Consider the following 226,585-nt stretch of genomic DNA (forward strand, 5'->3'; position numbering starts at 1 on the left):
CCGATCAAGATCAGCAGGATGCCAATAAACTGCAATAATACCACTTGTTCATGGAGAATCCACATGGCTGCGAGTATAGCAGTCGGAAGTTCCGCTGCTCCCACAATCGTCGAGAGACTCGAATCGAGGTGTGGAGTACCGATCGCGAAAAAGACGACGGGAAAGATACTTCCGAAGATGCCGACGAGTAGTCCAAAGTCAGCCATTTCAACAATCTGAACAGGTTCCTGAATGAAAGAAGGACGAAACGCAATGAGGACTACAAGTAAACCGCCAAGGGTAATCATCATGCTCTTTTGAATCGTGGGCACTTCTTTTGCCACCTTGCCGCTGAAGAAGATAAACAGGGCAAATGTGATGGCTGCAAAGAAACCGAAGAGAATTCCCATCCCATTTTCAGACCATCTGAAACGTTCAGAAGAAATGACCCCTCCTGCAAGCAAGGTTCCCATCCAAAGAAACACAACGGAAAGGAGCTTCTTATTGGAAGGGAATTTTTTTAAATAAATCGATTCAATCAAAACACCGATCCATGTGAATTGGAACAGCATGACAACCGCAATGGAAGCAGGAACCTCATGAAGGCTGAAGCTGAGAAGGATTCCGCCCCCGAAGAGCGAGACCCAATGCGTCTTAGTCATCCTTATTTTTTTAGTAAAAAGAAAGGCCAGGAATAACATAGCCACTCCAAATAAATACTGTATACCCGTTACATCTGACACAGAGTAGCCTTCAGCAAATCCGAGCTTCACGACAGAAGCATGAATCCCATAAGAACTTGCTCCAATTAGCACACAAAGAGATGCGTTTATCGGCTTCATCCCGCTCCCCCCTTTTACTATCTCTTTCGCAAGTATAATCCCGGAATTTTATTTCGGCAATAGAAATATTCGCTTATCGTTAAACAAAAAAAGAACGATTCCTTTAAGCAGAATCGCCCTTCCCATCTTATCGGTTATCAATCTTTTCAGGATACAAATCATGGTTCATCAAGCGGTGGTCTGCCATCGTTTCGTATTTCGTACCTGGCTTTCCGTAGTTACAGTATGGATCAATGCTGATTCCGCCCCGTGGAGTGAACTTCCCCCACACTTCTATATAGCGAGGATCCATTAATTCGATCAGGTCGTTCATGATGATGTTCATGCAGTCTTCGTGGAAATCACCATGATTTCTAAAGCTGAATAGATAGAGCTTGAGTGATTTACTTTCCACCATCATTTCACCTGGTATATAGCTGATATAGATGGTAGCGAAGTCCGGCTGACCTGTTTTCGGGCAGAGACTTGTGAATTCAGGACAGTTGAACTTCACAAAATAGTCCCGATTTGGGTGCTTATTGTCGAACGCTTCCAAAATGTGTGGAGCATACTCGAACAGGTAATTCGTTCCCTGATTTCCTAATAATGATAGATCTGTTAAATCTTCGTCTTTTCTTCCTGACATGTAAAAAATCCTCCCCTTCAGAGTGCCTCGAATGAAGGAGGACATAGCATTAGCCTAAGAATCGGAGTAACAGGCAGTTAAATTGCAAAAATTGTACTATCCTGTTACGCTTAAAGGATAACATGTTTAAGAAAATCTCATGTTAGATTCATAGAACCATAGTTTTTTATAGAGGGTTAATGCTATGAACCTCTCTCAGTTACTTAAGCGACAATTTGTGTTACAGAGGTTATATTAAATAAGAATATAGGGAAAGTCAATCGAATTATAGAATGAAATTTGTAGCAGGAATTTCAATTCTATCTATTGAAAATAGCAATTGGTATTTTTGCTGGGAGTGATCATAAATGAATCAGCTGGTCCAGGCTTTCACCAAGTCTATTCTCGCGGGAGACGTGCATTCATTAATGGAATTACATTCGTCTTCTATTCACTCAAAAATAGATAATTTTACTTTATACGAGAAAATTATTAAACCATCTATGTATAGAATCGGTGATCTTTGGGAGAAAAATCAAATTACCGTTGCAGATGAGCATTTAGCTACTGCAACTCTTAAATATTTACTCGCTACCGTCTTTACCCATCAAGAAGCTTTGGAAAACCATCCTAAAGCTCTTTTATTTTGTATAGAGGGTGAACATCACAGTTTAGGACTTGAGCTTGCGAACGAAGTGTTCAAAGAGAAACAATGGAATACCCGTTACTTGGGAGCAAATGTCCCTGTTAAGGATGCCTTAACATTTATTGAAGCGTGGGAGCCCCATGTCATTGGGATTTCCATCGGCATGACAACGGAACTGACTCGATTGAAAGAGTGTATCGAAGAGATTAGAGAGTATAGTCAGGAGATTGAAATTCTAGTTGGCGGCCGATTGATTTCTAACTACACCCTGGATTTTCTGGAAAAATCACAGGTAGAAAGCTTTAATGACTTGTTAGAGCTCGATGAGTATCTTACGGATATGTCTGAACAGCTTGTTTCCCAAAAAGGCTAGCTCCTTCATCATATTTGCCAAACTTAATAAGGTTCAACTGAATGTTATCCCACATGAACCTCCTCTAATAGTGAGGAACGGGGCAATGACGTCCATTAACCTTTCCCAAGGGAGTGATCATGTGGAAAACCTGCATTTATGCCCGATTCCTTATCTACTATTGGATAGGCAATTTAATTTAATGGATGCTTCTAATTCGGGTTATGACTTTTTAAAGCCCGGAGAAAACTTCATGTCTATAGTAGAAGGCGAAAGCTCGCCAAAGTTCGCACGGATTATTCATAAGAATTCCTCCGGTGAAATGGAAGTGAATCTGAAGAAAAATGATTCATTCGAGCTGTTTGATATATTCTATCAGTTTTCAGATATGCAACAATATTTCCATGTTGCCGTCATTTCTAAAGATTTTCAATACAAGAAAGTGTCGGAACAAATGAATGGCTTATTTGATCTCATGGGTAAGTCCACGTATCCACGAAAAGAACCTAATTTGACAGAAGTACTGGCTAAAGTGTCTTCTCTTTATTTGAAGCTTTCTAATACTTCTGATTGGAATCGACAAGAAATTATGGATAAAATAAAAGAGATAGAAAATCACCTTCAGCATAATGTGAAGTGATAATAAATTTTATAGGAGAAGACAATATGACTTTATTAACGAACATACTTGATTACAACCAGCAGTTTGTACAAGAACACTCGTACGAAGAGTACAGAACAACCAAGTTTCCAGACAAACGATTAGTCATTCTTACTTGTATGGATACCCGTTTAGTAGAGCTTCTGCCTAAATCCATGAACATGAAAAATGGCGACGTAAAAATCGTCAAGAATGCCGGTGCCCTCGTGAGTCACCCATTCGGTAGTATCATGCGCAGCCTGCTCGTTGCGGTGTATGAGCTTCAAGCCGACGAAGTACTCGTAATTGGTCACCACGACTGCGGCATGAGCGCCATCAACAGTCACAAAATCTTGGAAAAAATGAAAGAACGAGGTGTGGCGGAAGAAACACTCGGCACCGTCAACTACTCCGGCATTGACCTCCATGACTGGCTGAAAGGCTTCAGCTCAGTAGAAGAAAGTGTCTCCCATAGCGTAGACATGATCAAAAATCATCCGTTAATGGATAAAAAGATTCCTGTACACGGACTGGTCATCAGCCCTGAAACAGGAAAGCTGGATTTGGTTGTAGAAGGATACTAAAAAAGCCTTGACCAATTCTGTCTACCAGCATAACCTCCCCCTGAAGGTGTTACTCCTTCAGGGGGTTTTTTACGGTACTTTGAGGGACGGACCTCAAAAATCAACAATATTTACTAGCTAATCCCTATCATATCAATGTTTATGAGATTTAACTAGAGGTCCGTCCCTCTAGAGAACCCCTTCAATTCCTTCAGGATCGGCATCTTTTCCATTTCGTCCCCGGTTACGTAGTCCCATTCGATGCCTTGTGGTTTTGGGTATGGAGTGTGGGTTTCTGTGATACCTTCTTCGGTGATGATCCAGTCGACGGCCAGGTCAAAGGAATTTCTTGGGATGTCGTCCACTACAAGCTGCTCACTGTTTATAGTCGTGAGGACAGGCACTGGGTTGTTACCAATTTCACGCAGGATGGCGTATTCACGATCGGCATAGCCTTCTCCTTTTCCAAGTCTTCGTCCATCACGATGAATCGCAACGGAACCGACTACGATTAGGTCAATAGGAGGTATACCTGTGAGAGGTACGACTTTACCATATGTATTCATATGTTTGATGCTGGCTGCCTTTCTCTCTTCTCCCCGGGGCACCCATTCAGGCTTGATCATGACAAATCCGTCCTTTAAGCGCGGTGTTGGAATGAGCAAGGTTTTCCCGTCCTTCAACACATTTGCGCGCAGTGGAAGCTGAGGTGCATCTGGATTTACTTTTATCACATGAGCACCCTTGTAAATATCCATACTCTGAACATAAGAGGCAGCCTTCTCTGCCCCTTTGAAGTTCGGAATCCTGCCTACTAACGGAAATGGAAAACGGCCTAATTTATTCTCCGTCAGCCTATTCCATACCTTATGCCTGATTTCATCTTTTTCATTCATACTTTTTCCTCCCCTTTTTTAAAGAAAACATGGAAACAGGTACTAATTTCCGGAATCTTACGGAAAAATCAACTCAGAATTAAAACCATTCAACATCATTATACATAGTGCTGCTTTTATACTTATCATCTTAATGTCTATTAAACCATTTTAATCTGAGTCGTAAGCCTGCTTGATGTGGGCTGGTTTTTTTATGGGTGTGTGCAGGGAGATGTTGATTTCCATTTTATTAAACCTAAATCCATGATCCCCGGCACCGATGCCTTTGACACGTGACGCTCGTCTGCAATTTCATATATTGATACATAAGAAAAGCATGTCTTCCTTTTCGACTACGGTGGTTGATTTCATCTTTCAGCTTCCTCATGAACATCCGATCACACTGGCAGCTTGGACCGTATCGCTCATAGCAAAGGTCATGGGCCTTGCATGCTGCGTCGACTGAATTGATGGGGGCACCGGGTCCGCTGCATCCTGGTCCGCACCATTTGTATTCCGGGAAAATACACAGATTTGGACCTGTCTTATTTCTTCTCATATCCATCGTCCTTTCTACTCACTCTGCACAATAGTACGTTTTGTTTCTCACATAAAGGGAAATACACTCAATGTAAGCAAAATAAATTACTATACTGTATGTATTTCAATCTGGTTAGGATTGTCCTAATGCCTATCTGACTGGAAAGAAAACAATAGGAGGAATGAATAATGGCAACTTTTCAATTAAAGGATACGGTACCAAACTTCACGCTCCCGGCAGTTTCAGGTGAAACGTTCTCATTTGAGGACCATCAAAAAGAACATCAAAGCTGGCATCTCATCGTTTTCTTCAGGGGCTCATGGTGCCCGGTATGTCAGGAGGAACTTAGAGAGTTACAAGCTAACAAAGAGGATTTTGAAAAACATAATGTTCACATACTTGCGATTTCCACTGATAAATTGGAGGACTTGCAAGAGTTTGCAAACAAAGAGGATATAACTTTCCCTGTTTTAGCAGATGAAAAGTTAGAGGCCATCCAAGCCTATGATGTGTTCTATCACGGTGAAGATGCCCCTTACGAGGATCACGGACAACATGGTGAACCGGCTTACTTCCTCGTGAATGAAAAAGGACAAACCATGTACCAGCAAAGACAAACGAGCCCCTTTGGCCGTCCACATGCGAATGAACTCAGAAAAATCGTGAAGTATATCCAAAAAAACGTTAAATAATATCAGAAGAGGGACGGACCTTGGTGTTACTCACCAAGGTCCGTCCCTCTTACTAATGCAAGCACTAAGCTTTTCTGAGCTTCCACTACTGTATGAGGCTGCTTTTCATGATAGCCGTAAAGTAACAGGACGACGTTGGTGTAGATGGCTTTGAACCGTGCATACTCCAACTCGACTTCCTCAACCTCTCCATATTCTTCAAAAAACAAATTCCGTCCCGCAGGATTGAGATAACTGTACACGAGGTTTAAATCAATGGCACGATGGCCAATATGAACGTCACCCCAATCCAGAACCCCTGATAAAATTCCATTCTCATTCACAACAATATTTTTAAAATGAAGGTCTCCATGAACCAGAGTGGTTTCTGATGGTAATGGCTTTTTTGGTACGTGCTGAAGGTAGTCCTTTAACTTTTCAACCTGGTGAAAAAGATTTAGTTCTTCGATTTCATGAATATTTTTCTCCAAGGTCGGGATTCGTTTTTTTACATCTAAACGATTCAATTCATCATTAGGTACTCCCCGTTTCCCGGCCTCTGAAACATCCCTCAGATGAAGTTTCTTTAGAAACCACGCCATTTTAAGGGCTGACTTCCCTTCTCTAACCACCTCATGTGCCCTGGATGGAATCGTTCCTTCAACAATCCGGTAACCTAGAAAGGGCCATTTGTATTGAGGGGAAGGCTCTCCAAAAAAGGTCGGAACCGGAATTCGGAGTACGAGACTCTTTTCATCGAGCATTGGCAAGAGCTTTCCTTCTGTTTCCAGAAGCTTCACGGCTATATCCCGTCTTGGAAACCGAAAGATCCAATCGTTGTTCACTTTCATAACCGTATTATCGAATCCATAGTCAATAATGTCTAATCTTGATGGATGAAGTTCCGGAAACTGATTTCCGATTAATAATCTAGCCTGGTCAATGGTGACCTCGACCTCCGCATCCCAGCTATTCGCCACATTCACCCCACCTTTCTCAAGTGTTATTCTTTGTAGAACCTAAACTCCATGTGATAAGTTTCAAGTAAACGGAAGCACTTTTCAGCTTAAATTATGAGGAGGAATCATGATGTTACCCGAAAAGCAGCAACAAATTCAATTAGTCGTCCGTCCTGAAGGAATGCCTGTAAAAGAGGATTTCAACTTCAAAGAGATTGAAGTTCCTAAACCATCCAAAGGTCAAGTATTAGTTAAAACTCTTTATCTTTCCGTGGATCCTTATATGCGGGGCAGAATGTCTGATGCCAAGTCGTATGTAGAACCATTCCGATTGAACGAAGCGTTGGCTGGCGGAGCGGTAGGAGAAATCGTCGAGTCAGAATCTGAGCACTTCCAAAAAGGCGATTTCGTTGTAGGAATGCTGCCTTGGCAGGAATATTCACTTGCCAATGAAAAGCAGGTCCGCTCCATCGATCCGAATGTCGCCCCTATTTCTACTCACCTTAGTATATTGGGAATGACTGGATTGACCGCTTATTTCGGACTCCTTGACATCGGTCAGCCGAAAGAAGGCGAAACCGTGGTTGTATCCGGTGCTGCAGGTGCAGTCGGCTCTGTTGTCGGACAAATTGCCAAAATTAAAGGAGCCCGTGTCGTCGGGATTGCAGGTTCGGATGAAAAAGTAAGCTACCTGACAGATACGCTTGGATTCGACAAAGGAATCAACTACAAAACAACGGACAACATCTATGCTGCGTTAAAAGAAGCGTGTCCAAACGGCATCGATGTTTATTTCGAAAACGTTGGTGGAGAAATTGGTGACGCTGCCCTTAGTTTACTAAATAAACATGCACGTGTACCAGTTTGCGGAGCGATTTCTTCTTATAACAAAACAGATCGTGATCTGGGACCACGCGTACAAACCAAGTTGATTAAATCAAGCGCACTTATGAAAGGCTTTGTCGTCAACGACTACAATGACCGCTTCAAAGAAGGAGCAACAGAACTTGGTCAATGGCTTTCCCAAGGAAAACTCCAATACGAAGAAACCATAACAGAAGGCTTAGAAAACGTAACCGACGCCTTCCTCGGACTCTTCCAAGGCAAAAACATCGGCAAACAACTCGTCAAAATCGCAGAACCAGGCAAATAACTCTATGAGGGACGGACCTCCATATTCTCACCTAAATCCTGATAATATCAACGTTCAGGTATGAGTGAGGGAGGTCCGTCCCTCTTCCCTTTGCACATCCCCATGTTTACCCCTCCCCATTGAACGGGAAAAGGAGAAGATATGTTAAGAAACAGTCCTACAAGGAGGAGTAATCGTGAAGAAGTATCAGTTGTATATTAATGGAGAGTTTGTGGCTAGTACGTCGGAGGATACGTTAGACGTGATCAATCCTGCGAATGAGGAGAAGATTTCTTCCATTCAGATGGGAACGGAAGAGGATGTCAATCACGCGATTGATGCTGCTCATTCTGCTTTTCTTTCATGGGAGAAGGTCCCTTCCAAGGAGCGTGCTTCCTATTTATATAAAATTGCCGATAAACTGGAAGAACGGAAAGATCAATTTGTTCAGATGCTGACAGAAGAAAACGGGAAGACATTGGATGCCTCTGAGGGTGAGATCGAATTTGCCATTGAGTATTTCCGATACATGGCGGGTTGGGCGTTAAGATATGAAGGTGAAATCCTTGAAAGTGAGCGCTCGAATGAAAACATTCTTGTTTACAAAAAGCCGATCGGTGTCGTAGCAGGAATCGTCCCCTGGAACTTCCCTATGTTCATCCTCGCCAGAAAAGTTGCCCCAGCCATTGTGTCAGGCTGTACGATCGTGATGAAACCGAGTCAATATACACCAAATACCGCATGTGAGTTCGCTAAGATCATAGACGAGGTCGGGCTGCCAAAAGGAGTCTTTAACCTTGTAACCGGTAAAGGCTCAGATATCGGAAACCCAATGTCCAGTCACCCTAAAGTACGCATGGTGTCCTTGACGGGAAGCTACCCGGCTGGTTCAAAAGTGATGGAAGCAGCATCGAAGTCCATTACAAAAGTAAACCTGGAGCTGGGCGGTAAGGCTCCTGCCATCGTCACCAAGCATGCAAATATTGATCTTGCCGTTGAAAAGATCAAAACATCGAGAATCACCAATTCCGGGCAGGCATGCACAAACGCGGAACGAGTGTATGTCCACGAGGATATCGCAGAAGAATTCATCAGTAAAATGACCGAAGCGATGAAAAACACGACAGTCGGAGATCCGACAAACCGGGATAACGACATCGGACCTCTTGTGAATAAGGACCGCCTTGAAACCGTAACTGAAATGGTCAATAAAGCCGTTAAAAACGGAGCAAAAATCCTTACCGGCGGGAAACCGCTCAATATGGATAAAGGGTTCTACTATCAGCCTACCATTCTCGTAGATGTAAAACAGGATATGGAGATTATCCAGGAAGAGATCTTTGGACCGGTCCTTCCAATTATGACTTACAAGAATTTTGATGAAGTCATCGAGCTTGCCAACGATACCGAATATGGCCTTTCTTCATCGATCTTCAGTGGAAATCTTCATGAGATCATGAAAGCCGCTAATGAACTTCGATACGGCGAAACCTTCGTTAATCGTGAAAATTTCGAAGCCATCAATGGTTTCCACGCTGGCCGCGGTCAATCCGGAATCGGCGGAGCAGATGGAAAACACGGACTTAACGAATACCTGGAGACTCATGTTGTTTATCTTGAGTACGATGAAAACTATAAAGGATAACAACCAAAAGAATAGCCTGCCCGCTTTCATCTTAAAAGCGGGCAGGCTTTATCAATGGAGAGTTTCTCCCAACAAAAAAAGTCCTACTAAACAGTCAGGACTTTTCAAACCAATCACACAATATGATTAGGCTAGGATAAAGAAATTTGCTAAAGCGAGTAATAATAGAATAATAGCAACTCCAGAACTCATCCAAAGAATATCATTAAAATCCATTTTCAAATCGGCTAATTTGTCCTTGTTTAGCAACGAACTTCACTCCCTTGAAGATTTTCAATAAATCCGATGACTTTAAAAATTGAACGGTCTAATTTAGGGTCTGTAGATGTTGAACAATGTGAGCACTCGATTTGGTTGACATTCATCGTTGAACGGAATTCATTCTCACAGTGGGTGCACTCCAGTATATGTAAATCCTTTTTCTTACCTTGACGATCAAATTGAATGCGCTCTCTACCTTGGTTAATATAGCTCACTTTTCTCTCTCCCGTCGTGTGTTATTTAGTACATATTTACCCGATGGAAAGAACATAAAACATGATTTATCTGATTTCTTCAAGAAAATGGGCTTAACAGCACATTGGGGATTTTATAGAAGAGACAACTCAAGCCAAAAAAACAACCAGCTCATGCCGGTTGCTACAATCGTTTCTCCATAAAATACTGACTATGGCCCTTAGGAAAATCTTTAAGGACTCCGAATTCCTTATACCCTAATTTTTGATAAAAATGAGGGGCTTGAAAGCTGAATGTATCTAATATAACGAGATGACATTCTTTCTCCCTGGCATACGCTTCTATCTCGTAAATCAGTTTGGAGCCGAACCCTCCATGCCGGTAGTCATCTGCCACCCACAGAAAATCAACATGTAGATGATGCCAGAACATTTCTCCGACCACTCCGCCAACGATTTTATCCTCATCGTTCCTCATAACAAAACTGATTTGCTCCAGAGGCGTCTTCGTCTCCTCATCTATTTGTGACATATTGTGTTCGATTAACTTCTTACGTATGAAATCACTATCTTCCTGGATCCACTGTTTCACTATGTTCATTGGTGGCCCCTCCCTTCCCTCCTATTTTTTCCTATTATAATCCTTTCGTCAATTCCCTTTTTTCACAAAACAATGTTTAAGAGGGGTCTTTACCGTTTATATGAAAAGTAAGCATTCTATAAGGAGGAGTTCCATGTCTTTCAAAAAAACACTGAGCGTATTGGAAAACTTGCACTTACAAAAACCTGATAAATTATTGACTGTTTATTTGAATACTGACCGCAGCGACCACGATCAGCAGGGCGGTGAATGGAAGATTGCCCTTAAAAACGGGTTCAACCGCCTGGAAGAATACCTTGAAAGTGCTCCCGAGGAAAAAGAAAGGCTTCAATCAATCCGCCCGAAAGTTGAAAACTATGTATATAGTTTAGAACGTGAACTGCCGAGAAGCTTTATCATCTTCGCTTCAGCCGATAGTGGCATTTGGGAGACATTTGAGCTTCAAGTACCGGTTGAAACGAATTTTTATTGGGAGGAGAATCCTCCCCTGGATCAATTGAAATCCTTGCATGAAGAATATCCTTACACGGGATTGGTGCTTCTTCAGCAAAATCAAATCAAAATCCTCACCTCCGCATTTGGAGAGATTCAGTCCAGCGAATTTATGGAATTCGACTTAGAAACAGAGGATTGGCGAAAGCATGAAGGTCCCCACCACTCAGACGTTAGCATGGGAAGCGGCGGCGGAAAGGCCAATCAGCAGGAAGAATTCGAAAATCGCCTCAAAGCGAATCAACAACGCTGGTGGAAAAGTCTGGGCAATATCCTGGACAAAAAAGCCGCTGATGAAGAGTGGGAACGGATCTTACTCGTTGGCGATAAAGAAGAGGCCGCTGTTCTGGAAGACAGCATGAATAAAGAGGTTCATGAAACGATTGGCAAAAACTTGCTGAATGAAAATGAGCATAAAGTAGTGGAGAAGTTACTGGCTTAAAAAGTGCTTTAAAAGACCACTGTCCTTGGGATGAGACGGTGGTCTTTTTTTGGTGGTTATCCTCCATTCTATGTCTATCGCAAAATCCGCACACGACAACGACCAACCATCCCATAACAAAACAATTTCCTCAAAACAAGCACACGCCCCTCACATAGTCATACACTGAAATAAGGAGGTGTGTGTCCGTGCTTTCACGAATTAAATGGTTATCCTTTTCTATCGAATTGTTTTTGGCTGTTCCGATCTTTGGCAATATTGCTGGTGATGCGATTCCTTTTCTCCTGTGTTTAGTGGCTATTTGGCATGCGAGCGTGCTGTATATTTCAAGGTCAGAAGATCAGCCCATCCTTGGAAGTGCACTCGGTATCCTCGCTTCCTTCTTAAACTTTTTCCCGGTCATCCGATTGATTGCCCATGCAATCACTGCAATTGTACTTATTTTTGAAATCCAGAAGGCTCCTGGGATGGAGTGAGTTGCAAAAAACAAAGGATGATTCTCTGCAAAGAGAATCATCCTTTTCAGTTTGACCGTTACATTTTTTTACACGCACTTCTCCAAGGCCTTCTGCATATAACCCCGGGGCGAGCCACTCCCCCTTTTTGATTATGATCACATAATAAAAAACAGCAAAGCCCTCTCCAGACTTTGCTGCTCTCTACAACTCAAATTCCCATTCTTCACTTAATACCAGGTAAAAAAGGAGAAGGGTATCCTCAAGCTCCTCATACGTTTTATCCTGCATCTCTAATCCCAGTTTAGGATAGAGGATAAGGGCAAGCTTTTTGGTTAATTGGTTTCGTTCTGAAAGAGGGAGCTGAACAAATCGGTTGCTGTACGTTTTGACCAGATTCCATTCTTTCGCACCGAGCTGTTTTAGTTTCCGCTCTTCCACTATTAAGTTCTCTTTCCTTAAGCCGCGGCGGCGGATTTCCTTCTCGATTGCCTTTTCTTTTCGTTTTCCTTTGACGCGTCGCTCGTGGACAACAATGGTTCCGGCAACGAGATCCCCCACCCTCTTATGCTTAGAATGCAGGAAGATCATGACCATACCAATGAAATAGGAGACGGGAAGCATGTCGATGATTCTTAATAGATTACGAATGAAGCAGGAAAGGAGAGTGACGCTGTGTCCGTTTTCCTGCATCACCCGGATTCCCAGCAATCGCTTTCCTACCGTCTTTCCACCCCAGAAGTATTCTAAAGCAAAGAAATACCCCCAGTTGAGAAAGAAGATGGCGATGATGGCGATCCCCCATAGTGTCGAGTTGATTTCCAACATACTAAATATGCCATTATTCCCCGACGTCGCAAAAAACAAGAGCACAACGATCAGGACGTTTACGATTCCTAACAGCAGCTGATCAACCATCAGGGCTGCAGCCCGGCTGCCTAATCCTGCAGGTTGGAATTGCAGGGAAACATATTCCGGGGTTTTAATATCGACTTGTTCTTCATGCAATACAATCCCCTCCTAATGGATGAATTTACCTTTAATGGTTTCTATTTTTTTCTAAACTTACTATAATAAGAGATAAGAAATCAAAAGAACAAGTAGGTGTCACAATGAATGTGAAGCAATTTGTCAAACAGCACAGGGACGACTGGAATCAGTTAGAAAATCTCCTCGGAACCCTTCGCAAGAGGAAGAACACAACGGGCCCTGCCATTGATCAATTTAACCATCTCTATCAAAAGGCTGCCCAGAATCTTTCCTACAGCCAGACCTATTTTCCCGGAGAAGATGTAACTGATTATTTGAACGGCCTCGTATCGAAGTCTCACAATCTATTATATAAAGACCAAATCTCGAGTGGAAAACAGATTAGACATTTTTTCTCCACGACATTTATCGGATTACTGATTGAACAGTGGAAGTTCGTTGTCACGGCGATGCTTTTATTTACGATCGGTGCGATCGGTGCCTTTATTTCTGTCGTGAATGATCCTCTTCACCTATATTCCATTTTACCAGTTGAGATGTCTCAAGGGGTGGATCCTTCTAATCTAGGGAAAAGTGACGGACAAGTGGATTCTTCACTTATGTCGGCTGCCATTATGACCAATAACATCAAAGTCGCCTTCCTTGCCTTTGCCGGCGGTGTGACATTTGGCTTGTTGACGGTCTATATGCTTGTGTACAACGGAATCATTGTAGGTGCCCTGGCCGCTGTCTTCTGGCACCAGGGAATGAGCTATGAATTCTGGGCTTACATCGTCCCCCATGGCATGATTGAGCTGACAGCCATATTTATTGCAGGCGGCGCGGGACTCTTGATGGGCTATAAGCTCTTTGTACCTGGACGTTTCACACGAGGCTACCAATTAAAGCAGCAAGCAAAGCGATCCGTCCAGTTGCTCCTAGGGACGGTGCCCTTGTTTGTGATTGCCGGAATCATCGAAGGCTTCATTACGCCTGCTGCCATACCGCTACTCGCAAAATATATGGTTGCCTTCTTAACGGTCATCGGTCTGATTCTCTATATGACGATCGGAAAGCTTCGACTAAACAAAGCGATCCTACAGTAACCCCCGGTTCATCATATCAATATAGTAAGAAACAGCCGTTGCGGCCAGTTTCTCTTCACGGGCCTCCACCATCAGGAGGCCCTCTTTTTCCCACTTGGCTTTCTCCTTTTTCTTCACGAGCATCTGCTTCTGAGCCATACTCTTCATCATCGCCTGCTGAGAATCAACAGGCTCTGTCTTGATCCGGTTGACCAACGTTTCATCTTCTATCCCAATCGTTAAAAAGAGATGCTGCTTCCGGAGACGCTGTAAATAAAACAGGGCGCTGTTTTCATGAAGGAAGGTGTGTACGTCACTGAATAATAAGAGCAGACTCCGCTTTTTCTGAACCGTCTGAACATAGTGGAGGACGGCAGCATAATTGGATTCGGCTGCGTCTACTTCCAAATGATATATACGATGAAGAATCGTTTGCAGATGCGCCATCCCTTTTGCCGGAGGGATATATACCTTGACATCTTTACTGAAAGCAAGGACTGACACGTAGTCCCCATTTTGAAGAGCTGCTGCCGTCACGGTCAGTGCCGCCTCCAGGGATTTCTCCAACCGGTTTCCTTTTTTCAATTCCGCTCCCATCATTCTTCCGCAATCAATGAGAATCGTAATGTACTTACCATGCTCAGGTTCATATTCATTGGTCATCACTTCCCGGAGCTTTGCGGTTTGACGCCAGTTGATCTTTCTTGGATCGTCCCCGAGCACATAATTTCTAATCTTGGAGAATTCTCCAGAACCGCTTTGTTGCTTACGGATTTTTACCCCTTCATACAGTAGAAACTGCTGAGCACTTTCCAATACTTTTTTCGTTTCGGTGAGGTCTGGAATGACTTTCACCCCATCATGGAGCTCCACTGTTTTTTGTTTTTCCCATAAACCGAGGGAACTCCGATAGCGAAGATACAACTTCGTCAGGTTATAGTCTCCCCTTACCGGTGTCACCACATCATAGGTAAGGGTACCTGATGAACCCTGTGCAAGCTTCCCTTCTAAGGGAAAGTATGCTTGAAAGCTTTGCGGGGTACCATCCAGAATCCGAAACTCCATGCCACGGGAAGATCTGTTTATAATTTCCAAATTAACGACATAATCCAGACCCCTTTCCATTTGATCCGGAATATGGCGCTTGACGTCTACTTCCTTTTTGGATGGCGACAGAGTCAGGTCAATGAGACTCACGACGATAAATAAGCCGTTCAATACAAAAATGAGTGTCCATGTCAGTCCAATAAACGTTCCTGCAAGCAGGATGACAGAAAATAGGAGATACGAGATCAACAACTTCGCCGTCGGCAAAATCCCCTTATCTTGGAACAGGAATCGACCCAACAAGTTCTTGGATGACTTGGTCAATGGTCACTCCCTCCAATTCTACGTGAGGAGATAGCTGTATGCGGTGTCTAAGGGCAGGTCTTGCCACGATCTTGATATCATCAGGTGTGACATAGTCACGTCCTGACAGATAGGCCCATGCCCGTCCCGCTTTTCCAATCGAGATCGCCGCCCTTGTACTTGCCCCGAAGCGGATCGATTCCGTTTCACGGGTCTTTCTCACAATCTGCATAATATAATCCAGCACCGCGTCACTAAGTGTGACCTCCCCGATTTCCCTTCTGATGGAAAGGAAGGTTTCCATATCGAGAACCGCCCCCACATTTTCCGCATAATGATTCTCGATCACTTGTTTCAATACGTTTTTCTCTTCTTCAAAGGTTGGAAAATCTATGTCCAGCTTAAACAGGAATCGATCCTGCTGGGCCTCAGGTAGCGGATAGGTACCCTCAAATTCAATCGGATTCTGGGTCGCTACCACGAAAAACACCTCTTCAAGAGGATACGTTGCCCCTTGGATCGTCACTTGCTTTTCCTCCATGGCTTCGAGCAGGGCAGCCTGGGTTTTGGCCGGTGTCCGGTTGATTTCATCAGCTAATAACACATTTGTGAAAATCGGTCCTTTGATCGTTTGGAAACTGCTATCCTTCATATTGTAAATCGTACTACCCGTGATATCACTCGGTAACAAATCCGGTGTGAATTGAATCCGGTTAAAGCTTCCCCCGAGTAACTGGGAAAGAGTCTTGACCATCTGTGTCTTCCCTGTGCCAGGGACTCCCTCTATCAGCACATGCCCCCCTGCCAGAATGGAAGACATCAAGAGTTTAAGATTCGTACTCTGTCCTACAATGCGCTCTTCATATTTCTCCATTAAGGATGTGATTTCTGGTTTCAACGATCCTCCACCTCTTTCCTGAATAGTTCTATTTTTTTCGACCATAGTACGTATTCCTGTTTACTGATGCGTTCTTTCTCTAATACAGCTCCTATCCCCGATAAAAACGCAGCGATTTCTTTCTTAGAAACGGTTGATAATTTCCGTTCTAACGGTTCGTTCAATTCCAACCATTCCTTACTCGTCGGAATTCCCCACCGTTCCTGGAACAGAACTCTGACATACTCGGCTTGAATCACTAAAGATTCTTTGTATTGGCGCCCTTTTAAGTACCAGGCTGAAAGCGCCTTGATTCGTTCATCACTGAATCGGACCGTCTCTTCCCTCGGTATGAGAATACCTCCAAATCGTTTTCCACTCATCCAGAGCCAAAGGACTGTGAGGATCAGCAATTGAAGGATTAAAAGCAACAGCCACTGGGGATAAAGGCTAGTAAGGCTTGCCTCACTCTCTCCCCCGTGAAGGTATTCATCGACGAGAATCGTTTTCCCGTCGGCTCCACCGCTTTCTAATAGAGTGAGAACCAGCGGAAGATGATCACTATCAAGAATATTCCCGTTCATGACCCATCCCGGTGAAGTAGAGACAATCAATTGACCCTTTCCCATAGGAGAGCTGTAGGCAATCGTTCCATCCCGATCATCCAATAGAACGGTATCGCCATCCGACGTTTCTAATCTTGTGTCTGATAATAGATCTGTTTGATATGTATTTCCTTTTCCATCACGGATAAGCGGATCGCCCATCCCTTTCCCTATTAAGACCGTCTTCGTGTCAAACATCCCTTTTGGATTATCCTTTAGAAGAAGAATCGTATTCCCTGCTTTCATGAATTTCTCGTAAGCTTCCATTTCTTCTTGTTCAGGGATTGAAAACGGTTCTATCATAATCAGTAATTGATCAGATTCAGCCGCAGGCAGCCTATCAGGTGAAAAAGACCAGCGTTGTATAGAAACACCTTCGTTTTCCAAATAGGTATAAAGGGCTTTTATTCCAGAAGGAGAGGGAGACTCGGAAACATAGGCTGGATACTCCTTAGGCTTTTCAGGAGAAAGAAATACACCGATGATGATAAATAAGCTTAGAAGTGTGGTGAGCCAGACCCACGCCTTTATATTTGTTTTCAATGCTCTTTCCTACCTCCTTTCTCTTATGAGTAAGGTTGTGAATCCGTTTCATGCTCCAACCAGCTTAGAGCTTCCTGTTTATAGGGAAGATACTCGTCTTCCTCCAATTCCCGCTCACCATAGGCCACCTCATCAAACAGAAGTGCCAGCCTGTAGAATCGCTCTGCCCAGTCTCGGTTCACTTTGCGCAGTTCATCATAGTACTCCCAATTTGTTTTCCAAACCTTTGCTTTGAGATAGTCTCTTTCATGAAAGTATAAAAGGAGGCACAGGAACATATGACGGGTTGCTTTCGAATAATCTTTGAGCCCCTCTTGTTTATAAGCTTCTTCTAAATGTCTATCATAGGACCACTCCATCTCATTCATGGATTGAAGTGGTTTATTCAAACGGAATTTCCGTTTTCGGACTCCGTTTTGAATGGCGAAGAATGCAACAACGAGGAGAATGGCCACTACAATGACAATCAACGTGATAAGGATGCCCGATGCCGCGCCGCCAGTCGGTTCAAGAGAAGGGAACAGTTTTTCCAGCTGTTCTGAAAGCCATTCCTTTGCCTTCCCCCACCATTTGGCAAGCAGTCCCTGAGACTCATCATGATAGGCCTTATATTCCTCCCCATCCAAGATTTCTTCTAATTGATCCCTTCCTCTGTTTTCATTCAACACTTTCTTCACCTAGCTTTCAGATCAAAAGCCCAGAAGCATGAAGCCCCCGTAGCCAGACTGGATACTTCATTCTTTCACAGAAGCATGATTCTATTGAATCGTGTTATAATCATCGATCATTTCATTTAAATCATCTGCGTCATGTCTCGTTTTAAGGTCAAGGAACATAACCCCGAAACCAACGGCAAACAACATCGACGTAAATAAAGACACAACGTTTACAATCATTCCGTACAGGACACTATTCCCTAATACCAATCCAAACGTTAATTCGAAGACTGAGCTTACGATTCCAACGATCAAGCCGAAGACAATGAATAATAAAAGAAGGACCCATCCACGCTTCTTCGTCAGCCTCCAGCTCCTGCCGAGACCAGGTGCGTCATTTTCTATGGCTGCCGCTCCAAAATAGAAGCTCCAACGCGTTAAGAAGTAAGCTACCGCAACCGCGAATGCAAGCACCAGGACAATTCCGGCGACCACAAACCCGACGCCCGGCTCCAGAAGAACAGCACCGAATAATCCGGCAAAACCAAATATGAAAATCGGAACAAATACGATACCGAATATAATTACTCCAAATAAAAGGCTGCTTCCGATAATCGGCCAAAAACGGGAGAATGCCTCCTTGATCACAAGCTTCACCGAAAATTCTTCATTCTTTCTCATATGATTCAGGGCAAATAAAATCGCCGCTTGAGCGATTGGAGCGAGGATTATACTGATAAGTCCAATAAGACCTGTACCAAGCTCCGCTACCAGATTCACTTCCGGACCTTCTTCAGTAAATTCGCCTGAAAAGCTGTTGACAATCCCATCGAACCAGGTTTCCCCTGTGCCAACAGTCCTAAAGAAGCTAACCCCTGCTGCCAGTTCGATGAGTGCCTGCAGTAAATAAACAGGCCCTAACAGAATAAGGAAAATAAGAAAAAAGTCTTTAAAGCGGTTCTTGCTTAATCGAAATGTGTGGTCCAGTATTTCACCGAACCCTTTAGGCTTACTAAATTTTGCGTTCACGTCATATCCCCCTACAGGTTATTTTTCAATATTTGACAATATATCGCTTATTCTACCATTATTCCTCCTTCCGTTGATGAAAGTTTTGTATTTTTTTCACTCTTGTTACCAAAATGCACCAAGCCTTATTAGATGTATATTTCACGCTTGGATTCTCATGCTTGCCATTTTGGGGAAGGAAATCCGCTAGCTTTCTTCTTTCTATACGAAAAAGTGACCCAAAAAGTTTTCTTTTTGGGTCACTTTTTCCTTTTTATTTAGCTAAGTCATGTTTAAAAGCATAAATCACAGCCTGGGTCCGGTCCTGGACTCCGAGCTTAGAGAGGATGTTGCTCACATGGGTTTTCACTGTTTTCAGGGCGATGAATAATTCATCGGCAATTTCCTGGTTCGTTTTCCCTTGTGTCATGAGGAGAAGGATTTCCAGTTCGCGGTTAGTGAGCTCTTCATGGGGATGAGAAACGGTCTTTTGTCTCATGCGTGTCATCATTTTCCCTGTGACTTCCGGTTCGAGAATCGATTGGCCGTTGTACGTCTTACGTACCGCTTCGGCAATTTCACTCGCTTTCGATGTTTTCAGCATATAACTGACCGCGCCGGCTTCCAGGGCCGGGTACACCTTATCATCATCCAGGAAGCTGGTGACGATGATGATCTTTGCATCCGGCCACTCTTGAATGATCTCCTTTGTTGCCTGAATGCCATCCATTTCTTTCATCACAAGATCCATGAGAATAATATCCGGCCTCAGCTCCAGGGCAAGATGGACACCTTCTTTCCCATCCGACGCTTCCCCCACGACATCAATATCCGCCTGAGCAGATAGATAAGAAGAAACCCCTATCCTTACCATTTCATGATCGTCGACAAATACCACTTTAATCATTTTTTTCACCTTCATTCTCCACAACGGGAACCTTCACTTCCAAACGTGTTCCCTTATTTGGTACACTGATGATTTTAAACGTACCGCCGATTTCAATGGCCCGCTCCCTCATATTCTGAAGCCCATAGGAACTTGTGACCTTCGATTCGTTCGCATCAAAGCCCTGACCATCATCCACTACCCGTAAAATAATAATGGATTCTCTTTTTATCAATCGAATATCCAAGGAAGTCGCCTTCGCATGTCGCAGGGTGTTTGACACCGACTCCTGCAGAATTCTGAAGAGATGATCTTCGATTCCTTTATCAAGACTCATGTCTTCTATTTTCCACTCAATATCAAGGGGTACCTTCTGAGCCAATTCGACCAACAGCTCCTTCATTCCTTCTTGAAGATTCTTTCCTTTTAACGCAACGGGGCGAAGATGAAGGAGGAGAGCCCTCATTTCAAGCTGAGACTGATGAATCATCTGCTCCACCATGCCCAGCTGCTTTTCTTCATGAGGCGTTCGACCAGTTGAGGGTGTTTCCGTGATGGCTGACATCAGCATGGATGCTGCAAATAGTTGCTGACTGACCGAGTCATGTAATTCTCTCGCCAAACGGTTCCGCTCCTGGGAAACGATTTCCTGGATTCTCTTTTCCTGCTCCTCTGCCTTTTCATTGGCAAGTTTCTGGGAATATCGCGCTTGATCCGTGAGATGCTTCCCTAACGCATCGACCTTTTTCCAAACCTGCTGCACTTCCGAGGTTGCCGTTTCCGGAAAGTTGATCGTGCGGCCCTGCTCCACATTCATCAGGGCATCTTCAATCTCCCTTAACTGCCGTTTATCCCTCAACCCTGTCCGGATGCCGAACACAATTCCGATAAAAATACTTACAACGAGGATAAAACCTGCTCCCGGTATATCCATAATCTCTACTTCCCATAAGAGGGACCAATCCTCCAAGGGATACAAATAAAAATATGACAGCGATAAAAAGATCACCATCCCAAGGGAAAAAAGAATACCTGCAACAATCTGCTTACTGACTGTGCTCATATTCTCTTCACCTCTAAATCCCCGATCCACATCGAGGTGACAATCTTCACACGCTGGACAGCCGTATCATATCCTGGAGTTTGGTAATAAAGGGACTGATTGATCGCTTTCGGCTCCACTTCTTCAAAAACCTCAATTGAACCGGCAAGTACCGAGTGATGCACACTCACTTCCACATCATACGGAATCAATATTTCAATATTGCCTAATATGTTTCGAATCGAAACGACGGACGTCCCTTTAGGAAGAACCGTATTTCCAATATCAATGACCGAGTCTCCGATCACACCCTGGATGTTGATATCATTCCATTCATATACGTCTTCCGGAGTCCGTTTCGGCCCGAACCATTCGTTTTGAAGAGCGGACTTTTTCATGACGAGCGGTTCTTTGGTTTGGGTGAACGTTTCCTTAATCGTCGGAGTGATGTATTTAGGATGTTTCTTCGAATCAGCAAAACGGACAATGATAAATATAAGAATGGCAAACAATAAAAATTTAAATGCTACGGTATTAAAGATATTGACCGCTAAGCTGATAATCCCAAACCACAACAGAATCTTTCCAAGAGTACTCGGAAGCTTCTTTCTTCCAATATAGATACAGAAGGCCGCAATCGAGAGAAAGACGAGAACCCCCCCGTCATAGAATGATACTTCCAACAGTATTAAAAGGGTTCCTATTAAAATGATCCAGCTGATCCCATCTGAGCGTAAACGATTGAACAAGGGGGCTCCTCCTTTCTGGTTATGTATTTATATCATATTTTCTGATTCTAGATTATAAATCCGAAATCCAAATTATATTTCCTCATTCCGGTTAAAAAATCATTTATCCGGACTATATTTGATGATAAAACGGGGTGAACCCATTTGGGCTCCCCCTTTTTTATCGTTACTATTCGTTTTCTTAGATTAGAATACCATGTTTTACGAAGGAATGGCTTCCGTTTCCTCTTTTTTCACTTCTTTTTCTAATTTAGCGATCTTCGCGTCGATCGTATTTCGATAATAAGAGGAATTCACACCATGCTCTAAATGATCTAAGTAAGTTTCAATTTCATCGAATTTAGAGAACGCCTGGTTGTTATAACCTGAAGACGATTCAAGCACAGAATTCACCTTGTTATGGGCACGGGCGATATTCTCTCTTCCCATCAGCTCCATTCGCTTGATGTACATATCCTTCAGCTTGTGCTTCATTTCTTCATATTTTCTCTCAAGCTCTTCAAGCTCTTTCGTTGCTTTCAACTTTGATTCCTGGATACGGACTGCACGCTCCTCATAGTATTTTTGTTCCTGCAGGGCAAATTCATACAGACCTTCTTCATTTGCCTTCGATGCAACCTCAGCCTGGTATTTTCGTTTGTCGGCTAAAGCAGAAGCCTGCTGATACTCTTTCTGGAATTCTTCTTTTAATAGATATTGTCTTTCAACAAGCTTACTTACTTTTTCTACTTCCTGCTCACACTGTCTTAAATAATGATTCAATACGGCTATTGGATTTTTCTTTTCCTTTTTATCTAATGCTTCGTGCAGGTCGGACATGACTGTATTTTTAATTCGTTGAAATAAGTTTGCCAAGTGTAATCTCTCCTTTAGTTTTTTAATTGTGACCATTCTCTTTCAAAATTAGTGAATGGATCCGATGATTTTTCTTCTATAATGACTTCTTCTTTTTTCCAGTTCTTGTAGATCACATACAGAACGTATAGAGCAACCAATCCGATGATCGCCGGGAAGTTGGATATCGAAGCACTAAATGCAGCAAGACCGATCAGTGCCCATAAAATTTTCTTCATTGTGGAATCTGTTTTCACAAACCCTTTAAAGCTGTAATACATGATCACTAAAGAGATGGCGAGCCCTACAATCGGTCCCAAATTGGCAAGCAGGACAATGGCTGCAATCCCTCCGGCTAAAAGCAATCCGAATTTCTTCATATGTTGTTGCCTCCTTTCTTCTTCATGTCTCTATCCTACCTATTTTCCGGATCTCCCATAACGAGCCAGAGCTTTATTTTCGTATCAGACTTGAGGCTTAGGATAGGTAGGACTTGTCGTTTTATTGATGTTTTGGTGAGGGGCCGCGAAATTTGTCGTTTTTTTGAAGAACAGTCGATATATTGAAAATACGGTTAAAAAAATGAAAGGACGGTTTATCAACCTTTATAAAGGTCGATAAACCTGAATACCAGCCGATAAACCCATAACAATCGTTCCACTCAAAATAAGGTCCGTCCCCCAAATGGGAACGGACCCTACAAGCATTATTCTGTTAACTCAAGAAATTCTTCCACATCCGCAATGCATAGCTTGATACCTTTTTCCCAGAAGGCTTCTTTGGTGATGTCTTCACCGAGGTGCTTCATCGCAAGTTCTTCGACATTCATGACTGCTGTGTCACGCAGTAACGCCATGTATTTATCCTCATAGCTTTCATCTGACTCCAGGGCTTTGGCGTAAATACTCAGCGAGAACAAGTATCCAAAGGTGTACGGGAAGTTATAGAACGGTACTCCTGTAATATAGAAATGAAGCTTCGATGCCCAGAAGCGCGGGTGAACCTCTCCAATGGAGTCAGAGAATGCTTCCTTCTGAGCGTCCACCATCAGTTCGTTGAGTTTATCAGCAGATACAATCCCCTTCTTACGTTCTTCATAGAAACGTGTCTCGAATAAGAAACGGGCATGGATGTTCATGAAGAACGCGACACTCCTCTGCAGTTTATCTTCCACCAGGGCAATCTTATCTGCCTTCGTCTCGGCTTCTTTTACGGCAGCATCGGCGACAATCATTTCGGCAAAAGTGGATGCGGTCTCGGCAACGTTCATGGCGTAGTTACGATTCAATGTGTGCATCGGTTTTAATGCGTAGGAATGAAACGCATGCCCTAACTCGTGTGCAAGGGTGGAGACATTCGACATAGAGCCTGAATACGTCATGAAAATGCGGGATTGATCACTTAACGGGAAGGATGTGCAGAATCCACCGGGACGTTTTCCTGACCGGTCCTCTGCTTCGATCCATTGGTTCTCAAAAGCCTTTTCAGCAAACTGGGCCATCTCTTCACCAAAACGGGAGAACTGCTTCAGAATGAATTTTGCCCCCTCATCATATGACATGGTGCCCGTCGACTCTGCCACGGGTGCGTCCAGATCATACCAATCCAGTCGTCGGTCTTTCCCGATTAGTTTCGCTTTTCTTTCCAGGTATTGAACGAAAGGCTGCTTGTTCTTTGAAATAGCGCCCCACATGGCATCCAGTGTTTCTTGCTTCATACGATTATATTCGAGAGGTTCCTTCATCAATTCGTCCCAGCCACGCTTTTTATAGACATTCAATCGAAAGCCGCCCAGGTGATTAAGTGTCCGTGCAAAGAGTTCTTCATTTTGTTCCCAGGTTTTCTCTAATTTTTCAAAAACCTCTTTACGTGTGCGCTCATCCGGACTTGAAAGGAGATTATTAGCCTGACCGACCGATAGTTTTTTTCCATCGTGCTCAATCTCCATGGCCCCTACAATCGTGTCATACATTTGGCCCCAGCCGTGATAGCCGTCGACAGCTAACGCCTGGATAAGTGACTCCTCTGTACTTGAAAGTTTATCTTTCGCTTTTTGTCTCCACTCGTTCAAGACAAACGTGATCTCACTCAGTTGATCATGCTGAAGCAGCTCATTCCAGATTTCCTCTGTACAATCTGAAAGCTGCTGCTGAAACTTTGTAAAAGTAGAAGAAAAGTCGGCACTTAGGCTCGTCACTTCTCCGCGAAGAGAATCTGCTTTCCTGTCATTCATATTTTGAGCTTCCAGACAGCTTACGAAGGCACCTGCCTGACGCAGATACAACATCACTTCTTTTGCTTCTTCAATAAGCTTCCACACCAGGTCAGCATCACTAGCCGATTGAGGCGGATGGAATGCCAGTGCATTGTCTGCAAAGTCATTTTTCTTTTTTCCTAAAGTATCGAGATGCTTTCTGAATTCCGGTGATTCACTTCCTCCTTGGAAAAAAACATCTAAATCCCAAACATCCGAATATGTATGATTTGTACGGTCCATAATGTCCCCCTAATAAATTTTCTCATTGTCCCTATCTATTTCTAATTCTCGATAAATTCCTTAAATCCTTCCTGATCTTTCACTAATCCTTTATCCCTAACTCTCTACATTTGGTTTTTAATATGACAAGCGTGGAATTGTATATTACACCACTACTACAGGGGGGATAATCAATGAAACTGATCTTGAATATTTTAGCATTCGCTTTAGTCATTGTGATGAATACGCTGGCTGTTACTTTGCCTTTAAATAATCAATCAACGGGGGAAATCAGTGACAGGCTCGATATCATGATTACTCCGGCGGATTATGTCTTTTCCATCTGGAGCCTGATATATCTGCTGCTCGCTATTTGGATCATCCGCCAGTTCCCTAAAGACAGAAGAGATCTTCCCCTTTATAAGGAAACAAGCGGACTATTCATCCTGAGCTGCTTATTGAATTCAGCATGGATATTCGTATGGCACTACAATTACTTTCTCGTTTCGGTATTTATCATGATTGGACTTCTTTTAACTCTAATTGCCCTTTATAGACGGGTGAAGAGTACAGGTCCCTCCCTCCTGGATATAGCCCCTTTTTCGCTATATTTAGGATGGATTTCGGTTGCCACGATTGTGAACATTACGTATTATTTGACGGACATCGGCTGGAACGGATTCGGCATTTCGGAAATGGTGTGGGCTTATCTCGGACTGTTTGTTGTTACGGTACTTGCTTTCTGGTCCCGCATCGGGCAGCATGACATGCTCTATCCGCTTGTGTTTGTTTGGGCATTTGTCGGTATCGGAGTAAAGAACATGACAGAACACTCAACCTATTCCTATACTGCCTACGCACTCGCCATTATCATCCTCATCTTTGACCTGGTCTACAAGCGAACACGACATTCATAATGTACACGAAGGTCCGTCCCTCGGGTATAGGAAGCCTTCCGATGACTTACATTAAGTGATAGGGGGTGTGTTGTATGAACCAGCAGAAGAGAAACGTCACTCGTTCCGGAACGGATATTGATGAGGTTAAACGACTCAATCAGCATTCAGGGCTGACGTATAATCAAGTGAAACAGTTACTGGGGGAACAATATAAGGGAAAGAAGTAAAATTCCGCAAAAAGAAAGCGTCGACTTAGTCGGCGCTTTCTTGATTCGTTTCATTTTGAGCTTTTATGATTTCTTTTTCACGTTGTACCGTAAGTTTCTCCTGAATCTTATTCTTTTCCTTACAGGGCTGAGTGAGACTGACAATCACATCTCCCTGCTCAATCTTAGGTGAAGCACCTTCCGTAAAGAACTCGATTCTGCCTGTAGATTTAAGAGCAAACATCAACAATGTGTTTTCATCCCGCTCCTGCAGATAAGATTCAAAGGTGTACTTTTCAGTAATATTCGTTTTTCTAAATACGTCTCCCCGTTCGACACGTTTGTTCAGCTCTTCCCATGTCACGTGGTTTTGGAAGAGGATCCGTCCGCCAATCGTATGAACCATGTCTTCAAGATCATCGTCCCGCTGGCTTCGCAGGCTCAGTTGGAAGAGGTTATTACGGCCGATCTCAGGAACAAATGTCGTACAGACAAGAGCGTTGTAAGAATCAAGCTCCGTAGCCGCAATCATGTACTCATAAGGCGTCATATCCAGATAGTATTCTGTTTGTTCGGAAAGGATTTCACCACGGTAGAATGGGATCCCTGCTTTTCTGACTGAAAACAATCGCTGCCAGGATGAATCCGAAATTAAAACCGGAATCTTCAGGTCTTGAAGGGTTTTGGCAAATTCAGTACTGAATTTACTTCCTCCCACAATCATAACTCCCGGTCTTTCATCAATGGCAAGGTCCAATTTTTTCGCCAGCCATTTAATGGAGAAGCCATGTGCACATACTGTAGAGAAAACAAGAGCAAAAGTCAGGGACGTCAGTATAGCCGCATCCTCAAAGCCTTTCTCTAATAGTACTGAAGCAAAATAACTAGAGACGGTCAGTGCGACAATTCCCCTTGGGGCAATCCAACCGACAAGCAATTTCTCCTTATTAGTGAGGTCCGTCCCTATTGTAGACAACCAAATCGATAATGGTCGGACGATGAAGAGCATAAGCAGGACGAATGCGACGATGTTCCAGTTAAAGATTCGTAAAAGCGTGTCTACGGTTAAGGATGCCGTCAGCATAACAAAAATGGTAGAAATGAGCAGAACCGAAATGTTTTCTTTAAAGTGACGCATATCATCGATGGATGAGATATGCATGTTTGCAAGGGTCATCCCCATTGCTGTGACGGCTAATAGTCCTGTTTCATGTGTGATCTGATCTGAAACTGTGAAGCAGGCAAGAACCAGTGCAAATACAACAGGTGATTTCAAGAACTCCGGTACATGTCCATTTTCAAAAATGAAACCTGTGAATTTCCCTAGTGCCCATCCAAATACAACGGCAAATAAAGAAGCTGCAAAGAATAGTAATAGGGTTAATCCTGTTACGTCATCGCTTATTAAAAAGTTAATAATTTCAAAAGCAAATACTGCGAGAAGTGCACCGAATGGATCAACCACTATCCCTTCCCATTTCAGGATAGCCGCCGGTCTTGGTTTAAGCTTTGCCTGTCTGAGCAGCGGTAGAATGACGGTTGGACCCGTAACGATAAATAATCCACCTATCACAAAGGAAACAGCCCAGGATAAACCCGCCACATAGTGAGCGCCGAGTGAACCCAAGATCCAAGCGAGTAGAGCTCCAAATGTCACAATTCTAAATAAAGGCTTGCCTAATCCCTTTACCTCTCGAAAATTAAGATTTAAGCTTCCTTCAAAAAGAATGATGGCAACCGCCATTGATATAATGGGTTTGAATACTTCACCAAAATCGTCCTTTGGATTAATGAGACCAAATATAGGTCCTACCAGCAATCCAACAATCGACATGATGACGATGGCAGGAAGCCTGAATCTCCAGGCAATCCATTGGGAAGCGATCCCGAGTACTCCGACTAACATGATGTTGAATAAAATAGAATCGATCATAGCTTTCTCCTTTGAAGGTTATGAAATCAGCCATCATAACAGTAGATAGTATGTACATGTTACCAGAATAAAAGATTTGTCCCTCTTTGTGCAAAACAAAGAGGTTCAAAAGGGCACCTCTGTTTTTTATAGTTTACATTTTAATTGCTGATTTTAACCAGAGAGTCGTTTCCAATTCTCTACATATCGTAAAGTAATGAAGCATGGTAATGAGGACAGCTCCTGCGTTCATGCCAAGAATGACTCCTTCCATTCCAAAACGGGATCCAAGCAAATAGATCAATGTAAAAGAAAATACACTCGACCATACGGTATGAAGGAGAGCATCCTTCACCAATCCCAATCCGATCAAAAAGGCTTGGAGTGGAAACACCAGGAAATGAAAAAGAAAATACGGCCATAGCAGCTTCAAATAATAGGCCGATGCCACAGAATGAAAGAACGTTTCTGTAATATAGTCTCCAAGCAAGTAGTATATGAATACTGCAGGAATACCATATCCTAATGTAATCCACATTACCTGCTTAAGATGGATCAGGATTCCATCAAGGTCCTTTGATGACACTTTTTCCGATACAGTCGGAATTAACACGATTAACATCGAAAAGGCAATAAATGATGGGAAGAATCCGATGGTAAGGGCAATTCCAGCCAGCATCCCGAAATGCTCATTCGCTTCCAGCGCCCCCATACCTGAAAGAACTAAGGCCCATTTGATCAAAAATGGCTGAACCGCATGGGTGAGAGCGTGGAATATCCGCAGCACAGTCGTCGGAATCGATACAGATAATACTGACTTTCTCATTTCAATTGTTGATAATGTAGAATGGCTCTTCTTTCTATTACCCCTAATCTCGAGTACGTAAGCATGAATTAAATAAACAAAGACAACCACTTCACTGGCAATCAGCGTCCCAAGGGCTATGAAGATCGACGCATTGATACCAAAAGATAGAAAATTATAGATCGAAACCAGTAAAAATAGCTGAATTCCTTTACGCAGAAAATTAGCTACTGCAATTTTGCCCATCTGCTGGATTCCCATAAAATAGCCTCTCGTAATCGAAGTAAACGCCACAATGGGAATGACAATCAAAATGAGCCAGCGAATCCCTGGGTGGTATCCTTCAAATAAAGGAGTCCAGGCATATATGAGGACCATGAGAATTAAAAGAATACACGTCGTGATGACCGCAAATCGAAAAGCATAATGAAGCATGCCCCGATGATACTTTTCTTCCCGTTCGGCAAAGAACTTCGAAAGACTGATCGGCAGCTCCATACTTGATAAAATGACAATCAGAAACACAGTCGGCAGAATCGACATATACGAGCCAAGACCAGCCTCTCCAAGCTCTCGAGCCAAAATCATATTGATCACAAACTCCAAACACTCACCTAAAAAAGCCGTCACCACCAGCACCAATGTACCTCTTAAAAACAAACTCATATGTTTTGTACCCTGCCTTTGTTTTAGATGGTCTATTGTATGATGGTTGTCCGGGGAATATGTGAAGTGGTGGCGTGTAGATCATCGGGGTAACATTAAACTTTTGAATCCTACTAAGGAGTACTTACATAAAAATGAGAGGATGGTCACGAGGTTGTTGTGGGACTCTCAGGCAAACTTTCGGCACTTTCGTCGTTTGTTGCGCCAAATTGTGAACATTCTTCAACAAATACCCCTTCCTCTAAATAAAAATCACGAAAAAAGCAGCCCCTCAACAGGACTGCTTTCCTCAACTTACCCTTTTACTGTCTTTCGCTTACGTCCACCGATTTTCCCTTTGATTTTCATCAGGATTTCATACACGATCGGCACAACAACAAGTGTTAATAGTGTAGAACTTGTCAGGCCGCCAATCACAGTTACACCAAGTCCTTTCGAAATCAATCCGCTTCCTTCAAGACCTAATGCCAACGGGAATAGGGCCCCGATTGTCGCAATAGCTGTCATAAGGATCGGGCGAAGTCGGGTGGCACCGGCTTCCAGTAACGCTTCCCTTGTTGATAGACCTTCGTTTTCTTTATGAATCACCCGGTCAATCAGGACGATTGCGTTGGTTACAACGATACCAATCAGCATGAGAGCACCAATCATGGAGGAAATACTGATCGTTTCTCCTGCGATCAAGAGTCCAACCAATGCCCCGATGATCGTAAATGGTAGCGAGAACAGAATGGCAAACGGCGCAAGACCTCCGCCGAACGTGATCACGAGGATCAAGTACACAATGGCAATGGCTGCGAGCATCGCTAATCCTAATTGTGTGAAGGATTCCTGGATGTCTTCTGTTACTCCACCCATGTCTACATTGATACCGGCTGGCAAATCGAGTTCTTCGATTTCTTTTTGAATATCTTGCGAAGCTTTTGATACATCATCCGATTTTAATTCTCCGCTCACTTGAGCAAATACTTTTCCGTCCCTTCTTGAAACAGTATCGGATGTCTTACCTTCTTGAATTTCAACGACGTCTTTAATCGGAACTTCAATGCCCATTGGTGATTGGATTGTTTTATCCGTCAAGTCGTTGATACTTTCGTATTCTTCTTTTTCAACGTCTAGATAGACATTTACCTCTTCTCCATCTTTTTCAATGGTGGTGAGGACCGGACGCTGACGTGTCTGACCAAGTTCCATGGCGATTTGACCGGCTGTCAGGCCAAGCTCACTCAGCTTTTCCTGATCTGCGATGAACGAATACTCATCGTACGATTCAGAGATACTTGATCCCACTTTTTTGAAATCATCTTTATCTTTCATCATAGCCTGAATATCGTTCACAACAGGTTCGATTTCTTTCAGGTTTTCACCGTACACATACACGACAATTTCATTGCTGCCGGCACTAGCGGAGAAGTCTTGTGAAGCCCATTCCCCTTTATCTGTTGTTTCTTGAAGTTTTTTAATGACTTGTTCTTTTTCTTCAGAGAAATTCTCTGTATCGTCGCTATATTGAACATAGAATATTGCATTGTTTGAGCTTCCCGGACTCATTGGGTTCTCTCCTCCAACCGAGTACTGAATCGTTTCAGCCCCTTTACGTCCTTGGAAATACTCTTCTGCATCTTGAGCGATTTGATTTACATCTTCTTCTGTTTGACCGGGCTCTGGTTTATACGTTGCCATGATCATCTTTTCTTCATCTGATGGCAAGAAACTCACACCGATGAGCGGAACCAGGAACAAGCTTCCGACCAGCATCGCGATAGCCAGGAGTGACGTGATGATTTTATGGTTCAGCGTCCAGTTTAATACGCCCTTGTACCAAATCGCTAAACGGCTTTTCTTTTCCACATGCTTCTTCCCGACACCTTTTTTAAACATGGAGTGAGCAAGCATCGGCACAATCGTTACTGCCACTAGAAGTGAAGCCAAAAGGGCAAACACGATCGTTAAGGCGAATGGAAGGAATAGTTCCCCGATCATTCCTTGAACCAATCCTAATGGAAGGAATACAGCGATCGTTACAATCGTGGAAGACGCGATCGGAACGAACATTTCCTTCGTTGCTTCCCGGATCAATTCTTTTCCTTTCAGCATCTCACCTTTAAGGGACATCCGTCGGTAAATGTTCTCTACTACAACGATGGAGTCATCAATGACACGTCCAATCGCTACAGTCATAGCTCCAAGAGTCATAATATTTAACGTGATATCCATCTGTTTTAAAAGTAAAATCGCAATTAACAACGATAATGGAATCGATACGACGGAGATTAGCGTCGATTTAATATCCCGCAAGAATAGCAGGATGATGATGACCGCAAATATGGCACCAAATAATGCTTTGTTCAGCATGGTGCTGACTGATTCCTCAATCGGTTCACCTTGGTCAAAAGTAGAGATGATTTCAACTCCATCCAGCTCTTTTTCAAAAGCTTTCACTTCTTCTTTTACCGCGTTTACAACGTCTACCGTATTGGCATCTGCTGTTTTCACCACTTGAAGTCCGATGGATTCCTTCCCATTAGTTCTTGAAATCGATTCGGCTTTCCCTTTTAGCTCGATATCAGCAATGTCTGATAGTTGTACGGTCGGGATCTTCATCCCGGCAGGCGGAGCTTGAGGAGCTTGCCCCCCAGGCGTTTGCCCTTGTGGAGCTTCCATAGACCCACCAGTTGAAGGTGTCACAGGAATCTTCATCTCTTTCAAATCATCAATCGTTGTAATGTTTCCATCAACCATCACAGATTTCTGACTATCTTTAAACGTGTAAAGTCCTAATGGTGCTGTCACATCAGAACCTTTGATCATATTTTGGACCGTTTCTTCGGTTAAGCCGTATTGAGCAAGCTTTTCTTGATCAAAAACGACTTGTGCTTCTTGAACTTGTTGACCTGAAGCTTGAACAGATGCGACCCCGTCCACCCCTTCAAGTTGTGGTACGATCGTTTCTTCTACAGTCGAAGTTAATTGAGCAAGTGATTGGTCATCATTTGCTACACTGAGTGCGATGATCGGGAAAGCGTTAAAGCTCAGTCTTGATACTTCCGGCTCATTCACCCCTTCTGGAAATGAAAGATCTGAAAGTGCATCCTCAACTTCAGTCTTAGCTTCGTCCATATCTTTCGAGAACTGGTATTCTATCTGAACGGCTGAAGCATTTTGATAAGACGTGGAGCTGACAACATTAACTCCATTTAAATTCTTCAAACGTTTTTCAATTGGTTCTGAAACCTTTTCGGCTACATCTTCAGGGGTAGCTCCCGGATACACCGTCGTAACACTTACAATCGGTGTATTAATGTTTGGTAAGGTTTCGAGTTTCATATTAAATCCTGAATATAAGCCTGCAATAATGACGATGATGGTCATTAACCATACGGCAAACTTATTCTTGAGTACGAAATTAATAATACTATTCACTCTTTATTCGTCCCTTCTCTCTTTTATCTGACCAACTAGTCATAACACAATCTAATATAACTGACCAAGCAGTCATAAGTCAATATACTTATAAAATAAAAGGTTTATTTATTGTGACCAATCGGTCATAATAGAGTCAAGGAGTTTATCAAGGAGAGGAAAGCATGAAGGAAAAAGAGAAATTAATTATTGAAACATCGATTAAGCTGTTTGCCACGAAAGGATTTAACGCCACCTCGGTGCAAGAAATTGTGAACGAGTGTGAGATTTCAAAAGGTGCATTCTATTTATATTTCAAATCAAAAGAAGCCCTTCTGTTAGCTATCATGAAATATTATTTTAAAATGATCACAGCCAAAGTAAATGAAATTGAAAATGAAAATCTGACGCCTTATGAAAAATTCCAAAAGCAATTAGAATGTCAGTTTATTGAAATCTGTAAACATAAAGAGTTTATCATTATGCAGATCAGAGAGAATGCCATGCCGTTTAACGATGAAATCCATGACCTCCTCAGTGAGATGAAAATGGACACGCATCGTTATTATAAAAGAAGATTATATGGGATTTACGGAAAAAAAATCGAGCCCTACTTCTGGGACATCACCATGATGATTCAAGGTTTTTTCCATTCTTATTTAGAATTGGTGATGCTTGATAAGATCGAATTGGATTTTGCCTATTTATCCCGATTCATATTGAAACGTACGGATGATTTAGTGGAAGGTTTACTAAAAAGCGGGGATCAGCCTGTACTTTCCTTTGAGAAATTGGACGACCTGGTGAAGGATTTCACTTCTTCAAACAGAATCAATGAATCCACCCTTGTTCATATGATTGAAGACTCCATAGAAATAGCGGAGGACGAAAACAGCCAAATTTCATTGGAAGTCATCAAAGAAGAAATTCAAAAGGATGATACGCGTATCATCGTCATTAAAGGGATGATGATGAACCTTGAGGAAGACCCAACGCTAAAGCATCTGATGAATGCATTGAGACATTATTATAAAATCTAATGAAAAAGACCCTCACCTGATTATGAGGGTCTTTCTTTTTATTTTATAAAGAAAGTAGCTTTACGCTAAAACATTCTCCCTTAACTTTCCGATCCCTTCCTTACAAACCCCATACTCCAGCCAAGAGCAGCCTTCACATAAATGATCAAGGTCCTCAGGCTTTACCTTTTGTGCCGTTTTACTGATCAATGCTGATTTCATATAGACGTCACCATGTTTCAAGCCTAAATGGTGAAGTACCTTGCTGTCTAACGATAGAACATGGTCATTGGATTCTGCACTTTTTTCACATGCTGATACCCCCTTATGAGGGCAGGCCTGGCAGGCGTCATCGAAGGACTGAACAACCTGGATGGGAAAGTCCAATTCCTCGTTTCGTATCTCTCCCACTATGTCTGCCATCACCTTAACGAATTCAGTACTGTATCCCATGCCTTGAAACCCGTGAGTACAAAGTAGATGATGACCTCTTAGTATCCTCTTCATGGAATCCCCCTTTTTTAAAGCTGTTGAATTTGATCAGATTCATGGATGGTTACTTTTTCACTGCCAGAGCCATTAGCGGCACGGTACATTCCATAAGCCACCTGTCGCCCTGAGATGCTTCTGTATTTTTTCAACTTACCTACCATTACCGGGCGGATGGCTCTGGAGAAGATTTCTCCCGCTTTTTCCCCCAGGCGGAGTTCACCTCTCTCCCCTAAAAGAAGGGATGGCCTGAAAATGTGCAGTGCCGGATAATACAGCGCTATCAAGTCTTCCTCGAGCTCCCCTTTCACCTTACTATAAAAGAACGGTGAACCCGAGCTCGCCCCAATAGCTGATATGACCATATATTGTTTGGCTCCATGGTCTTTACCGAGCCTCCCCAGTTGAATGGGGTACTCATAATCTACCTTTCTAAACGCTTCCTTTGTCTGAGCTTTCTTGATGGTCGTTCCTAGACAACAGAAAACATCATCGATTTCCTCGTGGGGAAGGAGCTTCATCTGATCGAATGGGATGATTCGTTCATCCAACTTTTCGTGCTCCACTCCACTGCTTCTTCTCACGAACGAAATCACTTTTTTATACTCGGGACTCTTGATCAGTATTTCAATCAAATGGGAACCGACTAATCCAGTAGATCCTACTACCAACGCTACTTTCGACATTTTTCATTCCTCTCTTCCAAGTAACTATGTCTTATACCTAGTATAGGGCTTTATTATGTATTTGAACGATTCAACAATCAAAAAAGGTGCCAATCATGTGACTGACACTTTTTTGTATACTGAAACAAAAGATTAAAGTTCTTTATTCTCTTGTCACCTATAACTCTTCATCTTCAAAAAATTGCTGTAATTTCTCATCTTGTTCAGGATCTGCTTTTTCAGACGTATACGGATTATCCTTGACACCTGCTGTATCCATATTGGTTTTGATTGCGAGAAACGGTCCTTTTGGTTCCTCTGCTATAACACGGTCGTTTAACTGTTTGAAATCGGGCATGTCTTTATTTCCTTTATTCACTTTGTCTTCCCTCTTCAATCATTCCACCACCATTCTTATAAGCGATTAGAATAATATCTTCGTTCGTTTGCTGACGAAGTTCACTCTCCATATTCTGCACTTGATTCAACGTACCTTCTGATAGGTTTGCCACCGGAAACTCTTTATTCATCATCTTTCTTCACCTCTTAACTATTTTCGTTTGCTTGTCCGATTTCTTTTTCTGCAATGAACCCGTTCCCTTCCTCAATTGCATGATGTTCCTCTACTGACTCTCCCGGAACATACACTTGACTGGGGTTACGAAGCTGGTTATTCATTGTGAATTCTGGATTTAACGGCGTGTCCATCCGGAACTCTTCAGGTTTCTTATGATCTCTCATCTATTCCACCTCCATTATTTAGTATGGCTACTCATAAAAGAATCATCCAAACTTCATTCAGCTCAAAAAAGCGTTAAGTAACTTAAGCTGCTTAACGCCACCATTCTTCTTCAAACCCACGTATAATCCCTTCCCCAGCTATCCCGGGCAAGATCTTTGATTTCATGGACAATTTCATTTTCCACAGCAAAAGCATCTCCCTGTTCATAAGGATTGTAGTGGAAGGCGTATAGGCGGGAAACAAACTCGTGAAACGGTAGAGAACATTCTCCTTCCAGTTCCCCATTTTCCATGACGGAAGGTTCGATGCCCTGCCCCCAGTTCTGAGAGCCATCGTTATTCGGATTATAGAAATAGATCCGGTATTCGTCCTTAGGATCCTGGGTGATTCTCAAAATCGAAACGGCATGGAATCCAAGAAGCTTTCCATGAACATTTGTGATGAAGATCCCGACCGGATTCGGATAGATCAACCCGTAGTCATCATTGTATTCCGGATGATGAGTGGCATAGAACAAACGAACGAACCCAGGATAGTCTGAAATGAGGCCTGTTAGTGAATCAATGACTGTGCTAAACCCTTTTTGAACCCAATCTCCATAAAATTCCGGATTCACCCAACGGTGTCCATCTTCCCCTCTAAGAGATACACGTCTCATCATCTCACTATAAATACGGTCAAGATGAGGGACGAGGACAAGTGACACAGGGTCAAGCTCTTGATGAAGCTCAGGTGCCAGCCCGCCACTTAATTCTTTCGAATGGACCGGTGTTCCTTCAAACATAATATCGATATCTCCATCCCTTGCCGCCCGTGGAATCAGTTCAAGTAAGTATCCTGGAGCATGCTGTGCCCAAAGGCTGATCCCCCGCGCTGTTTGACAAGTCGGATTTAGGCCTTGTCCAATCCCGATCGGTTGTCCGAGGACATTGATGACACCGGCCAGAAGAACAGAATTTGCTGTTATTCCGTCTCCTGCTTTACACGAATTAAGGAGCGTCTTCCGTACTTCCGGTCGAATATCAAGCTCAATCAGCCTTTTCAATCCCGGTGATACAGGAGATGATGATAATACACCCCGTTCAAGCATAAGAGCGAGTCCGTAAACCGATTGCTTTGTGGCTGGAAAGATTGCCACTTTAATGAGCTGAAAGACGAGTTCCTTATGTTCATCTAAGTTTGCTTTTCCTTTGTCATTTAACTGTAGGGCAGTCGGTACAAGTTCTTGAACCTTTCTGCTTAGGAACCTTAGTAAAATCGCATGCTGAGGAGCAACAAGCCCCGTTTCACGCATGGACCTGGCAAAGGCAACAGCTTCCTTCTCCAGTTCTTCCTTAGACAAGTTCATAAGCTTCTTACGGTATTCACCCGGCTGGGAAATGCTTTTGCTTAAGAGGGACGGACCTTCAATAGCAGACACATACTTTTCTAGAACAAGTCGTTCCGCTACGCTTAATTCTGAATGAAGCATTTTTTTTGCCGTTTCAATCATTGACACGGTCCGTTTCACCATGATCGGGCGCTGCGCAGTCAAACGTTCGATTTCTTTAATCAGTGTAGTTGTAAGTGCTTGATAGGAAAGCTTATCAGATAGAAATCGAAATAACTCCGTTGCTCTTTCACTCTGCTCTCCACCTTCAATCCGTGCTGCTTCTGTTGCTTCAGGGAAAAGTAGGTTCAGATTCAGAACCATTACTTCATTGAGGAAATCCTCTGCCATTTCAGTCGAAACATCAGGATGTTCATATTGACCTTCTGCAATGGATAGCATTCTTAACTCACTAAGAATTTCAATGATCGAAGGAAGCCCCTTCGCTTGAAGCGACCCGGCTACAAGAGGCGGTTGAAGCTTGGACGCCTTTTCCCAGGGACCGTCCTGGAAGACCCCGGCTTTTTCAAAGCGACTTGCACTTCGATATAGAATCTCCAATCCTTCATCCGTATCCAACAATCTTTGAGCTTCCTGATAGACGTCAGTTTGATACATTGATTTTGCAAATGAAGCTGCTCTCTCCAGTTCATTAAGCGCTTGCAGAAATCGATCTTCCAGCTTAGACGTTAATTCAAATGCCATTTCAAAACTCCTTTATCGATCAAAATACCAGTGAATGAGAGAATTAGATATAGAAGTTAAACTGTTCGTATTCCTTTAATAGATCTCTCATGATTTCACTGTCTTCCCCGTAGAAAAAAATCGTTCCGTAATGATTACCGAAGCCGATTCGCTGAGCTACTTTCCCTTGAGCTGGACTGAACATATCATGTTTTTCAAAATAGGCATGGTTCTCCAATTCATCGGGTACCTCCAGCTTCTCCACATAATTAACATGAGGATGGACCATTAAACAACCTGCATGGGCTTTTGCCTTTTCACCTGTAGAAGGGAAAAACTCTCTAAGCTCTTCTTCAGTTGTATTGGGATCACTACAAAGGATTTGGGCTTGATATGCATTAAATCCATAAGCCCGCTCAATCAGATCAAAGATATGCCCACCTGGGACTCTGGCTGCGACTTCACCGAAATGAAGCGTACCATCGGATGTAATGAAATATTCAGGATGAATAACACCGTATTCAATCTCAAACGCATCAATGAGCTGTTGAATCGCCTCACGGATGATCGAACGCTTTTCTTCAAGGGTAGGAGATGCCGGTACGAAATTAGAGTAGCCTAATCGCACATACTCCGTAATATTTAAAAATTGGATCTTTCCATTATGAACAAACGCTTCACACGAGAATTCCTGTCCGTCTAAATGACTTTCCATCAGAAGGGGAAACTCCGACTCAGTGAGAGCATCGATATCTTCCGGATTCTCAATGGCACGGTGTCCTACAGAACCTGCTTTATCAAGAGGTTTTACGTGAATGGGATCGTTCTTATCTCCTTCGACTTTCAGAAGGGCTTCATTCACACGTTTCAAGAACCGTCTTACATCTTCCTTATCCCGTGCTTCTTCAAATACACCTACTTTGATTCCGGCAATTTGCGCTTTACGCTTCATCATCCCTTTATCTCTTAATAGAAGAGAACGATTGAAGACGCGTGGTTCGTTACGGAAACGGGAGTTTAATGCCCCGGACCACTCCACACACTCTTCATACAAAGGAACAGCTACTTCTGCACCCATTGCCTTCAGCTGCTTATAAAGATGATCTGAACCTTCATTCAATCGATCGAAGTCCCAGCCGATAAAGGCAATATCATGTTTTTCTGCATATGCCTCAAAATCAGGCGGGCCAACAACGACAAAAGGCCTATTAAGCTTCGTACACGCTTCGATTGCCGGCAGACTCCAACCGATCAATGCCGTTAGATAGGGTTTGGTTTTTTCCTTTCGATCCACGTTTTGTTCTGCTTGCTGTAATTCAAGTTGATCTAGTCCCATATTTTCCTCTCCCCTTGTCACGTATTTATTCAGATTCCTCTTTAGCATAACAAAGCAGATATGGAGAATGAAGTTTTTTGCTGAATTTTCAATCTATTCGACAAATAAAGTGATAAAGTGACATAATCAGAGGAGAGGTTCTTAGCAACCAACTCTATCATAAAGATCCATTCTTCTTCCCAACAAAAAAAACCCCTAATGCGCCCAGCATCAGAGGTCCTACATTCTATTATTCACCTAAATCAACATTATGATATACCTGCTGAACATCTTCCAAATCTTCAATTGCATCAATCATTTTTTCGAATTGAGCTTGACCGTCTTCTGGAAGTTCGACATCATTCTGCGCAAGCATTGTCAGTTCCGCTACTGTAAACTCGGTGATACCGGCACCTTTAAACGCTTCTTGAACCGCATGGAATTGATCTGGTTCAGCGTAAACGATCACAGATTCATCTTCTTCGATAATATCACGTGCGTCCACATCAGCTTCCATCAGGATCTCCATTACTTCTTCTTCTGATTTCCCTTCAATACCGATTACGGCTGTGGCGTCGAACATGTAGGCAACCGATCCGCTCACACCCATGTTACCGCCGTTTTTACCGAAAGCAGCACGTACTTCTGAAGCTGTACGGTTTACGTTATTCGTCAGGGCATCAACAATGACCATGGAGCCATTTGGTCCGAAGCCTTCATAGCGAAGTTCATCATAGTTTTCTTCTGAACCACCCTTTGCTTTTTCAATGGCACGGTCGACGATATGTTTCGGTACACTGTATGTTTTCGCACGCTCAAGAACAAATTTCAGCGTTTGGTTCAGTTCTGGATCCGGCTCGCCTTGCTTTGCGGCAACATAGATCTCACGACCGAACTTCGCATAAATACGACTAGTATTCGCATCCTTAGACGCTTTCTTTTCTTTAATGTTATTCCATTTACGTCCCATATTGATTCACTCTCTTTCACATTTATCTATAGATACTTTCAATCTTAAAAGGTATTTTCGTTTCTATTATACATGAAAACAACTATTTTTGTTGAAGTGATTCTTCCTACCACTGCCTGAAAAAAAGCTGACTCAGATGAGTCAGCTCCCTTCCTGGTATGCACTTATCGCTTCATATTCTTCTTCCAACAAACGTGGAACGCGAATAAAGATTGGCATGAGTTTCGTATAAGCCTCCGTTGCTTTCGGATCAGGCTGATGGGAATGTACTGAACCGACCATTTCACTCACTTCTTCCAGTGAGTCGATCATCCCGCTGCCATACATTCCAAGTACAACCGCTCCAAGACATGAGCTTTCAAAGCTTTCCGGCACTTCCACTTCCTGATCAAATACATCAGCGAGCATTTGACGCCAAATTTTCGAGCGGGCAAATCCACCCGTTGCCTGGACCCTTTTCGGTGTTCCGATTAATTCTTCCAGTGCCAGAAGAACGCTGTATAAATTCATGACAATTCCTTCTAACACTGCACGGATCATATGCTCCTTTTTGTGATGCATACCGAGTCCAAAGAATGAACCACGTGCTTTTGCGTTCCAAAGAGGGGCCCGCTCCCCGGCCATATATGGATGGAAGAGCAACCCTTCCGAGCCCGGTTCTACTTTAGATGCAATATCCGTAAGAACTTCGTAAGGATCTTTTCCTAACCGGCTCGCCACTTCAACCTCTGCAGAAGCCAGTTCGTCCCGCACCCAACGGAAGATCATGCCACCGTTATTGACAGGGCCGCCAATCACCCAATGATTATCCGTCAAGGCATAACAGAAAATACGTCCTTTCGGATCCGTTACGGGACGGTCCGTTACAGCACGGATCGCACCACTCGTTCCGATCGTAACGGCTACAACACCCGGTTCGATGGCATTGACGCCAAGATTCGATAGGACTCCGTCACTTGCTCCGACGACAAACGGTGTGTCGGCTGATAAGCCCATCATGTCCGTATACTCGGGTTTCAATCCAACTAAGCTCTCTGTCGTTGAGACTGGAATCGAAAGTTGATTTTTTGTAACACCTGCCACCTTCAACGCTTCTTCATCCCAAGCCAGATTTTCCAGGTGAAACATTCCTGTTGCAGAAGCGATTGAGTAATCTACGACATATTTTCCGAAAAAGCGATGGAACACAAATTCTTTAATGGATATGAACTTAGCTGCATTGGAAAACAATTCCGATTCTTCATGTTGCAGCCAGGCAAGCTTTACAAGAGGGGACATCGGGTGTATGGGAGTCCCTGTTCTCCGATAAATCTCTAAACCATTCATTTCTTTTTTTATCTTATCCGCCCATTCGGCACTTCGGTTATCAGCCCAAGTAATGGAAGGAGTCAGTGGCTGGTCATTCTCATCCACCAGGATCAAGCTGTGCATAGCAGAGCTGAACGACACAAACGAGATTTTCTCACTTGTTTTCGAGGTCACTTCCTTTATACAACTGATGACGGCACGGAAGATTTCTTCGGGATCCTGTTCAGCGGTTCCCGGTGCTGGTGTATGTAATGGATATTCGACCCCATGACGATCGATCGCTTCTCCCTTTTCATTAAAAAGTACTGCTTTTGTACTGGTTGTCCCGATATCGACACCAATCATGAATTCTGACATCTTCGTTCCTCCTAAATAATAGAGAAAAGGAAGAAGCAACATGGCTCTTCCCTCTTCCACTATATTCTATCCTATTTTAACCAATGAAAATCCCTATAATGAATACTACGGCAAACCCTACAAATCCGATGAGCGTTTCCATCATCGTCCATGATTTTAACGTATCTTTCACATCTAATCCAAAATAACGGTTCACTAACCAGAATCCGCTATCATTTACATGAGAGAATACGGTTGCTCCTGCAGCGATGGAAATGACCATTAAGCCAAGGACCGGCCCTTCTAAGCCAAGAGTGGAAATTAATGGACTCATTAACCCCGCTGCCGTGACCATGGAGACAGTGGCTGAACCTTGTGCAACCCGTACCACCATTGCGATTAAGAAAGCAAGGGCAATCGGAGGCAAGCTTGAACCTGCCATCATTTCACCAAGTACTTCTCCGACACCTGAGTCGATCAGAACTTGCTTGAACACTCCACCGGCACCTGTAACAAGAATGATGATTCCAGCCGGCTCAAGTGCTTTTGTCGCAATATCCTGAACTTCCTGACGGGAATACCCACGTCTCGTTCCTAATAATGTAAACGTCAATAAAGTCGCAATCGTTAACGCTACGAACGGATGACCAAGGAACGTTAAGATTGAACGAATTGTATTACCTTCATCTAATAGAACACCCGATAGCGTATTCAATAAGATCAACACTAAAGGAATCGAGATAAGTGACGCAATCATTGCAAAGCTCGGAAGCTCTTTATCGTACTCGATCTCTTCCACTTGCATATAATCCGGAACCACAGCATGGATCCGTTTCGAAATGAATTTTGCAAAAAGTGGACCAGCGATGATCATGGATGGAATACCGGCAAGTGTACCGAATAAGATAACCCAGCCAAGGTCAGCACCAATTAAATCAGCTACAGCAATCGGTCCTGGTGTTGGCGGAATGAAGCTGTGTGTTACAGCAAGTCCTGCAAGTAAAGGAATCCCATAGTATAATAGCGACTTTCCAGTTTTCTTTGCCAAACCATATACGATCGGTACAAGAATGATGAATCCGACATCGAAGAATACTGGTATGGCTACTAAGAAACCTGTAATACCTAACGACCACTGGGCTTTATCTTCACCAAATTTATTAATCAGGGTTTGAGCCAAACGTTCCGCTCCCCCTGAAACTTCAAGCATACGACCGAACATTGCACCTAAACCAACAACGACAGCAACAAATCCGAGGGTCCCCCCCATTCCGCTTTGTATCGAAGCTACAACTTCCTGAAGAGGCATCCCTGCGGCGATACCTACAATTAAACTTACTAATAATAGGGCAACGAAAGCATGAAGCTTCGTTTTGATAACTAAAAATAATAGAAGAAAAATTCCGGCTAATGCAACTAAAATAAGCATTTGATCAGACATCTCTATCCCTACCTTTCATTCATGACGACAGCTTGGCTGCCAGATTTTTTTATAACGATTGATCCTGACTACCCGGGAAAGTAAAACGTTTACAATTTCCTCTATGTAACTTCTACTCTCTGACCTTACTTAACAGAAATGGCTTAAAGAAAGTTCATTTCGAAGTTTAAGATAACCAGGAAAATTATTTTCTGTATATCTCTATTATAAAAAATATTTTTCTTTTTGCAACCGTTTACAGAAATTATTTTTATTTTTCTAGTATTCTTGTATAATAAAATTATGAAAACCCTTACAGGAGTGATGTCTATGAGTCAACATCAGCATTGTTTAGCGAGTATACGTTCACACTATCCTCAATTTAGCGTGACCGAGAAAAAAATTGCCGACTATATACTTGAAAATCCAACTGAGATCATCCATTCGACGATTAATGGTTTGGCAGAAGATTTAGGAGTCGCGGATTCCACTGTCTTCCGTTTTTGTAAGCGAATCGGCTTTAAAGGTTATCAAGCGATGAAAATTGCCCTTGCCTCAGAAATCGTGACGGGGCTTAAGGACATACACGAGCGGGTTGATGAAGGGGACTCAACTCAAACCATTGCCACAAAAGTATTCCGATCAAATATCAAAACCATTGAAGACACATTGATGGTAGTCGATGAGAAAAAGTTTACAAAAGCTGTGGAAATAATGACGAATGCCCGATCAATCGAATTTTTCGGCAGTGGCGGATCAGGCGTCATCGCCCTTGACGCCTATCATAAATTCATTCGGACCGGCATACGTGTTCATGCTGCAAGTGACAGCCATATTCAGCTTATGACCGCTTCCCAAATGACGAGTGAAGATTGTGCTGTATTCATTTCCCATTCCGGCTCAACGAAAGATATTCTCCAAGTTCTTGATATTGTCAAAGAAACCGGGGCAAAGACAATCTGCATCACCAATTTTGCAAAATCTCCATTAAGCCAGGGGGTCGATACGTCCCTCTTCACCGTGTCAGAGGAAACCGACTATCGTTCAGAAGCACTATCTTCCCGTATTGCTCAATTAACATTAATTGATGCTCTCTATGTCAATCTGATGATGCAGAGAGAAATGGAAGGTCAGGATGCACTGAGAAAAATGCGCAAAGCCATTTCGGTTAAAAGGCTGTAAAAAGGTCGATCAGTGAAAACTGATCGACCTTTTTACTACCATCATTTACTATTACTCAACCTGACGAAATAAGTATTTATGCCTATTTATCCACGCTCATGAATAGGTATAAAGATTGATTTTCTTGTTTTTTCACACCTTGATTTATTTTAAATTTCAAATAATTCCTTCTATTCCTGCACCAATTGACCCGTATAGGCTTAGCTCCAATCCCATTTTTACCCATCTTGTGATTGACAGCTGAAAATCTTGTCAAATCAAGCTTTTCTACCATTTTTTATCGAAATGAATTTATGCTAAGGTTAATGAGAAATGTTTTTACGTGAGACAAGCATTCATAAAAACATCACAACGAAAGACATTTTCAAAGCCTCTTACACCTCTAAACTTTTTTCGGGTAGCTTTAGATTTTTAATTGGCAGGTAGAACTTTTCTACCTTCTTTTCAGGCTAAAAATGTGTTTAACTTTTCACCGGTGATCAAAATTGTGATTAAGAAATGAATCAACGTTCTCTCGCGTGAACAAATACTGTTCAGGAGATGATCGTTTTATGGAATTACAACAAAATCCTCATTTATTATGGTTTATTGGGATATATGCGGTACTCATGATTGGGATTGGAACGTATATGTCTAAGAAAGTATCCAACAGCAATGATTTTATTCTCGCTGGAAAAAGTCTTGGTCCATTTGTATTAATGGGTACACTGCTTGCAACATGGACTGGAAGCGGAAGTATTTCCGGAGGAGAAACATCTGTAGCATACAGCTTTGGAATTATTCCTTCCTTAATGCTCATGATTCCGACCCTTGTGGGAATCGGTATCCTTTACCTCGTCGCACCTAAAATTCGTGCATTCAGTAAATATACGGTTTCGGCAATCCTGGAAGAAAAATATGGTTCCACTGCACGAAACCTTTCGAGTGTCATTATTATCTTAGCGTATGTAGGAATTGTTTCTTATCAGATGAAAGGTTTCGGTTTTATTCTTAATTTAACAACAGGCATGTCAGTTGGTCTTGGTACGACCATTGGAGCTGCCTTGATTGTTTTTCTAGCGATGATCGGTGGCTTGCGTTCTGTATCTCAAACAGATGCACTAAGTGGTTTTCTCATGGTCGGTGGTTTAATCATTACCGTCCCCACTATTTTCTTCATCGCTGGGGGATGGGATGAAATTGTTAAAAATGTCCCTGCATCCCATATGTCAGCCACGGGCAACTTATCTATCATTCAATTGATCGGTTATTTATTGCCTTCTCTATTTTTGTTACTGGGTGACCAAAACATGTACCAGCGTCTGGCTTCATCTAAAGGAGATTCTTCATCAAGAAAAGGACAGATTGGATGGCTTATAGCCATGATCATCATTTCTCCTGCCATCTCCTTAATCGCCTTTGCATCCCGTTCTCTATTCCCAGATATCGATCCAGGAATGGCGCTAATGGCCACGACGATTGCGATGCCGATTGGAATCGGGGGAATCCTTTTGGCAGCAGCGGCTTCCTTTATCATTACAACAGGAAATTCGTATTTATTGTCTGCTGCAACGAATCTGACATATGATATTTACGGAAAATATATCAATCCAAATGCTTCTGATGATAAACAGTTGAAAATCACCAAGATGTTCATTGTTGTACTTGGTGCTTTAGCATTCATTATCATTAATTACTTCCCAAGTGTACTGGATGTTCAAATGTATGCTTACACTGTTTATGGTGCAGGCATCACTCCGGCCGTTTTAGCCGTATTCTTCTGGAAACGGGTGAATGCTGCCGGAGGCGTTTCTTCCATGATTACAGGGGTAGTTTCCACATTGGTTTGGGAGATCGTCCTTCAGAAACCATTTGATCTAAACAGTGTCGTCATTGCGGTTCCGTTAGCCATTGTTGTGTTGATCGTCGTGACTCTTATGACATCTAACAAGAATGATCCTCAATTACAACAAACTGCATAATGTCATGGTAAAAAGGCCGGATTCAGGTACAGTTATGTACCTTGAATCCGGCCTTTACGTTTAATCGAAATGACTCATCAATGTAGCCTCATACTCACTCAATGCTTCATCCAGCATGCGAAGTCCAGTATCTATTTGCTCCTTTGTCACAGTAAGCGGTGGAATCATCCTGATCACTTCACTATGATTTCCGCATAGATAGAATAATACGCCTTTTTCCAAAGCACGATCCAGAATATCCATTAAGCCTTCCTGATTTGGTTTTCCTGTTTGAGGATGAACGATTTCAATGCCAATCATCAGTCCGACTGATCGAATGCTCCCGATCACGTTATGTTTCTCCTTCAAAAGCTCGAGTTTGGAAACGGCATAAGCCCCCATTGTTTTCGTATTATCGAGAAGATTTTCTTCCTTCATGACTTCTAATGTAGCAAGTCCAACGGAACACGCAATCGGATTTCCACCAAACGTCGTCCCATGGCTCCCAAGTGGCCATTGTTTCATGAGCTTATTCGATGCGACAGTCGCGCTCAGGGGAAGCCCCGAGGCAATCCCTTTTGCAATCGCCATAATATCCGGTGTTACATCAAAGGTTTGAGCTGCAAACCAATTCCCCGTACGTCCAAAACCTGTTTGGACTTCATCGAAAATCAGTAAAATATCGTGACGATCACATATCTCCCTTACTTTTTTGAGCCAAGCTTTCGGAGGAACGATGTACCCACCTTCACCAAGGACAGGTTCTAATATGACACACGCTACCTCTTCAGGAGTGACCTGATGATTAAAGAGAGTTTCGAAATCCTTTTCAAGCTTCTCAACAACATAATGAACGGAATCAAGTCCCTTTGGACACTCTCGTTCATTCGCATATGGAACCTGATAAGTCAGGCCGGATGGCTGCATAAACTTTCGATACTTACTCTTAGAAGTCGTGACACTTAACGCACCAAGTGAACGACCGTGAAAACAGCCGGTGAAGGAAACAACATATGGACGCTTCTTTACATATTTCGCCAGCTTGATTGCACCCTCAATCGCTTCTGTACCACTATTGGCAAAGAAAAAGCTATCTAAGTCTCCTGGAAGAATCTCCGCCAGTTCATCAGCCAATCGAAGGATCGATTCATACATGATGACACCTGATGGACCGTGCATAAGCCCATCTGCTGCATCTTTAATCGCTTGTACAATTTTTGGATGACGATGTCCAACATTCGTTACGGCAATTCCAGAGGTGAAATCAAGATATTTCTTTCCGTCCAACCCGTAGTAATAGCACCCCTCTTCTTTCACTACCGGTAAGTTCGGGTGATCTTTTGCCATACTGGGTGCCAGACGATTAGGCATATTTTGAATAAGCTGTTCAAATGTTTGTTTCATTCTAGTAACCTCCATATATGTGACTGACAAATTTTTGCATAACGCTCTTTTCTCAAGGATTGTTGCTTTTTAACATAAGCTCTGCAAGGCTCTGTCAATTAGCATGTGCTAGATGGTGAGGAGAACGGGTCCGCTTGCAGCTAGCGTTCGGCCGAGCCTACTCAGCTTAGCCGAACGGGGTCTCGACATGCCCAAAATCCACCGGAGTCTGCGCAGTTCCCCTCACCATCTTTAAATAGAATTTTTGTGACAGAGCTTTAAAGATGTGCAAGAAAACAATGTAACTAGAAAAAATAATTCTTCTTTTATAAAAGGGAAATCAATCTCTACTCACCTTGAATAAGGTTGTTTGCTAAAATTCTTGTTATTATTGATTTCTATTAAGGATACATGCTCAGAAAGTTGATTGGAGCGGAAGGATGCTCGACTCCTGCGGGAATAGCTGGACAGGTGAGACCCCACAGGCGAAGCCGAGGAGGCTCACCGCCAGCCCCGCGGAAAGCGAGCATCCTGTAGCGGAAATCAACTATTACTTTCTTCTCTAAAATAACAACAAACTTAACGAAATGAGCCTTACATAAAGAAGAAATGAGCCAATAAAGCGACGATAGGTAAAGTAATAATCGTACGTTGAATAAAGATTATGAATAAATCTAAAAAGCTGATCGGAATCTTGGATTTGATTAATAGAATACCAATCTCAGACATGTAAATTAATTGAGTCAAAGACATGGCGGCAATGACGAATCTTGTTAACTCACTCTCAATTCCGCTCCCTACTACAGCAGGTAAAAACATGTCTGCGAAACCAACGATCATGGCGGGAGCCGCATCTGCCGCCTGTGGAATTTGCAATAGCTCTAATAGTGGAATAATCGGATACGCCAATATGTCAAACACAGGAGTATATTCCGCTACTATTAAAGCAATAGTTCCAAGGGCCATCACCAAAGGAATAAGGCCAAACCAGATATCCAGTACGTTCTGGAATCCTTTTTTCGTTACCTCTCCAACACTTTTCACTTCTGATGCTTTTTCTACCGCTTTTTCAAACCCCCATTGAAAACGGGATACATTTTCAGGAACGGTTTCGGAGATTTGCATGCCAACCGGCTCATAATACGTGTCTTTCTTTCGGGAAAGGGGCGGAATACGCGGGCATATGACCGCAGCTGCTATCCCTGCAATAACCACTGTCGCATACAGTTGAACAAACATTGATTCCAATCCGATGAAGCTGACAATCACTAGACTGAAAGCGATTGAAGCAACTGAAAAGTTTGTGGCAATGACTGCTGCTTCCCGCTTTGTGTAGTAGCCTTCTTCAAATTGTTTTGTTGTAATCAATACGCCGACGGTACCACTCCCCATCCAGGATGCAAGGGCATCGATGGACGATCGTCCCGGCAATTGGAAAAGAGGCTTCATGATTTTCTGCAGCAGGGTACCGAAGAAATCCATCAGTCCAAAATCTAAAAGCAGGGGCATCAATAAGCCTGCAAATAAAAACCAAGTCGTTAAGACAGGAACTAATGAATACAATACGGTTCCTCCCGTAAAGTCAGAAATGATCCACGCGGGACCCATTCCATTTACCGTCATCACCGCAAATATCGAACCCAGGACGCGAATAGCAATCCAAAAGAATCCTACGTCAAATAATCCTTTAAAGAACGAGTGGTTTACAATCCACTGAGGTTTAAACATTTTCGTATAAATAGCCATAAGAGCTGATACACCAAAAACCACTGTCATGAATAATGGCAGTACACCTTCGAGCATCCCTTGAAAATAAGAAGCAAATATTCCGACCCCGATTGTCATGTTCCCATCATATGTAACAGGAACAAGGAACAACAGTACTCCTAACAAGGACGGAATGATAAACTTCATTGCTTCTCTTGACGTTCTGCCTGACCGGGTTTCTAATTGACTAACACTTTGTTTTCCAACTTCCATTGTCAACACCCCTTTAAAATTCATCCATAATCCCTAATCATTCGAGAATCACTTATGCTTCGTATTAATATCCCCTTTCTTCACCTTTCTGTTATTTTCACCTTATTACTTGCAAGTTTCATGCCAATATACTATTTTATTTTGTATTTTTGAAGTTTTCTGACTATTGAAGGTTGACTAATTCCCAAGTTTTGAGCCATTTGAGTAGTAGTCTTATACTTCTCCCTCGCATTCTTTAATACTTGTTCTTCGACCGATTCAAGAATGTCTTTTAATGATTGACCATTGTACTCAAATCCTGAAATATCAGCACTATGCTTTATGTATGGACCAGGCAGGTTTTCCATTTCAATTAATGGCTTGGAAGATGTCACAATCAGCCTTTCAATTATATTCATTAGCTCTCTGACATTCCCTTTCCAATCTTGAATCAACAACTGATGAACAACTCCTTCATCTAGCTCTCTTTGGCGCTGATATTTTTCACAAAAATGATTTACAAAGTAATCGATCATCGTAATAATGTCTGATGTTCTCTCTCTCAATGGAGGAATCGTAATAGGAACCACATTCAAACGGAAGAATAAATCCCTCCTGAATTCTTTCTCCTCTACAGCCGCCTCTAAATCCTTGTTCGTAGCTGCCAGTACCCGGAAGTCAACCTTTCTTTGCTTCGTACCGCCTACGCGATAAAATTGTTTCTCCTGAATGAACTTTAGAATTTTGACCTGGTTTGATAGAGATAGTTCCCCTATTTCATCTAAAAACAGGGTGCCGCCTTCAGCGAGTTCTGCTAAACCTACTTTCCCTTTGCGGTCCGCTCCCGTGAAAGACCCGGGTTCATACCCAAAGAATTCTGCTTCAAATAACGAGTCTGGTATCGCTCCACAATTGACCTCAATGAACGGGCCGCCTTTTCGTTGACTTTTGTTATGTATGAATTTCGCAATATGGGACTTACCGACACCGGATTCCCCCAGCAGGAGGACGTTCACATCGACTTCTGCTACTTGCAGGGCAACCTGTAACACCTTTTTCATCTCATCACTCGAGGCAATGATCCCTTCCGAATAGTAATGACGGCTCCTAAGGATTTCAAGCTCGCTTTTCACCCTCTCCATCTCATCTTCCATTTCCGTTAAATACTTTTTCATATTCAATAATTCCGTTACATCATGGGAATAGCTTACGATTCTCACTAGTTCACCGGTTTCATTGAATACCGGGATCCCTGTAACGAGTAGTTTCTTGCCTTCTTTACTCGTCTGGACCAACGTTATTTTTTTCTTTTCTTTTAGAACGATCGGAGTTAATATTGGAGAAAAAACCCCTTCTTTTTCCAGATCATATACAGATTTCCCTACCATGTCTGCCGAGTTCACGTTGTAAATATCCCCGGTTGCGTCACTCACTTTCAAGATAATCCCATCTGTATTGGTTACTAAAATATCATCTTGCAGCGAATGAAGAATCTCCTCATTTTCATTCCAACTTTTATTCTTTATAGTCACAGACAGCATCCCCTTTGAAAGTCTTGAAATTATTCAATAATGAATAATTATCCTGATAAAATTTATATTAATTCATTTATAACAAAGCTTTTTGACTTTTTATACATTTTTGAATAGATTATTCAATATTAAATACCTTTTACTCTATTAGGTCAAGAAATTATTTTACTATTCGAACCATTTCGATTATCATTTTGGTAAGACTGTTTAAGGTGGGATAGGGATGACAGATGGAGAGAAGTTGACGTTGGAACACGCTAAGGAACTGGACAGGCAGGATTCATTGGCCCATTTCCGGAATGAATTTTACATAAAGAAAAATCACTATTATATGGATGGGAACTCATTAGGCTTATTATCAAAACGGGCAGAGAAGGCGTTACTTACGTCTTTGGAAGATTGGAAGGAACATGGAATCGATGGCTGGATGGATGGGCAGGAGCCATGGTTCTATTATTCTGAAAAGCTTGGAGAAATGACAGCCCCTTTAGTTGGGGCAGAAAAGGAAGAAGTGATTGTGACGGGTTCCATTACGACAAACCTTCATCAGTTACTCGCCACATTCTATCAACCTGATGGAAAACGCACCAAAATCTTAGCAGATGAATTGACTTTCCCTTCGGATATTTACGCTGTTCAAAGTCAGCTGGAGTTAAAAGGTTACACCCCTGATGAACATCTTATTCAGGTAAAAAGCAGAGACGGATACACATTAAGAGAAGAGGACATCATCAGGGATATGACGGATGATATTGCTCTGATTCTATTACCATCCGTTCTCTATCGAAGTGGACAACTCCTGGATATGAAGCGATTGACGAGCGCAGCCCATAAACGTGGCATTGTGATTGGATTCGATTTGGCCCATTCGATTGGAGCTCTTCCCCATCAATTACATGCTGACGGAGTAGACTTTGCTGTGTGGTGTAATTACAAATATTTAAATAGTGGCCCGGGTGGTGTAGGCGGATTATTTGTTCATAACAGGCATAAAGGGAAAAAACCTGGTCTTTCCGGATGGTTCAGCTCCCGTAAGGATAAGCAGTTTGATATGGATCATACGTTGACCCATGCAGATTCTGCAGGTGCCTTCCAAATTGGGACCCCGCATATATTAAGCAGTGCTCCTTTACTTGGCTCGTTGGAGTTATTTGAAGAAGCCGGCATTGAGAATCTGAGAAGAAAGTCCCTTTCGCTTACACGATTTATGATGGATCTATTTCAACAAGAGCTTTCACAGTATGGGTTTACAATCTGTAACCCACTTGAAGATGATCAGAGAGGCGGACACATTAGTTTAAAGCATGAAGAGACGGCAAGAATTTGTAAAGCCTTGAAGGTGAACAATGTCACACCTGACTTCCGTTCACCAAATGTGATTCGACTGGCTCCCGTGGCTCTCTATTCTTCCTATGAAGATGTATGGGAGACCATTCAAATCTTGAAAACCATCATGGACAAGGAAGAATATAAGAAGTTTGAAAATACGCGGAATGTTGTAGCGTAACTTCTTTTAGAAAGGATGAGACCGTTTGAAGATCATTGATATTTCCCGCCCTTTACACAATGATACTCCTGTCTGGCCAGGGGACACTCCCTTTTCTTTCTCATTGAATTGGACGATGGAGGAAACGGGATCCGTGAATGTCGGTCAGCTTACCATGAGTTCTCATACTGGAACACACGTCGATGCTCCCTTCCACTTTGACAAAGCTGGAAAGAGAATATTGGACCTGCCATTAGAGAGGTTTATGGGGCCGGCCATCGTTGTATCGGTGGAGAATGCTGCAGAAATAAGTAGTAAACTAATGGATAAGGTCGACTTTTCAGGAGTTAAGAAGGTGCTTTTCAAGACGAATGCCTGGAAGAATCCCAAGCAGTTTCCTGAACGCATTCCTCCCATTGCGAAAGAGCTCGCACCTTTTTTGAAGGAAAAAGGGATTGATTTGATTGGAGTGGATCTTCCTTCAGTGGATCCATTGGATAGTAAGGAGCTGACTGCTCACCATTCATTACGGCAACATGACATCGGAATATTGGAAGGGATTGTCCTTGACCACGTAGAGCCTGGACGGTATGAATTGGTAGCCCTCCCCCTCCCTCTTAAAGAAGGAGATGGATCTCCCGTCCGAGCCATTTTAATGGATCGAACTTGATAAGATTCCTTTACAGGTTTTCCCTTCATTTTGTATAATATAATAGAAAAGTTCATTGCTTAAATACAGAGTTCTGGCTGCCACCAGAACTCTGACAGTATACATTGCCGTGAGCAATTTATCCTTTAATAAGATAGAAGTAACCTTTCCCTTGCAGTTGTCATAGTGGGTGGGTTACTTCTTTTTTTGTTGCGTGACTGCGATTATTGCTACTGTTAATGTACCAAAGGCAATCATCAGTTGTAGTACGTCTGCCGTTTCGATCATTCCTGCTCATCACCTCCCATCTTAAGGGAGCTGCCTCTTGCCCACCCAGCTATGTACACCGTACACATATTTTAACACAAAAACGAACGTATGTTCTATAATTCTGAGCATATTTAGAAAATAGTTCCTTTTTACTGAATTTGACCCCGTCTATAAATTGTTTTAAATCGCATATATTCACTTCTTCTTTTCATAGACTAACAATATAGATGTTTAAAATGATAAAAAATGGACCATAGCTATGTTAAAAAAAGGAGGCGGTACAATGGGAATTACCATCACTTTGGGTTTAGTCGTGATGCTTGGAATGGTTTTGGGTATTCTTATTTATTTCTTAAGACAAGCTTTGGATTCAAATGATTCGAAAAAGATTGACTCTCATGATCATGATCATTTTTCGCAATGATGATTTGGTCCTTCAATGACCGCTAGCGAAATTTGTCATTTTTTGTAGAACGGTCGATATCTTGAAAATACGGTTGATAAATTGAAAGAACAGTTGATAAATTTTAATAAAGGTTGATATCTTTCTATAAAGGTCGATAAATCCTTATAACGGTTGTATCTTTACGGTCAGCAAAGCAAAAAGCCCGCACGTCCTGTCTTCCAGGACGCCCGGGCTCTTTTTATTCAGTGATTTCCTTTTCGCCAAGCTTCATTGGACTTGAGCAAAGGGGACAAACCTTGGATTCCGTATCTTCATGGGTTTCCGGTCGCTGCCAGGCAATGCACTTGGTATTTGTGCAAACCCAGGCCAAGATCTTACTCACCTTCCCACTCCTCGCCTTTTTATTTGTCTTCGGCTGATCCGTGTGGGGAGTATTCGTAAATAAGTCTGCAATAAAACGGGAGCATTTTCGCTGTTCACCTTGATAATAGGCAGGAGAAGAAATAAACAATTTCTCTTTTGCCCTCGTGATGGCTACATACGCAAGCCGTCTTTCTTCTTCTATTGCACTCAAAGCCTTTTCTTTTTGATTCGGATCTTTGTATACCTTATCTTCAAGCTTATTGGCATTCAGCGCTGAGCTATGAGGAAGGTTTCCTTCAATTGCACCGATCAAAAACACGACGGGGAACTCCAAGCCCTTAGAACGGTGAATCGTCATTAACGATACGCTGTTTGTGTTCTTTTTTTGACTCTGATTTGAATAGATTTCCTCATACTTTGCTTTCATCTCATCAATAAAGGTAATAAAACTCGAAATCGTATCAAAGCGCTTCGCCGATCCTTCAAGTTCGTCCAGCATTTCTTTAATGAGTTCCTTCTGTTCTGTTACCACATGTGATTCCTGGGCATCAATGTATTGATGATAGAACTCTTTCCTGATCCGTTTGATCGCAGCTTCCGGTGACTGGTCTCCGATCGACTTTAGAAATTTCATCCGTTCTTTTATATTCTTTACCTGAAACGGCTTCAATCCTGATAATGTCGTTAAATGGATGAGAGGAAATTTCTTTCTCTCTATACGATCTTCCTCCAGAATGTGAGCCATCCCCCGGTCCCTTCTTATAAATAGAGTCGGCAGCAGGGATTCCATGGCTGAGAAGTTCCTGGGAACAATCGATAACCGCAAGTAATCCACCACCGGTTTCACCGTCCAGTTTTCATAGAAGAGGGAATCCTTTTGATTATAAGGCGTGAAAGGAATCTCCTTTAATAGCAGTTGCTCAAAGACTGCCCGCCCGCTGCTCATGGTGCGGTGAAGAATCGTCATATCCCCATATGTATATCCTTCTCCTATTAACCGATGGATTTCTTCTGTGATCCAGACGGCCTCTTCATCTGCAGTAGCCGGTCTTGAATAAAGAGGCTTTTGTCCTTCCACCTTAGTGGCGATAAGCTCCTTAACACGACGGTGTTCATTCTGTCCTATCACTTTATTGCCCAACCCGATGATATAGGCATCCGATCGGTAGTTCTCTTTCAAAGTTACAACCTTTGCATCCGGGAACTCTTCATCAAAATCCAAAATAAATTCGTTTCTGGCACCATTAAAGGTGTAGATCGTTTGGTCATCATCTCCTACTACGAACAAATTCCGATGAGCCGCAATCAACTTCATAAGCTCATATTGTACGAGATTCGTATCCTGGAATTCATCGACCATCACGTACTGGAAACGGTGCTGAAGAGAGGTCAAAAGGTTAGGATTCGAAAGTAATAATTGATATGCCTCTGTCAATATATCATCGAAATCCATTTTATGATTCAGCCGCTTCCACTCTTCATATTTTAAGAGAATGTCACGCACTTCTTTTTCCGACTTGGATTTCTGTGAAAGATCCCTGATATCTTTTTGATTCAACTTAAAATGAGAGAGTTTTGCGAGGAGCGTCTCTGCATCATAAGGATCATATATCTTCATTTCTCTCTGAATTTGCTTCAAGATAATTTGTTTATAGCGTTCGTTCCCGATCACCTCTTGTGTGTAGTGACGGGATCTAAGTAGATAAAGAAACAGGGCATGAAACGTGCTGGCATGAACCTGTCCTCCAGCTTCCGTCCCCGGCAGACTTGAAATCCTCTGCTTCATTTCTTCCGCCGCTTTCTTTGTAAATGTCACGAGTAAAATATTTCTCGGCTCAATATTTTTCACAGTCATCAAGTAACCTGCCCGGCAAACGAGGACTGTTGTCTTTCCAGTCCCTGCACCAGCCAGGGTTAAGCACGGGCCCATCACATGACGCACGGCCTCTATCTGAGAAGCATTCAAATGAATGCCTGCTTCCTCCATCGTCCGAAAGAAAAAAGCATCCTCTTCATGGGAGGATATCAGCTGTTTCGTCGTGTCTCCCTTATGGAGTGGTGCTACCGGGATTTCCTTCTTTTCCGCTTCATATGGATAAATGGAATAGTTTATTAATACTTTATTCAAAGCTCATTCTCCTAGCTTTTCTTTACGATTCATAACCTTCTCATCATAACAAGAGCCCTTCAAAAATAGCAATGACAATCTCAGGATGATAGGGATAGAATACTGGATATGTCCATACTATTAAACGATTGTTTAATCCCTTGAACCCTAATAGAATAAATGTTTTGAAAGACTAATCAAACGTTTGTTTAAATCAGATATGCTCCCCGGGGATTAACATATTGAAAGAAAAGGTAATAGAACATTAGGTGATAAATGATGAATCTAACCAAATGGGGCTTTACCCGCTTCAACAGTATAAAAGCAGAATTTGACCTTTTCCCCCACTCTCAAGTCAACCTAAGGAAGATCAGAAACTATTACTTCGTAAATAAAGTTCACTGGTCCCACCTTGATCCTGTCGTGGAAACACATCATCTAGAAGAAATGGAACTGCTTGTGAACCGGGAAATGGACTTGGAAAAGTACTATCTTAATAGAAGATTGGAATAACGACAGTTTTTTCTCACAATTCATGAATATATTTTTAATGAGGGAGGAACTACGTGCTGTTCCTCTGTAGAATGCCTGCTTTTAAAGTGACGTTCAATACTTTGTTAAATGATTTTTAGTGTTTGGTCTTTCTACTCCTTATTCTTTTAAGTGACAAATAATGAAGAAGCACAAAGTGGATTGGAGCGGAAGGTGCTCGACTCCTGCGGGAAAAGCGGGAAAGTTGAGACCCCACAGGGCAAAGCCCGAGGAGGCTCAACTCACGCCCCGCGGAAAGCGAGCACCTGCAGCGGAAAGGAACGTTCAAGGTTTTGTTGAATTTACTTTTTAGGACTAATAAAAATGATTTTCAAAAAACAAGAAAGATTGAGATAAAGTAAGATAACCGACTATTTCATCGTTAAAAACAGCCCAGATCCCATTATATTGATTATTCTGAACATTTGCATTAATTTTAGAGTTTGTTAATATATAATTAATAAAAGATTTACAAACACAAACTTTAAAGGAAGGCGTGATTCCAATGAAGTAAGCTAGCAAAGCATGTCAGCATCACATCTCGCTTTTGAGATCGGCCCGTGAAAACTGATTTCAAGATGTGTGGATATGCGGGAATGCGCAATCTTATTTCAGGAGATGATTCCAATGAAGAGTGTAAGCGAAGCATGCTAGCATCATGGTACGCAAGAAGATAGCCCGTGAAAACTATCTTCGTAACATGTGGGTGTGTGGGAAAATCAGCTGCAAGAGAAAATAAACTAAATAATACATGCAATACCATTAATTCAAAAGAATGTTAAGTATGTGTATTAGTAAGAAAGGATAGTAAAGTTAATTGAATAAGGTTTACTTAAGTTAAGGCGCTGTTTATGTGATATAGACATAAGCAGCGTCTTAAATTTTGTTTAAAACTCTTCTTTCAACAGGGAACAAACAGCTGCATCACAAAAGATTCCTTTTTCAAATGCCGCTTTTCTCAATATTCCTTCGAACATAAACCCTGCTTTTTCAAGACATTTCTTTGAAGCCGTGTTCTCCGGATCATAAAAAGCTTCAATTCTATTAAGGGACATTTCTTCAAATCCGTACTGCAGGATCGGTCTTAATACCTCGGACATGACCCCTTGTCTCCAATAGGTTGGATGAACCTCAAATCCCACCTCGGCTTTAAAGTGTTCTTTTTCCCACTGATGAAAACCGCAGCTTCCAATGATTTCGTCTGTTTCTTTTAAAGCAATCCCCCATCTGATCCCTTCATTTTTCTGAAATCTCCCGTTCCATCTGTTGATGATTTCAATGGCTTGTATTTCTTCTTGAAACGAATCTAAATCATAATAACGAGTGACTTCATCTTTTGAAAAATAGTCAAATACTTGGGGAGCATCTTCTTCTTCCATCTTTCTTAAGAGGAATCTTTCTGTTTCAAGCACCGGAAAGGTTCTTGTCAGCATAATCATTCTCCTTTTCTTCTTGTTCTCTTTTATTATTCAACATTGTATTTTTTAATGCCTTCTTGAAAATTGAATTTCTCATAAAATCTTATACTCGTGATCAGAAGCGTTGGTTTGTATTCTTTCCTTATTCTGGTTACAATCGATCTAATAGGCTCTTTTCGCAAAGATTGTTTTTTAACAAAAGTTCTGCTTGGGCTCTGTCAATCAGTATGGACTGGATGGTGAGAGGAACTACTTCGCTTGCAGCTAGCGTTCGGCCGAGCCTCATCAGCTTAGCCGAACGGGGTCTCGGCACGCCCGTACTTCCGCAGGAGTCTACGCAGTTCCCCTCACCATCTTTAAAAGTTTTTTCGTGACAGAGCTATAAGGTCTTAATTACAGCCTACTAAGAAGACAGAACTCTTCAATAGGATATTACTTCTACTCACCTTAAAAGAGGTGGTTTGCTAAGTTATTCTTATGAAAAACATGCTTAGAAAGTTGATTCTCGCTGCAGGATGCTCCTGCGGGAATAGCTGGACAGTACGAAAAGCGCAGGCGGCTTGATCAGCCCCGACAAGCATAAGATAAATGGGCCGGGAAGGTGCTCTTCGCCTTCTTGGACCATTTATCCTATGACCTTGAGGAGCTAGCCGACGGAGCTAGACAGGTGAGACCCCGGAGGCGTGCCGAGGAGGCTCACCGCCAGCCCCGCGGAAAGCGAGCATCCTGTAGCGGAAATCAACTACTACTTTCTTCCTTAAGATAGCAACAAACTTTGCGAAAAGAGCCCTTTAATAAGCTGAAAAGGATTGGAGAAGCGATGTTGGATCATAAAGCTCATAAAATCATTGTAAGTAAAGCTATATTTACCGGAAATGCTTTGTCCCCCTTTGATGGGTTCGTGGCTGTTCGGGATGACAGTATTATTGGAGTTGGTCCCCGCTCAGAGATGGAAAGCTTTACAGGACCGTCGACAGAAACATGGGATGTTGGAAACCGCCTGGTGACGGCAGGATTTCATGACTTTCATCTTCATTTGTTTTTAGGGGCAATGTTCGAGGGGTTCTGTCAGCTGACATTCGGCTATTCAGAAGAAGCTACAGCGAAAATGGTTGCGCAGTTTGCAAAGGAACACCCGAACGATGAATGGGTCCTTGGATTCGGCTGGCATCATGTGCGCTGGCCAGGTCAGGCTATTCCCTCCCGTCACTCTCTGGATCAGTACATTCCCCACCGTCCCGTTGTGCTTCTGAATGAAGAAGCTCATAGTGCTTGGCTGAATACAGCTGCTCTTCAGAAATTAGGAATTCACCGTGATACACCCGAGCCTCCTTTTGGAAAGATTGAAAAAGACGATCATGGGGAGCCGACCGGCTTTTTGTATGAGACGGCTGTTCAGTATGTCATTGAAGCTTTTTCGTTTGATGAAAAAGTGAAAACCAGGCTGATGAACGGGATGTTGGAAAAGACTTCATCCTACGGCATAACCTCTGTTTCTGACATGCTTCCTCTTCCCGGATATACTTTAGGGGATCCAGCTTTTTATAGGACCTTTGAGGAAAAAGGAACACTGACGACGAGAATTCATTTTTTGGATGTTTTGGACGGAAACCTTGAGCGTGGTATTCAATTCCGGGAAAAGTATCAATCCGATAAGCTTCAATTTTCCGGCTTGAAGCAGTTCCTGGATGGTGTCCCCCTCACCTATACCGGCTTTTTACTTCAGCCGTACTATGACCGTCCTTCTGAAGCAGGCGGCACCATCTATGATCCTCTTGTGTACCAAGAATGGATTGATGCTGCTGACCGGGAAGGTTTCAGGATCCGCCTACACGCATGTGGAGACGCAGCGGTCCGGTTGGGCCTGGATTTGTATGAGCAGGCCCGAAGTGTAAATGGCATGCGGGATTCCCGCCATACAATCGAGCATATTGAAGTTTGCGATCCAAGTGACTTCGATCGGTTTGAGGAGTTAGGCGTCATTGCATCCATTCAGCCTGAACACCTGACATCAGGGTCCATGGATACCCATGCCTATTTAGACAGGCTGGGTCCTGGGAGGGCTCGCTTCACCTGGCCAATTGGATCCTTGCAGAATCATAAGGCCAGTATCGCCTTCGGAACGGACTTTCCGATTGTAGACTTGAACCCCATGCTTGGTCTTTACCGGGCGATTACACGTAAACATGAAGACGGCACACCACATGGAGGATGGAACCCTTACGAAAAAATCTCAATGGCACATGCTCTGATGCATTACACGAAATCCCCTGCTTACGGTAACTTTAGAGAACACGACTTAGGAACCATCGAAGTTGGAAAGAAAGCGGATTTAGTCGTCTTAGACCGGAATTTATTTGAAGTAGAATCAGAGGAAATGCTGGAGACTGGTGTTTGGATGACCATCATGGATGGAAATGTCGAGTATGAAAGATAAGGTTAAAATTTGGGATGGGTAGACATCACCAATTCCAGAGCCAAAAAACAGAGGTCCGTCCCTCAAAAACTGGGGACGGACCTCTCACTATTCATCTTATTTTTGTTCTGGTGCTTGTAGTCCCCCGCCTCGAATGGTTTTTTCTTGGAATGGGAGGTTGAGTTCTTTGCTCAGTTTCTCGAGGAAGCTCAGTTCGCGTTTGGATACGAGGCAGATGACGGTCCCTTCCGCTCCCATGCGCCCGGTTCTTCCTGAGCGGTGAATGTATTGTTTCGTATCGCTTGGGAAGTCGTAATGGACAACGTGTGTGACGTCTGTGATATCAAGTCCACGTGCTGCAACGTCTGTTGTCAGAAGCATGGACACTTTCCCTGATCGGAAGCGGTCCAGTGATTGCTTACGCTCCATCTTGTTTGATTCCCCTGCCAATACTTCCAGTTCGACTCCCTTATATTTCAGTTTTTCTTCTATTTCAGAGAGTTTTTCCAGTTGATTGAAAAATACAAGGGCCTTGATTCCTTTGAAGTATGAGATGCTTCTTAGAGCTTCCATTTTATCTCTCAGCTCGCTGTACACATACACATGATCCACTTTCGGGTTATCAAGGTTCGCTTCCATTTTGACGATTTCATGGTTTTGCAATAGTGATTCCGCTACGTTCTCGGTTTCGTCTGATAAAGTGGCCGAGAAGAATAGAACCTGACGCTCTTTTAAAGTAGCTTTAATAATATCCTTTACCTCACGGATGTGTTCTGAAGAAATCATTAAGTCGAACTCATCGACGACGATGGTTTTCACTTCATGCATCTTCAGCTTTTTCATTTTCATCAATTCGATCAAGCGACCTGTTGTTCCCACTACAATATGTGGCTTTTTCTTCAGCTTCTCTACTTGCTTTTTAATGTTTGCTCCTCCAATGAAGGCAGCACTCGTGACGTCGGTTCCCTTCGCCCATTTCTGGATTTCCTGGTGGATTTGCATGACAAGCTCTCTTGATGGAGCAAGTATCACAGCTTGAGCCTGTTTTCTTGATGGATCAATGGCTTGGATGATTGGAAGTAGATACGCCAACGTTTTCCCTGTTCCGGTCGGTGATTCACAAACAACATCTTTCCCTTCCATAATGAGAGGTACCACACGCTCCTGTACAGGAGTTAAAGAAGTGAATCCTGATTCTTCCCAGTTTTTTTGGATTGATGGGGTATTGATAATGGTTGAAATTGAGTTCATGCTATGTGTCCTTTCTTAATCGGCAGAGGCAGCAGGAATCTCTTCGTCCACGATTGGCAAGCTGATTTCCACTGCGGTTCCTTTTTCTTTTTCACTTTGAAAGTGTATATGTCCTTTATGTCGTTCAATGATCTTTTGACAGACGGCCAGTCCCAGACCCGTTCCTTTTTCTTTCGTTGAATAGAATGGTTCTCCAAGATGGCCGATTCTTTCCGGTTCCATGCCTACTCCGTTATCCGCCACTACAACATGGGCATCATCGCCTCGGGTGACCAATGTAATCGAAACATTTCCATCCTTGTTATCAGGTATGGATTCAACTGCATTTTTAATAATGTTAATGAACACCTGTTTGAGTTGATTTCCTTCACCCAATACGTACAGGGGCTTTTCCGCCAGGTTTTTATATTGAATAGATACATTATCTAGATGAGCCTGTGCTTCCATCAGCACCAGTACTTGTTTCAGAATATCATCCAGTTTTTCACGACGCAGATCGAACTCCTGCTGTTTACCCAGTATCAGCATCTCCCCTGAGATCAAGTCAATCCGATCGACTTCAGAGAGCATGATATCCAAATGATCATGGTTGATTCGATTACTGATTTGCATAAGCTGGATGAACCCTTTAAGGGATGTAAGGGGATTGCGGATTTCATGTGCGACAGCCGCAGCCAGTTGGCCAATGACAGAAAGCTTTTCGGATGCTATCACCATTTCTTCATTTTCCCGATGAAGGGTGATATCCCTTGCAATGGCGAATATACCCGTCACTTTTCGATTAACAATAATCGGTACAAGTGAACAACGCAGTATTTTCCGGTTGTTATTGGCTAAATGAATGGTCGTTTCAAAGGTTGACGCCCAGCCTTTGAAGGTTTGGAAGAAGTACTCCGTTACTCTTTTCATCTCGACTTCATCCAAAAATTTACTGAATTTCACTTCTTTCAACTGTTCATGAGTTGATTCCAGTAATCCTTCAGCTTCAGAGTTCACAGATACCACATTGCCATCCAGGCTAAGTTCTAAGACAGCATCCGGATTTTGTTCAAATAGAGAATGATAATGCTGATTTCTGATTTGAAGCTGTTTCTCTTTTTTCTTCAACTTTTCATTTGAGATTATTAATTCATTGGTTCTTCGATACACTAATAAAAAAATGATCATACCTGTTACAAGTGTAAATAACCAGCCTTTATAGCGCTGAAAATAAATATACATGCTGAGTTTTTCATGAGCAATGATCATGGAAAAGTAGTCGGATAATACAATCCACAGGATGCCTAATAGCACATAGGTGACGGAAATTTTCAAGGCAATGTCTTTTGCTTGTTTCATCGTTGAGAGTTCACCTAAATTCAAAATAGTCTTTCTCCTATGGTTTCTCAGTTCTTACCAATTTATCATAAATTCTTTGAAGACTTATTTTCCTTTCAGGAAGAAAGTCGTCAAAGGGTAAATTCCTATGCTTTGTATGATGAGAGAAAGCAGAATGACTCCAAATGTCAATGAATGGAGCAGTTGAGGCCCTTGTCCATCTATACTTAGTAATAAGGCGACAGACATAGTCCCTTTAATACCGGACCAAGTTAATATGAATACTTCCTTCCATCCGTACGTTTTTCTCCAAGTTTTTTTCATTTTGACAACACCAATAATAATAACATAGCGAACCACCAAGGAGAGAATAAATAAGAAGAAGATCCACCCGATTAATGAGAAAGACAAATACTGTGTCGCCTGGATCCCTATTAATAGGAATAAAAAGGTTAGAATGGTCGGTTCCATGACGGTCCAGAAACCATCCAGATCCTTTCTAAAATGATGTTCTTTAATTGTTCTTCCGTATTCATACGAAAGCATGATCCCTGAGAATACAGTAGCCAGTACGCCTGAGACACCAAGCTCTTCCCCTATGTAAAAGGTTCCATAAGCAAGAATGATGCTAAGCATGATCTGGTATCTGGAATCAGTTGTGAAGTAGATGGCTTTACTCGCCAGCCAACCGAGTGACACACCAATTGCGATTCCTCCTAAGGAAACCAATAGAAATTCCAAAAGAAAAGAAGGCACTGAAATGGATTCTTCCCCAAAGTAGACTCCTGCCACAACTGTAAAGAGCACGATGCTTGTGCCATCATTGATCATTGACTCACCTTCTACAACATCTGCTATGTCCTGATGATTGGAAGATTCCTTTAATATAGACACAACAGAAACAGGATCCGTAGGCGTCAGGATCGTTGCGATTAATAGAGCCTCTACATACGAAATGGAAAGCCACGGATGCAAACCGTAATAAAAAAGCAGGCTCATCAAAACGGTCGTAATGATAATCCCCACTGTACTAAGGATAGAAATGATTCCAACATGCTTTTTTAAGGCTTTAGTTGAAAATTGATATGCAGAAATAAATAATAAGGATGGCAGAAACCATTCAAAGATAATATCTTTCGTTAAGTTGACGTCAGAAAAAACAGGTACGAACGACAGCCCTATTCCAAACAGAAGTAAAACTACTGGAACAGGAACATTCTTTTTCTTTTTATCAATGGTAAAAACACTGTAGCCGATTACAAGCAAAAACAGAATTTGGATTGGATTGATGATTCACACCTCCAAAATAGGGTTCATACCTTTTTATTTCACTGAACCCCCTCTCATTAAACGCATCACAACCTTTTTCCTGTTTTTTCAAAATTGCGTTTATTTTTCATGGAAGAGGAAATAAGAGAAGCAATGATAGTGAAGGCAGGTGATGCAACATGTTGGGCACGGAGTATGGTAGCAAAACATTCAGTAAAAGCGGTACGATTACCCTCCCACACAAATGGCGAGAACGGTTTGGACTGGTTCCAGGAAAACTTGCAGAACTCGTCTACCAAAACAACTGTATATATATTAAGCGAGCTGTCAAAGAATCTACTAATAACAAGCGCTACGTCTCAGAAAAAGGAACCGTCCACATCCCAAAAGAACTCCGAGAAGAAATGGGCATGACCCATCAATCATCCTACTACCTGATCGTAAATGAAACAGAAAATTATTTTATGATTTCAAAAGAAAAATAACAATACGAACCAAGCTTTCACCTCCACCAAACAAGGTCCGTCCCTCGCATGTTTCAAAGCGACGAGGGACGGACCTTTGGTTGTTCGATGGTGATGCTGCTTCCTGATGGGGAGATGGATAATTTGCGGACGTTCATGCTTGGGAAGGACTGTTCCAGCTGACGTGAGAGCCATTCACTTGCTTCCCGTTCTACAAAGCAGGCGATCGTCGGCCCGGCACCACTTAAGGCGACACCGAATGCCCCGAAGCGTCCCGCTACCTCTTCTACTGCATCGTAGTGAGGAAGCAGCTTTCTTCGGTGGGGCTGATGATACCTGTCTCGCTTCATCATTTTCCCAACAGTTTCCCAATCTCCTGTTAGAAATGCCGCCACCAGTACGTTTGAAATCGCTCCGGCTTCCACGGATTCTTCAAAGGAAAGACTCTCTGGGAGTACATTTCGGGAATCCGATGTTTTCAGTTCAGCTTTAGGAATCACGCACACCACATCAACGGGAAGATTAGGAACCGATAAAAGACTCACACCCTTATCATGTTGACAGCTGACCACAAACCCGCCATATAGTGATGCTCCCACGTTATCTGGATGACCTTCAAATCGATTTGCAAGTGCCAGTTTCTTTTCCTGTGTCAGATTCAGCTCACACAGGGCATTGGCAAGCTCAATGCCAGCCACAACCGCTGCTGCGCTGGAGCCTAACCCTCTCGTTAACGGAATGTCACTCGACACGTAGAGGTGACAAGGAGACGGCTTCTTACCATAGTCATCTGCCACCTCTTTCACGACCTCTACTATAAAATGTGTCTCATCAGTCGGAAAGACCTCCAGGGCAGAAGAAAGGGGGATCACTTGCCAATCTTCTGCTTCATGTACCTCAACGGTTAAAAATACATTTAACGCCAAGCCCAGAGAATCAAATCCAGCTCCTAAATTGGCTGTGCTTCCAGGGACAATGATTTTCCAGGAGCGGGGGTCACGTCTTTTCATACGCCAATGGTCCCTTTAATATAGTCCTTCACCATTTCACGATCGTTTGGCAATTTCACTGGAGTAACCGGACTGCATTCCATGGCCGTAACCGGATCCTTTAAGCCATTACCTGTCAGCACCGCCACTACTTTTGACCCTTCTTTGATCAACCCTTTATCCAATGATTTCTTTAAGCCTGCAATGGATGCACATGAAGCGGGCTCGGCAAAAATTCCTTCTTTACTTGCAAGCTGCTGATAGGCTTCAAGAATTTCGTCATCGGTTACTTCGTCAATATGTCCGTTTGATTCTTTCAACGCGTCGATTGCTAATGTCCAGCTTGCCGGGTTCCCGATTCGGATCGCAGTGGCAATCGTTTCAGGATGAGGAAACACCCTGTCATGGACCAGAGCTGCTGCTCCCGACGCTTCAAAACCAAACATTCGTGGTAAATTTGAAGCTTTGAACTCATGATATTCTTTGAATCCTTTCCAGTATGCCGAAATATTTCCCGCATTACCGACAGGGATCGCAAGCACATCAGGGGCCTCACCCAACCCTTCGATGACTTCAAAAGCTGCTGTTTTCTGTCCTTCCAAACGATACGGATTCACTGAATTCACAAGAGTGACAGATTCGGTTTTACTCAACTCACGGACGATTTCGAGGGCTTCATCAAAATTCCCTTCGATGGAAATGATTTCGGCACCATACATGACAGCTTGAGCCAATTTCCCTTGAGCAATTTTCCCCTCGGGGATGACCACGATACATTTGATTCCTGCCCTCGCTGCATAGGCTGCTGCTGAAGCAGAGGTATTTCCGGTAGAGGCGCAAATGACCGTCGAACTCCCTGATTCCACTGCTTTGGCAACGGCGAGAACCATTCCGCGATCTTTAAATGAGCCGGTAGGGTTTGCTCCCTCTACCTTTGCATACAACTCGATACCCCATTCACGGGACAGCGTTTTTAATTCAACCAAGGGAGTATTTCCTTCATTTAACGTTAATAGAGGAGTGTCATCATTTAATGGAAGATGCTCCCCGTACTGCTCCAGTAACCCTTTCCATCTCATCCTTTGTCTCCTCCTTCTACACGGTATGAGCTTTCAATCGAATGAACCGCTTCATAATCCTTCAGCTCCATCAAAATGTCTACGTAATGATCAAGAGATGCTTTATGAGTCACAAGGACAATTTCAGCAAACTCTTCACTTTCTAACGGATTCTGCAGAATCTTCTCGAAGCTGACGCCGTGATTCGAGAAGATGGAAGTGAGTTTTGCTAAAACGCCTACTTCATCCTGAACGTGCAGACGCAAGAAATATTTTGAATGAATTTCATTTCGTTCTTTTAACTTTTTAGGGAATTGGGGGTTCACCGCACTCTTACCCGTGACTCCCAATCTCATATTCTTCATTATTCCTACCATATCTGATACGACGGCTGTAGCAGTTGGAAGACTTCCTGCTCCGGGACCGTAAAACATCGTTTCACCAACCGCTTCCCCGTATACGTATACTGCGTTATATTCATCATGAACCGATGCGAGTGGATGCTCATTTTGAAGCAGTGTGGGCTCCACGCTCACTTCAACCTTCTCTCCTTCACGGTGAGCATAACCGATGAGCTTCATTGTATATCCGAATTGATCGGCATATTGGATGTCATCACCCGTCACTTCCGTAATACCTTTCACCTTCACATCGGCTAAATCTACGTTCATGGAAAACCCTAACGTTGAAAGGATCGCCATCTTTCTCGCTGCATCCAAGCCGCCTACATCTGCCGTCGGATCCGCTTCAGCATAACCTAACTCCTGGGCTTCCTTGAGAACATCATCGAAGGTCCGTCCCTCTTTCGTCATCTTTGTCAGTATGAAATTCGTCGTTCCGTTGACGATTCCCATCATTTTCGTGATGCGATCGGAGGCGAGGCCATCTACTAAGCTTCTTAAAATTGGGATTCCCCCTGCAACACTTGCTTCGTAGAATAGGTCACAGCCGTTTTCTGATGCTACCCTTAGTAACTCCGGTCCGTGAAGGGCCATAAGATCCTTGTTTGCCGTTACGACATGCTTCTTCTGGTGCAGAGCATGGAGGAGATGTTCCTTCGTCGCTTCTATGCCTCCCATTACCTCGACCACAATATCAATTTCAGGATCAAACAGGACTTCCTCAGGATTTAAGGTCAGTATGCTGTTTTCCATTTCCAGTCCTCTATCTTTCTCTAAATCCTGAACAAGGGCTTTTTTCACCTTCACAGGGCAGCCGATTTGATGGGATAGTTTATCCTGATGATTCTCTACAATCTTCACCACTCCTGCTCCCACCGTTCCGAGTCCTAAAAGTCCGATTGAAATTGATTCCATAAGCCGAAAACCTCCATTTGTATATTTCTTATGTACATTTGTTCTTCTATAGTGGACATTATAGTAGAAAAAATTACCTATTACAATAGGTAATTACGTATTTTCAGAATGTAAGAGCTTTCAATTCTGATAGATTAATAGCTTGATTTTCTTAAAAATCTTTCTATTTTTACTCTTTTGTGACATGAACAGTGTTTTCGTAGGGAACTTCAGGAAAATTTGTGCTGATTTTGCACACTTTAGAGTACTATCCCTCGGTTGTCGTGCCACTTTTGAGAAAACTTGTGCCACTTTCGGGGGGTGTTGTGCCACTTTCCACCAAACTTGTGCCACTTTCCAACTTTGTTGCTCCAAATTGTGAACAAAATAAAAACACCTATTAATAACAGAGGACCGCTCCTAACTAACACGCAGTTAAGAGCCGTCCTTCTTTTACACAATATGATGCAGCTGTCTAGCCATTTTGGATAGATCGCGGTACACGGGGATCTTGCTTGGATCGGCATTTCCGCCACTGATGACACAGCCGACTTTCTTTCCTTGCACCTTGACCTTTTGGCACATGGCTGCCGCTAAGGATGCTGCTCCCGCTCCTTCAACCAGCGTTTTTTCCCGTTGAAGCATAAACATGATGCTATAGGAGATTTCTTCATCCGTGACCGTGACCATATCGTCTACGTACTCCCGGATGATCGGAAACGTGAGCTCTCCAGGCTTCTTGACGAGAATCCCGTCTGCAATGGTGTGCACATGCTCCAGGGATCCTTTGTTTCTACCTGTAAAAAAGTTATACGTAGCCGGGGCTCCCAGTGCCTGTACGCCGACGATTTGCACTCGGGGGTTAAAGGCTTTTACGGCCAGTGCCATTCCGGCCAACAGACCGCCTCCGCCAACAGGTACCAGGATCATGTCTAAATCACTGAGTTGCTGAAGCATTTCCAGTGCGACTGTCCCTTGCCCAGCCATCACTTTATGATCATCAAATGCATGAACATACGTTGAGCCATTTCTGATTTTCTCTTCAAGTGCTGCCCCGTAGGCTTCCTGATAGGTGTCTCCAGTCAGGACAATTTCAGCTCCGTAATGTTTCGTTGCCGCTATTTTTGTGGAAGGTGTTCGTTTCGGCATGAAGATTTTCGACGGAACTCCGCGCAGGGATGAAGCCAGTGCCACACCTTGGGCATGATTTCCTGCAGATGCGGCAATGATGCCTCTACCTGCTTCTTCTTCAGACAATGACATGATTTTATTCATTGCGCCTCTTACTTTGAAGGAACCTGTTCGTTGCAGGTTCTCCATTTTCAAATAGATCTCTCCACCAGTGAACGTATTCAGCGTCGATGATTGCTTTAACGGTGTTCGATGCACCTGATGACTGATTCTTTCCATTGCCTCTACAACTTCAGTGTTATCCATTAAATTCCCAAGCCACTCACCTCATAATTTTTTTCATATTCTTCAATATCTTTTCCGTAATGCAAAGTTAAATCGATCTCATCCAGCCCTTTCAAAAGCATCGTTTTCCAGTATGGATCAATTTCAAAAGAGACATGAAGGCCTTCCGAGTCGCAAATCGTCTGATGCTCAAGGGACACTTCCATTTTATATAAATCTACATGGCTCTCATTTCTTAAAAGAGCATCCACTGTTTTTTCTTCCAGCTGAATGGGCAGGATCCCATTCTTCAAACAGTTGTTATAAAAAATATCTGCAAAGCTTTTGGCGATGATTACTTTAAACCCATAATCTTGAAGGGCCCACGGAGCGTGCTCCCTCGAAGATCCACACCCAAAGTTCTTTCCACCGAGGAGAACCTCGGCATCTTGATATTGAGGTGTGTCTAATAAGAAATCTTCTCTTAGCGACTTCCCATCGTCTTCAAACCTCCAATGATAAAACAAGTACTGACCAAAGCCTTTTCGCTCAATTCTTTTTAAAAACTGTTTTGGTATGATTTGATCCGTGTCCACATTGTCTCTTCTTAGTGGAAACACTTTTCCTTTAACATGATTGATTGCCACCTTCTCACCTCCTATGAAACCGGCATTTTTTCAAGTTTTCGTACATCTGTCAGTTTTCCGGTCACGGCAGCCGCAGCGGCCATGGATGGGCTGAGAAGATGGGTTCTTGATCCGTTTCCTTGCCGGCCTTCAAAGTTTCTGTTGGAAGTGGATGCACAGCGTTTGCCTGGGGGCACGATATCATCATTCATGGCTAGGCACATGCTGCAACCTGCTTCCCTCCACTGGAATCCTGCTTCTTTAAAAATGGTATCCAAGCCTTGCTCTTCAGCCTCTTTCTTCACTTTAAACGAGCCCGGAACAACCAAAGCGGTTATGCCCTGCTTTACAGTATGACCTTTCACCACCTCAGCAGCTGCCCTCAAGTCACTCAGACGAGAATTCGTACACGAGCCAATAAACACATAATCCACCTCTATGTCCTCAATTCTCATTCCCGCCTCGAGCCCCATATAATGGATCGCCCTCCCAACCCCTTCTCTTTCAGAAGGATCTGCGTACTGTTCCGGATGAGGGACGGACCTTGAAATAGATGCGCCCATCCCTGGATTGGTTCCCCATGTTACATGAGGCTCAATTTCTTCACCTTTCACCTCAATTTTGTGATCATAAGCGGCGTCCTCATCACTCGTCAGCGATCTCCACTCTTCTTTACATTGTTCATATGATTTATGCTTCGGCAGATGCTCCCGACCTTCTAAATATGCGAAGGTCGTCTCGTCGGGACTGATTAATCCCGCTTTGGCTCCTGCTTCAATGCTCATATTACAGACGGTCATTCTTTCTTCCATGGATAAATTGCGGATCACGTCACCGGTGAATTCGATGACATATCCGGTTCCAAATCCTACCCCGTAAGTAGAAATGATGTTTAAGATCACATCTTTCGCTGTGACACCGAATCCCAGCTCTCCCGATACTTCCACTTGAAGGGTTTTCGGCTTCGATTGCCAGAGGGTTTGAGTTGCTAAAACATGCTCCACTTCACTCGTACCGATCCCGAAGGCCAGTGCTCCGAAGGCCCCGTGGGTTGAGGTATGACTATCTCCGCAAACAATGGTTTTCCCTGGCTGCGTCAAGCCGAGCTCAGGACCGATGACGTGGACAATCCCTTGATCAGGGTGGTGAATATCGGCAAGAGTGACACCAAATTCTGAGCAATTTTTCTTTAACGTATCCATTTGCAGTCGTGCGATTTCATCTCTGATGATGTGGCGCTCTCTTGTAGGTACATTGTGATCCATCGTGGCATAGGTTAAATCCGGTCTCCGCACCTTGCGATTCTTTAAGCGCAGCCCTTCAAATGCTTGGGGAGACGTAACTTCATGTACAAGGTGCAAATCAATATACAGTAAATCCGGCTTTCCCTTTTCTCTATGCACGATATGTTTTTCCCATATCTTTTCGACGATATTTTTCCCTGCCATGAACTCCCTCCTGGTTTGGTAAGATTTTTATTCAGTTAAGACTGTATTGGTAAAATTGTTGCTGAATGAGTAGTGGTTGATTTCCACTGATACATTCCAATCAAATCTATCTTATAAATAAGCCGCCAAGATTGAAGACAGCGCATGATCCGCTTCTAAGCGCTCTACAACCAGCTGGCTCATGGCACCGGTCCCAACTACGGTTCCGCGTCCCATGGTCCAAAGGTCTCCTGTACGGTAGCCTGCGTTCAGGACTTCCTGAACGGCCATTTCGATCATTTCAGCCTCTTCTTTTAAGCCGAAGGAATGTCTAAGCATCATGGCAACCGATAGAATCATAGCCAGTGGATTGGCTTTTCCTTTTCCGGCGATATCGGGTGCAGATCCGTGTACAGGTTCGTAAAGCCCGAAGGAGTCTCCTCTTAAACTGGCGGAAGGAAGCATTCCCAGTGAGCCTGTGATCATGGAGGCTTCATCACTCAGGATATCCCCGAACATATTCTCAGTCACCAGCACATCGAATTGCTTCGGCTGATACATCAGCTTCATGGCAGCAACATCAACCAGCATATGTTCCACTTCAACATCCGGGTATTCCTGAGCCACTTCATTCACGACCTCGCGCCACATTCGACTTGTTTCTAAGACATTTGCCTTGTCGACGGACGTTAATTTCTTCTTGCGTTTCTGAGCCAGCTTGAATGCTTTATGAACGATTCGTTCGATTTCACTTTTTTCATATACAAGGGTATCAACTGCAACTTCGTCTCGCTTCCCTTGACGACCGGACGGCTGACCGAAGTACAATCCTCCTGTCAGTTCCCTGACAATCACCAAATCTACTTCCTCTACAATCTCCCGTTTCAGCGGGGATGCACCCAGTAAACTTTCACATGCTTTCACCGGTCTCAGATTCGCGAATAGCCCGAACTCTTTGCGGATCGCCAGGAGACCTTTTTCAGGACGAAGCTCTTTCGGAAGATGCTCCCACTTTGGACCTCCTACAGCTCCTAATAACACGGCGTCACTATCTTTACAAAGCCTGATCGTTTCAGGAGGTAATGGTGTACCGAAGCGATCGACGGCAGACCCGCCGATATGACCTTCCTCGACTTCGAATTCATGACCGAACCAATCACCCACTGCCTTCAGTACTTCTAATGCCCCGTCCATGATCTCTTGACCGATACCGTCTCCTGGTAGTACAGCGATTTTTTTCTTCATTAGAATTACCTCCTGTTTTGGTTAGTTTTATGTGAGAGCCTCGATTTACAAGGCTCTCTGTCTTACAAGCTGGCTTCCACTGCTTCCTTCTCCATGGATTGTGACTTCCGTTGTGCTGATCGATTCACTGCATTAAGGTAAGCCCGAGCTGATGCTTCTAATACATCCTGGGCAGTTCCGCGTCCGCTTGTCTTTTCTCCGTTATATTCGAGTCGGACGTAGACTTCTGCAAGGGCATCCCGGCCCCCACCGACTGAGTTGATCTTGTAATCTAATAATCTAGAAGGACTTGGCAGGATTTTTTCGATCGTATTGTAGATGGCTTCAACACTTCCTGAACCCGTTGAAGCGAGCTGGGTTACACTTCCGTCCTCGAACTTCAATTCGATCGTGGCCGTCGGGATATTGTCCATGCCATATTGAACCTGCATTCTTTCTAATGTAAAGCCGACTCCATCGGCCATTTCCGTTTGCTTATTCGTCAGGATGCTGAAGAGATCTTCATCGACGATTTCCTTCTTCTTATCCGCGAGATCCTTGAATGCATAAAATGCTTCATTAAGCTTCTCGTCTGAAAGTTCAAATCCTAATTCAACCACTTTATTTTTAAAGGCATGACGTCCTGAGTGTTTTCCTAGAACCAGGCGGGTTGCATTCACTCCAATCAGTTCAGGGGTAATGATTTCGTAGGTTGTTTTTTCCTTCAGCATTCCGTCCTGATGAATACCTGATTCATGAGCGAATGCATTATCACCTACAACCGCCTTGTTAGCCGGTACTCTCATCCCCGTCAGTTTACTGACAAGAGAGCTTGTTTTCTTGATTTCATCCAGTTTCAGGCGGGTAGTGGCACCGTAAAAATCTTCCCGGATTCTAAGAGCCACTGCGATCTCTTCCAGAGCTGCATTTCCAGCACGTTCGCCGATCCCATTGATCGTTCCTTCAATTTGATCGGCTCCGTTTTCAATGGCAGCCAGTGAATTGGCTGTCGCCATTCCCAAATCATCATGACAATGAGCCGATAGCTTTACTCCGTCGATATTCGGAACATTTTCTCTTACGTACCGAAACAATTCACCGTATTTATGAGGGGTGATATATCCTACCGTGTCAGGAAGGTTAATGACCGAAGCCCCTGCTGCAATGACTTTCTCCATGATCTTCACCAAGAAATTCAAATCTGTTCGACACGCATCCTCTGCCGACCACTGAACAACCGGGAAAAATTTCTTAGCGTATTGAACGGCCTGAACGGCTGTATCAATAACCTGATCCGGTGACATCTTTAACTTATGGGTCATGTGAATTGGTGAGGTTGCTAGGAACACATGCACTCTTGGTTCCGCCGTACCCTTAAGAGATCCCCAAACCGCATCGATGTCCCGCTGCTGAGCTCGCGCCAGACCTGTTACCGAGCTGTTCTTGACCGTGGAACCGATCCGCTGCACGGCATCGAAGTCTCCTTTTGAAGCTGCAGGAAACCCGGCTTCAATGACGTCCACCCCCAGCCTTTCCAGTTGTCTCGCCACCTCAATCTTTTCAATCGTGTTAAGATTTACTCCTGCTGACTGTTCACCGTCCCGTAGGGTTGTGTCAAAAATCTCAATGGTTCGCACTCGCAACCACTTCCTTTTCTTTAGTAGAAGGTTTCTGAACAAATGGCATCATTTTACGAAGCTCTCTTCCAACGACTTCGATCGGGTGATGACTTTCACGTTGATTGATTGCGTTGAATTCCGGACGGTTCGCCTGGTTTTCCAGGATCCATCCCTTCGCAAATTTTCCTGTTTGGATATCCGTTAATACTTCCTTCATGCGGGCTTTCGTTTCTTCGTTCACCACCCGCGGGCCTGAAACGAAGTCTCCCCATTGAGCCGTGTCTGAGATTGAGAAGCGCATTCCTTCTAATCCTTGCTCATACATCAGGTCAACGATCAGCTTCAATTCATGTAAACACTCGAAATAGGCGACTTCTTTTTGATAACCTGCTTCCACCAGCGTTTCGAATCCTGCTTTTACAAGGGATGTCACCCCTCCACACAGGACTGCCTGTTCACCGAATAGATCGGTTTCCGTTTCCTCCTGGAAGGATGTTTCCAGGATCCCTGCGCGTCCTGCCCCAACACCTTTTGCATACGCAAGGGCAAGTTCTGCGGCATGACCTGAAGCGTCTTGATAAACCCCATAGAGGGCTGGCACTCCGGCACCTTCTTCAAATGTTCTTCTTACCAGGTGTCCCGGTCCTTTAGGAGCTACCAGGAATACATCTACATCTTCCGGTGGAACGACTTGATGGAAATGGATATTAAATCCGTGTGCAAATGCCAGTGCTTTACCTGCGGAAAGGGCCGGCTTGATTTCTGTCTCATACACTTTCGGCTGATGCTCATCCGGCAGGAGAACCATGATGAGGTCCGCCTGTTCACTTGCTTCGCGGACGGAGTAGACATCGAATCCGTCCTTTTCCGCCTGATCCCAGGACTTCCCTTTTCGTAATCCGACTACAACATCAAATCCGCTTTCCTTCAGGTTTTGAGCATGTGCGTGACCCTGTGATCCATAACCGATAACCGCTACCTTTTTCCCTTTTAAAACCTCTTCATTCACATCTCCGTTATAATATACCTTTACCATTTCCCTCATCCTCTCCATTTTTTGAATAATATGTTTTTATGAAGCCTAAATTTTATCGATACAGTTTCTAATTCACGATTGAATATTGTTTTAAATCCGTCACCGATTTACCATTTCCCCTTGCAAATGCCGTGATGCCTGTTCGTGCGATTTCTTTGATTCCGTATGGTCTTAACAGATCGATGATGGCTTCAATTTTGGATGTTTCGCCTGTTACTTGGACGGTTACGCTGTCCCTTGCCACATCAATGATGGCGGCTCTGAAAGGCTCTACGATTCCATTGATTTCAGATCGGGTCTGCCCTGTACTTAACACCTTGATGAGTGCCAGTTCCCTTGCTACTACGCCTTGATCCGTGATGTCGGAGACCTTGAGGACATCAATTTGTTTATGAAGCTGTTTTAAGAGCTGTTCAATTTTGCGATCGTCTTCTACATTGACGACAAACGTCATTCTCGAAATCCCTTCGACTTCTGTGTAGCCTACTGAAATGCTTTCAATGTTGAACTGACGCTTTGTAAACAATCCGGTCACCCGATTCAAGACACCGCTCCGGTTATGAACGAGAGCCGTTACAATCCGTTTCCTCATGGTTTCACTCCTAACATTTCGTGTAATCCCTTCCCTGGAGCTACCATTGGGTAGACATTTTCCTTCGGATTCACCCAGCAATCAATGAGTACCGGTTCATCACTTATTAATGCTTCTTTTAAAACAGAATCCACTTCTTCCTGGGTTTTCACCCGATATCCTTTGATTCCGTATGATTCAGCCAGCTTCACAAAATCAGGCTGGGTGGAGAACACCGATTGGGAGTATCTTTCTTCAAAGAATGTTTCCTGCCACTGTCTCACCATTCCAAGGGTACCGTTATTGAGAAGGACCACTTTCACAGGAAGGTTCAACTCTTTAAGGAGAACAAGTTCTTGGAGAGTCATCTGGAATCCCCCATCTCCTACAAAGGCGACCACTTTACTGTCTGAATTCGCTAACTGAGCTCCGATCGCAGCCGGAAATCCGAATCCCATCGTGCCAAGCCCTCCGGAAGTGACCCAATTATTCGGCTTTTTAAAGGAATAATACTGCGCCGCCCACATTTGATGCTGCCCAACGTCTGTTGTGACAACCGCTTCCCCGTTGGTCATTTCATACACCTGTTCGATGAGGCGTTGAGGTGACAGAACATCGTGGTCCTGGTTATACCAGAAAGGATATTCCCTTTTGTATGACTTGAGATGATGATGCCAGGCATCGAAATCAGGTTTCTCTACCTCATGTCGAAGGATTTTTTCCAGTGCCTGTTTGGCATCGGCTACGATCGGGATCTGCGTTTTGACGTTCTTCCCGATTTCCGCCGGATCGATGTCTATATGGACCACCTTGGCCCGTGGTGCAAAGGTGGCGAGATTCCCTGTCAACCTGTCGTCAAATCGGGCACCGATATTGATGAGCAAGTCACATTCGTGGAGAGCCATATTGCTTGCATAACATCCATGCATCCCTGCCATTCCGAGAAACAACGGGTGATCTGCCGGAAATCCACCTAAACCTAAGAGGGTATGAATCACCGGGATGTCATATTGTTCTGCGAAAATCTTCAGTTCCTCCGTTGCCTTTCCGTGAAGGACTCCTGCCCCGGCCAAGATGACCGGCTGACTGGATACCTTGATGGCTTCCACCAATTTCTTGATTTGAAGTGGATTGGGATAGAAGTTAGGCTGGTACCCCGGTAAGTCCATTTCCGCATCGAGTACCGGATAAGCTTGCTGCAAGGTCAAGTCTTTCGGAATGTCGACAAGTACTGGTCCAGGCCTGCCGGTTGATGCGATATGAAAGGCTTCCTTCACAATCCTCGGTAAGTCTTTAATATCACGCACCTGATAATTATGCTTGGTGATTGGCATCGTAATCCCGACAACGTCCGCTTCCTGAAAAGCATCGGTTCCGATGACCCCGGAAGCCACCTGCCCGGTAAAAATAACTAGAGGCAGTGAGTCCATCATGGCATCGGCAATCCCTGTCACTAAATTCGTTGCTCCCGGTCCTGACGTGGCAATGACCACACCAGGCCTACCTGATACACGGGCATACCCTTCTGCCGCATGGATTGCGCCTTGCTCATGGCGAGCCAGAACGTGCTTGATCGGGGCTTTGTATAGAGCATCGTAAATCGGCAAGACCGCTCCTCCAGGGTACCCAAACAGAATTTCAACCTTTTCCTCCTTCAAAGCTTTCATGAGCATATCAGCACCGTTGACGTTTTCTGTTAGTGTCTGTGAAGCCGGTTCTGCCTCTACCTTCGCTCTCATTGCCTATCTCCTCCTTTTTTTAAAAGCGCAGGCGGCTTGGTCAGGCCCGACAAGCATAAGGCAAGGTCGCTGAAAAGGCGTTCTTTGCCTTTTTGGCGAGATTGACTTATGACCTCGAGCCTTTAGCCGCCAGAGCTAGATAAATTTGAATGCGCAGGCGGTGAACCACCTGAGCTTAATTCATCCACTTTCCCAAACAAAAAAGACCTTTCCACCCACTACGACAGAGTTCATCTTTCGCAGGGGCGAAAAGGTCTTCATCCTTTCCACGGTACCACCCTAATTCAGAGACAACGGATATCATCTCCCTTTGCAGACTGATCGGTTTCACCAGCCTTTGTTTTTGTAACGAGTATCATCTACTCGATCGCTCCTACTTTTAAAGGTTCAGAACGATACTCAGAGGGGATGTCGGTATTGGATGTATTACTGGTTTGCAGCACCACCAGCTCTCTGAAAATACGATTTCCAATCCTTTTACCTCTTCAACGCTTTTCTCTATTCTGTTTTCAAAATTCCACCTGTACTCGCTGATGTGACAAGTTTGGCATATCGTGCTAAATAACCTTTTCTGATCTTTGGAGGTGGCTGTACCCACTCCTTTTGCCTGAACTGAAGTTCTGTTTCTGAAACCATGAGGGAGATCGTTCGATTCGTGAGATCAATGAAGATGGGATCTCCATTTTCGACCACACCGATCGGTCCTCCTTCAGCCGCTTCCGGTGAGACATGACCGATTGAAATGCCCCGGGATGCACCTGAAAATCGACCGTCAGTCATGAGTGCGACTTTCTTTTCAAGGCCCCTTCCTGCAATGGCTGCCGTTGGTGCCAGCATCTCCGGCATTCCCGGACCACCCTTTGGCCCTTCATAACGGATCACTACTACATGCCCTTCTTTCACTTCTCCACTTTCAATGCCGTCAAGTGCGTCGTCCTGAGATTCGTATACAATCGCTTCACCCATGAAGGTTTGAATGGACGGATCAACTGCTCCCACTTTGATGACCCCACCGTTTGGAGCGATATTCCCGAAGAGGACGGATAATCCCCCGACTGGACTGTGGGCGCTTTCCCTGCGACGGATGACATCGTCATTTTGAATATGAGCATCCTTCACATTTTCATATAGTGACTTTCCTGTAATGGTGATGCGATCTTTGTGTACAGCTTCCATTTCACATAGCTCTTTAATGATGGCGCTGACCCCGCCTGCATTGTGAACATCCTGCATGGAGTAATCAGATGCCGGACTGATCTTGGATAAATACGGCACTCGTTCTGCCACTTTATTGATCCGGTTGATGTCGTAATCGATTTCTGCCTCATTGGCAATCGCCAATGTATGGAGGACGGTATTGGTCGATCCCCCCATCGCCATATCTAAGGCGAATGCATCATCGATGGTATCTTCCGTTATGATGTCTCTTGGTTTAATGTCCTTCTTCACCATTTCCACGAGATATTTCGCTGCGTCCTTGATCAATTGATGCCGCTCTTCTGATGTAGCTACAATGGTTCCATTTCCAGGAGGAGCCACCCCAAGCATTTCCATCAGAGAATTCATTGAGTTAGCCGTGAACATCCCCGAGCATGATCCGCATGTCGGACATGCATTGGCTTCAATATCGAGAAGCTGTTCCGCAGTCATCCTTCCTGACTGATGGGCACCGACCCCTTCGAAAACGGATACGAGTGATAAAGGCTTCCCTTCGCTTGAAACCCCCGCTTCCATCGGGCCTCCCGATACAAAGACGGAAGGGACATTCGTCCGGACTGCCGACATGAGCATTCCCGGTGTGATCTTGTCACAGTTCGGAATGTAGAACACTCCGTCGAACCAGTGAGCGTTGATGACGGTTTCTGCTGAGTCGGCAATCAGTTCCCGGCTTGGCAATGAGTACCTCATCCCGATATGTCCCATGGCGATTCCATCATCCACACCGATTGTGTTGAATTCGAATGGAATCCCGCCGGCTTCCCGGATCGCTTCTTTCACCACTTGGGCAAATCCGTTTAAATGCATATGACCGGGAATGATGTCGATGTAAGAATTGCACACCCCGATAAATGGTTTTTCCATGTCTTCGAGCTTGACTCCCGTTGCATATAGTAAACTGCGGTGGGGAGCCCGGTCGATTCCTTTCTTGATCATGTCACTTCGCACGTTATCACCTCCAACTTAGCCAACTTGAGCATTCTGTTTGTAAACTTTTCTTCCATCCTGCGTGACAGTGTTTCTAAACTCCTGCAATAATTGGGTTGTATACCTTCCTGGTTTTCCTTCACCGATTACACGGCCATCAACCTTTACAACGGCAATGACTTCTGCGGCTGTCCCTGTTAAGAACACTTCATCCGCTGTATACACATCATGACGGGTGAAGACTTCTTCCTTCATCTCGAATCCTAATTTACCGGCGATCTCGATGATGGCATTACGTGTGATCCCTTCAAGGGCCCCTACATATCCGGGAGGCGTAAGGATCCTTCCTTTTTTGACAATGAAGATATTGTCTGCGGATCCTTCCGCTACATATCCTTGATCGTTCAACATTAATGCTTCACTTACACCAGCGAGGTTCGCTTCGATTTTAACGAGAATGTTATTTAAGTAGTTTAAGGATTTAACCTTTGGTGAAAGAACATCTGCACGATTTCGGCGGCTGGCCACTGTAACGATATCGATGCCCGTTTCGTATAAGCTTTTAGGGAATAGGGCTAATTGTTCTGCAATGACAATGATTTGTGGCTTCCTACACGTAAATGGATCCAATCCCAGGTTTCCAACACCTCTAGAAATGACCACTCGTATGTAGGCATTCTCGAGTTGATTTTTTTTCAATGTATCAACGATAATGTCACACATCTCTTGTTTCGACACTTCGATATGCAACATGATGGATTTTGCTGAGTCATAAAGGCGATCAACATGCTCTTCCAGACGGAACACGTTTCCATCATACATTCGAATCCCTTCGAACACTCCATCTCCATATAGAAAACCATGGTCGTACACAGATACAACTGCGTCTTCCTTCTTCACGTATTGCCCGTCTAAGTAGATCCATTGTTCGTTCATGTTAATCATTCCTTTCCTGGTTGAAATTTATTTGATTATTCAGAAATTTATTTTTGCAACGAAAGTCCGTTGACTTGGAGCACATTCGAACAGCCTGCTTGATTCGGTATCTCTGCTGTTTTCTGCTGGCTCAGATTTTTTTATTGAGGACAATATTACTCCCGTTTCCCGGTAAGGTCAACAGGCTTTTTATAAATTATTTGACTATTTAGATTAATCTGATTATAAGTAAACGCTTACATCTTTGTCCTTATACAGTTTGTCGGGAGAAAAAAATTTTTAGATTTTTTTATTTAATGGGGTGAATGACGCTTCAGATCCGATGAGAAGCCCTTTTAAAAATTTTTCGACAAAGTCCTATGGGAATGAGGGTTGAGGGGAGTTTAGACCTGTGTGTATCTGACCGTTTTATTCTCACTGTTTATTTATAATTGAGAATTCATTTTTCCGTTAAATAGTAGGATTGAATTTTTATTCATCTGGCAAGACACTCATCAATAAGTAGTGAATTCAACACAAAACCTTTCATACCCATAATCCGCAATGCCTTTCAAACTAGAATTTAATTTCACTTTTTCTACAATGATGAATAACCTTTCGTAAATAAATATATTCTCCCAAAAAGTAGTCGCCACTTTTTTAAACTCTATATAAATAAAAAAGAATCAATCCAAGTAACCAAACGGCCTTTGGATTGATTCTTCCTTTACACCCATGTAAACATATAATTCGGATCTTCGACATCCTTTGCTTTTTTAACGATCTTCAACGGTTTGAAAGTATCGATCATCACCGCGAGCTCCAGTGTTTCTTTTTTCCCGATACTGGCTTCTGTCGTTCCTGGATGAGGACCGTGTGGAATCCCGCTCGGGTGGAGGGTAATCGATCCTTCTTTGATTCCCTTTCTGCTCATGAAGTTTCCTTCCACATAGTACAGCAGCTCATCACTGTTCACGTTGCTGTGATTATAAGGAGCCGGAATCGATTCCGGGTGATAGTCGTATAATCTTGGAACAAATGAGCAGACAACGAAGTTATGCCCTTCAAACGTTTGATGAACAGGAGGCGGCTGATGCACGCGTCCTGTAATCGGCTCAAAATCCTCAATGTTAAAGACCCAAGGATACAAGTAACCATCCCATCCGACTACGTCCAATGGATGGTGATTTAGAACATGGGAATGAAGCGCTCCTCTTGATTTGGTAATCACTTCGAATTCGCCCTCTTCATCCATGGTTGCAAGCTTCTCAGGTCCCCGCAGATCCCGTTCACAAAACGGACTGTGCTCCAGTAACTGTCCGTACTCATTGCGATAACGGCGAGGTGTGGTAATCTGACTGAAGGCCTCGACGATCAGCATCTTCGTCTCTTCTTCAGGAACGACACGGTAGATGGTCCCAATCGGAATCACCACATAATCCCCTTTTCCATAGGTGATCGTTCCGAACATCGTCTCTACCTTTCCTTTACCGAAATGGATATAAAGCATTTCATCCCCGTCACCATTCCGGTAAAAGCTTTTCATCTCTTCTGTGACATAGGCGGTTCCAATCAATAGATCCGAATTACCAAGTAAATACTCACGGCTCTTTAAGGCACAGCCTTTCTTCGCGACTCTGTCTGTAAAGAAATGTCGATGACGAAGAGCACCCTCTTCCTCAAACTCCGGCATATAACTCCCTAAATACTCTGTTTTCGCCACAGCCGTCGGCAAATGATGATGATACAGAATCGACTGTGTTCCCGAGAACCCCTTCGTCCCCATGACCTGCTCTCTATAAAGCGTGCCATCGTCCTTCTTAAACATGGTGTGACGTTTGTGAGGTATTTTCCCCAGTTGACGATAATACATGGTTTTCCTCCTCTCTTCTGCTTACAATTGTATTACGCAGAACCCCTAATCCTGTAATCTCTAATTCCACTACGTCCCCAGGCTTTAACCACGGATGCGTCTCAGCACCCAGCTCTAAAATGCATCCCGTTCCTACAGTTCCGGATCCAATCACCTCGCCGGGATACAGGGTGACATCTTTCGAGGCGCGCTCGATCATGTCTGCAAATGTATAATGAATATCCTGATAATTCCCCTCGGATAAGAGTTTCCCATTCACTTTTGCCGTCATAGGAAGATCAAAACGGTTTCCCTTGCGATAGGTTTCCAGTTCATCCTTCGTCACTAAATAAGGACCGAAAGAAGTCGCAAAATCTTTTCCTTTTGCGGGACCAAGTCCGACTTTCATCTCATGCTTCTGGATGTCTCTTGCACTCCAGTCATTCATGATGAAATAGCCGTAAATATAGTCTTCTGCGTTTTCTTTTGAAATGTTGGTTCCTTCTGTACCGATCACGCAGGCGATTTCCAATTCATAATCGAACCACTCGCATCCAGCAGGTTTCACGATGTGATCGAGAGGTCCTTTTACAGCTAAGTGATTGGTGAAATAAAAGACGGGGATGTCATACCATTCCGGCACCACATCGAGTCCCCTTCGTTTACGGGCCGTTTTCACGTGCTCTTCAAATGCATAGAAATCCCGGATGCTGACTGGCCTTGGAATCGGCGACTTCAAGGTGACATCATCTAATGAATGCACTCCCTTGTCTTTTTCCGAGAAGGTACCGAGCTCCTTCATTCTTTTCATGCCTTCTTCTCCCAGATCGATGATGGATAACATGTCTTTAGGGAGTGAACCGCCACTTACAGCATGGATGTCCACGACAAGTTCATCCTGAACGATCCCCGCCTTTACTTCTCCTTCTTTTAAAAAACTAACCAGCTTCACGTGTCATCACCTTTTTCGAATCAATTCAAATGAATCGGATAATGGTTTGGTGTACATTTGACCGGCAAGTCTTCCCACCGGTTTGAGTTTCTCTGAATCTATTTTTCCATCGTAATAAAGTTCATCATTGATCCTCACACATTCTACCTTCCCGATGACAAGACTCCCTGCCCCAGGATGATCGCCGAAGTGAAGTACTTCATGAAGAACGCATTCCAATTGCACCTTGCTTTCAGATACTCCTGGAGGCTTTACCGTAATGGACTCCTTCTTCGTCAGCCCGACCTGCTCAAATTCATCAACGCCAGGTTCAAATTCAATGGCACAGTTATTCATATCCTCCACAAACTCTTCACTTACGATATTGATGACGAATTCCTTCGTTTTCTCGATATTTCGGAGGGTATCCTTTTTGCTGCCATCCTTCCCTTTTCTCATGGGGGAGAAGCAGACGAGCATAGGCTCTGCAGAAATCGCCGTAAAGAAGCTGTAAGGCGCAAGGTTCGCAATCCCATCTTCATCAAGGGATGATACAAAGGCAATCGGCCTGGGCAAAATCGAGCCGATCATCAGTTTATATGCAGACTGCCACTCAAGCGTCTGGGGTTTGATATCCATTTAGTTACCCCCTTCGTTTTGAAAAATGTCTTCCAGTGCTCCAACAAATCTCTTGTTATCGTCCTGTGTTCCAATCGTGACACGAACCGTGGTCGGATATCCGAGAAGAGTTCCTGAACGGACGACGAGCCCCCTTTTCACAAGTTCATATGAGACCGTGTCACCATTCATTCCCGTGTCCACCATGATAAAGTTCGATTGAGACGGGAAATAGGATATCCCCAGACGATCAAATTCACTTTCCAAATAAAGACGACCCTGCTCGTTCTTATGGGTACACTCCCTAATGAACACTTGATCTTCCAGGGCAATGATCGCTGACTTCTGGGCAACGGTATTCACATTGAAGACATCTTTCACTTTACGGAGCTGTTCTGCAATCTCCTCATTCATGACCCCGAAACCGACTCTTAGTCCTGCCAGGCCATATATTTTCGAAAATGTTCTCAGAACGATCAGGTTTTCGAATGCTGAAAGAAGAGGCAGGGTTTCTAAATAATCATCGGTTGTAACGTATTCCATATAGGCTTCATCCACCACTACCAGGATATGCGAAGGAACTCTCTCGATAAAGTGCAGGAGTTCTTTCTTTCCGACAATGGTTCCTGTTGGGTTATTGGGATTACAGACAAAGATCAGCTTCGTTTTTGGAGTGATGTGGTCATGCATCCCCTGCAAGTCATGGGTACCGTTTACGAGTGGGACAATGACCGGTGTGCCTCCCTCTAGAAATACATTGGTTTGGTACCTGGGAAACGTAACATCGGCCATAATGGCTTGGTCGCCAGCGCTCAAATAGGCCCTCGTCAACAGCCGGATCACTTCATCCGAGCCATTCCCAAATACGATCTGTTCTTTCGGTACCCCTAAAAATGCGGAAACCTTATGACTTAGATCGACGGCAGCTCCGTCCGGATACAAAAACAGGTCGCTCCCATTTTCTTTAAACCACTGCTTCACTTTCGGGGAGCAGCCATATATATTTTCATTTTCTGACAGCTTTCTGATTGAGGAGAGACCATGCTCCTTCTGTAAGTCGCCAAGCGTCTTCCCCAGCACGTATGGAGCGATATGTGTGACCGCTTCTCTTGTCTTGAACTTTAATGTCATACATGAATCCTCGCCTTCCTCATGGATGAAGGGGGTCGACTCACGTGTTAGCTTATCTTCTCGTTCAAATATGGTACCTGCAAACTGTACGATATTATTAGTAGAAGCAGCTAATCTCTTCATGAGTTAACCCCCTGACCGGTCCTTTGACCCCCGTTATATATGCTAATCTCTATCTATTTTTTATTTTATAGGTTTCCTCTGCGTTCTTGCTCGCGCTCGATGGACTCGAATAATGCTTTGAAGTTTCCTTCTCCGAACCCTCTTGCACCCTTACGTTGAATCACTTCAATGAATAGGGTAGGACGATCAACGATTGGCTTTGTGAATATTTGAAGCAGGTAGCCTTCGTCATCACGGTCTACTAGAATATTCAACTCTTTGATCTTGGAGATTTCTTCATCGATTTCCCCTACACGCTCTGAAAGCATGTCGTAATAGGAATCCGGAGTATTTAGGAATTCCACACCATTCTCTTTCAAGATACCTACTGTCTTCACGATATCTTCGGTTAAGATGGCAATATGCTGCACCCCTGGACCACCGTAGAACTCAAGATATTCCTGAATTTGTGATTTGCGTTTCCCTTCAGCAGGCTCATTGATCGGGAATTTAATTCGACCGCCGTTATGCATAACCTTGGACATAAGGGCTGAGTATTCAGTTGTAATGTCTTCATTTGTGAAGTGGCGCATTTCCTTGAAGCCCATCACTTTTTCATAGTACTCTACCCACTCTTCCATGCTCTCCACATTTCCAACTACGTGATCCACAGCGATGATACCGGCATCTCCATGTTTAAGAGCGGAATCATATTTTTCAAAACCTGGCATGAAGATCCCTTTATAATCTTTACGCTCCACAAGGGTATGGATCGTATCCCCGTATGTACCAATGATGGCTTTTTTTAATTTTCCATTATCATCTTCGAGCGTCGAAGGTGGCATGATTTCAATTGCACCGCGGGATACCGCTCCAGTGTAAGCCTTTTCAACATCATCCACCACAAGGGCGATATCTTTAATGCCGTCTCCGTGATGCTTCACGAATTGGGACACTCGGCTTCCTTCGTGCAAGCTTCCCGTTATAACCAATCGGACTTTATTTTGTTGCAGTACATAGGAAACTGTGTCACGATTTCCTGTTTCGAGCCCTGAATAGGCTACGGTCTTAAAACCGAAAGCTGTACAGAAAAAGTGGGCAGCCTGCTTCGCATTACCCGTATAGTACTCTAAAAAATCAACATCTCTTACCGGGAAGACATCTTCTACTTTAACCTGCTTTTTTGCTACATTTTCTTGCATCCTAATCCCTCCATTGAATGTTATTATATTCTGAATATTATATTAAATAGTTTCTTAGAACTTCTCAAGAGCGGCAAGTAAAGCTTAAACGCTTCTCTGTGTAAAAGCGTGTTCCTCACTTTACCTGGCTAGCTCCTCTTTTCGGGGAGGCATGTGCACGGCGTCTCCCTTTAATCCTTCGACTGCTTCAAGTAAACTTTCACTCATACTTGGGTGGTGATAAAGTGGAAAGCGAAAGTCCTCATCTCTCGCTGCCATCTCAAGGCCGAGCACTCCTGATGTGATCAGCTCGGCTGCTCCCATCCCCATCATATGAATACCAAGGATCATATCCGTTTCACTGTCTGACACGACTTTCACGGATCCATCCTTTTCATCCGCCAGCTGAGCGTACCCGTTTCCTCTGACAAAGTTCTCACTCACTGCAACCGAATAACCTGCCTGCCTTGCTTCTTCCTCCGTCATCCCTGCACATGCAATGGGAGGACTCATCTGCACCACCGCCGGCAAAAACTGCAGATCTACTTCCACTGATCTCCCTGCCATTGCCTCGGCCGCCGCCTTCCCCTGTTTGATCGCTTTGACTGCGAGGGACGGACCTTTCGTGACATCGCCGATCGCCCAAATATGCGGAATGGAGGTCCGTCCCTCCCGATCTGTTTGGATATAATCATCCTCGGTTAATTCAACACGGAGACGGTCGAGGCCGAGGTCTGATAGGTTCGGCTTAACTTTTCCACTCATGACAAAGTGAGAGCCTTCGATGGAGACCATTTCACCGTTTGCTTTGTTGAGTCCTACTATAACCTTTTCTTCTGTGTCACTCACAGTTTTTATGGTAGAGCTCTTGATAACATTGATTTTCTGCTTTTTTAACTGCCTGAACAACTCTTTTGAGATTGAAGAGTCAAATAGAAGTTCTTCATTCAAGATTAGAGTGACAAGGCTTCCCAAGGTGGAGAAAACAGACGTGATCTCTAGTGAAATATAATCGGCACCATACACAATCAGTTCTTCAGGGATTTCCTCCAGCTCAAAAATCTGTCTTTCCTTCAGCACACGGTCAGCGTTAAAATCGATTCCATCCGGATAGTGTAAATCTCCACCTGTTGCCACTATCGCATCTTTGAAATTGAATAGGGAAAATTCATGTCCGTTTTCAACCCCAATGCGGGATTCTGATAGAAAGGAAGCCGATCCTCTAACGATCTCAACCTTATTTGCTTTGCACAGTGATTCTACCCCTGATCGGAGCTGGGTGATTTTTTTCTTTTTATAGTGTTGAAGAGAAGAAAGATTCGCTACCACTTCCCCAAACTCCATCCCCATTTCCTTCAGGTGCTTCGTCTTTTTAAATTCCCGGGCAAAATGGGTGAATACCTTCGACGGGATGCAACCTATATTTAAACAGGTCCCGCCTATATCCTCCCGTTCGATCAACGTCACCTGTCTACCGAGGCTCGCGGCTCTGATAGCCGCGTGGTAGCCCCCAGGACCTCCTCCGATGACGACAATGTCTTTATCTTCTGTTATCTCTCCCACTACCATTTATATCAACTCCATTAGCATGGATTGAGGTTCTTCAATCAGATCCCGTAATCGGTTCGTAAATTTCACGGCTGTCCCGCCATCTGCCACTCTATGATCAAAGGACATTGAAACATTCATCATGGAACGGACGACTATTTCATCCTTTTCATTCACCATCGGACGCTTCTTCGTTTTATGGAAGGCGACGAGGGCTACTTCCGGTTCATTAATGATGGGGGTAGCTCCGATCGATCCGTTCAGCGGTCCAACGTTACTGACCGTGAAGGTTCCTCCTTTGATATCCTTCATCGCTAACTTGCCTTCCTGTGCTTTAACCGTCAGTTCCTTCATTTCGCCGTTAATATCCTTCATGCTTTTCCGTTCAACCTCTTTGATGACAGGGACAATCAGTCCTTCGTCTGTATCTACAGCGATTCCAATATTGTGATGGGACTGAAGCTCTACACACTCCTCCTGTTCATTGAGACGGGCATTGAAGATCGGAAACTCTTTTAAACAGACAGAAATGACTTTGATAAAAAAGGCTCCCACAGAAATAGACCCGCCGCTCGCTTTCATAGTATCTTTCCAGGATAGTAGATTCGTAACGTCGATTTCTTCAAAATGGGTACAGTGCGGGATGGTTCTCAGTGACTGTGACATTTTGGAAGCGATCTGTTTCCTCCTGCCACGGAAAGGAATAGTTTTAGCTCCAGGTTCTGCCGGTGCCGCAGGAGTAACAGGTTCAGGTTCTTCCACCTTCACGGGTGCTGATTGACTTCCTCCATTCATATAAAGGAAAATATCTTCATCGTGGATTCTACCACCAGCTCCGGAACCAACCACTTCTTCTATGTTGATACCATTCTCCCTTGCTATTTTCCTCGTATACGGGGATGCGAGGATCCTTCTCTTCTTCAATACATGGGTCGTTTCCGGCACAACTCGCCGGCTCCCTGACTGATTACCTTGTTCTTTTTCCATCAATAAAACCGTGGACCCGACTGGAATCGTCTCCCCTTCACTAACGGTAAACTCCTTGATCACACCTGAAAATGGTGCCGGGATCTCTGCCGTCATTTTATCTGTTTGTACCTCTACCAGTGGTTGATCCGCTCGCACGACATCCCCCACTTTCACAAGAAAGTGATTGATATTGGCTTCGGTCATGCCTTCCCCAATATCATGAAGCTTAACTTCCATGAACTCCCTCCTTGTCTAATAGCGGGCTACCTTTTCCACTGCAGCCAACACACGTTTACTGTCAGGCAAATAGAAATCTTCAAATCCAAAATATGGGACAGGTGTATCGAATCCTGTTACCCTTTCAGTCGGCGCTTTCTGATATAAAAAAGATTTGTCATTGATGATGGCCAGCACGTCATTTCCAACTCCACCAGTGGCATGTGCTTCATGGACAACCACGGTTCTCCCCGTTTTCTGAACTGAGCTTGAAATGAGATCCTTATCCAGGGGATAAAGTGTTCTAAGATCGAGTACCTCACAGGAAATACCTTTATCAGCGGCTTCCTTGGCTGCATCCTCTGCAACCTTCACCATCGCTCCCCATGCAATGATCGTGACATCCTCACCCTCTGTGACCACCTTACCTTTACCGATTTCCACGGTGTACTTCTCTTCAGGAACTTCTTCCCTGGAAGATCGGTAACATCGCATAGGCTCCAGGAATAGAACGGGATCAGGGTCCTCGATGGCTGCAATCAGAAGTCCCTTTGCATCATATGGTGTTGCGGGACAAACAACCTTGATTCCCGGCATATGAGTGAAAAGTGCTTCGGTGCTATCGGAATGAATCTCTGGGGCTCTTACACCAGCCCCATACGGAGCCCTGATGACCAAAGGACAAGTAAAATGCCCAAGGGTACGAGCTCGTATTCTGGATGCATGCGTCATGATCTGCTCGTATGCCGGGTAGATGAATCCTAAAAATTGGACCTCCGCTACCGGACGATATCCGTTCAGCCCCATCCCGATGGCCGCTCCAATAAAGCCGGCTTCACTTAAGGGTGTATCAAGAACCCGGTCTTCACCGAATTCCTGTTGAAGACCGTCCGTCGCCCTGAATACTCCGCCATTCGTTCCGATATCCTCACCCATCAACAGAACATCTTCGCTTTCCTGAAGCATCACTCTCATAGCATCCGTGATGGCTTGAACCATCGTCAGCGTCTTCATTTTCGTTAAGGTGCTCATTCTACTCACCTCTCAATCGCTCAAGGAGCTTTTCTTTTTGTTCCTGGATCGTCCAGGTCGGTGTCGCAAACACATAATCAAAGATTACACTGGGATCAGCTGCCGGATATGCTTCCAGTTCCTCGACAGCGAGGTCTACTTCCTTCGCATATTCCTTTTGAACAGATGTCATCCAGTCTTCGTCAATCCAGCCTCGATGCCTCATGAATTTCGTTAACCGGTCAACGGGGTCATTATCCTTTCGTCGGGACTCACTTTCCTGTTGATCACGATACTTCGTCGGATCATCCGCGGTTGTATGGGCACCGTATCTCCAGGTCACGGACTCGATCAAGGTAGGTCCGTCCCCGTTTCGTGCTCTCTCCAACGCCTTCACCGTTTCAAAGTAAACAGCAAAAATATCATTGCCGTCGATGCGTACGCTTGGAATGTCATAGGCAAGAGCTTTCTGGGCAATGGTCTTTGATTTCATTTGCTTGTGAATGGGAACGGAGATGGCGTAATGATTGTTTTGATTGAAAAAGACGACCGGTGCCTCCCAGACGCTTGCCAAGTTCAATCCTTCATGAAAGTCGCCTTCAGAAGTGGCGCCATCACCAAAATATACAATGGCAGCATTCCCGGTCCCTTTTCTTTTCTCGGCGAAAGCAGCCCCTACCGCATGTGGAAGCTGTGTCGCAATTGGAATTCCAGGAGTGAAAATTTTCTTTCCTTCCGGAGGCACGCATCCTTCATTTCTCCCCTTCCAGAATAGGAGGATATGAAGCAGGGAATGACCAAATGTCATGGTAGCCCCATGATCCCGATAGGACGGGAATAACCAGTCTTTGTCATGGAGGGCAAGTGCGCTCCCCACCTGGGATGCCTCCTGTCCTTCAAATGGTGCATACGTTCCGATTCGCCCCTGTCGTTGGAGGCTCACCGCTTTCTTATCAAATGTACGGATCCTGATTAAATGCCGATAAAATGTACGGGCTAAATCTTCTGAAATGTCCTTTTCACACTCACCTTGGACAAGTTCTCCTTGTTGATCCATGACCTGGACCAATTGAAATTCCTTGATCATTTCGTCACCTCTTCTGGTGCTTTTTTATTGTTCCGGTAAACTCCTGATTTGCTTTTTATGTCCTAACCGACCACTTCGGACGCTTCGCATGGGAGAAGAAGCTGTTCCTTCTTGTGCGGGCGTGGATTCTGTCCTCACAGAACCGGTTGGCTGCTTCGACTGTGGTCATGTGCTGGTTTTCTGATTGCAAATAAATATCCTGAAGGCTGTTATAGATGGCGCTTGTCTTTTGCAGGACACGTTCTTTATTTGGTTCGTATAATTCGTCTGCTACTTGAATCAATCCACCTGCATTGACGATGTAATCAGGTGCGTATAAGATCCCTTTTTCGCGCAGCTTCATTCCATGTGAAAGATCTAATAATTGGTTGTTGGCAGAACCGACGACCGCCTTTACCCTCAGCTGATCTACCGTGTGATCATTAATAATCCCACCGATGGCACAAGGAATGAAGACATCTGCATCAACCGAGTAAATCTCATCTCCGGATACGACTTTAATGGCTGCTCCCATCCTGTTTGCCTTAGCTACTAACTGATCGATGGATTTCTGACTGATATCTGTTACATAGAGGTCTGCTCCCTCTTCCAGTAGACGCTCGGCTACTTTAAAGCCTACTTTTCCTAACCCTTGAATGGCATAGCTTTTTCCATGGAGGTCTTTTGAGCCCCATACGTTTTGGTTGGTTGCCTGTAAGCCGTAGATCACGCCCATGGCAGTCGGGATGGATGAATCTCCACTTCCCCCGTATTCTTCATTGACGCCTACAATGCAATTCGTTTCTTTTAAGGCATGGACAAAGTCATCAGGAGTAGTTCCCATGTCTGTCCCTGTATAGAATCTTCCGTTCAGGGATTCAACAAATTGGCCGAAAGCACGGAACAACTCAGGGTGTTTGTCTTTTTCAGGATCTCCGATAATGACGGCTTTTCCTCCACCGAAGTCCACGTCGGCCGCTGCACATTTGTAGGTCATCCCTTTTGATAAACGTAAAACATCCTCAAGTGCTTCATCTACTGAGGTGTAGGGTCTCATTCGACAGCCGCCAAGTGCAGGTCCAAGAGTGGTATTATGTATGGCGATGATGGCTTTCAGTCCTGTTTCTTCATCATTACAGAATACGACCTGTTCATGATTTTGTATTTTTTCGAACATATCCATTTCTCCGCCCCCTACAAGCTCTCCGTTTGTAACCGCTTCCATTTTTGTGAATACGTTAGACACTAAAGCTTCCTCCTTTTACACTGCTATTGATGAAGTAATCAAAACTTAGTTCTCTTTTATTCTTTCATTAATTTTCTCTTTAAGAAGTACGACTTGTTTGACCTCACCTTTCCCAATGAGTCTGTCATTCTCTTTATCTCTGACAGTCACTTCGGTCACGATGATGTTTCGTTCATATTTAATTACGCTCGCTTTAATTTCAAGAGAGGAACCGTTTTTTGCCGGAGCCATATGCTCGACGTTCACCTTGGCTCCCATTCCCTCTTCATGATCTTCCAAATAGGGTAGAATGATCTTTCTTGATGCCCATTCCATGTGGTAAACCATTGAGACGGTTGAATACACAGGGTGCACCACATCTCCTTCAAACTGGGCATACATGCTGGGGGTTACTTCTGTTCTGACGACGGCCGTATGTCCTTCTCCTAATCCAGACTTCATTGCTTTCCCCCTTTAAACCAACAAATTATATATTTTTATATAACGTTAATTCAACGATATAATAACATTTTGTTTTATAAATAGTCAATAAATTGTTAAAATTTAAAATATTATATTAATATAAGTTATGCAGAGGGACGGACCTATCGGCGCAGCCGAAGGTCCGTCCCTCCCTCAAAAGCGGAGGCGGCTTGGGCAGGCCCGACAAGCATAAGGCGAGACCACCGGAAAGGCGCTCTTTGCCTTTTTGGTGGTCTTGACTTATGACCTCGAGGGACTAGCCGCCGAAGCTAGACGATTTCCTTTTCCAGATAGGCAATCAAAGTATTCTCAAAATAAAAAAGCAACGAAACAGGGTTCGTTGCTTTTTGTAGAAGGTTGTTTATTGTTTTTATTAACTTATGAAAGAAGTGCCCGGTCGCTGGCGAGTTTGCTTCCACGGATTCGCTGAAATTCGTGGAGAAGTCCTTCGACTGTGAGGTGTTTTTTCTCTTCTTCATTAACCTCTAATATAATCTGGCCTTTATCCATCATGATCAATCGGTTGCCAAGGTCCAGCGCCTGCTGCATATTATGGGTGACCATCAACGTGGTAAGATTATACTTTTCTACAATCTCTTTCGTCAAGTTCGTAATCAGATCCGCTCTGGCAGGATCCAATGCTGCCGTATGTTCATCCAGCAATAAGATGGACGGTTCGGTGAATGTGGCCATCAATAAAGAAAGAGCCTGTCTTTCCCCTCCTGATAGTAACCCGACCTTCGCATTCAATCGATTCTCAAGCCCGAGGTGAAGTGTTTCCAGTACTTCCTTAAAAAACACTTTCCGTTTTTTCGTCACACCCATTTTAAAGGTGCGTGTTCGATTTCTGGAATACGCCATGGCCAGGTTCTCTTCGATGGTCATAGTAGGTGCAGTGCCTGCCATGGGGTCCTGGAACACGCGACCGATAAGCTTAGATCTTTTATACTCGGACACCTTAGAAACATCATGATCGTCAATCAGAACATTTCCCACATCAGGCAGGAGTACACCGGAAACGATATTCATCAATGTCGATTTCCCGGCTCCATTGCTTCCGATAACAGTGAAGAAATCCCCAGGTTTTAAAGAGAGCTGAATGTCATCAAGGGCGATTTTTTCATCTGGTGTCCCTTCATTAAATACTTTGTGGATTCTATTTAAGTGTAACACCGCTCTCACCCTTTCCATCTGCGATTGAAGATCTGTCTAATCGTTCTGACATTCGCTGCGCCTTTCGTTTCTTATCCTTGTAACGGTCCATCACTTTAGGCATGACAAGGGCAAGAATCACGATTGTCGCTGTGATAAGCTTCATATCCCCTGTTTCCAGGAAATCGACGCGAAGAGCCATGGATACGACTAATCGATAGATAATCGCCCCACCAATGACTGCGAGCGTCGTACGGGCGATCGTCTTAGTTCCAAACAATGCTTCACCGATGATAACCGAAGCAAGTCCGATGATAATCATCCCGATCCCCATTCCGACATCAGCAAATCTGCTATACTGGGCAATCAGTGCCCCCGACAGTGCTACCATACCATTCGATATTCCAAGACCGAGTATAATCATCAGGTTCGTATTAGCAGAGAAACTGCGGATCATCCGCTGATTATCTCCAGTCGCCCGTAATGCCAACCCGATTTCCGTTTTCAAGAAACCGTCTGTTAAAAACTTGATGACAAGCGTGATGATGATCATAATAAATAAAATGCTCCACGTTCCCGGTACAGGCTCTCCAAGCCCCACTGCCATCCACAATTTATTGAGTGCGGCATCGATCCCGAGGGGCGACCAAAATCCTTCCACCCCTGTAAAAGCAGTATCCTGACTTAGTAATGGTACATTCGACCGCCCCATTATCCGGAGATTGATAGAATACAGGGCAATCATCATGAGAATCCCTGATAATAGGGCATTGATTTTTCCAAACGTGTGAAGTAGTCCGGTTATACATCCTGCAACAAATCCGATGACAATCGCTGTAATGGTTGCGATGACTGGATTTACGCCACTAACAATCATGGTGGCAGCGACAGCGGCTCCCGTAACGAAGCTGCCGTCGACTGTTAAATCAGGAAAATCCAATATCCGAAAGGACAAGTAGACTCCGAGGGCCATAATAGCGTAAATGATTCCAGATTCAAAGGATGCGAATATTGCTGTTGGCACGAATCATCATCCTCTCTTATTTCTCTTCGTAAAACTCTCCTAAATCAGACCACGCATCCTGAACTTCTACACCTTGCTCTTCTGCAGCTTGCTTATTGATCATTAACTTAAAGTTCTTTGGATACTCAACATTGATTTCAGAAGTTTTCTTTTCACCTTTTAAAATTTTTGCAGCCATTAGGCCTGTTTCGTAACCAAGATCTTCATAGCTGAATCCACTAGCTGCTATCGCACCTTTTTTCATTGAATCCAGTTCACCCACAAATAGAGGGATATCTTTATCATTTGCTACACTGATGACAGATTCCAATGCAGATACAACGGTATTATCAGTAGGAATGTAAATGGCATCCACACGACCAACCAGGGATTCTGCCGCTTGTTTTACATCTGCTGACGTAGATACAGAAGCTTCAACTACCTTCGATCCCTTTTCTTCAACAAGCTTCTTCACTTCCTCAGCCTGTACAACGGAGTTTTGTTCACCTGAATTATAGATAACTCCAATATTTTTCGCTTTCATTTCATCCGTAATAAATGAAATCGTTTTAGAAATCGCTTCAGGGTGTGTATCCGTCGTTCCAGTAATATTTTCACCTGGCTCTTCGAAAGATTTCACTAATTCAGCACCAACTGGATCGGTTACTGACGTAAAGACGATTGGAATTTCCTTTGTAGCATTTAATGCGTGCTGAGCACTTGGGGTTGAGTTTGCAAAGATGAGGTCGACACCATCACCAACGAAGTTCTTGGCGATCGTTTGTGAATTTGTAGGATCCCCTTGAGCAATTTGAACATCAAACTTTACATTCTTGCCTTCTTCAAGACCGTTTTCAGCCAAAGCCTTCTTAAAACCTTCAAATGCTGCATCTAAAGAAGGATGTTCCACAATCTGGGTTACCCCGATCACATATTGCTTTTCACCATCTTCTCCACCTGAGCTTGTATCACTACCACAGCCCGCTAAAAACAGCATTCCCATCATCATAGAGATGACAACAAGTAATAAACTCTTCTTCTTCACAGAAATCCCCCTTTTTCTCTTCCTGATATATGATCAGTAGTCTGGTAGACTAGCAAATCCAAGTATGATAAAAATCATCACCAACGTAAATACAACGTTATATTATCACTCCTGTCACAAAATAGTCAATAATATTCCGAAAATTTAAAAATTAATACTAGTATAGACGGTATTGTTGATGATTTCTAGAGGATTTGCGGGAAAATATTTTTGTTATGGGGTTGGTGAACGTGATGAGGAGTACAGATTTTAAAATATTTGATGGATATTGGGACTTGGCGATTGGTGGGGAATGCTGAAACAAATCGTTAAATGGTCTCTTTAATAACGGTTTCTATGAAAATCCAGCTTAATTAATGGTTTCCTACTATAGTATTCCCCTTCGAATCTCTCTTTTTTACTTGTTGTGCCAGAATCTAGTAAACTTGTGCCACTTTTATCTAAACTTGTGCCAAATTGAAAACACCACAGTAAAAAAGACACTTCCCCAATAAAGGAAATGCGCCTTTTCACAACAATCTATTAAGATCCCACACTACTACCTGATAGCTTCCTGAAAATCCCCTGGGCATCGTTCATCATTCTCTCAACCAATTCCTTCACCGTCGGGACATCCGATACTAGACCGGACACCTGGCCACCGTTGATAAATCCTTGATCCAACTTCCCTTCAAGTGCTCCAACACGATGATAATCTTCTGAGGTCATTTGACTGAACTCTTCAAGAGCGACCCCCTCTTGTTCTTTTTGAATCAATTGTGCGGCATAAGCCGTTTTCATAACCCTTCTAACCCTTCCGACAGAACGACCGACGATGACGGTGCTATCATCTTTTGCTTCCACTAGTGTCGTTTTATAGTTTTCATGAAAAGGAGCTTCCTGGGTAGCGATGAATCGTGTACCCATTTGCACACCACTGGCACCAAGGGCAAGCATGGAAGCGAGTCCCCTGCCATCACCGATTCCTCCTGCTGCAACCACTGGAATGCCCACGGTATCGACGAGTTGTGGAATAAGGGCAAGCGTTGTCGTTTCAAGATTGGAGTTGATCCCTGCAGCCTCATATCCTTCTGCCACGATCACATCTGCACCGGCGTCTTCCGCTTTCTTTCCTTGCTTTTTCGAAGCGACGACACAGATCACTTTTACGTTGTGTTCATGAAAATAGGGAATGAGCGGGGCAGGATTTCCTGCTGATAAGGAAACGACCGGTATTCCATGTGTCATCACTAAGCGGATCATCTCTTCCAAGTGAGGAGTGATAGAGATTGGGATGTTTAGAGCGAAAGGCTTACTGGTTCTCTTTTTCGTCTCCACGATGATCTTCTCCACTTCCTCCACGCCCATGGTGCCGACTCCGATTGTACCGAGTGCCCCGGCCTCCGAAATTGCCGCCGTCAAGGAGGCGTTGCTGATGTTCCCCATGCCACCTTGAATGATTGGATATTTTATATGTAATACGTTCGTTATGTTATTCATTATAATCCCCCTTCGTTAAATTAATGTTATACTTTTTGGAATTGTACGACAAGTGCCGAAAAGCATTTCCATCAATTTGAATTTTTTATTGACATTTCATTCCAAAACACATATTCTAAAATTACTACTTTGTAAAACAAGGTAGTTGTGTTTTACATCAGTACCTTGTATTGCAATGTATTAAAAAAGGAGGCACTATATGTCTATCCGCAGTCAGCTATTAAAGGGTATATTAGATGGTTGCGTCCTATCTGTGATTGAAAAAGAGCCGATCTACGGATATGAACTTTCTAAAAAATTGCAGTCTTCCGGTTTACAGGATGTGAGCGAAGGGACCATTTATCCAGTGTTGTTACGACTTCAGAAAAGTAACCTGATCCGTGGGGAAATGCAGCCATCTGATTCCGGACCTAACCGAAAATACTATTATTTAACAGAAGAAGGACATTCAGCACTCTCTGATATATCAAGAGAATGGGAACAAATCGTATCACCCGTCACAGCACTATTAAAAAGGGGGAGCCATGATGATTGAAGCAAAGCAGTTAATTGAATTGAACAATCAAAAACGAACAGGATTGTCGGAAGAGAACGAAAAGTATTATTCGGATTTCCTGATATACATGCGCCTACAACTTTCATTATCGGAACAGCGGACCGAGGAAATATTAATGGAAATCCTGGATCATATTATTGACGGGCAGCGTGAAGGGAAAACAGCCAGAATGATTTTAGGGGATGATCCTAAGGCTTACGCTGATGATATCATCGAACAGCTTCCTAATGAAAAGAAGAGAAGTATCGTGGCATTCGTATCATCTTTAGCCATTAACTTATTGGGGTACTTCATGATAATTCGAGGACTCTTATTATTGATTGGGCCGATGTTTAAAGAAATAAGCAGTGAAGTATATCCAGTCACTTCCGGCATATTGGCACTTATCACCTTCATTTCCAGTTTGATTGGGGTAAAAATCATTTTCTCGATCATTAAACATTCTTTATTTAAGGAGAAACAAACCCCTGTGAAAGATTCCATTAAAGCAGGTACAATGGGTATGGTATCGATGGGCATCATAATTTGCGCTACTTACTTCCTGCCTGACCTTGGTCCATCTTTCCTTTTTCCGTGGTATGCTTCTTTAATTTCCGGGGCATCATTATTTGGTATTTCTTATCTTCTGAAAAAATAGAGGTCCGTCCCTCAAAAAACCACTTGCCAAACCGGCAAGTGGTTTTGATCAGTCTAATAATAATGGGTGCGTCATGACGTTGTAGCTCAGGTCTTTGTTTTTCAGTTCGTTGCCGTCTTCGAATACACTTTCGAAGAATCGAGAGGCTGGTTCTGCAAGTTCTTTGTAGTATTCTCCGAAGAGCGAGGCTGCGTGCGCCCCGAGCCATTTTTTAGGCAGGAGTTCTTCAGGTAGACCAGGATCCACAAAGAGGAATTTACGGTATTCGTGGACGAGCTTCGTTCTTTCCACGAAGCATTCGGCATCGGTCATTTGCCCTTTCCCGATTTTACTCTTATCAATCATGTATTGTTGACTGTAATGGGAAATGAATTCCTGGTACCGATCATTGATCTCATTCAGGTCCCAGCTTTTTTCGATCAACCGTTGATTCTCATGTGGACCTTCGTATTCGGCGATGAAGAAATCGACGTACTCTTTAATATCGTATTTTCCAATCAGGGATTGTACTTGTTTTTCCAGATTGTTAGGAGAGATCCAAGTACTCGTCGAAAGGGTTCCAAAGCCGCTCCAGACCAGTTCTTTCCTCAGTTCGTCCCGGATGCTCCTTATTTCTTCAGGGATCGAGTACATAAGGATTCTCCATTTACCGTCCCATTGTTCAGGCTTCAGCTTGAATATCCTGTTTGCCGCTTCTTCCATTCGGATCACGCCGCGTTCTGTGAGGGAGTAGTAGCTTTTGTTCCCTTGTTTCTCTGCCTGGACCCAACCTTGCTTATTCATTCTTGAAATGGCTGCCCGGACTGCTTGATCGTTGTGACCGAATTCATTCAGAAGACGTATCAAACTGCCGATCCATATCTTATTGCCATAGTGTCGTATGTAATCCCCATATAGTGTAAAGATCATTGATCGTGTATTCATCAGTGCCTCTCCTTTAGATAATATCCCGTTTGTTTATGACGTTTAATTTACGTTTGATTTATATATTATCATAAACTTTCCATGAAAATAAATGAATATTAATGATTTTTAAGTTTGAATGAATTTCAGGCACAAAAAAAATCAGGCTCACTTATAGAGCCTGACCCTCAATGATACACCCTCAACATCTCCAGCATCTTAACAAATTCATATGAATTGATAACCTGTTCCTTCGACCAATTCGTCTCGATCCATGTTACAAGCTCTTCCTGGCTGTTAAACACTTCCCCGCTCGTATCGGCTTTCCTTATTAAATACCTTCCGTTATCCTCATCCGCGACTACGAGACAAGGAATCTCGCTTTCTTTTGTCATGATTTCAAATTCCATCTCACTCACCTCAATTCTATCTTTTCTAAAAAGGGGCGATTCTAATCACAAAAAGAGCCCTGCACATACAGGACTCAAACTATTAAGTTTCAATATTCTCTACTAAAGTCGCAATCCCCTGGCCGACACCAATACACATGGTAGATAAGCCGTACCGTACCTTTCTCTTTTTCATTTCATACAGAAGGGTGGTAAGGATACGTGCTCCACTTGCTCCAAGTGGATGACCGAAGGCGATCGCTCCTCCATTGACATTGACGATTTCTTCATTTAACCCTAGCTCTCGGATGCAGGCAATGGATTGTGCAGCGAATGCTTCATTAAGCTCCACTAAGCCGATTTGGTCAAGGGCAAGGCCCGACCGTTTCAGTACCTTCTGAGTGGCATAGATCGGTCCTAGTCCCATCACAGATGGTTCAAGCCCTGAAGTGGCCGATGTCATGTAGCGGGCCAGCGGAGTAACGCCTAATTCTTCTGCCTTCTCCCTGCTCATTAATAACAGAGCAGATGCACCATCATTGACTCCTGATGCATTCCCTGCCGTCACCGTTCCGCCTTGGAATAACGGCTTAAGCTTCTGCAGTTTGTCACTATTGGTATCGGGTCTTGGGTGTTCATCGAACTGAAACGTTGAAAGGTTACCTTTTCTGTCACGTAACTCGACGGGCACGATTTCCGTTTTAAACCGTTCTTCATCCATGGCACGTTTCGCTTTCATTTGGCTCCAGTAAGCAAAGTGATCTTGTTCTTCCCTCGAAATGCCGAACTGTTTCGCCACGTTTTCCGCAGTTTCCGGCATAGAATCGGTCCCGAATTTTTCTTTCAGACGGGCATTGACGAAGCGCCATCCGATAGTCGTATCGAACATTTCCATATTACCTCTTGGGAAATCCTTTGAAGGCTTTGCCATGACGTAAGGAGCACGGGTCATACTTTCGGTCCCGCCTGCAATGAAAACATCCCCTTCATTAGCCAAAATGGCTCTCGCCGCATAGTTAACAGCGTCCAGTCCAGAACCGCATAAACGGTTGATGGTGGTGGCACCGACATCAACAGGGAGACCTGCCAGAAGTGTCGACATTCGGGCTACGTTCCTGTTGTCCTCGCCGGCACCGTTTGCATTTCCAAGTACCACCTCTTCAATCGTATCCACCGGGACGAGGGGATTACGTTCGACGAGTGCTTTAATAACATGCGCGCCCAAATCATCAGGACGCACCTCTTTTAAAGAGCCTTTGTATTTTCCAATCGGAGTACGGACGGCATCGACAATGACAACCTCTCTCATGACTGGTGCTCCTTTTCCTTTGTTTCCGAGTAATCATAAACACCTTTACCAGTTTTTCGGCCAAGACGTCCTGCCTTCACATATTTCTCTAAAAGAGGGGCCGGGCGATACTTTTCTCCAAGCTTTTCATGAAGGTACTTAAGATTATTCAATCGTGTATCCAGTCCGACTAAATCTCCAAGTTCAAACGGACCCATCGGATAATTTAATCCGAGCTTGATTGCTTTATCGATTTCTTCAGGAGAACCGAGTCCTTCCTGGAGCATGTAAAAGGCTTCATTCCCGACGAGGGCAGAGATTCTGCTTGTGACAAAACCAGGGAACTCATTGATGACCACTGTTTCTTTCCCCATCAGGCGGGCTACTTGCTGGATGACCTCCGTCGTTTCATCACTTGTTTCCAATCCCTTCACGATTTCAACGAGTGGCATTTTATGTACGGGGTTGAAAAAGTGCATGGCAATGACCTTGTCAGGTCGTTTCGTAAATGAGGCAATTTCCGTCGGACTCATGGTGGAAGTATTTGTTGCCAAATAACAATACTCAGGTGCATGCGCGTCCAGCACTTCAAATACGCCACGCTTGATATCTGTCTTTTCCGGAACGGCTTCGATGACCACATCGGCATCCCGTACGGCAAACGAAAGATTCGTTGAATAACTCATAAGCTCTTTCGCTTCTACGTACTGCTGCTGAGTGAGCTTATTCCTTTCTATTCCTTTTTGAAAAATGAGCTGAATCTCATTTTTGGCATGATCCAACTGCTCTTGTTTAATATCAACCAGTGTGGTTCGGAATCCTCCAACTGCACTTACATAGGCAATCCCCCTACCCATTACTCCGGAACCAACTACCACGATATGCTGCGTCATGTTTGCTTTCCCCTTTCTTGCAATAAGGGGTTGACCCGGATAGGACAACCCCCTGCTTGTTAATGTCTTCTTACACACCAAATGGATTTAACGGACGGTTTCCGAAGTAAGAAATGATACTCTTTGTTTCTGTGTAAAGATCGAGCGTTTCAACGCAAAGCTCACGGCCGAATCCGGACTGCTTGTAGCCTCCGAATGGAGTACCCGGGAATGCGGAGAACGGGCAGTTCACCATCACAATTCCGGCTTGGATCGCTTTCGATACTCTTGTCGCACGGCCATGGTTTTGAGTCCATACCGCTGAACCAAGACCATATTCGCTATCGTTGGCCATTTTAATCGCTTCTTTTTCATCTTTGAATTTCATTACCACCACAACGGGTCCGAAGATTTCTTCTTTTACAACCTTCATGTCGTGATTCACATCTGTTATGATGGTTGGCTCATACCAATAGCCTTTTTCGAAGCCTTCAACCTTCGCAGGGCTTCCCCCGACTAAGATCGTTGCCCCTTCTTCTTTGGCTGATTGAACATAACCGTCGATCGTGTCAAGCTGGTCCTGATTAATGATCGCCCCGATATGAGTACCTTTATCGTGAGGGTCGGCCAGTTTCAGCTTCTTCGTCTTCTCAACGAATTTCTCCATGAACTCATCGTATATATCTTCATGTACATACAGTCTGGATCGTGCTTCACAGGACTGGCCTGTATTATAGAAGATTCCGAACAGGGAACCATCCACCGCTGCATCGATATCTGCATCTTCAAATACGATGTTTGGTGACTTCCCACCTAATTCAAGAGTGACTCTCTTTAGGGTTTGAGACGCCTTTTCCATAATATTTTTACCGATAGGAGTGGAACCTGTGAAGGCTACTTTATCAACCTTTTCATGCTCAACTAAGTAATTACCGACAGAAGAACCTGCACCCGGGATGATGTTGACAACCCCTTCAGGCACACCGGCTTCGATACAGATTTCACCCAAGACAATCGCTGTTAATGGTGTAAGAGTCGCTGGTTTCACCACAACCGAGCAGCCTGACGCAATGGCAGGAGCAATTTTCCACGCCGCCATCATCAATGGATAATTCCACGGAATGATTTGAGCACATACACCGACCGGCTCTTTCTCCGCAACATTCATGAATTGCCCTGGTACATTATTCACCGTTCCACGATGGCCCACAATCGCTCCTGCATAGAATTCAAAGTCTTCGATCGCTTGCATCACTTGACCTTGTGCGGCAGATAGTGATTTCCCGCTATCCATGATTTCAAGAGAGACAAGTTCATTAAAACGTGATCTCATAATGCCTGCAATTTTATTGAGCACGCGGGAACGCTTATTGATCGGGAACTTCTTCCACTTACCGTAGTCAAACGCGTTTCTCGCTGCTTCAACCGCTTTTTCAGCATCTTGGGCAGATGCCAGTGAAACGGTGGCAATCGCCTCACCTGTCGCTGGATTGTACGTCGTAAAGGTTTCACCTGAACCGCTTTCCATACGTTTGCCGTTGATCACCAATGAATAATGTTCTCTTTTCATTTCAAGGACTTCAAAGCTTTGCTCTTTTACTGTAGACATAACTCCATCTCCTTTTTGATTGAATTATTTTCCGTGAAAGGCTGGTCTTCTTTTCTCCATAAATGCTGTCACACCTTCGCGGTGATCTTCTGTCTGGCCTGCGATCCGTTGGGCACAGGCTTCTTTTTCTAAGTATTCGTTGAAGGATAGATCCGCACTCACCTTTAATAAACGCTTCATCAAGCCGATTGCTTTCGTTGGCATGACGGCGATTCCTTCGGCAAACGCAGTCGTCTCTTCCTGCCACTCTTCACGTGATATGATTTTCGTGACAAGACCTAGCTTTTCTGCATCGATCGCCTTTATCTTCTCTCCAAACACCGCCAGTTCCAGCGCTTTTGCGTAGCCAACAATCTTTGATAAATAATAAAGATTCCCTGAATCCGGGACTAAACCGACATGTACAAATGCTTGCACAAAGCTTGCTTTCTCAGACACCAGCCTGAAGTCACAGGCAAGGGCCAGACTGAATCCCGCTCCTGCCGCCACTCCATTGACTGCGGCGATCACCGGCTTTTCACACTGCTCGATTTCTTTTACCATCGGTCCGTAGTTATGGCGCAGCACTTCACCGTGATCCATGGATTCATCCACTTCACTTAGATCCTGTCCCGAGCAAAATGCCCTGCCTTCCCCCGTGATGACGATGGCTCTCACTTCTTCATTTCTCGAAGACTCTTTTATAGCCTTTTGGATTTCCAGATTAAGTTGACGGATGAAAGCGTTCAGCTTATCAGGACGATTCAAGGTAATCCAGGCTACGTTATTCTTCACTTCGTACTTAATCGTTTCAAACATGCGGCAGCCTCCTTATTTCCCTTTAAAATTCGGTTTCCGTTTTTCCACAAAAGCCTTCATGCCTTCTTTCTGATCTTCAGAGGCAAAGAGAAGATAGAAGTTCTTCCGCTCATATTGCATCCCTTCATAAATCGAAGAATCAACGGCTTTATGAACAGATTCTTTGATCAATCTCAAGGAAAGCGGCGGCTTTGCAGTTAATTTCTTCGCAAACTTCTCGGTTTCTTCTATTAATAATTCTTTCGCAATCGTTCGGTTGACGACTCCCCATTCAAGAGCTTGCGTGGCTGTAAACATGTCTCCGGACAACAACCATTCCATCGCTCTTGATTTCCCTATTAGCTTGGTGAGCCTTTGGGTTCCACCCGCTCCGGGCATGACACCAAGATTCACTTCAGGAAATCCGAAGCTTGCATCCTCAGAAGCGAATAGAATGTCGCAGCAAAGAGCTAACTCAAACCCGCCGCCTAATGCAAACCCCTGGACCGCTCCGATGATCGGCTTCTTGATCCAGGCAAGGCGGTCCCATTCTGTGAATTGATTCAAGAGTTCTAAATCAATGGCCCCGTCTTCCGCCATTTCATCAATGTCTGCTCCTGCAGCAAAGGCTCTGCCCCTACCTGATAAAACAATTGCTTTCACACTGTCGTTCCGGTCGAATGCCTCGAAAGCATTGACTAACTCCGATACCATAGGACGATTGATGGCGTTCAGAACTTTAGGTCTATTTAATTCAATAAAACCAAGTCCGTCCCTCTCGCTCACTACGATATATTCGTACTCTTTATTCATTCACTTCTTCACCGATCATAAGAGTGACTAACTCTGCGGCAAAGCCCATAAGGTCCTTCCCGGAGGCTTTGCCTTCATCGGATTTCATGGCTGCTTTCATCGCTTCATGATTGTCATAATACATTTCGCACATTAAGTAGTATTTGCCTTCTCCACCCATAGGTGAACCGACGATTCTCGTTACATCCATCTTTTTAAGGCCCGGAATTTTTGCCGTGATCGGAGCGTGGGTATTGAAGTAATGCTCATCAAATTTCTCTTTGTTTTCAGGGTGCTTATACAATGCGATTAGTTTTACCATAGTGGAATCTCTCCTTTGATTTTCAATAGTTTATTTTGGTTCTATTTGTAATAAGACAGTAGTAGTTGATTTCCGCTACAGACGCTCGCTTTCCGCGGGGCGGGCGGTGAGCCTCCTCGGCTTCGCCTGCGGGGTCTCACCTGTCCCGCTATTCCCGCAGGAGTCGCGCGCCTGCAGCGAGAAGCAACTTTCTGATAATTCGGTTTACTTTAACAAAACCCTACAAAACAACAATCTTTTAGAGCTTTTTAATAGATTTAGATAAAGGTGCTATAAGCAAAAACTTACTAAACACTTCACATCATCGTCGATATTGGCTTCATGGCTTCGAACGGGTTGCGGCATTGCTTGCAGTATAGAATGCTTCTGCAGGCGGTTGGACCGAACAGGTTCTCCATTGAAGTATAGGGGGAATCGCAATATGGGCAGTGAATCTCCCAATCTTCTTCCCCGTTGAATTGTTCAGGCGGGGGTGCTATACCGAATTCTTTCAGTCTCTCCCGTCCATTTTTCGTTAACCTGTCTGATGTCCATGGAGGAGAATAAACAAATTGAACCTGTATATATTGAATTCCAAGCTGATCCCGACACGCCTTCTCCACATTCCCTTTAATAATTTCCAATGCCGGGCAGCCTACAAAGGTTGGTAGGAGCTCAATCATCAGAGCACCTTCGTGGTGATGTATGCGATTGACCATTCCAAGATCTACAATGCTGATGGAATCAATTTCAGGATCTTTCACTGTTTGAAGAACTTCTAAAACGGTTGCAGTCATATTCCTTCATCCTTTACCAGCTTGCTGCGGGATTTGTGTTATAGACTTCGCTTAATGTGGAAAGTGCCGTATCCAGTTCAGGAGTGTGTTCACCTAAACGTCCATTCCCCTTTTTCATGCTTACATTCGGAGGAAAGGATAGTTGAGTGGATTGGAAAACCGGTTGAAGGGCAAGCTCCCATCGTTTCGACAAATTCTCTTCTCCTTCGATCAGCGCCATAATTGACATCTCTTTTACCTTTGGCCCAAGGGTGAGTACTCCCTGGAATTCATCCAATACTCGTTCAATCGCCTTATTCATTCGCTCCCTTGCTTCACCGCCGGCATTCATTAATTGAATGAACCAGGTTTTCCAGTGCAGCAGGTGATAATATAATTCTGTGTTGATTTTGATTGCCATTTCGGCAAGTGGTTCATAGGAGGAGTTCTTTAATGAGTCAATTCTTACCTTTTTGGCGACGCTGTAGAAATAATGTCTTACAACAGCAAAGGCCCAGTCGTAGCGGGGTTCTTGTAGATAGTGCCCGGGTCCATTCACTTCTTCCAGTAAGATGGCATTTCTTCGTTCTGATGCCTTCCTTCCATGTGCCAGTTGGTCCTGATCCCCTTCCCCTAACTCTTCAAGGAGCTGATAGAACATTGTGGCATGCCCCATCGTGTCTTGATTAATGGATGAAAACGCCACATCCTCTTCAATATGAGGAGCGAGTCCCAGCCATTCAGAACCACGATACGCAAGGATGAAATCATCGTCGGCCAGTTGATAGAGCAGGCTCAGAAGCGCTTCTTTATAATCTGCGTTCGGGATGTCATTTGGACTATTCACTTTCATTTCTTCTTCACCAACTCTCCCCATGACATGATTTCTTTCTCATCGAGCATTTCCTGTTCGTACTGTCTCCACTTCTTCTTCAGATAACCGTAGCCTTTGGCGTTCCGGTAATCTTTATTATCAAGACGGCCGACACTCTCTCTTTCCTCGGGTGTCATCATCCGGACGTCCGACCGCTTCACAACCCATATATCCGAGACCGGCTCTCTTCTCATGAAATTCTCTTGAGCCATCACCATGGCAAGCTCATGGTTGGGTGCTAACAGACTGAATTGATGCTGCATCTGCGCCCCGTCCGTCCTCTTACTAAACACTTCAAATTCCTGATAAAAGTTCTGCCCCTTGTCAGACATCCTTCTCATTCCTTTCTAGCTTACTTGGTCACTAGGGCTTAATGCTTCGCGAACCCACGCATTATTGTCGTAGGATAATTCTCTTAAACGAAGGCGATCCTTTGATTTTGGACCTTTGTTCCGAATGATTTCCTTGAAGCGGTTCCAGTCGGGCTGCTTATAGATCCATAAGTCCTTTTCTTCATCGAAGTACATCGTCTCATCTGGAAGAGTCAGTCCTAACGACAGCATCCTTGGAACATATTTCGTGAAAAAGTCCTGTCTCAGCTGTTCATTTGTTTTCGTCCGGATGTTGTATTTAATGGTGATGTCCTGTTTAGAGGAACCTGTCGTTTTCGCATCACCCGGTCCAAAGAACATAAGAAGCGATTCCCACCAGCGGTCAACTGCATCCTGAACTAATGCTCTTTGATCGGGAGTTCCTTCTGCCAGAGCCATGATGATGGCTTCACCATGCTGTGCGTGGAACACTTCTTCCGCACAAATTCGTTTAAGCGCCCGGGCATATGGACCGTATGAAGCATGGAGCATATTCGTCTGTGTGATGATCGCTGCCCCGTCCACAAGCCAGCCGATCAATCCAGCGTCTCCCCAGGTAGGTGCTTCCATGTGAAAGACGTTATGAAACTTTAAATCTCCTGAAAACAAATCTTTCATAATGTGCTCACGTGTTTTCCCGTAAGGCTTCATTAAATCTTCCGCTACACGAAGCAAAAGCTGTCCATGGCCCATCTCGTCCTGAACCTTCGCCATGATTCCAAGCTTCCTTCTTAGTGTAGGTGCTTTCGGTACCCACTCTTTCTCGGGAAGCGCCCCCATGATTTCACTGATCCCATGCATGGATATCAGCTTGATCAGTGCATTCCGATACTCATCAGGCATCCAATCATCCGCTTCAATCTTTTCATCATTTTCAATCTTTCTCATAAAATGAGTCATACGCTCTTCTTCCGTCAGATGTTGGTTTGATAATACGTCACTCACTGTAGCTCCTCCTTTATCACACAGTTAATACGCGGGTGCTATATTGTGTGATAACTATTTTTCTCAAAAAAATTTATTGAAACATGGCTTCTCCTCTAAGATCCACAATCCGGATGGCTTTCCCTTCTGAACGGGGGATTTCTTTCGGTTCCCTGATTTTCACATCCATGGAAACATAGCAACGATCTTTCATGAGGCTTTTCACTCTTGCTTCCAATTGATTGAATCCTTCATTCTTTATGTCTTGAGACATTCCTTGGTAGCATTCATCCGTTACCTCAACCTGCAACTCCACCAAATCGAGTGCCCCTTTTTTCTTTAAGTGAACCTGATAATGTGGTGCAAGCTCACTTATCTGAAGCAGGAAGTGTTCCATTTCTGATGGAAACACGTTCACTCCCCTGATGATGAGCATGTCATCCACTCTTCCCTTGACACGTGACATCTTCACCGTCGTTCTTCCACACGAGCATCTCCCGTGCTTAATCGAAGCAATATCACCGGTTCTATAACGGATGATTGGAAAGGCTTCCTTCGTTAAACTTGTAAACACAAGCTCACCGACTTCCCCCTCTGGTAAAGGCTCTAACGTATCAGGGTTAATGACCTCCACTAGGAAATGATCCTCTGCAATATGAAGTCCATCCTGAGCTTCGTGGCATTCCATGGCAACTCCCGGGCCGATGACTTCACTTAAGCCATAAATGTCACACGCTTTAATATCGAGCTTTCTCTCCAACGTTTCTCTCATTGCATTTGACCAGGGCTCGGCCCCGAATATTCCATATCGTAAGGTTAGTGAAGCCGGATCCTTCCCTTGCGCCTCCATTGTTTCTGCTAAATTGAGGACGTAGGATGGCGTGCCGCATATGACCGTCGGCTGGAAGTCTTCCAGCAAGGTTATTTGCCTGGACATGTTTCCGCCTGATACCGGCACCGTGATCATCCCAAGCTTCTCACTTCCATAATGAAGTCCCAAACCTCCTGTAAACAGTCCGTATCCGTATGCATTATGCAGGACGTCCCCCGATTTTCCACCTGACATGGCAATGGCACGGGCCACAATTTCTCCCCACATGTTGATATCGTTCTGGGTATACCCTACAACCGTTGGCTTTCCACTTGTTCCGGAAGATGCATGGACCCTTACCATTTCTTCACGCTTGACAGCGAACAGGCCAAAAGGGTAATGATCGCGTAAATCCCCCTTTTTTGTAAGCGGTAACATTTTGAGGTTTGACAAAGACTTTATATCCTGTGGTTTCAGACCTCTCAGGTCAAATTGTTCACGGTAAAAAGGGACTCGTTCATACACATAAGCAGCAATATGTTGTAATCTCTCTAGTTGAAGGCGTTCCATTTGCGATCGACTGGCAGTTTCAATCTCATGCAATATCAACGTATCGACCTCCTGTCACAATATAAAATATATTTATATAACGTTATTAATTCGTTTATGTAAATATGTGTTATATTCATCTACTCAAAAGATAACGTTTCTGCTGAACATTGTCAATATATTTTCAGAAAATTTCATCAAAGCAAATTCGGGGACGGATAGGAGAGAAGCGAGCTTGTAGTGCCAAATCGTGCACCAACATTTCTTCTTCCTAATACACCAAAGGTTCACCCCAAAAGAAGGACATCCCATACCAATTCGCTTACTTTTTTCAAAATCATCCACAGCAAATTCGAAATGCACGGTGTTATGATCACTATCTTCAATGTAGAAATTCCGACCATTTATCAAGAACTTTGTTTCACTTGAGCCCCGTTCTTCAACCTTCATTCCAATGATATTCGTGTAAAATTTATGAAGTTTCATTTGTATGAGGTACGAAAAACCAACTAATAAAAAGCTTGCTTTGAAATTCAAAGCAAGCTTTTCTTATTATTCAGTAGCCGGTTTAAGCGTTGTCTCCTCTTTGAGCGCTTCTTCCTGCAACTCTTTATCTCGTTTAATTCTTCCATTGCCGACTGATAGGGCTACTCCTACGCCAATAGCGATGAATATTAAACCTGTTAAGAATACAGTTGTGAAGGCATCAGACCATGCTGTTTCAATGGAAGCAATCACGATGCTGCCTACCACTTTCGGAACATCCAGTAAACCTGGTGTTACAAGCAGTCCGAACAGGGCATCTGTTTTCTCACTTAACCCTGCAAGAATCTGACTTGCAGCTGGATTATCCTGCTGTGCCGTCACTTCCTTCATATTCTCTTGAAGTGATTGATTCATAACGGCATTCAATACTGTAATCCCAATCGTTCCACCGATCGAACGGAAGAAGGTGGCCGATGATGTGACAGCCCCCAATCGGGACTTAGGGAATTCATTTTGAACAGCAATCATAAGTGTTGGCATCACCAGACCCATTCCAAATCCCATGACCACCATAAAAAAGTATGCTGTATATTCTTTAGAATCCGGTCCCATCGTACTCATCAAGAAAAAGCCGACTACTGTAGTGAGCATACCTGCCGTAAGAACGGTGCGGTATTTCAGTTTCAGTAATAATCTGCCCCCGATGATGCTTGCCAAAATCATCGCGATCATCATTGGAGTCATGGTAGAACCTGCCTGGGTTGGTGTAACCCCGAGAATCCCCTGCATGAACATCGGTACAAACATAATCGCTCCGAACATTCCTAATCCAAGCAGGAAACCTAACGCATTCGTCGTCGCAAACACTCTATTCTTAAAAAGGCTTAGATCCAGGATCGGTTCTTTTGCTTTGTTTTCGATGAAACCAAACAGAAGCAGTAATACGATGGATCCCCCAAAGATCAGAAAGCTTGTTCCTGACGCCCACTCGAATTTGTCTCCACCGAAATTCAACCCTATCAGTAAAAGCACTAACGCCGGAATCAGGGTAATGATCCCTAAATAATCTATGCTCACCTTATCTGTCGGGCGTCCAACGTTTTCATACTTCAAACCGACGAACAATAGAAGCGCTGATAATAAACCAAATGGGACGTTAATCAAGAAAATCCAGTGCCAGCTGATTGTATCAACGATAAAGCCTCCAATAAATGGACCGATTACGGAGCTTAGTCCGAATAACGCTCCAAACACCCCCTGCCACTTGGCGCGCTGCTCAGCCGTGAAGATATCCCCAATGATCGTTTGGGATAGAGGCATGATCATTCCTCCGCCAATCCCTTGAAGACCGCGATATAACACAAGCTGTTCCATGGAAGTGGCCGTTGCACATAATCCTGATCCAATGATAAAAATGATGACACCGATTAAATACAATAATCTCCTGCCATATAAATCCGATAACTTCCCGACAATCGGAGTAACGGTAGTAGAAGTAATCAGATAAGCCGTGGTCACCCACGCAAAAATGGAAAAACCGTTCAATTCAGCAATGATCGTTGGCATCGCTGTCCCTACTACGGTTTGTTCGAGGGCACTAAAGAACATCCCTATGATTAAGCCGGTCAGAACTAAGCGTTTATTGATCCCTGGTTGTATGGACATAATATGTTTCTCTCCTTATTCTTCTGTTGATTGATTTTCCACGGCTGAAGCGAGCTTTTCATATATCATGACAAGTTGATTGACATCTTTTTCATCAAGAAAAGCCAGATAACGGGAAAAAATTTCTCTTCTTTTGGCTTTCGCCTTCTCAAAAACCTCACGCCCCGCCGCTGTTAGATCCAATTTTACGATGCGTCGGTCCTTTTCATCCCTTTCCCGGGTGACAAAGTCATTTTTGAGTAATCGGTCGATCATGACCGTAATCGCACTGGGCTTTACGTCCAGCCTATCTGCAAGCTCCGTCGATTTTGTACCTTCTGATTCAGATAAGAGATAAAGAATATAAAACTGAGGACCTGTTATATTCATTTCATTTAATGAAGAAGTCAGATCTTGTTGAATATGTCTGTTCGAGATTTGAAATGCATTGAACAATCGATCTATATAAGAATGCTGGATATACTTCGGGTCCATTTTGCTCCTCCACTTCTATTCACACCATTAATATTTAACCTATTTAAATATTAATTAGGTTAGGTAAAAAAGTCAACTTTTTTTTCTCTCCAATATTCGTTCAAAAAAAGTCAGAAAAAATTCATAATAAAAACTTTTATACGTAAATGCTTACATTTAAATTTCCCATTTACATCCTAGTATTCACTCTTTACAATCGGGTTGATTGTTTTTCAACTACTGTTACTGAAAGGAGCTTGCTCCACGATGAAACAAGTTCAATCCCTACTAAACATTACTCTTGGCGCTTTCTTGATTGCATTGATTCAATGAAAACAAAGAAATGGTGATCATAAGCGAACACAGTGAGGAAATTAAGCAATTTATCGTTGGAGACCTTAAAAAAGGGGCCACTCTCCATTCAGCAAAAGGGGCTTTTTCAGATGACCAAAAAGAAGTCATCACAACCATTCTTGGTCGTAAAGAATTCTCGAAATTGAAATCATATATTCAATCGACCGATGATAAAGCATTTATCACCGTACACAGCATGAACGAAATTTGGGGACAGAATTTTAAATCATTTGCTTAAAAGGCTGATCCGGTCAGGTGTCATTTTAAGAATTTTGGGACACCTGATTTTGGATCAGCCTTTTTTTCGTATATGATAGACATTATGAAATAATAGATTGAATGGATGATGAACGTGAAGAAGAGACAAACCGCAGAGTTTAGAGTCTATGGGCAACTGAAGGATGCCTTACTTGCCAGAAAGATCGCTCCGGGAACCCAGCTTGTGGAACAAATCATCTCTCTGAAGATGAATGTAAGCAGAACTCCCATCCGACATGCGTTGAAACGACTGGAAGCCGAAGGACTGGTTCAGATCATTCCGAATCGGGGCGCATTTGTCGTCCATCCCACAAAAGAAGAGATTATATCTTTCTTTGAATTAAGGAAAGAACTAGAATTCCTTACTGTCAAATACGGCCTCCCAAAGGTGAAAAAATCGCATATGTCAAAGCTTTATGCGTTTCTTGAAGATGAGCAGGAAACCTACAAACAAAAGGATCTGTTAAAATACGTCGAGCTCAATAAACAGTTTCATTTATTTCTCGCAGAGGTCAGCGGGAATAAATTCCTGATACGATATATGGATGAAATGCTTACTCAGTCTAACGTCTATCTGTTTTTATTTGATGTGTTTTATCATGTTGAACCAGGTGAGAACGTCCGTTTTCGCGAACATGAAGAAATGGTAAAAGCGATTGAAAACAAAGATCAGCAAACTTTGTTGGAACTGATCGACCTCCATATGAAGCATAGTTTTGATGATTTACAATTGGAGGATAATGGGTATTCCTCTCTTGAAACTGTTTTAGTAGATTAATACGTGCAAAAAGCCGGTTCCCACTTGTCTTTGCGGGGGAATCGGCTTTTACAATTAGAATAATTTCGTTGTCCAGTTTTCACAGTTCCATACTTCTGTCGCTACATCTTGATAGAATTCAGGTTCGTGGCTGATTAGAAGAACGGTGCCTCTGTATTCTTTAAGGGCCCGTTTCAATTCTTCTTTTGCCTCAACGTCCAAGTGGTTGGTAGGTTCGTCGAATACAAGGACGTTCGATTCTTTGTTCATCAATTTACATAGGCGGACCTTCGCTTTTTCTCCACCGCTCAGCACTTCTGCCTTGCTTTCGATATGCTTTGTCGTCAGGCCGCATTTCGCCAGGGCAGCACGCACTTCTGCTTGATTGAAGGATGGGAACTCATTCCACACCTCTTCAATACACGTGTTATTATTTTTTGTCTTGATTTCCTGTTCAAAATAACCGATATGAAGATAGTCTCCCAGCTCCACTGAACCTGAAATGGGTTTGATTTCTCCCAATATACTTCGTAGTAGAGTCGTCTTCCCGATACCGTTTGCTCCAGATAGAGCAATCTTCTGACCACGTTCCATCTTGAGATTGAGTGGTTTGGACAATGGTTCCTCATAACCGATCACAAGATCCTTCGTTTCAAAAATGACCCTGCCTGCGGTTCTTGCCTGTTTGAAATGAAACTCAGGCTTCGGCTTTTCGGCAGCCAGTTCAATCATGTCCATCTTATCCAGCTTCTTCTGACGGGACATCGCCATGTTTCGAGTCGATACTCTCGCTTTGTTACGGGCAACGAAATCCTTCAATTCGGAAATTTCCTGCTGCTGTCTCTTGAAAGCTGACTCAAGTTGCTGCTTTTTCATTTCATGGACGCGTTTGAATTCATGGTAATCTCCCGCATAGCGATTCAGCTCTTGATTTTCCATATGATAAATAAGATTAATGACACTATTTAAGAATGGAATATCATGTGAGATCAGGATAAACGCATTTTCATATTCCTGCAGATAGCGCCTCAACCAATTGATATGCTGTTCATCGAGATAGTTGGTCGGCTCATCGAGTAATAGAATTTCCGGTTTTTCCAGTAATAACTTAGCCAGTAAGACTTTCGTTCTTTGTCCTCCACTTAAATCGTGAACATCCTTATCCAAGCCAATATCATCTAATCCCAGACCTCGTCCAATTTCTTCTACCTTTGCGTCAATAATATAAAAATCATTATTCGTAAGGGCGTCTTGAAGAGTCCCGGTTTCTTCCAGCAATCCTTCCAACTCTTCTGAAGATGCCTCTCCCATTTTTGCAAATAACTCATTCATTTCAGTTTCCATGTCAAACAGGTATTGAAAGGCTGTTTTCAACACATCCCGAATCGTCATTCCCTGCTTCAGCTGCGCATGCTGATCTAAGTAACCGATACGGATCCGCTTCGCCCATTCCACTTTTCCTTCATCGGGCTCAAGCTTTCCTGTAATGATATTCATAAATGTAGATTTTCCTTCTCCATTGGCACCGATCAAGCCGATATGCTCACCCTTTAACAAACGGAAAGAAACGTCATTAAAAATCGCACGGTCTCCGAAACCGTGAGTCAAATTTTGAACTGATAATAAACTCATATTGTAAACACCTTTTCTTTATATACTAAAATTCGCTCCCTTTATTATAAGGGTCATAACGCTTAGAAGATAGAGGGAAATAAGCTGGTGTTTTTTTCTTCCTTTACTCGATGGCACCTGCTACATCATAGTCAGCAGGATCCAGTTCAGTAGGTTCACCGAGTGCAAGCTTCGCAAGCTCAGAACCAAGATATGGGCCGACCGTCAGTCCGGAGGCTCCAAGTCCATTCCCTACCAGCACCCCGGGAAGTCCGGGTATCTCTCCGAACACGGGGAGAAAACCCGGAGTGAATGGGCGAAACCCCACCCTCGTTTCAACCACTGTACTGTCATGGATGCCAGGTGCCACTTCCATTGCTTTGTGAAGGACTTCATGCAAACCACCTGCTGTCACCCGACAGTCGAACCCCATATCATTTTCATGTGTGGCTCCTGCTACGACTCTTCCCTCAGGAAAAGCAAGAAGGTATTGGTCATTCGGCGGCATGACGACAGGCCACTCACTCGTTTCTTCTCCCTTTACCTCTAAATGAAGAATTTGCGCTTTTTGGGAAGATACCATAAAGGTTATTCCCAACGGTTCAAAAAGTTCCTTCGCCCAAACACCTGCCGTGACAATCACTTCATCTGCTTCAAGCTTTTCTTCATCTATTGTGATGCCTGTGATCCTGTTATGTTCTTTCAGAAGATTGGCATCCCCTTGCCGGAATATCGCCCCGTTCTTTTTGGCTCCATTAATAAGTGCCTGTCGCATCGCTCTTCCATCAACTCGTGCAGCCCCACTTACATGAACAGCTTGATATTCCTCGGATAGAAGGGGGAAATGTTGACGTGTTTCCTTAGACGAAAGAATAGTGAGTTCACCGATTTCAGGTGTATCCTCCCGGCGTTTTTCCGCTCTCTCCACCATTTTTCGAAGCTTATTTTCATCGGTATGAAGGCTGATCGCCCCTACACGCTTATACCCTGTTTCTGTTTCCCCGTCTGCTTCCAGCTGTTGAATGATGCCCGGATAATACTTCGCCCCACCTTTGGCAAGTCGATACCACACTTTATTCCGACGTTGTGAAAGCCACGGACAGACAATCCCCGCTGCGGCATCGGTTGCTTGTCCAGGGTCTTGACGGTCAACTATTGTTACGTGCGCTCCGGCCTTAGCAAGATGGTAAGCCGTAGAAGCCCCAAGAATTCCTGCTCCGACAACAATATATGATTTCATTTAAACACCTTTTCATTTCGTTTTTTCTTTATTTTACTTGAGAAGAAAGGGGAACTCAATGGAGATACGGTTTTCAAGGAGTGTGAGCTTGTTTTATCAGGTACAATTTGGCCATTGTACCTGGTAATACTAACATCATGACAACACCAAATACCACCATCAATTCCAGACAATTCTCACTACTTTTTTCGAAATAGATTGACAAGTTGTTTTGATTCATGATAAAAATTGTATAACCTAATATTGAATAAGCTTTGATGGAAACAAGTAGCGAACATTTCCCTGTTAAAGAGAGCCGGTGGTTGGTGTGAACCGGTACAAAGATGATTGGTGAATTTCGATTCCGGAGCTTCTTTTGACGAGATCAAAAGACGGTTAAGGCCGTTATGTGTGAAGAGTGATGAGAAACGTTTCTCATAACTAGGGTGGTACCGCGATATCCAAATCGTCCCTACGATATGTAGGGGCGATTTTTTTATGTTGTTTGGCATCGGCCCCCCACACGTCAATAATAAACAAAAAATAGAAAGGAGAATGAGAATGAGTCAACGCGAACAATGGTCATCAAAGATTGGCTTTATATTAGCGGCAGCAGGGTCTGCGATTGGATTGGGGGCAATTTGGAAATTCCCTTATATCGCTGGTCAAAATGGAGGTGGAGCATTCTTCCTGATCTTCATTCTATTTACTTTATTACTCGGACTTCCATTACTACTGGCTGAATTCTCCATCGGACGGACAGCCGGGAGCAATGCCGTTGATTCGTATCGAAAAATCGCCCCCGGTACGCGCTGGCACTGGGTCGGGATTCTTGGGATGATTACATCCTTTATCTTACTTTCCTTCTATAGCGTGATCGGGGGATGGATTGTTGTTTATTTATTTAAAGCCATTACGGGTCAATTGAATAATCTTTCCTCGGATCAATATGCAGAAGTATTTGGTGCAACGATATCAAATCCTGTAACCAGTGTGTTCGTTCAATTCCTTTTCATCTTGATGACTATCCTTGTGGTTGCTAAAGGGGTTCAAAAAGGTATTGAATTGGCAAGTAAAATCATGATGCCGGCATTATTTATTTTATTCTTTCTTTTGGTCTTTCGAGCAGTAACCCTTGATAATGCCATGGAAGGAATCACATTCCTGTTGCAACCTGATTTTTCAAAGGTGACATCACAAACGATATTAGAAGCGATGGGACAGTCGTTCTTCACGCTAAGTGTGGGTGTATCGGTGATGGTGACATATAGTTCTTACCTGCCGAAAACACAGAGCCTGCCAAGATCAGCAATATCCATTGTAGCTATGAATATCTTCATCGTACTGTTAGCAGGCTTGGCCATTTTCCCGGCAGTCTTTGCCTTTGATTTAGAACCTGGGGCGGGCCCGGTACTACTGTTTAATGTTTTACCAACCGTGTTCAGTCAACTTCCTTTTGGGATGTTCTTCTTTATTGCATTCCTTGTCCTGTTCTTGTTCGCTGCATTAACATCTGCATTCTCCATGCTCGAAATCATTGTTTCGGTCATTTCAAAAGGAGAACCTGAGAATCGCAAGAAATGGTCTTGGATCATCGGGCTTGCCATCTTTGTTTTCGGTATTCCATCGGCATTATCATTTGGGATACTTGGGGATATCACTCTATTCGATAAGACCATTTTCGACTTGGCTGATTTCGCTGTCAGCAATGTGCTGCTTCCGATTGGAGCACTGCTTATTGCATTGTTCGTACCTATGAAAATGAAGAAAACTGCACTTTACGAAGAGTTGAAGCAAGGAAGTGGATTGAAGCGGGGATTATTCGAAACCTGGTTCTTCCTGATCCGATATGTGGCTCCGTTGCTAATCGTTATTGTAATGCTTGATGTATTGGGTCTATTCTAAGAAGATAAAAAAGGGTTGACCTGTCTATAAGGTCGACCCTTTTTTCATTAGACCCCATATCCCATAACAATTCCGCATGCGAGCCGTTTACCTGCATCTCCTGAGGGTTGTGACCTGTAGTCATCCGGGCTTTGGTGGATGATGACCCCTTTGCCTATGACATCTTGCACTTTGAATTTATTCGTAAAAAACGACATTTTAGCGTATCCGTCATTTGAGAATAATACAGGGAAATCACCCGCGTGATTACCATGAGGCTGATTGGTCGGATTCCAATGTCCCCCGGCAGAAGAGAAAGGTTCCTTTGGATCGCCTACTTCACAGACTCCCTTTTCATGTATGTGAAATCCATGAGGACCGATCGGATTTTGATCACCTTTTCCTTCCTTATATGATGGTAAACCTGTTACCTCTGCATATACTTCCACCCCATTTTGCACTTCCCGAAAAAAAACATACCCTTGCAATCCTGGTGCTAATGGACCTCCCTGTATTTGAGCGAAGGCCATGCTTGGAGCGTTTCGATAATACGAATAACCAGGATGGCCATATTGATAATAATTCATCATTGGTTCACCTTCCTTCAAGACATTTTATGTTGAAAGTCTGGGTGACATGATGAAAAAACCAGAACTTCACTTTTTAACCAAACGTTTGTTTAACCTTTGAAAACCTTGTCTACTCAATAGTTCATCCTCTCAGTCAAACGTATGTTTAAATTTCCGCTGACACATTAATCGCTACGTTGGAGGTTCTCACTCATTCTTCCATTGAATACTCCCTTGGAATTTTCAAAAATCCCCTCCCCTATGCTTAAATAGGTGAAAATATGATTGGTTTTATTTCCCTACTACTATTATCACTTTTCATTTTGTCCAAAAAATGTTATATTTTCAGAAACTTCAGAGTTTTTACTACACATTACCATTTTAGGAGGGATTGATATGCAAGTTGAAATTAGGTTAATTCCATATTTCATGGACGAAATGATTGTTGATGCAAATGAAATTCCTAAAGGTGTTGATTTAATCCAAGCTCCTAGTATGTGGAAGAATGGGTACAAAGGAAAAGGAACGACAATCGCTGTCCTGGATACAGGCTGCGATATGAACCATCCTGATCTGGCAGGGAAAGTGAAGGGATTCCGCAATTTCACCGACGATGATAACGGTGCTGAAGATAACGTTACTGATTATAGCGGACACGGCACCCATGTGGCGGGTACTATTGCTGCAAGTGAAAATGGTGATGGGGTTATCGGGGTTGCGCCACTGGCCGATTTATTGGTTATTAAAGTACTGGCAGGCAGCCGCGGGAGTGGAAAATACGATTGGATTGTGAACGGCATTCTGTATGCAATCGAACAAAAGGTGGACATCATCTCCATGTCATTGGGTGGCCCCACTGACCACAAGCCTCTGCATGAAGCGATTCAAAAAGCGGTGGATGCAAATATATCAGTTGTTTGTGCAGCAGGTAACGAAGGTGACTCGAACAGCAGCACCGATGAGTTTTCTTTTCCCGCTTGTTACAATGAAGTGATTTCTGTAGGAGCCATCGACCTTCAAAGAAAATCTTCTTACTTTACGAATTCCAATAATGAAGTTGACTTGGTGGCACCGGGTGAACAAATTTTGTCTACCATTCCTGGTGAAAAATACGCTAAGCTCAGCGGTACCTCCATGTCGGCTCCACACGTGTCCGGAGCATTAGCCCTCATCAAAGAATTTGAGCAAGTATCTTTTGACCGTAGACTTTCAGAAACCGAAGTGTATGCACAACTCATTAAACGCACCGTTCCACTCGGATACCCCAAAACATTGGAAGGAAATGGTCTGTTGTTTATATCAGCCCCTGACCTACTGAGGGAGCACTTGAGAAACCAGCCGCTTGCTCAGATTGGGTGACGGACATTATACTAGTTGATTTTTGGCTCATTTCCGCCTGATTGGAAAAGAACCCCCGGCATATATGCATATATGCCGGGGGTTCTTTTCACATGCGACCTTTCAGCTTTGCTGAAAGGCGAGTGAAACGGACACTTCACTCGAATGAGCCAAAAATCGTGCTCTCTCTTTTCTTATTACTATGCTACTTAAAAAGAACAGCCATCAATGACTGTTCTTTTTTCTACTATTGTAATCTGCTCTCAACTTGCTGACATACTTCATCAGCACTTAGGCCACTTGCTTCAATAACGGATCCTTGAGTAGCTACGTTTTGAATCCCCATTACATTAGAATCCATCCCTGTCACTACGCAGCAGTCACAGCCGTTTGCGTCTGTTTCCTGTTTTAATTCAACGACGTCATGCCCCTTTTCACGTAAGGCTTGCACGACGTTTTGTAAGGATTGTTCAACACCAATTCTCATGCCTTTACACCTCCTGGTTCTACATATAGGTTTTTCTTTCGGTGAAAAAGATATTCGTCATTTATTTTTTATTTACTTGTTTGCCACTTTTTTTCTGACTTTGGCCTTTTGAATTCCCCACCTGAATATCAGATCCGAATTCCACATCATTCTTAGCCTTTTGCTTTGCCAACTGTTCTGATGTTTGGTCCATACTCTTCTTTCCCTGTTTAGACATTCTTATCCCTCCTCTGACTTTTATAGAATTAGAATCCCCATTTCCAGGCAAAATATTTGAAGGGCATTCGATTACTTCCAGAATGTTTATTTTTCACTATGCCGGGTAAATACTCTATATAACAATAAATAAAAGGGTGGTATTCAAATGGATGACGCAAAATTAAAAGAATTAATTGATGGATTAAATGAAGATTTAGCGAATGAATATGCTGCAGTTATACTTTACACAAACTACGCTGCTGTCGTGAGCGGCTTATATCGTCAAATCTTAAAGCCTTTCTTCGAAGATGAAATTCCGGATGAACAGGGTCATGCTCTATACTTAGCCGAAAAAATTAAAACATTGGGCGGAGATCCGACGACCACTCCGGCTGCCGTGAAACAAACAGATAATGTGAAGGAAATGTTAGAGGAAGGCCGTAAAGCTGAAGCTGATACAATTGAACGCTATAAGATACGTAAAGAGCAAGCAGAAGAATTGGGTCTCGTCGAACTTAGCATCAAGCTAGATGACATGATTGCAGATGAAACCCATCACCTAGAAGAATTCGATCGCTTATTAAAGGATCCTTCTTTTAACTAATATACGAAAAAGACCGCTATATCAGCGGTCTTTTTTCATGTGATGATTCGATAATCCTTCCATTCTTCAAGCAGTAATGACTGATATTTCGGTGACAGATAACGATCGTCGATCAGTCTGAGGACTCCCGTATCCTCTTCTGAACGGATGAGTCTCCCCCCGGATTGATATACTTTATTTAATCCCGGGTAGACATAGGCATGGTTGAATCCATTTAACCCCAGTTCATTAAAATAGTCTTTAATGATTTCATGATCCCTGCTTAGCTGAGGCAGCCCTACTCCTACAACAATTACACCCTTTAATCGATCTCCTCTCAGATCGATACCCTCTGAGAAGATGCCTCCCAATACGGCAAATCCAATAACCGGACGGTCTCTGTCGCTTTGGTACTCGTTTAAAAATTTCTCTCTTTCTACTTCTTTCATATTAGGCTCCTGGATGATGAATTCTGCATTCATAGTATCCTGATTCATTTCCTCGAAGGCTTCTTGCATATAGGCGTACGACGAAAAGAAGACCAGATAATTCCCTTTATTCTCATTGAAAGCTTCTGAAATGGAACGTGTAATCGAGGAAAGGGTTCTTTCTCTGTCCTTAAACCGGGTTGAAATCGGATGGATCCCAACCTGCCATTGTTCTTTTTCAAATGGTGAAGGAATCAGAAACCGATAATCCTCTTCACACCCACCTAGTTGCTGAAAATAGTACGAAAAGGGGTGAAGCGTAGCTGAGAAGAATACCTTTGATTGAAACGACCTCGTTATTTGTTTAATTAGCTTTGAAGGATCAATGCAAAATAGTTTCACTTCTACATCTTCAGGCGTTTGATCGATCACAAAGCGATGTTCATCAGAAAAGAGGTTGGAAATCCTGATAAAATTTAATGCACCAAAGTACAATTGAAGAAAATCCTCAGACCATTTGCCTTCCGATTCTCCCAATAATTTTTCTGCTATCTCAACAAAACTTTGCACCTTATCAACTAACTCTGTATCCATCTCATTTCGCACATCGCCTCCTTGTTCTTTTTTCAAACGGAGGAATTGCTTATTAACCCCGACAATGCTTTGCTTCAAGGCCACATATTCTGGATACATTCTTTTGATTTCTAAAAAATCGGATTTCCTCAGGGTGGCTGAATACATTTCCCGACCCCTGCTAACAAGATTATGTGCTTCATCAATGAGTAGAGTCGTCTTTTTCTTCCCTTCATCACTTATTCTTTTTAATGATACTTTTGGGTCGAAAATGTAGTTATAATCACAGATGACACCATCGACTAAGTAGGCGAGGTCGATTGAAAATTCAAACGGGCACACACGGTGCTTCCTGGCGTATGTTTCAATGATCGGACGGGTGATGATGGTTTCGTACGTTAAAATATCAATGAGCGCACCGTTAATTCGATCATAATAGCCATTTGCAAATTCACAATACTCTTTCTGACAAATCGTTTCTTCTTGAAAGCAGATTTTATCTTTCGCCGTAATGGTAATCGCCCTGTGCGACAATCCTTCCCGTTCTAAAAGAAGCAACGCCTCCTCTGCGACAGTACGGGTAGTCGTCTTGGCAGTCACATAAAACCACTTCCCATCCGTCGCTTTGATCATAGGAAATAAGGTTGAAATGGTCTTCCCTGTTCCCGTTGGGGCATTCGCATACAAAGACCTGGATTCGGCGACCGTCTTAAAAACAGCACCAGCAAGCTTTTTCTGCCCTTTTCGATAGGTTGGATAAGGAAATCCAAGGTCTGGGACACTCTTTATTCGGTTTTCCTGATTGGTGAGTAAAAGTGAAGCAAATGGAGTATACGCAACCAGGGTCTTGTCAACGATGTGTTGGAGCTCTTCCATAGTATAAGTACGGGTGAAAGACTTCGTTTTTTCAGATTCTACCTCTATGTAGGTTAGCTGCACGCCAATATCCTTTAGCTGCCTTTCTTTTGCCAATAAGTAAGCGTAGCACTCACCTTGAGCCCAGTGGACACGGGCACCTTCTTCGATCTGAGCTACAGGTCTTGCCGTTGATTTAATTTCTTCTACGATTACTTCCCCATTTTCATAATGGATCCCATCACAGCGGCCTTCCAGTTGATAGACAATATCCTCCACCACTCTTTCTCCTTTTAAAAAGACTTCTTTCTCATCTCCTTCTTTGTATTCTTTCTGTAGTTTTTGATGAAGCCTTGTTCCGATGGTCATGGAAGAACGGGCTTGAAACCTGACATCTATGCTTCCTTCTTTATACACGAACTCCACTAATTCCCTTATTGAAATCTTGACAGTCTTCTTCATGTGACGTCTCACCTCTTTCTTACCCACACAAATTATCATTCTAATTTTTTTCAGTGAACATATATATTAGACAAGCTTTTTCGAACGGAGGATTCGGGGAATGAAGGCAAGATTCATTTTTTACTGTATAGGATTACTCGCATTATCATTAGGCGTTTCACTTATTATTAAAGGTGATTTGGGGGCGGCACCCTGGGATGCACTGGCCGTTGGTGAATCTACTTTGTTCAACCTTTCAATCGGGACATGCATCTTCATCAATGGATGTATTCTCATCTGTATAAACGCTCTGTTATTAAAGGAGGCCATTCAATGGTTAGCCGCCCTCTCCATCTTCGTCATCGGGATGATGGTTGATTATTGGATCACGATCGGCCTTGAAACGCTTGAACCGGCCGGATTTGTTCAACAGTTGTCTCTTGTGCTGACAGGTATATTGCTACTAGGCATCGGAATCTCCATCTACCTTCAAGCCAAGCTTCCTTCCAGTCCGATGGATACATTTATGGTGGCGATTCATAGACGGTTCGGCTTAAATTTACGAAATTCCCGTTTATTGAACGAGGCGATTGCCATTACGTTAGCCATGGTGTTTCATGGAGCGGTCGGCATCGGAACGGTGATTGTCGCCTGTACGCTTGGATTTATTATTCATATCTTCTATCCTATCATGGAACGTATGTACGGGAAATGGAGTTAATTGACTTTTTATATTGTCTTTTTGTCCATAAAAAAACACTTAGTGATTCCTAAGCGTTTTGGTTGTTCATATATGTATTGGGGAGATTGGAATCAAGTTTTGCAACCTTATCACTTTTCAACGGAAGATCGATTGTAACGACTGTTCCTTTATTAACAATGCTTGAATAATGGATATGACCGCCCATGGCTTCGATGATACGCAGGGACACCGAAGTTCCCAATCCAGTACCTTGGACTTTTGTTGTAAAAAACAATGTCCCTATTCGAGCGATTTGGTCTTTGGTCATCCCTTTGCCTGTGTCTTCTACGGTGACGATAGCTTGTGTATGGGTGACTTCTAAATTTACGCTTACGTTTCCTTGAGGCGGCGTCGCTTCAATGGCATTTTTTATAATATTGACAAATGCTTGCTTCAACTTATTTCTGTCTGTCAAAAGAAATCCATCTTCTTTTAGGACCGCTTCAAGGTATACCCCCTCTTTAAGGGCATACGCATTCAAGAGGACCGTGACATCCGAGAGCACCTCTTTCACATTGATTTTCTCTATCTTTTCGAACTCAGGTTTGGCAAAATTCAAATAATCGTTAATGATTTCCTCTGCCCTTCCTAACTCACTCAATACAATTTTCAAATATTCCTCATGTGTCCCTGTTACTTGCTTCTTCATTAATTGAAGGAATCCCTTTACGACGGTTAGAGGATTTCGCACTTCATGAGCAATGGAAGCAGCAAGCTCTCCCAGTGTATTAAGTTTTTCAGATTTAAGGATCTCTTCACGAAGCAATCGCTTTTCAATCATCCACTCATTGAGTTGTGCAGCTACACCGACCCCCAACACCTGGATGCCCCCGAATATAAGGACGTAGATACCCATGTCTTTATTACCCGAAACAGGAACACCCGCAATGAACGCGAATGAAAGAAGAATCCCAAGCATCACGAGTGCTGGCCAAAATCCAAGTAACACAGCAAACGTTACCCGTTTCTTTGGTGGAAATGTCCAGAATCGATTTGAAATCAGGAAAGGAAGTGTACCCGCAAGAAACGCACTTACAAACCCGAAAATGATGGCATCTCCGCCGTTAATGATCCGTGCGGTTAAAATAAATACAAGAACAATGACCCCGGCTTTTCTTCCTCCATATAGCATTGAAAGAACCAATGGAATGTAGCGGAAATCCCAATACAATCCGAAACTTTCATAAGCGAATATTAAACACATAAACGCAGCAATCCCATGTAATACACCGATGAAGACAGGCGATTTCCCGAGCCTATGGTTTTCAAGAAGGGAAGTTTGAATGAGAACAGGAGCCAATATAATCAATACATGTAATAATAATTTCTCGATAATCATCGATTTGTCTCCCATTAAATATAGTCATTACTTTACACATACGACAAAATTCTCGTAATTCCTCTTTCATCTCCCACAAAATCAAGAAAAAAGTAACAGAAAAAGGACGGACCTTGAGCGTTGCTGTCGAAGTCCGTCTCCTAAGTGAAACCTAATTTAGTTTACCTTTGTAGGTGAGATCTTTTGGTTCAAGGTGGTTGTATTGTCCTTGGAGTATGTGTTGAATGTCTTGGATGGTCTGTTGGATTTGCACGGTTTGTCCTTTTGTTTTGGTGAATTCTTCTGCAACGTAGAACGGTTGGCTCAAGTAGGCTTCCAATCGCTCACCTATCTGAAATAGATTGAGATCTGCTTCTGGTATTTTATCTTTACCGATTGTATTCATGAGAACGCGAATTTCTTTGTAGCGTCTTAGCAGCTTCTTCGCTTTCTTATTAATTGTCGTGTGGCTTGAGTCCAGGGCGTCATCTTCAAGTAAAGTCGACGTAGACTGCACTGGGTGGATGGCTGGGTACATCCCCCGGGTAGAGAGATCTATATCGAAGTAACATAAGGTATCAAGTGGACCGAACGGGTCCTCTTCATCCACTGCTTCACCGGTGGGATCAAATAATACAGTAGTGATTTCTGGATAGCTCTCTCCTTCAAATCGTTCCCTCAATTCATATAATTCCCCTGAAACTATATAGGAACGATCAACATATAGGAGAATTCTGTCTTTATCCTCAATTAGGCTGACTTCTGCATAGGCTTCATCAATCGAGTGGCATTTCGCATCAACAAATCCTTCAAGGTCACTCAAACCAGGATAAGTTTTATCCGGCGTCAATAAGATCGATTGATATCCTTTTTCTTTCAGCACTTTCGTCATTTCCGCTAAAACAACAAATTGACCAACCTGTGATCTCGCCACGAACCCATTCGTTCCACCTTGGACAATCGGGGCAAACAAATCGAGAGGCTTGATTCCCGTTTCAATCATAGTTAATTTCCCTCCTTGAATAAGTAATTCATCCAGCGTGCAATTGGCCAAATTCGCTAATGTGACAATCGTTTTCACTTCGGCACGTCCTACAGAAATTTTGCCGGTACATAGATTGGATACCGTTGCAGGTCTTAAGCCTACTGTTTTGGCAGCTGATGTTAGATTGGGTACACGCCGCCGCAGCAATGAAACATTCAACCTTATATTCTCTTTCATGGTAAATATCCCCTCCTTACTTTATAAGGTAATATATTTTACTTCTAAAAGCAACAAGCTTTATCGTTAAAACGTAATTATTTTACCTTTAGAAGTAATTTATAGTCATTTCCCTCTTTCTGTTAGCAATTCCATAAAGATTAAACCCCATAACATAACAAACAAATTACAATTATATTTGTAATATTCATACTATTGACCTATATAAGTATTTGTCAATCTCTGTTAGGCTTAAATTAAGTCAAATGACGAAAGTAGAATTAATATGACAGTAAATGTATTTTTAGATGATTACCGCCACTGTCCTCAAGGATATATTCTCGCGAAAGACATCGATGAATGTATTGACCTGCTTCTGAATTTTTCTATCGCTCATCTTTCATTGGATCATGACTTAGAAAGCAAGACCCGTAATGGATTAATGCTCGTACACTACATGGTAGAAAAGCAGCTATTTGCAGAACGGATCACGATTCATTCCGCCAACTCTGTTGCAGGCAAACAAATGTTCAAGTATTTAAAAGAGGCTCAGAGTGAACACAAGATGCCTAAATCAATCAAGATTATGTTACGACCTTTACCTCTAAGATAAGTTATTATATAAAAAAGAGAACTGTTCCCAGAACAGTTCTTTTTTTGTCCATTCATTTCAATTGGGTTTTTCTTACTTTATAATAAAGGCGACAGCAATTTAAAAAAGAGGGTTATATTATGGAGTTTCTGAAAAAATTTCAATTTGTCGGAGGCAGAATAGCCAAAACCGGTATTGCCGTTTTTTTAACGGCTCTTGTGTGTGAGCTTTTAAATTGGCCAGCGACTTTTGCCGTCATTACAGCCATAGTCACAATCGAGCCCACAGCCGCCAATTCAATCAAGAAAGCATTCATTCGTTTTCCCGCTTCGGCGATAGGAGCACTATTTGCGGTGATCATTGCTTCTACATTCGGGGATCACCCCATTACATATGCGCTGGTCGCACTTCTCACAATCATCACCTGCCACAAGCTCCATTTAGGGGCAGGCATCCTGGTCGCTACATTAACAGGGATTGCCATGATTCCCACCATACACGATCACTATGTAGCTACCTTTTTCATTCGCCTGGGCACGACCACCATCGGACTGATTGTGTCTACATTAGTGAACTTGTGGATCCTTCCACCAAAATACTCGAAAACGATTACGACCAAGATTCATAATCTCTATTTCAAAACGGGCAACTTATTAGAAAAGAGAGGCTCTGAAGTTCTTCAGAACCACTCTCTTCAACGGGATACAAAATTGATTTTCAATGACATTTTAAGAGACATAGAATCGACGGACACCCTTTGCGAATATCAAAAGGAAGAATGGAAGCTTCACCGCTCCAGTCGTGAAGAATTGCGCTATTTCCATTATGAATACAAAAAACTTAACCTTTTAAGGCAGATCCTTTTTCATATTGGGAACTTAATTTACTTACCTGTTCAGTATTCATTCAGTGAAGAAGAGAAAGGTCGTATCTTACATGCGACTCAATCTTTGAAAGGGATCATGCATCATCCATCGTTTCACATAAATGAACAACATTTCACTCTAATGAAAGATTTACTCGAGGAATTCTGGGACGACCATGAAGGACTACATACAAAACCCTTTCAGTCCATGAAGCATCATTTTTCCTGTGAAACGGTCATGCTGTACGAATTACTATCCATTCATGACCTTTTAGAGGAGCTCAGTGAAATACATGTGTTAGAAGCCCAGCATCAAACCGTCTTGGAGAAAACGTTACACCCATAGACACTAATAAAGGTATAGACAGATCGTGTCTATACCTTTACCTTTCTAGTGAAATCTTATTTCAAAGCGTTATTCGCTAACATTGCTATCACCATATCATCCATTGGCGGATTGTGAAGACCGGCCCTGACATCACGATAATAACGCTGCATCGGGTTCGAGCGGAAAAGACTTTTTGCTCCAACAATTCTCATGGCGATGTCCACAATGTGAAAGGCGCTGTTTGTTACAACATGTTTTACAGAAGCAAGCTCTGAAGCCATGTCTTTCCGTTTTTCTGGCTCCTTTACCCACCTATCAGCTACTGAATAGAGAATTTGTCTAGCCTTAAATAGTTCCAATTCTATTTCACCAATTTTCCGTTGAACTTCAGGTGCATCCTTGATCGGGCCCGGCAGACTGTTTGGTGAATAGTCCTTCGCAAATTGGATGGCATAGTTGCGTGCGGCAATCGCAACACCTATATAGCAAGCGGGTATATGCAGGAGCCATGCTTTAGGTAGATCATTCTTCCCTCTTGGATTTACACTATCACGTTCGACCAGGGCAGAAGATGGGAGATGAACATCGGTGAGAACGAGATCATCACTGCCCGTTCCTTTCATGGAAATCGTATCCCACGTTTCTTCAATACTTACTCCTTCCAGCTCATGATTCACCAAGAAGAATCCTTTCTCTTCGGTTTCCCCGATTGTTGCTGATACTAAAGAATAATCCAGAATTCTCGCCATAGAAGTAAAGGATTTCCTGCCGTTTAAATTCCAACCCCCTTCCGTTTTCACTGCTTTGGTTTCAGGAAGTCCTCCACGAGTGGGGCTCCCCGTTGCCGGTTCGGATGCTGCCCGGTTAATGAGAGCGCTGTTTGCTAAAATTTCCTCACAAAGTTCCTTGAACACCCCTTCATCCCACGTCCGGGTTTCCGTCAGTTCCATCAATCCCCCGAGATGCCAGCCAATGGACAAAGCCGTTGCCGCGTCCCCAGTAGCAAGCCTTTCTTGAATCATCACTAGCTCATATAAGCTGATTTCTTCTCCGCCGTACTCTTTAGGAAGAGATAATGTTCCATATCCCTTTTTCTTCAGGTCGTTGAAATTTTCATAAGGAAATTCATCTTCCCTGTCATATGCTTCCCCTCGTTCAGAGAACGCATCAGCCAGTTCACCAGCTAGATCAACCAGCTGTCTTTGGCGGTCATCCTGAACATAAGGTTCATATAAGTCCATTAAAACACCTCCTGATTACCTATCCATTCTTCTATTTATCATAATCAATTTACATGTCTAACTCAAAGATATTGTTTACTAAACTGATCGGAATAAATATTTACTTTTATCCGTATAAATCTATTTTCAATAACCAATCTAAGAGTAAGATATCTCGTCATCCTTTTAGGAGGGAATCACCGTCGTGCATAAAAGAAATAAACTTTACATACTCATTCTGATGCTCATTTCTTGGGTATTCCTCTTACTAGCAGGAAAAGAGAGCTTTAAAAAATATTTACCTGCCTCTATGTTTATGTCATTACTCGTTTATTCAGAAAATGTTTTCGCAGAAAGAGTAAAATGGTGGACCATCACTACCAGGCTTTTCCCAAAATTGAATGGCATTATGCCTTTTGTGATTGGGGTTTTTTTGAGCGGTTCTGTTTGGATCCTCAAATTCACCTATAAAAATTTTTATCTTTATGTATTGGTCAATTTCCTTGTCGATACGTTCTTTACATACCCTTTCTACTCCCTTTTCAAAAAACTCGGTGTGTGGAAGCTAATCCGATTAAAACAGTATCAGCTATCACTCCTGTTTTTTGTTAAATCATTACTTATGTATGCGTTTCAGAAGTATATCGGTGACCGGCTTTATTCGAGGTATTTTGTATGACTCTTTTCTTAAGGTTTGTTGCTTTTTAGATGTGATAGTGTGATAACAGGGACCGTTTCTTTCCGCTCCAGGCACTTGCTTTCCGCGGGGAGGAAGTCAAGTGCCTTCCGCTACAATCCACTCTGTGCTACTACATTCTTACGGCCTAATTTTTCGGAAAGATAAACACAAAAAAACTAATATTATAGTCAAGGTGATTGTGACGGCTCAATTGGATAAAATGTAATTGTAATTTGAATTAGAAACCACAACTCTTCAAGAGCTAATTTTTAAAGTATAAAGCTTCATATAATGGGTGTTCTCTAATTGACCGTTATCCTAAAAGCACTGTTCATCACATTTCCATAAAGATTGGAGGGGGATTGCGAGACTCCTGCGGAAAAACGAGCGAGGCAAGACCTCGGAACGTAGTGAGGAGGCTTGACCGTTCGTCCTCGGAAAGGAAACGAATCCCCCTCCAATCTACCGATATGTTAATTGAACAGGGCGACAGCACTCAATAATAGTGATTAAACAACCATGGTACGAAAAGAGTATTAGAGAAACCGAAAAAACCTGCTGCCCAGATAGGCAACAGGTTTCTTTTATAGATTAAGACGCATTTTCTTTATCTTCTACTTTATACTCTTGCTCCCAAAATTCTGCATTTTTGATGCCGAGCTTTGTAGAGTTAAAGACTGGATCAAGACCTTGCTTCTTCTGCTCTTCATAATCCTTGAGTGCTTTTAAAGCAGGTTTGGCAAGGATAAGTATGGCGATCAAGTTCAGCCACACCATGATTCCTAGTCCGATATCACCCAAAGCCCAAGCTAAAGCGGCTTCTCTCACTGCTCCATAGAATGTGGCACCAAGCAGGACGAACTTTAAGATGGTCATCGCCACTTTTGAATTCTTACCTCTCAATAAGTATGCAACATTCGTTTCGGCCATGTAGTAGTAAGCCATAATAGTTGTAAATGCAAAGAAAAATAAAGCGATCGCGACAAATGATGCTCCGAACCCAGGGATCACTGATTCAATGGCTGCCTGTGTATAACCAGGTCCCGCTTCAATTCCTTCTAAATTGTTCGCAAGCATTGTTCCATCAGGAGCTTCTGTATTGAAGGATCCCGTAAATAAGATCATGAACGCTGTTGCCGAACAAACCAAAAGAGTATCGATGTAAACGGAAAATGCTTGAACCAATCCTTGTTTCGCAGGGTGGGAAACCTCTGCAGCCGCTGCAGCATGTGGTCCTGTACCCTGACCTGCTTCGTTGGAATAAATTCCGCGTTTCACTCCCCAAGATACAGCCATCCCGATGATTCCACCAAATGCTGAATCAAATCCGAATGCACTCTTGAATATAAGAGCAAAAACTGCCGGGATTTCAGTTATATTCATTCCTACAATGATAAGAGATAGAAGAATATAGGCAATCGCCATAAATGGGACTACGTAAGAAGCTACTCCAGCGATACGTTTGACTCCACCAAAAATGATGACCCCAATTAACACCACAAGACCGATTCCCGTTACTGTTGTACTAAGACCAAATGCATTTTCAAGTCCTAATGCAATGGAGTTCGATTGAATTCCAGGCATTAAAATACTCATCGCAAGCAATGTAGCCAGCGAGAAAAGAACGGCATACCATTTCCAACCGATCCCTTTTTCAATATAATAGGCTGGCCCTCCACGGTATTCCCCATCCTGCTTTACTTTGTAAATTTGAGCCAGAGTGGATTCAATGAAGGCACTGCTCGCACCGATGAATGCAATCGTCCACATCCAGAATACGGCTCCCGGACCACCGAAAGCGATAGCCGTTGCAGTACCGGCGATGTTCCCCGTCCCGACACGTCCTGATAACGACAACGCCAAAGCCTGGAATGAAGATACACCTGCTTTGGAGCTATTACCCTTAAACATTTGAACCACCATATCTTTAATCATCCGGACTTGTAAAAACTTCGTTAAAATAGAAAATAGTAAGCCTACACCCAAACAGAAGTAAATCATGACCGGAGACCAAAGTATTCCTACCAATTTGCCAACTAATTCTTCCACGGCATTTCCCCCTTTTCTTCACAAAAAATTATCTAACTATTAAGAATTATATTTTATTTGACACAAATTAGACAATCTTTTTTTATTCCTCTACTTCTTAAAAGGAACAAAAACCCTTATAAGACAGGGCTTCGTACTACAAAAAAAAAATCAGGGCAATCTAAAAAAGAGGTGATATTATGTCGAAAAGAAAACTTCTTGTACCTGAATCCCGGGCTGCGATGGATCAATTGAAAGCAAGAATATCCGGTACACAAGATCCTAAAGAAGCGAAGTATGAGATCGCCAAGGAACAAGGTATTCCTTTACAAAGAGGTTATAATGGAAAATTAACATCTGAGCAAGCTGGAAAAGTTGGCGGAAGAATTGGCGGTAACATGGTGAAGGAGCTTGTGAGAATGGCTCAGGAAAATTTAAACAAAAAATAACTAAAAGAAGGCTGACACTTAAATAAATGCCAGCCTTCTTTAGTTATTTCCCCCGGAGGATTTCTTTCAACTTATCCAGGTCTTTATAGATTTCTTTTTCTAATGAGCGATTGTAGAAAATCGATGCAGGATGAAAGGTCGGAAAAATGGAGTAGCTTTCCTCGCTCATGATCCATTCATTTGAATCGAGATCTTTTAACCGCCTGACTTTAGCGTGAATCAGCCCGCCATGATTTTGTGATATCGTGTACTGATTCCCCAATAGTCTTTGTAATCCGATATTCCCCAAGGTTACAAGCTGTTTTGGCTTAATATGCTGTAGCTCATAATCCAGGATCGGAGCATGTGCCAACTGTTCTTTACGATTCGGTGCCCTGTTATACTTCTTCTCCACGATCTCATTCTCCCCTACTTTCTTAGGGACAATTTTATAAGGTCTGCTTCTGACCGTTGAGGTAAAATAAATGTCTTCCCTTGGAACCTCCAGATACCGAAAGAACTCATCCAGCACTTTTCCTGCCCGACCACTAAACGGCATTCCATTATGAATCTCGGTTTCACCTGGAGCTTCGCCGACAATCATGATCGTCGGCTGCTCCGGGCCGCGTCCGTATACAAACCCCTCACAGGGATAAGGTTTCATCCTTTTCTTACAGATATCGACTAACTCTTCCGGTATCACGCTCATCATCCTTTGTTTCTTTGTTATTTCCGTTATTCCCGGACAGCACTCCAAATACACCTTCCCATGTTTATTTCACCTTAATAAAAGGAATGGTATGGATATAATGAATCTTTAAAGGAGATGGATTGTGTGTCACAAGCTGAACTGAAACATCAAATCTTAAAAGTGCTCGATGAAAGCAAAGTAGGGACACTGGCAACGGTTAAAAATAATAAACCTCATTCCCGTTATATGACGTTTTCACATGATGAGTTGACTCTATATACGCCAACAAACAAGGAAACCCATAAGACAAATGAAATTGAGGACAATCCTAATGTACATATCCTTCTTGGTTACGAAGGAGAGGGATATGGAGATACCTTCGTCGAAATCGAAGGTCGCGCCTCTATTGAAGAGTCCACTCACTATAAGGAAAAACTGTGGAATGACCATATGAAAAGATGGTTTGAAGGTCCGGACGATCCGAATTACATCGTCTTAAAAATTCAACCTGTCAGCATCCGCTTAATGAACGATGATGAGGATTCGCCGCAGTCACTTGAATTATAACCAATAATCCCTTGACACGTTTTAATATTGATGTTATTCTTATTTATTGTAATCTTGTAACATACATTAAAACGATAGAGAAGATAATTCGTAATTCTATTCTGTTTTGATTTAACAACTTATTCACACTGGATCGGCTTCGGAGCCGTTAGGATGTAAGAGAGGTAGGGCTTACGTCGTTTAGGTATATCAAACGACTCAAGGAATTGCCCGCGGCTGTTTATTATCTGCAAACAACGTTCAAGATATAAATATATTACTTGTGATGTTGCAAGTTACAGAGTTGCCTTTATCCGATTAAGGCAGCACCAAAGGGATTGCTAACGGGATGATTAGCTCCTTTATAACATAAAAACACCTCAAAAGTACTGACTTTTGAGGTGTTTTTTATGTTCTGAATGGCGTTCGTATTTCCCTCTGTTTCGCAGTCGATTCCCAATTTTTTTCAAAACTCCTACTTTTATTTTCAAATTTTGCATTTTATTTTCAATTTCACCGATTTTATTTTCAAATCTTAGAATTTATTTTCAAAATCCGATTTCCCGCACAGATTCACTCAACCATCAGCCGCTCTCCCTCAACTGACTATGATACAATCCATGATAGAACCCTTTCTGCTTGAGAAGCTCATCATGAGATCCCCGTTCAATGATCCTTCCTTGATCGAGGACCAGTATTTGATCGGCCTGGCGGATGGTGTTAAGACGGTGGGCCACCACTACACTTGTTCTCCCCTTCATCAATCGTTTGAGGGCTTCCTGAATCTTTAGCTCTGTAATCGTATCGATGCTACTAGTGGCTTCATCAAGAATAAGGATGGACGGATTTGAAAGGATCGCTCTTGCAATGGATAATAATTGTTTCTGTCCCTGGCTGATCCCACTGCCATCATGTCTTAATAAAGTATCGTAACCCTCAGGCATCTTCTCTATGAAGGAATGGGCATTGGCCAATTTCGCCGCATCCCTTACTTCTTCATCGTCCGCATCGAGTCTGCCGTAACGGATATTGTCTGCAATCGTTCCTTGAAACAGGAAGCTATCCTGCAGGACAAATCCCATTTGCTGACGAAGGCTCTTTCGTTTAATGGTTTGTATATTCTGATCGTCAATCTCAATGGTGCCTTCATTCAGTTCATAGAAACGAGACAGCAGATTGGTAATCGTAGTTTTACCTGCTCCTGTCGGTCCGACCAAAGCAACGGTCTCACCCGGTGTAATAGTGAAGGATACATCCTGAAGAGTTTGGTCCCCTTTTTCATAGGAAAAGGATACATGCCGAAACTCCACTTTCCCTTCAACGGAATCGATTTCCACGGCGTCCTGCTCATCCTTCGCTTCTTCCTCTTCATCTAAAATTTGAAAGACACGCTCAGCACCGGCAATGGCTGATAATAACGTGTTGTATTGGTTTGCGAGCTCATTCAACGGACGGGTGAATTGACGGGCATATTCAGCAAAGATAACAATCACTCCAATGGTTATCATACCATTTAATGCGAAGATCCCTCCGACTCCGGCAATGACGGCAAAACTCAAATTGTTCAACACATTCATAAGCTTCGGGATGAACCCGGAATAGGTATCAGCCCAATAAGCAGCCGTTCTCAATCTTTGATTTTTTTCTCCAAAATCCTTTATGGCAACATCCTCACGGGAGAAGGTTTTAATGATGCTATGCCCCGAAATCGTCTCTTCGATATAGCCGTTTAGCTCTCCGATATTTTGTTGATATTGTTTAAACAAACGTCCTGTCCTTTTCGTAATCCACTTCATACCGAGAGCCATCAGAGGTACGATGGTTAATGTGATCAAGGTAAGCAATGGACTGAGCCAGAGCATGATCGTGACGGTCCCTACTAACGTCAGGACACTGGATATGATTTGAATGAACGAGCTATTCAACGTGGCACTTACATTATCAATATCATTTGTCACCCTGCTCATTAACTCCCCATGCTTCCGTTTATCAAAGAAAGGGATTGATAGTTGATGCAATTGATGGAAAAGGTCCTTCCGCAAGCGATAGACTGTATCCTGGGCCACACCGATCATCCAATAATTTTGGAACCACACGGACAGGGAATGGAAGATGTATACGGCTATTAAACCTAAAACAAGCCCAATCAATCCGGAAGTTTCTTTCGTTACAATGTATTCATCAATCGCTTTTCCCACTAGGAAAGGTCCCAGTAAAGCAGCTGCCGAACTGATGAACACCATTAGAATGACGAGATACAGGATCACTTTCATTTCGGAAAGGTAGTTCCAAAGACGACGCAGCGTCCCTCTTGCATCTTTCACTTTATCGCTTTTCCCCAATTTTTTTCGCACATGCCTAGACATGATGTATTTCCTCCTCTCCGAATTGAGATTGAAAAATCCTCTTATAGAGAGAGGAGTCTTCTAATAGGGAGGTATGGGTCCCCTCTCCGATTAACACTCCATCTTCCAAGAGCAGAATCGTATCAGATTCCATGGCCGTACTTATTTTTTGGGTAATGATCATCGTCGTACATTCGTATTGCTTGAGGGCTTGAAGCAGCTTGGATTCTGTTTTCAGATCCAAAGCACTCGTACTATCGTCCAGCAATAGAATCTTTGGTTTTCGAATGAGTGCTCTCGCAATCGACAGACGCTGTTTCTGTCCTCCTGAAAGGTTGACCCCCTTTTGACCGAGTACTGTATCATATCCATGGGATAGATTCAGGATGGTCTCATGGATTTGGGCATCCTTTGCAGCTTGGATCATCTCTTCCCTGGTGGCATCTTCTTTTCCCCAAAGGAGGTTTTCTGATACGGTTCCAGAAAACAATACTGCTTCCTGGGGCACGTACCCAATATTTTTCCTTAGATGATCCAAAGAGATGGAGCGGATGGATTGACCGTCTAGTTCCACAGACCCTTCAGTCGCATCGTATAGTCGTGGAATGAGTTGGAACATGGATGTTTTACCGGATCCGGTTGCTCCCAGGATCGAAACCGTTTCGCAAGCCTCCACTTTAAACGATACGCCTTCCAGCACCTTCCCACGGGTTGAAGGGTATTGAAACGACACATTTCTAAATGTAATCTCTCCATTCACCACTGTGTTTTCCTGTCGTACTTCCTCTCCGTCTTTCAAATCAATCTCGGTTTGCAGAACCTCTTCTACCCTGCCGGCGGAAGCTCTTGCCCTTGAAAAGCTCGTAATGATAAATGAGAAAATTGAAAAAACAGAAGAGATTCTCGTAACATATGTGACGATCGCTACGACTTCTCCTACCTTTGCTCCTCCTGAGGCCACATCTATACTTCCGAACCACAAAACAGATAGGAGGGCCAGATTCATCACGAGCATCAAAAGTGGCATGATGATTTCCATAAAACGAAGAGCCCTCACAGTTCGATCCTTCAAATCTTCATTTGCACCATGAAATCGGCTTTCTTCATACTTGCTTCGTGTAAAAGCTTTAATTAACCTCATCCCGGAGAGGTTTTCCTTCATGACCTCGTTTACTTTGTCGAGTCGGGATTGAACTCTTTCAAAAAGGCTCCATCCCTGCTTCAGGACCCATAACAGGAACATCCATAAAACCGGTATCACGATTAATAATATAAGGGCAAGTCGAACATTGACGATGAGTGCCATGATCGTTGATCCGACAACAAGCAGCGGGGCTCTTAGCATAATGCGTAAACTCATGAAGATCGTATTCTGCAACTGCCTTACGTCATTGGTCATCCTGGTGATCAAGGATGATGTCGGGAGCTTATGAAAGCTTGCAAAGGAAAACGACTGAATCTTTTTATATAAGCTTTCCCGCACATCATAGCCAAAGCCCTGACTCGTATGAGCGGCGAAAAATGAATTCGTCACGCCTGATATAAACGCGAGGAGAGACATCCCTACCATGATGAAGCCCCATTTCATCACCACATCCAAGTCTCCATTCATGATTCCTTCATCAATAATCCGTGCCATAAACAGCGGATTTAATAGTTCAACAGCAAGCTCTACCAGCATTAAACTCCAGGCAACCGCCATGGCAATACGGTAAGGCTTTAAAAAACGTATGACTTTCAAATGAACACCCCTCCGACAAAAAGCTTCCATTATGTATATATGTATCATCATATCGTTTTTTTATGCCGGGTGGTAGTTGGAAGTGTTCATGCAGAAGTTGAAGGTCAATTTGGTAAGTTGTATCGAATATCACCTACTAAAAAAACCACACGATCTAAAAGACCGTATGTTTTTTGCACTTAATGATTGAAAGGAGGTGTATCCGTTCCGCCATTATGAACATAGAAAACCCTTAAGGCAAAGCACCTTAAGGGTTTTCATCATGGGAGATCAATCGCGTTTTCTTTTATAAAATCGTCTAAAGAGTAAGCAGTCACTCTCTTATGTGATACCGTATAAAGCTGATTATCAATATATAGGAGTCTTTGAATCTGATCTTCCCACTGTTCGTAATATTCTTTGCTTTTGTTTTCTTCTTCTGTGAGCTGAGACTTTAAAACGATTCCTTTTTCAGGTGTGATTTCATAAAGGAGGGCACCTTGATAGTCAAAATCCAGTTCATGCCTGCCTTCCTCTTTTTCATGATAAACAGAAATGGGAAAGCCATATAGATTTCTTGAAGGTTCATGAAGCAATGCTTTGTGATCTTCCAACAAATAAGAGTGAGTACCCGCACCCCCTATTATTTCAGTGTCCGTTTCCTTTGGATGCTGAAAGTCTGTAATATCAAATAATGAAACCTTCATTCCCTGTCGAACGATTCTGGGTTCCTCATTGGCTGCTTTGTCATCATCCACCACTTTCGTATCAAACCCAAACCCGATGAGGTGATGCTCGTCTATAGGGTGAAGATAGGTGCTGAAACCTGGAATTTTCAGCTCCCCTAAAACCTTTGGAGCTTTCGGATCTGCCGTATCGATGACAAAAAGGGGATCGACCTGTTTAAAGGTCACCATATATGCCTTATCTCCCATAAACCTGACAGAATAGATTTGTTCTCCCCGGGCTAAATTCGTTACTTCACCAACATTTTTCATGTTTTCATCTAAAATATAGAGAGCATTGGATGAAGGTGAATCACTGTTCCATACCGCTCCTTTTGTCGTTGCAATCCGAAAGTAACCTTTATGTTCATCCATGGAAAATTGATTTAACGCTCTTCCTTCTACGTGCCCTGATGAAGCATATTCAATCTTTCCATCATTTACGGAAAATTTATAAATCTCCGTGTTTGAAGAGGTCGAACTTTTCATAGCATCTTCATTATATTTTTCTACAGCCACATAAAGATTTTTTTTGGACATATACACTTTATCGCCGCTTCCAAGATAGGATTGAACGTTTAGTGAAGCCTTGGGATCATCCATATTCATTGCCGTCAATAAGGTATAATTGGGGGACTGGGACTGTGGAAAATACTTAATATCTTCTATTGGAAGTGGTGTCGTTTCATCACCTGTTAAACTATCTTTCACCCGGGGTCTCAGATCAGGATTCCCCCCCTGTTCAAGCATCCAGTAGTTTGGATACAGATTCGAAATCAAATATACAGTGGAATCAATCTTCCTGGACGTTACATATTGACCTTCAAGCTCAACATGCCTGAGAAGAGATGGTTTTGCTTTGTCCGAGATATCATACAGAAGCGCAACGGACGTCCCGTCTACAGGCATAGTGGAAGCAATTGATTCTTGTTTATCCCCTTGAAAATGTGCAGGCGACCAGCTATTCCCTATGACGAGCAGCTTATCCTTCTGTAAAAATAGATGATGGGGCTGCATATTTTCTTTATAGCTGGTAGAGGATACCACTTTCATTTCTTTCACAGGATTTGCCTTTGTGATCAACAGCCTACGGTCTGTTAATTGGTAAATATAGCTTCCATCAGTCTTCACTATATCCCCTTCGTCAACTCCTTGAACCTGATTATTTGTTTCAGAAAAATTGGATTCCGATTTAGACGACTCTCCAGCTGCACTATCTTCCGATGACTTGGACTCCATATTTCCTTCTCTTCCGAACAGAGAAAACTCTGTATCTTCCTTATTTTTCTTTAAAATTCGTTTAAAATAATTCGTTAGTTCTTCCTTGGATTGAATACTGGGTAGTGTAGAGGTTACAGAAAAGGGTATTTCTGTATCTCCGTCATAAGAAAAACCCCATTTGGTTTTCACTTTCGGAGAGATATGAAGTGTATACTGGTGTGGATTAGAAGGATACCCTTCTGGCGGTGCTTGAATTTGCAGGGTCTTTCGATTTTCATTCAACTTGAAGGAGACATTGATCCTCTCTCCATTGGAGTCTTCTACATAAATGTTCTGAGCCGTCACCGTTTCCTTTTTCAGTGCAGTTGAAAATTGCAGATTCCATGAGTTATTCTCCATCACTAGAAGATCCCCATCCATCTTTCCCTCGGCCTTCACTACAGGTCTTTGACTATACGCAAACGTTCCTAGTGCCACCAACAGCACAATACCAGCAATAATGAACAAATACGATTTCTTACTCATGTATGACCCTCCTCTATTTCTTATTTGTTGATTAGACGTTCTGGAAGGGGAAATGTTACATGGGGTGCGGAGTTTGCAGGGGGATTCATTACGTCCAACTTTGTTTCTATGCTCTGCTGATGCCAATAAAAAAAGACCTCACAGAAGTAAGGTCCGTCCCTCTATCTCATTCGCCTTGCGCTTACGTTCAGGCGTGCGTTTCGGATGACTTGGTTGATGACTTCCGAGAAGATGAGTCCGATGGCGATAGAGCCTGAAATCATGAAGGCTTTTGCTGCCAGATTGATGGCAGCATTGTAATCGTTTTGCACGAAGTTTCTCATGGCGTCGTACGCTAGCCCTCCAGGTACGAGAGGGATAATTCCGGCTACAGAGAAGATGATGACCGGGGTTTTATACATTTTCGCAAATACCTGACTGATCACAGCAACGACAAAGGATGCAAGTAACGTCGCAAGCACCGCATCCGCGTCATTTAAACTCATTCCTATGTAGATGATCCAGCCTAACATTCCAACAATTCCGCATTTGAAAAGGGACTGCTTTGGAGCGTTGAAGATAATCCCGAATGCAGCAGCGGATATGAAGCTGGTCACTAATTGTTCGATGATGAGCATTCCCTTTCACCTCAATCTTTTTTCCTGATACCAATCAAAGTCACCCTACGTCAGAGTGAAAACTACGGCAATACCCGTCCCGATGGCAAACGCCGTTAAAAAGGCCTCTGCTCCCTTCGATAAACCCGACACCAAATGCCCTGCCATCAAATCCCGGACGGCATTTGTGATAAGGAGCCCAGGAACCAGTGGCATCACCGATCCAATAATAATCTTATCCAGTTCCTGTCCGACTCCAAGCTGGACGAATCCATACGACAACATCCCGATAATAAAGGAAGCAAGAAACTCGGCAAAGAATTTGATCGGAACGAGGCGATGAAAATAAATCAGGCTTGTAAATCCGACTCCGCCCGTGATCAGTGCCGGAATGAAGTCCATCCACATTCCCTGGAACATGATGAGAAAGCAGCCACTGGCAATCGAAGCAGCCAATACCTGAATCACAAAGGAGTATGATAGATCTGATTGATCCAGTTTCTCCAGGGCATTGTATGCTTCTTCAAGTGTTAGGTGCCCCTTACTGATTTGCCTTGAAATACTATTCACGAGGGTTACTTTTTCTAGATCAGTCGATCGCTCGTTTATTCGAATCAGCTTCGTTTTCGTTGGTTCAGACGTTTCAATCGAGAAGATGATCCCGGTAGGCGTCACATAACTGTGAGATTCTGAAATCCCATAAGAAGCAGCGATGCGCATCATCGTATCCTCGACGCGATACGTCTCTGCACCACTTTGCAACATGATCTTCCCCGCCAGCAAGCTGACCTCCATAATGTCATATCTTCTTATCATTTTTGCTTCCATACGATCTCTCCACACGTGCTATTTTTTGAATAGGTCTAGTTTATAGGAAAGAAGGGGTGTAAGCAATGAGGAACGGGTTGATTTTACGTAGATTTAATCTGTGTAGAGGGTTTTAGGGGGGGATTTTTGAGCAACTGTCGAATAAGCTCCAGTCTCCGAATCTTTACTGATCATCCTCCTACTCCCTTTTCTCTCTTCCTTTTAAAGAGAATGTACAAAACAGTGACCAGCACAAACCCTGTCAGGACCAGCAGTTGATATTCTTCTACCATCCCGAGAATCACTTCTCTATCACCCTCATAGAACTTGCCTATACTTAAGAATAAAAAGGTAGACGGAGCAATCCCCAGCATAGTAAGGAGAGAATACACTTTCAGATTCATTTTTGCCATGCCAGCCATGAAGGGAATGACGTTTCCTAAATGAAGGGGGCTTGCGATCGCTACGCTCCAGATTCCGTATCGGCTGAACTTTTCCTGCGCTTCTTTCAGCTTCTTCCGTTTTTCAGGGTTGAGCTTTGCCTCAAGCCTCTCACCTAATTTAAAACTGATAAAATAAGGAATATAGCTCCCCGCTGTATAAAGAATGCCTCCTAACAGAGAAATGACTCCTATCTCCATCCACGTTAATTCTAGAATAAATCCCATTGTTACGATAAAAAGAGTGCCCACAAAAGGGAAAGCACTTCCTTCAATAAATAGAGAAAGCAATACACCCCATATCCCCCACTCTGCCGAATAATTTGCCATGATTTCTTCCATCAAGGTCACTCCTATATGAACGAATACCTTAAGTATAAAAAAATCGCCATCATGCAAACAGTAGCCGTAGAAGTAATTGCTTCTAAGACCTGGGGTGTATTTTCTTCATATAAAAAAATACCAGTCTCTTTATAGGAGCGTTTCCGGATGATCTATGATGCCTTCTAACAAATTCTGTTTTTTTATGTTCAAACCTTTTTATGTTTTATAAACGAAAAAGGATTTTAATAGATAAGAAGGTAACTCTTTCAGACTAGATTAAGGTGACTCATTAAGAGGATCGTGAAGTATGATGACAGGCATTGACTTTGGGGTAACCATGAATCCGTAGATTTTTCCATCCTTGTCCTTATATGCTACAGAATAATCTCCAAACTGGGGTGAGAATTCGACGTTCTGGTATTCGAGGTCAAGATCTTTATACTTAAGGCTCACATACAGATTGGTGGCGATTCTTGCGGTCAGGTGTTGCACACTGGAAATCCGGTTGGCTACTATTATGAGGATGATTGCTAAACCAAGTAACATGACTTTCTTTGTTCCAGACAATCTGATCATTCATCAAGCCCCCTTTTATTTCTTCACGACTACTATACTCCTATACTCTCTATTATATACCTATTCACTGAACCATGACAAAAGAGCTACTTTTTTAGCAGCTCTTTTTTATTGCTATTCTATTTCAGGTGAATTGAACTACTGAATAGGCATGAATCCTACGCTCCAGTAGCCATCCTCATCAAGGTCTGGTCGATTTTTTTATTGAATGTAGAAATTTATCATTGAATCTTTCGCTCATCTCTCAGCACCGCCCCTTCAACGGAATGTCCTAATTGTTTTTTTAGAAGCTTGATGGCCCGATGATGCCATCCCCCCTTAACTTTAAATATTAGTTGCTTCACTAACTCCAAAGGTTTCAATTTCCCCAATAAAAAAGGAGCCGTTTCAAAACAGCATATGATTTTAGATTTCTTTTCCTATGAAGGAAATATCAAGTCTTAAACAAACGTTTACCCCTTTCTACCTTGTCAAATCAACAACATTCACTCTTAATCAAACGTTTGTTTAGTTGTCTAACATCTTCACCAGACGAGTCATTTGGCTATGTAATTCGTCAATTGGAACGAACCGGGCCTTCCTGAACATTTCTTTTCCATCTACAAAAACGATGACGACCGGAACAGTGAAGATGGAGAATTCACCAGCTATTTCTGGTATTTCTTCTGCATCCGCATGAACGGACCTCACATCTTGAAACTCTTCCAATACCCCTTTCACTTGTGGCAATAGAGCGTGACAGACAGAGCAATTGGGTCTTGAAATGTATAGTAAACTCAGCTTTTCTGCAGCAAGTGTAGCATTGATGGATTCTAAAGAATGAACCTCTTCCATATCTTGAGATCTCCTTTCTTTGATTTCACATTACTAATAGGTATACCCACATCTCCATAGGTTTACCACTGGGAACCCGCGGGAAAAGATAAACGACAAAACAATTTCAATGATGGAGGAGATTGAAATGAAACCGACTGTGAAGGAATTTTATGACGATAAGGAATTAATTACAGAAGTTGAGAAGCTTTCTTCTCAAGGTGTGGACAAACATACTCTTTATGTATTATCCCATGATGATGACCGGACGGACAGAGTAGCTGATCGCGCTGACGTTAGTGAAATTGGTGTAAAGGAAACAGGCATAGGGACTGCATTAGGGAACATGATTTTGAAAAAAGGTGACGAACTCCGGAACAAGCTGATGGAAGTTGGATTTTCTCACGAAGAAGCGGATCAGTACGAAGAAAAGCTCGATGAAGGAAAGATATTATTGATTGTTAAAAACTGACCTAATAGAAAAATGACTTAGGATGATTCCCAAGAATCATCCTTTTTTGTCTTTAAAAACATATAGCTTCCCGTTTGCCGGCCTTCTAAACTTAGGGCCACTAAAACCTCGTTTAATCAGCTCTTTTCTCATAAACATCATAATCCCGCCATGGCCTACAATGAGAACGTCCTCACCCTCTTGTATGATCGCATCGACAATCCCGTTGATTCTTTTAAGGATCTCCTTCTTACTTTCAGGCTGAGAATGATGATTAAACCACCAGGCTACCCGGATCATAAACAAATGTAAAAACAGTGGAAGCTTTCTTTTGTAACTGAATAAGGGAGATAGTCTGATTTCCCGCAGTTCCTTCAACGATACGATATCCCCGGCATAGACTTTTCGAGCAGTTACTTCTGCCCTGGTTAAGTCACTTGCATAGCACTTCTTCCATTCAATATCATGAAGATCAACCTCATTCTCTTCTACATCAGACTCATCGTACTCTTCTACCCATTTCATTAGCTCTTCGGATGTCACAAATCTATCAGGATATCCTCTTGTTACTCTAAAATGCCTCACTAGACCAATCTTCACACTTTCGCCCCCTTTATACCATTATACAATCTTTAGAAATAAAAAAAGCATGCGCTCTAAGCCGCATGCTTACTTTTATTAACCTAACGATACGTCTAGAATCATCATCACTACAAATCCAAGCATGAGTCCCAGTGTGGCCAAGTCTGTACTTCCAGAGGATTGAGACTCTGGGATCAGCTCTTCTACTACCACGAAAATCATTGCCCCTGCAGCAAAAGCAAGTGCGTAAGGAAGCAATGGCTGTACTAATAGGACAGCAGCTGCACCAATTACGGCAGCAATGGGTTCAACGATGGCTGAAAGCTGACCATAGTTGAAGGATCTCAGACGTGACATCCCTTCTCCGCGCAATGGAATGGACAGGGCTGCACCTTCAGGCATGTTCTGTATGCCAATTCCGATTGCAAGCCCGATTGCCCCTACCAATGTTGCGTCACCAAGTCCCATTGACGCAGCCCCAAAAGCCACACCTATGGCTAAACCTTCAGGGATGTTATGAAGGGTGATCGCAAGAAATAGTAAGGTTGATTTTTTAAATTTAGTAGGAGGTCCCTCGGCTTTTTCCGCTGAGTTCCCGAGATGCAAATGAGGTACAACAAAATCCAATAATCTAATAAAAAGGCCGCCAAGTAAAAAACCAATAGCAGGGGCGAGCCAAGGAATCTGACCATTTTGCTCACTGAACTCTATCGACGGAGCAAGAAGTGACCAAAACGATGCCGCTATCATGACACCAGCGGCAAACCCGAGCATCATATTCAATGTATGTTTTTCAATTTTGGTAAAGAAAAAAACCGCGGCTGCTCCAAGTGCAGTCAGTCCCCAAGTGACCAGACCACCGAATAGCGCCTGCACAGTTGGATTAAATCCACTTAACCAGTCTATAAACATACGAACCACTCTCCTCCGACCAACAATTTTGAATACTACCATCTTGCATCAAGAAAACTTTCTTTGTCAAAGGAAATGTCATACTACCTATTTACCATAGCCCATCATTTTTCTATATATGTCATTCATATCAAATTTGTGTACATCATTTATACTTCCAAACTCCCATACAAGGTATACCCTAAAGCGGAGGCGGCTCTAGCCGCCGGAGCTGGATGAAACCTAAAGTGGAGGCGGCTCGTTCAGCCCCGACAAGCATAAGACAAACATACCATGACAAAAAACGTCCCCGCCTAAAAAAAAGACAGAGACGTACTTCTTATTGATCCCTAATGGCTGTTTTCCATAAGATCAGATTGACGACCAATAATATGACGAGATAGCCAGGGATACCGAACGGAACCTGCAGAGACAGGTAATGCAGACCCAAAAACACACCCACGATAAGATAGAACGGCAGGACCTTCCAGCTGTCGCTTTGCTGGACGCCTTCGAAGCTTTCGGAAAAAGGCAGTGCTCCCCTCATTAAGCTGAGACAGATAACAGTAAATATACAGGCACTAATAAAGACGATGACAATCTCAGGGATCACCCGGTAACCAAATAGAATGATAAAGACAATGCTTATCAAGGCATACAAAGGAAGGAACAGCTTCATAAGGAATGCTTTCAATGTCCCTTTGTAGATCGAAGCCCTGCTAGAAACAGGTGCTACTTTGTAAACCCATGATCCCTTGTATTTCCCTGAATAGCTGAGCATCATCACTACAGTGGGAATGACGATGAAGCTTGAATAGATGGATAGATACATACTTGAAGTCAGTAATTCTACCCTCGATCCTTCCATTAACCCATTGAAGATGAATATAAACGGCATGATAATGGCAAATCCAAGGGCAGGATACACCTTTAACTTAAATTCCCTTTCATTTTTCATCATATAATGGGCCAATCGATAAAACGCCCGTTCTTCGTTCGACTTGGACAATACCTTTATGATACCATCCCCGAATCGGAAATAAGCTTTCTTCTTTTTACCGCCATGTGAAGATAATTTCTGAAGATTCTTCTCAAAGGTCGGCAATGATTTCACGTAAACGATAAGGGCAATGATTGGTAATAGTACCGCGATACATGAAAGAATCAGGTTCATCACCTGGTGGTTACCGTTCAGCATCCATTCAAACGGCGCTGCGAACCAGATGGGAGGCAGAAAGATATTCCACCACTTGGGTGTAAAAGAAATCGTTAAATCGACAAATTCAAAAGACCGTGCCACAATCTGGTATCCCACTGCAAGTCCGATGGATAATCCGATCTGAACATAGTTGATGATGTCTTTCAGCTTTTCCCCATCGAAGTATTGGAGAATGAAATAATAGAGCATGGCCGTAAACACCACAATGAGTATGTTCATCAGAATGATCCCTGAGAGGAATAGTAAAAAGAATGAAAGACCATGATTGATCAACCCTACAACCAAAGGAATCGCTGTCAAAGAACCTGTCAGGAAAAACAGATAAATAAATACGTGAAGCGTTTTAGCCAGGCTGATGGTTTTTCTTTCGACAGGCTTGGTAAAGAGAATCGTATGGTCCCGGATGTCCAGGATGACAACTGAGAAATCCGAAATCATGGAGGTCATCACGATGAAAATGAGCACGGTAAAGGTGATACTCATTTGAAAGATGTATTGATCTCCCATCAGAATGAAGGGAATGACGAATAATCCAAACAAAGCATACACCCAAAGGGATTTAATAAAGCGATTCTCATCCTTCCCCTTCTTCCTTCCCTGCTGCTGAAAGATCGTAGGCACGCGCCTTTGATCCATCGTAAGTTTGACTTGAAGTATTTTTCTCAATAACCGGTAATCGAATCCAAGCCTTGTAAACAACCCTTGAAACCAGTCCAGAAACAGAAGTGTACGAAATTCCTTCATGCTTACATCTCTTGCACAACAGAAACAATTTCCGCTGCCGTTTCCTTATGTTCATTAAATCCGGTTAATTGATTGAAGATTTCCTCAAGGGATCCTTCCATATTCTGATTCTTTAATTCTTCAAAGCTTCCATCTGCCACGATTTGTCCGTTATGCAGAAGAACGATGCGGTTGCTGATTTTTTCCACAACATCCATGATGTGAGAGGAATAGAATATGGTTTTCCCCTGCGCGGCAAGCTGGGCGAGCAGCTCTTTGAAAATCATAACCGAATTGGCATCCAACCCGTTGATGGGCTCATCCAGAAATAATACATCGGGATTATGTAATAAACTCGAGATGATCAGGATTTTCTGCTTCATCCCTTTTGAATAAGACGCGATCCTCGACTCATATACTTCGGAAAGTCCAAACAATCCGATGAGTTTCTCCGCTTTCTTCTTGGCTGTTTCATTTTCCATTCCATATAACTCCCCCATGAAAGTGAGGTATTCTTCTGCTGTCAGGTTATCATAAAGATCCGCCATCTCAGGCACATAGCCGATCCGTTTCTTGTATTCTACGGAACTGGTAGATATATCTTCACCGAATAGCGTCACCTGCCCCGAATATTCTTCTTCAAGGCCAAGGATGATCTTGACGGTCGTACTTTTCCCTGCACCATTCGGACCAATATAACCGATGATCTGTCCTTTATACACATCCAGCTGGACACCCTTTAACACTTCCTTGCTCCCAAATCTCTTCTTCAAATCCTTGATCGACAATATCGGTTCTCGCACTTCCATATGAATCCCCTTTTTTCTTTAGATATGCCTATATGCTAACATAAATTCCATTATATGGTCAGATGATAATGGAATTTACCCGCTTTACCTTCCTATTCTTTGCGCTGCATCCCCTTCCGAAATAATTTTTATTTCCCCACTTCCCAAACTGGTAGAACTTGTTATATACTTTAACTGTATTAAGACACATAGTACACTTTATTCAGTTGGGAGGGTGGATATGTTTGAACTTGATTTAAGAAGTCGAAAGCCCATTTATGAACAATTAGTCGAGAAATTAAAAGAGTTAATCATTAATGAGGTGTTGAAGCCTGACGAACAATTGCCTTCCGTTCGTGCCTTGGCTCAGCAGCTGACCATAAATCCAAACACAATCCAAAAAGCTTATAGGGAACTTGAAACTCAAAGGTTCATTTATTCTGTGAAAGGACGGGGTAGCTTTGTTAATCCATCAAGTCACATTCAAAACGCGGAGAAAATCATGAAAGTAAAAGAAGAGTTGTCTAAACTTTTGTCTGAAGCTCTATATTTAGGGATCACGCCTGAAGATTTAAAGCAGATGATTGCTGACATCGAGGCATCTGTAGGAGGGAATCAATCTGATGATAGAGATTAAAACATTAAGTAAATCCTTTGAAGGTACTAAAATCATTCATGACGTTTCCTTCTCTGTTCAAAAAGGATCAATCTATGGACTGCTCGGATCGAATGGTGCAGGAAAGACGACACTACTCAAATCATTTCTGGAGTTCTGAAGCCCGAAAGCGGTGACATTTATTTAAAAGATCAACCGGTCTATGAAAATGTCCAAACGAAAGAAACCCTGGTATTCATTCCTGATCAACCGTTTTTCTTCGCTCACTATACCTTAAATCAAATGGCAAAATTTTATCAAAGCACCTATAGCCGTTGGGGTGAGCATCAATATAAATCTCTTACCTGCCTATTTGGGATAGATCCTCACAAAAAGCTTCATAAGTTTTCGAAAGGCGTCCAACGTCAAGCAGCTTTCATTCTTGCATTATCCACTCAACCGGAAGTGCTCATTCTGGACGAACCCCTTGACGGATTAGACCCTGTCGTTCGTAAAAAGGTAAAAAGCGTACTGATCACAGAAGTTGCCAACCGGGAGATGACTATACTTATATCCTCTCATAACCTGCGTGAAGTGGAAGATATGTGTGATCATATCGGAATTTTGCATCAAGGGAGATTTTTACTGGAGAAAGAGCTTGATGATTTGAAATCCGGGATTCATAAGGTTCAGTTGGCCTTCAAAGGCGAGACGCCTCAGAATCTCTTTACCGAGCTTGACCTTCTGCACGAAGAGACCAGGGGAAGCGTATCCCTCTGCATCGTAAGGGGTGACGAACAACATGTGAGAAGCATAATCCAGCCTTATCATCCGGTGATTTTTGATATGTTACCGCTGACCCTTGAGGAAATATTTGTTTATGAAATGGAGGACGTCGGATATGCCATCCAAAACATCATGGATCAATAAGGAAGTCATCATTCAAAGCCTTCGGAATGTTGGGTGGATAGGGATCGTTTATTTTATCGGACTTCTCTTTTCTTTGCCGGTTGACATTATCGGTAAATTATCCAACGACAATCAGCCCTATCCAATTGCCATTTACGAGAACCTATTTAAAATGCAATACCCGATCCAAATGGGTTTGATGCTGTTCGTTCCAGTCATCTTATCCCTTTTCCTTTTCCGTTATTTACATGTAAAGCAGGCTGCAGACTTTATGCATAGCCTTCCGCTGACACGAAGCAAATTGTTTTACCATTTTACCGTTACAGGATTTGTCATTCTCATCATACCAATTGTACTGAATACAGCGATTTTACTTTCCCTTTATTCATTAACGGATCTTCATCAATTTATTAGTGTTCAAGACATTTTCATATGGTGCGGCATCACGATCATTATGAACACCCTTCTGTTCACAGCCGCTACCTTTGTGGCCATGATAACGGGACTAACAGCTGTACAAGGAATAATGACTTACATCCTGCTCTTATTACCGGCTGGAATGTTTATGCTCGTATGCTTTAGCTTAAAAAATCTATTATATGGATTTCCAGAGGAGTATTTCTTCAATATCCAAATTGAACAATATTCCCCAGTCATCAAGGCCGTATATCTTGAGAATAAAATCTTTTCCGGATTAGATGTGACATTATTCATAGCTATCACTCTCCTACTCTATGTTTTATCGTATGTATTATATAAAACGAGAAAAGTAGAAGCAGCATCACTTGCCATTGTATTTCCTGTCCTCCGACCCCTGTTCAAATTTGGAGTCGCTTTCTGTTTCATGCTCGTTGGCGGTATGTACTTTAATGGAATCTATCAAGAGTCGGGATGGACCTTATTCGGCTATTTTATAGGTTCATTCATTGGCTATTATCTTGCAGAAATGGTTTTACAAAAACATTGGAGAGTGTTCCGTCATTGGAAGGGCTTTGCCGGGTTTGCCGTGGTCATCTCTCTTATCGGTTTATTCATTCAGTTCGACTTATTCCAATATGAAAAGAAGATTCCTGAATTTGAAGATGTAGAAAAAGTGCATGTAAGCCCAAGCTACTATTCCTTGACAGACAATCCGGAATCACTCATTGATGAACCATTCATAAGCGAAGCTAAAACAATTGAAGCGGTTCTGGACCTTCATGAGGAAATCCTTAACAACCAAGATCAGAATGAATTTCCCCCTGACGGTAGCGAGCAAATCTTTTTCTATTACAAGATGAAAAATGGCAGTAAGCTGGTGAGGAACTACCAAGTGAATATAGACGATTTCAAATCCCAGTATGCTTCACTTTATGAAATGAAAAATTATAAAGAAACGACGGAGCAAATCTTCGCCGTTGATTCAAGCAAGGTAGACAAACTATCTATTTATTCTGATTTGGGGAATAGACAGAGTATAAGTATTGTCGATCCGGTACAAATCAATGAAGCCATCGGGATTTTAACAGAAGAAACCTATAATGATACGTTTGAAGATCGCGACAGAGTGAACCTTTATAACGTTGAATTACTTCTTTCAGAGAATCAGTGGATCCATGTAGGGGTACGTAATAACGATAAGAAATTCGAATCTTGGCTACAGGAGAATGGATACCTTGAAGATATAAGGGTAACTACATCTGACGTTGAGTGGATGTACGTGATCGATCAAGAGCGTTACCGTAACCGTCTGTTCAACGACATGGATCCAGATGCCGCAGCCCTGGAGTTAAAGAAAGAAAGCAAAGGGATCGAAATAACGGATTCCAAACACTTAGAAGCCATCATGGATCAATTAGTATACAACCAGATGACCAATGAATATATGGTGATCATCAAGTATAAAACCCACGGAAATGTCGAAGTGCGAGGATTAAAGGCTGAAGATACACCTTCATTCCTGAAGAGTAAAACGGACAATTGACAATAGAAAGTCGAGGTGAACCACATATGGACATATTACAAATGCAAACATCTCCTCTCACGTTAGAGGAGATGTTTGAACAATTTCATAAACTGATTTACCATATCGCTTATACTATTACACAGGATGCTCATCTATCACAGGATATCGTTCAAGAAACCTTTCTCAAAGCCTACATCAAGATGGATACTTTACTCGATGTGACGAAAACAAAGTCCTGGCTCACTTCTATCGCAAGATGTACAGCAATCGATTTCATCCGAAAAGAATCGAAACGCAATGAAGTCTATTTGGAAGATGAAGAAGAGGTTCAATCAATACAGGATTATAACCCTCTGGAAATGGAAATTGAAGCACGGTTTCTTAAGAGCAGTATTCAGGAAAATATTAAGAGGCTGCCACTGTCTCAGCAGGAAGTCATGTCATTGAAAGTGACACAGGATCTTAGTGATGGGGAGATTGCTTTAAAGCTAAACCTCTCTCCTTCCACCGTCAAAACCCGTTTTCACCGGGCAAGGAAGCAGCTGTATTCGATCGTTTATGCACAGACTGCATAGGAAAAGGAGCCTTGTTTAAGGGCTCCTTTTGTCGTTCTTGTAATCATTTGCGTTTGAAAGAATATGTAACTTACAATGCCTCCATTATAGCACTTTACTTAAAAACGCCTGGGTTCGTTCATGTCTCGGATTACCAAAAAGCTCAGACGGCAGGTTTTCTTCCACGATATACCCTCCGTCCATAAAGATGACACGATCCCCGACTTCTCTTGCGAATCCCATTTCATGGGTTACGACCACCATGGTCATACCTTCCTTCGCCAGTTGTTTCATTACTTCCAGCACCTCTCCTACCATTTCAGGATCAAGGGCTGAAGTAGGCTCGTCGAACAGCATGATTTCAGGCTCCATGGCAAGTGCCCGTGCAATGGCGACCCGCTGTTTCTGCCCTCCTGATAAGGAGTCTGGGTACACATAAGCCTTTTCAGATAGCCCCACCTTTTCAAGTAGTTCCAATGCCTTCTGCTCCGCTTTATTCTTTTGCCACTTCCTTACCTTCATCGGTGAGAGCATAATGTTCTGGATCACCGTCTTATGAGGGAACAGATTAAATTGTTGAAAAACCATTCCCACATCGGTTCGGACCTTATTGATGTCTGTTTGTTTGGCAGTTATATCCCGGTCCTTAATATAGACATGACCATCGGTAATCGATTCTAAAAGGTTCAAACAACGCAGAAACGTTGATTTTCCTGAACCCGATGGCCCTATAACTACAACCACTTCTTGCGGTTCGATATTGACGTTAATATCTTTCAATACTTCTAATTTTCCAAAGGACTTCTTAAGATTCACTGCTTTAATCATTCGGTTGCCATCCTCCGCTCAATATAGTTTAGTAGATACGTAAGAGATAGAGTAAGGATTAAATATATGATAGCGACTGCCAGGTACGGTTCCCATACACGATAATATTGCCCCTGCATGGCCCTGCCCCAGTACATAAGCTCTGGAGCAGCAATGACCGCTGCCAGGGAAGAGTCTTTCAGTAACACGATAAACTCATTTCCAAGTGGTGGAATCATCCGCTTGAATGCTTGAGGGATAATGATATGCCTCATCGCCTGGATATTGGTCATTCCCAAAGATCTGGCCGCTTCCATCTGACCCCGGTCAATGGATTGAATGCCCCCACGGAAGATTTCGGCGATATACGCAGTGGCATTCAACGATAATGCCACTAATGCAGACACTGCCGGATTAATTTCCGACATGATCATTGGCATCACACCAAAGTGAATGAGTAAAATCTGTACGAATAATGGCGTTCCTCTAAAAAAGTTTATGTACCAAATGAAAGGTGTTCGAACTAGAAGGTAAGGGGATATTCTGAATATCCCCATCAGCAGTCCGAAGATTAAGCCTAAAAAGATGGCTCCCACCGATAAACCGATTGTTAATAGTGCTCCCTTTAGAAAAAAAGGTAAGTATTCCCCAATAATGTCCCATCTGAAATCCAGCATATCATAACTCCTTTTGTCTCGGTAACGGCGTTATCCCGCTTGCCTTTTCAATAGTAGTAATTAGGTTCATATAAAAGGGGCAGGTGAAGAAGTAACAATCCTCTTTAAAATCAATAAAGAAAATCATCCCTTTCACTACGCCCCTTGTTCCCTTATTCTGCTTGTTCTAATAAAGCGTCAGTGTTCGGTTCTGTACCAAACCATTCTTTATAAATATCAGCATATGTTCCATTTTCAATCACTTCTTTAACCGCTTTATCAAATTCAGACTTCAACTCACTGTCTTTCGGAAACATTAAGCCATAAAATTCAGATTCGAAGTTTTCCGGATCTTCCACTGTATTGAAATTGTCATCCGGATTGTTTTTCACATATTCATTTACAACCGTATTATCTGTTACAACAGCATCGACTTGACCTTGCTTTAATGCCGTAATGGCTACTACATTGTTTTCGTATTTAGAGATATCAGGGCTGTTCTGCCCAACTATTTTCTCAGCTGCCGCCTGACCTGTCGTTCCATTTTGAACCCCGATCTTCAGGCCTTTCAGGTCCTGGGCACTTTTGATATCCACACCTTCGCCAAACATGATCATGTGAGTGGATTCAAAGTAAGGATTGGAAAAATCAAACGTTTCTTTACGATCATCATTGATGGTGATCCCGGAAATCCCCATATCGACTTCCTTGCCGCCTTGAACTGCTGCAAATAACGGATCCCATCCAATGTTCTTCACTTCGTACTCATAACCGGCTTCTTTCATAACGGCCCCTAAAAAATCAATATCAAATCCGACAATTTCCCCTTTATCCATATATTCAAAAGGAGCAAAGGCTGCATCGGTTCCCACTACAAGCTTTTCTTTTTTATCTCCGCTTGCTTCTTCACTTCCACAGGCAGTCATGATTGCTGCCATTCCAATCATTAATACTAGAAATAATCCTCTTACTTTCTTCTTCATCATTGGCCCCCTAAATTGTTTGTATTTTCTAATAATTATAATTATACATATATTTTACTAGAAAACCAATAAATTTTAGAAGATTACTAGTATTCAGACTAATCCTTATCTACTAGTATGGATTTTTTTGTGTATTTTTTGCATACCAAAAGAAGTATTTAATTTATTTGTTTTTTGTCATTTCAACCTTTAACATTGACAGTCCCTTCTATAGGTTTCAGAATAAGAGTATAAGCCAAGTTTAAAGGGAGAGTTTATGGATACACATTCGTCTGATTTATATGAATACTTAGTTGATCATGCCTTAGATTTCACTGAAGACTGGTTGAAGTTCCAGAATATAAAATCCGGATCTCACTATTCTCCTGATTCTCCGACAGAGGTACACAACAAAATAAAAGAACAAAATTCTAATTATGTGAAGATCATCGCCAAATGTCTGTTACTTTCTCAAGGAGAGTCAAAGGAATTGATATATAACTGGACTTCACAAACAGCTGCAGATCGAAGTAAATCCAATACGACTCTCGATGAGGTTGTTCGTAACTCAAGTGTGTTCAGAAGAGTGTATTGGACGTATGTCGAAAAGTTTGTGGAAGAATCGAACGTAAACATCCAGTTGAAAGAAGTATTTGAGTGGGAACGAAAGATCAATTTCGCATTGGATTATGTGTTAGAAACGTTCACTTCCACGTTCCTGAACATATTAATGAATCGACTCCAAGCACAGTCTAACCTGATTAAGGAATTAAGTACGCCTGTCATTTCTTTAACTTCTGAGGTTGGACTCCTTCCCATCATTGGAGAAATCGATACGACACGTGCCCGTACGATATTAGAAGCAACCCTTCAACAAAGTGCCGATGCACATTTATCCATGTTGATCATCGACTTATCCGGTGTGGTATTGGTTGATACCATGGTCGCTCAGCAAATCTTCCATCTCATCGATGCCTTAAAACTACTTGGAGTAAAGAGTGTCATCACAGGGATTCGTCCGGAAGTAGCCCAGACAGCCATCCATTTAGGATTGGATTTCTCCAATATCCATACTGAAAATTCCCTTGAGCGGATCATCGCTGATGTGATTCAGGAAAATAGCGAATTTTTGCAGGTGTAGGAAGATGGACGCAAAATAAAAAGACTGATTCTCGCGGGGCAACCACCCCTACTCTAGAATCAGTCTTTTTTTATTAAGAATAATGATGAGAAGCTTTATAACTCGCTTTCACCATATATTCATGCTGAAGCAGTTTCACTTCGAATAAAGTGATCGGGTCGAAATATCGCTCCGGATTTGCTTTCATTTTCTTTAGCGTTTCTTTGTCGCTTGCAATATCTGTTACTGTATCTTTAATTGTGACGTCCAATTGTTTAAATGGCTCTGCAAAGAAAGAGTGAACATCCTGTTGCAATGATTTTTCGAACAAATCAAACTGAAGGAAGAATTTACTCACGACAGATGCCGTGATATCCTGATAATCTTCGTTCTCTAAATAGCGCTTGTATTGATTGTAGAGTAACGACTTATTCTGAGGTAATACACCTAACAGCTTCCCGGCACTCTTTAATAGGAACTGAGCCGGATTAAAGCGCAATAGAATATTCTCCTTATCAATCTGGGCTCTCGTGCCCATTCTGCTTACATCCCGGCGCCAGTCGTCCATTACTTGGAAATCACATTGCAATACGACTTTATCCTTACCGAATAACTCGTTGAAGGTTTCACTCATCTCATTTAAATAGTTCTGGCTGTCTTGAAGCTCTTGCTTTGAAAAGCCAAGCCACTCCTCAAGAGATTTGACATAACGGGGCATGAGATCATCTTGGATATACCCTTGAATTCGCGTATTCATCGCTTCATTTAACTCTGTATGGATCTGTTTGAAATCACTTTCTTCACTGATCAGATCAGAACAGCCGCTAAGGATACTAGGAATTTTCTCAGAGATTTCCTTCTTCATCGCTTCTTTCTTTTTATGGAAAGAATCCTTAATGACTGATACCTTATCGCTCTGCATGTCACTCAAGTAGTTTTCAAAGCCGTTCAATCGTGTCAGGATATCTTCATTCTTCTCGATTGTCTCTTTCAATTCATTTTCACGATTCTTACGTTTTAAGTAAAGATCTCTTAATGTTTTTCTGACCAGGTAAAATAATTTGGCTCCACGTTCCGCTTTGAGCACGTTTCCATTCACCAAGTACTGTTTCTTTAGGAAGGACTGAACATCCTGTCGTTGCAGATGAACGGCTTCCAGGGATGAATATGGTAACACCTCTGCTTCCGGGAACCATTCCCGGGCTTTGTTTCGGGCTGATTCAATGATCTCTTCTGTACGGTCGGAATGAGATACTTTGTCCATCTTATTTAATAAGAAATGTACGTTCACAGGTTGTCCGATTTCCGTTAATTTTCTTAAGGTTTGTCTGTCCTCTCCATTAAACGGGGCATCGGCATTCAAGACATACAGTAATCCATCAGCTACAGGATAAAAGGCTGTTAGATCATCCAGATGCCTTTGGCCGTTTTGAACATCAATAATGGCACTTCCATTTTTCTTAAGAAACTCAGACGGGAGCTTATATTCTACGAATGCTTCTCTTTGCATCAGCTCTTCAAAATCAGCGATGCTCTCTACTTTGTGAACTCCATGATCGTGAATTTCCTTCACTTCTACCTGCTGATCATGGTAGCTATAAATGATGGTGGAGTCTTCAGCCTCGCCGACGCTCTCACCTAAAACAGATTGAACGAAGGAAGACTTTCCGCTTGAGCCACTCCCTGCGATTAATAAGTGGTGTTCACTCAAATCCATTAACTGCTCTGCAATCCATTTTGTTTTATAACCTACAGAAGCATCATTTCGTTGTGACCAATCAATAATTTTATTTAAGAACAGTATAATGTCTTCAAAGCGGGCTTGATAGGAGTCTCCTTCCAGCAGAATCATTTCCGCCTCATCCGTCACCATCTGTTCTATGCTGTAAGAAAAGACATCATTCCAGGCTAATACGGCAGCTGCCGGGAAAAGTGGTTGATGATCCCTGCTCACTTTCAGCCAGTTGCTCAGCATGCTTGGCATAAAGCCTTCCAGGTCTTTCACTAAGTAGTTGCCTTCTAGGAACCCTACGTATGCTTCTTGGAATTGGGATAGGATGTCCTCCCATGATTCGTTCGGGAGTATTTCTACATATTCAAAGATTGTATTGACCGTCAGCATCCATTCAATATGGGCGACCGGATTGCTTCTGTAACTTGTCCATAGAGAAGACACGAGGTCCTTAAATTGTTGACGGTCCTTTTCATAAACCGCAATCAATAAATCGTAGAAATAGGTAGGCGCAAAGGATGTTGTGAAACCTTGATCCCCATACTCCCTCAGAATCATGAACCAAGCAGGATCCTGGGTACGGATCGATTCCTGAACCGCGAGTTCCACGGCATTATTCCAGTCCTCTTGTTCTTCATAAAAAGCCCGGGCGAGTTCAGTTACGTTGGGATAATCAGGATCGATCGTCATGGCTTTGTCGATGGTACGATAAGCTGACTGGATCTTATTTCGTTCGGTATAAAGAGAGAATAGCTGCAGGGCTACTTCCAGCGTTAAAATCGTGCTTTCCGTTTGGATAGCTGTATAGACATCCTCCGCTGACGATAACAACCCAAGCTCATAGTAAGAATCTGCGATATTCTTCTTTGCCCAAGGTTCTAATTCGTTCTGGATGCTTTCCCATTTGAAAATAGCCGCTTCATAGTCCTTGCTATGAAAATAGACCTCACCCTGAGCATAGCGAATGAACGTTAAATCATACGGCTCATTTTGCTGCTCTTCTACAAAAGCTTGACCAAGCACTTCAATTGGATGACGGTTCGTGTCATAGTCTACTAAAAAAGTTCCATAGAATGACTTTTCCATTAGTAATTTTTCTTCTGTCATAATGTCCTCCGTTATATGTGGATCCCCCTGTTCAAGGAACCTCACAGACTAGTCTATTTCTATCATTCTAACAGAATTTCGTTGGGATAAAATTTCATTTCCTTTTCAATTTCCGATTGATACTTTCTGCCGTGATTCATAGGAATCACTTCCATTACAGAAGAAAGGACTATCCGTTACTAAAGGCGGCATGTGCCTTTAAAAACAGATAGTCCTTTTTACTTACCACCATTGTTCAGCCATCAAACTAGGCGGATGTCTGGTGAACAAACTTTTTTTGTTTGCGCCCTTCCAGTATCGCTACAACTAAAGCAATGAGCAGGAATAAGCTTGAGATTTGGAATAAAACACCCGTATCAACATATTGTGCAAGCACTCCGAATACTAAGCCGCTTAAGCCGATTCCAAGATCAATGGAAGAGAAAAACATCCCATTGGCTACTCCCCTTCTATTGTCAGGAGTTAATGACAAAGTCCAGGATTGGAGTGTTGGAATAAGAGATCCAAATCCAACTCCAAACAAAATACCTGATACGATGATGAGGATATCAGAATGAGCATAGGATAATACCCACATACCTATAAACGTAACCACGATACAAAAGAGAACAAGACCCTTAGGTCCGCGTTCATCAAACCATTTCCCGGCAATCGGTCTTGATAGGGATGCCATAATCGCATTACATAAATAGAATAAGAAGATATGCTGGATTCCACGTTCTTCTCCAAAGATGACGATAAAGGTAACGATCGACCCATAACCAAAGGTCACCATAATCGTAATAAACGCTGGAAACCAGCTTGATTTTTCAACTAATGAACCCAGATAGGAAAACTTCAAGTCTTCCTTTTTCGTTTCTTTGACGACTTGAGGTGTACGGTAATGAACGATTCCTAACAAGATAACCGCGATAACACCCAGAGCACTGGAAGTAATGATCAGATTTGTGAACGTCGTTACCTGGAATAAATAAATCCCGAGACTCGGAGCTATAATCATTCCAATCGTAATCGACAATCCGTAATACCCCATCCCTTCACCTAAACGTGATTTCGGTACCACATCCACGGCTGCCGTCCCATTTACCGTTGTGGACCAACCCCACGCCAAACCGTGTACAAACCTGAATAAAAGAAAGATGAAGACCACACTGGACAATGGATAAATCACCGTAATCAATAATAACGAGACCCCCCCTATTAGAACGAGAGGTTTCCTATCCCTATACTCCAACATAAACCCAATGAACGGCCTACTTAACACTGCACCTATCGAAAATAATGTTGTCACTAATCCAATTTCCAAACCTGAAGCCCCGATCGACTTTATATAAGGCGGAAGCGTCGGTATCAGCATTTGAAACGACATAAACACAAATAAGTTTCCTACCATCAGCATAATAAAAGACCTCGTCCATAAAGGATCCTTTACCTTATCCATAAGAAAACCTCCTATCTTCATCTATCACTATTCCTCACAATACATTCAGGAGGATAATATTTCGGATTACTAAATAATAGCACATAAAACACAAATGCGATACGATTTACAACCCGTGAAAACATGCTAGTTTTTTACAAATATTGCACAATGAAATTCGAGAAATTTTTATGATTGAATTCAATATCTAGAGGGAAAGTAATACTAACTGTTTTTTTGACTCGCCTTTCTGCGCCCGCTGAAAGGCGAGTGAAACGAACGTTTCACTCGAATGAGCCAAAAAAACAAATACCAAATGACAAGACGGCAAACCATAATTTTTGGTGGAACCATTAAATTCCCAACCTCTTATTGAAAAGACAAAGAATTATACTATAATAACAACATGGCTTAAATTTCTGAATAATCATATTTGTACGTCTACTCATACATAATTATTTTCTATTTTTTATAATCATACAATTACGAATGGGGGTAGTTCTTTGAATTATACGTTACGACCATTGGGCGATCATGCCGTCGTTATACAATTAGGAACCTCAATACAGCAAGAAACACACGAGATAGTTAAAGCCGTCACCACATTCTTCGAAACCCGGACAATCGACTGGCTTGTTGAATTCATCCCGGCTTTTACAACCGTTACACTTTATTACGATCCAATCAGAATCATTGAATCTAACAAGCCTTTTCAAAATACATCACCCTACAAGATTGTCTGTTCAGAAATTGAACAAATGCTTTCCCAACTTACAATCGGAGAACAATCAGATTCCCGAATCGTCGACATTCCCGTCTGCTACGGTGGAGAATTTGGACCAGACATTGAAGAAGTAGCGGACCACAATCACATGTCTACTGAAGAAGTCATCGCGAAACATTCCAATGGTGACTACCTCGTATACATGATTGGATTCGCCCCTGGGTTCCCTTATATCGGAGGCATGTCCCCGGATATTGCGACACCGAGAAGAGAATCACCCCGCCTCAAGATCCCGGCAGGCTCAGTTGGAATTGCTGGGGAACAAACAGGCGTTTACCCAATTGAAACACCTGGAGGGTGGCAGCTGATTGGCCGTACCCCCTTAAAATTATTCAAACCAAATAACGACGACTCACCAAGCTTACTAAAAGCAGGAGATCGAATTCGTTTCACTCCCATTTCATTTGAAGAATATAAAGCATTGGAGGAGGAACAATGATTAATGTAATGAAACCTGGCCTCCTTTCAACGATTCAAGACCTGGGAAGGTATGGCTATCAAAAATATGGTGTCATCGTGAGTGGGAGTATGGATCCTCTCGCTCATAAAATCTCTAACCTGCTGGTAGGGAATGATGAAAACGAGGCAACTCTTGAAATGACACTTATGGGTCCAATGCTCGAGTTCCAGGAAACCACCCTAATTTCGATTTGTGGAGGAGACTTATCTCCAACCATAGACGGGAAGCCGGTTCCTTTAAGAAGATCACTATTGATCAAAGCTGGAAGCGTTCTTAAATTCGGGGCATGCAAGAGCGGCTGCCGCAGTTACCTGGCGATTGCAGGTGGATTTAATGTAGCAACGGTCATGAACAGCAAATCAACTTACGTAAGAGCAGGAATTGGAGGATTGAATGGTCGCTCCATAAAAGAAGGTGACAACCTGAAAGCTGGAACGCTTTCGAAGGAATCTGAAAATATGATTGACTATTTACTCCCCTATTTAGAGGACAATGATTTCACGGAAATTGATTGGTCGATTTCTTCTGAATTTATCTCCGCGTATCACCAGAATAAAACCATTCGAGTTATGACCGGGAACGAGTACGATCTATTTTCAGCAGAAAGCCGGGAGCACTTTTTCAATAAATCCTTTAAAGTGTCTGCTCAATCAGATCGCATGGGCTACCGGCTGGAAGGTCCGTCCCTCCATCTAGAAGTAGAATTTGAGATGATTTCAGAAGCGGTTGCCTTTGGAACGATTCAGGTTCCCTCGAATGGGAACCCTATTATTCTGTTAGCTGATCGGCAAACAACCGGAGGCTATCCTAGAATCGGTCAGATTGCGTCAGTGGATCTTCCTCTGATTGCACAGGCAAAGCCTGGAGAGGAATTGACCTTTACGTTGGTTTCTCATGAAAAAGCCCAGGAACTCTACATAGATCGCGAACGACAATTAAGGCATTTAAAGCAAGGGATCGCCTTGAAATTCAACTAAGTAGCAATTTACATGACAGCAAAAGGAGCGAACTTCTTGAAGAAAAAATCAAATTTCAGTGTATTGTTGGGAGCTGCGTTCTTAATGGCCACATCCGCCATCGGACCAGGCTTCCTGACTCAAACAACCGTATTTACTCAAACCCTGGCGGCAAGCTTTGGTTTCGTCATCCTTGTTTCAATTCTCATTGATATTGGTGCCCAGCTTAATATATGGCGCATCATTGCCATTTCTGAAAAAAGGGCTCAGGATATTGCCAACGATGTCTTGCCAGGTTTAGGCTACTTCCTTGCCATCCTAATAGTGCTGGGCGGATTGGCCTTTAACATTGGAAATATTGCCGGAGCTGGATTAGGTACGAATGTCCTGTTTGGTATTTCGCCTGAAATGGGCGCATTATTCAGTGGAATAGTCGCAGTAGGAATCTTCCTGGTAAAAGAAGCCGGTAGATTAATGGACAAGTTCGCACAGATCCTCGGGTTACTCATGATTATTCTTACAGTGTACGTGATGTTTACAGCAAATCCTCCTGTAGGAGAAGCTGTTACGAAAACATTTGCACCAGACACCATTGATTTTCTAGCCATCATTACGCTCGTAGGCGGAACCGTTGGTGGCTATATCACATTCGCCGGTGGTCACCGGTTATTAGAAGCCGGTATAACAGGGAGACAAGCACTTCCTGAAATTACTAAAAGCTCAGTATCCGCAATCGGTATCGCTTCCATCATGCGTATCTTCCTTTTCCTTGCTGCTTTAGGAATTGTGTCACAAGGTCTTCAATTGGATCCTTCCAACCCACCAGCCTCTGTATTCCAACTGGCTGCCGGTGATATAGGGTACAAGATGTTCGGGATCGTCATGTGGTCCGCTGCTGTTTCATCCGTTGTAGGGGCTGCCTATACATCGGTATCCTTTATTCGAACGTTCAGCCCACTATTAGAGAAATATCATAAGTGGCTAATTGTGGGATTCATTACCGTTTCAACACTAGTATTCGTCATTGTAGGTAAGCCTGTTGCGATTTTAGTCCTCGTTGGTGCACTTAATGGATTGATTTTGCCAATAGCACTAGGAGTTATGCTTATCGCTGCTCATAAAACCAAAATCGTCGGTGATTACAAGCACCCGATTTGGATGACCATTTTCGGTGCGTTGATTGTCATGGCCATGTCTTACATGGGTGTATACTCATTAATCAAAGGCATTCCTCAATTGTTTAGTTAAGTGTAAAAGAAGGGCCTCGATCCGTTTTGAGTCGAGGTCTTTTTGTAACCCTTATTGTGGATACACCACTTAGTCACTCCACATCAATAGAAAACTAAATAAAAAAAGAGACCACTAAAGGCCTCTCTCCTTACATTATTGAATAATATTCTTCACTCGCCCGACTTGTCCATCTTCTAACCGGACTTTAATGCCGTGGGGATGATTCGGTGAATTGGTTAAAATATCTTTTACAATCCCTCGTGTAAGCTTGTTTGTTCTTTGGTCTTTTTTCAAGACGATGTCCACTTCAAGACCCTGCTTGATGTTGGATCGTTGTTGTCCGTTCATTGTATTTCCCCGTTTCATTAGGTGATTTCCGAAAGGCTAGTCTTCATCCTTCACATCGATATCTTCCGGAATCGGTTCACTTAAGTATTCAGCAAGCTGACGCTTCATTTTTTCCATTTGCTCCAGATGCTGATTGAATTGGTCCCGGTATATTAAATATTGATCTCCGTCGTGGACCGCCCGTACTTTATTTTGCTGAATGAGGTTCTTAATATACGATTCCGGCAGAGACAGATATTCGGCTGTTTCTTTAATTGTGAGATACATCGGCTTTCTTCCTCGCTTATTCTATTAACTCAATCTTCGCAACGGCCTCACAGTGCATCGTTTGCGGAAACATATCAACAGGCTGTACCTCTGTTGTCTTATACCCGCCATCCTCTAAAATCCTAAGATCACGGGCAAGTGTCGCAGGATTACAGGATACATAGACCACGCGCTTTGGCTTCATGGCCAGTATGGTATTCAGAAGCGCTTCATCGCAGCCCTTTCGTGGAGGATCCACTACCAGGACGTCGGCTCTGATTCCATCTTTATACCATGTGGGAATGACGACTTCTGCAGGTCCTGCTTGAAATTCTACATTGGTCATGTCATTCAACTCTGCATTCTTCTTCGCATCTTCAATCGCCTGTGGGACGATTTCAACTCCATACACCTTCTTAGCCTTTTGGGCAAGGAATAAGGATATCGTTCCAATCCCGCAATACGCATCAATGACCGTTTCTTCTCCTTGTAAATCGGCATACTCCAAAGCTTTTTCATAAAGCACCTTCGTTTGTTCAGGGTTTACCTGGTAGAAGGATCTTGCCGAGATCGCAAACTTCACGTTCCCGATATAGTCATGAATCACTTCTTCCCCCCACAGAACGCGTGTGGAATCTCCCATGATCACATTTGTTTTTTTAGGATTCACGTTATGAACAATCGATTTTAATCCTTCAATATTATCGACAAGCGCTTCTATGATTGCATTCTTATGAGCAAGCTCCGACGTACGAGTGACCAATACGACCATCACTTCTCCCGTCGTATACGCCGTCCGGGTCATAATATGACGGAGGGTCCCCTTATGATTCTTCTCATCATAGGGACGGACCTCCAGTTTCTCGCATATATCCTTCACATGCTGAATCACTTCATCATTTTTTTCGTACTGAATGATACATTTGTCCATATCGATGATTTCATGGCTTCGTTTTTGATAGAAGCCGGCTACAAAGCGTCCGTTCTTTTCCCCTACAGGTACTTGGGCTTTGTTGCGGTAGCGCCATGGTTCTTCCATTCCCAAAACCGGGTGAACACTTACGTCATGAAGCTTTCCGATGCGCTGCAAACAATCGCGGACATTTTTTTCTTTTGCCTGCAGCTGTCCTTCATAGGTCATGTGCTGAATTTGGCAGCCACCGCATTCTTTGTAGATCGGACATGGAGGATCCTGGCGAAATGGACTTTCTTTGGTTCGCTCTGTCAGTCGACCAAATCCATAGCCTTTCCCCGGTTTTACGACCTTAACTTTCCCTTCCTCACCTGGTAGGGCATTTGGGACGAATAACGGATAACCATCAATCTTCATCACGCCATTCCCATCATGGGTTAAGTCTTCAAATACTGCTTCATCTATATAATCATTTTTTTGAACTGGTGCTTTTTTACTCACGTATATCTTCCTTTACGAATTCCTTTTTAAGACTCTACTGATTGTACCATAAATGGAGGGAGAGAATGAAATGACTGGAGGTCCGTCCCTCTCTATATAAAAGGCTCTTTTCGCAAAGATTGTTGTTTTCTACCATAGAATCTGCCAGGGCTCTATCAACCAGCCTATGCTGGATGGTGAGGGGAACTGCTCCGCTTGCAGCTAGCGTTCGGCCGAGCCTCCTCAGCTTAGCCGGACGGGGTCTCGGCACGCCCGTATTTCCGCAGGAGTCTGCGCAGTTCCCCTCACCATCTTTAACAGAATTTTCTTGACAGAGCTTCAAGGTGCGCAAGAAAACAAAGTAACTAAAAAAATAATTCTTTTTTCTGAAAAGGAAAATCAATCTCTACTTACCTTAAATGAGATTGTTTGCTAAAAATCTTGTTTTAATTGTTTTCCATTAAGGATTCATCCTCAGAAAGTTGATTGGAGCGGAAGGATGCTCGACTCCTGCGGGAATAGCTGGACAGGTGAGACCCCGGAGGCTTAGCCGAGGAGGCTCACCGCCAGCCCCGCGGAAAGCGAGCATCCTGGAGCGGAAATCAACTATTACTTTCTCTTCTACAATAAGCAACAAACTTTACTAAAAGAGCCATATAAAAAAGCATCGCCCCATGTGGCTCGATGCTTTTATCGTTTAGTTTGCCGGCATGTTTTCGCGATCTGCCTTTTGAATGGACTTGATTGCTTCATTGAGGTGAAGCTTGAAGTCTTCACCCTTTTCAACACCGCTCATTTCAAGAGATTCGATGATACATTTGAAATTATCAATGAGATGATCTGATTTCATACCCCTGCTCACTAGCACGCTGTTCAACCAAAGGGCATAATCAGAAAAAACCTTTGAATCCCCGACATCAGATGCCGATTCCAGATAGTTAAAGTGATGTACATTGTCCTTTTGGCATTTTCTCCGTCCGACCTCACCGTACTTTACATCTAATTCGGGGTATCGTTCGTACAATCTATCAACTACTTCATCTATGACACTCTTATACTTAATTTCCATCAGTACGCCACCACCTTAAAGCGATCAATTGATGGAATAATGGATGCGAGATCCTGGTCCGGATATTTCTTCTCCAGTTCGTGAATTCGTTTATAGTCCTCACTTTGCACCCATGTCATGAAGTGTTCCTTCGAATCCCATTCCATATGAACAGTGATTTCTCCCTGCTTTTTCTCATTTTGTAAGAGAAGGAATCGTTGAAACCCTTCCGCCTTGTCGACTATTCCTGAACGGGAATGGTAGATTGAAATCACTTCATCAGCCTTCTCATCAGGAACTACAAATGTTGAATGTACGATATACATTGGATTCACCCTTCCAGTGGCACTATTTGTCCGACATACTTTTAATCCACTGTAACATAGTCAATAAGTGAGAGGGAATACAAAAATTTAACAAACATTCGTTGATTCTTTCCTCTATTGTTCTCTATATCATACTCTCAAGCGATATGAGGGTTAATGTTTATACATTTCCTAGTCAGGTTGTAAAAACTTACCTCGTTTTTAGCGGTGAAGAAAGGGTAAAATGGTATGTGCAACAATTCTAGAAAAAGAAGGTAGATAAAACATGAACCCGGACTTCTTAGTAAACCTTATCCTGGTAGGAAATGTTTTTCTTGGGGTGTTATTTGCTCTCAAGTCAAGAAGATGGTGGCTACCCTACATTTTCATTGCAGTCACATTTTTAACCTTGACCTTTGGATTCGGGATTTCCCTTTTGTTAAATAAAGAATCCATACTAGCTTATCTATTTGTATTTGTGGTCGGACAATTGATATGGGTCTTTGCATTTGTGATCATCGCCCACATTTTGTCATGGATTGTGAGAAAAATTCCATTCCGGCATAAGCAACAGATTGGATGGGGCTTTCTGATTGGTTTCCCATTGTCATTTAGTGTGTTTTTGTTAGTAAATTGAGGATGGCGGTTTTGAGGAATGACGCATAAATGATAGTTTCGACACATACGTTTAAAAAACGACGCTTAAAAAAGCAGATTGGTCCTGTAACAATGTTGTTTCTGCAGATTCATAATACCCATAGGGTATGAAAACTTCGCAAACATATAAAAAAGGAATGCCATTATCCACAAATGGCATTCCTTTTTATCATTCAGCTTTATCTTCCGGGCGAATTTTATCAAGTGGGACAAATACCTGCAAATGGCGGTAAAGGTTTTCAAATTCTGCAGGAAGGACTCCTCCCAGCTCCCCATCTACATTCAGCTGTACCTTTTCTTTTGCTTTGATTTTGATTCGATTGGCCTGTGTGTAAATGACGTTGGGATCATTTACATGCTCACCTCGAACGGCCAATGTCGCAATGCGGATAAACTCGGCCAAATTTGTTTTCTTTAAAATTAAAAGCGAGAATAAGCCATCATTGATTGACGCATCCGGAGCCAGCCTTTCAAATCCTCCAACTGAGTTGGTTAATCCGATCAGGAATAGCATTGCTTCCCCTTCAAACAGCTTTCCATCATACTCGATGGAAACGTCCGTCGGCTTGATGGATGGAAGCATTTCAATTCCTTTTAAATAGTAGGCAAGCTGCCCCATCATCGTCTTTAGCTTGCTTGGCACTTCATAGGTTAATTCGGTTATTCTTCCTCCACCGGCGATGTTAATGAAGTAACGTTCATTCATGCGCCCGATATCGACAGGAATGGATTCACCCTTTGTAATGACATCAATGGCTGATCCAATATCCTTTGGAATGTGAAGAGCCCGTGCGAAGTCATTTGTTGTTCCCATTGGAACGATTCCAAGCTTAGGTCGGTAATCCTGCTCGGCTAATCCGTTGACTACCTCATTTAACGTACCATCTCCACCAGCAGCGACAACGATATCGTATTTACGTTCTACAGCAATCCGTGCCGCTTCTGTGGCATCTCCTTCGCAAATGGTTGCGTGAACGGAGGTTTCATATCCCGCTTGTTCTAATCTGATTAATACTTCTGCAAGGTGCTTTTTGAATAGCTCTCGACCAGAAGTAGGATTATAAATAATTCTTGCTCGTTTCATACCCCATCATCCTAATCTGTATTAATTCCAAAGACTCGTCCTTTTATATTCCATCTTTTAACATCATATACTTATTATTTTTATTCATGCAATTTTTATTCCGCAGGTTATTTATTATAAAGCGTCTACCGGTCAATATCATAACTCTTTTCGCTGGAAAAATCTAATAAAACATAAAAATTGTAAAGCACTCCCCTCCTATTGCTGTTATTAAAAATACATAAATCGGAACTCTCTTTCGTAATCTTTATAGATTACTCATCATGGAGGTGCTCAGATGGAATGGTTGATTCTTTTACATGTGTTGTCTGCCATTATAGGGGTTGGACCTACTTTCTTTGCTCATGTTTTAACCAGGCCAGACAAAACAATTGAACAATTAAAGGTTACGACGGAATTGTATAAGCGATTGGAATACTTCCCTAAAATTGGCGGAAGCATTGCCATGTTGACTGGATTCATCCTTTATTATACAGGGGACTATGGCAGCTTTGGACAGTTGTGGATTCTGGGGTCTGTCCTACTATATATTTTCATTCAAATCATCGTGATAGGCTTCATCACACCTGTCTCTAAAAAAATCCACGAATGGATAGCCTTACCGGAAAATGAACACCTAACAGGGGCACCACCAGAAGAAATCCAGCGTCATCTGGTGACTATCGACCGTTACTTTTATCTAGCATCCTCTTTTGGTGTACTTCTGTTCATTTTTATGATTATGAAGCCATAAATAAAGTATTCCGAATGAATGATTTTCATGTATATACAAAAATACCATCCAGAATATCAACATGATATTCCAGACGGCCTATGGGAACAGCTTGATATTCCTTTGTTGTAAAAACTGGATGGACTCCTGCAGGGATGTCGCATCAAAGTGGTAGACCTCCCCGACGATATCTTTCCACTTATCAAAATCTTTCATTTGATATTCACGGATGTTTCGGTAGGTCATCACTTTCAAGGTCTGATTACGAAGGAAGTAGCATTGATTGCCCTGGAAGCGGACTGCCGTGATTCTTCTCATTGTAATGTTGTCATCGGAATCCAAGTAAGATGCTTCTATATCGGCCTCTAATTCTTCTTCCTCTAACGGGATCCACTCTATGGTTTTTTTTACAAAGGATTTGCCATTTGAACGTCGATCCACTTCAAATTCACGTATGTCTTTCTGGGTAAAAATGATTTCTTCCCCGAAACCGTGAAGAAGATGCTTCTGCCTCGATTCAAGCTCAACTGGCTTCATGATCGGGGATCCATATCCAACATCCACATAGAGCTTACGATTATCAATGGTAATCATTAATCCAAGGTGACCCGGTTGCACTCTGACAAACTGACAATGAAAGCCTAGTTCTTTCAGCAGTCTTCCAAAGTTGATGTTTAATGTAAAACAGGTGCCTCCCCACCCTTTAGAGTGGAGATTATCTGCGAAAGTGTCCACGGAAGGCACAAAGGATTCACCTTGAGAAAAGTAATAGAATTTACTAAAAGTCTCATATGGGATCCTGATCAAGTGCTGCCCGATAAGTCGTTGCAAATAGTTTAATGTAGGCTTCTCTATATCCATATTTAAATAGTTTACATATTTTTTTACTGCTTCCAATCAGATCACTCTTTCTACTTTTTCATCAGGCAGACTGTAAACTGGTGCTGAAGAGTAAACTCATGAAGAGCATCGTAACGCCCGGACAGGAACGTATGTAATGATTGCAGTAATCCCTCTTTCACACTATCTTCAATATGAGTGAGCCAGGATAAAGAGCCTACTCTCTCACACCAGGACTGTAACGTAAAATCGACTGCGTAATAAAACGTGTAAAAATCTTTCAAGTTAAAGTCAGCTTCCTGCCATTCTAACAGCCATTCCACAGGAATTCCATTCAATTGATTCACTGATTCAGCTTTTAATCCAGGTGGGGTGATATCTATATATTCATTTAAAAACGTCATTGTATCCTTTACCACTTCATGATCCGGAATTAAGCTTGAATCACTTACAATGAACGTCCCTTTTTCCTTCAATATCCGCTTCATTTCGCTGATCGCCTTTGGACGGTCGAATAAATGCCAGCTTCTGTGAATCATCGTGATATCATAATACTGATCTGGCAGATTCGTAGCTTCAGCTGTACCTGTAAGATATGGGATGTCCAAGTATTGCTTACTCTCTAATGCCTTGGCAGCTTTCCTAAGCTCAATGGACGGCTCGATCCCGATCACTTCTGCTCCACGCTTGTGCAGCTTTCGTGTCAAAGCACCGGTACCCGAACCAATTTCAGCTACTTTTCTTCCTTCCCACACAATTCCCCTAATCTTTAACGTATCAAAAAATTGATGCGGAATATCATCACAAGACGCAGCATAACGAGAGGTCACATGACCAAAATTATCTTCCATTTACTCTCTTCCCCTATCATAATTGATTTTCCCTCAAATGAGCATTACGATTTCATGTCAACTCCATCACAAAACCCTGCCAACAACACCATACCTACTACATTCTGTAACCTGTGTCAAAACTCCTGCCAGGGACTCCTGTCAGGGACGGACCTCGACTGTTTTTATATCATTATATTAAAAAATCTTCTAAGTAAACTCTTACTTTAAGGAATTATCCTGTTATGCCTGGTTGTAAACCTTGAATTTATATTATATTTCTAACACTTGAGAGGGGAACATGGATAAGAAATAGAGGTCCGTCCCTAACCTAAAAAAACAAACGATCATCAGAAATGACCGTTTGAGGTGTAATGGTGTTTAGTTGTTTGCTCCAGCTGCGATTCGTTTTACGTTTGTTTCAGCGGTTTTTGTCAGGTCTGGAGTAAATCCATTTTTCATTCGTTGATTTTCTTCATTGAAGTAGTCTTGAACTTCTTGATCAAATTCTATTTCGATGAGATCACGAATGTCTGTAATTCTAAGGGCGATCATAATGGAAACAAGATGAGCCACCGTTAAGGATTTCTTCTTGAAATTCACTAGCTCATTGATCGTAGCCACTCTTAGCCCTGTTAAGCGATGGAGATCGCCTTGTGTCAATCCTCGTTCACGCAGGATTTCTCCCAATTTAATGTGAATTTTATGGGGAAATTTATTTAGCGCTTCTATAACAATTGTATTTGTCTTTTGGTGAATCATGATGCTTCAACTCCTCATCCTATACCATATTAACGCGAATTCCGTCATTCGTGAACCGGCAAAAAATCCCATGACGACGGGTACTTTTTACCATTCTATTTTGAGTGAGTATGAAGACATCATGCCTTTTAAATAAAGAAGACTCCAGAAACGAACGGATGTAATATTCGAATCCTTTTTACATCAGCACATTCTGGACAAGACTCGTTTTCAAGCTTTCATACACTTCCTGCCATACTTCTTCATCTTTCGAATATTGAGAAGTTAAGCGTTGAATCATTTCCTTCTGCTTTTCCGGGAAAAGCTCATGATCCTTCGGTGGCAGCTTTGCCCGTTCATCATCCACGATCTTCTTTACCATAGGGGCTCTGGGTCCCCATACCAGCTTTTCATTTCCATCACGATCGATGAAAATGAAAATGGGGATCGCTCTCGAGATGCCATTAGTTAAGTATTGATCCATCAGTTCCAGGTTTTCATCCCGTAAAATCATGCGAACGTCCATATCAGCGGATTTTGCCACTTTTAACAGAATCGGGATATTCAGCATGGCATCTCCACACCAATCTTCCGTGATGGCAATCACCCGTAAGAAGTGTTCTCCGAGTTTATTCAAAACTTCTATGTCTTCTTGTGGAATCGTAAAGTTCTTCCTGATCGCTTCGGTATTTTCTTTATGTACACTCATATATTCCAAGTAATCTTCAGGTGTCATCCCTTTAGTGAACCATTGTTCTAAGTTCATGTTCTTCCTCCTCCAGCCCCACACATACCAGTGAAGCACCAACATCTTTTCTCTTAAATTCTCCTTATAGCATATTCATGTTTCTCGAATTTCACAAGGAAAATATAGTTTTCATTCTATTCAAAATTTCAATTGTACGATTATGCCTGTAGGAATATAATATAAGAAAAGCACCGTAATAGACAGATTTACAGGTTCTTATGAACTCTCTTTCTTATTAACCTTCAATTTAAAAAAAGGAATAGCATACTGCTACTCCCAGACTATTTTTCCAGAGGGGGATGGAATAAGTAAGTATGCGAAGAGAAGTATCTTTCATACATCTTTTCTTGACAGAAAAAAAGCTGACTCAATTGTCAGTTTCATCCTCATATTTTTTGGTTAAAATAGATTGGTATAGGACTACTCTTGAATTGAACCATCTTAAACATCTTGTGATTTTTCTATTATTTTTGCCACTTTATTATAGTAGTAGTTCAGCTCGATTAGGCTATCTGCCTCCTTCAGTCTTTTTAGATAGTGATTTGCTTTTTCATAGTCTTCTGGTGGCAGCTCAACCTTGATTCTTTTTTTCTTCCACTTCGCCAACAGGTTTCACCTCATTATGGTTTGGAGATCCTCCCTTAGAGGTCGGTTCGAGCTGATAATGAGATAGCTCTTGGATATAAGACGCTTTGGTGCTTGCTAAATTTTGTTCGATTTTTCGAGTGATGACGGAACTTCCCCCGATACCTGATAATAAACTAATATAGATGACATACCAGATCGGGACCGTTTCAACAACCGGTAATACTGACAGATACCCTGCTAGAATGCCTATGATAATATCCTTTGTTGAGCCAAAAAGATAGTGCTTCTCACCTTGGTCATCGATAAATTTTCTCGGAAAAGTGAAATGACCATTTTTGAAAACCAGAATATGTCCTAAGCCTCCAATACCACCCATTAACATTGGCAACAAGATCACTTCGAATAAGGACATTCTATCCACCCTCTGGAATCATTTACTATTATTATACATTATTTACAGAAAATTCAGAATAGATAATTGGACGCAATTTTGTCCACTAAAGGAGTGCCAAAATGAGGAAAATTGTGATGAAAGTCTCGTCAGTCGACAAACTTCGATTCCAAAACTATATGATGCAGCTAAAGAGAGCTGAAACAAAAGTCGAAGCGGATACGTATTACCGCTTGGCTAAACAAATACTGGAGAAAGCAAAAAGGAAACAAATGTAATGAGGCTCCCCGACTTATATGGAATTATCATACTCACTCTCCCTACCTTTATTTTTTTCATATATTAGCCTTCTAATAATTAACCCATACTCGGAGACATTAGACTGTATAAAAGTAAAATTGAAGTTTAAGAGGGACGGACCTTGAATTTATTTCAAGGTCCGTCCCTCTCCTCCATAAAAAACACCCCTGGAAACAAGTCGTTTCCAGGGGCTATGATGAACGTTTATTAGCGTTTTTTAATTTCTTGAAGCAGCAGCTTGTTAACAAGCGGCGGGTTGGCCTGCCCTTTTGTTGCTTTCATGATTTGACCAACGAGGAAGCCGATGGCGCGGTCTTTCCCGTTCTTGTAATCTTCGATGGATTGTGGATTGGCATCCAGGGTCTCCGTCACGATCTTGAGTAAGGCACCTTCGTCAGAAATTTGAACAAGACCCTTATCTTTCACGATTTGTTCTGGATTTCCGCCATTTTCCACTAGTTCTTTGAACACTTTCTTCGCAATCTTGGAAGAAATCGTTCCTTTTTCGATTAAATCAATCATGCCTGCCAGTCCTTGAGGAGTCAATTTAACCTCTTCAAGTTCTTTTTGCTGTGCATTTAAGTAAGCTGAAACTTCTCCCATCAGCCAGTTGGACGCTAGTTTCGCATCTGCTCCCGCCTCAACGGTTTCCTGGAAGAAATCAGACATTTCTTTCGTTAATGTCAGAACCATGGCATCGTACGCAGGTAAGCCTAAATCTTCTACATAGCGCTTTTTACGCTCATCCGGAAGCTCAGGAATCTCTGCACGGATGCGGTCCATCCACTCTTGATCGATGTGTAGATTTAATAAATCAGGTTCAGGGAAGTAACGATAATCATCCGAGCCTTCTTTTACACGCATGAGAATCGTTTTACCTGTTGATTCATCGAAACGAAGCGTTTCCTGTTGGATCAATCCTCCTGATAAAAGAACCTTCTCCTGACGGACGATTTCATACTCCAATCCCTTTTTAACAAAGTTAAAAGAGTTGAGGTTTTTAAGCTCAGCTTTTGTTCCGAACTTTTCCTGGCCGATTGGACGTAGGGAAATGTTGGCGTCACAACGAAGCGACCCTTCTTCCATCTTACAATCTGAAACCCCTGTGTATTGAATGATGGATTTCAGTTTCTCAAGATACGCATACGCTTCTTCCGGTGTGCGGATGTCCGGCTCAGATACAATCTCAATAAGAGGAGTACCTTGGCGGTTATAGTCGACAAGGGAATAACCGTCGCCTGAGTGCGTCAGCTTTCCAGCATCTTCTTCCAGGTGAAGGCGAGTGATTCCGATACGTTTCTTCTCACCGTTCACTTCAATTTCGATCCAGCCGTTTTCACCGATCGGCTTGTCAAATTGAGAAATCTGGTACGCTTTTGGGTTATCCGGATAGAAATAGTTTTTACGGTCAAACTTCGTATCCGTTGCGATTTCACAGTTCAATGCAATCGCTGCTTTCATTCCGAACTCAATGGCGCGCTTATTTACCACTGGAAGTACACCAGGATACCCAAGGTCGATTACGTTCGTGTTAGTATTTGGCTCTGCTCCGAAATGGTTCGGTGCCGGAGAGAACATCTTACTGTCCGTTTTTAATTCTACGTGGACTTCTAGTCCGATTACTGGTTCAAAGTTCATTGATTTCACCCCTTACAGTTGTGGTTTTTTTGTATGGAAGTCTGTAGCTTGCTCATACGCATGCGCTACGCGATAAATCGTGCTTTCGTCAAAATGCTTACCGATGATTTGCAATCCAAGTGGCAATCCTGCTGAAGAGAAGCCACAAGGTACAGAGATTCCCGGTACACCTGCAAGGTTTACTGGAATCGTTAAAATATCGTTTGCATACATCGTTAATGGATCATCAATTTTCTCTCCGATTTTGAAAGCTGGAGTTGGCGTTGTCGGTCCAATAATAACATCATACTTCGCAAATACATCTTCAAAGTCTTTCTTGATGAGTGTACGGGCCTGCTGTGCTTTTTTGTAATAAGCATCATAGTATCCAGAACTTAATGCAAACGTACCAAGCATAATACGACGCTTCACTTCGTCCCCAAATCCTTCTGCACGGGTTTTCTTATAAAGATCAAGAAGGTTCTCAGCGTTAGGAGTGCGGTAGCCGTAACGAACACCATCGAAACGTGCAAGGTTGGCAGATGCTTCAGACGATGCTAATAGGTAGTACGTTGAAACACCAAATTTAGAGTGAGGAAGAGATACTTCTTCCCATGTAGCTCCCAAGCCTTCCAACACTTTCAGTGAAGCAAGCACTGCTTGACGGGCTTCCTCACCGACACCTTCACCTAAATATTCTTTTGGCACAGCAATCTTTAAGCCTTTCACATCACCTGTTAGAGCTGCCGCGTAGTTGGGAACCTCAACATTCGCTGAAGTAGAATCATTCGGATCAAGACCGGCGATCGCTTGCAGTAAGTATGCATTATCTTCTACGTTACGAGTGATTGGTCCGATTTGATCCAGTGAAGAAGCGAATGCTACAAGACCGAAACGGGATACACGTCCGTACGTTGGTTTTAAACCGACAGTACCAGTGAATGCAGCTGGCTGGCGAATCGATCCGCCTGTATCTGAACCCAGTGAGAAAGGTACTTCTCCAGCTGCAACGGAGGCTGCTGAACCACCTGAAGATCCACCGGGAACCGTTTCAAGATTCCATGGATTACTCGTTTTCTGGAAACCGGAGTTCTCAGTAGATGAACCCATCGCGAACTCATCCATATTCAGTTTTCCGATCGTAATCGTATCGGCACTATGTAATTTATTGATAACCGTAGCATCATATATCGGATTGAAGTTTTCAAGGATTTTACTGGCACATGTTGTACGAAGTCCTTTTGTTACGATATTATCTTTAATCCCGATCGGCATTCCGAAAAGCAGACCTTTGCTTTCATCCGTTCCAAGCTTTGCATCCATTTCTTTCGCTTTATTGCGGGCATTTTCTTCATCTAATGTTAAAAATGCTTTCACTTTATCTTCAACGGCATCAATACGTTTGTATGATTCGTCTACAAGATCTGTGACAGATACTTCTTTCTTATGTAAAAGCTCATGAAGCTCTGATAATTTATGGTCAAATAATGACATGAGGTCCCCTCCTTAGTCCAAGATCGATGGTACGCGTACTTGTCCATCATGTTTGTCTGGTGCGTTCTTTAATACTTCTTCACGTGGCAGTCCTTCAACAGGCTTATCTTCACGCATAACGTTCTTCATTTCCAACACATGACTCGTCGCTTCCACATTTGAAGTATCCAATTCATTCAGCTGCTCGGCAAACCCGATGATCGCATCTAATTGAGTTGTAAACTTTTTCGCTTCATCCTCTGTGATGGCTAGTCGTGCAAGGTGGGCAACATGCTTTACTTGCTCTTCAGAAATTCTAGTCATCTTCTTCACCTCCGTATATGTTCGAACACTCACAATACTATTGATAATACCAAAATTCGCGTCATTAAAGCAACTATGATAATAGATAACGATTGTTAGGATCATGGCTGATTCTTGTCCATACCTCCATTCATTCTACCACGAATTGGGGATAGTATGTGCCATTTAGTGAGGGACGGACCTTGGGTAGGGGTATGATGTGGTGAAATCATAATTAACGCATTCCATTTGCTTCCTTTCCCCCAATTGATTACCTTAAAAGGAGGACATAAAATGAGAGGATTTTCAAAATGCATCCTATTTTATTAGCCTTTGTCGTTGGAGTTGCTGGCGGCGGGGTATTTACGCTGCTTCACCTCCCTTTGTCCTGGCTGCTCGGTTCTATGACATCAGTCTTCTTCATCAGTAAATGGACGACGCTCGATTTAGCATGGCCCTCTTATTTCAGAGATCTTGGATTAATCATTGTAGGCTATGCCATTGGACAATCCTTTAGTCAGGAAACCATGATTGAGATTGTTACCCAGCTCCCTTCCATGCTGACGATGACGATTGCCATCATTATCTTTAGCATGGCCCTCGCCTATATCACATCAAAAATGACGGGGATCGGTCTTTCCTCAACCATTACAGGAAGTATACCGGGAGGACTTTCGCAGATGGTGGCTCTTGGAGAGGAAATGAAGAATATAGACTTAACGGTTGTGACAGTCCTGCAGGTGATCCGTTTATTATCGGTCATCTTTGTTGTACCGTTTCTGGTGTTCAGCCCCCTTTTAAAAGGCGGTGGTGGAACGAGTCCCGGGAATGCTTTACCACCCTTCGAAGTACCCTCATTCCAGTGGGCCTTCATTCTATTCTTCATCATTGCCATTCTATCAGGGATTGTGGCTAAAAGAATCCATTTACCCACCCCTGCGATGCTAGGACCGATATTAGCCATTGGTGGCTTCATGGTGTCTGGGTTTTCTGTACCCCAAATGCCCGATCCGTTAATTATTCTGGCTCAATTATCCCTGGGAATCTACTTTAGTTTCATGATGAATTTCTCTTCATCTAAAGAGTTGTCCAAGTTCATCCTTTGGTCTTTATTTACTTCTTTCTGCCTGCTATTATGTTGCGCGTGCCTTAGCTTTGTATTAAGTCGCTGGCATGACATTACATTTCTTACTGCCTTTATTAGCCTGGCTCCCGGGGGAATGGCAGAAATGGCCTTAGTAGGTCAAGCCGTCAACGCTGATCTTTCCATCATTACCGGATATCACTTATTTCGGATATTGTTTATTCTGTTTATCATCCCAGCGATTTTGAAAGGGTTGTTTAAACTCTCCTTTTTCAAAAAAGGCACACAGTTTTAAAAAAGCTTGTTTTTAATCGATGAAAAGATGCTTTTCTTTGGCTTTTGTTTCGTTTTGGCTTCAGAGGTCTTTTCATTTTTTTTCTTCACGTAGATTTCCTCTTTATCAATGGCATGATCATAAGCGAGTACGAGACCAATATCGGTTTCGACCTCCTTATTTGTCACCATTGAAAACGAGACGTGATACGTATCAGCAAGCTTGATGTATTTAGATAAGTAGGAGTAGCTCATATTACCATTTAATAAAAGCTTCGCATCAGGATGCTTCTTCAGACTCTCCTGAACTTCCTTGTACACTCCCTTTTCCCTTACCTGACTCTGAGTCAAGGCAATGACGATTCGTTCCCGCAGGCTCCCGAGAAACTTTCTTCTTTCATCAGGCTTCGTTTGCTTCTGGCCATATATTCCATTATCCAGGTAATCATCAATCGTTGGTTTACTCAAAACCACTAGCACCTCCAAAACGGTCTAATTACAGTTTCTCCTACACTATATGTTTACATGTGTTCGTTTGGTTCAGTCTTATTTTCTCTTATGGAAATGCTTTCAGGCAACAAAAAGGTCCGCTTCCATTCAGAAGCGGACCTAATAGCTTTATACAAATAGTGATTGCAATATAGCCTTCTGTACATGCAATCGATTCTCCGCTTGCTGAAATACGGCAGAACATGGTCCGTCAATGACAGCCGCTGTCACCTCTTCTTCACGATGTGCCGGGAGACAATGGAGAAATTTCACTTCGGGTGCAGCATGCTGAAGCAGCTGTTCATTCACCTGATAAGGCTTGAAGTCTTTAAGACGCTTAATCGCTTCTTCCTCCTGCCCCATGCTTGCCCATACATCGGTGTATACGATATCCGCATTCTTAACAGCTTCTACCGGATCGTAAGAAAGAGTAAAGCTTCCGCCGTTCATTCCGGCAAGTTCCACCGTCTTACCGATAATTTCTTTAGCGGGTTCATAGCCTTCAGGACAAGAAACGACGACATCCATTCCAAGCTTCGCACAAAGAATCATAAAGGAGTGTGCCACATTATTCCCGTCCCCTATATACACAACCTTCAATCCTCTTAGCGTTCCCGCAAACTCCAAAATCGTGAGAACATCCGCCAATGCCTGACAAGGATGGTACGTATCGCAAAGTCCGTTGATGACTGGAACATTCGCGTACTGGGCCAATTCTGTAACCTTCTCAGTTTCAAACGTACGGATCATGATTCCATCCACATAAGAAGAAAGGACCCGTGCCGTATCTGCGATCGACTCTCCTCTTCCCAGCTGTATATCACGGGCATTCAAGTAGATGGCATGACCTCCCATCTGGAGCATCCCCGTTTCAAATGAAACACGGGTTCTTGTGGACGACTTCTCAAAGATCATTCCAAGGGTTTTCCCTTCCAACACCTTTGAATAAGGATTTTTCTTCAAGTACTGAGCAAGTGATAAGAGCTCATGTACTTCTTCTGTAGTGTAATCTAACCACGTGACAAGATCTCTCCCTTTCAAGGAAACCTTTACCGGCGACGTCGAAACACTTGAATTCATCATACTCTGCTCACTCCCTGTATGGATTTTGATTGTGCCAATGGAATAGGGTTCACTTTATTCACTTTCATACTTCGAATAAAAGCCAACAGGGTCTCTGCCTCGGTTAAAACGGTAACCCCTGCCTCTAAAGCTGCAATTCTTCTCTTCTTCATTTCGTCTGTTTCTTCATCACTGAAATATACAGAGGCATTGCTTGTTTCAATCCAGTCACTAAATGAAGCTTCCGTAGAAGTTTGGTACTGTTTTAATTCTTTCTGGTTACTATCGATATAAACCGTACCACCAGTTTCTACAGCCTCATGCAACCATTCAAATACTTTATAGAGGGCTTCTTCAACCGTCTTACCAAGACATAGCCCTTCTCCCGTTGATTTCATATTGGCCCCGAGTGTTTGATCGATCTCCGGCAGGGCATGCGATGAAAATACAGGATATTTTACTCCTACAACGTCTATTTCTGAAGGAGGGCTAAAGGCGTCTATCTTCAACGTCTCATCGCACATGATGTCTGTTGCCATATCGATTAATGAGTATCCAAGGACCTTGCTGACCACCGGAACCGTCCGGCTTGCTCTCGGGTTCACTTCCAACACGAATACCTCTTCACCCTGCAGCAAAAATTGAATATTCATGATCCCTTTGTAAGGAAGGGAAGACACAATCTTCTGAGCATACCCTTCAATCGTTCTCTTGATTTCAACTGACAGGGATTCAGAAGGAAAAATAGACATGCTGTCCCCTGAATGGACACCTGCCCGTTCAATATGCTCCATGACCCCGGGAACGTACACTCCGTCTCCATCCCCCACCAGGTCAACTTCAATTTCCTGACCCGCTTTGAATTCATCCATTAAAATAGGGAAGTACTCTTCATCCGCTTCCTGTATGAACCTCTGCATCTCGTGTAGTGTCGTTACCTTCACCATCCCTTTCCCTCCAATCACATAGGATGGACGGCAAAGAAGAGGAAAAGTTAAATGTTGTGCTACTTGTAATGCTTCCTCCTTACTGTGGCAGATATCTCCTTTCACTCGAGGAATCTCCAGTTCATCCAGCAGTTGATAAAAACGTTCACGATCCTCTACGCGGTCAATGGTATCTGAAGATGTCCCAAATAATTGGACGCCCTTCTTCTCTAAAATAGAAGCCAGGTTTAATGCCGTTTGTCCGCCGAATTGTACGAGTACGGTATCGACTTTCTCGTGCTGGATAATAGAAAGGACCGATTCTTTCGTAATAGGTTCAAAGTACAATCGATCTGCCGTCTCATAATCCGTGCTCACGGTTTCGGGGTTATTGTTCACCATGATGGTCGTGTATCCATGCTCTTTCAATCGATGGATCGCCTTAACGGCACTGTAGTCAAACTCGACCCCCTGACCGATTCGAATCGGTCCCGCTCCAACAATCAGGACCTTCTTCTCTCCATGTAAAGGTTGAATCTCATTGTCTCCATAATAAGTAGAGTAGGCATAATTGGTGATCGCTTCGAATTCACCTGCACATGTATCCACCATTTTAAAGGCGGGCACAATTCCTGCCTCCACTCTCATTTTTTCAATGGACGCTTCCGGTTTCTCCATTAATCCCGCTATAGTTTTATCTTCAAAACGGAATTTCTTAGCTTCTTTCAAAAGATCAGAAGTGAAGTCGGACGTTCTTAGCTTATTTTCGATGAATACTAAGTTACTCAGGATAGACAAGAACAGCTTATCGATTCCTGTCTTTTCATGAAGAGTGTGAATCGAATGGTCTCGTCTCAACAATTCCAACAGTTCAAAAAAGCGAATATCCGTGGGTATTCCAATCCTCTCTTCCAGCTCTTCATGAGATAAGCCGGCCAGTTCGCTATATATGTTTTCTAAGGACAGCTCTAACGACTGAAGAGCTTTATGAAAAGCAGCCTCTAACGAACGCTCGATCGCCATCACTTCACCCGTTGCTTTCATCTTCGTTCCGAGCACCCGATTCGCCTCAGGAAATTTATCGAATGGCCATCTTGGAAACTTGACGACAACGTAATCAAGAGCTGGTTCAAAGCTTGCAAAAGTGGTTCTTGTCAGAGGATTGACGATTTCGTTCAACGTATAGCCAACAGCAAGCTTCACCGCAATTTTGGCGATCGGATAGCCAGTTGCCTTCGATGCCAAAGCAGAAGACCTGCTCACCCGTGGGTTCACTTCAATCACATAGTACTGGTTACTGTTAGGGTCTAAAGCAAATTGTATATTGCATCCTCCCACCACTTCTAACGCACTGATAATATTAAACGCCGCTGTACGGAGCATATGAAACTCTTGATCTGTCAGGGTTTGGGACGGAGCGACGACGATGGAATCACCCGTATGGACACCAACAGGATCGAAATTTTCCATATTACAGACGGATATACAATTTCCTTTCGAATCTCTCATGACTTCATACTCAATCTCTTTGAATCCGGCAATGCTCTTTTCCACCAGTACTTGATGAATTGGGCTCGCCTTTAATCCGGTTTGAACGAGTTTACTATATTCCTCCTTGTTTGAAGCGATCCCGCCGCCTCTTCCCCCCAATGTATAGGCCGGGCGCACAATTATCGGGAAGGAAATCTTTTCAGAAAAAAGGATAGCCTCTTGAAGGTCGTGTACGATATCACTTTCTGCCGTTGGATGTCCCAATGTGTTCATCAATGTTCGAAATTTCTCTCTGTCTTCTCCTTTTTGAATCGAGTCCACAGATGTCCCGAGCAGTGTCACTCCATATTCCGCGAGAACTCCTCTTTCATCCAACTCCACTGCAAGATTCAGAGCAGTTTGACCGCCAAGATTTGCGACGATTCCGTCGGGGCGTTCACTAGCGATAATCGCAGTTAATGTTTTTACCGTTAAGGGCTCGCAGTACACTTTGTCAGCGTAGGTCGTATCCGTCATGATCGTAGCCGGATTATGATTCACGAGAATCACTTCATACCCTTCATCCTTCAGGGCAAGGCAGCCTTGTGTACCTGAATAATCAAATTCTGCTGCTTGCCCGATTATGATGGGTCCTGATCCGATTATGAGGATTTTTTGAATACTGGAATCTTTAGGCATACATCTTCTCTCTCCCTGGTTGTTTAATCGTTTGATAGAATTGTTGGAATATCCACGAAGCATCCTCCGGACCCGGACGCGCTTCAGGATGAAATTGAACCGAAAGGATAGGCTTGCTTATATGTTGAAGCCCTTCAAGGGAACCGTCATTGACATTCATAAAACGCGGTTCCAGCCCGGTTCCTGTTAAACTGGCCCCGTTCACGACGTAATTATGATTTTGTGATGTGATATACACCTCTCCGGTTTGGATATCAATGACAGGATGATTCGCTCCTCTATGACCGAATAATAATCGTTCGGTATTCCCTCCGAGTGCCAGTGCGATTAATTGATGCCCTAAGCAAATTCCGAGGGTCGGAATCTCCATGATTTTTTCCTTCAGCTTAGGTAAAAGACTCATCATTTCTTTCGGATCTCCCGGACCGTTCGACAACACCAGTCCGTCAACATTCATCTGATCCAGAAGGTCAAGCTGATGATAGGGAATGACGGTAACATGACAATCCATCTTTACCAGACTGGATAGAATCGATTTCTTTACACCGAAATCGACAACGGCTATATGCCTGTTTCCACTACCCATCTTGCGGATCTGAGAAAGGGCTACCTTTTCGATTTGACCTGTGAGCTTTTCTTTTGAAGGAAGCACTTCTGTATAAGATATACACGCATTTTGAGTTCCAACATCACGTATTGCCTTCACCACCTGCCTCGTATCCACACCTGTCATGAATGGAATCTTCCACTTCCTGAGATAGTCTTTAAGGGAAGAAGTCGCATGATAATGGGAATACAACTCCGGTGATTGAAGCATGATGACCCCTTTCACTTGCGGCCGTGAGCTCTCAAAGTCATCTTCGTTCACGCCATATTGACCGATGAGCGGGTACGTGAAAACAACGATTTGGTCTTTGTAGGAAGGATCGGTCAGTACTTCCTGGTACCCCGTCATTCCCGTGAAAAACACAATCTCACCCTGAACGGGATCTTCTTCATCCATTGTGACTTCACCACTAAAGGTCTTTCCGTTTTCTAAACATAAGTAACCTGTCATGAGATCGCCTCCTACTTTTGAATATTTATATAAATAAAAGCATTTTTATACATGCATTTTTAAAAAAATAGATTAGTAGACTCTGGCCTCTTGATGCTGTTTTAGCGTGCCGACAAGTATGTGAAGTGCCTGATCGAGCTCGTCATAGGTGACCGTTAATGGTGGTAATAGACGGATCACATGAGTACCTGCCGGCAGCGTCAATAATCCATTTTCCCGCAGCTTATTGATGATTTCTTTTACTTCCATATCGAATTGGATACCGATCATAAAGCCTATCCCTTTTACCTCTTTTACGCTCCGACATTCCTGTAGATGATTCTTCAGCTTCTGCATAAAGTACTCAGATTTACTTTGTACTTCTTTCAGAAATACTTCATCAAAAATCGTTTTAAGAGTTGCTTTCACTGCTGCCATCGCTAATGGATTACCTCCGAATGTCGACCCGTGAGTTCCTGGCGAAAAGGAAGATACAAGATCTTTTTTACCCATCATCGCACCTACTGGAAAACCGCTTCCCAGTCCTTTAGCCGTCGTAACGATATCCGGTTGCAGGAAATAATGTTGATAAGCAAATGGAACCCCCGTACGACCGCTCCCTGTTTGGACTTCATCGACAATGAGTAAAGCATCCATCTCCTTGCACAACCTTTCTACTGCCTGTAAAAATGAAAGAGTACCAGGGTTCACCCCGCCTTCCCCTTGAATCACTTCCACCATGATGGCCGCAACGTCATTTCCTTCCACGTTCGAAAGAGCCTGTTCATCGTTATAAGGAAGATAGTCAAAGGTTGGAACCAATGGACCGAATCCGCTATGAATCTTCTCCTGCCCCGTTGCACTCATGGTCGCAAAGGTCCGGCCATGAAACGATTGGTTGAAGGTCAGAATCTTCGTTTTGCCCGTATGCTTTTTGGCTAACTTAATCGCTGCTTCATTCGCTTCAGCTCCACTATTACAGAAGAAAACAGCATCTAAGCCGCTCGCGGAAGCAAGGAGTGAAGCCGCCTCTTCCTGCAGCGTAATCGGAAACAGGTTTGATACATGCCAAAGTTTATCCAACTGTTTTTCAAGAGCCTCTTTCACAACATAAGGAGAGTGACCTAAATTACAAACTGCTATACCTGATATGAAATCCAAATAAGATTGCCCGTTTTGATCTTGAACAATTGTGCCGTTTCCTGAAACCAATTCAAAATCCAACCGATTATAAGTAGGAAATAAATGACTCATACCGCCTCGACTCCTCCTCCTTCTGTTATATGTGTACCCTGCATTTCTCCGTCTTGAATGATCGTGTCCTGACACCCGACGATCATTACTTCTTTAATGTTAAGCTGCAAAACCGATAGGGCTGCCTGCACCTTTGGAATCATTCCACCGTGGATGATTCCGGTTTCTATATAATGAAGGATCTCTTCCTTTGTTACACGTGAAACAATTTTCCCTTCTTTTAAAATGCCGGGAACGTCTGTGACAAAGACCAGTTTCTCTACTTCCAGGGCTTCGGCTATGGCTGATGCGGCCAGGTCTGCATTCACATTCAGCTTTTCCCCCTTGTTTGTAGTGGCAAGGGGAGCGATAACCGGCACATAGTTCAACGAAAGCAGATTGTTTAATAGGGTAAGGTTTACCTCTTCAATCTTACCAACATAACCTAAAGACCCTTCATCCATGATGCTGGCCTTTAACAAATGGGCATCGTACCCGCTTAATCCGATTGCGTTAATCCCTGCCAGATTGAGTTGATGGGTTAACTCGCTATTCACTTTTCCCTTTAACACCTGTTCAACGACTCCAAATACCTTCTTTGTGGTTTTTCGCTGGCCGTTAATAAAGGTGGATTCAATGGCCAGTTTGTTCAGCATAGCCGTAATCTCAGGGCCACCCCCGTGAACAAGGACCACATGGTAGTACTTCTGAAGATCTTTTATACTTTCATAGAAAAGGGATGAGAGCTTAGAAAGGACACTTCCTCCCAGTTTGATTGCAATCACTGGCTTATGTTCGATAACTTGCATTGATTTTGACGTAATCATACGTAAGATCGCACCCCCAGGCTTTTCCTTTTCCTACTCCACCTTGCAACCCGACAGATATGATCACATGTTCAGCTTGCATATACTGACTTACACGCTCTTCATTGAATGGCTGTGGAGTACCATTCGAAAACACAAGTGTTTCTCCAATATAAATATCACATTGATGGGGCTCGATTTTCACCTCACTGTGTCCCATAGCACCGATGATTCTTCCCCAGTTTGGATCCCTGCCAAAGAGTGCCGTTTTGACTAAATTGGAACCGACGATTTTCTTTGCCAAAATATTGGCGTCTTGATGGGAATGAGCTCCTATTACGTTCGCTTCCACGAGTTTGGTTGCTCCTTCACCATCCCGGGCAATCTGTTTGGCAAGATCTTGACATACGTGCACTAACCCCTCTTGAAAGTGATGCCAATCAGGATGACTTTCATGCAATGTGTCGTGTTCAACCATCCCGTTTGCCATCGCAATGACCATATCATTCGTAGACGTTTCTCCATCTACAGTGATTTGATTAAAGGATTGATCGATCGCTGTTTTAAGTGCTTTTTGCAGGACAGTGGATGGAATCGATGCATCCGTTGTAATGAAGCCGAGCATGGTTGCCATATTCGGATGAATCATGCCTGATCCCTTCGCACATCCTCCGATGGTGACCGTTTCTCCATCTATTATCACTCCATAGCATGAAGTCTTTTCGATAAGATCCGTCGTTAGGATGGCCTGTTGAAATGATTGGGCACTCTGCTCTGTCGAATCAACCTTGATTTCGTTGCAGCCCTTTTCAATCTTCTCCATAGGAAGCCACTCACCAATGACTCCTGTCGAAGCAACGGCTACATACTCTTCCGGAATTTGAAATCGTTTTGCCGTCCACTCCCTTGTTTGATAAGCATCTTTTAATCCTTGTTCACCCGTACAGGCATTTGCGATCGCACTGTTCACCACAATCGCTTGCAGAGTGTGAGATTTCAAGATGCTTTCTTGTGTGACCTTTAGGGGAGCAGCTTGAAAGTGACTTTGCGTATAAACCGCTCCGACTTGTGCAGGCTTCTCGCTGTAAATGACCCCGAAGTCTTTCTTTGCGTATCGAAGTCCGGTGTGCATCCCCCCTGCCTTGTACCCTAGAGGTGAAAGAATCGTTCCTCCAGGAATGTGTTGAATAGCCTTTTCTTTTACTAGTTTCATTGATTCTCCCCCTCTTATGGATAGATTGGATAGTGATAGAGTCCCGTCGTTTCTTCCAACCCCAGCATTACATTCATATTTTGAACCGCCTGACCGGCAGCTCCTTTTAGCAAGTTATCGATCACGGACACAATCGTGACCCGATTCGTCCGCGAATCTACTTTTATCGCGATATCGCAGAAATTCGTGCCGAACACTTCTTTTGTACTTGGGAACTGGTCAACAGGACGAATCCTGATGAAAGGATGCTTCTCGTAATAGTCCTGGTAGATGTTGTGCAACTGCGCAGTGGTGTATGTGCTTTTTAATTCCGTATACATTGTAGCCATAATCCCACGGGTCATAGGAATAAGATGAGTCGTAAAGGTAATCGGTCCCGTTTCGCTGTTCCACTTCTTCAATTGCTGTTCAATTTCAGGGGTGTGCTGGTGTTGATGAACCTTATAGATTCGTAGATTTTCTTGAGTCTCTGAAAAGTGACTGGATTGAGTCGCTTTTCTCCCGGCTCCCGATAATCCCGTTTTGGCATCGATAATGATGGAATGGGGATCGACAAGCTCATGGTGGAAAAGCGGAGCCAATCCTAGAAGTGTGGCTGTGGGAAAGCAGCCTGGGTTCGCAATCAGTTCCGCTTCTTGAATGGATTGTCGATTGCATTCTGTGAGACCATACACCGCTTTCTGTAAAATATCTGCAGATGCTGACTCTCCTTTGTACCACTCTTTGTATTCTTGAGGATTCTTCAAACGCAAGTCCCCTGAAAGATCGATCACTTTCGCCTTTTCACCGAGGAGCTTCTGGGATAATTCCTTCGATACACCGGAAGGAACAGCCAAAAAAACGAAATCAAGCTGCTTCATTTCCTCGATATTAATAGCATTCACTACTTCATGTGACAGGTTAAAGAGGTGTGGATATTGATTTGCATAAGGTGTCCCTTCCAACGAGGATGAATATAAAATACAATTAACTACACTTGGATGATTTGCCAACAATCGATGCAACTCCACTCCTCCATAACCAGTACTACCAACAATACCAACATTCATAACTAATCACCACACAGATTAAATTTAAATTAGCTCTAATTATATGTATGTATATTAATAAAATCAATAGTATATTTATAAATACATTCTATAAAGTTAAACTATTCACAAATTTGCATCGATAGTACTACATTGCGAATCGCCTAAAGAAAGGTCCGTCCCTAGGGGTATAGCAACCCCCGAGGGACGGACCTTCCTTTATGTTTTTATGCAATTGAATTTTTTAGAATTGAGCAGCCTCTGTCGAACCTTTAAGGGCTGTTGTAGAGGATGTTCCACCTGAGATCACCATCGATACTTCGTCAAAGTAGCCTGTTCCTACTTCGCGCTGATGTCTCGTAGCTGAATAGCCATATTTCTCGCTGGCAAATTCCGCTTCTTGAAGCTTGGAATACGCAGCCATTCCGCTCTCTTTATATCCTCTCGCAAGCTCGAACATGCTATGGTTCAGTGCGTGGAATCCTGCTAGTGTTACGAACTGGAACTTATAGCCCATTTTCCCAAGCTCCTTTTGGAACTTAGCGATCGTTTCATCGTCCAGTTTCTTCTTCCAGTTAAAGGATGGTGAGCAGTTATACGCCAATAATTTCCCTGGATGCTCAGCATGAATTGCCTCAGCAAATTGGCGAGCTTCTTCAAGACTCGGTTCCGATGTTTCACACCACACAAGATCTGCATAAGGGGCATAAGCCAAGCCTCTTGCAATCGCCTGATCCAGACCGGCTCTTGTACGGAAGAACCCTTCAGGAGTGCGTTCCCCTGTAATGAACTGTGCATCGTATGGATCCACATCGCTCGTGATTAAATCTGCGGCATTCGCATCTGTACGGGCTACGATTAATGTAGGTACCCCCATTACATCTGCCGCCAGACGTGCTGAAATTAAATTCTTCACGGACGTTTGAGTCGGCAGTAATACTTTACCTCCTAAATGTCCGCATTTTTTCTCAGATGAAAGTTGATCTTCAAAGTGTACAGCTGAAGCCCCCGCTTCGATCATACCCTTCATGAGTTCGAATACATTAAGCTGTCCTCCAAAGCCAGCTTCTGCATCGGCTACAATCGGGACAAACCAATCGATCGATTCATCACCTTCAACATAATGAACCTGGTCTGCACGCTGCAGGGCTTGATTGATTCTCTTTACCACGGATGGTACAGAGTTCGCAGGATACAAGCTTTGATCAGGATACATTTGCCCTGCAAGGTTAGCATCGGCCGCTACCTGCCATCCGCTTAAGTAGATAGCTTTCAGACCGGCTCTAACTTGTTGGACCGCCTGGTTTCCAGTCAAGGCACCAAGTGCATTGATATAGTCTTCTTCGTGAAGCAGATTCCACAATTTTTCAGATCCGTGTCGCGCAAGAGTATGCTCGATATCTATTGATCCTCTTAAACGGATGACATCTTCAGCTGAATAAGGACGGGATACCCCTTTCCATCTTTGATCCATTTCCCAATTCTCTTGTAGTGCTGTTACGCGTTCGTTATTTGCTTTTACCATTGAAAATCTCTCCCTTTTGTTTGTTATTTGGCTTTGATTCTAAGCATTAAGCAAAGTACTTTGGTGAAGTTATATTTATCCGGCATGCAATCGTTTATGAGGTCCGTCCCTCTACTCGATGCAGCGGTAATTCATTTAAGTAATCAGGCTTGTGTATTCAACCTTTTTTGCTTTGTTGATGCTTTTTGCAGGTCCGTCCCTCTAGAGGATTCTGTAGCCCGGGATGGTGAGGAAATCTGTGAATTGTTCGTTCTGGATGAGTTGGTCGAATAGTTGGACGGCTTCTGAGAACCGGCGATTTTTGTACTGTTCTTCTCCCAATTGGCTTTTGAGTTTAGTCAGTTCTTCTTGCTTCAGTTGTTCATAGAGATCGATGGTGATGTTTCGGCCATCGTCAAGAACTCCTTTAGGATGACGGATCCATTGCCATAGCTGAGCCCGGGAAATTTCAGCCGTTGCCACGTCTTCCATTAAGTTGTGGATCGGTGCTGCTCCTTGGCCGCTCAGCCAGGAAGATATATATTGAATTCCGACGTTAATATTTAGGCGGAGACCTTCTTCTGTTATCCTCCCTTGAGGTACTTCAAGAAGCTCCTGCTCTGACACTTCAAGATCATCTAATGTTTTCTCTGCAATTTGATTATCATTTTTCATTTCCTGATTGAAAACGTCCATGGCAACACGTACAAGACCGGGATGAGCTACCCAGGTGCCATCATGACCATCCCGAGCTTCTCTTTCTTTATCTGCTCTCACCTTGTTATATGCTTCTTCGTTTTTAACAGGATCGTTTTTAACAGGGATCTGTGCCGCCATCCCTCCGATTGCAGGAGCCCCTCTTCTGTGACAGGTCTTAATCGTGAGCAAAGAGTAAGATCTCATAAATGGTGCTGTCATCGTCACCGTTGAACGGTCTGGCAGGATCACATCTTTTTGCTCCCGAAGTTTTTTAATATAGCTGAAAATATAGTCCCATCTTCCACAGTTCAACCCTGCTGAATGCTCCTTTAGTTCATAGAGGATTTCATCCATTTCAAATGCGGCAGTGATGGTTTCAATCAGGACCGTTGCTTTGATTGTTCCTTGAGGAATCCCGATATATTCCTGGGCAAATATAAACACATCGTTCCAGAAGCGTGCTTCCTCGTGACTTTCTAATTTAGGTAAGTAAAAATAAGGGCCTTTGTTCATTGAGGTCAAATGAGTCGCATTATGAAAAAAGAATAATCCAAAGTCGACAAGGCTTGCTGATATTGATTTCCCATCCAGTTCGATATGTTTCTCTTCCAGATGTAATCCTCTGGGCCGAACAATTAAAACGGCATGTTCTTTGTTTAATTCATAACGCTTCCCATTTGGATTCGTGAAGTCTATTGTTTGATGTACTGCATCTCTGAGGTTAATCTGTCCTTCTATGAGGTTCGTCCATGTAGGTGAAGTGGCATCTTCAAAACATGCCATAAAACATTTTGCACCAGAGTTCAATGCGTTGATGACCATTTTCCGATCAACCGGTCCCGTGATCTCTACCCTTCTATCCTGTAAGGCTTGAGGAATAGAACTCACTTTCCATTCACTTTGTCGAATCGACTCTGTTTCAGGTAAGAAGCGAGGAAGCTCTCCTCCATTGATCCGTTCCTGCTGTTTCTCTCTGTTGTGTAACAGCTCTTTCCGTTTTTCTCCGAATCGGCGCTCCAGTTGTTCTAAAAACTGCAATGCTTTCTGGGATAAAATTTCATCAAAGCCTGGTTGAAGTTTCCCATTTACCTTGATACCAACCATTTTTGTAGACATTGAACACCATCACTCCTTAGCAGTATTAAACAAATCCATATTGTTATAATACAGATTATTTATCATGTTTGTATTATATAACAGAGTATTTTAATTTGGAACAACTTTCTGTTAATTTTCTTTCGACAAATTCCGCAACACTCTCAAGGAGGACATGTATCACAAATTTCCCTCTAATAATAAAAGAAAGATTAAGCACAACAAAAAAAGAGGTCCGTCCCTCAGCCACTTTTAAGTGACGAGGGACGGACCTCTTATCGATATTGTAATTATTTTACGATGTCTTTGGCAACAGCTTCATCGAATTCAGCTTGGATTTCAGCACTTGGTTGTGGTCCAACCTTACTGAAGATTACGATTGCCAGCATAGCAAGGAAGAATCCTGGAACAATTTCATACAGTTCGAATGGAATAACTCCAGCTGCAGTCAGCTGTTTCCAAACGACGACTGTTACTGCACCAGTGATCATACCAGCTAAAGCACCGTTTCGTGTCATACCTTTCCAGTATAGAGACAATAGGATGATTGGTCCGAATGCGGCACCGAATCCACCCCAAGCGTAACTTACCAGATCTAGAATCTTCGTACCGCCGCCATTGGCAGGGTTACCTTGAATGGCAAGCATGATCGCGATGAATGCGATTAGAAGCACTCCGATACGACCTACCCATACAAGTTCGTTGTCAGAAGCATTCTTACGGATGATCGCTTTATAGAAATCCTCCGCTAATGCACTGGAAGAAACGAGTAATTGGGAATCAATTGTACTCATGATAGCAGATAGAATCGCCGCTAACAGAATACCGGATACCCATGGGTTAAATAAGACATCTGTAAAGAAGATAAATACTTTCTCAGAATTATCAACATCACCTGTGATCAACGGCATATCAGCGAAATAGGCGATACCGGCGAAACCTACCAGTACAGCACCAATCATTGATATTGTCATCCAGCTCATACCAATCCAGCGTGCCTTTGGTACATCTTTGGTGGATTTAAGTGCCATAAAACGGGTGATGATATGTGGCTGACCGAAGTAACCAAGTCCCCAGGCAAGGAGTGAGACAACTCCCATAACCGTCATCGTGTTCATTGTGTCCAGATTCGCCGGGTCTACAGAACGAACAGCATCAACTGTAGCATTCCAACCACCCAACTCTGCGATCGCAACGATTGGTGTAATGACTAACGCAAGGAACATTAGAATACCTTGTACGAAGTCAGTCCAACTTACTGCTAAGAATCCTCCAAGGAAAGTGTAAGAAATGATTACTGCAGCACCAATCCAAAGTGATTGATTGTAAGACATTCCGAACGTTTCCTGGAATAATAGCGCTCCGCCTACAAGACCTGAAGATGTGTAGAAGGTAAAGAATACCAAGATGATCACTGCTGAAATGACACGAAGGAGACGGGAACCATCTCTAAAACGATTTTCAAAAAAGTCCGGAACCGTAATAGAATCGTTTGCTACCTCCGTGTAAGCGCGTAGTCTTGAAGCGACGAATCTCCAGTTTAAATAAGCACCAATTACTAACCCAATACTTAACCAGATCGAACCTAAACCAATTGCATAAGCAAGGCCAGGCAGTCCCAGTAATAACCATGAACTCATATCTGAAGCACCAGCACTTAAAGCTGCTACCCCCGGTCCTAAACTACGTCCTCCAAGAACGTAATCCGATAAATTACTTGTTAATTTGTAAGAAATAATACCGATTGCGAGCATTCCAACTAAATATACGATAAAGGTGACTAAAGTAGCTATATCCATTGTGTAGTTAGCATTCTCCTTCCAATAAATTTTGTATTGCTTTTCGTTAGGTGCTTAATCTAACTTTAGAACCGTGCCAAAAGACCTTTCGATTTGCAAGTCCAACAGTTCTTTACCCCATGCATACGGGTTGTAAACTTATTCACTCAATAATGTTTGAAAAAGTTTATTCTGCGAAGCGACGTTCCGTAACAAGTTCACAACGTTATTAATACTAACATACATTCACACTCTTAAGAGACTGAATTTTCCGAATTCTTTTACTTGAATGAATAAATATTCATAAAAAGTGCATATATTATAAAAAAAACGCTTTTTTAGCAATATCTATTCATAAAAATTTATAAAATTAAGTTTCTTTTTGTTCACAAATCTGTTGCTATTACAGTTTTTCACTAACGTTAGCACCTTTATTTTGCAACTAATAATACGTTCATATACATGAAGAGAGCGGTGGGGAATAGAAAATTTCCCGAATGGCTTCTTGAAACCAGTTAATTGTCGCGGATGCAGATTATGCATTTCTCTGTAATAACCAAACAAAAAGCCTGAGATCCCCCAAGCTTTTTACCCATTACATTTTGTTCTCTAATTTCTTCACTCTCTTTTCTAATTTTTTGTTTTGTTCAAGAAGGATCATAGCGATTGAGAAGGCCCCTCCAGCTATAATAAGTGCGATGATTTCCATCATTCTTTCCCCCCTTTCCTTATTTTTTATCTACATATGGATTACGTATATCCGTCACGTTCGGTTTCATTTTTTGAAAATATCTTGAATACATGATGATGGGAGGGTCAAATTTATTAACCTTTAAAAAATTTTATCAACCTAATTTTCATTTTATAAACCGAACTTTCAGGATATCGACCGTTCTAAAGGAATCGACTAATTTCCGGGAACCTCTATAGTCCTATCCCTCAATAAAAAAAGAACTAACCTATAAGATTAGTCCTTCTCCTCTTCTATTCATAAATGTGCAAATACGTTTCTTTACTGCCAGGCTTCTTCACGATCAGAGCTTCTGGTCCATAGGACGATGACACGAGGAGTTCCACGTCCCAGGTGTCCGGCGTCTGCTTGCTGATCATGCCGGAAAGATGCTGGGCAAATCCGATGGTTTCAGCTTTTCCTTGGAAGGACAGGGCTACCTCGAATTTCATATTGGACAGTTTCTGGTTTTGGTAAAGTGCTTGTCCCGTCAGACCCGTGTAAACAGGAAAGTATTTTTCGATATCTGTTTTCAGTTCGTTAAATACTTTGTAATCGTTTGGATGATTTTCCTGGGCTTCCGGAGAAGGGAATAAGTAAAATTCTTCATTAATTCCTTCCCAGTTTTGGATGCTGCTTTCGTTTGCTTCAACGGTTGTGTAGGCGAAGAAATGACCAGGGACGACCTGTTCTTTTGGAGCCTGTTTATAAAGTGAGATCGTGATCGGAACGTTTTGAAGTTCTTTTTTCTGACGAAGACGATTGAGGACTTCGTCGGCAATTCTCGCTCCTTGTTCCTTTAAGACTTCATTGCTAATGTTTTTTACTGTTCTTGTTCCAGATGAGAGATTGGTTTCGTACTGAACAGAATTTAACGACAGCGCGATTGCTACTCCACCCAGATGAACCTTATTGTCTTCTTTTTTCATTAAGTAATTATGTTCAATCACATGGGCTAAGTAAATGGGTGCGTTCTTATCTTGTGTCTGGACAGGGTTAAGCCCCATATTCTCAGATTCTTGAAGTCCTTTTTCTTTCAGCTGTTCACTTGTATATTTTCTTTGAAGCCAGCTATCAACTGTTTTCTTTGTGAGGAATTGGCCTTCTTTGAAGAAATATTCATCCGTTGAGAAACGATTTTGGGCTACCCTCAGCAAGCCCGTTTCGATTTCATTGATATCGTATCTTGATCCTAAATCATTGACGACGACTCCACGGGTTTTACTCGTTTCATACGGAAGCATCGTCTTATAGTATTCCTTGGATATCTGGAAGCTTGGAATGATCGCTTTTTTTGCTTCGCTATCTTGATTTTCCTGAACGACCTGATCCTGCTTTTCAAATGTCGGAGCACAGCCCCCTAGTAACAATAGTACGGAGAGAGCGACCGAAATCCCTTTTTTCATTACTTGTTACACCTCTTATCGGTTAAGTTCTTCCATCAGCTTGTCCTCATCCCATACTTCGATGTTCAACTCATTGGCTTTGGTAAGCTTTGATCCTGCTTCTTCCCCGGCGATGACAAGATCGGTTTTCTTACTGACACTGCCTGTAATTTTTCCACCGAGCATTTCTATTTTTTCTTTTGCCTCATTTCTGCTTAATCGTTCAATTTTCCCGGTTAATACAATGGTTTTTCCTGCAAAATAAGAGTCGACTTCACTTGCAGCTACCGGCTTCGGTCCTTTGTATTCAAGATTTACACCTGCATCCTTCAGTTCCTGGATCAGTTCTTTTACTTCATCATTTTCAAAATAGGCCACAATGGCATCAGCCATTTTATCGCCGATTTCGTTTACATTGGTTAGCTCTTCTTTGCCCAAGTTCATTAACTTATCCATCGATCCAAACTCTTGAGCCAATGTTTTCGCTGCTTTTGCTCCAACATGACGGATTCCAAGTCCAAAGAGCAATTTTTCCAGGGAATTGTCTTTTGAGTCTTGAATAGCATTCAATAGGTTATCTGCGGATTTTTCACCCATGCGCTCCAGTTGAAGTAGCTGCTCACGCTCTAATCGGTATAAGTCTGCCACATCTTCTATCAACTTCTCCCTGAATAACTGGCTGATCACTTTCTCCCCCAGACCATCGATGTTCATGGCATTTCGGGACACAAAGTGAATCAGACCTTCCCGAATCTGTGCAGGGCATTTAGGGTTGATGCAGCGAAGAGCGACTTCCCCTTCAAGTCTGACCAGGTCACTTTCGCATTCAGGACAATGAGTGGGCATATGAAATTCTTGTTCGTCACCCGTCCTCTTGTCTTCTAATACGTTGACCACTTCAGGGATGATATCACCGGCTTTTTTAATGACGACATGATCGCCGATTTTAATATCTTTTTCTCTAATAAGATCTTCATTATGAAGGGACGCGCGTTGAACGGTTGTACCAGCGACACGTACAGGCGCAAGTATCGCCGTCGGTGTCACAACGCCGGTACGGCCAACACTCAGTTCAATCTCTCTTAATACGGTTACCACTTCTTCAGCAGGGAACTTGAAAGCAATCGCCCAGCGTGGACTTTTTGCTGTCGTTCCGAGTTGTTTCTGCTGCTCCAGTGAATTGACTTTAATCACGATACCGTCAATGTCATATGACAGATTCGGACGTTGATCGGTCCATTTGCCGACAAAATCAATGACTTCTTCAATTGTCGCACATTGCTTCCGTTCAGGATTCGTTTTAAATCCGAGACTTTCTAATTTATCTAACCCTTCACTGTGAGAGTTGACCCCTGTATCTCCAATATCCGCTAATGCATATAAGAAGAGATCAAGATTTCGTGATGCTGCGATTTTAGGATCTAGCTGACGGAGGGAACCTGCTGCTGCATTGCGGGGGTTGGCAAAAGGCTCTTCCCCTTTTTCCTCTTTGATTTTATTTAACGCTTCGAAGGAACCTTTAGGCATAAAGGCTTCTCCACGAACTTCAAAGGAAATCTTTTCAGAAATCTTCAAAGGAATGGAACGGATGGTCTTAAGGTTCGATGTAATATCTTCTCCTATCGATCCGTCCCCCCTTGTGGCCCCCTGAGCAAAGACACCGTCTTCATAGCGAAGAGAAACAGCCAACCCATCAATTTTCAGCTCACATACATAGGAAAAGTCATCTCCAACGGCTTGACGGACACGACGATCAAAGTCTCTCAAATCCTCTTCATTGAAGGCATTCCCCAAGCTGAGCATCGGCGTCCGATGCTCCACTTTTTCAAAGGCGTCCAATATCGCTCCTCCTACACGCTGAGAAGGTGAATCGGCTGTTTTCAAATCAGGAAATTGATCTTCCAGTTCGATGAGTTCTCTCAACAGCTGATCATACTCAGAATCAGGAACAGATGGTTTATCAAGAACATGATATTCATAGTTATACTGATTTAACAATTCATGTAGTTCGTTTATTCGTTTTCCGGCTGATTGTCGATCCATTTCCACAACCCTTTCTTGCTAAAGTGTTCAGAATGATTGAGTTTAAGCCGGGAGTGAACTTCCCTCCCGACTTTAGATTGTTACGCTTTTTCTATAGGAGCGAATTTGGCAAGAAGACGCTTGATTCCCATCGGACTCGGGAAAGCAATGTCGAGCTCTACGCTGTCTCCGGATCCTTTCACACTAACAACCGTCCCTGTACCCCATTTCTTATGCTGGGCTTTGTCCCCTACTTGCCATGCAACAGACTCACCACCGGTTGTCGTTTGAACCGGTCGTGAAACAGGCTTACGCGAGGCAGGACGTGTTGGTGCTTTCGCCGCTGATTTCCCGAAAGGTGTGAAGGCACTCTTCTTCTCTGCCATCACATCATCCAACAGTTCAGCTGGAATTTCATTAATGAATCGGGACACAGGGTTCATTTTCGTCTGCCCGAAGAGTGTTCTCATTTGAGCATTTGTTAAATAGAGCTGTTCTTCTGCACGGGTGATCCCCACATAAGCCAGACGGCGTTCTTCTTCCATCTCATCTTCTTCCATGAGGGAACGACTGTGTGGGAAAACCCCTTCCTCCATCCCCATCAGGAATACGATAGGGAACTCAAGACCTTTTGCAGCATGAAGGGTCATCAGAATGACCGAGTCTTTTGGCTGATCATCTTCATCAAGCTTATCGATATCCGCCACTAGTGCCAGATCCGTTAAAAATGCAACAAGACTCTTGTCATCGTTTGTTTGCTCGAAGCTTTTCGTTACAGACAGGAACTCGTCCAAGTTCTCCAAGCGACTTTGAGACTCAATCGATTTTTCTGCTTTTAACATATCGATGTAACCGGATTTCTCCAGTATTTCTTCTACGAGCTCGGTTACGGACAGATATTCCTGCATGGCCGTATAGCCTTTCACCATTTCTTTGAATTCAATGACGGCTTTCGTGATTTTCGGACTTAGGCCGATAAAATCTGCCTCTTCTAACGCTCTGAACATGGAGATATCGTGATCCTGTGCATAACGGGCAATTTTATCTATAGAGGTTGCTCCTACACCCCGCTTCGGAACGTTAATGACACGTATAAGGCTGATGTCATCATCCGGGTTGGAGATGAGTCTCAGGTAAGCCAAAATGTCCTTGATCTCTTTACGGTCATAGAACTTGATGCCACCGACGATGGAGTATTCAATATTCGATTTTAAAAGAACTTCCTCCATCACACGGGACTGGGCGTTTGTTCGATAAAGGATGGCGAAATCGGAATATTTCCTCTTACCGCTTTCCGTCATCTCTTTGATTTTACCAGTCACAAATTGAGCTTCGGTCTGCTCAGTATCCGCTCTGAAATACGAAATCTTTTCACCGTCATGATTTTCGGTCCAAAGATTTTTCGGTTTACGATTCGAGTTCTTCTGGATTACTTCATTCGCCGCCTGCAGGATCCTCTTCGTTGAACGATAGTTTTGTTCAAGGAAAATAACGGTTGCTCTTGGATAATCCTTTTCAAAGGAAAGGATATTGGCAATGTCTGCCCCGCGCCAGCGATAAATCGATTGATCGGAATCCCCGACTACACACAAGTTCTGAAAGCGGGAAGCCAACAATTTTACAAGCATATATTGAGCTCTGTTCGTATCCTGATACTCATCTACATGGATGTATTGGAACTTTCTTTGATAGAATTCCAGGACTTCTGGTACACGCTGAAACAGTTGAATCGTCGTCATGATGAGATCATCAAAATCCAACGCTTGATTCTTGCGTAAACGCTTCTGATATTCTGTGTACACATCAGAGACAACTTGATCGTAATATCCCCCTACCTGTTTCGATAATTCTTCGGGAGTCGTCAGTTCATTCTTCGCAGAGCTGATGGATCCCAAAAGCGAGCGGGGATCAAACTTTTTCGGATCAATATTTTTTTCTTTTAAAATCGCTTTGATCACCGACTGCTGATCTGTAGAATCAAGGATCGTAAAATTCCGGTTCATCCCTATGCGATCAATATCACGTCGCAGGATTCGCACACACATGCTGTGGAAGGTTGAGATCCAGATGTTCTCAGAAGCCCCTCCAAGTATGTTATGAATACGATCCTTCATCTCTCTCGCTGCTTTATTTGTAAAGGTAATCGCTAAAATGTTATAAGGATTGACTCCTTTTTCCACCATCAGATACGCAATTCGATGCGTCAATACTCTTGTCTTACCGGAGCCTGCCCCTGCCATGATCAGTAACGGCCCTTCAGTCGCCTTCACAGCTTCTGCCTGCTCAGGATTCATTCCATTCAACAATCGATCAGTCAAAAATTGCATACTCTCACACCACCATAACGAACGTACGTTCTATATTTGTATTCCATTATATCCTACTTAGGGACGGACATCCAGTTTAATCCTTATCCCTTCACTGCTTTTACTGCTTTTACTGCTTTTACTGTTTTTAACGCTTCTTTCAAATTGTCATATACAGCATTTCCTACTACGACAACATCTGACACTGCAGCCATTTCCTTCGCCTGCTGGACGGTTTTAATGCCGCCACCATAGAATAATGTTGTATTTTCCAGTGAATCTCTTACCTCTTTCACCGTTTCAACATTCCCATATGTACCACTGTACTCCAGGTAAAAGATTGGCAGGTTGAACATTCTTTCTGCCATCATGGCATATGCTGCCGCGTCTTCACTTGAAATATCTGTATCTGCCTCCGTAACCTGGGCCGCCTTACAGTTTTTGTTTAATATACAATATCCTTCTACAAGGATTTCATCCCAATTCATGATTTCCCCATATTCCTTTACAGCCTGGTGATGCAATCCTGTCACCCAATTCATGTTCGAGCTGTTCATCACCATCGGAATGAAATATAAATCGAAGCCCGGAGTAATCGACTCCAAATTAGATACCTCCAGAATACAAGGAACAGTATATCGTCTCACCCGTGCCATCAAATCAAGAACCTTTTCAAGGGTTACACCGTCCGTTCCCCCTACAATAATGGCGTCAGTCCCTGATTCACATACAGCTTCTAAATCTCCATCATCGATTGTCTTATTCGGATCTAGTTTAAATACATGGCTCCACTTTTGGACATCATACATGCTTTGTTCCTCCATTCATACATCCATCTAACGTATTATATCATTTGTAAGAAGGAGCCGCATCACCTCGTCTATTGTTAAAGTTTGTATGAGTCGAGGGGCAGACCAATGAAATCCCTACACAAAAAACAAAGACCGCTCATCATGACGATAGCGGTCCCTTCTATTATTTTTCTTCCTGATGCACACGATCCAACACCAATTCGTAGGCATCATTTCCGTAGTTTAAGCAACGCTTCACACGTGAAATGGTTGCGGTGCTTGCACCAGTTTCTGTTTCAATCTTATGATATGTTTTCCCACCCTGCAGCATACGTGCTACTTCAAGGCGCTGAGCAAGAGATTGAATTTCATTGATTGTGCAAAGGTCATCGAAGAAACGATAACACTCTTCAAGATCTTGTAGAGATAGAACGGCGTTGAATAACTGATCTAGCTCCTTGCCTCTTAGTTTATTTATTTGCATAAAAAGACTCCTTTTTCCATCTATTCTTGATATGATACCGCCCCCGCCAAGCCTTCAGAACTTGGAATGATATTGATCCACGTAGATCCTTTTCGTAAACTGACAGGTTCATTATTTTCAAATGGTAGAATTCTACCATCTACGTTCCTCCATTGAACTTCCCGGAGTTTTCCTTCTTGAATCAGGTACGCATTCCCGCCTGATTCAAAATCAATGTTTCGTCTGCCAGCATCGTCGACTATTTTATGAGATGCTTCCACTATAAAGAGATTTTCTACTAAAACAGGATCTTTGGAATCGTAATCGATGGTCTGTTCACCATTTGAGTAACGCTCGTATTTGCCCTCTTCTTCGTTGAAATCATACACTACGTTAAACAGCGGATTATTGTTATATGAAATCATGACAGATTGGGATGCTTCTCCGCTTACCGGCCCTTTATCACTAAAGTTTAATGCTTCCGGCGGACGTTCCATATCAAAGTCATTCTGCTCCGCTCCCTCTTGGATATGCTCGAAGGAGATATAAGAATTATGAGGAGCCTTACGGAAGCTTGCACGCTTGAACAGCGTTCCATCATATTTCATGCCGTTTAAATTGTCAATGAAACCGCTGGTAAGCATTTCCTGTGCATCGGGACTGTATCCATGAGCAACATATAGACTATCATATCCTTTGGCAAGTTCCACATAGTAATCTCTGGCACTTCGTACAGGACCGATTTCTTCAGGCTTTTGGCTTTGATATATGGCCAGGAATCGAGTGACATCCCCTTCTGCCAGGACTTCATACACAATGTCTGCTTTTGAAAGGCCTGATTGGGGACGCGCCTTCGGGTGATTATTCACCATGACAGCAACTGCTCGCGCCGTGAATTTTTTCTCTTGTACCTCACCTGTTAACGGTGATTGATTTTTCTCTTCCGTTTCTACGCCTGTCTCCTCTGTCACAACTGGAGTTGCAGCTTCTTCTTTATCAGATTCTTTCTTTATCTCTTTATCTGAACTACATGCGACAAGTGTAAACGAGCTTAAAGCAATAATCAAAGCTCTTTTCAGCATGTTTTAGACACCCCTATTTTTTAGAAATCCTTTTCCCTATACTTTACTATTTTAACGCATTATCGTTGGAAAGAGTACCGTTTTCTTCATTACATCATAGATTCCCTTTTGTGTCATCCGTATATAAGGCAGATGGGTAGACTGAAGGAATAGCAGAGTATAAATGGGATCCGAAAAGCGATATCCTCTTTCTTTTAATAACCCTTTAAGCATTTTTTCTTCCTCGATAAGGTCCGGCATCTCTTTATGAGAGAGCAGGCCGCTTAATGGAAGTGGTATTTCGTGAAGGACTTCACCCTTCTCTGTCAAAACAATTCCGCCTCCTATTTCCTTCATTCGTTTAAAGGCAGCAATCATATCTGACTTGTTTTTACCAATTAAAATGATGTCCCCTGTATTTGAATAGGAGGAAGCAAAGCCCATGACACCTCTTGAGAATCCTTTGATCATTGTGCTGATTCTCCATTCTCCCTTTCGATCCAGAAGCATGAGGAACGATTGATCATGATCAAGATCCAGCTCCTCCGTAGATGGATTAATGGATATGGAATAAGGCTTGGTAATGACATCGTTCACCATTTCAATTCCAAAAGGCATGGAAAACTGGAGGTCATCATATCCCACTTCCCAATTCAGGGATAATGGTTTAAATCCGTTTGTTTCCCAGTTTATTTCTGTGGAATCTTCTATTTGTTCGCCATCTCTGCGTACCCACTCCCCTTTTGAGAGAACGGAAATCGGAGTTGGGTCATCAATTGCCGAAAGGAAGTTAATATTAGCCACTCTGCCTGTAGCGATCATCCCATGCAAGTGAGGGATGTGATAATAATTGGCGACGTTGTAACTAGCCATATTATATGCTTCGATTGGGGGTATGCCCTTATTGATCGCCATTTTTATCATGAAATCCAATACACCCTGTTCATAAAAGCCTGGTGTCGATCCATCCGTTGTAAACAGTAAGGAATCATATGAATCGATGCCTTTTTCTTTTAACCCGTCAAAAAGGACCGGCAAATCCGGTCGGATGGAGGAGTGGCGCAATGTGACGGTCAGCCCTTGAATAAGCCTCTTATAGACGTCTTCACCAGTCATGGCTTCATGATCACCATCAATTCCCAATAAACGAAGCTTTGCAATGGTTTTGTCAGATGCTCCGGGCAGATGTCCTTCAACGATCTTGCCCATTCTTTTTGCTTCCTGCATCCAGTGGAGAATCAGATCATCTCCCTGGAGCAGTCTCGGCCAGGCGGTCAGTTCTCCTCCTTGAAGCACGGAATCATGTTCCAGCCATGATTTCACTTCTCCATTTGAAAAGGTTACCTCTTCATTCGCCATCTCCGTTTGAGAATCGAATCTTGTCCACCAATACATAGTGACGGGCATTTTATTAAACTCTCCCAATAAAGAAAACGCTTTCTTTTTTTCCAATTGCAAAAACATCATCAGGTTATCATTTACGAATGTCGTTGTACCAGTTTGGGATGCATACTTGGAAAAAGATTGGGGATTATAAAGCTGAAACGGATGTACATGCGGTTCGATATATCCGGGAACGAGGTACTGTGAATCACAGTCCACTATTTGGCATTTCTCAAGGTTTTCCGGAAGCTGATCGCCTGTATAAACAATTCGATCACGGTAAACCCAAATGTGTCCCTGCACCCATTTCTTTAGAGTCGAGTGAAGGTACGTTGCATTCTTTAAAAGAATGCTCGGAGATATTTCTCCGTTCAGTACTTGTACATGTTCTCGTAGTTGTTTGTTCTTCCATCTGTAGCGCTGTTCCAATGTGAACACTCCTCTAGTGGAATGGTATTAGTTTAAGTTTCATTTTATGTTAACATATTTTACTATTTAACGCATTAACGGTTTACAACAATTATGTGAATTTTCTATTAAGGAGGAGTTTACAAATGAAAGTATCATCAAACATCGGGATTATCAATGCCCTTATCCGCATCACCGTTGGTTTCACGATTCTTGCCTGGAGCACATCAAAGCTTGCGAGACGTCCTTGGAGAGACTCTTATCTTGTGATGGCTGTGATTGGTGCCATGAAAGTAGGGGAAGGAATTCTTCGCTACTGCCCTGTTACAGCCCTATTTGAAAAAGGCGCAGAGGGAAATGGTGGAAGCGGTGGATTCGGCGGATTCAAAGCGAAGGATATAATGAACTTTAAAGACATGCTGAAATCCGACAAATCAACAGATCACAAAGATCACAACCCAACAAACGCACCCAAACAAGACCCTCTGGACAATACCAAAAAAGAATCCAACTTCAATCCCGAAGAACTCACCAACAAAGAAGTCCAGGCAGCGTTAAATGGTGACAACAAGGAAGGGACGGACCCTCTTTCTTAGGAATATTAAAAATATAAGGGTGCAGAAATTCCCTTCCGCTTCCCCATTTAAAGGCATTTTCACCTGATTTATATTCCGCTAATAGCAAGAGTGCCGAGGTCCGTCCCTCAAAAAAAGGGTGAGACCTGGCACTCATGATTAATATATTAATGAATAAGGAGTTGCTCAATTATGTTTTGGGAATATTTAACAGATATGTCTTATGTGTTGTTTTCCCTGATTGGCGGCATTATTGCCATTGCTTTTGTTTATGTTCGCAGAACTAGGAAGAGACGTGTTCGATAGCTTTCTTCCCGATATCTCTTCTGTAGAACAACCCATTCCAATCTACCTTATCTAATTCTTTATACACTTTAGCCTGCGCTTTTTCCACAGAAGATGCAGAGGAAGCTACAAGTAACACTCTCCCACCATTTGAAACAAGGGCTGATTCAGCACTCTGCTCGGTTCCAGCATGGTATACAAGGGTTTCTTCATCCATTGACTCATCAAGGTTAGGAAGGGCTATTCCTTTTGCATAATCGCCCGGATAGCCATCAGCCGCTAATACAACACCCAGAACAGCATCTTGTGACCATTCTAAATGCACAGGCTTGCCTTCGATCATATTCTTCAAAACAAGACCAAAGTCAGAAGTCAAACGCGGCAGTACGACCTGGGTTTCCGGATCGCCAAATCGCGCATTGAATTCGATGACCTTTGGACCTTCATTTGTGAGCATCAGACCTGCGTAAAGAATGCCGGTAAACGAGCGATTTTCCTTTACCATCGCTTGAGCCGTCGGATACAGAACAGTTGAAATCGCTTCTTGTACGACATCGTCCGAAATATGTGGAACCGGGGAATAGGCACCCATTCCGCCAGTATTCGGTCCTTGATCACCATCAAAGGCACGCTTATGATCCTGTGCAATCACCATTGGATAAACGGATTCACCATGTACAAAGGCCATCAAAGAAAACTCTTCCCCAAACAGACACTCTTCTACTACCACTTTAGAAGAAGCATCACCAAACTTTTCATCAAGAAGCATTTCCTCCAATGCGCTGATCGCTTCTGTTTCCGTTTCAGCAACCACCACGCCCTTGCCGGCTGCCAATCCATCCGCCTTCACCACAATCGGAGCGCCTACCTCTTTTACATATTCGATTGCTTTCTCAACCCTAGTGAACACTTCATATTTGGCCGTTGGAATATTATATTTTTTCATTAATTCTTTAGAGAACGATTTGCTTCCTTCTATGATGGCCGCTTCTTTGGTCGGTCCAAATATGTGCAGGTCTTCTTTCTGGAAGCGATTTACGATCCCATCCAATAATGGGGTTTCAGGACCTACAAAGGTATAAGCGATGTGCTCTTTTTTGGCAAAAGCAATGAGATCATTCACATCGGATTCACTGTAAGGAAGATTCGTCGCAACACTTGCAATACCTGCATTTCCGGGTGCACAGAACACCTCTGTCACACTTTCACTTTCCGCTAACTTCTTACATATCGCATGCTCGCGACCACCGCGACCGATAACAAGTACTTTCATCTTGAAAAGCCCCCTTTTTAAGAAAACCTCTCCTACCTGAGTTGAAGATGAGGAGAGGTTGTATGTGTATGTGGAATGGATCTATGGTTAGGTGAGGTCCGTCCCTCAACCCACAATCTGACTAATCACTCAGTTCCCAACAAATCGTTCCCCCACATGGTTTATACGGTAGTTTCACAAAAACTTCTTTCTATGATTGAAGGTCCGTCCCTCACATTAATGTTTGAAGTGGCGGATTCCGGTGAAGACCATGGTGATGCCGTGTTGTTCGGCTTTTTTGATGGAGTCTTCGTCCCGGATGGAGCCTCCTGGCTGGATGATGGCTGTTACGCCTGCTTTGGCTGCTGCCTCTACGGTGTCATCCATTGGGAAGAATGCATCGGAAGCCATCGCTGCCCCTTTTGCTTTTTCCCCTGCCTGCTCGAGGGCTATGTTTGCAGCACCTACTCGGTTCATTTGTCCTGCCCCTACTCCAACCGTCATATGAGCATCCGTTACAACGATTGCATTGGATTTCACATGCTTCACAACTTTCCAACCCAGTTTCATACTTGCCCACTCTTCTTCTGTCGGCTCACGTTTGGTTACCACTCTCAGATCTGCATCATCGAGGGTAAATGTATCATCTGCCTGAACAAGCAATCCACCTTCAACGGTTGTTAATTTACGTTCAATTTTGTTTGTGGATTCAAATGGAACAGTCAATAAACGGATATTCTTCTTGCTTGTAAGAATCTCAAATGCTTCATCGCTAAAAGCAGGAGCGATGACGATCTCCAAGAAGATTTCATGAAGCTGTTTGGCTGTCTCTTCATCCACAATACGGTTCAGAGCCACGATTCCACCAAAAATAGATGTAGAATCGGCTTCATAGGCTTTAGAAAAAGCTTCATTAATCGTAGTACCTACTCCAACACCACATGGATTCATATGCTTGACTGCTACAGCAGCTGGTTCAGTAAACTCTTTCACAATTTGAAGAGCCGCATTTGCGTCATTGATATTATTATAAGAGAGCTCTTTTCCGTGAAGCTGTCTTGCCATGGCTACAGAGAATTCAGACCCAAGTGGTGCACGGTAGAAAGAAGCTTGTTGATGAGGGTTTTCCCCATAGCGCAGTGTTTGTTTTAACTCGTACGTTCTTGTAAAACGCTCTGGGTTTTCTTCACCTGAAATGTCTGTCATGTACTCAGCGATATATGCATCATAGGCTGCCGTATGACGGAACACCTTAGCCGCCAGCTTACGGCGTTTTTCTAACGATAATTCCCCTTGGAGCTTTAACTCCTCAATGACTTCATCGTAGTCAAGCGCATCGACTACCACAGTAACATACTGATGATTTTTCGCTGCTGCCCTCAGCATCGTCGGACCGCCGATATCGATATTCTCAATCGCTGCTTCTACGCCGACATTCGGTTTAGCGATGGTATGTTGAAAAGGATAAAGGTTGACACATACCAGGTCGATTCCTTCAATTCCTTGTTCCTGAAGCTGCTGGCGATGGCTTTCTTCATCTCGTTTCGCGAGGAGTCCACCGTGGATATTGGGGTGAAGTGTTTTAACGCGTCCCTCTAATATTTCCGGGAAACCTGTTACTTCTTCTACTCCCATCACTTCAACGTCACTTTCCAGAAGAAGCTTCTTTGTTCCACCTGTCGAAATGATTTCGTACCCAAGTGACTTTAATTCTTTAGCAAATTCGATTACTCCGCTTTTATCTGAAACACTGATTAATGCTCTCTTTTTCAATGTCTGATCCTCCTCTGCCTGCTGTAATGCTGATTTTATTTCATTATTTGGTTGAATTTGAAATGGATTTGCGGTTTTTCATAAAATTTATGGGTGGAAAGGCAGAGTGTGGTTTATGAAACGTGTATCTGGGCTGTTTTGTTTATTCATTGCACCCGTTTAGGTGAGTGTTGTGCCACTTTTTGGACAAACTTGTGCCACTTTACGCTTTTGTTGTGCCACTTTCGAGCAATCTTGTGCCACTTTACGCTTTTGTTGTGCCAAATTGTGAATACCGAACCCAGATTTTACCGTATGCCCAAGCTTCACTGCTCCACCCATTACTTAAAATTTGAATCCAAACCCAAGGTCCGTCCCTCACCACTTTACCGAACTACCACAATAAAGTAGTCTTCCGTTGCCTAGTGGCCTGTGGTAAGAAAGAGGTGGTTGAGGGTGGTTGGATACAGGTGGTGTTCGACGTGCTGGATTTTGTCCTGGAGTGATTGTTTGGTTTCGCCTGTTGTGACCCGGACGATTTCCTGTGCGATGATCTCTCCTGTATCCATCCCGGCGTCTACATAGTGAATGGTGACACCGGTGATCTTCACTCCACCCTCTATGGCTTGACCGATAGCATCTTTTCCTGGAAAGGAAGGAAGAAGGGAAGGATGAATATTCACGATCCGTCCTCCGAAGCTTTCCAATAAAGTGGGCCCGATCAACCTCATATATCCTGCTAATACAATAAAATCAACACCCAAATGAGCCAGTTCATTTAGGATTTCCTGTTCAAATGCCTGCTTGTTTTCGTAATCTTTTGCACGGAAGACGAAAGTCGGAATCCCTGCTGATTGAGCACGGTGAATCACGAACGCTCCCGGCTGGTCACAGACAAGAAGTTTAATATTCGCTTTCAGTGTTCCACCTTGAACAGCATCTACCAATGCTTGAAAATTACTTCCGCTTCCTGATGCAAAAATGGCAATTTGTCTCATGACTCGCCCCCGATATTGACTTACTCATCCTTCATTTCAACGAACGAAACGTACTCCATTTCCAGAGGTCACACGTCCGATGATAAAGGCTTCTTCTCCTTGTCCGTTGAAGAATTGAAGAATGTCTTCTGCTTCCTTTTCCTCAACCGCTAATACAAATCCAATTCCCATGTTAAAAATGTTGTACATTTCGCTGCGGGGAATTTCCCCATAGTGTTCAAGGGCCGTGAAAATGCTTGGGATATCCCAGCTGCCTTCCGTAATGTCCGCTTGCAAATGATCCGGCAGCATCCGCGGGATATTTTCAATGAAGCCACCGCCTGTAATATGGGACATACCCTTGATGGAGAATTGTTTCAGTGCCGCTAATACTGGTTTCACGTAGATCTTGGTTGGTGTAAGTAACGCTTCTTTTAGTGTGGTCCCGACTTCTGGTAATGATTCTTCCAAAGAGAACGACTGATCTTCGAAGAATACTTTTCGTACTAAAGAGTACCCATTACTGTGTATACCACTTGAACCCAGTCCGACTAACACATTTCCTTCAGAAATTTTTTCGCCTGTGATGACCTCTTTTTTTTCACAAGCGCCTACTGCAAAGCCAGCGATATCATATTCTTCATCAGAATACATACCAGGCATCTCGGCGGTTTCCCCACCGATCAGCGCACAGCCAGCCATTTCACATCCGTCCGCAATACCCTTTACAATACCTTCTATCTTCTCTGGAAGTGCTTTTCCAGTCGCTATATAATCTAAGAAATACAGTGGTTCCGCTCCCTGAACAACAATGTCATTCACACACATGGCAACACAATCGATCCCGATTGTATCGTGTTTGTCTGCCATGAAGGCAAGCTTCAGCTTCGTTCCGACTCCATCTGTACCTGATACAAGAACAGGCTCTTTTAAATTCAAAGAAGATAAATCAAACATTCCGCCAAAACTGCCTAATTGACCAAGAACCCCTTCTCGAGCGGTTCTTTTCACATGCTTTTTAATACGGTCGACTGACTCGTATCCCGCTTCAATATCTACTCCTGCTTGACGATACGCATTTGCCATCATGATTCCCCCTATTTCACTAACTCTTTTTCATGTGGATGAAGTGTATCCGGGTAGATTTCCGTTGGATACTTTCCTGTAAAGCAAGCCAAGCATTGACCTCGATTTTCTGACGAATCATTTCGGTCGATTGCTTTTAACACACCGTCTGTACTCAAGAAGGTCAGGGAGTCGGCTCCGATGATCTGACGCATTTCCTCCACTGAATTGGAAGAAGCGATCAGCTCTTCATGAGTCGATGTATCAATGCCATAGAAACATGGGTTTTTGATGGGTGGCGAACTGATGCACACATGAACTTCCTTGGCTCCTGCTTCTTTCAACATGCTGACGATTCGTCTACTTGTTGTTCCACGAACGATCGAATCGTCTACCATTACCACGCGCTTTCCTTCTACCACTCCTCTGACCGGTGAAAGCTTCATCTTCACCCCTTGCTCACGCAGAGATTGAGAAGGCTGTATAAATGTGCGCCCTACATAACGGTTCTTAATAAGACCCAATTCGTATGGAATTCCTGACGCTTCTGCATAGCCGATCGCACTTGAAATACTGGAGTCAGGTACACCTGTTACAACATCCGCTTCAATCGGTGCTTCTTTCGCGAGTTCAATTCCCATTCTTTTTCTGGCGGAATGGACGTTGATCCCTTGAATATTGCTGTCTGGTCTTGAGAAGTATACGTATTCCATCGTACACATCGCATTCCCACCTGAAAAACTAAACCGTTCTGAGGTCAATCCCTCATCATTGATGATCACAAGCTCTCCCGGCTCGATATCCCGTACAAATTCAGCCCCTACGATATCAAAGGCACAAGTTTCAGAAGCTACGCAGTAAGCATCCCCAAGCTTACCAAGTGATAATGGACGAAGACCGTGCGGATCCAGAGCCACCATCATTTCTGTTTCCGTCATCACCACAAATGCATAGGCGCCCTTCAACATGGTCAGCGCATTTTTCACGCGGTCCTTCAAGTTGAAATAGCCGCTTCTTTTAATCAAGTGAGCTAACACTTCTGTATCTGAACTTGTTTGAAAAATACTCCCCTGTCCTTCAAGCTGATGCTTCAAGGCGTTCGCATTGACCAGATTTCCATTATGAGCAAGAGCAAGGCTGCCATTTTGTGAGTTGAAAAGGAGAGGCTGAACATTTTCATAGCCTCCGCCCCCGGCTGTAGCATATCGTACATGACCGATGGCTGAATCCCCTTCAAGTTTCTCGATGGTACCTTCCTGGAACACTTCCGTTACAAGACCTTCCCCTTTTAAGCAACGTAACTTCTCACCATCTGAAACGACAATTCCAGTGCCTTCTTGTCCTCTATGTTGTAAACTATGAAGTCCGTAATACGTAATTTGTGCAGCATTGGGGTGTCCCCAAATACCAAACACTCCACATTCTTCGTTTAAACCTTTGATTTCAGCAGGCATGGGATGGCTCCTTTCCAGGCTGACTCTAATTCCTCTACAGATGCTTGTAAGATGACGTCTCCATTTTCTGATGACACGTTGATTGTTCCATGATCTGCTACATTTCCAATTACCTTCGCATCTGGAACAAGTTTCTCAAACTCCTCTTTGTTTTCAGGTTTGACTGAAACGATGAAACGTGATTGTGTTTCACTGAAAAGATCTGCCACTTTGTTTTCTCCAGAAACCTGAACGTTTGCCCCTAGTCCTTTTGTTCCGAAAGTCGATTCCGCAAGAGCAACAGCGAAACCACCTTCAGCGATATCATGTGCAGATGCCACAAGCCCTTTTTGGATAGCTTCTAACAACTGCATTTGACGGCGAAGCTCTGTTTTTAAGTCAATTTTCGGTGCCTGACCGAAGATCTTTCCTTCAGTCAGCTTTTGAAGCTCACTTCCGCCAAACTCTTCATGGGTTTCACCAACCACAAAGATATAATCTCCAGCTTCCTTGAAGCTTTGAGTTGTAATATGATCAACGTCCTCGATCAACCCAACCATTCCTACGACCGGTGTTGGATAAACGGCAGTACCCATCGATTCGTTATAAAGGGAAACATTCCCACCGATGACTGGAGTGGAAAGCTCACGACAAGCTTCACTCATCCCGTCAACAGACTTCTCGATCTGCCAGAAGATTTCCGGTTTCTCTGGACTCCCGAAGTTTAAGCAGTCCGTAATCGCCAGTGGAATCGCTCCTGAACAAACGATATTACGTGCCGCTTCCGCTACAGCGATCTTTCCTCCGACCTCTGGATCCAGGTAAAGGTAACGGGAATTACAATCAGTTGTCATGGCAAGGGCTTTTCTAGTGCCACGTACCCGTACAACCGCTGCATCAGAACCCGGGCTCACAACCGTACTCGTTCTTACTTGATGATCATATTGATCGTATACCCATTCTTTACTCGCAATCGTCGGCTGCTGCAAGAGCGCCTTGAGAGTTTCTTTATAATCGTCTACTTTTGGAGCCCCAGTTTCCATTGCTTGAAACTCTTTATAGTAAGCCGCCTCTTGAGATGGCTTATGATAAACAGGTGCTTCCTCAGCAAGTGCATCAACCGGCACATCTGCCACGACTTCTCCTTTATGAAGAAGACGAAGACGTTTATCATCTGTTACTTTTCCGATCGAAACTGCCTCTAAGTCATATTTTGAAAAAAGATCAACGATTTCTTGCTCGCGGCCTTTTTCAACGACGATCAGCATACGCTCCTGGGATTCTGAAAGCATCATTTCATATGCCGTCATGCCTCTTTCACGCTGCGGGACAAGATCAAGATTCATTTCGATACCGGATCCTGCTTTACTTGCCATTTCAGCGGATGAACTTGTAAGACCAGCTGCTCCCATATCCTGAATTCCCACAAGAGCATCGTTTTGAACAAGTTCCAAACACGCTTCAAGAAGTAATTTTTCCATGAATGGATCTCCCACTTGAACCGCTGGACGCTTCTCTTCTGATCCTTCATTTAATTCCTCGGATGCGAAAGTTGCTCCGTGAATTCCATCGCGACCTGTTTTCGCTCCAACATACATGACTGTATTGCCGACACCATGTGCCTGACCTTTTTTAATATCTTTATGATCGATCAAGCCGACACACATAGCGTTTACAAGAGGGTTTCCTTCGTAAGAGGCATCGAATTGAACTTCCCCTCCGACCGTTGGGATCCCGATACAGTTTCCATACCCGGCAATACCTGCTACGACTTCTTTAAATAGATACTGAACACGAGGAGAATCCAGCTCTCCAAAGCGTAAAGAGTTGAGGAGTGCGATAGGTCTTGCCCCCATCGAGAATACGTCTCGTATAATACCCCCGACACCCGTTGCCGCTCCTTGGAAAGGCTCAATGGCTGACGGATGATTGTGACTCTCGATTTTGAACACCACTGCTTGATCATCGCCAATATCAACAATTCCAGCTCCTTCTCCAGGTCCTTGAAGAACCCGTTCACCTGTCGTTGGAAACTTCATCAGTACAGGCTTCGAATTTTTATAGCTGCAATGCTCTGACCACATAACAGAGAAAAGACCGGTCTCTGTGTAGTTCGGTGTTCTTCCTAAGATGTTTTCCACCATTGAAAATTCTTCGTCTGTTAAACCCATCTCACGATAAAGCTGCTCTTCTTTAACTTTTGTTGAAGTTGGTTCAAGCATTAACGACATGTTTTTCCCTCCAGTGTTTCACAATCGATTGAAATAGTTTCTTCCCGTCTTCACTACCTAATAAAGTGTCCATGGCACGCTCAGGGTGAGGCATCATCCCAAGCACATTTCCTGCTTTATTTGTGATCCCCGCAATATTTCCAACGCTTCCGTTCGGATTTTCATCCGTATATGTGAATACAATTTGATTGTTTTCCTTAAGTGTAATCATGGTCTCTTCATCACAGAAGTAATTACCTTCACCGTGAGCGATCGGAATTTGGATCACATCATTTTTTTCATACCCATTCGTAAACATCGTTTCATTATTTTCAACGGTTAACGGTACCGTTTTACAAATGAACTTCAAGCTATCATTCCGGCGCATGGCCCCAGGTAACAACCCTGTTTCCAGTAAAACCTGAAATCCGTTGCATACACCCAGAACTGGCTTACCTTGCTCTGCCGCTTTCACGACCTCTTTCATGACGTTCGAGAAACGGGCAATCGCTCCTGAACGAAGGTAATCCCCGTATGAGAATCCCCCTGGTAATAGAATCGCATCATAGTTTTCCAGATTGTCAGCATCGTGCCAAACATATTCAACTTCTTCACCGATTTCGTCTTTGATCGCATGGTACATATCAATGTCACAGTTAGAGCCTGGGAATACAATTACTGCAAACTTCATTGAGCGACACTCTCCTCGATTTCATATCGGTAATCCTCGATAACAGGATTGGCAAGTAGTCGATGACACATTTCTTCAACTGTCGCTTCGATGTTTTCAACACTTGATGGAAGAGTCAACTCCATATACTTCCCGACGCGCACATCTTCAACATGTTTAAATTCCATTGAATGCAGCGCTTGTTTCACAACACTTCCTTGAGGATCTAATACACTTTCTCTTAATGTGATATAAACTTTTACTTTGTACATAGCTTGTTTCCTCCTAAGCGTTCTAAAATGATTGAGTATACTTCCGTTAAACTGCCTATATCTCTTCTGAAAACATCTTTATCAAGCTTTTGGTTTGTTTTTGCGTCCCACAAACGGCATGTGTCGGGTGAGATTTCATCCCCTAATATAATCGCTCCGTTACGGTCTTTCCCAAACTCTAATTTGAAATCTACAAGGGTGACTCCTGCTTCTTTGAAAATCCCTTGAAGAACCTCATTCACACCAAGCGCCATTGTTCTGATCTCAACCCGTTCTTCCCGAGAAGCAATCTCAAGGTAATCAATGTGATCATCCGTAATAAGCGGATCCCCCAGATCATCATCCTTATAGTAGAATTCGATGATAGGCTTTTGAAGTGGGGTCCCTTCTTCTTTTCCAAGCCGTTTTGACAGACTTCCCGCAATCACATTGCGAACCACGACTTCAAGTGGGATGATTCGTACACGTTTGACTAGCTGCTCATCATCCGATAACTGTTTAATAAAGTGACTCTGTATACCTTTTTCAGCAAGCTTTGAAAATAGCAAGCTAGAAATCTTATTATTTAATACCCCTTTGCCATCGATATCCGCTTTCTTCTCCCCGTTAAAAGCAGTGGCAGAATTCTTATACTGAATCCAAACGACTTCCTCATCTTGTGTGGCGAAAATCTGCTTCGCTTTGCCTTCATATAAAAGCGTTCCTTTTTCCATATGAAATCCCCCTTATCGCTGAATATTGCCAATCTTCAGTCTATATTTTCATAAAAAAAGGAAGGGATTCTGCTAAAACCCCCGCCTTATTCATTTGTCAGAAGGACTTATTCCACTAAGCCGCAACGTTCAAAAATCGTATCTACATGCTTCAAGTGATAGTTATAATCGAAGCAATCATCAATGTCAGCCGGCGAAAGCTTGGACGTGATGGTTGCATCCTCTTCAATAAGAGAACGGAAGGCCACTTGCTTCTCCCACGCTTCCATTGCTTTCGGCTGAACCGTATCATAAGCTTCTTCACGCGTCATCCCTTTATCGATAAGGGCTAAAAGGACACGTTGTGAGTAAATCAAACCAAGCGTACGATCCATATTGCGCTGCATATTTTCCGGGAATACCGTTAAGTTCTTGATGATATTTCCGAAACGGTTCAGCATATAATTTAAAGCAATCGTCGCATCCGGAAGGATTACACGCTCTGCTGATGAGTGAGAGATATCACGCTCATGCCATAGAGGTACGTTCTCATAAGCTGTCAGCATGTATCCTCTGATTACACGCGCCATTCCCGTCATATTCTCGGAACCGATCGGGTTACGCTTATGGGGCATAGCCGATGATCCTTTTTGACCCTTAGCGAAGAACTCTTCCACTTCACGTGTTTCACTCTTCTGAAGACCGCGAACCTCAACAGAAAACTTCTCGATGGAAGTGGCAATCAATGCAAGTGTCCCCATGTAATGAGCATGACGATCACGCTGTAAGGTTTGTGTAGAAACGGGCGCCGGCTTGATCCCCAGCTTTTCACACACGTATGACTCTACAAATGGATCGATATTGGCATACGTTCCAACGGCACCGGAAATCTTCCCGAATTCCACTCCATCTGCCGCTGCTTTGAATCGCTCTACATTACGCTTCATCTCTTCATACCAAAGTGCAAGCTTTAAACCGAAAGTAGTCGGTTCAGCATGAACTCCATGCGTACGCCCCATCATGACCGTATGTTTGTGCTCGATTGCTTTGTTCTTTAAAATTTCTACGAATCGCTCTAAGTCTTTTAGAATGATGTCGTTGGCCTGCTTTAATTGATAAGAGAGAGCTGTATCCACCACGTCAGTAGAAGTCAGTCCGTAATGAACCCATTTTCTTTCTTCTCCGAGGGTTTCAGAAACCGCTCTGGTAAAAGCTACAACATCGTGTCGCGTTTCTTCTTCGATTTCTTTAATACGATCTACATTGAATCCGGCATTCTCACGAATCTTCGCAACATCCTCTTTCGGAATGTCCCCGATTTCAGCCCAAGCTTCACATGCCAAAATTTCTACTTCAAGCCATGCTTGAAAACGATTTTCCTCTGTCCAAATTGCTCCCATTTCAGGGCGTGTATAACGTTCTATCATACCAGTCGTCCTCCGATCTTTTCTTGCACCTTCCAAATACCAGCTTCGTTTATAGTTGTCAATGTCTCTTCAATATCATTTGTTAAAAGAGTTGCATGTCCCATCTTACGTTTCGGCTTCGGTACATCCTTACCGTATAGATGAATAAACCAGTCTGGATGCTTTGGAATAGCCTTCATAATAGGCTCGATATGCTCTCCTAATAGGTTAACCATCACAGCGTTCTTTAATAAGGTGGGTTGAACAAGCGGCCAGTTACAAACAGCTTTGATATGTTGGGCGAATTGTGAGTAGTCACACGCTTCAATTGAATAATGACCTGAATTATGAGGTCTGGGAGCCAGTTCATTAATGAAGATTTCTCCATCCTCCGTCAGGAACATTTCAATCGCGAGCGTTCCCACAAGGTCAAGGGTCTCACTTATTCTCTTCGCCATCTCGATCGCTTTATCTGACACTTCTTTGCTCACCCTTGCCGGAGCAATCGTTTCATGTAAAATATTATCCACATGAATATTTTCCACTACCGGAAAGTTGGTTTGATGTCCATCGGGATTTCGTGTCACGATGACGGATAACTCTTTTTCAAAAGGTATCCATTTCTCTAACACACAAGGCCCGTTCTCCAATAAAGCAGCGGCTTCTTCTACCCCGCTCTCTTCACGAATCACATATTGCCCTTTTCCGTCATAACCACCTCTGGATGTTTTCAGAACCACTGGATAGCCAAGCTTTTCTATATTATCATAGATATCCTGTTGTTGTTTAATCACAGCATACGGTGCTACTTTCACCCCTGCAAGTGTTAGGGCTTCCTTTTCCATGATGCGATCCTGTGTAATGCGGATCAGCTCTGCTCCTTGAGGTAAAAAGGCACGCTCCGACAACCATTTAAGTGCTTCATAATCGATGTTTTCAAATTCATATGTGATCACGTCACACTCTTCTGCCAATCTATAAAGGGCATCATACTGGTCAAAGCCGGCCGTGATCACAAGATCTGCCACTTGGGCACATGGTGATTGAGGTGCCGGGTCTAAAACTGCCACTCGAAAGCCATTTTGTTTTGCAGCAAGGGCCATCATTCGTCCAAGCTGTCCTCCACCAATGATCCCAATCATCTGTCCCGGTAAAATCGTCTTCTTATTCAAGGTCATCACTGCTTTCCAACACCTTTTCCCGTAACGCGTCTCTTCTATTTTCTAAAGTAGCGGCCAACTCTGTATTTTCTATAGAAAGGATTTGTGCTGCTAAAAGCCCGGCGTTTGTAGCTCCAGCCTTCCCAATCGCAACCGTCGCGACCGGAACGCCCCCTGGCATCTGCACGATCGACAACAACGAATCCATCCCATTCAGGGCTTTCGATTGTACCGGAACCCCTATCACAGGTAATGTCGTCTTCGCTGCCACCATTCCAGGTAAGTGAGCAGCACCTCCTGCACCTGCAATAATGACTTTCACTCCTCGATTTCTGGCACCTTCAGCAAACTCAAACATAAAATCTGGCGTCCTGTGAGCCGATACAACTCGTTTTTCAAATGGAATCTCTAACTCTTGCAATACCTCACACGCATGCTTCATTGTTTCCCAGTCCGATGTACTTCCCATGATTACTGATATCATAATGGTAACAGGCACCTCCCGTAATTTACCTTAATCCCTTTTAACAAAAAATACCCAGATCAATTGTTCTCTACTTTTTTGAGAGAAAGCAATTGATCTGGGTATTTTACAGAGAATGGTCCCGTTTTATCCGATAGGGTCCACAAACGAGCTCGTATCCAGACAGCTACTTTCCCTCATAGTCCGACCATTTACGGTAGTCAGGTAGAAACTCATGGGCCATATTCCCATTATTATATGAGGGTATTCGGTTTATTTGTCTCCATCATAACGTGATATAGAGGCTCTGTCAACGAATAATCGAACGATAATAAAAGTCTGAAAATTAATGTTCGGATTTGAAGCGTTTACTCTTCGATTTTCTTCCCCTCGAAGACAATTGTCTGTTTAATAGGGACATACTCTGTTTTTGTTCCATCTTTTTGTTCCTCAAACACAGGTTTTTCCATCCGTCTTACCGGCATATAACCCATTTCCTTCATACGGTCTAAACAATCCGTAATCGTCTCATTCTCCTGCACTTCAAATAATAATTTCTTTTTACTCATTCTTTTAATTTTCCTTTGCGAATATTTCGTACTGCCTTTACCCAGAACCCGCCATGAATCGCCTTTGGTTCATACGCAATGATAAATGCCTTTGGGTCAAGCTCTTTAATTGTATCATAAAGCTTCATCTCATACTTTCGCGGAGTCAGGATCTGCAGGGCCATCCGGTTTCCTTCCAGTCCATTCGCTTCCCAGTTCGTCACCCCGTAGCCCCTTGCACGTAGTTCATTCGGAAGGGCTTTATCATACTCCTTCGTGATCACATTCACTGTAATATACCCAAGAGCCAGTTTCTCCTCGATTTTCATCCCGACAATCACACCGAGACCATAACCGACCGCATAAGCGATCAGATTCTGAATCTCATTCAGGTTGTCCAGTACCAGCCCAAGACCCACAACATAAATCACTACTTCAAATGTACTCACAAAAGCTGCAATATATCGATAACCCTTTAACGTCAAAATCATTCTAATCGTAAAAAAGGATACGTATACGACATTGATGATCAAAATAATCGCTACCATCACAAAACTATTGTCTAACACCGTGATGCTCCTCTCTCCACTACTACTTGTAGTATGCTCAAATTAAGTTCCTATTTTACTAGAAAAATTCCATAATATGAACCACTTCAAGAAAAATTGCGAATGATTTTCCGATGACAATTTCTAGAAAATCTGAACTCCTACTTTGTGTCTTTCCTATTTTGACCTGATTAAAACATAAAACGGCTTTATGGCAGCGTGTCATCGCAGCCATAAAGCCTCTTGTGCTTTGCTATTATAACGATTTCAACTTCTCAACCACTCCAGAAGGTTCCACACGATCTTTGTAATCGGCTTTCGTATATTCGTAAGCAATCGTTCCGTCCTGCTTGATAATATATGTTGCTGAAACAGGGAGCGTCCATGAATCACTGTCATTCGCTTTCTCCAGATCCAGACCTTTGTCTTTGTAGATATCCACTAAGTAAGGAGGCAGTTTGTAAACCAACTTATACTCATCTGCCACTTCATTTCCTTCATCACTTAACACGAAATAATCCAATTCATTCTTCTCTTTTGTAGAAAGGGATGCATCCGGTGTTTGCGGACTGACCGCAACCAGCTCGGCACCTGCTGATTCAATGTCTTCCATTAGCTGTTGGTATGCACGCAGCTCCATATTGCAATATGGGCACCATCCGCCACGATAAAATGTAAGGATGACTGGACCCTTCTTCAGCATATCTTCCAATGTGACTTCCTTGCCTGTCGCATCAGGTAATGTAAAGTTCGGAGCTTTCTCACCTATACGAAGACCTTTACCATCATTAGAGAGCTCCAGTTCATTGATTGCTTTCCTCATTTTATCTTGTACTTCCTGAGATGCATTCTGCTTAAATTTAGAAATATATTCATTGTACTGTTCACGCATGTTGGTTTCTGTCATTTAAAAAACCTCCCTTTAGAACTTATTTATAGTATAAGTGCAGGTTATTCAAATGAAAAACAATGTGCTTGGTTGGATTTCTTGGTGAATCGGGATGGGTGATGTTGTGATGAATTTGTTTTTTTAGTTTGTTTTGGAATTTGGGGTTACTTGGCAAGTTGTGAAAGATAGATGTGATATTGGCAGTTAAAAGAATGGTAGAATTGCTTTCTCTTACAAGTTTTAATTGAGAATAAATGAAATATAGTTAGACTCTATGAAAATTTAGTACTTCTAGGTTCAAACTTGTTGATAGTGCCCTTCATTTCGTTGATTCTTTGGTTTTGACTTAAATAATTGCGTCTGAATCGATAGTGATTGCGTCGTTTCCGACGGTTTTTGCGTCTATTGTTCATTTTATGCGTCATTTATGCGTCTTTATCCAAACACCTCCTAATTCCATCCAGGGGTGTAGAGGAAAATGCAAATCACTTATCTATCCACACACAAAAAAAGAGCAGCCCCTAAGTGCTACTCTTTCTTCACATTTGCCTGGCGACGTCCTACTCTCACAGGGGGAGATCCCCCAACTACCATCGGCGCTGAAGAGCTTAACTTCCGTGTTCGGCATGGGAACGGGTGTGACCTCTTCGCCATTGTCACCAGACGAATTATTCAGTTGAAGGGTTGTTCCTTCAAAACTAGATAAAGAATTGATGTCAAGAAAGCCGAATACCGACCAATTATCGTTCATTTAAAAAATGACTCTTTGTGGTTAAGTCCTCGATCGATTAGTATCAGTCAACTCCACATGTCGCCATGCTTCCATCTCTGACCTATCTACCTAGTCATCTTCTAGGGATCTTACTCACATACGTGATGGGAAATCTCATCTCGAGGGGGGCTTCATGCTTAGATGCTTTCAGCACTTATCCCTTCCGCACATAGCTACCCAGCGATGCCTNAAAAATGACTCTTTGTGGTTAAGTCCTCGATCGATTAGTATCAGTCAACTCCACATGTCGCCATGCTTCCATCTCTGACCTATCTACCTAGTCATCTTCTAGGGATCTTACTCACATACGTGATGGGAAATCTCATCTCGAGGGGGGCTTCATGCTTAGATGCTTTCAGCACTTATCCCTTCCGCACATAGCTACCCAGCGATGCCTTTGGCAAGACAACTGGTACACCAGCGGTGCGTCCATCCCGGTCCTCTCGTACTAAGGACAGCTCCTCTCAAATTTCCTGCGCCCACGACGGATAGGGACCGAACTGTCTCACGACGTTCTGAACCCAGCTCGCGTACCGCTTTAATGGGCGAACAGCCCAACCCTTGGGACCGACTACAGCCCCAGGATGCGATGAGCCGACATCGAGGTGCCAAACCTCCCCGTCGATGTGGACTCTTGGGGGAGATAAGCCTGTTATCCCCGGGGTAGCTTTTATCCGTTGAGCGATGGCCCTTCCATGCGGAACCACCGGATCACTAAGCCCGACTTTCGTCCCTGCTCGACTTGTAGGTCTCGCAGTCAAGCTCCCTTGTGCCTTTACACTCTGCGAATGATTTCCAACCATTCTGAGGGAACCTTTGGGCGCCTCCGTTACTCTTTAGGAGGCGACCGCCCCAGTCAAACTGCCCACCTGACACTGTCTCCCACCCCGATAAGGGGCGCGGGTTAGAATTTCAATACAGCCAGGGTAGTATCCCACCGATGCCTCCACCGAAGCTGGCGCTCCGGCTTCCAAGGCTCCTACCTATCCTGTACAAGCTGTACCAAAATTCAATATCAGGCTACAGTAAAGCTCCACGGGGTCTTTCCGTCCTGTCGCGGGTAACCTGCATCTTCACAGGTACTATAATTTCACCGAGTCTCTCGTTGAGACAGTGCCCAGATCGTTACGCCTTTCGTGCGGGTCGGAACTTACCCGACAAGGAATTTCGCTACCTTAGGACCGTTATAGTTACGGCCGCCGTTTACTGGGGCTTCGATTCGCACCTTCGCTTGCGCTAAGCACTCCTCTTAACCTTCCAGCACCGGGCAGGCGTCAGCCCCTATACTTCGCCTTACGGCTTCGCAGAGACCTGTGTTTTTGCTAAACAGTCGCCTGGGCCTATTCACTGCGGCTCTCTCGGGCTTGCACCCTACCAGAGCACCCCTTCTCCCGAAGTTACGGGGTCATTTTGCCGAGTTCCTTAACGAGAGTTCTCTCGCTCACCTTAGGATTCTCTCCTCGCCTACCTGTGTCGGTTTGCGGTACGGGCACCTTTTTCCTCGCTAGAGGCTTTTCTTGGCAGTGTGGAATCAGGAACTTCGCTACTATAATTCGCTCGCTATCACAGCTCAGCCTWMRCGATGATGGGATTTGCCTCATCATCAGCCTAACTGCTTAGACGCACATATCCAGCAGTGCGCTTACCCTATCCTCCTGCGTCCCCCCATTGCTCAAACGGAAAAGAGGTGGTACAGGAATATCAACCTGTTGTCCATCGTCTACGCCTATCGGCCTCGACTTAGGTCCCGACTAACCCTGAGCGGACGAGCCTTCCTCAGGAAACCTTAGGCATTCGGTGGATGGGATTCTCACCCATCTTTCGCTACTCATACCGGCATTCTCACTTCTAAGCACTCCACCAGTCCTTACGGTCTAGCTTCGCAGTCCTTAGAACGCTCTCCTACCACTGACACCTARAGGTGTCAATCCACAGCTTCGGTGATACGTTTAGCCCCGGTACATTTTCGGCGCAGAGTCACTCGACCAGTGAGCTATTACGCACTCTTTAAATGGTGGCTGCTTCTAAGCCAACATCCTGGTTGTCTAAGCAACTCCACATCCTTTTCCACTTAACGTATACTTTGGGACCTTAGCTGGTGGTCTGGGCTGTTTCCCTTTCGACTACGGATCTTATCACTCGCAGTCTGACTCCCATGGATAAGTCTTTGGCATTCGGAGTTTGTCTGAATTCGGTAACCCGATGAGGGCCCCTAGTCCAAACAGTGCTCTACCTCCAAGACTCTTACACATGAGGCTAGCCCTAAAGCTATTTCGGAGAGAACCAGCTATCTCCAAGTTCGATTGGAATTTCTCCGCTACCCACACCTCATCCCCGCACTTTTCAACGTGCGTGGGTTCGGACCTCCATTCAGTGTTACCTGAACTTCATCCTGGACATGGGTAGATCACCTGGTTTCGGGTCTACGACCACATACTCAATTCGCCCTATTCAGACTCGCTTTCGCTGCGGCTCCGTCTYATCGACTTAACCTTGCATGGGATCGTAACTCGCCGGTTCATTCTACAAAAGGCACGCCATCACCCGTTAACGGGCTCTGACTACTTGTAGGCACACGGTTTCAGGTTCTATTTCACTCCCCTTCCGGGGTGCTTTTCACCTTTCCCTCACGGTACTGGTTCACTATCGGTCACTAGGGAGTATTTAGCCTTGGGAGATGGTCCTCCCAGCTTCCGACGGGATTTCACGTGTCCCGCCGTACTCAGGATCCACTCAAGAGRGAATGAAGTTTCAACTACAGGGTTGTTACCTTCTTTGACGAGCCTTTCCAGACTTCTTCRTCTACTTCATTCCTTTGTAACTCCGTATAGAGTGTCCTACAACCCCAAGAGGCAAGCCTCTTGGTTTGGGCTACATCCCGTTTCGCTCGCCGCTACTCAGGGAATCGCAATTGCTTTCTCTTCCTCCAGGTACTTAGATGTTTCAGTTCCCTGGGTCTGCCTTCCATACTCTATGTATTCAAGTAAGGATATTGTTCCATTACGAACAATGGGTTCCCCCATTCGGAAATCTCTGGATCAAAGCTCACTTACAGCTCCCCAAAGCATATCGGTGTTAGTCCCATACTCTATGTATTCAAGTAAGGATATTGTTCCATTACGAACAATGGGTTCCCCCATTCGGAAATCTCTGGATCAAAGCTCACTTACAGCTCCCCAAAGCATATCGGTGTTAGTCCCGTCCTTCGTCGGCTCCTAGTGCCAAGGCATCCACCGTGCGCCCTTCATAACTTAACCGAATTGGTTGTTACATCAGGTTTAAAACCTAAAATGGCGATACTCGGTAATTTCTTGACTATCAATTTATCTTTATCTAGTTTTCAAAGAACAAACWCTTTTTSATCTCGTAAGAGACAAAAAGTTTTGATGGATGGTTATTTTGCTTTCGCAAAAAACCTTATTAAACCATCAAAACTGAACAAAACTTCGACGTGTCAAACGTTTWRKTAAATCTTCCTTAGAAAGGAGGTGATCCAGCCGCACCTTCCGATACGGCTACCTTGTTACGACTTCACCCCAATCATCTGTCCCACCTTAGGCGGCTGGCTCCAAAAGGTTACCTCACCGACTTCGGGTGTTACAAACTCTCGTGGTGTGACGGGCGGTGTGTACAAGGCCCGGGAACGTATTCACCGCGGCATGCT

At 43.1% G+C, this 226,585-nt stretch carries 208 protein-coding genes, 3 rRNA genes, 1 pseudogene, 1 riboswitch and 2 other annotated features (1 of these 215 only partly in view); of the genes and pseudogenes, 47 read left to right on the forward strand and 165 right to left on the reverse strand.

Annotated features, from left to right (window positions below; genetic code table 11):
• Nucleotides 1–821 carry the 5' portion of an EamA family transporter gene (locus F0342_RS02135; protein WP_149154402.1) on the reverse strand. It extends 58 nt beyond the left edge of the window, so 821 of the gene's 879 nt are visible here — the first part of the coding sequence; its start codon is at nt 819–821; its stop codon lies off the left edge, out of view.
• A gap of 127 nt (nt 822–948) precedes the next feature.
• Complete coding sequence (gene queF / locus F0342_RS02140; protein WP_149154403.1) at nt 949–1,446, reverse strand: preQ(1) synthase; 498 nt, start codon at nt 1,444–1,446, stop codon at nt 949–951.
• A 347-nt stretch (nt 1,447–1,793) separates the two neighbouring features.
• Here queF and F0342_RS02145 point away from each other — a divergent pair, with 347 nt between their 5' ends.
• From F0342_RS02145 to F0342_RS02155, 3 genes are all read left to right on the forward strand, one after another.
• Entirely contained in the window at nt 1,794–2,444 is a 651-nt protein-coding gene (locus F0342_RS02145; protein WP_149154404.1) for a cobalamin B12-binding domain-containing protein, read from the forward strand.
• Nucleotides 2,445–2,529: 85 nt separating this feature from the next.
• A complete protein-coding gene (locus tag F0342_RS02150; protein ID WP_149154405.1) occupies nt 2,530–3,063 on the forward strand; it encodes a hypothetical protein in 534 nt (177 codons plus the stop codon).
• 26 nt (nt 3,064–3,089) lie between these two features.
• Complete coding sequence (locus F0342_RS02155) at nt 3,090–3,647, forward strand: beta-class carbonic anhydrase (RefSeq protein WP_149154406.1); 558 nt, start codon at nt 3,090–3,092, stop codon at nt 3,645–3,647.
• 152 nt (nt 3,648–3,799) lie between these two features.
• Here F0342_RS02155 and F0342_RS02160 read toward each other — a convergent pair whose 3' ends face one another.
• Entirely contained in the window at nt 3,800–4,522 is a 723-nt protein-coding gene (locus tag F0342_RS02160; protein ID WP_149154407.1) for a 5-formyltetrahydrofolate cyclo-ligase, read from the reverse strand.
• Between the two features lie 235 nt (nt 4,523–4,757).
• The gene (locus tag F0342_RS02170; protein ID WP_149154408.1) at nt 4,758–5,060 is read right to left on the reverse strand and encodes a phospholipase; all 303 of its coding nucleotides are present in this window, start codon (nt 5,058–5,060) and stop codon (nt 4,758–4,760) included.
• A gap of 170 nt (nt 5,061–5,230) precedes the next feature.
• Between F0342_RS02170 and F0342_RS02175 the strand changes: the two genes are divergently transcribed.
• Nucleotides 5,231–5,734, forward strand: coding sequence for a peroxiredoxin family protein (locus F0342_RS02175; RefSeq protein WP_149154409.1), 504 nt, complete (start codon nt 5,231–5,233; stop codon nt 5,732–5,734).
• A 26-nt stretch (nt 5,735–5,760) separates the two neighbouring features.
• Here F0342_RS02175 and F0342_RS02180 read toward each other — a convergent pair whose 3' ends face one another.
• The gene (locus F0342_RS02180; RefSeq protein WP_149154410.1) at nt 5,761–6,693 is read right to left on the reverse strand and encodes a phosphotransferase; all 933 of its coding nucleotides are present in this window, start codon (nt 6,691–6,693) and stop codon (nt 5,761–5,763) included.
• Nucleotides 6,694–6,799: 106 nt separating this feature from the next.
• Between F0342_RS02180 and F0342_RS02185 the strand changes: the two genes are divergently transcribed.
• Nucleotides 6,800–7,825, forward strand: coding sequence for an NADP-dependent oxidoreductase (locus tag F0342_RS02185; protein WP_395940636.1), 1,026 nt, complete (start codon nt 6,800–6,802; stop codon nt 7,823–7,825).
• 175 nt (nt 7,826–8,000) lie between these two features.
• On the forward strand, nt 8,001–9,449 hold the full coding sequence (aldA, locus tag F0342_RS02190; protein ID WP_149154412.1) for an aldehyde dehydrogenase: 1,449 nt from the start codon (nt 8,001–8,003) through the stop codon (nt 9,447–9,449).
• A 242-nt stretch (nt 9,450–9,691) separates the two neighbouring features.
• Here aldA and F0342_RS02195 read toward each other — a convergent pair whose 3' ends face one another.
• Together F0342_RS02195 and F0342_RS02200 are read right to left on the reverse strand one after the other, a co-directional pair.
• The gene (locus F0342_RS02195) at nt 9,692–9,925 is read right to left on the reverse strand and encodes a hypothetical protein (protein WP_149154413.1); all 234 of its coding nucleotides are present in this window, start codon (nt 9,923–9,925) and stop codon (nt 9,692–9,694) included.
• Between the two features lie 163 nt (nt 9,926–10,088).
• Nucleotides 10,089–10,505 (reverse strand): GNAT family N-acetyltransferase, encoded by a 417-nt coding sequence (locus tag F0342_RS02200; RefSeq protein WP_149154414.1) that lies wholly within the window; start codon nt 10,503–10,505, stop codon nt 10,089–10,091.
• A 133-nt stretch (nt 10,506–10,638) separates the two neighbouring features.
• Here F0342_RS02200 and F0342_RS02205 point away from each other — a divergent pair, with 133 nt between their 5' ends.
• Both F0342_RS02205 and F0342_RS02210 read left to right on the forward strand, forming a co-directional pair.
• Complete coding sequence (locus F0342_RS02205) at nt 10,639–11,439, forward strand: VLRF1 family aeRF1-type release factor (protein ID WP_149154415.1); 801 nt, start codon at nt 10,639–10,641, stop codon at nt 11,437–11,439.
• Between the two features lie 188 nt (nt 11,440–11,627).
• Nucleotides 11,628–11,915 (forward strand): hypothetical protein, encoded by a 288-nt coding sequence (locus F0342_RS02210; RefSeq protein ID WP_149154416.1) that lies wholly within the window; start codon nt 11,628–11,630, stop codon nt 11,913–11,915.
• 183 nt (nt 11,916–12,098) lie between these two features.
• Here the strand turns inward: F0342_RS02210 and F0342_RS02215 are convergent, their stop codons facing one another.
• The gene (locus tag F0342_RS02215) at nt 12,099–12,902 is read right to left on the reverse strand and encodes an RDD family protein (protein WP_149154417.1); all 804 of its coding nucleotides are present in this window, start codon (nt 12,900–12,902) and stop codon (nt 12,099–12,101) included.
• Between the two features lie 104 nt (nt 12,903–13,006).
• On the opposite strand from F0342_RS02215, the gene F0342_RS02220 reads away from it, so the two are divergent.
• Nucleotides 13,007–13,969, forward strand: coding sequence for a stage II sporulation protein M (locus tag F0342_RS02220; RefSeq protein ID WP_149154418.1), 963 nt, complete (start codon nt 13,007–13,009; stop codon nt 13,967–13,969).
• On the opposite strand, the gene F0342_RS02225 is transcribed toward F0342_RS02220, so the two are convergent.
• The 11 genes from F0342_RS02225 to F0342_RS02275 all read right to left on the reverse strand — a co-directional run bounded on the left by F0342_RS02225 (nt 13,961) and on the right by F0342_RS02275 (nt 24,995).
• Nucleotides 13,961–15,319: a DUF58 domain-containing protein gene (locus F0342_RS02225; RefSeq protein WP_262481599.1), complete on the reverse strand. Its 1,359-nt coding sequence runs from the start codon at nt 15,317–15,319 to the stop codon at nt 13,961–13,963. The genes F0342_RS02220 and F0342_RS02225 overlap by 9 nt on opposite strands.
• Nucleotides 15,270–16,196, reverse strand: a complete 927-nt coding sequence (locus F0342_RS02230; RefSeq protein WP_149154419.1) for an AAA family ATPase — start codon at nt 16,194–16,196, stop codon at nt 15,270–15,272. The genes F0342_RS02225 and F0342_RS02230 overlap by 50 nt, the downstream gene beginning before the upstream one ends.
• The gene (locus tag F0342_RS02235) at nt 16,193–17,323 is read right to left on the reverse strand and encodes a DUF4350 domain-containing protein (protein WP_149154420.1); all 1,131 of its coding nucleotides are present in this window, start codon (nt 17,321–17,323) and stop codon (nt 16,193–16,195) included. Before F0342_RS02235 ends, F0342_RS02230 begins: the two co-directional genes overlap by 4 nt.
• Before the next feature lie 23 nt (nt 17,324–17,346).
• Nucleotides 17,347–18,000, reverse strand: coding sequence for a DUF4129 domain-containing protein (locus F0342_RS02240; protein ID WP_262481600.1), 654 nt, complete (start codon nt 17,998–18,000; stop codon nt 17,347–17,349).
• A gap of 81 nt (nt 18,001–18,081) precedes the next feature.
• Nucleotides 18,082–19,008: a hypothetical protein gene (locus tag F0342_RS02245; protein ID WP_149154421.1), complete on the reverse strand. Its 927-nt coding sequence runs from the start codon at nt 19,006–19,008 to the stop codon at nt 18,082–18,084.
• A gap of 253 nt (nt 19,009–19,261) precedes the next feature.
• Complete coding sequence (locus F0342_RS02250; RefSeq protein ID WP_149154602.1) at nt 19,262–19,894, reverse strand: response regulator transcription factor; 633 nt, start codon at nt 19,892–19,894, stop codon at nt 19,262–19,264.
• On the reverse strand, nt 19,887–20,936 hold the full coding sequence (locus F0342_RS02255; RefSeq protein WP_149154422.1) for a sensor histidine kinase: 1,050 nt from the start codon (nt 20,934–20,936) through the stop codon (nt 19,887–19,889). Before F0342_RS02255 ends, F0342_RS02250 begins: the two co-directional genes overlap by 8 nt.
• Entirely contained in the window at nt 20,933–21,664 is a 732-nt protein-coding gene (liaF, locus tag F0342_RS02260; RefSeq protein ID WP_149154423.1) for a cell wall-active antibiotics response protein LiaF, read from the reverse strand. The genes F0342_RS02255 and liaF overlap by 4 nt, the downstream gene beginning before the upstream one ends.
• A 201-nt stretch (nt 21,665–21,865) precedes the next feature.
• Nucleotides 21,866–22,519 (reverse strand): PspA/IM30 family protein, encoded by a 654-nt coding sequence (locus F0342_RS02265; protein ID WP_149154424.1) that lies wholly within the window; start codon nt 22,517–22,519, stop codon nt 21,866–21,868.
• Nucleotides 22,520–22,533: 14 nt separating this feature from the next.
• Entirely contained in the window at nt 22,534–22,878 is a 345-nt protein-coding gene (locus F0342_RS02270) for a lmo0954 family membrane protein (RefSeq protein ID WP_148967341.1), read from the reverse strand.
• Between the two features lie 326 nt (nt 22,879–23,204).
• On the reverse strand, nt 23,205–24,995 hold the full coding sequence (locus tag F0342_RS02275; protein ID WP_149154425.1) for a M3 family oligoendopeptidase: 1,791 nt from the start codon (nt 24,993–24,995) through the stop codon (nt 23,205–23,207).
• A gap of 173 nt (nt 24,996–25,168) precedes the next feature.
• On the opposite strand from F0342_RS02275, the gene F0342_RS02280 reads away from it, so the two are divergent.
• Together F0342_RS02280 and F0342_RS25260 are read left to right on the forward strand one after the other, a co-directional pair.
• On the forward strand, nt 25,169–25,891 hold the full coding sequence (locus F0342_RS02280) for a TspO/MBR family protein (RefSeq protein WP_149154426.1): 723 nt from the start codon (nt 25,169–25,171) through the stop codon (nt 25,889–25,891).
• Between the two features lie 74 nt (nt 25,892–25,965).
• On the forward strand, nt 25,966–26,100 hold the full coding sequence (locus tag F0342_RS25260; protein WP_262481601.1) for a hypothetical protein: 135 nt from the start codon (nt 25,966–25,968) through the stop codon (nt 26,098–26,100).
• Nucleotides 26,101–26,125: 25 nt separating this feature from the next.
• Here the strand turns inward: F0342_RS25260 and F0342_RS02285 are convergent, their stop codons facing one another.
• The 3 genes from F0342_RS02285 to F0342_RS02295 all read right to left on the reverse strand — a co-directional run bounded on the left by F0342_RS02285 (nt 26,126) and on the right by F0342_RS02295 (nt 32,885).
• Complete coding sequence (locus tag F0342_RS02285) at nt 26,126–28,012, reverse strand: cation:proton antiporter (protein ID WP_188048368.1); 1,887 nt, start codon at nt 28,010–28,012, stop codon at nt 26,126–26,128.
• A gap of 133 nt (nt 28,013–28,145) precedes the next feature.
• A complete protein-coding gene (locus tag F0342_RS02290; protein ID WP_149154427.1) occupies nt 28,146–29,462 on the reverse strand; it encodes an oligosaccharide flippase family protein in 1,317 nt (438 codons plus the stop codon).
• 294 nt (nt 29,463–29,756) lie between these two features.
• Nucleotides 29,757–32,885 (reverse strand): efflux RND transporter permease subunit, encoded by a 3,129-nt coding sequence (locus F0342_RS02295; protein WP_149154428.1) that lies wholly within the window; start codon nt 32,883–32,885, stop codon nt 29,757–29,759.
• 164 nt (nt 32,886–33,049) lie between these two features.
• On the opposite strand from F0342_RS02295, the gene F0342_RS02300 reads away from it, so the two are divergent.
• A complete protein-coding gene (locus F0342_RS02300; protein ID WP_149154429.1) occupies nt 33,050–33,904 on the forward strand; it encodes a TetR/AcrR family transcriptional regulator in 855 nt (284 codons plus the stop codon).
• A 60-nt stretch (nt 33,905–33,964) separates the two neighbouring features.
• Here the strand turns inward: F0342_RS02300 and F0342_RS02305 are convergent, their stop codons facing one another.
• The 10 genes from F0342_RS02305 to F0342_RS02345 form a co-directional block, all read right to left on the reverse strand.
• Nucleotides 33,965–34,390 (reverse strand): DUF1284 domain-containing protein, encoded by a 426-nt coding sequence (locus tag F0342_RS02305; protein ID WP_149154430.1) that lies wholly within the window; start codon nt 34,388–34,390, stop codon nt 33,965–33,967.
• 14 nt (nt 34,391–34,404) lie between these two features.
• A complete protein-coding gene (locus F0342_RS02310; RefSeq protein WP_149154431.1) occupies nt 34,405–35,058 on the reverse strand; it encodes an NAD-dependent epimerase/dehydratase family protein in 654 nt (217 codons plus the stop codon).
• A 157-nt stretch (nt 35,059–35,215) separates the two neighbouring features.
• Nucleotides 35,216–35,416, reverse strand: a complete 201-nt coding sequence (locus tag F0342_RS02315; protein WP_262481602.1) for a hypothetical protein — start codon at nt 35,414–35,416, stop codon at nt 35,216–35,218.
• Nucleotides 35,409–35,567: a hypothetical protein gene (locus F0342_RS24635; RefSeq protein WP_188048386.1), complete on the reverse strand. Its 159-nt coding sequence runs from the start codon at nt 35,565–35,567 to the stop codon at nt 35,409–35,411. The genes F0342_RS02315 and F0342_RS24635 overlap by 8 nt, the downstream gene beginning before the upstream one ends.
• A gap of 16 nt (nt 35,568–35,583) precedes the next feature.
• Nucleotides 35,584–35,778, reverse strand: coding sequence for a hypothetical protein (locus F0342_RS02320; RefSeq protein WP_149154432.1), 195 nt, complete (start codon nt 35,776–35,778; stop codon nt 35,584–35,586).
• A gap of 110 nt (nt 35,779–35,888) precedes the next feature.
• Nucleotides 35,889–37,853, reverse strand: a complete 1,965-nt coding sequence (locus F0342_RS02325) for a hypothetical protein (RefSeq protein ID WP_149154433.1) — start codon at nt 37,851–37,853, stop codon at nt 35,889–35,891.
• A gap of 43 nt (nt 37,854–37,896) precedes the next feature.
• Nucleotides 37,897–39,168, reverse strand: a complete 1,272-nt coding sequence (locus F0342_RS02330; protein WP_149154434.1) for an ATP-grasp domain-containing protein — start codon at nt 39,166–39,168, stop codon at nt 37,897–37,899.
• Nucleotides 39,169–39,397: 229 nt separating this feature from the next.
• On the reverse strand, nt 39,398–40,117 hold the full coding sequence (locus F0342_RS02335) for a YebC/PmpR family DNA-binding transcriptional regulator (RefSeq protein ID WP_149154435.1): 720 nt from the start codon (nt 40,115–40,117) through the stop codon (nt 39,398–39,400).
• Between the two features lie 141 nt (nt 40,118–40,258).
• Nucleotides 40,259–41,770 (reverse strand): gluconokinase, encoded by a 1,512-nt coding sequence (gntK, locus tag F0342_RS02340; protein ID WP_149154605.1) that lies wholly within the window; start codon nt 41,768–41,770, stop codon nt 40,259–40,261.
• Between the two features lie 88 nt (nt 41,771–41,858).
• The gene (locus tag F0342_RS02345; RefSeq protein ID WP_149154436.1) at nt 41,859–43,202 is read right to left on the reverse strand and encodes a GntP family permease; all 1,344 of its coding nucleotides are present in this window, start codon (nt 43,200–43,202) and stop codon (nt 41,859–41,861) included.
• A gap of 309 nt (nt 43,203–43,511) precedes the next feature.
• Between F0342_RS02345 and F0342_RS02350 the strand changes: the two genes are divergently transcribed.
• On the forward strand, nt 43,512–44,363 hold the full coding sequence (locus F0342_RS02350) for a MurR/RpiR family transcriptional regulator (RefSeq protein ID WP_149154437.1): 852 nt from the start codon (nt 43,512–43,514) through the stop codon (nt 44,361–44,363).
• Nucleotides 44,364–44,914: 551 nt separating this feature from the next.
• Nucleotides 44,915–46,324: a sodium:solute symporter family protein gene (locus F0342_RS02355; RefSeq protein ID WP_149154438.1), complete on the forward strand. Its 1,410-nt coding sequence runs from the start codon at nt 44,915–44,917 to the stop codon at nt 46,322–46,324.
• 60 nt (nt 46,325–46,384) lie between these two features.
• On the opposite strand, the gene F0342_RS02360 is transcribed toward F0342_RS02355, so the two are convergent.
• From F0342_RS02360 to F0342_RS02370, 3 genes are all read right to left on the reverse strand, one after another.
• Nucleotides 46,385–47,707 carry an aspartate aminotransferase family protein gene (locus tag F0342_RS02360; protein ID WP_149154439.1) on the reverse strand — a complete coding sequence of 441 codons (1,323 nt, stop codon included), beginning with the start codon at nt 47,705–47,707 and terminating at the stop codon, nt 46,385–46,387.
• A gap of 573 nt (nt 47,708–48,280) precedes the next feature.
• Entirely contained in the window at nt 48,281–49,666 is a 1,386-nt protein-coding gene (locus tag F0342_RS02365) for a YjiH family protein (RefSeq protein WP_149154440.1), read from the reverse strand.
• Nucleotides 49,667–49,797: 131 nt separating this feature from the next.
• The gene (locus F0342_RS02370) at nt 49,798–51,171 is read right to left on the reverse strand and encodes a sigma-54 interaction domain-containing protein (RefSeq protein ID WP_395940654.1); all 1,374 of its coding nucleotides are present in this window, start codon (nt 51,169–51,171) and stop codon (nt 49,798–49,800) included.
• A gap of 229 nt (nt 51,172–51,400) precedes the next feature.
• Between F0342_RS02370 and kynU the strand changes: the two genes are divergently transcribed.
• Both kynU and kynB read left to right on the forward strand, forming a co-directional pair.
• On the forward strand, nt 51,401–52,684 hold the full coding sequence (gene kynU / locus F0342_RS02375) for a kynureninase (protein WP_149154442.1): 1,284 nt from the start codon (nt 51,401–51,403) through the stop codon (nt 52,682–52,684).
• Between the two features lie 25 nt (nt 52,685–52,709).
• On the forward strand, nt 52,710–53,333 hold the full coding sequence (gene kynB / locus F0342_RS02380; protein ID WP_149154443.1) for an arylformamidase: 624 nt from the start codon (nt 52,710–52,712) through the stop codon (nt 53,331–53,333).
• Between the two features lie 174 nt (nt 53,334–53,507).
• Here kynB and F0342_RS25130 read toward each other — a convergent pair whose 3' ends face one another.
• Complete coding sequence (locus tag F0342_RS25130) at nt 53,508–53,600, reverse strand: putative holin-like toxin (RefSeq protein ID WP_220154057.1); 93 nt, start codon at nt 53,598–53,600, stop codon at nt 53,508–53,510.
• Nucleotides 53,601–53,865: 265 nt separating this feature from the next.
• On the opposite strand from F0342_RS25130, the gene F0342_RS24640 reads away from it, so the two are divergent.
• Nucleotides 53,866–54,006, forward strand: a complete 141-nt coding sequence (locus F0342_RS24640; protein WP_172655744.1) for a hypothetical protein — start codon at nt 53,866–53,868, stop codon at nt 54,004–54,006.
• 220 nt (nt 54,007–54,226) lie between these two features.
• On the opposite strand, the gene F0342_RS02385 is transcribed toward F0342_RS24640, so the two are convergent.
• Nucleotides 54,227–56,479, reverse strand: coding sequence for a UvrD-helicase domain-containing protein (locus F0342_RS02385; RefSeq protein ID WP_149154444.1), 2,253 nt, complete (start codon nt 56,477–56,479; stop codon nt 54,227–54,229).
• 258 nt (nt 56,480–56,737) lie between these two features.
• Here F0342_RS02385 and F0342_RS02390 point away from each other — a divergent pair, with 258 nt between their 5' ends.
• Nucleotides 56,738–56,971 carry a hypothetical protein gene (locus F0342_RS02390; RefSeq protein WP_149154445.1) on the forward strand — a complete coding sequence of 78 codons (234 nt, stop codon included), beginning with the start codon at nt 56,738–56,740 and terminating at the stop codon, nt 56,969–56,971.
• A gap of 905 nt (nt 56,972–57,876) precedes the next feature.
• Here F0342_RS02390 and F0342_RS02395 read toward each other — a convergent pair.
• Nucleotides 57,877–58,422 carry a GNAT family N-acetyltransferase gene (locus F0342_RS02395; protein ID WP_149154446.1) on the reverse strand — a complete coding sequence of 182 codons (546 nt, stop codon included), beginning with the start codon at nt 58,420–58,422 and terminating at the stop codon, nt 57,877–57,879.
• 805 nt (nt 58,423–59,227) lie between these two features.
• On the opposite strand from F0342_RS02395, the gene F0342_RS02400 reads away from it, so the two are divergent.
• Nucleotides 59,228–60,844 (forward strand): amidohydrolase, encoded by a 1,617-nt coding sequence (locus F0342_RS02400; protein ID WP_188048370.1) that lies wholly within the window; start codon nt 59,228–59,230, stop codon nt 60,842–60,844.
• A gap of 96 nt (nt 60,845–60,940) precedes the next feature.
• Here the strand turns inward: F0342_RS02400 and F0342_RS02405 are convergent, their stop codons facing one another.
• The 3 genes from F0342_RS02405 to F0342_RS02415 are packed head-to-tail and all read right to left on the reverse strand — an operon-like array spanning nt 60,941 to nt 64,657.
• Nucleotides 60,941–62,074, reverse strand: coding sequence for a DEAD/DEAH box helicase (locus F0342_RS02405; protein ID WP_149154448.1), 1,134 nt, complete (start codon nt 62,072–62,074; stop codon nt 60,941–60,943).
• 15 nt (nt 62,075–62,089) lie between these two features.
• The gene (locus F0342_RS02410) at nt 62,090–63,436 is read right to left on the reverse strand and encodes an ATP-binding protein (RefSeq protein WP_262481603.1); all 1,347 of its coding nucleotides are present in this window, start codon (nt 63,434–63,436) and stop codon (nt 62,090–62,092) included.
• A 60-nt stretch (nt 63,437–63,496) separates the two neighbouring features.
• Nucleotides 63,497–64,657, reverse strand: a complete 1,161-nt coding sequence (locus tag F0342_RS02415; RefSeq protein WP_262481604.1) for a cation:proton antiporter — start codon at nt 64,655–64,657, stop codon at nt 63,497–63,499.
• A gap of 182 nt (nt 64,658–64,839) precedes the next feature.
• On the opposite strand from F0342_RS02415, the gene F0342_RS02420 reads away from it, so the two are divergent.
• Complete coding sequence (locus F0342_RS02420; RefSeq protein WP_262481605.1) at nt 64,840–65,145, forward strand: AbrB/MazE/SpoVT family DNA-binding domain-containing protein; 306 nt, start codon at nt 64,840–64,842, stop codon at nt 65,143–65,145.
• A 53-nt stretch (nt 65,146–65,198) separates the two neighbouring features.
• Here F0342_RS02420 and thrB read toward each other — a convergent pair whose 3' ends face one another.
• From thrB to F0342_RS02560, 28 genes are all read right to left on the reverse strand, one after another.
• Nucleotides 65,199–66,134 (reverse strand): homoserine kinase, encoded by a 936-nt coding sequence (gene thrB / locus F0342_RS02425; RefSeq protein WP_149154450.1) that lies wholly within the window; start codon nt 66,132–66,134, stop codon nt 65,199–65,201.
• On the reverse strand, nt 66,131–67,192 hold the full coding sequence (thrC, locus tag F0342_RS02430; protein ID WP_149154451.1) for a threonine synthase: 1,062 nt from the start codon (nt 67,190–67,192) through the stop codon (nt 66,131–66,133). Before thrC ends, thrB begins: the two co-directional genes overlap by 4 nt.
• Nucleotides 67,189–68,487, reverse strand: a complete 1,299-nt coding sequence (locus F0342_RS02435) for a homoserine dehydrogenase (protein ID WP_149154452.1) — start codon at nt 68,485–68,487, stop codon at nt 67,189–67,191. The genes thrC and F0342_RS02435 overlap by 4 nt, the downstream gene beginning before the upstream one ends.
• Before the next feature lie 432 nt (nt 68,488–68,919).
• Entirely contained in the window at nt 68,920–69,903 is a 984-nt protein-coding gene (gene ilvA / locus F0342_RS02440) for a threonine ammonia-lyase (protein ID WP_262481606.1), read from the reverse strand.
• Nucleotides 69,903–70,508: a 3-isopropylmalate dehydratase small subunit gene (gene leuD, locus F0342_RS02445; RefSeq protein ID WP_149154453.1), complete on the reverse strand. Its 606-nt coding sequence runs from the start codon at nt 70,506–70,508 to the stop codon at nt 69,903–69,905. Before leuD ends, ilvA begins: the two co-directional genes overlap by 1 nt.
• Before the next feature lie 11 nt (nt 70,509–70,519).
• Complete coding sequence (leuC, locus tag F0342_RS02450) at nt 70,520–71,935, reverse strand: 3-isopropylmalate dehydratase large subunit (protein ID WP_149154454.1); 1,416 nt, start codon at nt 71,933–71,935, stop codon at nt 70,520–70,522.
• Nucleotides 71,936–72,046: 111 nt separating this feature from the next.
• Nucleotides 72,047–73,159, reverse strand: a complete 1,113-nt coding sequence (leuB, locus tag F0342_RS02455; protein ID WP_149154455.1) for a 3-isopropylmalate dehydrogenase — start codon at nt 73,157–73,159, stop codon at nt 72,047–72,049.
• 62 nt (nt 73,160–73,221) lie between these two features.
• Nucleotides 73,222–74,775 carry a 2-isopropylmalate synthase gene (locus tag F0342_RS02460; RefSeq protein WP_149154456.1) on the reverse strand — a complete coding sequence of 518 codons (1,554 nt, stop codon included), beginning with the start codon at nt 74,773–74,775 and terminating at the stop codon, nt 73,222–73,224.
• Complete coding sequence (gene ilvC, locus F0342_RS02465) at nt 74,762–75,793, reverse strand: ketol-acid reductoisomerase (protein WP_149154457.1); 1,032 nt, start codon at nt 75,791–75,793, stop codon at nt 74,762–74,764. Before ilvC ends, F0342_RS02460 begins: the two co-directional genes overlap by 14 nt.
• A 67-nt stretch (nt 75,794–75,860) precedes the next feature.
• Entirely contained in the window at nt 75,861–76,385 is a 525-nt protein-coding gene (gene ilvN / locus F0342_RS02470) for an acetolactate synthase small subunit (RefSeq protein WP_044339131.1), read from the reverse strand.
• Nucleotides 76,382–78,103 carry an acetolactate synthase large subunit gene (ilvB, locus tag F0342_RS02475; protein ID WP_149154458.1) on the reverse strand — a complete coding sequence of 574 codons (1,722 nt, stop codon included), beginning with the start codon at nt 78,101–78,103 and terminating at the stop codon, nt 76,382–76,384. Before ilvB ends, ilvN begins: the two co-directional genes overlap by 4 nt.
• A 238-nt stretch (nt 78,104–78,341) precedes the next feature.
• Nucleotides 78,342–78,601: a binding site (T-box leader), on the reverse strand.
• A complete protein-coding gene (gene ilvD / locus F0342_RS02480) occupies nt 78,602–80,269 on the reverse strand; it encodes a dihydroxy-acid dehydratase (RefSeq protein WP_149154459.1) in 1,668 nt (555 codons plus the stop codon).
• 15 nt (nt 80,270–80,284) lie between these two features.
• Nucleotides 80,285–81,184: a branched-chain-amino-acid transaminase gene (gene ilvE, locus F0342_RS02485; protein WP_149154460.1), complete on the reverse strand. Its 900-nt coding sequence runs from the start codon at nt 81,182–81,184 to the stop codon at nt 80,285–80,287.
• A 706-nt stretch (nt 81,185–81,890) separates the two neighbouring features.
• On the reverse strand, nt 81,891–83,036 hold the full coding sequence (locus F0342_RS02490; RefSeq protein ID WP_149154461.1) for a homogentisate 1,2-dioxygenase: 1,146 nt from the start codon (nt 83,034–83,036) through the stop codon (nt 81,891–81,893).
• The gene (locus F0342_RS02495) at nt 82,984–83,967 is read right to left on the reverse strand and encodes a fumarylacetoacetate hydrolase family protein (protein WP_149154462.1); all 984 of its coding nucleotides are present in this window, start codon (nt 83,965–83,967) and stop codon (nt 82,984–82,986) included. Before F0342_RS02495 ends, F0342_RS02490 begins: the two co-directional genes overlap by 53 nt.
• A 6-nt stretch (nt 83,968–83,973) precedes the next feature.
• Nucleotides 83,974–84,585, reverse strand: coding sequence for a flavin reductase family protein (locus F0342_RS02500; protein WP_149154463.1), 612 nt, complete (start codon nt 84,583–84,585; stop codon nt 83,974–83,976).
• The gene (hisC, locus tag F0342_RS02505) at nt 84,586–85,818 is read right to left on the reverse strand and encodes a histidinol-phosphate transaminase (RefSeq protein ID WP_316252575.1); all 1,233 of its coding nucleotides are present in this window, start codon (nt 85,816–85,818) and stop codon (nt 84,586–84,588) included.
• A gap of 65 nt (nt 85,819–85,883) precedes the next feature.
• On the reverse strand, nt 85,884–86,999 hold the full coding sequence (hppD, locus tag F0342_RS02510; protein ID WP_149154464.1) for a 4-hydroxyphenylpyruvate dioxygenase: 1,116 nt from the start codon (nt 86,997–86,999) through the stop codon (nt 85,884–85,886).
• 120 nt (nt 87,000–87,119) lie between these two features.
• Complete coding sequence (locus tag F0342_RS02515) at nt 87,120–88,547, reverse strand: dihydrolipoyl dehydrogenase family protein (protein ID WP_149154465.1); 1,428 nt, start codon at nt 88,545–88,547, stop codon at nt 87,120–87,122.
• Complete coding sequence (locus tag F0342_RS02520) at nt 88,548–89,732, reverse strand: dihydrolipoamide acetyltransferase family protein (protein ID WP_149154466.1); 1,185 nt, start codon at nt 89,730–89,732, stop codon at nt 88,548–88,550.
• Nucleotides 89,733–89,747: 15 nt separating this feature from the next.
• Nucleotides 89,748–90,743: an alpha-ketoacid dehydrogenase subunit beta gene (locus F0342_RS02525; RefSeq protein ID WP_149154467.1), complete on the reverse strand. Its 996-nt coding sequence runs from the start codon at nt 90,741–90,743 to the stop codon at nt 89,748–89,750.
• Between the two features lies 1 nt (nt 90,744).
• Complete coding sequence (gene pdhA / locus F0342_RS02530; RefSeq protein ID WP_149154468.1) at nt 90,745–91,809, reverse strand: pyruvate dehydrogenase (acetyl-transferring) E1 component subunit alpha; 1,065 nt, start codon at nt 91,807–91,809, stop codon at nt 90,745–90,747.
• 55 nt (nt 91,810–91,864) lie between these two features.
• A complete protein-coding gene (locus F0342_RS02535; protein WP_149154610.1) occupies nt 91,865–92,971 on the reverse strand; it encodes a Leu/Phe/Val dehydrogenase in 1,107 nt (368 codons plus the stop codon).
• A 108-nt stretch (nt 92,972–93,079) separates the two neighbouring features.
• Entirely contained in the window at nt 93,080–93,475 is a 396-nt protein-coding gene (locus F0342_RS02540; protein ID WP_149154469.1) for a thioesterase family protein, read from the reverse strand.
• 399 nt (nt 93,476–93,874) lie between these two features.
• Nucleotides 93,875–94,669 carry an ABC transporter ATP-binding protein gene (locus F0342_RS02545; RefSeq protein ID WP_149154470.1) on the reverse strand — a complete coding sequence of 265 codons (795 nt, stop codon included), beginning with the start codon at nt 94,667–94,669 and terminating at the stop codon, nt 93,875–93,877.
• Nucleotides 94,653–95,672: an ABC transporter permease gene (locus tag F0342_RS02550; protein WP_149154471.1), complete on the reverse strand. Its 1,020-nt coding sequence runs from the start codon at nt 95,670–95,672 to the stop codon at nt 94,653–94,655. The genes F0342_RS02545 and F0342_RS02550 overlap by 17 nt, the downstream gene beginning before the upstream one ends.
• A gap of 16 nt (nt 95,673–95,688) precedes the next feature.
• On the reverse strand, nt 95,689–96,660 hold the full coding sequence (locus tag F0342_RS02555) for an ABC transporter substrate-binding protein (protein WP_149154611.1): 972 nt from the start codon (nt 96,658–96,660) through the stop codon (nt 95,689–95,691).
• A gap of 558 nt (nt 96,661–97,218) precedes the next feature.
• Nucleotides 97,219–98,175 carry an NAD(P)H-dependent flavin oxidoreductase gene (locus F0342_RS02560; protein WP_149154472.1) on the reverse strand — a complete coding sequence of 319 codons (957 nt, stop codon included), beginning with the start codon at nt 98,173–98,175 and terminating at the stop codon, nt 97,219–97,221.
• Nucleotides 98,176–98,374: 199 nt separating this feature from the next.
• Between F0342_RS02560 and F0342_RS02565 the strand changes: the two genes are divergently transcribed.
• Both F0342_RS02565 and F0342_RS02570 read left to right on the forward strand, forming a co-directional pair.
• Nucleotides 98,375–98,710 (forward strand): PadR family transcriptional regulator, encoded by a 336-nt coding sequence (locus F0342_RS02565; RefSeq protein WP_149154473.1) that lies wholly within the window; start codon nt 98,375–98,377, stop codon nt 98,708–98,710.
• Nucleotides 98,703–99,368: a DUF1129 family protein gene (locus F0342_RS02570; protein ID WP_262481607.1), complete on the forward strand. Its 666-nt coding sequence runs from the start codon at nt 98,703–98,705 to the stop codon at nt 99,366–99,368. The genes F0342_RS02565 and F0342_RS02570 overlap by 8 nt, the downstream gene beginning before the upstream one ends.
• A gap of 48 nt (nt 99,369–99,416) precedes the next feature.
• On the opposite strand, the gene paaX is transcribed toward F0342_RS02570, so the two are convergent.
• The 15 genes from paaX to F0342_RS02650 all read right to left on the reverse strand — a co-directional run bounded on the left by paaX (nt 99,417) and on the right by F0342_RS02650 (nt 113,229).
• A complete protein-coding gene (gene paaX, locus F0342_RS02575) occupies nt 99,417–100,292 on the reverse strand; it encodes a phenylacetic acid degradation operon negative regulatory protein PaaX (protein ID WP_149154474.1) in 876 nt (291 codons plus the stop codon).
• 167 nt (nt 100,293–100,459) lie between these two features.
• Nucleotides 100,460–100,681 (reverse strand): hypothetical protein, encoded by a 222-nt coding sequence (locus F0342_RS02580; protein WP_149154475.1) that lies wholly within the window; start codon nt 100,679–100,681, stop codon nt 100,460–100,462.
• Nucleotides 100,682–100,763: 82 nt separating this feature from the next.
• A complete protein-coding gene (locus tag F0342_RS02585; RefSeq protein ID WP_149154476.1) occupies nt 100,764–101,969 on the reverse strand; it encodes a thiolase family protein in 1,206 nt (401 codons plus the stop codon).
• On the reverse strand, nt 101,966–102,841 hold the full coding sequence (locus F0342_RS02590; protein WP_149154477.1) for a 3-hydroxyacyl-CoA dehydrogenase: 876 nt from the start codon (nt 102,839–102,841) through the stop codon (nt 101,966–101,968). The genes F0342_RS02585 and F0342_RS02590 overlap by 4 nt, the downstream gene beginning before the upstream one ends.
• Nucleotides 102,842–102,911: 70 nt before the next feature.
• On the reverse strand, nt 102,912–104,429 hold the full coding sequence (locus F0342_RS02595; protein ID WP_149154478.1) for an aldehyde dehydrogenase family protein: 1,518 nt from the start codon (nt 104,427–104,429) through the stop codon (nt 102,912–102,914).
• A gap of 24 nt (nt 104,430–104,453) precedes the next feature.
• Complete coding sequence (locus F0342_RS02600; protein ID WP_149154479.1) at nt 104,454–105,227, reverse strand: enoyl-CoA hydratase-related protein; 774 nt, start codon at nt 105,225–105,227, stop codon at nt 104,454–104,456.
• Nucleotides 105,228–105,239: 12 nt separating this feature from the next.
• Nucleotides 105,240–106,019, reverse strand: coding sequence for an enoyl-CoA hydratase/isomerase family protein (locus F0342_RS02605; RefSeq protein WP_149154480.1), 780 nt, complete (start codon nt 106,017–106,019; stop codon nt 105,240–105,242).
• Nucleotides 106,012–106,320 carry an EthD family reductase gene (locus F0342_RS02610; RefSeq protein ID WP_149154481.1) on the reverse strand — a complete coding sequence of 103 codons (309 nt, stop codon included), beginning with the start codon at nt 106,318–106,320 and terminating at the stop codon, nt 106,012–106,014. The genes F0342_RS02605 and F0342_RS02610 overlap by 8 nt, the downstream gene beginning before the upstream one ends.
• Before the next feature lie 296 nt (nt 106,321–106,616).
• Entirely contained in the window at nt 106,617–107,096 is a 480-nt protein-coding gene (paaD, locus tag F0342_RS02615; RefSeq protein ID WP_149154482.1) for a 1,2-phenylacetyl-CoA epoxidase subunit PaaD, read from the reverse strand.
• A gap of 13 nt (nt 107,097–107,109) precedes the next feature.
• Nucleotides 107,110–107,952: a 1,2-phenylacetyl-CoA epoxidase subunit PaaC gene (gene paaC, locus F0342_RS02620; protein ID WP_395940646.1), complete on the reverse strand. Its 843-nt coding sequence runs from the start codon at nt 107,950–107,952 to the stop codon at nt 107,110–107,112.
• The gene (gene paaB / locus F0342_RS02625; RefSeq protein ID WP_113968566.1) at nt 107,925–108,281 is read right to left on the reverse strand and encodes a 1,2-phenylacetyl-CoA epoxidase subunit PaaB; all 357 of its coding nucleotides are present in this window, start codon (nt 108,279–108,281) and stop codon (nt 107,925–107,927) included. The genes paaC and paaB overlap by 28 nt, the downstream gene beginning before the upstream one ends.
• Nucleotides 108,282–108,296: 15 nt before the next feature.
• A complete protein-coding gene (paaA, locus tag F0342_RS02630) occupies nt 108,297–109,220 on the reverse strand; it encodes a 1,2-phenylacetyl-CoA epoxidase subunit PaaA (RefSeq protein ID WP_395940655.1) in 924 nt (307 codons plus the stop codon).
• A gap of 118 nt (nt 109,221–109,338) precedes the next feature.
• Nucleotides 109,339–110,664 (reverse strand): phenylacetate--CoA ligase family protein, encoded by a 1,326-nt coding sequence (locus F0342_RS02635; protein ID WP_149154485.1) that lies wholly within the window; start codon nt 110,662–110,664, stop codon nt 109,339–109,341.
• 492 nt (nt 110,665–111,156) lie between these two features.
• A complete protein-coding gene (locus F0342_RS02645) occupies nt 111,157–112,755 on the reverse strand; it encodes an MDR family MFS transporter (protein WP_149154487.1) in 1,599 nt (532 codons plus the stop codon).
• A gap of 15 nt (nt 112,756–112,770) precedes the next feature.
• Nucleotides 112,771–113,229 carry a MarR family winged helix-turn-helix transcriptional regulator gene (locus tag F0342_RS02650; RefSeq protein ID WP_149154488.1) on the reverse strand — a complete coding sequence of 153 codons (459 nt, stop codon included), beginning with the start codon at nt 113,227–113,229 and terminating at the stop codon, nt 112,771–112,773.
• Nucleotides 113,230–113,551: 322 nt separating this feature from the next.
• Between F0342_RS02650 and F0342_RS02655 the strand changes: the two genes are divergently transcribed.
• Nucleotides 113,552–113,800 (forward strand): YitT family protein, encoded by a 249-nt coding sequence (locus F0342_RS02655; RefSeq protein WP_149154489.1) that lies wholly within the window; start codon nt 113,552–113,554, stop codon nt 113,798–113,800.
• Between the two features lie 114 nt (nt 113,801–113,914).
• Complete coding sequence (locus tag F0342_RS02660; protein WP_223145692.1) at nt 113,915–114,598, forward strand: GntR family transcriptional regulator; 684 nt, start codon at nt 113,915–113,917, stop codon at nt 114,596–114,598.
• A 54-nt stretch (nt 114,599–114,652) separates the two neighbouring features.
• Here F0342_RS02660 and F0342_RS02665 read toward each other — a convergent pair whose 3' ends face one another.
• Both F0342_RS02665 and F0342_RS02670 read right to left on the reverse strand, forming a co-directional pair.
• Nucleotides 114,653–116,209 carry an ABC-F family ATP-binding cassette domain-containing protein gene (locus F0342_RS02665; RefSeq protein WP_149154491.1) on the reverse strand — a complete coding sequence of 519 codons (1,557 nt, stop codon included), beginning with the start codon at nt 116,207–116,209 and terminating at the stop codon, nt 114,653–114,655.
• 103 nt (nt 116,210–116,312) lie between these two features.
• A complete protein-coding gene (locus F0342_RS02670) occupies nt 116,313–117,428 on the reverse strand; it encodes an NAD(P)/FAD-dependent oxidoreductase (RefSeq protein ID WP_149154492.1) in 1,116 nt (371 codons plus the stop codon).
• A gap of 245 nt (nt 117,429–117,673) precedes the next feature.
• Nucleotides 117,674–117,884: a binding site (T-box leader), on the forward strand.
• An 84-nt stretch (nt 117,885–117,968) separates the two neighbouring features.
• Between F0342_RS02670 and F0342_RS02675 the strand changes: the two genes are divergently transcribed.
• Complete coding sequence (locus F0342_RS02675) at nt 117,969–119,312, forward strand: sodium-dependent transporter (RefSeq protein ID WP_149154493.1); 1,344 nt, start codon at nt 117,969–117,971, stop codon at nt 119,310–119,312.
• 47 nt (nt 119,313–119,359) lie between these two features.
• Here F0342_RS02675 and F0342_RS02680 read toward each other — a convergent pair whose 3' ends face one another.
• Entirely contained in the window at nt 119,360–119,881 is a 522-nt protein-coding gene (locus F0342_RS02680; protein WP_395940649.1) for a superoxide dismutase family protein, read from the reverse strand.
• Between the two features lie 375 nt (nt 119,882–120,256).
• Between F0342_RS02680 and F0342_RS02685 the strand changes: the two genes are divergently transcribed.
• Nucleotides 120,257–121,219, forward strand: coding sequence for a S8 family peptidase (locus tag F0342_RS02685; RefSeq protein ID WP_149154495.1), 963 nt, complete (start codon nt 120,257–120,259; stop codon nt 121,217–121,219).
• 226 nt (nt 121,220–121,445) lie between these two features.
• Here F0342_RS02685 and F0342_RS02690 read toward each other — a convergent pair whose 3' ends face one another.
• Both F0342_RS02690 and F0342_RS24645 read right to left on the reverse strand, forming a co-directional pair.
• Nucleotides 121,446–121,685 (reverse strand): YkuS family protein, encoded by a 240-nt coding sequence (locus F0342_RS02690; protein WP_113968558.1) that lies wholly within the window; start codon nt 121,683–121,685, stop codon nt 121,446–121,448.
• Between the two features lie 61 nt (nt 121,686–121,746).
• Nucleotides 121,747–121,902 carry a hypothetical protein gene (locus F0342_RS24645; protein ID WP_187443187.1) on the reverse strand — a complete coding sequence of 52 codons (156 nt, stop codon included), beginning with the start codon at nt 121,900–121,902 and terminating at the stop codon, nt 121,747–121,749.
• 147 nt (nt 121,903–122,049) lie between these two features.
• Here F0342_RS24645 and F0342_RS02695 point away from each other — a divergent pair, with 147 nt between their 5' ends.
• The gene (locus F0342_RS02695) at nt 122,050–122,487 is read left to right on the forward strand and encodes a ferritin-like domain-containing protein (RefSeq protein WP_149154496.1); all 438 of its coding nucleotides are present in this window, start codon (nt 122,050–122,052) and stop codon (nt 122,485–122,487) included.
• Nucleotides 122,488–122,522: 35 nt separating this feature from the next.
• Here F0342_RS02695 and F0342_RS02700 read toward each other — a convergent pair whose 3' ends face one another.
• The gene (locus tag F0342_RS02700; RefSeq protein WP_149154497.1) at nt 122,523–124,784 is read right to left on the reverse strand and encodes an ATP-dependent DNA helicase; all 2,262 of its coding nucleotides are present in this window, start codon (nt 124,782–124,784) and stop codon (nt 122,523–122,525) included.
• A gap of 100 nt (nt 124,785–124,884) precedes the next feature.
• Between F0342_RS02700 and F0342_RS02705 the strand changes: the two genes are divergently transcribed.
• On the forward strand, nt 124,885–125,484 hold the full coding sequence (locus F0342_RS02705; protein WP_149154498.1) for a YczE/YyaS/YitT family protein: 600 nt from the start codon (nt 124,885–124,887) through the stop codon (nt 125,482–125,484).
• A 49-nt stretch (nt 125,485–125,533) separates the two neighbouring features.
• Here F0342_RS02705 and F0342_RS02710 read toward each other — a convergent pair whose 3' ends face one another.
• Nucleotides 125,534–126,790 carry an ATP-binding protein gene (locus F0342_RS02710; protein ID WP_395940656.1) on the reverse strand — a complete coding sequence of 419 codons (1,257 nt, stop codon included), beginning with the start codon at nt 126,788–126,790 and terminating at the stop codon, nt 125,534–125,536.
• A gap of 205 nt (nt 126,791–126,995) precedes the next feature.
• Nucleotides 126,996–128,045, reverse strand: coding sequence for an ATP synthase beta subunit C-terminal domain-containing protein (locus F0342_RS02715; RefSeq protein ID WP_149154500.1), 1,050 nt, complete (start codon nt 128,043–128,045; stop codon nt 126,996–126,998).
• 265 nt (nt 128,046–128,310) lie between these two features.
• Here F0342_RS02715 and F0342_RS02720 point away from each other — a divergent pair, with 265 nt between their 5' ends.
• On the forward strand, nt 128,311–128,637 hold the full coding sequence (locus F0342_RS02720; protein ID WP_148995071.1) for a cyclic-phosphate processing receiver domain-containing protein: 327 nt from the start codon (nt 128,311–128,313) through the stop codon (nt 128,635–128,637).
• Between the two features lie 119 nt (nt 128,638–128,756).
• Nucleotides 128,757–129,827: an aromatic acid exporter family protein gene (locus F0342_RS02725; protein ID WP_149154501.1), complete on the forward strand. Its 1,071-nt coding sequence runs from the start codon at nt 128,757–128,759 to the stop codon at nt 129,825–129,827.
• Between the two features lie 56 nt (nt 129,828–129,883).
• Here F0342_RS02725 and F0342_RS02730 read toward each other — a convergent pair whose 3' ends face one another.
• Together F0342_RS02730 and F0342_RS02740 are read right to left on the reverse strand one after the other, a co-directional pair.
• Entirely contained in the window at nt 129,884–131,050 is a 1,167-nt protein-coding gene (locus tag F0342_RS02730) for an acyl-CoA dehydrogenase family protein (protein WP_149154502.1), read from the reverse strand.
• A gap of 1,249 nt (nt 131,051–132,299) precedes the next feature.
• Complete coding sequence (locus tag F0342_RS02740) at nt 132,300–133,709, reverse strand: alanine/glycine:cation symporter family protein (protein WP_149154614.1); 1,410 nt, start codon at nt 133,707–133,709, stop codon at nt 132,300–132,302.
• 227 nt (nt 133,710–133,936) lie between these two features.
• On the opposite strand from F0342_RS02740, the gene F0342_RS02745 reads away from it, so the two are divergent.
• Nucleotides 133,937–134,185: an alpha/beta-type small acid-soluble spore protein gene (locus F0342_RS02745; protein ID WP_149154503.1), complete on the forward strand. Its 249-nt coding sequence runs from the start codon at nt 133,937–133,939 to the stop codon at nt 134,183–134,185.
• A 43-nt stretch (nt 134,186–134,228) separates the two neighbouring features.
• On the opposite strand, the gene F0342_RS02750 is transcribed toward F0342_RS02745, so the two are convergent.
• Nucleotides 134,229–134,873, reverse strand: coding sequence for a uracil-DNA glycosylase (locus tag F0342_RS02750; RefSeq protein ID WP_149154504.1), 645 nt, complete (start codon nt 134,871–134,873; stop codon nt 134,229–134,231).
• A gap of 126 nt (nt 134,874–134,999) precedes the next feature.
• Between F0342_RS02750 and F0342_RS02755 the strand changes: the two genes are divergently transcribed.
• Nucleotides 135,000–135,422: a pyridoxamine 5'-phosphate oxidase family protein gene (locus tag F0342_RS02755; RefSeq protein ID WP_149154505.1), complete on the forward strand. Its 423-nt coding sequence runs from the start codon at nt 135,000–135,002 to the stop codon at nt 135,420–135,422.
• Between the two features lie 563 nt (nt 135,423–135,985).
• Here F0342_RS02755 and F0342_RS02760 read toward each other — a convergent pair.
• From F0342_RS02760 to F0342_RS02795, 9 genes are all read right to left on the reverse strand, one after another.
• The gene (locus F0342_RS02760) at nt 135,986–137,767 is read right to left on the reverse strand and encodes an ABC transporter ATP-binding protein (RefSeq protein ID WP_149154506.1); all 1,782 of its coding nucleotides are present in this window, start codon (nt 137,765–137,767) and stop codon (nt 135,986–135,988) included.
• Nucleotides 137,760–139,448, reverse strand: coding sequence for an ABC transporter ATP-binding protein (locus tag F0342_RS02765; RefSeq protein WP_262481623.1), 1,689 nt, complete (start codon nt 139,446–139,448; stop codon nt 137,760–137,762). Before F0342_RS02765 ends, F0342_RS02760 begins: the two co-directional genes overlap by 8 nt.
• Nucleotides 139,449–139,747: 299 nt before the next feature.
• Entirely contained in the window at nt 139,748–141,937 is a 2,190-nt protein-coding gene (locus F0342_RS02770) for a beta-propeller domain-containing protein (protein ID WP_149154508.1), read from the reverse strand.
• A 161-nt stretch (nt 141,938–142,098) separates the two neighbouring features.
• The gene (locus F0342_RS02775) at nt 142,099–142,554 is read right to left on the reverse strand and encodes a threonine/serine exporter family protein (protein ID WP_149154509.1); all 456 of its coding nucleotides are present in this window, start codon (nt 142,552–142,554) and stop codon (nt 142,099–142,101) included.
• A 45-nt stretch (nt 142,555–142,599) separates the two neighbouring features.
• Nucleotides 142,600–143,361 carry a threonine/serine exporter family protein gene (locus F0342_RS02780; RefSeq protein WP_148967249.1) on the reverse strand — a complete coding sequence of 254 codons (762 nt, stop codon included), beginning with the start codon at nt 143,359–143,361 and terminating at the stop codon, nt 142,600–142,602.
• A gap of 170 nt (nt 143,362–143,531) precedes the next feature.
• Nucleotides 143,532–144,122, reverse strand: coding sequence for a DedA family protein (locus tag F0342_RS02785; protein ID WP_149154510.1), 591 nt, complete (start codon nt 144,120–144,122; stop codon nt 143,532–143,534).
• A 258-nt stretch (nt 144,123–144,380) separates the two neighbouring features.
• Nucleotides 144,381–144,680, reverse strand: a complete 300-nt coding sequence (locus F0342_RS02790; RefSeq protein WP_149154511.1) for a hypothetical protein — start codon at nt 144,678–144,680, stop codon at nt 144,381–144,383.
• 221 nt (nt 144,681–144,901) lie between these two features.
• Nucleotides 144,902–145,024, reverse strand: a complete 123-nt coding sequence (locus F0342_RS25265) for a hypothetical protein (RefSeq protein ID WP_262481608.1) — start codon at nt 145,022–145,024, stop codon at nt 144,902–144,904.
• A 163-nt stretch (nt 145,025–145,187) separates the two neighbouring features.
• Nucleotides 145,188–145,514: a thioredoxin family protein gene (locus F0342_RS02795; protein ID WP_149154512.1), complete on the reverse strand. Its 327-nt coding sequence runs from the start codon at nt 145,512–145,514 to the stop codon at nt 145,188–145,190.
• 127 nt (nt 145,515–145,641) lie between these two features.
• On the opposite strand from F0342_RS02795, the gene F0342_RS02800 reads away from it, so the two are divergent.
• Nucleotides 145,642–145,965: a YflT domain-containing protein gene (locus tag F0342_RS02800; RefSeq protein ID WP_149154513.1), complete on the forward strand. Its 324-nt coding sequence runs from the start codon at nt 145,642–145,644 to the stop codon at nt 145,963–145,965.
• A gap of 36 nt (nt 145,966–146,001) precedes the next feature.
• Here the strand turns inward: F0342_RS02800 and F0342_RS02805 are convergent, their stop codons facing one another.
• The 4 genes from F0342_RS02805 to F0342_RS02820 form a co-directional block, all read right to left on the reverse strand.
• Nucleotides 146,002–146,544, reverse strand: a complete 543-nt coding sequence (locus F0342_RS02805) for a histidine phosphatase family protein (RefSeq protein WP_149154514.1) — start codon at nt 146,542–146,544, stop codon at nt 146,002–146,004.
• A gap of 78 nt (nt 146,545–146,622) precedes the next feature.
• Entirely contained in the window at nt 146,623–147,438 is an 816-nt protein-coding gene (locus F0342_RS02810; protein ID WP_149154515.1) for a ZIP family metal transporter, read from the reverse strand.
• Between the two features lie 319 nt (nt 147,439–147,757).
• Entirely contained in the window at nt 147,758–149,380 is a 1,623-nt protein-coding gene (locus tag F0342_RS02815; RefSeq protein WP_149154516.1) for a hypothetical protein, read from the reverse strand.
• Nucleotides 149,381–149,382: 2 nt separating this feature from the next.
• Nucleotides 149,383–150,168, reverse strand: a complete 786-nt coding sequence (locus F0342_RS02820; RefSeq protein ID WP_188048371.1) for an ABC transporter ATP-binding protein — start codon at nt 150,166–150,168, stop codon at nt 149,383–149,385.
• A 220-nt stretch (nt 150,169–150,388) separates the two neighbouring features.
• Here F0342_RS02820 and F0342_RS02825 point away from each other — a divergent pair, with 220 nt between their 5' ends.
• The 4 genes and pseudogenes from F0342_RS02825 (at nt 150,389) to F0342_RS02840 (ending at nt 154,171) form a co-directional block, all read left to right on the forward strand.
• A complete protein-coding gene (locus tag F0342_RS02825; RefSeq protein ID WP_149154517.1) occupies nt 150,389–150,784 on the forward strand; it encodes a GntR family transcriptional regulator in 396 nt (131 codons plus the stop codon).
• Nucleotides 150,771–151,672 (forward strand): annotated as a pseudogene (locus tag F0342_RS02830) (ABC transporter ATP-binding protein). The gene F0342_RS02825 and the pseudogene F0342_RS02830 overlap by 14 nt, the downstream one beginning before the upstream one ends.
• Nucleotides 151,644–153,614, forward strand: coding sequence for a DUF6449 domain-containing protein (locus F0342_RS02835; RefSeq protein WP_149154518.1), 1,971 nt, complete (start codon nt 151,644–151,646; stop codon nt 153,612–153,614). Before F0342_RS02830 ends, F0342_RS02835 begins: the two are co-directional and overlap by 29 nt.
• A 26-nt stretch (nt 153,615–153,640) precedes the next feature.
• The gene (locus F0342_RS02840) at nt 153,641–154,171 is read left to right on the forward strand and encodes an RNA polymerase sigma factor (protein WP_149154519.1); all 531 of its coding nucleotides are present in this window, start codon (nt 153,641–153,643) and stop codon (nt 154,169–154,171) included.
• Between the two features lie 84 nt (nt 154,172–154,255).
• On the opposite strand, the gene F0342_RS02845 is transcribed toward F0342_RS02840, so the two are convergent.
• From F0342_RS02845 to F0342_RS02855, 3 genes are all read right to left on the reverse strand, one after another.
• Entirely contained in the window at nt 154,256–154,978 is a 723-nt protein-coding gene (locus tag F0342_RS02845) for an amino acid ABC transporter ATP-binding protein (RefSeq protein WP_149154520.1), read from the reverse strand.
• Nucleotides 154,975–155,631, reverse strand: coding sequence for an amino acid ABC transporter permease (locus F0342_RS02850; RefSeq protein WP_188048384.1), 657 nt, complete (start codon nt 155,629–155,631; stop codon nt 154,975–154,977). Before F0342_RS02850 ends, F0342_RS02845 begins: the two co-directional genes overlap by 4 nt.
• A 155-nt stretch (nt 155,632–155,786) precedes the next feature.
• On the reverse strand, nt 155,787–156,596 hold the full coding sequence (locus tag F0342_RS02855) for a basic amino acid ABC transporter substrate-binding protein (RefSeq protein WP_188048372.1): 810 nt from the start codon (nt 156,594–156,596) through the stop codon (nt 155,787–155,789).
• A gap of 256 nt (nt 156,597–156,852) precedes the next feature.
• Here F0342_RS02855 and F0342_RS25610 point away from each other — a divergent pair, with 256 nt between their 5' ends.
• Nucleotides 156,853–157,716: an STAS domain-containing protein gene (locus F0342_RS25610; protein ID WP_149154523.1), complete on the forward strand. Its 864-nt coding sequence runs from the start codon at nt 156,853–156,855 to the stop codon at nt 157,714–157,716.
• 73 nt (nt 157,717–157,789) lie between these two features.
• On the opposite strand, the gene F0342_RS02865 is transcribed toward F0342_RS25610, so the two are convergent.
• Nucleotides 157,790–160,534, reverse strand: coding sequence for a GTP-binding protein (locus tag F0342_RS02865; protein WP_149154524.1), 2,745 nt, complete (start codon nt 160,532–160,534; stop codon nt 157,790–157,792).
• Between the two features lie 247 nt (nt 160,535–160,781).
• Nucleotides 160,782–161,975 (reverse strand): MFS transporter, encoded by a 1,194-nt coding sequence (locus tag F0342_RS02870; protein ID WP_262481609.1) that lies wholly within the window; start codon nt 161,973–161,975, stop codon nt 160,782–160,784.
• A gap of 482 nt (nt 161,976–162,457) precedes the next feature.
• Here F0342_RS02870 and pxpB point away from each other — a divergent pair, with 482 nt between their 5' ends.
• From pxpB to F0342_RS02885, 3 genes are read left to right on the forward strand one after another with little or no spacing between them, the layout of a single operon-like run.
• The gene (gene pxpB / locus F0342_RS02875) at nt 162,458–163,177 is read left to right on the forward strand and encodes a 5-oxoprolinase subunit PxpB (RefSeq protein WP_149154526.1); all 720 of its coding nucleotides are present in this window, start codon (nt 162,458–162,460) and stop codon (nt 163,175–163,177) included.
• Nucleotides 163,174–164,175, forward strand: a complete 1,002-nt coding sequence (locus F0342_RS02880) for a 5-oxoprolinase subunit C family protein (protein WP_149154527.1) — start codon at nt 163,174–163,176, stop codon at nt 164,173–164,175. Before pxpB ends, F0342_RS02880 begins: the two co-directional genes overlap by 4 nt.
• Before the next feature lie 12 nt (nt 164,176–164,187).
• Nucleotides 164,188–165,402 carry an NRAMP family divalent metal transporter gene (locus F0342_RS02885; RefSeq protein ID WP_262481610.1) on the forward strand — a complete coding sequence of 405 codons (1,215 nt, stop codon included), beginning with the start codon at nt 164,188–164,190 and terminating at the stop codon, nt 165,400–165,402.
• Nucleotides 165,403–165,537: 135 nt separating this feature from the next.
• Here the strand turns inward: F0342_RS02885 and F0342_RS02890 are convergent, their stop codons facing one another.
• From F0342_RS02890 to F0342_RS02910, 5 genes are all read right to left on the reverse strand, one after another.
• The gene (locus tag F0342_RS02890) at nt 165,538–165,732 is read right to left on the reverse strand and encodes a YwbE family protein (RefSeq protein ID WP_149154529.1); all 195 of its coding nucleotides are present in this window, start codon (nt 165,730–165,732) and stop codon (nt 165,538–165,540) included.
• A 36-nt stretch (nt 165,733–165,768) separates the two neighbouring features.
• The gene (locus tag F0342_RS02895) at nt 165,769–165,999 is read right to left on the reverse strand and encodes an excisionase family DNA-binding protein (protein WP_149154530.1); all 231 of its coding nucleotides are present in this window, start codon (nt 165,997–165,999) and stop codon (nt 165,769–165,771) included.
• Between the two features lie 16 nt (nt 166,000–166,015).
• Nucleotides 166,016–167,392, reverse strand: a complete 1,377-nt coding sequence (gene rlmD, locus F0342_RS02900; RefSeq protein ID WP_149154531.1) for a 23S rRNA (uracil(1939)-C(5))-methyltransferase RlmD — start codon at nt 167,390–167,392, stop codon at nt 166,016–166,018.
• A gap of 676 nt (nt 167,393–168,068) precedes the next feature.
• A complete protein-coding gene (locus F0342_RS02905; protein ID WP_149154532.1) occupies nt 168,069–168,440 on the reverse strand; it encodes a globin family protein in 372 nt (123 codons plus the stop codon).
• Nucleotides 168,440–168,745 carry an antibiotic biosynthesis monooxygenase family protein gene (locus F0342_RS02910; protein ID WP_149154533.1) on the reverse strand — a complete coding sequence of 102 codons (306 nt, stop codon included), beginning with the start codon at nt 168,743–168,745 and terminating at the stop codon, nt 168,440–168,442. Before F0342_RS02910 ends, F0342_RS02905 begins: the two co-directional genes overlap by 1 nt.
• Nucleotides 168,746–169,010: 265 nt before the next feature.
• Between F0342_RS02910 and F0342_RS02915 the strand changes: the two genes are divergently transcribed.
• Nucleotides 169,011–169,361: a hypothetical protein gene (locus tag F0342_RS02915; protein ID WP_149154534.1), complete on the forward strand. Its 351-nt coding sequence runs from the start codon at nt 169,011–169,013 to the stop codon at nt 169,359–169,361.
• Nucleotides 169,362–169,550: 189 nt separating this feature from the next.
• On the opposite strand, the gene F0342_RS02920 is transcribed toward F0342_RS02915, so the two are convergent.
• A complete protein-coding gene (locus tag F0342_RS02920; protein WP_148967225.1) occupies nt 169,551–170,465 on the reverse strand; it encodes a diacylglycerol kinase in 915 nt (304 codons plus the stop codon).
• Between the two features lie 277 nt (nt 170,466–170,742).
• Between F0342_RS02920 and F0342_RS02925 the strand changes: the two genes are divergently transcribed.
• Nucleotides 170,743–171,198 carry a DUF2269 family protein gene (locus tag F0342_RS02925; RefSeq protein ID WP_149154535.1) on the forward strand — a complete coding sequence of 152 codons (456 nt, stop codon included), beginning with the start codon at nt 170,743–170,745 and terminating at the stop codon, nt 171,196–171,198.
• A gap of 78 nt (nt 171,199–171,276) precedes the next feature.
• Here the strand turns inward: F0342_RS02925 and F0342_RS02930 are convergent, their stop codons facing one another.
• The 6 genes from F0342_RS02930 to F0342_RS02950 form a co-directional block, all read right to left on the reverse strand.
• On the reverse strand, nt 171,277–172,074 hold the full coding sequence (locus F0342_RS02930) for an arylamine N-acetyltransferase (protein WP_262481611.1): 798 nt from the start codon (nt 172,072–172,074) through the stop codon (nt 171,277–171,279).
• A gap of 14 nt (nt 172,075–172,088) precedes the next feature.
• The gene (locus F0342_RS02935; RefSeq protein ID WP_149154536.1) at nt 172,089–172,868 is read right to left on the reverse strand and encodes a class I SAM-dependent methyltransferase; all 780 of its coding nucleotides are present in this window, start codon (nt 172,866–172,868) and stop codon (nt 172,089–172,091) included.
• Between the two features lie 360 nt (nt 172,869–173,228).
• Nucleotides 173,229–173,609, reverse strand: coding sequence for a helix-turn-helix domain-containing protein (locus tag F0342_RS02940; RefSeq protein WP_148967222.1), 381 nt, complete (start codon nt 173,607–173,609; stop codon nt 173,229–173,231).
• Nucleotides 173,610–173,787: 178 nt separating this feature from the next.
• On the reverse strand, nt 173,788–174,354 hold the full coding sequence (locus F0342_RS02945; protein WP_149154537.1) for a thioredoxin family protein: 567 nt from the start codon (nt 174,352–174,354) through the stop codon (nt 173,788–173,790).
• 423 nt (nt 174,355–174,777) lie between these two features.
• Nucleotides 174,778–174,942, reverse strand: a complete 165-nt coding sequence (locus tag F0342_RS24650) for a hypothetical protein (protein ID WP_188048373.1) — start codon at nt 174,940–174,942, stop codon at nt 174,778–174,780.
• Nucleotides 174,908–175,336 (reverse strand): DUF4257 domain-containing protein, encoded by a 429-nt coding sequence (locus tag F0342_RS02950; protein ID WP_148967220.1) that lies wholly within the window; start codon nt 175,334–175,336, stop codon nt 174,908–174,910. The genes F0342_RS24650 and F0342_RS02950 overlap by 35 nt, the downstream gene beginning before the upstream one ends.
• Nucleotides 175,337–175,437: 101 nt before the next feature.
• Between F0342_RS02950 and F0342_RS24655 the strand changes: the two genes are divergently transcribed.
• Nucleotides 175,438–175,593, forward strand: coding sequence for a hypothetical protein (locus F0342_RS24655; RefSeq protein WP_188048374.1), 156 nt, complete (start codon nt 175,438–175,440; stop codon nt 175,591–175,593).
• A 229-nt stretch (nt 175,594–175,822) separates the two neighbouring features.
• Here F0342_RS24655 and gatB read toward each other — a convergent pair whose 3' ends face one another.
• Genes gatB through gatC form a run of 3 tightly spaced genes read right to left on the reverse strand, consistent with a single transcriptional unit; the run spans nt 175,823 to nt 179,029 of the window.
• Complete coding sequence (gatB, locus tag F0342_RS02955; RefSeq protein WP_149154538.1) at nt 175,823–177,253, reverse strand: Asp-tRNA(Asn)/Glu-tRNA(Gln) amidotransferase subunit GatB; 1,431 nt, start codon at nt 177,251–177,253, stop codon at nt 175,823–175,825.
• A 12-nt stretch (nt 177,254–177,265) separates the two neighbouring features.
• Nucleotides 177,266–178,726 (reverse strand): Asp-tRNA(Asn)/Glu-tRNA(Gln) amidotransferase subunit GatA, encoded by a 1,461-nt coding sequence (gatA, locus tag F0342_RS02960; RefSeq protein WP_149154539.1) that lies wholly within the window; start codon nt 178,724–178,726, stop codon nt 177,266–177,268.
• A gap of 12 nt (nt 178,727–178,738) precedes the next feature.
• Nucleotides 178,739–179,029, reverse strand: a complete 291-nt coding sequence (gene gatC / locus F0342_RS02965) for an Asp-tRNA(Asn)/Glu-tRNA(Gln) amidotransferase subunit GatC (RefSeq protein WP_149154540.1) — start codon at nt 179,027–179,029, stop codon at nt 178,739–178,741.
• A gap of 290 nt (nt 179,030–179,319) precedes the next feature.
• On the opposite strand from gatC, the gene F0342_RS02970 reads away from it, so the two are divergent.
• Nucleotides 179,320–180,387 carry an AbrB family transcriptional regulator gene (locus tag F0342_RS02970; RefSeq protein WP_149154541.1) on the forward strand — a complete coding sequence of 356 codons (1,068 nt, stop codon included), beginning with the start codon at nt 179,320–179,322 and terminating at the stop codon, nt 180,385–180,387.
• Here the strand turns inward: F0342_RS02970 and F0342_RS02975 are convergent.
• The 18 genes from F0342_RS02975 to F0342_RS03060 form a co-directional block, all read right to left on the reverse strand.
• Nucleotides 180,384–180,839 carry a YueI family protein gene (locus F0342_RS02975; protein ID WP_395940652.1) on the reverse strand — a complete coding sequence of 152 codons (456 nt, stop codon included), beginning with the start codon at nt 180,837–180,839 and terminating at the stop codon, nt 180,384–180,386. The two genes, F0342_RS02970 and F0342_RS02975, sit on opposite strands and share 4 nt — an antisense overlap.
• A gap of 144 nt (nt 180,840–180,983) precedes the next feature.
• Nucleotides 180,984–181,934 carry an ornithine carbamoyltransferase gene (argF, locus tag F0342_RS02980; RefSeq protein ID WP_149154617.1) on the reverse strand — a complete coding sequence of 317 codons (951 nt, stop codon included), beginning with the start codon at nt 181,932–181,934 and terminating at the stop codon, nt 180,984–180,986.
• Nucleotides 181,934–185,011: a carbamoyl-phosphate synthase (glutamine-hydrolyzing) large subunit gene (locus F0342_RS02985; RefSeq protein WP_149154543.1), complete on the reverse strand. Its 3,078-nt coding sequence runs from the start codon at nt 185,009–185,011 to the stop codon at nt 181,934–181,936. The genes argF and F0342_RS02985 overlap by 1 nt, the downstream gene beginning before the upstream one ends.
• Complete coding sequence (locus F0342_RS02990; protein WP_149154544.1) at nt 185,004–186,068, reverse strand: carbamoyl phosphate synthase small subunit; 1,065 nt, start codon at nt 186,066–186,068, stop codon at nt 185,004–185,006. Before F0342_RS02990 ends, F0342_RS02985 begins: the two co-directional genes overlap by 8 nt.
• Before the next feature lie 72 nt (nt 186,069–186,140).
• Nucleotides 186,141–187,301: an acetylornithine transaminase gene (locus F0342_RS02995; RefSeq protein WP_149154545.1), complete on the reverse strand. Its 1,161-nt coding sequence runs from the start codon at nt 187,299–187,301 to the stop codon at nt 186,141–186,143.
• Entirely contained in the window at nt 187,298–188,107 is an 810-nt protein-coding gene (gene argB, locus F0342_RS03000) for an acetylglutamate kinase (protein ID WP_262481613.1), read from the reverse strand. The genes F0342_RS02995 and argB overlap by 4 nt, the downstream gene beginning before the upstream one ends.
• Nucleotides 188,070–189,299 (reverse strand): bifunctional ornithine acetyltransferase/N-acetylglutamate synthase, encoded by a 1,230-nt coding sequence (gene argJ, locus F0342_RS03005; protein WP_149154546.1) that lies wholly within the window; start codon nt 189,297–189,299, stop codon nt 188,070–188,072. Before argJ ends, argB begins: the two co-directional genes overlap by 38 nt.
• Before the next feature lie 14 nt (nt 189,300–189,313).
• On the reverse strand, nt 189,314–190,348 hold the full coding sequence (argC, locus tag F0342_RS03010) for an N-acetyl-gamma-glutamyl-phosphate reductase (RefSeq protein ID WP_149154547.1): 1,035 nt from the start codon (nt 190,346–190,348) through the stop codon (nt 189,314–189,316).
• 223 nt (nt 190,349–190,571) lie between these two features.
• Entirely contained in the window at nt 190,572–191,852 is a 1,281-nt protein-coding gene (gene aceA, locus F0342_RS03015) for an isocitrate lyase (protein WP_149154548.1), read from the reverse strand.
• A 201-nt stretch (nt 191,853–192,053) separates the two neighbouring features.
• Complete coding sequence (gene aceB, locus F0342_RS03020; RefSeq protein ID WP_149154549.1) at nt 192,054–193,646, reverse strand: malate synthase A; 1,593 nt, start codon at nt 193,644–193,646, stop codon at nt 192,054–192,056.
• Nucleotides 193,647–193,915: 269 nt separating this feature from the next.
• Complete coding sequence (putP, locus tag F0342_RS03025) at nt 193,916–195,424, reverse strand: sodium/proline symporter PutP (RefSeq protein ID WP_149154550.1); 1,509 nt, start codon at nt 195,422–195,424, stop codon at nt 193,916–193,918.
• Nucleotides 195,425–196,387: 963 nt separating this feature from the next.
• A complete protein-coding gene (locus F0342_RS03030) occupies nt 196,388–197,539 on the reverse strand; it encodes a CamS family sex pheromone protein (RefSeq protein ID WP_149154551.1) in 1,152 nt (383 codons plus the stop codon).
• A gap of 15 nt (nt 197,540–197,554) precedes the next feature.
• Nucleotides 197,555–199,561 (reverse strand): NAD-dependent DNA ligase LigA, encoded by a 2,007-nt coding sequence (gene ligA, locus F0342_RS03035; RefSeq protein WP_149154552.1) that lies wholly within the window; start codon nt 199,559–199,561, stop codon nt 197,555–197,557.
• Between the two features lie 80 nt (nt 199,562–199,641).
• A complete protein-coding gene (pcrA, locus tag F0342_RS03040) occupies nt 199,642–201,867 on the reverse strand; it encodes a DNA helicase PcrA (RefSeq protein ID WP_149154553.1) in 2,226 nt (741 codons plus the stop codon).
• An 83-nt stretch (nt 201,868–201,950) separates the two neighbouring features.
• Nucleotides 201,951–202,655 (reverse strand): heptaprenylglyceryl phosphate synthase, encoded by a 705-nt coding sequence (pcrB, locus tag F0342_RS03045; RefSeq protein WP_149154554.1) that lies wholly within the window; start codon nt 202,653–202,655, stop codon nt 201,951–201,953.
• 166 nt (nt 202,656–202,821) lie between these two features.
• A complete protein-coding gene (locus tag F0342_RS03050; RefSeq protein WP_149154555.1) occupies nt 202,822–203,121 on the reverse strand; it encodes a YerC/YecD family TrpR-related protein in 300 nt (99 codons plus the stop codon).
• 20 nt (nt 203,122–203,141) lie between these two features.
• On the reverse strand, nt 203,142–204,182 hold the full coding sequence (locus tag F0342_RS03055; RefSeq protein WP_149154556.1) for a DUF3048 domain-containing protein: 1,041 nt from the start codon (nt 204,180–204,182) through the stop codon (nt 203,142–203,144).
• Nucleotides 204,183–204,233: 51 nt separating this feature from the next.
• Nucleotides 204,234–205,973, reverse strand: coding sequence for an adenine deaminase C-terminal domain-containing protein (locus F0342_RS03060; RefSeq protein ID WP_149154557.1), 1,740 nt, complete (start codon nt 205,971–205,973; stop codon nt 204,234–204,236).
• A gap of 125 nt (nt 205,974–206,098) precedes the next feature.
• Between F0342_RS03060 and F0342_RS25615 the strand changes: the two genes are divergently transcribed.
• Together F0342_RS25615 and F0342_RS25680 are read left to right on the forward strand one after the other, a co-directional pair.
• Entirely contained in the window at nt 206,099–206,548 is a 450-nt protein-coding gene (locus tag F0342_RS25615; RefSeq protein ID WP_149154558.1) for a YgaP family membrane protein, read from the forward strand.
• A 195-nt stretch (nt 206,549–206,743) separates the two neighbouring features.
• Nucleotides 206,744–206,833: an EYxxD motif small membrane protein gene (locus tag F0342_RS25680; protein ID WP_348774862.1), complete on the forward strand. Its 90-nt coding sequence runs from the start codon at nt 206,744–206,746 to the stop codon at nt 206,831–206,833.
• Here the strand turns inward: F0342_RS25680 and purD are convergent.
• The 19 genes from purD to F0342_RS03155 all read right to left on the reverse strand — a co-directional run.
• Entirely contained in the window at nt 206,811–208,085 is a 1,275-nt protein-coding gene (gene purD, locus F0342_RS03070) for a phosphoribosylamine--glycine ligase (RefSeq protein WP_149154559.1), read from the reverse strand. The two genes, F0342_RS25680 and purD, sit on opposite strands and share 23 nt — an antisense overlap.
• Nucleotides 208,086–208,301: 216 nt before the next feature.
• Nucleotides 208,302–209,837, reverse strand: a complete 1,536-nt coding sequence (gene purH, locus F0342_RS03075) for a bifunctional phosphoribosylaminoimidazolecarboxamide formyltransferase/IMP cyclohydrolase (protein ID WP_149154560.1) — start codon at nt 209,835–209,837, stop codon at nt 208,302–208,304.
• A gap of 159 nt (nt 209,838–209,996) precedes the next feature.
• Nucleotides 209,997–210,158 (reverse strand): hypothetical protein, encoded by a 162-nt coding sequence (locus F0342_RS24660; RefSeq protein WP_188048375.1) that lies wholly within the window; start codon nt 210,156–210,158, stop codon nt 209,997–209,999.
• Nucleotides 210,159–210,238: 80 nt separating this feature from the next.
• Entirely contained in the window at nt 210,239–210,814 is a 576-nt protein-coding gene (gene purN, locus F0342_RS03080) for a phosphoribosylglycinamide formyltransferase (RefSeq protein ID WP_149154561.1), read from the reverse strand.
• Nucleotides 210,815–210,850: 36 nt separating this feature from the next.
• Nucleotides 210,851–211,879, reverse strand: a complete 1,029-nt coding sequence (gene purM / locus F0342_RS03085) for a phosphoribosylformylglycinamidine cyclo-ligase (RefSeq protein ID WP_149154562.1) — start codon at nt 211,877–211,879, stop codon at nt 210,851–210,853.
• A gap of 11 nt (nt 211,880–211,890) precedes the next feature.
• A complete protein-coding gene (purF, locus tag F0342_RS03090; protein ID WP_149154563.1) occupies nt 211,891–213,312 on the reverse strand; it encodes an amidophosphoribosyltransferase in 1,422 nt (473 codons plus the stop codon).
• On the reverse strand, nt 213,288–215,522 hold the full coding sequence (gene purL / locus F0342_RS03095) for a phosphoribosylformylglycinamidine synthase subunit PurL (protein ID WP_149154564.1): 2,235 nt from the start codon (nt 215,520–215,522) through the stop codon (nt 213,288–213,290). Before purL ends, purF begins: the two co-directional genes overlap by 25 nt.
• Nucleotides 215,506–216,192, reverse strand: coding sequence for a phosphoribosylformylglycinamidine synthase subunit PurQ (purQ, locus tag F0342_RS03100; RefSeq protein WP_149154565.1), 687 nt, complete (start codon nt 216,190–216,192; stop codon nt 215,506–215,508). Before purQ ends, purL begins: the two co-directional genes overlap by 17 nt.
• The gene (gene purS, locus F0342_RS03105; protein ID WP_149154566.1) at nt 216,189–216,443 is read right to left on the reverse strand and encodes a phosphoribosylformylglycinamidine synthase subunit PurS; all 255 of its coding nucleotides are present in this window, start codon (nt 216,441–216,443) and stop codon (nt 216,189–216,191) included. Before purS ends, purQ begins: the two co-directional genes overlap by 4 nt.
• Entirely contained in the window at nt 216,431–217,156 is a 726-nt protein-coding gene (purC, locus tag F0342_RS03110) for a phosphoribosylaminoimidazolesuccinocarboxamide synthase (protein ID WP_149154567.1), read from the reverse strand. The genes purS and purC overlap by 13 nt, the downstream gene beginning before the upstream one ends.
• A gap of 107 nt (nt 217,157–217,263) precedes the next feature.
• On the reverse strand, nt 217,264–218,562 hold the full coding sequence (purB, locus tag F0342_RS03115; RefSeq protein WP_113968481.1) for an adenylosuccinate lyase: 1,299 nt from the start codon (nt 218,560–218,562) through the stop codon (nt 217,264–217,266).
• Nucleotides 218,559–219,719: a 5-(carboxyamino)imidazole ribonucleotide synthase gene (purK, locus tag F0342_RS03120; protein WP_188048376.1), complete on the reverse strand. Its 1,161-nt coding sequence runs from the start codon at nt 219,717–219,719 to the stop codon at nt 218,559–218,561. Before purK ends, purB begins: the two co-directional genes overlap by 4 nt.
• Nucleotides 219,706–220,185, reverse strand: a complete 480-nt coding sequence (purE, locus tag F0342_RS03125) for a 5-(carboxyamino)imidazole ribonucleotide mutase (protein ID WP_149154569.1) — start codon at nt 220,183–220,185, stop codon at nt 219,706–219,708. Before purE ends, purK begins: the two co-directional genes overlap by 14 nt.
• A gap of 159 nt (nt 220,186–220,344) precedes the next feature.
• Nucleotides 220,345–220,446: riboswitch (purine riboswitch) on the reverse strand.
• Between the two features lie 86 nt (nt 220,447–220,532).
• On the reverse strand, nt 220,533–220,733 hold the full coding sequence (locus tag F0342_RS03130; RefSeq protein ID WP_149154570.1) for an NETI motif-containing protein: 201 nt from the start codon (nt 220,731–220,733) through the stop codon (nt 220,533–220,535).
• On the reverse strand, nt 220,730–221,260 hold the full coding sequence (locus F0342_RS03135; RefSeq protein ID WP_179886626.1) for a DUF2179 domain-containing protein: 531 nt from the start codon (nt 221,258–221,260) through the stop codon (nt 220,730–220,732). The genes F0342_RS03130 and F0342_RS03135 overlap by 4 nt, the downstream gene beginning before the upstream one ends.
• Nucleotides 221,261–221,516: 256 nt before the next feature.
• The gene (locus tag F0342_RS03140) at nt 221,517–222,167 is read right to left on the reverse strand and encodes a peroxiredoxin-like family protein (RefSeq protein ID WP_149154571.1); all 651 of its coding nucleotides are present in this window, start codon (nt 222,165–222,167) and stop codon (nt 221,517–221,519) included.
• A 529-nt stretch (nt 222,168–222,696) separates the two neighbouring features.
• Nucleotides 222,697–222,813: ribosomal RNA gene (gene rrf, locus F0342_RS03145) — 5S ribosomal RNA — on the reverse strand.
• A 312-nt stretch (nt 222,814–223,125) separates the two neighbouring features.
• Nucleotides 223,126–226,178 (reverse strand): 23S ribosomal RNA (locus F0342_RS03150).
• A 224-nt stretch (nt 226,179–226,402) separates the two neighbouring features.
• Nucleotides 226,403–226,585, reverse strand: a 16S ribosomal RNA gene (locus F0342_RS03155); the annotation flags it as partial.

The organism is Bacillus sp. CH30_1T (assembly GCF_008364765.1).
Lineage (GTDB): Bacteria > Bacillota > Bacilli > Bacillales > Bacillaceae_B > Rossellomorea.

Coding starts and splice junctions, on each gene's coding strand:
- queF (WP_149154403.1), bottom strand. CDS start 1,446: ATGTCAGGAAGAAAAGACGAAGATTTAACAGATCTATCATTATTAGGA.
- F0342_RS02145 (WP_149154404.1), top strand. CDS start 1,794: ATGAATCAGCTGGTCCAGGCTTTCACCAAGTCTATTCTCGCGGGAGAC.
- F0342_RS02150 (WP_149154405.1), top strand. CDS start 2,530: ATGACGTCCATTAACCTTTCCCAAGGGAGTGATCATGTGGAAAACCTG.
- F0342_RS02155 (WP_149154406.1), top strand. CDS start 3,090: ATGACTTTATTAACGAACATACTTGATTACAACCAGCAGTTTGTACAA.
- F0342_RS02160 (WP_149154407.1), bottom strand. CDS start 4,522: ATGAATGAAAAAGATGAAATCAGGCATAAGGTATGGAATAGGCTGACG.
- F0342_RS02170 (WP_149154408.1), bottom strand. CDS start 5,060: ATGAGAAGAAATAAGACAGGTCCAAATCTGTGTATTTTCCCGGAATAC.
- F0342_RS02175 (WP_149154409.1), top strand. CDS start 5,231: ATGGCAACTTTTCAATTAAAGGATACGGTACCAAACTTCACGCTCCCG.
- F0342_RS02185 (WP_395940636.1), top strand. CDS start 6,800: ATGATGTTACCCGAAAAGCAGCAACAAATTCAATTAGTCGTCCGTCCT.
- F0342_RS02200 (WP_149154414.1), bottom strand. CDS start 10,505: ATGAACATAGTGAAACAGTGGATCCAGGAAGATAGTGATTTCATACGT.
- F0342_RS02205 (WP_149154415.1), top strand. CDS start 10,639: ATGTCTTTCAAAAAAACACTGAGCGTATTGGAAAACTTGCACTTACAA.
- F0342_RS02220 (WP_149154418.1), top strand. CDS start 13,007: ATGAATGTGAAGCAATTTGTCAAACAGCACAGGGACGACTGGAATCAG.
- F0342_RS02250 (WP_149154602.1), bottom strand. CDS start 19,894: ATGATTAAAGTGGTATTTGTCGACGATCATGAAATGGTAAGGATAGGG.
- F0342_RS02255 (WP_149154422.1), bottom strand. CDS start 20,936: ATGAGCACAGTCAGTAAGCAGATTGTTGCAGGTATTCTTTTTTCCCTT.
- F0342_RS02270 (WP_148967341.1), bottom strand. CDS start 22,878: ATGAAGAAATTCGGATTGCTTTTAGCCGGAGGGATTGCAGCCATTGTC.
- F0342_RS02275 (WP_149154425.1), bottom strand. CDS start 24,995: ATGGACCGTACAAATCATACATATTCGGATGTTTGGGATTTAGATGTT.
- F0342_RS02280 (WP_149154426.1), top strand. CDS start 25,169: ATGAAACTGATCTTGAATATTTTAGCATTCGCTTTAGTCATTGTGATG.
- F0342_RS25260 (WP_262481601.1), top strand. CDS start 25,966: ATGAACCAGCAGAAGAGAAACGTCACTCGTTCCGGAACGGATATTGAT.
- F0342_RS02285 (WP_188048368.1), bottom strand. CDS start 28,012: ATGATCGATTCTATTTTATTCAACATCATGTTAGTCGGAGTACTCGGG.
- F0342_RS02290 (WP_149154427.1), bottom strand. CDS start 29,462: ATGAGTTTGTTTTTAAGAGGTACATTGGTGCTGGTGGTGACGGCTTTT.
- F0342_RS02300 (WP_149154429.1), top strand. CDS start 33,050: ATGAAGGAAAAAGAGAAATTAATTATTGAAACATCGATTAAGCTGTTT.
- F0342_RS02305 (WP_149154430.1), bottom strand. CDS start 34,390: ATGAAGAGGATACTAAGAGGTCATCATCTACTTTGTACTCACGGGTTT.
- F0342_RS02310 (WP_149154431.1), bottom strand. CDS start 35,058: ATGTCGAAAGTAGCGTTGGTAGTAGGATCTACTGGATTAGTCGGTTCC.
- F0342_RS24635 (WP_188048386.1), bottom strand. CDS start 35,567: ATGAATAAAGAGTTTCCGGTGGCAAACCTATCAGAAGGTACGTTGAAT.
- F0342_RS02320 (WP_149154432.1), bottom strand. CDS start 35,778: ATGAGAGATCATAAGAAACCTGAAGAGTTCCGGATGGACACGCCGTTA.
- F0342_RS02325 (WP_149154433.1), bottom strand. CDS start 37,853: ATGGCATTTGAATTAACGTCTAAGCTGGAAGATCGATTTCTGCAAGCG.
- F0342_RS02330 (WP_149154434.1), bottom strand. CDS start 39,168: ATGGGACTAGATCAACTTGAATTACAGCAAGCAGAACAAAACGTGGAT.
- F0342_RS02335 (WP_149154435.1), bottom strand. CDS start 40,117: ATGGGACGTAAATGGAATAACATTAAAGAAAAGAAAGCGTCTAAGGAT.
- gntK (WP_149154605.1), bottom strand. CDS start 41,770: ATGATTGGTGTCGATATCGGGACAACCAGTACAAAAGCAGTACTTTTT.
- F0342_RS02345 (WP_149154436.1), bottom strand. CDS start 43,202: ATGTCTGATCAAATGCTTATTTTAGTTGCATTAGCCGGAATTTTTCTT.
- F0342_RS02350 (WP_149154437.1), top strand. CDS start 43,512: ATGAGTCAACATCAGCATTGTTTAGCGAGTATACGTTCACACTATCCT.
- F0342_RS02355 (WP_149154438.1), top strand. CDS start 44,915: ATGGAATTACAACAAAATCCTCATTTATTATGGTTTATTGGGATATAT.
- F0342_RS02360 (WP_149154439.1), bottom strand. CDS start 47,707: ATGAAACAAACATTTGAACAGCTTATTCAAAATATGCCTAATCGTCTG.
- F0342_RS02365 (WP_149154440.1), bottom strand. CDS start 49,666: ATGGAAGTTGGAAAACAAAGTGTTAGTCAATTAGAAACCCGGTCAGGC.
- kynU (WP_149154442.1), top strand. CDS start 51,401: ATGACAGATGGAGAGAAGTTGACGTTGGAACACGCTAAGGAACTGGAC.
- F0342_RS25130 (WP_220154057.1), bottom strand. CDS start 53,600: ATGATCGAAACGGCAGACGTACTACAACTGATGATTGCCTTTGGTACA.
- F0342_RS24640 (WP_172655744.1), top strand. CDS start 53,866: ATGGGAATTACCATCACTTTGGGTTTAGTCGTGATGCTTGGAATGGTT.
- F0342_RS02390 (WP_149154445.1), top strand. CDS start 56,738: ATGAATCTAACCAAATGGGGCTTTACCCGCTTCAACAGTATAAAAGCA.
- F0342_RS02395 (WP_149154446.1), bottom strand. CDS start 58,422: ATGCTGACAAGAACCTTTCCGGTGCTTGAAACAGAAAGATTCCTCTTA.
- F0342_RS02400 (WP_188048370.1), top strand. CDS start 59,228: ATGTTGGATCATAAAGCTCATAAAATCATTGTAAGTAAAGCTATATTT.
- F0342_RS02405 (WP_149154448.1), bottom strand. CDS start 62,074: ATGAACTCAATTTCAACCATTATCAATACCCCATCAATCCAAAAAAAC.
- F0342_RS02420 (WP_262481605.1), top strand. CDS start 64,840: ATGTTGGGCACGGAGTATGGTAGCAAAACATTCAGTAAAAGCGGTACG.
- thrB (WP_149154450.1), bottom strand. CDS start 66,134: ATGAAAAGACGTGACCCCCGCTCCTGGAAAATCATTGTCCCTGGAAGC.
- thrC (WP_149154451.1), bottom strand. CDS start 67,192: ATGAGATGGAAAGGGTTACTGGAGCAGTACGGGGAGCATCTTCCATTA.
- F0342_RS02435 (WP_149154452.1), bottom strand. CDS start 68,487: ATGGAATCAATTTCAATCGGACTTTTAGGACTCGGAACGGTGGGAGCA.
- ilvA (WP_262481606.1), bottom strand. CDS start 69,903: ATGGATAACACTGAAGTTGTAGAGGCAATGGAAAGAATCAGTCATCAG.
- leuC (WP_149154454.1), bottom strand. CDS start 71,935: ATGGCAGGGAAAAATATCGTCGAAAAGATATGGGAAAAACATATCGTG.
- leuB (WP_149154455.1), bottom strand. CDS start 73,159: ATGAAGAAAAAAATCGCTGTACTACCAGGAGACGGTATCGGTCAAGAG.
- ilvC (WP_149154457.1), bottom strand. CDS start 75,793: ATGGTAAAGGTATATTATAACGGAGATGTGAATGAAGAGGTTTTAAAA.
- ilvN (WP_044339131.1), bottom strand. CDS start 76,385: ATGAGGAAACGGATTGTAACGGCTCTCGTTCATAACCGGAGCGGTGTC.
- ilvB (WP_149154458.1), bottom strand. CDS start 78,103: ATGAGAGCGAAGGTAGAGGCAGAACCGGCTTCACAGACACTAACAGAA.
- ilvE (WP_149154460.1), bottom strand. CDS start 81,184: ATGAACGAACAATGGATCTACTTAGACGGGCAATACGTGAAGAAGGAA.
- F0342_RS02490 (WP_149154461.1), bottom strand. CDS start 83,036: ATGTATTATCGTCAACTGGGGAAAATACCTCACAAACGTCACACCATG.
- F0342_RS02500 (WP_149154463.1), bottom strand. CDS start 84,585: ATGGATATCAAACCCCAGACGCTTGAGTGGCAGTCTGCATATAAACTG.
- hisC (WP_316252575.1), bottom strand. CDS start 85,818: ATGAAGAGATTAGCTGCTTCTACTAATAATATCGTACAGTTTGCAGGT.
- hppD (WP_149154464.1), bottom strand. CDS start 86,999: ATGCAAGAAAATGTAGCAAAAAAGCAGGTTAAAGTAGAAGATGTCTTC.
- F0342_RS02515 (WP_149154465.1), bottom strand. CDS start 88,547: ATGGTAGTGGGAGAGATAACAGAAGATAAAGACATTGTCGTCATCGGA.
- F0342_RS02520 (WP_149154466.1), bottom strand. CDS start 89,732: ATGGAAGTTAAGCTTCATGATATTGGGGAAGGCATGACCGAAGCCAAT.
- F0342_RS02525 (WP_149154467.1), bottom strand. CDS start 90,743: ATGAGCACCTTAACGAAAATGAAGACGCTGACGATGGTTCAAGCCATC.
- pdhA (WP_149154468.1), bottom strand. CDS start 91,809: ATGATCAAGGAATTTCAATTGGTCCAGGTCATGGATCAACAAGGAGAA.
- F0342_RS02535 (WP_149154610.1), bottom strand. CDS start 92,971: ATGGATATGTTCGAAAAAATACAAAATCATGAACAGGTCGTATTCTGT.
- F0342_RS02540 (WP_149154469.1), bottom strand. CDS start 93,475: ATGAAGTCTGGATTAGGAGAAGGACATACGGCCGTCGTCAGAACAGAA.
- F0342_RS02555 (WP_149154611.1), bottom strand. CDS start 96,660: ATGATGATGGGAATGCTGTTTTTAGCGGGCTGTGGTAGTGATACAAGC.
- F0342_RS02560 (WP_149154472.1), bottom strand. CDS start 98,175: ATGAATAACATAACGAACGTATTACATATAAAATATCCAATCATTCAA.
- F0342_RS02565 (WP_149154473.1), top strand. CDS start 98,375: ATGTCTATCCGCAGTCAGCTATTAAAGGGTATATTAGATGGTTGCGTC.
- F0342_RS02570 (WP_262481607.1), top strand. CDS start 98,703: ATGATTGAAGCAAAGCAGTTAATTGAATTGAACAATCAAAAACGAACA.
- paaX (WP_149154474.1), bottom strand. CDS start 100,292: ATGAATACACGATCAATGATCTTTACACTATATGGGGATTACATACGA.
- F0342_RS02580 (WP_149154475.1), bottom strand. CDS start 100,681: ATGGAATTTGAAATCATGACAAAAGAAAGCGAGATTCCTTGTCTCGTA.
- F0342_RS02585 (WP_149154476.1), bottom strand. CDS start 101,969: ATGAGAGAGGTTGTCATTGTCGATGCCGTCCGTACTCCGATTGGAAAA.
- F0342_RS02590 (WP_149154477.1), bottom strand. CDS start 102,841: ATGACGCAGCATATCGTGGTAGTTGGTTCCGGAGTAATGGGTAGGGGG.
- F0342_RS02595 (WP_149154478.1), bottom strand. CDS start 104,429: ATGTCTACAGTAAAAGAGCAAAGCTTTGAAGTCCTTGAAATGAAAAGA.
- F0342_RS02600 (WP_149154479.1), bottom strand. CDS start 105,227: ATGTTTGAAACGATTAAGTACGAAGTGAAGAATAACGTAGCCTGGATT.
- F0342_RS02605 (WP_149154480.1), bottom strand. CDS start 106,019: ATGAATAAAGAGTACGAATATATCGTAGTGAGCGAGAGGGACGGACTT.
- F0342_RS02610 (WP_149154481.1), bottom strand. CDS start 106,320: ATGGTAAAACTAATCGCATTGTATAAGCACCCTGAAAACAAAGAGAAA.
- paaD (WP_149154482.1), bottom strand. CDS start 107,096: ATGACTGCAACCGTTTTAGAAGTTCTTCAAACAGTGAAAGATCCTGAA.
- paaC (WP_395940646.1), bottom strand. CDS start 107,952: ATGGGGAGAGTTGGTGAAGAAGAAATGAAAGTGAATAGTCCAAATGAC.
- paaB (WP_113968566.1), bottom strand. CDS start 108,281: ATGTCTGACAAGGGGCAGAACTTTTATCAGGAATTTGAAGTGTTTAGT.
- paaA (WP_395940655.1), bottom strand. CDS start 109,220: ATGACTCATTTTATGAGAAAGATTGAAAATGATGAAAAGATTGAAGCG.
- F0342_RS02645 (WP_149154487.1), bottom strand. CDS start 112,755: ATGTCCATACAACCAGGGATCAATAAACGCTTAGTTCTGACCGGCTTA.
- F0342_RS02650 (WP_149154488.1), bottom strand. CDS start 113,229: ATGGACCCGAAGTATATCCAGCATTCTTATATAGATCGATTGTTCAAT.
- F0342_RS02655 (WP_149154489.1), top strand. CDS start 113,552: ATGGTGATCATAAGCGAACACAGTGAGGAAATTAAGCAATTTATCGTT.
- F0342_RS02665 (WP_149154491.1), bottom strand. CDS start 116,209: ATGAGTTTATTATCAGTTCAAAATTTGACTCACGGTTTCGGAGACCGT.
- F0342_RS02670 (WP_149154492.1), bottom strand. CDS start 117,428: ATGAAATCATATATTGTTGTCGGAGCAGGAATTCTTGGGGCTTCTACG.
- F0342_RS02675 (WP_149154493.1), top strand. CDS start 117,969: ATGAGTCAACGCGAACAATGGTCATCAAAGATTGGCTTTATATTAGCG.
- F0342_RS02680 (WP_395940649.1), bottom strand. CDS start 119,881: ATGATGAATTATTATCAATATGGCCATCCTGGTTATTCGTATTATCGA.
- F0342_RS02685 (WP_149154495.1), top strand. CDS start 120,257: ATGCAAGTTGAAATTAGGTTAATTCCATATTTCATGGACGAAATGATT.
- F0342_RS02690 (WP_113968558.1), bottom strand. CDS start 121,685: ATGAGAATTGGTGTTGAACAATCCTTACAAAACGTCGTGCAAGCCTTA.
- F0342_RS24645 (WP_187443187.1), bottom strand. CDS start 121,902: ATGTCTAAACAGGGAAAGAAGAGTATGGACCAAACATCAGAACAGTTG.
- F0342_RS02695 (WP_149154496.1), top strand. CDS start 122,050: ATGGATGACGCAAAATTAAAAGAATTAATTGATGGATTAAATGAAGAT.
- F0342_RS02700 (WP_149154497.1), bottom strand. CDS start 124,784: ATGAAGAAGACTGTCAAGATTTCAATAAGGGAATTAGTGGAGTTCGTG.
- F0342_RS02705 (WP_149154498.1), top strand. CDS start 124,885: ATGAAGGCAAGATTCATTTTTTACTGTATAGGATTACTCGCATTATCA.
- F0342_RS02715 (WP_149154500.1), bottom strand. CDS start 128,045: ATGAAAGAGAATATAAGGTTGAATGTTTCATTGCTGCGGCGGCGTGTA.
- F0342_RS02720 (WP_148995071.1), top strand. CDS start 128,311: ATGACAGTAAATGTATTTTTAGATGATTACCGCCACTGTCCTCAAGGA.
- F0342_RS02725 (WP_149154501.1), top strand. CDS start 128,757: ATGGAGTTTCTGAAAAAATTTCAATTTGTCGGAGGCAGAATAGCCAAA.
- F0342_RS02730 (WP_149154502.1), bottom strand. CDS start 131,050: ATGGACTTATATGAACCTTATGTTCAGGATGACCGCCAAAGACAGCTG.
- F0342_RS02740 (WP_149154614.1), bottom strand. CDS start 133,709: ATGATTTACTTCTGTTTGGGTGTAGGCTTACTATTTTCTATTTTAACG.
- F0342_RS02745 (WP_149154503.1), top strand. CDS start 133,937: ATGTCGAAAAGAAAACTTCTTGTACCTGAATCCCGGGCTGCGATGGAT.
- F0342_RS02750 (WP_149154504.1), bottom strand. CDS start 134,873: ATGAGCGTGATACCGGAAGAGTTAGTCGATATCTGTAAGAAAAGGATG.
- F0342_RS02760 (WP_149154506.1), bottom strand. CDS start 137,767: ATGTCTAGGCATGTGCGAAAAAAATTGGGGAAAAGCGATAAAGTGAAA.
- F0342_RS02765 (WP_262481623.1), bottom strand. CDS start 139,448: ATGGCGGTTGCCTGGAGTTTAATGCTGGTAGAGCTTGCTGTTGAACTA.
- F0342_RS02770 (WP_149154508.1), bottom strand. CDS start 141,937: ATGAGTAAGAAATCGTATTTGTTCATTATTGCTGGTATTGTGCTGTTG.
- F0342_RS02775 (WP_149154509.1), bottom strand. CDS start 142,554: ATGCTCATCATCGAACAATTAGTGACCAGCTTCATATCCGCTGCTGCA.
- F0342_RS02780 (WP_148967249.1), bottom strand. CDS start 143,361: ATGGAAGCAAAAATGATAAGAAGATATGACATTATGGAGGTCAGCTTG.
- F0342_RS02785 (WP_149154510.1), bottom strand. CDS start 144,122: ATGGAAGAAATCATGGCAAATTATTCGGCAGAGTGGGGGATATGGGGT.
- F0342_RS02790 (WP_149154511.1), bottom strand. CDS start 144,680: ATGATCAGATTGTCTGGAACAAAGAAAGTCATGTTACTTGGTTTAGCA.
- F0342_RS02795 (WP_149154512.1), bottom strand. CDS start 145,514: ATGGAAGAGGTTCATTCTTTAGAATCCATCAATGCTACACTTGCTGCA.
- F0342_RS02800 (WP_149154513.1), top strand. CDS start 145,642: ATGAAACCGACTGTGAAGGAATTTTATGACGATAAGGAATTAATTACA.
- F0342_RS02810 (WP_149154515.1), bottom strand. CDS start 147,438: ATGTTTATAGACTGGTTAAGTGGATTTAATCCAACTGTGCAGGCGCTA.
- F0342_RS02815 (WP_149154516.1), bottom strand. CDS start 149,380: ATGAAGGAATTTCGTACACTTCTGTTTCTGGACTGGTTTCAAGGGTTG.
- F0342_RS02820 (WP_188048371.1), bottom strand. CDS start 150,168: ATGGAAGTGCGAGAACCGATATTGTCGATCAAGGATTTGAAGAAGAGA.
- F0342_RS02825 (WP_149154517.1), top strand. CDS start 150,389: ATGTTTGAACTTGATTTAAGAAGTCGAAAGCCCATTTATGAACAATTA.
- F0342_RS02835 (WP_149154518.1), top strand. CDS start 151,644: ATGCCATCCAAAACATCATGGATCAATAAGGAAGTCATCATTCAAAGC.
- F0342_RS02840 (WP_149154519.1), top strand. CDS start 153,641: ATGGACATATTACAAATGCAAACATCTCCTCTCACGTTAGAGGAGATG.
- F0342_RS02845 (WP_149154520.1), bottom strand. CDS start 154,978: ATGATTAAAGCAGTGAATCTTAAGAAGTCCTTTGGAAAATTAGAAGTA.
- F0342_RS02855 (WP_188048372.1), bottom strand. CDS start 156,596: ATGAAGAAGAAAGTAAGAGGATTATTTCTAGTATTAATGATTGGAATG.
- F0342_RS25610 (WP_149154523.1), top strand. CDS start 156,853: ATGGATACACATTCGTCTGATTTATATGAATACTTAGTTGATCATGCC.
- F0342_RS02865 (WP_149154524.1), bottom strand. CDS start 160,534: ATGACAGAAGAAAAATTACTAATGGAAAAGTCATTCTATGGAACTTTT.
- F0342_RS02870 (WP_262481609.1), bottom strand. CDS start 161,975: ATGGATAAGGTAAAGGATCCTTTATGGACGAGGTCTTTTATTATGCTG.
- F0342_RS02880 (WP_149154527.1), top strand. CDS start 163,174: ATGATTAATGTAATGAAACCTGGCCTCCTTTCAACGATTCAAGACCTG.
- F0342_RS02885 (WP_262481610.1), top strand. CDS start 164,188: ATGACAGCAAAAGGAGCGAACTTCTTGAAGAAAAAATCAAATTTCAGT.
- F0342_RS02890 (WP_149154529.1), bottom strand. CDS start 165,732: ATGAACGGACAACAACGATCCAACATCAAGCAGGGTCTTGAAGTGGAC.
- F0342_RS02895 (WP_149154530.1), bottom strand. CDS start 165,999: ATGTATCTCACAATTAAAGAAACAGCCGAATATCTGTCTCTGCCGGAA.
- F0342_RS02905 (WP_149154532.1), bottom strand. CDS start 168,440: ATGGAAATTAAGTATAAGAGTGTCATAGATGAAGTAGTTGATAGATTG.
- F0342_RS02910 (WP_149154533.1), bottom strand. CDS start 168,745: ATGTATATCGTACATTCAACATTTGTAGTTCCTGATGAGAAGGCTGAT.
- F0342_RS02915 (WP_149154534.1), top strand. CDS start 169,011: ATGAACCCGGACTTCTTAGTAAACCTTATCCTGGTAGGAAATGTTTTT.
- F0342_RS02920 (WP_148967225.1), bottom strand. CDS start 170,465: ATGAAACGAGCAAGAATTATTTATAATCCTACTTCTGGTCGAGAGCTA.
- F0342_RS02925 (WP_149154535.1), top strand. CDS start 170,743: ATGGAATGGTTGATTCTTTTACATGTGTTGTCTGCCATTATAGGGGTT.
- F0342_RS02935 (WP_149154536.1), bottom strand. CDS start 172,868: ATGGAAGATAATTTTGGTCATGTGACCTCTCGTTATGCTGCGTCTTGT.
- F0342_RS02940 (WP_148967222.1), bottom strand. CDS start 173,609: ATGATTCACCAAAAGACAAATACAATTGTTATAGAAGCGCTAAATAAA.
- F0342_RS02945 (WP_149154537.1), bottom strand. CDS start 174,354: ATGAACTTAGAACAATGGTTCACTAAAGGGATGACACCTGAAGATTAC.
- F0342_RS02950 (WP_148967220.1), bottom strand. CDS start 175,336: ATGTCCTTATTCGAAGTGATCTTGTTGCCAATGTTAATGGGTGGTATT.
- F0342_RS24655 (WP_188048374.1), top strand. CDS start 175,438: ATGAGGAAAATTGTGATGAAAGTCTCGTCAGTCGACAAACTTCGATTC.
- gatB (WP_149154538.1), bottom strand. CDS start 177,253: ATGAACTTTGAACCAGTAATCGGACTAGAAGTCCACGTAGAATTAAAA.
- gatA (WP_149154539.1), bottom strand. CDS start 178,726: ATGTCATTATTTGACCATAAATTATCAGAGCTTCATGAGCTTTTACAT.
- gatC (WP_149154540.1), bottom strand. CDS start 179,029: ATGACTAGAATTTCTGAAGAGCAAGTAAAGCATGTTGCCCACCTTGCA.
- F0342_RS02970 (WP_149154541.1), top strand. CDS start 179,320: ATGCATCCTATTTTATTAGCCTTTGTCGTTGGAGTTGCTGGCGGCGGG.
- argF (WP_149154617.1), bottom strand. CDS start 181,934: ATGAATTCAAGTGTTTCGACGTCGCCGGTAAAGGTTTCCTTGAAAGGG.
- F0342_RS02985 (WP_149154543.1), bottom strand. CDS start 185,011: ATGCCTAAAGATTCCAGTATTCAAAAAATCCTCATAATCGGATCAGGA.
- F0342_RS02990 (WP_149154544.1), bottom strand. CDS start 186,068: ATGACAGGTTACTTATGTTTAGAAAACGGAAAGACCTTTAGTGGTGAA.
- F0342_RS02995 (WP_149154545.1), bottom strand. CDS start 187,301: ATGAGTCATTTATTTCCTACTTATAATCGGTTGGATTTTGAATTGGTT.
- argB (WP_262481613.1), bottom strand. CDS start 188,107: ATGATTACGTCAAAATCAATGCAAGTTATCGAACATAAGCCAGTGATT.
- argJ (WP_149154546.1), bottom strand. CDS start 189,299: ATGAAACTAGTAAAAGAAAAGGCTATTCAACACATTCCTGGAGGAACG.
- argC (WP_149154547.1), bottom strand. CDS start 190,348: ATGAATGTTGGTATTGTTGGTAGTACTGGTTATGGAGGAGTGGAGTTG.
- aceA (WP_149154548.1), bottom strand. CDS start 191,852: ATGGTAAAAGCAAATAACGAACGCGTAACAGCACTACAAGAGAATTGG.
- aceB (WP_149154549.1), bottom strand. CDS start 193,646: ATGTCTACAAAAATGGTTGGTATCAAGGTAAATGGGAAACTTCAACCA.
- putP (WP_149154550.1), bottom strand. CDS start 195,424: ATGGATATAGCTACTTTAGTCACCTTTATCGTATATTTAGTTGGAATG.
- F0342_RS03030 (WP_149154551.1), bottom strand. CDS start 197,539: ATGAAAAAAGGGATTTCGGTCGCTCTCTCCGTACTATTGTTACTAGGG.
- ligA (WP_149154552.1), bottom strand. CDS start 199,561: ATGGATCGACAATCAGCCGGAAAACGAATAAACGAACTACATGAATTG.
- pcrA (WP_149154553.1), bottom strand. CDS start 201,867: ATGCAATTTTTGACTGATCGATTGTTGAATGGAATGAATCCTGAGCAG.
- pcrB (WP_149154554.1), bottom strand. CDS start 202,655: ATGTATGATGTCCAAAAGTGGAGCCATGTATTTAAACTAGATCCGAAT.
- F0342_RS03050 (WP_149154555.1), bottom strand. CDS start 203,121: ATGCAAATAAATAAACTAAGAGGCAAGGAGCTAGATCAGTTATTCAAC.
- F0342_RS03055 (WP_149154556.1), bottom strand. CDS start 204,182: ATGCTGAAAAGAGCTTTGATTATTGCTTTAAGCTCGTTTACACTTGTC.
- F0342_RS25615 (WP_149154558.1), top strand. CDS start 206,099: ATGAAAGTATCATCAAACATCGGGATTATCAATGCCCTTATCCGCATC.
- F0342_RS25680 (WP_348774862.1), top strand. CDS start 206,744: ATGTCTTATGTGTTGTTTTCCCTGATTGGCGGCATTATTGCCATTGCT.
- purD (WP_149154559.1), bottom strand. CDS start 208,085: ATGAAAGTACTTGTTATCGGTCGCGGTGGTCGCGAGCATGCGATATGT.
- F0342_RS24660 (WP_188048375.1), bottom strand. CDS start 210,158: ATGGGTGGAGCAGTGAAGCTTGGGCATACGGTAAAATCTGGGTTCGGT.
- purN (WP_149154561.1), bottom strand. CDS start 210,814: ATGAGACAAATTGCCATTTTTGCATCAGGAAGCGGAAGTAATTTTCAA.
- purM (WP_149154562.1), bottom strand. CDS start 211,879: ATGGCAAATGCGTATCGTCAAGCAGGAGTAGATATTGAAGCGGGATAC.
- purF (WP_149154563.1), bottom strand. CDS start 213,312: ATGCCTGCTGAAATCAAAGGTTTAAACGAAGAATGTGGAGTGTTTGGT.
- purL (WP_149154564.1), bottom strand. CDS start 215,522: ATGTCGTTAATGCTTGAACCAACTTCAACAAAAGTTAAAGAAGAGCAG.
- purQ (WP_149154565.1), bottom strand. CDS start 216,192: ATGAAGTTTGCAGTAATTGTATTCCCAGGCTCTAACTGTGACATTGAT.
- purS (WP_149154566.1), bottom strand. CDS start 216,443: ATGTACAAAGTAAAAGTTTATATCACATTAAGAGAAAGTGTATTAGAT.
- purC (WP_149154567.1), bottom strand. CDS start 217,156: ATGGAAAAAGGAACGCTTTTATATGAAGGCAAAGCGAAGCAGATTTTC.
- purB (WP_113968481.1), bottom strand. CDS start 218,562: ATGATAGAACGTTATACACGCCCTGAAATGGGAGCAATTTGGACAGAG.
- purK (WP_188048376.1), bottom strand. CDS start 219,719: ATGACCTTGAATAAGAAGACGATTTTACCGGGACAGATGATTGGGATC.
- purE (WP_149154569.1), bottom strand. CDS start 220,185: ATGATATCAGTAATCATGGGAAGTACATCGGACTGGGAAACAATGAAG.
- F0342_RS03130 (WP_149154570.1), bottom strand. CDS start 220,733: ATGAGTAAAAAGAAATTATTATTTGAAGTGCAGGAGAATGAGACGATT.
- F0342_RS03135 (WP_179886626.1), bottom strand. CDS start 221,260: ATGGTAGCGATTATTTTGATCATCAATGTCGTATACGTATCCTTTTTT.
- F0342_RS03140 (WP_149154571.1), bottom strand. CDS start 222,167: ATGACAGAAACCAACATGCGTGAACAGTACAATGAATATATTTCTAAA.